Source organism: Paraburkholderia sediminicola (assembly GCF_046026895.1).
GTDB lineage: Bacteria > Pseudomonadota > Gammaproteobacteria > Burkholderiales > Burkholderiaceae > Paraburkholderia > Paraburkholderia sediminicola_C.
On sequence record NZ_JAQQEU010000001.1, the window covers coordinates 57,672 to 288,357 of the forward strand.

Consider the following 230,686-nt stretch of genomic DNA (forward strand, 5'->3'; position numbering starts at 1 on the left):
CGTGCGGCGGCTGCGTCGGCTCATGTAACGCCGGGTGGAATCCCTGCTTGCGTCATGTTGCGCGAGGGCAGTGCGCCGGTGTGTTGCGCGACGCATCATTCGCGGTGAGTGGCGTGGCGCCAGGGCCAAAAAACGAACGCGCCGGTGACTACGAGCGCCCCGGTCTGAACGTAGTACTACTCAAAGACCACTCCGCTTGACGCGACCCCAATCCCAACCGCGCAAACGATTGCGCGAGCGCATCGCTCCATGAAAATAAGCACTCCAAGGCACCTTACCGTACCGCGTCGAGCAGCAGAACCTTGAATAATCCAGCGGCGCCAGTCGTCGACCTAACCGCTCGCCACGACTTCGGCATTCCTCATACCGAGCCGTCGCCCCGCAGTCCCCTCTTCCCGCGCCCAAGAGAAAAGGCACGCAAGCCTCACAGCTCACGTGCCTTTTTAACCTGCTAACCGAAGCCAGCGAATCCGCCGACCTCGACCGCGCGGATTTACATCTTCACCACGTCGAGCAGCGTCTTCTTGCCCGACTTGTAGTTGTACAGCGAGATCACGCCGTGTTGAAGGTCGCCCTTCGAGTCGAACGTGGTTTCACCGATCACACCCTTGTAGTCGGTGCTCGGCATCGCTGCCAGGATCTTGGCCGGATCGGTCGAGTTCGCGCGCTTCATTGCGTCGACGATGATGTACACAGCGTCATACGTGAACGGAGCGTAGATCTGGATGGGCTGACCGAAACGCTTCTGATATTTGGCGAGGAACGCTGCGCCGCCCGACATCTTTTCGAGCGCCATACCGGCTTCCGAGCAAACGATGTTGTCGGTTGCGTCACCAGCCAGATCCGACAGCTTGTCGGTACAGACGCCGTCACCCGCCAGCACCTTCGCGCGCAGGCCGAGCTGCTTGGCTTGCTTCGCGAACGGGCCGCCGGTGGCATCCATGCCGCCGTACATGATCGCATCCGGGTTTTCGCCCTTGATCTTCGTCAGAATCGCGCGGAAATCGACGGCCTTGTCGTTCGTCGCGTCATGCGACATCACGTTCAGGCCCAGTGATTTGGCGGTCTTTTCGAATTCGTTCGCGAGACCCTGGCCATAAGCGGTCGAATCGTCGACGATCGCGACGCTCTTCACTTTCATGCCCTTCGCTGCGTAGTTGGCCAGTGCCGGACCTTGCTGCGCGTCGGTCGCAACGACGCGGTACGTCGTCTTGAAGCCTTGTTGCGTGTAGGCCGGGTTCGTTGCCGACGGCGAAATCTGCACGATGCCTGCATCGCTATAGATCTTCGACGCCGGAATCGACGTGCCCGAGTTCAAGTGACCGACGACTGCGACGACCTTGTCGTCGACCAGTTTCTGGGCGACTTGAGTTGCCGTGCGCGGGTCGGCCGCATCGTCTTGCGGATCGAGTTGCAGCGTGATTTTCTGGCCAGCGATCGTCAGGCCCTTGGCGTTGATTTCTTCAACTGCCAGGCGCGCGCCGTTTTCGTTGTCTTTACCCAGGTGAGCGATCCCGCCGGTCAACGGCGCGACGTGACCGATCTTGACGACCGTGTCGGCCGCAGCCGATGTTGCCAACGTTGCGAACAGCATCACCGCAGCGCTGATCGGCAACAGCTTTTGAATCTTGATGTTCATGTAAGTCTCCAGTTTCGATCCCAAAAACAACGTAATCGCCCTGTGCCCCCGCTTCCCCAAACACGTGTCGCTCAGTCCCGTGGACGATCACGCCGGTTGCATCGTTCATGCACTTGGCGAGCACGTTTGCCGGACTGTTTGTGACAGGCGGCAAACCGTACTTGCGCGCAAGTGTAGGCGATCAAATTAATTTGTGGGACTTTTTTGAGTAAGTGGGATGAACACCAATAGCGTTTATCCCACCGGGCCTGGTCCGGACTGGATTGACTGGCTGGAAAGCGCCGACCCGTGCGGGTTTCCGCTAGGTGAGGTTTTATTCTAAAGCGTGCGGTTGGGCACTTTTCGCGGGCAAAACCATTAGTGCTTCGAACCGCCTTTGTACTGAATAGCGGGCGCGTCGCATGGGCTGGGAGACGCGCCCGTCGTGATGCCGATTCAGCGTTCGAGCGCGGCGATCCGTGCGGCCGCGGCACGCCATTCCTGCTCGATTTGCGCGACCAGTTCGGCCGCGCCGAGATCTTCGCGACGTGCCCGGCCCAGGGGTGCACCCTGGCCCGCCCACAAAGAAAGATAATCGCCGTTCTGCGAGCGGCTCGCGCTTTGACGCAGTTCCTGTGTCAAAGCATTTTGCACGGGATACGGCGCGATCTTGTCCATCGTTTCGCTCAAGCGCCGCATCAACGGATTGCGGATGCCGCGCGCGTGACGGCCGGTGATTGCGCACGTGACCGAAGTCGACGTGTCGGACATGGCGCGCACGCGGGTTTTCCATGCCTGCGGTACAGCGCTTTCGCGACACGTGAGAAACGCGGTGCCCATCACCGCGGCTTGCGCGCCGAGCGCGAGTGCGGCCACGACGCCGCGACCGTCCATGATGCCGCCGGCGGCCAGCACCGGCAGCCCGGTTTCGTCGACCAGCTGCGGCACGAGCGCCATCGTGCCGATCAGCGCCTCCTCGAATGCACCGATGAAAGTGCCGCGATGCGCGCCCGCCTCCGCGCCTTGTGCGGCGATCGCATCGGCGCCGGCGTCGCGCCAGGTGACGCCTTCGGCAACGTGCGTCGCGGTGCCTATTACATATAGGCCGTTCGCATGCAGCCGGGCGACATCGTCGGCCGGAAGCAGTCCGAACGTGAAGCTCGCGACCGGCACGCGCAATTCGATCAGTGTCTCGAGTTGCGCGCGGAAATCCGGCGCATAACGTGCGAGCGGCTGTCCCGGCGGCAAACCGAGGCCGGCTCGCAGCGGATCGATCGCTTCGAGCGCGCGGCGCACGGTGGCATCGTCCGGCGCGGCCGGTTCGAGTACGAAGAGATTCACGCCGAATGGACGATCGGTCAGCGCGCGAATCGCCGCGACTTCACTGGCGATCTTTTCCGGCGGCAGCGCCGCGCCCGCCAAAAAACCCAACCCGCCCGCATTCGATACCGCCGCCGCCATCTCGGGCGTGGTCGCGCCGGCCATCGGCGCCTGCACGACGGGGACGCGCATTTCAAAGCGCTGCGCGAACGGCGTCACAAAACTGCCTTCAGTCATGATCGTTTCCTTTTCCAGCGATACGCTCGCACACAAGCAAGCCGACACGGCCGACTGTACCGGCGCGAGCCGCAGCGGAAAAATGAATTATCGAGAATGTTTCAATCGCCTTACGAGAATAGCGGCGCGCGACACGGCCCGCGAAGCCGCGCCTGGCCTCACTGCACGCCGTTTCTTTTGATGGCAAACTATCCGCCCGCTTCGGGCACTTTTGGCCTCTGGCATTTCGTTAAGACCGAGCTCGCGCGGCATCGCGCGGATCAATGGAGAACAACATGAGCACGACTTCCCGATGGATCGACATCCCCGTCGGCAACGACAGTTTCGGCGGCTACCTGGCGCTGCCCAAAGGCGGCAAGGGTCCGGCCGTCATCATCATTCAGGAAATCTTCGGTGTGAACGGGCATATCCGCTCGGTCGCGGATCAGTACGCGCAAGACGGTTATGTCGCGCTCGCGCCGGACGTGTTCTGGCGCGTGCAGCCGCGCGTCGAATTGACGTATGACGGCGCGGATCGCAACAAGGGCATCGAGCTGATGCAAAAGACCAACGTCGATCAGGCCGTGTCCGACATCGGCGCAGCCGCGGCGGCGTTGCGCGCGATGCCGGAAGTCACCGGCAAGGTTGCGGCGATCGGCTACTGCTTCGGCGGTCGGCTCGCGTATCTGGCCGCGGCGCAAGGCTCGGTCGACGGCGCGGTCGCTTACTACGGCGGCGGCATCCAGAACCAGCTCGACCAGGCCTCGAAGGTCAAGGTGCCGATGCAGTTCCACTACGGCGAACTCGATGCGCACATTCCGCTGTCGGACGTCGGCCAGGTTCAGGAGCGCTTCGCGGGCCGCGGCGACGTCGAATTCCACATTTATCCGAACGCCGATCATGGCTTCAACTGCTCGGAGCGCGCGTCGTATAACCAGCGTGCCTCCGCGCTCGCGCATGGCCGCACACTGACCTTCCTTGGCGAGCGCCTGTAACTCGACGCTGCGGTGCGATTCAGCAATCTGCTTTAGTAACCGGCTTCAATGGCCCGCGTTCTGAATTCACGCATTTATATGGGCGTTTTTGAATCCGCGTGAGTCACGCTTGCGTGCACTCGGTTACTCTCTCAAAAGACGGCGTGTCGCTGACACGCCGTCTTTTTCCATGCGTGACGATCGACCCGGCGACGGGAAGCCCAGTAAAGCGGGTTCATTGCATGCATACGCCAGCGGCAGAAACACATTAGATAGTGAGGACCCATCCTTCGTGCAATCAGACTATCTCGCCCATGACGCCATCGGCCTCGCCGAACTGGTGCGCACCGGCCAGGCCAGCGCGCGCGAATTGCTCGACATCGCGATCTCGCGCACCGAGGCTGTCAATCCCGCGATCAATGCAATTGTGCTGAAGGACTACGACGCGGCGCGTCAGCGCGCGTCGCGCGACGACGCGAACCGGACAAAGAATGGCGCGAACGGAGCGGAAAGCGCGAGCACACAAACTGCACTGGCGGGCGTGCCTTATCTGATCAAGGACCTCGGCGCGCCGGTCGCCGGACTGCGCATGGCGATGGGCAGCCGCCACTACCGCCACTTCATTCCCGAGGAGGATGCGCCGGTAGTCACACTCGCGAAGGCCGCCGGCCTCAACATCTTCGCCAAGACGAGCACCTCCGAACTCGGCCAGATGCCTTATACGGAGCCCGAACTATTCGGCGCGTGCCGCAATCCGTGGAATCTCGACCATACACCCGGCGGCTCGAGCGGCGGCGCGGCAGCGGCCGTCGCGGCCGGCATCGTACCGCTCGCACACGCGTCGGACGGCGGCGGCTCGATCCGCATTCCGGCTTCGTGCTGCGGACTGTTCGGCCTCAAACCGTCGCGCGGACGCGTACCGCGTGCGTCGCCCGCCAGCGCCGGCGAGCTCGGTATCGATCACGCGGTCTCGCGTAGCGTGCGCGACAGCGCGTTGCTGCTCGATCTGCTCGGCGGCAATGCCGAGCGACCGCTCGGCGCGCCGGGTACTTTTCTGGCCGCGAGCCGCGAGCCGTGCAAGCCGCTGAACATCGCCTACGTGACCGAAGGAATGCTGGCGCCGACGCTGTCGCCCGACTCTCGCGCCGCGCTCGACGACGCCGCGCAACTCGCCATTTCGCTCGGCCATAACATCGAGCCGGTGTCGCTAGGCATCGATTTCGCGGCGGTCCGCCATGCGTTTCTCACGCTGTGGTCGGTGACCGCCGAGGACCTGGTGCTGAACGCCGAACGCATCACCGGCCACAAACCGCTGCGCGCCGAATTCGAAATTTCGACGTGGGCGATGGCGCATGTCGGCCGCAAGTTAGGCGAACGCGGCCTGCCTGCCGCGCTCGAAGAACAGCGCCGCATCACCGAACGGCTCACCGATCTGCTGCAGCGTTACGACGCGATCCTGTGCGCGACGCTTGCCGCGCCGCCGATCAAGATCGGCGAGATGCAGCCCACCTCGGCGGAGCGCATGCAAATGCGCGCGGTCACCGCCATGCCGCTCGAATCGCTGATGAAGAAGCTGCTGACCGAAGCATCGAACAAGGCGTTTGCCTGGGCGGGATGCACGGAGTTGTTCAACCTGAGTGGCCAGCCGGCGATGTCAGTGCCGCTTTACTGGAATGCGCGCGGGCTGCCGGTCGGCGTGCAATTCGCCGCGCGTGCCGGCGGCGAGGCGACGCTGTTGCGGCTGGCGGCGCAACTCGAAGCGGCGCGGCCATGGTTCGACAAGCGGCCACCGTTGATGAAGGCGCGCAGTTAGCAGAAGCAGCGCCGTCTACGCTCGTCACGCGGTAAGTCGCGAAAGAGCGGCGCGCACGGCGTGTGCATGCCGCTCGAGCAAGGTCGCTTCAGACGCCGTTGCGCATGAGGCAACGTGAGAGAAGGCAGCGCGCCGACCAGCCTGCTTGATCGCCTCAACGCATGCGCATAAAAAGCGCAGGCTGTTTCCGACACAGTAAAAAGGCGCCTGCCGCGTGCAACGGAAGACGCCTCGACAATCTGCCTTCGATGAAGCGCCGCGATCATTCGGCGCATCGCGCGCGACGTTTGTCGTGCGCCGCGCTTCAGCGCATTCAGCTCTTCTTGTTATATGCGCTGCACCAACCCTTGCTCGAGACCTGCTTGCCCGCGAACATCGGGCAGCCCGCATAGGCATCGGTGGGCTTGCCCTGGTAGAAGCTGCAATTGCCGCAATCCTGACCCGCGGCATATTTGGCGAACTTCGCTTTGTCGACTTTGCTCGCGTCTTCCTTATAGCCGAGCGCTTGCGCGGTCGGATCGGATTCGGTGACTTTAGGTGCATCGGCGAAAGCCTGGCGCGACAGCGCGAACGTGGACGCCACACCGATACTGGTGATCAAAAACGTACGACGGGAAGATTTCATGGGGACTCACTCCGTTTATATGAACGACTCGCCGTTCTGACGACAGCGGTCCCCAAGCATAGCAATGAAGCCGTCGCGCGTGACGGCCCAAATGATAGAGATAACCGAATTGGTAAAACCCGCGCTGGACGGCGTTAAGCGCGCCCGCTCAATTCGCACACACGCTGCGCGATCGCCAGCGCCGCCGTCAAACCCGGCGACTCGATGCCGAACAGATTGACGAGCCCGCGCACGCCGTGCGCAGCTGGCCCTTGAATCACGAAGTCGGCGGCGGGTTCGCCCGGGCCCGAAAGCTTTGGACGGATGCCCGCATACGCGGGCTGCAAGGCGTCGTCGGGCAGCGCGGGCCAATACGCGCGAATCGCCGCATAAAACGATTCCGCGCGACGCGGATCGACATCGTAATTGATCGTGTCGACCCATTCGACATCCGGACCGAAGCGCGCCTGACCGCCGAGATCGATGGTCAGATGCACGCCGAGCCCGGCCTCGTTCGGCATCGGATAAATCAGGCGGCTGAATGGCGCGCGCCCCGAGATGCTGAAGTAGTTGCCGCGCGCCAGATAGAGCGGCGGCACGTGACGCGCATCGAGTCCGCGAATCTTGCGGGCCAGCGCGTTCGCCTGCAGCCCCGCGCTGTTGATCACGCACGCGGCGCTGATCGTGGTCGGCGCATCGCCGCCCACCGTGATGACGAAGCGTCCATTGCTCGCTTCGATGGCCTTTACCGGCGCATGAAACGCGCACACCGCGCCGTCGCGTTCGGCGTCGCCCTGAAGCGATAGCATCAACTGATGGCTATCGACGATACCCGTCTGCGGCGAGAACACCGCCTCGACACATTCGAGCGCCGGTTCGAGCGCTTGCGCCTGGTCGCCGCTGATACGCATCAGGTCGAGCACACCGTTGTCGCGCCCCTTGGCCATGATGCTTTCGAGCTGAGGAATCTGGTGACGCGAAGTCGCGACCAGCAACTTGCCACAGCGCGAATGCGGGACGTTGTGCTCCGCGCAATAGTCGTACAGCATCTCGCGGCCGCGCACGCAGAGCGAGGCTTTCAACGAACCGCGCGGATAGTAGATGCCCGCGTGGATCACTTCGCTGTTGCGCGAGCTGGTGCCCACGCCGATCGCTTCGGCGGCTTCCAGCACGATCACCTCGCGCCCGCGCGCCGCCAGCGCGCGCGCCACCGCGAGGCCAATCACGCCGGCGCCGATCACTACACATTCGATTTGGTCCATGTCCCTTGACGCGGCCGACATCGCCGCGCGCTGCCTCGTTCACCGATAGAGAGAAAGACAGGATGCGACTCTCGTGTGCCGCACACCGCTCGTTGTGGAACGCACCTGCCTTATCGCAACCGCCACGCAAAATTGTACGATGCCGCACAGATAGAAATGCCCGCACGTCGGAACGACTGCGGGCATTCGGTCTTGAGCGCGGCTCAACCGTAGCGGCCGGACTGATCAGTGTACGCCGTCGAAGATCGGAGCGCTTGCTTCTTCGCACGCGCGATGGACTCGATGGACTGAGCGACCGGTTCGGCTCAATTGAACATCCGGCGGGCGCTGCAGCTTAGTGCTGCGTGCTCTTTGCGCGGTGATGCACGGGCTCGACCAAGTCGGTCCTCACTTGCGTGCGCGATACCGAATAACTGCCGACCGCTGGCATCTCAAAAATAGCAATAATTGCTGCGACATTCACCGCGAATCCAGAACGGATCATCTCGTTTTTGAAGGAAAAAAGCCGCCAGAAGGCGGCTTTCATGCAAAAAATGGGCAAAAACACTCAAAAACCGATCGGTTTTCGCCGATTTCCATGGTCCAGACGAATATCGCCCGCTTCAATCCGATCCCGCCCATCGATCCGCGCCGCGCCGAAGCCGTTCAGAATCGCGCGGCGCATCTCACGCGGCGAAGCCAGCTTCAGCGCGTCGAGCGCGGCATCGCCGAGCACCTCGGGAAAACGCAGGCCCCAGTTGTGCGCAGAGCGGATCTCGTCATAGATCGCTTGCGCGATGCGCCGCGTGCCGTCGCGATCCGGCGGCGGAATTTCGTACACATTCATCCGGTTCAGGATCGGCTCCGGAATCGAGCGCTCGTCATTCGCGGTGGCGATCCAGATCACGTTCCCCGCGTTGATCGGAATCTCGGCGAATTCGTCGATGAAACTCTGCGCGGTGTCGTGTTCGAGCAGCGCATACAGCGCACCGAGCGGATCGTATTGGGAATCGCCGGTGGCCTTGTCGATTTCGTCGACGGCGATCACGGGGTTCGCATAGCTGCCGTTCACGAGCGTATCGAACACCTTGCCCGGCTTCGCGTTTTTCCATTGCGACGACGCGCCCGACAGAATCCATCCCGCCGTCAGCGAACTCATCGCCACGTATTGGTAAGCGGTGCCGAGCAGGCGCGCCAACTGTTTCGCGAAATGCGTCTTGCCGATCCCGGGATCGCCGAGCAGCAGGATCGGCATCAGTTCGAGCCGGTCTTCGGTCTCCAGACACAATGCGACCTGCTTGCGAATGTCGTCGAGCGGTACTGAAAAATTGGGGAGCGCGTGGATGAGATCGTCGATCGACGGCATCCGGTTCGGCTTCACACAAAAGCGCAGATTGCCCGTCTTCAGCATCTTTTCGTACGTTGCGCGCAGCGCCTCGTTCGCGCCTTCGCCGAGGTCGTTCAGCGCGGTTTCGACCTGATCGAGGTCGTACACCCGGCTGAAAGACGCCACGGCGATTTCCTGTTTGACCATTGCTGTTGTCATCGCTCACCCCGTCTTGGCTGGCCTTGCAGCGGCGCGCATGGTGGGCGCCGTTTCAAGTCCAGTGTAACCACGACATATTCCCGTGCAAGCCAGCAGTCGTGCGGCTCTGCTGCTAACAATGGTTGTTTTCGACACTTGTCGTCCCTATCTGCAATGCATTGTTGCTGAACGCGGCCCTGATCGAAGTGTCAGAAAAGCGTGGCGGCCATCGGGGGTAAGATGGCTCTCTGACCATTCGGGCCGAGTAGAGCCGGAGATCCTTCTATGTGGAAAACCAGTATCGTCGCCATGCTGCTTGGCACTTCGTTGCTTGCAAACGCACAACAACGACCGGCGCAGCAGGTCGTGCAATGGCAGTTACAGGTGGTGCGCGACGGACAACAGATCGATTCGTTCGACGGCACCACCACGGTCGGCCAGGCGCGCACGGATACGCATCACAAGACGGTGCAGCATAACGTCGGCTGTAAAGACCAGCCGGCCGGCAGCCTCGATCTGTCGCGCACGCTGACGGTCTCGCCGCTGCGGGCCGATGCTAACGGGATCACGCTGTCGATCGACACGCAGGAGACGCTCGAGGACGACGCCGCGCGGCAAACCGACATCGGCTGCAAGCTGCCGCCGCAGCCGCGCCGGGTGAGCGCGAGCCATCCGGGTCTGATGGTTGCGCCGGGCCAATGGGCGAGCTGGACGATCGTCGAGAAGGATCCAAACCTGGTCTACCGCGTGCGTGCGAGTCTCGCGGACGGCGGCAGGAATGCAAATTGACCATTGGTGAGAGCGACACGCGAACGGATAGCCGATCAACGCGCACAACCAAAGCCTTCAAACAGAACACGTGGATAACGCGGCATGCGAAACCCAGAAGAATTGATCCGCGAGAACCTCGCGCCGAACGATTTCGTCGCGGTGAGCTGGAACCTTCACAAAGGCCGCACACCGCTCGGCTTTCAGGCCTGGCAGGCCATGCAGCGCTGGGTCCAGTCGACTCACGCGGACGCCTATTTCCTGCAGGAAGCGATGGCGCGGCGCATGCCGTCGCCGATGCTGGCTAGCAGTTTCGGCGCGCCGATCGACGATCCGCTGAGCGATGTCTGGCACTGCCAGGCCACTGAAATCGCCCGTGCGCTCGAACTCGAAGTGGCGCTCGGCCCGAACGTGTTCAAGCCGTCGTGGCGGCACGGCAATGCGATCTTGTCGCCGCATCCGCTCGATCTCGGCGGACGCTGGGACATCTCCGCGCATCGCTTCGAAAAGCGTGGCTTGCTGGTGGCGAGGGCGACCTTCGGCGGTCATTCGGTCACGCTGTTGTGCGCGCACCTTGCGCTCACGCGGCCGGCGCGCTTGCGGCAGATGAACTGGATCGCGCACTGGATCGAGAAAGAAGCGCCCGATGGTCCGCTGGTGCTGGCCGGTGACTTCAACGACTGGCGCAATGACTCGGTGCCGCTGTTTCGCGAGCATGGTCTGCACGAGGTGGCGACGCTACTCGGCGAGTCGGGCCGCACTTTCCCCGCGTTCTCGCCGGCGCTTGCGCTCGACAAGATGTTCGTGCGCGGCATGCGGCCCATCGAATGGATTCAGCCGACCCAGGAAACCGCGTGGCTGTCGGATCATTTGCCGTATATGGCGCGCTTGCGGGTGGAGTGAGTGGGTGGCGGGTGCGGATTGGAAGGGGCGGCGTGGCCGCCCTTTTGTTTTGCCGGGCGCTGACGCTTGCATGCTTGCGCTCTTGCACACATCGACGCGTCACCGCCTCAGCACGGATCGCGTGCGGCAATCAGCCGCGCTGCGGCATCCACGTCAAGGTCGCGGCGATCTCCTCGCCGGGCGCCAACACGCAACCGCCCACCTGCTCACGCATGCCGACCGCGTTGAAGCAGTCCGTGGTGTTCGTCACCGGCTCCACGCATAGCTGCGCATCGTTGGCCGGAGCGAACACCACCAGGTGATCGAACGGAGCGTCGGCGGTCATCGTCAAGCGGCGCTTTTCGTCGGGCCACGCAATGGTCACCTCGCGCGTCCAGTTGGCGAAGTTGTTGTCGAGATCGAACGCATCGGGTGACATGCCTTCACGCAATGCGTCGACTGCGGGATGCGGGCCGAGATGCGTCGGCAGCACGTCGGCGTCGGCATGCCACATCGCTTGCACGTCGGCGTACACGCGGGTTTGCGCGGTCCGCGGATAGTACGGGTGATGCCCCATGCCGAACGGCATCGGCCGCCCGGCCCGATTTTGCGCGGACAGCGTGATGCGCAGCGCGCCGCCGCGCAGCTCGATCCGCTGTTGTGCCCGGTAGCGAAACGGCCAGTCGCCTGGCACTCGCGGATCGCGCTCATGTTCGAAGTGCAAGTCCACCGCACTTTCGCTACGCGCTCCGACCTGCCAGGGATGCCGCCACGCATTGCCATGCAGCGCGTGCGCGAAGCGCGAGTCGTTGCCGGCGAGATCGACAGTGCCCCCGCCGAATTCGAAACGCGCGTCGCGAATGCGGTTGCAGTAGGGAAACAGCGGGAAGCTCGCCATCCGCAGCGGATCGCGCTGCTCGAACGCCGCGTGGGCAGCCGGCCGCAGCCAATGCAGCGGACCGTCGGGCGTGATCTCGTAGAAGGCCGCGAGCGCGCCGCCTACCCCGGGGGCGATCACCGCGCGCAGCGCGCCCGCCGTCAGCGTGACGAGCGTGGCTGCGATGGCGGGATCATCGAGCCATGCGAGTTCGGTGGCGGGCGGTCGGACCGGATTCAAGGAAAGGTCGCGCATGGTCAGAAAGGGCAAGGCCTTGGGCGGATGGCGGCATGAACGCGCATCGGTGTCTGGTGTGTCGACCGGAGTGGGTGCTTCAGCGCGTCGATCCGGAGTTGGCGCTTTAGCGGCTACTCCGGTCCCATGCTTCCGCCCTTACTCCGGTCCCATAAAAGTCAATTTCCGTACCGCGCGCAGCGCGCGGCCGGCGGAGCGTCAAAGTCCGCGCGACCGAGAATCGCACGACAAAGCCAATCGGTCAATATTATTAGTAATAAATCTGCGGTAAAGGACCGCTCGGCAAGCGGACTGCCCACTCCCCAATGACGGGTTTGCGTGCGTTGCCGGGCGCATATTATTAGTGGTACCGTCAACACCAACACGCCCCGGACATGCCTCCGCTTTTGCGCCGCCGCAGTGCGGCCCGCCCAATGAAAAAATCGACTCAACGCCGTCCGACCATGACCGACATCGCCAAGCTCACCGGCGTGTCGCAATCGACTGTTTCGCTGGTGCTGAACAACGCGACCGGCGCGAAGTTCTCCGAGACCACCCGCAGCAAGGTGCTGAAGGCCGCACACGATCTCGGCTACCGGCTGTCGCTGCGCGAGCCGGTTGCCGCTTCGACCGACGAACGCAATCTGATCGTCTACCTGGCCGACGAAATCTCCACCAGCCCGCACCCGGTCGTCAACATCGACGGCGCGCGCGACGCGTCCTATGCAAGCGGCAAGATGCTGGCGGTGTATTCGACGCACGGCAACGCCAATATCGAAAAACAGGTGCTGGACACGATCCTCGCGAATCCGCATGTGTTCGGCGTGATTTACGCGACCGTCTACACGCGCAAGGTGACGCTGCCGGCGGCGCTCTCGCAGGTGCCGGCCGTGCTGCTGAACTGCTACACGGGCGAAAGCGGGTTTTCGTCGGTGGTGCCGGCGGAAGTCGCCGGCGGTCATCTCGCCACCGACCACCTGCTGCAAGCCGGGCATCGGCGGATCGGCTATATCAACGGCGAGCCGTGGCAGGACGCGTCGAAAGACCGCCTGAAGGGCTACCGCACCGCGCTCGCCACCGCCGACCTGCCCTACGCGCCGGAACTGGTGCGCGACGGCGACTGGAGTTCGGGCCTCGGCTTCGAACTGACGCTCTCGCTGATGCGCGAAGCCAATCCGCCGACCGCGATTTTCTGCGCCAACGACCTCACCGCGATCGGCGCGATCGAAGCGTTGAAGCAGCTAGGCCTGCGCGTGCCGGAGGACGTGTCGGTGCTCGGCTACGACGACCAGGAAATCGCCCGCCACACGCATCCGCCGCTCTCCACGGTGGTGTTGCCGAACTACGAGTTGGGACGCTGGGCCGTCGAAACGCTTCTGCAGGAAGAGCACAACCGCGCCGCCGGCGCCCCGGTGCGGCACAGGATGGTCAAGCTCGATGGACCGCTCGTCGAACGCGCGTCGGTCAGGGTAATTACCGAGGCAAAAGCGCCAATAATTAATATTATTAGTGATTGACCGATAATAATTCCTGGTGGAATAATCGGCACGTCTGGTCGGGGGGACGCACAGCGCCGCCGGCCGGCACCAGCCACTCAAAAAGCAAATACAACCCTAGCTCACCAGGCACTGGAGGAAGACATGGCGTCGCTCAACACGCAGTCGCGCAAGCATGCGCGCAAGCAGCAGATTCGTCCGCTGGCAGGTTCGCTGCTGGCTCTGGCAATCGGTTTCGGCGTCACCACCGCGCACGCCGACGACGCGTTGCCGAAGTTGGCCACCAAGACCCCGTTGAAGGTCGGCTTCGCGCAGACCGAAAGCAATAACCCGTGGCGTCTGGCGGAAACCAAGAGCTTCAAGGACATCGCGGCCAAATGCGGCTGGCAGATCGTGATGACCGACGCCAACGGCTCCAACTCCAAGCAGGTCTCCGACATCCAAAGCATGATCGCGCAGCACGTCGATCTGCTGGTGTTCCCGCCGCGCGAAGAGAAGCCGCTTGCGCCGATCGTGTTGCAGGCCAAAAAGGCCGGCATTCCGGTGATCCTGGTCGACCGCGATGTCGATCAATCGGTAGCCAAGGCGGGCCGCGACTACATCACGTTCATCGGCTCGGACTTCATCGACCAGGGCCACCGCGCCGCCGACTGGCTCGTGAAGGCGACCAACGGCAAGGCGAAAATCATCGAACTCGAAGGCACGACCGGCGCGTCGGCCGCGAACGATCGCAAGAAGGGCTTCGACGAAATCGTCGCGAAGAATCCGGGCATGACGATCATCGCGTCGCAAAGCGGCGACTTCGCGCGCGACAAGGGCCGTCAGGTGATGGAAACGCTGTTGCAGGCGCATCCGGACGTCACCGCGGTCTACGCGCACAACGACGAAATGGCGCTTGGCGCGATCGCCGCGATCAAGGCCGCCGGCAAGCAGCCCGGCAAGGACATCCAGATCGTCACGATCGACGGCACCAAGGGCGGCATGGATGCGATCGCCGCCGGCGAACTCGGCGCGAGCGTGCAGTCGAGCCCGTTCTTCGGCCCGCTCGCCTGCGATGTCGCGCAGCGTTACGCGAAGGGCGAGAAGATCCCGACGTGGGTCAAGGTGTCCGACCGGTTTTACGACAAGGGCAATGTGCAGCAGAGCATGCAGTACGGCTATTGATCGCGAAGCAATAGACAGACAAGCGCCCCCAAGGGGACTTGTTTCACTGCGTTGCAGCAGGAAGTCACCCGCCTTTTAAAAGCGTCTCCTCGGCGGGCGGGTGACGGGAAGGGTTCGAAGCGACGCGCCCGTGATGACATGGACCGTCGCTTCGCTTTTATGCGGCGTAACATGGCTCGACCGCGAAGCTTCGAACACGCCCCTGCATCCAGCCCGGACACGCACGGCGACTCATCCGCGCGAGCCTGTGCAGCACCCGCATCAGGAGGACTCCCCGTGACGGAATCCGGCAAAGAGACGCCACACTCCCCCCTCGCCCGTTCGCCGCTGCTCGAGATGCAGGACATCGGCATCAGCTTCGGCGGCGTGCCCGCCCTGCGCGGCGCCAATCTGAGCGTCGCCGCCGGCGAAGTGCACGCGCTGATCGGCCAGAACGGCGCCGGCAAATCGACCCTGATCAAGATCCTGACCGGCGCGTATCGGCGCGGCTCGGGCAGCGTGCGCTTCGAAGGCCAGGAAGTCGATTTCCGCACGCCGAAGCAGGCCCGCGAAGCCGGCATCAGCACGATCTATCAGGAGATCAACCTCGTGCCGTTCCGCTCGGTGGCGGAAAACATTTTTCTCGGCCGCGAGCCGCGCCGCTTCGGCCTGATCGATTGGCGCGCGGTGCAGCAGCGCGCTAGCGCGCTGCTCGAATCGTTCGGCTTGCAGATCGATGTGAAGAAACCGGTCGGCCGCTATTCGACCGCGATCCAGCAGATGGTGGCGCTCGCGCGCGCGGTGTCGTCGGACGCGAAGATGGTGATCATGGACGAGTCCACGTCATCGCTCGACGAACGCGAAGTGGAGCTGCTCTTCACCGTGGTGCGCAAGCTGCGCGACGACGGCCGCGCGGTGATCTTCGTGTCGCACCGGCTCGACGAGCTTTACGCGCTGTGCGACCGCGTCACCGTGATGCGCGACGGCCAGACCGTCGCCCAAAGCACGATGGCGGAAATGGACAAGCTGCAACTCGTCACGACGATGCTGGGCCGCACGCTGGCCGCCGTCGTGCAGGAAGACACCGCTTCGCGCGAAGCGAACCTCGCGCGCCGCGGCAAGCAGGCGATTGCGGCCACGCACTTGAGCGCGCATCCGAAGGTGAGCAACGTGTCGCTCGAAGTGCATGCTGGCGAAGCCGTGGGTCTCGCGGGCCTGCTCGGCTCCGGGCGCACGGAGACCATGCGGCTGATGTTCGGCGCCGATCCGCTGGAGCAAGGTTCGCTGTCGATCGGCGGCGCAGCCGTCACATTGAAGTCGCCGCAGGACGCGATCGCGTGCGGCCTCGCGTATCTCACTGAGGATCGCAAGGGTGAAGGCATCGTGCCCGAGCTGTCCGTGCGCGACAACCTCACGCTGGTCTGCCTGCGCACGCTGGCGAAGAACGGCGTGGTCGACGTGAAGAAGCAGCAGGCGATCGTCGAGCGCTTCATCGCGTCGCTCGGCATCAAGCTGCGCTCGGCCGATCAGCCGATCCGCGAACTGTCCGGCGGCAATCAGCAGAAGGTGCTGCTGGCGCGCTGGCTGGCCGCCGAGCCGTCGATGCTGCTGCTCGACGAACCGACGCGCGGCATCGACGTGGGCGCCAAAGCCGAGGTCGCGAAGATCGTGCGCGAGTTGCGCGACGCGGGACTGGCGGTGCTGCTGTCCGCGTCCGAACTCGAAGAGCTGACCGCTGTGGCCGACCGCGCGGTCGTGATCCGCGACGGCCGCACGGTCGCCGAACTGAACGGCTCCGCGATGAGCGAGACCGCGATCATGGATGCCATCGCCTACGGCAGCGAAGGCCGTTCGCAACTGGCCGAGGCCGCGCAAACGGCTAACGCCGCCCATATCGAAGACGCGTTGGAGGGCGACCGTCATGGCGCTTAAGCTGCACACCGAGTCGTTGCGCACCGAACCGGCGCGGCATGCCGACGCCGCCGCGTCCATGAGCGCCGCGCCACGCGCGCAATCCGCGAGCACCGCGCGCAAATGGAGGCACCTCGCGATGCAGCGCGAAATCATCGTGCTGCTCGCGATGGTGCTGTTCAATCTGATCTTCACGCCGCACTTCTGGTCGCTGCAAACCTTCAACGTGAACATGACCCAGGTGGTGACGATCGTGATCGTCGGCATCGGCATGACGCTGGTGGTGGCGACGGGCGGCATCGACCTGTCGGTGGGCGCGTCGATGGCGATCTCCGGCGCGCTCGCGCCCATGCTGTTCCTCAACATAGCGGGGCCTGGCGGCATTGCGCTCGCGTTCGTGCTGCCGGTGCTGGCCGCCGCCGCGTGCGGCGTGTTCAACGGCTTGCTGGTGACGAGGCTATCCGTGCAGCCGATCGTCGCGACGCTGGTGCTCTTCATCGCCGGACGCGGCATCGCGCAAGTCGTCACCGACGGCAGCCTGCAAGCGTTCAACACGCCCGCCTTCCAGTGGATCGCGCTTGGCAAGATCGCGGGCGTGCCCTTCCAGGTGCTGTTGATGCTGGCGCTGGTCGGCGTGTTCGTGTGGGTGGTGCGCAAGACGCTGTTCGGCCAGTATCTGCTGATCACCGGTGGCAACGAAAAGGCCGCGTATCTGTGCGGCGTGCCGACCGCCACCGTGAAGCTGATCGCCTACACGCTGTGCGCGGCGCTCGCCGGGCTCGCCGGGCTGATCTCGATCTCGGTGAATTCGTCGTCGGATGCGAACGTGGTGGGGCTCGGCGTCGAGCTCGATGCGATCGCGGCGGTCGCCGTCGGCGGCACTGCGCTGACGGGCGGCAAGGCGTACATCGGCGGCACGCTGGTCGGCGCGCTGATCATCCAGTTGCTGCGCTATACGCTGCTCGCGCACGGCATTCCCGACGCGGCGGCGCTGGTGGTGAAGGCCGGCATCATCGTCGCGGCCGTTTATGTGCAGCGGCGCTCGCGCTAACGCCTAACGCAGCTCACGCACCCTCCCGGACTCGATGCAATGAAAAAGAACCTTCCTATCCTGCTCGCGCTGGCGGCCCTCGTCGTCTTCGGCCTCGTGCGCTACGAGCATTTCGGCTCGGCGTACAACATCACGTCGTTCTGGCGCTACAACTCGATGTTCACGCTGATCTCGATCGGCATGGCCTTCGTGATCATCACCGGCGGCATCGACCTGTCGGTCGGCACGGTCGCCGCGCTGGCGAGCGTGGTCGCCGCGCTGACCAGCGTGTATGGCGGCTGGGTCGCCGTGCTGGCCGGCTGCGCGGCCGGGCTCGCGGTCGGCGTGCTGAACGGCCTGATCATCACGCGGCTGAAAATCCTGCCCTTCATCGTGACGCTCGCGACGAGCCTCGGCGCGCACGGCGTGGCGCTGCTGCTCGGCAAGAACGATGCGGTGTCGATCGCGGCCGAGTCGAACTTCGGCAACTTCGGACAGGGCGACCTGTTCGGGCTGCCGATTCCGGGCCTCGTCGCGCTGGTCGCCGCGCTGGCCGGCTGGCTCGCGCTGCGCAGCTCGCGTTTCGGGCGGCATGCGCTGGCGATCGGCGGCAGCGAGGAAGCCGCGCGGCTGATGGGGCTGAACGTCGACCGCACGCTGGTGACGGCTTATGCGGTGAGCGGGCTGCTGGCCGGCATGGCGGGCGTGATCCTCGCCGCGCAGTTCGGCGCGGGGCAGCCAAACGAAGGGGTCGGCTGGGAGCTGTTCGCGATTTCGGCGGTCGTGCTCGGCGGCACGCTGCTGACCGGTGGCGAGGGCTCGGTGGCGATGACGATTGCCGGCGTGCTGCTGCTGGGCCTGGTGTTCAACCTGCTGAACTTCGAAAACGGGCTCGGTTTCATCAGCTTGTCGGCTTACTGGCAGTCGGTGGTTCGCGGCGTGTTCCTGTTGCTGGTGATCGTGTTGCAGGCGCGAGTGCTGAAGCAACGCGGGAAAAAGCGGGTGAGGGCGCCGGCGTAATCGGCTCGTGTGAGTGGGCGGACCTGGCGGCGCACGCTTCGCGGCGGTTCGGGCGGTCGCGGGTTCATGCTCGCACTTTTCGGCGTCATCAAAGCACCATAGGCTCGGTGCCTTATCGGGTTTCGGGTCTGCGCCGATCGTGTCGACCTGTGATCGAACCTGTGTACCAAAAACAATCCATCAGACGACGCGGACTCGAAGTGCGCGACATCCGCTTCACGCAAGCGCTTTTTGCCGGATTTCACGCCCGCCGCACCGCGTTTGCCAGTTTTATCAGCAGGGTCAATGCTGCAGTGCACGCCGGCTTTCGGTATCATCCCGAAAATGTTGCCCACGCGGCGCGCCTATCCGGCGCATGCCGGACAGCCGATGGCAACCGCCCTGCGCGGCTTTCGCCCATCGCCGTACCCCTTGCTGAAGCGCGGCGGCATCCACGCCAAACGTAGTTCGCGACGCCCGTTGTATCGGCAGCCGGCGCCCACGCTTGCGAGGTCCGGCAACCCGCTTCACCGCGCTCAACCGCCGCGCCGCCGCCCTCAGGCAGCGGGCGCGGTAAAATAGCGGATTGCGCGTGACTCTCGATCAGGGCTAGCGCAGCATCGCCCTTGCCGTGCCGGCCGGCTAAAACGACTGGCCGCCTTTGTTTTCGCACTATCCAAGAAGCCATGAGCAACCTGAATTCACAAACCGTCCTGAGCGTCCATCACTGGACCGATACGCTTTTCAGCTTCACCTGCACGCGCGATCCGTCGTTCCGTTTTGAAAACGGCCAGTTCACGATGGTGGGCCTCGAAGTCGACGGCAAGCCGCTGATCCGCGCCTACAGCCTCGCTAGTGCGAACTACGAAGAACATCTCGAATTCCTCAGCATCAAGGTGCAGGACGGCCCGCTTACGTCGCGTTTGCAGCATCTGAAGGTCGGCGACGAAGTCCTGATCGGCAAGAAGCCGGTCGGCACGCTGATGGCCGACAACCTGCTGCCGGGCAAGACGCTGTGGCTGCTGTCCACCGGCACGGGTCTCGCGCCGTTCATGTCGATCATCAAGGACCCGGACATTTACGACCGCTACGAGCGCGTCGTGCTCACGCACACCTGTCGTTTCGTCGACGAACTGGCGTACAAGGAATACATCACCGACCACCTGCCGGCGCACGAGCACCTGGGCGAACTGGTGCAGGAAAAGCTGCTGTACTACCCCACGGTCACGCGCGAAGCGTTCCAGAACCGCGGCCGCATCACCGAGCTGATCGAAACTGAAAAGCTGTTCGCCGACCTCGGCGTGCCGGGCTTCTCGCTCGAAGACGACCGCGTGATGCTGTGCGGCAGCCCGCACATGCTGCGCGACACGCGCAAGCTGCTGGACGACCTGGGCTTCCAGGAAGGCAGCAACAATGCGCCGGGTCACTACGTGGTCGAAAAGGCGTTCGTCGGCTAAGCCACGTATCGTTTTCGCGGCGCGCGCCGCCGATCCAGCAAAAAGGAGCCTTCGAGCTCCTTTTTTGTTGCGGGTTACAATTGGCACCCTCGTGACGGAAATCCCATGTCGGGAAACTTCCTACAAAAGCGTGGCTTGCAAACATCAACCATTGCATGAAAAGTGCGCGCTAAGCCTTGGTGCCACTGCATTCTTTCTTTTTTTGAGATATCATCGCGCCGCACGATCAGACGAATTGCCATGCCTTTACCGGTCCCGCCTGATTGTTACTTAATGTAACTTTCGTTACTTCGCATCATCGCGTTTTGCCGTTTGCGCGCTGCGTGACGGCCACACCTGGGAGGCTAGAGACTCGCATGCGTTCTTTCGTCTTCGCGCCGCCGATGCGCACCCGCTTCGCGGTCCACATGGCTTCCTGAGAGGGAAACTCATGGATACGCCGACTGCCGTCCAGTTCAACGCCCCCTTTGCTTCGTCCGTGGTTCGTGACGGGTTCGACGCGCCGTCAGCGTCGACGGAACACGAGCTGGCACGGCTGCGCGCACGCGTGCGCGAGTTGTCGGCCGAACTCGTGCAGGCGCAGGAGGCCGCCTGCCGTCACGTGGCGCGCGAACTGCACGACGGCGTGGGCGCCGAGCTGACCGCAACGCGCTTCGCGCTGGCCGGCGTCGAAACCTGGCTGCCCGCCGACGCGCCGCCGCAATGTGCCGCCGCGCTCACGGTCGCGAACCGCTCGCTCGACGCCGTGTATGCGGCAAGCCGTCAGGCCATCGCGGAACTGCACGCGCCATCGCTCGAAGCGGGTCTCGCTGGCGCGCTGGCGCACTGGACCGGCGACTTCGCCATGCGCACGCAGTTGCGCACGAACTTCGTCTGCGCCGCCGACGTGCGCGTGACGCGCCTGCCTGCCGACGCCGCGCTGGCCGTATTCCGGGTCGCGCAGGAAGCGCTGAACAATATCGCCAGGCACGCTCACGCCGAATCGGCCGACGTGCGGATCGAGACCAGCCGGCGTCATCTCACGCTGCTCGTCAGCGACGACGGCATTGGGCTCGCCCGCAACGCCCGCCACCCTCGCCACGGCCATTTCGGGCTGAGCGGCATGCAGGCGCGCTGCGCCGCCTTCCACGGCACGCTGCGCATCAGCGCCCGGCGTGCCGGCGCGCAGGGTGGCGCGAGCGCCAATGCGGCACGCGGAACGCTGCTGCAGGCGCGCTTCGCCTGGGACGCGCTGCTCGCGCACGCGCCTCGCGCCGAGCGGCGCGCACTGCAATCGTGAGCGCGCCGTCATGAGCCTGCGCATCCTGATCGCCGACGATCACGCCGTGGTTCGCCAAGGCGTGCGGCAATTGCTGCTCGACCGTGGCGTGGCGCGCGAAGTCCAAGAGGCGCAAAGCGGCGCGGAAGCCCTCGACGCCGTCGGCCAGCACGACTACGACGTGGTGCTGCTCGATATCTCGCTGCCCGACATGAACGGCGTCGAAGTGCTCAAGCGCCTGAAGCGCAAGGCGCCGCGCGTGGCCGTGCTGATGTTCTCGATGTACCGCGAGGACCAGTACGCGGTGCGCGCGCTGAAGGCCGGGGCATCCGGCTACCTGTCGAAAACGGTCGACGCCGCGCAGATGATCGGTGCGATCCAGCAGGTCGCGGCGGGCCGCAAATACGTGAGCCCGGCGATGGCCGAGGCGCTGGCCGACTACGTGTCCTTCGACGGCGAGCAGTTGCCGCACGAAAAGCTCTCCGATCGCGAATATCAAACGCTGTGCATGCTCGCGTCGGGCAAGCGGCTGACGGATATCGCGGCGGCGCTGTCGTTGTCGGTCAAGACGGTCAGCGTGTACCGCACGCGGCTGCTCGAGAAAATGAAGCTGCGCAATAACGCCGAGCTGACGTTCTATGTGATGAGCAACCGGCTCGTCGATCTGAACCCGGCGATGGCGGGCTGACGGCGCTTCGCCGTCGCCTTCGACTTCGCCGCCACGCCATGTCTGGCTGAATCGCTCGCCGTTAGCCCCCGCCCGGCCAGCCCGCAAGAGAGCGAATCCCTCCCCTTTATTCCCGCGTTCGAGCGAAAGCATTGCCGTGGCGCTGCTTCCCACGCAGGAACACCACGCGCGAAGCCCTTCCAGCCGGGAGTTTCCGCCCGCCCCCCAAGCCGTGCGCAGGTCATCCCAAAACTAGGCGGCAGCGTGCATCCGCTAAAATTACGGGTTTCCCCGACATTCGGCGCGCAACACGCGTGCACCACTGGAGACCCACGCCAATGTCCCTGTTTCGCAAAAAGAGCGTCGAGCACATGATCGCGGCAAGCGCTCAGAACGCCGGCCTGAAAAAGGCGCTCGGCGCGCTCGATCTGACATTCCTCGGTGTCGGCGCCATCATCGGCACCGGCATTTTCGTGCTGACCGGCACGGGCGCCGTGCAGGCCGGTCCGGCGCTGATGATCTCGTTCCTGATCGCGGCGCTCGCGTGCGGCTTCGCCGCGCTCGCCTACGCCGAGTTCGCGTCGACGATCCCAGTCGCGGGTTCGATCTACACCTATTCGTATGCGACGCTCGGCGAACTGGCCGCGTGGATCATCGGCTGGGACCTGATGCTCGAATACGGGCTGGCCACATCGGCGGTGTCGGTCGGCTGGTCGGGCTATCTGCAATCGTTGCTGTCAGGCTTCGGCGTGTCCTTGCCGGTCGCACTGACGGCGGCGCCGGGCGCGTTGCCCGGCCACGAGACACTCTTCAACCTGCCCGCATTCCTCGTGATGATGGCGATCACCGCGCTGTTGTCGGTCGGCGTGCGCGAATCCGCCCGGATCAACAACATCATGGTGGCGATCAAGGTGACCGTGGTGCTGCTGGTGATCGCCGTAGGCGTCTTCCACGTCACGCCGGCCAACTGGCATCCGTTCATGCCGAACGGCTGGAACGGCGTGTTCGGCGCGGCGGCGGTCATGTTCTTCGCGTTCATCGGCTTCGATTCGGTGTCGTCCGCTGCGGAAGAGGTGAAGGATCCGAAGCGCGATCTGCCGATCGGCATCATCGCGTCGCTCGGCGTGTGCGCGGTGCTGTACGTGGCGGTGGCCGCGGTGGTCACGGGCATCGTGCCGTCGGCGAAGTTCGCTAATATCTCGCACCCGGTTTCGTATGCATTGCAGGAGGCGGGGCAGACGTGGGTCGCGGGCTTCATCGATCTCGGCGCCGTGCTCGGCATGCTGACCGTGATTCTGGTGATGGCCTATGGTCAGACGCGCGTGATCTTCGCGATGTCGCGCGACGGCCTGTTGCCGGCGCGGCTGTCGCGCTTGCATCCCCGGTTTGCGACGCCGTTCTTCACGACGTGGCTGGTGGGGATTTTCTTCGGCTTGATCGGCGCGCTGGTGCCGTTGAATGTGTTGGCCGAGCTGATCAATATCGGCACGCTGGCCGCGTTCTCGATGGTGTCGATCGCCGTGCTCGTTTTGCGCAAGACGCATCCTGATTTGCCGCGCGCGTTCCGCTGCCCTGGCGTGCCGGTGGTGCCGATTCTCGCGGTGGCGTCGTGCCTGTTCCTGATGCTCAATCTTCAGGGCGTGACGTGGGCCGCATTCATCATCTGGCTGCTGATCGGGATGGTCATCTATTTCGGCTATTCGCGGCGTCATTCGAAGTTGGCGAAGTAAGTCTTTTCTTCCGGTCTGCGCGCGGTTGTTTGCCGGAAGCCGAACTGTCCAAACGGCGCGCGATCAACAACGCAGTCATTCCGTCGGCGCCTCGCGCGTCGACGCGACCACTCATCGAATCGCCAGGCCGTTTTTGCTAGCACCTTTTGCTGGTGATTCGTTGCGCTAGCCAATATCGCCCATAACCTCCGCCGTTTCCGCCGTCTCACGCGGCGCGAAAGCAGGTGTTCGCGCGCGCCAGGACGGCGAGCACACTTCCCCTCATAGCGCGCCCGCGCGATTTGTGCTTTACTTTTCGGCAGACTCATAAGAACCGCAGCACCCGTATCGGACCCCACGAGCAGGCAGCTGAAGGCAAGAAAAAACAAAGGGTCCGGTCTCATCCATCAGCAATTAACTTGCATGGGACCGGAGCAAATGCAGAAGCATGAGACCGGAGGAGGCGCTAAAGCGCCAACTCCGGATCCACACGCCAAAGCACTTACTCCGGTCGACATAGGAGACACTTCATGGCGATCAGCATCAGTCTGACGGTGAACGGCGCACCCATCAGCGCCTCAGTCGACCCCGGCACCCTACTTGTCCAGTTCCTGCGCGATCAACTCCGCCTCACCGGCACGCACATCGGATGCGATACCGCGCAGTGCGGCGCATGCACCGTTCACCTGAACGGCCGCGCGATCAAGTCGTGCAACATCCTCGCGGTGCAAGCCGATGGCACGAACGTCACCACGATCGAAGGGCTCGCGCAAAACGGTGCGCTGCACCCGATGCAAGCCGCGTTCAAACATTGCCACGGACTGCAGTGCGGCTTCTGTACGCCCGGCATGGTGATGAGCGCGATTTCGCTCGTACAGCGTCAGCCCGAGCTCACCGAAGACGACGTGCGCGCCCAGTTCGACGGCAATCTGTGCCGCTGCACGGGCTATCACAACATCGTCAAGGCAGTGCTCGAAGGCGCCGCAGGCATGAAGACATCCGGTACGGCCACCGCCAATGCCAGTGCCAGTGCCAATGCCAACACAGCGGCCACTGCGCCGGCCACCGCCTGAGGAGCCGACGATGAACGCACCCGACACCCGCCTCATCGGCGCTTCCGTCGAACGCAAGGAAGACTACCGGTTCCTGACCGGCAACGGCCAGTACACCGACGACATCCTCCTGCCCCAGCAAACCTACGCGGTGTTCCTGCGCTCGCCGCACGCGCACGCGAAGATCAACAGCGTCGACACCACAGCGGCGAAACAGTCGGCAGGCGTGGTCGCGATCTTCACCGGCGCGGACATGGCCGCGGACAACGTCGGCAGCGTGCCGTGCGGCTGGCTGATCCACAGCACCGACGGCAAGCCGATGAACGAGCCGCCGCATCCGGTCATTGCGCATACCAAAGTACGTCACGTGGGCGATCAGGTCGCGCTCGTGATCGCCGATTCGATCAAGGCCGCGAAAGACGCAGCCGAATTGATCGAGGTCGACTACGACGTGCTGCCTGCCGTGGTCGACACCGCGCATGCGGCCGACCCGGGCCAGCCCGCCGTTCACGACGAAGCGCCGAACAACGTCTGCTACAACTGGGGCCACGGCGACAAAGCCGCGACCGACGCCGCGTTCGCCAAGGCCGCGCACGTCACCACGATCGACATCGTCAACAACCGGCTGATCCCGAACGCGATCGAACCGCGCGCGGTCAACGCGAGCTACTCGGTGCAGGACGACAGCTACACGCTCTACGTCGCGAATCAGAATCCGCACGTGGAGCGCCTGCTGATGGCCGCGTTCGTGCTGTCGCTGCCGGAATCGAAGCTGCGCGTGATCGCGCCGGACGTGGGCGGCGGCTTCGGCTCGAAGATCTTCCTGTACCCCGAAGACGTCGCGCTCACGTGGGCCTCGAAGAAGATCCGCCGTCCAGTCAAATGGACTGCCGAGCGCTCGGAATCGTTCGTCTCCGATGCGCACGGCCGCGATCACGTGACGAAGGCCGAACTCGCGATGGACCCGGACGGCAAGTTTCTCGCCATGCGCGTCCACACGACCGCGAACATGGGCGCCTATCTGTCGACCTTCGCGTCATGCGTGCCGACCATCCTGTACGCGACGCTGCTCGCCGGGCAGTACGCGACGCCCGCGATCTATGCGGAAGTGAAAGCGGTCTTCACCAACACCGTTCCCGTGGATGCCTATCGCGGCGCGGGCCGCCCCGAAGCGACCTACGTGGTGGAGCGTCTGGTCGAAACCGCGGCGCGCGAGATGAACCTCGATCCCGCGGAAATCCGCCGCCGCAATTTCATCCGCCAGTTCCCGTACGCGACGCCAGTCGGGCTCACCTACGACATTGGCGACTACGAAACGATCCTCGCGCGCTCGCTCGAACTTGCGGACGTCAAAGGCTTCGCCGCGCGTCGGCAGGAATCCGAAAAGAACGGCAAGCGGCGCGGCCTGGGCTACTCGTGCTACATCGAAGCATGCGGCCTCGCGCCGTCGAACATCGCGGGGGCGCTGGGCGCACGCGCCGGTCTCTTCGAAGTCGGTCAGGTCCGCGTGCATCCGACCGGTTCGGTCACGGTGTTCACCGGCTCGCACAGTCATGGCCAGGGGCACGAGACCACCTTCGCGCAAGTGGTCGCCGACCGGCTCGGCATTGCGCTGGAGAGCGTCGAGATCGTGCACGGCGACACGGGCCGCATCGCGTTCGGCATGGGTACCTACGGCTCGCGCTCGATCGCGGTCGGCGGCACGGCGATCATGAAGGCACTCGACAAGATCGAAGCCAAAGCGAAGAAAATCGCCGCCCATCTGCTCGAAGCCGCGGCCGAGGACATCGAGTTCAAGGACGGCGTGTTCCGCGTCGCGGGCACCGACCGCACCAAGGCCTTCGCCGAAATTTCGCTCGCCGCGTACGTGCCGCACAACTATCCGCTCGACGTGCTCGAACCGGGCCTCGAAGAAAGCGCGTTCTACGATCCGACCAACTTCACCTATCCGTCCGGCGCGTATATCTGCGAGGTCGAAGTCGACCCCGAGACGGGCGTATGCCGGATCCAGCAGTTCACCGCGGTCGACGATTTCGGCAACGTGATCAATCCGATGATCGTCGAAGGCCAGGTGCATGGCGGGCTCGCTCAGGGGATCGGTCAGGCGATGCTGGAGCGCTGCGTGTACGACAACGACAGCGGCCAGCTGCTGTCCGGCTCGTACATGGACTACGCGATGCCACATGCGTCCGATCTGCCGAACTTCACCGTCGAAACCGCGAAGGGCACGCCGTGCACGCACAATCCGCTCGGCGTGAAAGGCTGCGGCGAGGCGGGCGCGATCGGCTCGCCGCCGGCGGTGATCAACGCGATCATCGACGCGCTCGCGCCGCTCGGCGTGACCGATCTGCAAATGCCGGCGACGCCGCATCGCGTGTGGTCCGCGATTCACGCGGCCACGCAACCCCACTGAGATCCTGAGCGGAGCATTCGACATGTATTCATTCGAGTATCAACGCGCGACGGATCCGCAAGCGGCCGCCGCCATCGTCACCGCCGACAGCGACGCGAAGTTTCTCGCCGGCGGCCAAAGCCTGCTGCCCACCATGCGGCTGCGGCTCGCGCAGCCGTCGCAACTGGTCGACGTGACGCGGATTGCGGCGCTCAAGTCGATCAGCGTCGACGCAAACACGGTGACGATCGGCGCGGCGGTCTGTCATGCCGACGTCGCGGATCACGCGGAGCTGCGGCGCGTGTCACCTGCGCTTGCGGATCTTGCCGCGCATATCGGCGATCGCCAGGTGCGTGCGCTCGGCACGATCGGCGGCTCGCTCGCCAACAACGATCCGGCGGCCTGCTACCCGGCGGCGGCGCTGGGGTTGGACGCGACCATTGTCACCGACCGGCGGCGCATCACGGCGAGCGACTTCTTCGTCGGCATGTACGAGACCGCGATGGCGCCCGACGAACTGATCGTCGCCGTCGAGTTTCCGGTGCCGGAACGCGCGGCGTATGAGAAATTCCGCAATCCCGCATCGCACTTCGCGCTGGTCGGCGTGTTCGTCGCGAAGTTCGCGAGCGGCGTGCGTGTCGCGGTGACGGGCGCGGCGAGTTCGGTATTTCGTGTGCCGGAACTGGAAAGCGCGCTGTCGGCGGATTTCACGCCGGACGCCGCACGCGCGGTCAGCGTGCCGTCCGCCGATCTGAACACCGACATGCACGCGAGCGCCGAGTACCGCGCGCATCTGATTCCGGTGTTGGCCGCTCGCGCAGTAACCAAGGCGAACGCTTAGCGATCCTTGCTATTGGCGGCTGACGTGGCGTGTTTCTCAGGCACGTCAGCCCCGTTCGCTATGACACGTGAACACGCAAACATGCGAAGCAACGCGCGTGGGCCCGCTTCGCGCTTCACGGGCGTCACCTTTCACCGGCCCAACACGCACGCGCAGATTCAGGACCACCATGCAGCCAGCTTCAATCGACGACACCCTCGCGCAACTCGCGGCCCAGCGCTATTTCGCCAGCCGCGAACTGGCGACTGCGCTGTATCTCGCGTTGCGCATGGAGCGGCCATTGTTCGTGGAAGGCGAGCCGGGCGTCGGCAAGACCGAGCTCGCCAAGGCCGCGGCCGGCATGCTCGGCACGACGATGTTGCGGCTGCAGTGCTATGAGGGGCTCGACACGGCCAGCGCGCTCTACGAGTGGGACTACCCGCGGCAAATCATGGCGCTGCGTCTGGCCGAAGCCGCCGGCGAGCGGCCTGACAACGACACCTTGTATCGCGGCGAATTCTTGTTGAAGCGGCCGCTGCTGCAAGCGCTGATGCCGGATGAAAACCACCCCGGCGCGCGGCGCGTGCTGCTGATCGACGAGATCGACCGCGCCGACGAGCCGTTCGAAGCGTTCCTGCTGGAACTGCTTTCGGACTTCCAGGTATCGATTCCCGAGTACGGCACGGTGCGCGCGGCGCAGCCGCCGCTCGTCGTGATGACGTCGAACCGCACCCGCGAAGTGCATGATGCGCTGAAACGCCGCTGCCTGTATCAATGGATCGGCTATCCGGAGCGCGATCGCGAACTGGAAATCGTCGCCGCGCGGGCGCCGCAGACATCGGCCGAGTTGCAGCGGCGCGCGGTCCATTTCGTGCATCGGCTGCGCGGCATGGATCTGTTCAAGGCGCCGGGCATCGCCGAAACGATCGACTGGTGCCGCGCGCTCGAAGCGCTGTCGGTGACGGAACTCGATCCGCAATCGGTGCAGAACACGCTGGGCGTGCTGCTCAAGTATCAGGACGATCTGGCGCGCGTGGATGCCGCGCAGATCGCGCAGTGTCTCGCGACACCGGGATAGTGAGCATGACGAACCGAATCGACGCAACCAATAGCGATGCCGCCGACTCAGACCCGCAAGCGGATCTGAGAGGCGCGCGAACTTCGAGCACAACCTCGGCCCTACCCGCCGCGCCGCTCGACGACACTCCCACGCTCGCCCGCAACGTCGTCCATTTCGTGCGCGTGCTGCGCGGCGCGGGCTTGCCGATGTCGCCCGCCCAAGCCGTCGACGCACTCGCCGGCTTGCACTGGATCGACCTCGACCGTCGCGACGACGTGCGCGCCGCCCTCGCCGCGCTGCTGGTGTCCGCGCCCGACGAACGCGACCTGTTCAACTCCGCGTTTGATCTTTTCTGGCGCGACCCCGACTGGGAAGGCAAGCTGCGCGCGCTGCTGCTGCCGAAAGTCCGCGACGGACTGCCGCCGCCCAAGCGCAACAATCGTCTCGCCGATGCGCTCGCGGTGCGCGTGCCGCCCTCGCCGCATCGCAACGCGCCGCAGGCGACCGAACAGCACGAGTTGCACGCGCACGTCACGTTCAGTGCCGAAGAGCGGCTGCGTCATCGCGATTTCGACACGCTTTCCGCCGATGAATGGCGCACCCTGCGTCATCTGATCCGTGGCCAACGGCTGCCGCTTGCGACCGAGCGGACGCGCCGTCTGAAAGCCGCGTCGCACGGCACGCTTGCGGACTTGCGCGCGAGCGCGCGGCACGCGGTGCGTGCAGGCGGCGACTGGACGGTCTGGAAATATCGCGCGGCGGTCGAGCGCAAGCCGCCTCTCGTCTTGCTGCTCGACATTTCCGGGTCGATGAGCAGCTACTCGCGCGCGGTGCTGTATTTCTGTCACGCGCTTCTGCAGTCGCGCGAACGCCTGCAGGTGTTCCTGTTCGGCACGCGCCTCACCAACGCGACACGCGCGCTGCGCGAGCGCGACCCCGACGTGGCGATCGCAACGCTTGCCGATCTGGTGGTCGACTGGTCGGGCGGCACGCGCATCGGCGCGGCGCTCGCCGAATTCAACCGCCGCTGGGCACGGCGCGTGCTGACCGGCAGGGCCACGGTGCTGCTCGTCACCGATGGACTCGATCATGAAGCCATCGACCTGCTCGACACCGAGATGGCGCGCCTGCGCCGCTTCGCGCACCGCATCGTATGGCTCAATCCGCTGCTGCGTTTCAGCGGCTTTTCTCCGAAGGCGCGCGGCGTGCAGGCGATCCTGCCGTATGTCGACGCGCATCGTCCGGTTCATAATCTAGACAGCCTGGCTGCGTTCGGCCGCGACCTCGCGCAACTCACGCGCGCGCCTCGTCCGACGTTCGCGGCCACGACGACAGCAGGAGCAACCTCATGGAACTGACCGAAACCCACTCGCTGCCGATCTCGCAGCAGCGCACCTGGGAAGCGCTGAACGATACGGAGATCCTGCGCGCCTGCATCCCCGGTTGCGAAAGCATCGACCCGGACGGTGAGAACGCGTATCTGGTGGCGCTGAGCGCCGCGGTCGGTCCGGTGAAGGCGCGCTTCAAGGGGCGCATGCAGCTGACCGACATCGACGCGCCGAACGCATACAATATCGTGTTCGAAGGCCAGGGCGGCGCAGCGGGTTTCGCAAAGGGCAATGCGCGCGTCATGCTCGAAGCCGACGGCGACACCGCGACGAAGCTCACGTACACGGCGAGCGCGCAGGTCGGCGGCAAGCTCGCGCAGATCGGCTCGCGGCTCGTCGATGGCGCGGCGCGTAAAATCGCTGGCGAGTTCTTCAAGCGCTTCGGTGCTCAGGTCGCCGGACAGGGTGAGACTGAAACCGCGCAGGCCGGCGATGACACTGCACCCGCCCAACCCGCGCAGCCCGATGCGGAATCGAGTGACGCCACCAGCGCCGAGTCCGGCGCCGATGCAACGAAGAGGAAAAGATCATGGACAGCGTGGATCTCGAAGTCCTGAAGTCCAGCGCACGCTGGTTGAACGACGGACATCGCGCGCTACTGGTGACGGTGGTCAAGACATGGGGCTCGTCGCCCCGTCCCGAAGGCGCGATGCTCGCGGTCCGCGACGACGGACTCGTCGTCGGCTCGGTCTCGGGCGGCTGTATCGAAGACGATCTGATCGACCGCGTGCGGCAGAGGGGCATCGAGCAGACCCATCCGGAAGCGGTCAAGTACGGGATCACGGCGGAAGAGGCGCACCGCTTCGGGCTGCCTTGCGGCGGCACGATCCAGCTGGTGCTCGAACCATTGACGAGGCAAAGCGGTATCGCCGAACTGTGCAACGCGGTGGGGAGCGGCCGCCTCGTGGCGCGCGAAGTCGACATGACCACGGGCGCGGTGCAACTCGGCGATGCGCACGCAACCGACGGCGTGCATTTCGACGGCGCGCGCCTGTTGACAATCCACGGCCCGCGTTACCGGATGCTGGTGATCGGCGCGGGGCAGTTGTCGCGGTATCTGTGCAACATCGCGGTGGGGCTCGACTATCAGGTGACCGTGTGCGATCCGCGCGAGGAGTACACCGAGGAGTGGAACATCCCGGGCACGAAGATCGTGCGGACCATGCCAGACGATACCGTCATCGACATGAAGCTCGACGAGCGGTGCGCGGTGATCGCGCTCACGCATGACCCGAAGCTCGACGATCTCGCGCTGATGGAAGCACTGAAAACACCGGCGTTTTATGTCGGCGCATTGGGTTCGAGAAGGAATAACCAGGCGCGGCGCGAGCGGCTGAAGGAGTTCGACCTGAACGAGAGCGAACTGGCGCGCCTGCATGGGCCGGTCGGGATTTATATCGGTAGCCGGACGCCGCCCGAGATTGCCGTCTCCATTCTTGCCGAAGTGACGGCGGCCAAAAACGGCGTGTCACTGCCTACGCTGCTGCAGGTCGAAGGCGCGAAGGCGGCACGGGAGATCGCCGCTTCAGGCGGGACGGCTTGTAGCGTGTGATGGAAGGTTTGCGAGTGCGGCGCGAGCCGATGCCGCGCGGCGCAAACCCGCCGCTCACATCAATCCGCAGACCACAGCCGCAATCACCGATCCGCCGATCAGCACGACGCCAACCACGGGGCGCTTATTCAGCTCGGTCCACAGCAGCACACCGGTCAGCGAAAGCAGAATGAGGCTGCCCGCGATCGTGTCGATCAACAGCACCCAGCCGACGCTCAAGCCCACGCCTTTGTGCAGATTGTTCATCGTCGCGAGAAACGAGTTCTGCGTGCGTTTCACCGATACAAACCCGTTGCCGACCCAGTACTCCGCCTGCACGCTTTGCGACGGCCCAACGATGCCGACCTGCCACAGTTCCGGCAGCATCGTGCTGCGATCGCCCCACGCCACCGGGTGCGCCGGCTCGCGCTTCGTCCGTCCCGGCTTGCCGTCGATGTTCAGTTCGCTCTTGAGCCACTTCGCCATTTCCATGGGCGAATGCAGCGGTTTTTGCGGCACGGGGATCTGCATCTCCTCGACCTGCGGCTCGCCGGTGGGCACTTTCAGCGGGCCGCCCCGATGGTTCAGCAGAAACCCCGTCACACCGAACATCAAGCCCAGCACCGCGCCCCACAAGCCGACCCAGCCATGCACCTTGCGCAACCACTTGATGAACGTCGCGCGCCGCGAACGCTGGCGCCGCACCGCTCGCTCGGCGTCGTCCATCAGATGATGGTTGGGTTCCGGCGCGTGAACGGTGTAGGGCGTGCCGCGCTCGGCGGCAGGTTTCATTTCGATCGATTCAGGCGCGTTCACATCGGGCTCCAGGCGCGGCGACTCAAGCCTTTGCCGGCGCATGGCGCCAACGCGCGCTCACCCAGCAGCGGTCAAGAAGTGTTGAAAAGGAAAGGCGGACGACCCGGCTTGCGGTCCGGGCCGTCCGGTTGAGAGGCTGGCTGGCAGTCACAGAGGAGGAGAAACGTGACAAATGGCTGGCGATACCTTTCAATTGATAACGACTATCATTACACATCTAGGCTTTTTGCTCAATCTCAACGTCTGGCAGCCGCTTGACATGCATGCGGCGCAAACCGACTCTAGCCGCAGATCCCGCCAACGTTATCGTTCGGATACCTGCCTGCTATGCGACTCTCCTCGGTGGTTTGTCTTGCCCCGTTCGGCTGGCTTGCCGGCATCCTCGTCGCCAGCGCGGATGGGGCGCCCAAGCTGGACGATCCGTACACCAACGAGGGCGAAACGCAGACCTTTACCGTCAACGCCGACGGCTCCTACGCCAAGCTCGATTCAATGACGCTGCGCGTGAACAACGAAGCCGGTGTCGCGCGCGTCGCACAGCAATACGTCTGGTTCAACCGCAACATGGCGGACGTGCGAATTCTCGAGGCCTACACGACCACGGCCGATGGCGTGCGTCACGACGTGCAGCCCGAGCAGATTCGCGACGTGCAGGAAGCCCGCTCGTTCGACGCGCCGATGTTCCAGGACATCCAGGAAAAAGTGATCGTGTTCCCTGCCGTGGAGCCGGGCGCGCGCGTGCATCTCACCTATCGCAAGACGCAGAAGCAGCCGATCGTGCCCGGGCAGTTCAGCGACTTCACGCCGCCCGATCTCGCGCCGACCCGCAATTTCCGGCTGATCTACGATCTGCCCGCCGACAAACCGCTGTACGCCGACGCCCGTGGTTTCACCGCCCAGCAACCGGTGACGCGCGACGGCCGCACGCGCTACGAATATCGCTATGACAAGGTGCATTTCAGCCGGCTGGAGCAGGGTTCGATCGCCTACGTGTCATATGGCGACCGGTTGATGGTATCGACCTTTCCCGACTACGCCGCCTTCGCCGCGACCTACCGCGAATCATCAGTGGAACCCGGCAAACACGACGCCGCCATTGCGCGGCTCGCGCAGCAGCTAACCGCGCACGACCACGCGCCGCGCGACAAGGCCAAGACGCTGTATGACTGGATGCGCCGCAATGTCCGCTACGTGGCGATCAACGTCGGACGCGGCGCCGTGGTGCCGCACGGCGCTGGCGCGGTCCTCGCGAACCGCTACGGCGACTGCAAGGACCACGTCGCGCTATACCGCGCGCTGCTCGACGCGGTCGGCGTGCGCAACGAGCCGGCGCTGATCAGCAGCGGCACGATCTACACGCTGCCGAGCGTACCAGGCTATGGCGTGATCAATCACGTGATCACGTGGCTGCCCGATCTGCAGCAATACGCGGATTCGACCGCATCGAATGTGGAATTCGGTTTTCTGCCGTCGTCGGATATGGACCGGCCGACCGTGCTGATCGGCCAGGGCGTGCTCGCCCGTACGCCCGCCACTGCGCTGATGACGCGCAGCACCGATCTGTCGATCAAGGTCGAGCCGGATGGCTCGGCGAGTTTCACCTATCACATGGAAGACGTGGGCCCGTTCGCCGAGCAGGCGCGCGCGCGTTTGCGCACGCAAACACCCGCGCAGCGCGAGGAGTCGATCGAGGCCGAGTTGCGCAGCGCCAATCTGCGCGGCACCGCCACGCTCAGCACCAGCGATCTCACCGTGGCCGACGGCCCGCTCACGCTCACGATGAGCGGCACGCTGGAAAGTCTGGTGGTGCCGGGCGCGGCGGCGTCGATTCCGGTCTTGACGAGCCTCGCCGGCGGCGTCGAGGCGGACACTCGCTACTGGCTCGGCGAACGGCAGCGCTCGCAGCCGTTCATCTGTCACAACCTGACGATGCATGAACACGCGCGCATCGAGTTACCGGAGAATTTTCGCGTGCTCGACATGCCGGAAGCGAAGCGAACCCAGGACCGCTTCGTCGATTTCCAGTCGCAATACGCGTTCGATCCACTCACCAACGTAATCACGATGACGCGCGACGGCACCACTCATTTCGATAGCGAAGTCTGCACGCCCGACGACTTCACACGGATGCGTCCCGCGATCGAAGCGATTGGGCGCGACGTGCGCGCCGAGGTGATCGTGAAGTCGACGCTGGTGGAATCGTCGAGTGTGGCGTCGCAGGCGCCATGAGGCGCATGGCTGCGACGTGCAGCAGCAACGCCTCGCTCATACCGGCCAGAGCGGCCCTTCCTGCATCGCGCCGATCTGCTCGCGCATTTCGAGGATACGCTCTTCCCAGTAGCGCTGCGTGTTGAACCACGGAAACGCCGCCGGAAACGCCGGGTCGTCCCAGCGACGCGCGAGCCACGCCTGGTAGTGGATCAGCCGCAACGTGCGCAACGCTTCGACCAGATACAGTTCGCGCGGCTCGAACTCGCAGAAGTCCTCGTAACCGGCCAGCAGATCCGCCAGCGCACGCGACGCCTCGACGCGCTCGCCCGGCAGCAGCAGCCACAAATCCTGCACCGCCGGACCCATGCGGCTGTCGTCGAAGTCGACGAAATGCGGTCCCGCGTCGGTCCACAACACGTTGCTCGGATGACAGTCGCCGTGCATGCGCAGCATGCGGATCTCGCCGGCGCGCTCGAACGCGCGCTCGACGCCCTCAAGCGCGAGATTCACCACGGTTTCCCACGCGGCGCGCACGTCCTCGGGGATGAAACGTTGCGCGAGCAGAAAGTCGCGCGGCTCGTAGCCGAAGGTATGAATGTCGAGGGTGGGACGTTCGCTGTAGTCGAGCGTCTGCCCGACCGCGTGGATGCGGCCGATAAAACGCCCCAGCCATTCGAGCGTGTCACGCCTGTCCAGGTCCGGCGCGCGGCCGCCCCGGCGCTCGAAGATCGAGAAGCGGAAACCGTCGAACGTGTGCAGCGTGCGGCCTTCCAACGCGCGCGCCGGCACCGCCGGAATTTCGCGCGCGGCGAGATCGGCGACGAAGGCATGCTCTTCGAGAATGGCCGCATCGCTCCAGCGCTCGGGACGATAGAACTTCGCGACCACCGGCGGCCCGTCTTCGACGCCCACCTGGTACACGCGGTTTTCGTAGCTGTTGAGCGGCAGCATGCGGCCATCGGTGCGCACGCCGACCGTGCTGAGCACGCTGTCGAGCGCATCGAGCACGATTTCCGGCTGGAGCCGGGCGAAGGGCACGGCGCTGCGCGCCGTGTGCTGTGAGTCGGGATTGTCGTCGTTCATGCCCGCATTGTGCGCCGGGCCGCCGTCAAAGACGAGGGCGACGGTTCAGAATGCGTGATTACAACTTGCTCACACCTCGAAATCAAACTGCTTTCAATGTATCTGCGCGCTCGACGGACGCACCTGCTCGCCCGTATCGATCAGGTCTTCGAGGAAGAAGGGCTCAGTATTCAGGTGCGGCGAAACGCCGGGTTCGCCGGCATACCACGCCACCATGGCCATGTCGCCAAGAATGCGCATGACAATTCCGCGCGCGCCTTGCGGCACGGCGATATGCACCGACCGGACAATGGAACCGATTTGCATGATATTTCCCCGTTTCTCCCGTAGCCGGCTTTATGATTTCATGCCGGTCAAGGTGATGATAAAAGCGCCGCTTCGCCGCTAACGTTGCGTACGCACCCAATCTGCCGCGCGTGATACGCGTGAGAGGTTCGAGTCATTGTTCCCGTTTTACGGGGCTTTGAAAAGCGCGAATAAAAGGCTGTTCAACCGTCGTTTCGCCCTATTCCATTTACGCTGCGCGCGACCGATGATCTGGGGCGTAAAACGTCGTAACGAGACCATCATAAACCCTGCTGGGGTGGGATATCAAAAACGTGCACCGTCAGGCCGATTCGCCTAATCCGCGCGCCGTGCCCGCATGCCGTCGCGGCACGCGCCATGCTCCTCGCAGCCGCGGCAATCTGTGCGCGAGCGGCACCGGCGTCCGTGATTCAGGGCGGGCGCACTAGCCATGTGGATCGTTCGTCTCGCGCTGCGGCGCCCGTATACGTTCGTCGTGCTGGCCCTGCTTTTGCTGATCGTCGGGCCGCTGACCATTCTGCGCACGCCGACCGACATCTTCCCGAATATCGACATCCCGGTTCTCTCGGTGATCTGGTCATATAACGGCCTGCCCGCCGACGAGATGGAAAAGCGCATCGTGCTCAACTACGAGCGCGGGCTGTCGGTAGCGGTCAACGATATCGAGCACACGGAATCGACTTCGTTAAACGGCATCGCGGTGATCAAGATTTTTTTTCAACCCCACGCGAATATCGACGAAGCGCTCGCCGAAGTCACCGCGCTGTCGCAGGCGCAATTGCGCTCGCTGCCGCCCGGCATCACGCCTCCGTTCATTCTGCGCTACAACGCGTCGACAGTGCCGATCCTGCGGCTCGCGCTGTCGTCGGCGTCGCTGACCGAGCAGGAGCTGTACGACTTCGGCAATAACTTCCTGAAGACGCAACTCGCCACCGTGCCCGGCGCTTCCGCGCCCTTGCCCTACGGCGGCAAGCAACGGCAGATCATGGTCGATATCGATGCGCGCAAACTGCAGGAGCGCAATCTCTCACCGCTCGACGTGGTCAACGCGGTCAGCGCGCAAAATCTGATCCTGCCTTCGGGCACCGCGAAAATCGGCTCGACCGAATACTCAGTGGAAATGAACGGCAGCCCGGATTCGCTGGCCGGCCTGAACAACATCCCGATCCGCTCGACGGCCAACGGCACGGTTTATATCCGCGATGTCGCGCACGTGCGCGACGGCTTCCAGCCGCAGACCAACGTCGTGCGCGTGAACGGCCAGCGCGCGTCGCTCCTGACCATCAACAAAAGCGGCAACACGTCCACGCTCGATATCGTCGACCGCATCAAGAAGATGATGCCGACGCTGCGCAATCTCGTGCCCGCATCGCTGAATATCGACCCCGTCGCCGATCAGTCGCTGTTCGTGCGGGCGTCCGTGCAGGGCGTGCTGCGCGAAGCGTTGATCGCCGCGTGCCTGACGGGTCTGATGATTCTGCTGTTCCTCGGCAACTGGCGCGCGACGCTGATCATCGCCGTGTCGATTCCGCTGTCGATGATCACGTCGATCATCGCGCTGTCGTTGCTTGGCGAAACCATCAACATCATGACGCTTGGCGGGCTCGCGCTCGCGGTCGGGATTCTGGTCGACGATGCGACGGTGGCGATCGAAAACATCAGCCATCAGCTGGAACAGGGCAAGACGCTCGAACAGGCGATTCTCGACGGCGCGCACCAGATCGCGATTCCGACGCTGGTATCGACCCTGTCGATCTGCATCGTGTTCGTGCCGATGTTTCTGCTGACGGGCGTCGCGCACTATCTGTTCATCCCGCTCGCCGAGGCCGTGGTGTTCGCGATGCTGGCTTCGTATTTCTTCTCGCGCACGCTCGTGCCGACGCTCGCGAAATACCTGCTGCGCTATCACCACAAACCAGCGGACCTGCATCACGCGCCGGCGCAAACGCGCAATCCGTTCATGCGCGTGCACTACGCTTTCGAGCGCGGTTTTGAGCGCGTGCGCGAACGCTATCGCGGGTTTCTCGAAGCGCGCGTCGCGCGGCCGGGCCTGTTCGTGACACTGTTTCTCCTCTGTTGTGGCGCGTCGATGCTGCTGATGCCGTTTCTCGGACGCGACTTTTTCCCGGCCGTCGACGCAGGCACGATCGCGCTGCATCTGCGCGCCAAAACCGGTATGCGGGTCGAGGAAACCGCGGTGGTGACCGACCGCGTCGATACGCGGATTCGTCAATTGATCCCGCCGGACGAGCTGCATTCGATCATCGACAACATCGGCTTGCCGGTCTCGGGCATCAACCTCTCGTACAGCAACACCGGCACGATCGGCACCTCGGATGCCGACGTGCTGATCACGCTCAACCCCGATCATCACCCGAGCGCCGATTACGTGCGCACGCTGAGGCGCACGCTCACCGACGAATTCCCCGGGGTGCAGTTCGCATTCCTGCCCGCCGATATCGTCAGCCAGACACTCAACTTCGGCATGCCCTCGCCGATCGACATTCAGATCGTCGGACGCGAGGTGGCCGGCAATCGCGTGTTCGCCGCGCAGCTGCTGAACCGTCTGCGCACGGTGCCGGGTCTCGCGGACGTGCGTATCCAGCAGCCCGCCGACCTGCCGCGCATCTTCATCGACGTGGACCGCACACGCGCCCAGCAAGCCGGATTCTCGCAACGCGACATCGCGAGCAATCTGCTGATCACGCTGTCCGGCAGCCAGCAAACCACGCCGACGTTCTGGCTCAATCCGCACAACGGCGTCAGCTACAACGTGATCACCGAAGCGCCGCAATACACGATCGATTCGCTGCAATCGCTCGCGAACATTCCGTTGAACGCAAACGGCCGCAGCAATATTCTCGGCTCGCTCGCGACGATGAAGCGTGAAGCCGGCAATGCGGTACTCACGCACTACAACGCGCAGACCACCCTCGACATCTTCGGCACCGCCGACGGCCGCGACCTCGGCGGCGTCTCCGACGACATCCGCAAGATCGTCGACAACGCCCGCGCCGATCTGCCCAAAACCTCGACCATCGAAATCCGCGGCCAGGTGCAGACCATGAACGATTCGTTCGCGGGCCTGTTCGCCGGTCTCGTATTCGCGGTGCTGCTGGTGTATCTGCTGATCGTGGTGAACTTCCAGTCGTGGCTCGATCCGTTCATCATCATCACCGCGCTGCCGGGCGCGCTCGCGGGCATCGTGTGGATGCTGTTCCTCACACGCACCACGCTGTCGATTCCCGCGCTGACGGGCGCGATCATGTGCATCGGCATTGCGACCGCCAACTCGATTCTCGTCATCAGCTTCGCACGCGAACGCCTGCTCGAACATGGCGACGCGACGCGCGCGGCGGTCGAAGCGGGCTTTACGCGTTTTCGCCCGGTGCTGATGACAGCGCTCGCGATGGTGATCGGCATGGTGCCGATGGCGATCGGGCTCGGCGAAGGCGGCGAGCAGAACGCGCCGCTCGGGCGCGCGGTGATCGGCGGCCTGGCGGTCGGCACGGTGGCGACGCTGATCTTCGTGCCGGTGGTGTTCTCGATGATCTACCGGCGGCTCGCGGCGCGGCGCCAGCGGGCGGCCGAACATGTGGTGAACAAGCCATGACGCGGCGTGCGGCGCGTATGGCGTGCAACACAAGAGGCAGCATCGACTGCCCACGCAAACTCACAGGGGAAGTTTGATGGAAGCACAACGTCCAGACGGTTCCGGCAGCGCGCGCGATCCCGCGAAGGCGAGGCGCGCGCACTGGGTCATCGTCGTGGCGGCGGTGGTGGTCATCGCGCTCGCGGTCCAGGGCATCTGGTCGCGTCACACCGCGCACGCGGCGCTCGAACGCGATGCCGAGCATACGAGCCAGATGAGCGTCGAAGTCGTGCAGCCGCAGAAGTCGTCGGCCGGACTCGATCTCGTGCTGCCCGGCAACGTGCAGGCCTTTCTCGACACGCCGATCTACGCGCGCACCAACGGCTATCTGAAGAAGTGGTACGCCGACATCGGCGCGCGCGTGAAAAGCGGTCAGTTGCTCGCGGAAATCGACACGCCGGAAGTGGACGATCAACTGCGCGCCGCCCGCGCCGATCTGGCTAATGCCAACGCGAACTATGCGCTCGCGAAAAGCACCGCCGATCGCTGGACTGAAATGCTGAAGAGCAAGTCAGTGTCGAAGCAGGAGACCGACGAGAAGGTCGGCGACATGCTCGCCAAGAAGGCCACGCTCGATGCGGCGCGCTTTAACGTCGCGCGTCTGGAGAAAACGCAGTCGTTCCAGAAGGTCTACGCGCCGTTCGACGGCACGGTGACCGCGCGCAACGTGGACGTCGGCGCGCTGATCGATGCGGGCAGCGCGGGCGGCCCGGCGAAGGAGCTGTTTCATGTCGCGCAGGCGGATCGGCTGCGCGTGTATGTGAACGTGCCGCAAGCCTACGCGCAGCAGGTGCGCGCGCGGCAGACGGCGTTTCTCACGCTGACCGAGACGCCGTCGCGGCATTATCCTGGCACGGTGGCGCGCACCGCGGGCGCCGTCGATCAGCAACAACGGACCATGCTGGTCGAAGTCGATGTCGACAACCGCAATGGGGAATTGCTGCCCGGCGCGTATGCGCAGGTGCATTTCGCGTTGGGCGCGGGCGCGGCGCCGTTCACGCTGCCGGGTAACGCGTTGCTGTTCCGGCCGGATGGCGTGAAGGTCGCGACTGTCGATGCGCAACGTAAAGTGAAGCTGCTGCCCGTGTCGCTCGGCACGGACTTCGGCACGCGCGTCGCGATTGCGTCCGGCTTGCGCGGCGACGAGCAGGTGATCCTGAATCCGCAGGACTCGATCGTCGATGGCGCGCCGGTGCGGATCGTGCCGCGTAAAGCGGAAGGAGCGCCAGGGGCTTCCGGTGCGGCAGCCGGCGCTTCGGGTTCGGCGGCTGGTGCTACGGGTGCGGCGGCGAAGGGCGAAGAGGCAACGGGTACCTCCAGCGCGGCGGCAAGCGAGGGGAAAACCGCGAACGCTTCGACTTCGGAATCGGAACCGCCGATCATTCGTGCCAGCGCGCTGCCATCGGCGAGGGCTTCGTCATGAACGCGCGAGCCTCGCGCCGCAATGTCACGCCGCGACCGGCCGCCGCGAAGATTCGTCTCGTGGCGCGCGGGCTCATGCGTGGCTCCGTGCGCACCGGCATGCGCGCGTCGGCATTCGCGCTGACCGTCGCCCTCGCCGCTTGCACTGTCGGCCCCGACTATGTGAAGCCGCCCACGCCCACCGCGGCGACGTACAAGGAACTCGAAGGCACCGGCTGGAAGCCCGCGCAACCCGCCGACACGCTTACGCGCGGCGCGTGGTGGAGCATCTACTCAGACCCCTCGCTCGACGCGCTCGAACAGCAGGTCGCGAACGCAAACCAGAACGTGCAAGCCGCCGAAGCGCGCTTTCGCGCCGCCCGCGCGACGGTCGCGCAATACCGGTCGAGCTTCTTCCCGCTGGTCACCGCGAACGCCGCGTATTCGCGCGCGCGGACCTCGGAGAACGTGCTGCACAAATCGACCGCCGGCCTCACGCTAAACGACTACCTCGTGCAAGCCGACGCCTCGTGGGAACCAGACCTGTGGGGCCGCGTGTCGCGCAGCGTCGAGGGCGCGAAGGCCGAAGCGCAGGCCAGCGCCGCCGACGCGCAAGCCGTGCTCCTGTCGATGCAAGCCGAACTCGCGACGGACTACTTCGAGCTGCGCGGACTCGATCAGGAGCGTCAGCTTCTCGAGGACACGATCAAGGCCTACCGCGAAGCGCTGGATCTGACGCAGCATCGCTACGCCGGCGGCATCGCCACCGACGCCGATGTCGCGCAGGCGCAGACGCAGCTGAAGACCACCCAGGCGCAAGCGCTCGACCTCGGCGTGCAGCGTGCGCAACTCGAACACGCGATCGCGATTCTGATCGGTCAGGCGCCGTCCATATTCTCGCTGCCGGTTGCGCCGCTCGCGGCCGTGCCCGTGGTTGCGGAAGCGGGCGTGCCGTCGGCGTTGCTCGAACGACGGCCCGACATCGCGTCCGCGGAGCGGCAGGTCGCCGGGATGAACGCGCAGATCGGCGTGGCAACGGCGGCGTTTTTCCCGAACCTGATTCTGTCGGTGACGGGCGGGCTCGAAGCGACCAACTACAGTCAGTGGCTGCTCGCGCCGAGCCGGCTGTGGTCGCTCGGGCCGACGCTCGCGGGCACACTGCTCGATTTCGGCGGACGCGCAGCCGTTAAAGAACAGGCTCGCGCGCAATACGACGAAAGCGTCGCGCAATACCGGCAGACGGTGCTGAGCGCGTTCGGTCAGGTCGAGGACAATCTCGCCGCGCTGCGCGTGCTCGAACAGGAAGCCGCCGCGCAGGACGACGCGGTGGCCGCCGCGCAGCGCGCGCTGGCGGTCGTATCGGACCGCTACAAAAACGGCGCGATCACTTATCTCGACGTGGTCGTCGCGCAAACGACTTCGCTGACCAACGAGCGCAACGCAGTCTCCATCGCGCGCCGCCGGATGGCCGCGAGCGTTGCGCTCGTCAAAGCGCTGGGCGGCGGCTGGAATGCGTCCGACCTGCCGAGCGACGAACAGATCGTGCATCCGTCCGCGCCGGCCAGCGATGCGGCGGCACATGGGTAGTTGCCCATTTCAACTATTGGTTTCGGCCGTCGGTTCACTGCGAGAAGAGAAAAACGAGCGGGCGGCGCTGCACGGCTTGCCGGCCCGCTCGTTTATTTCAGCGTATCCTTAACTCCTTTGTGAATTTCGCGTTTCCCAAGGAGATTTTTCTCGTGACCCCGCCGCCGGAATCCCACCGGACTGCTACCTCGGCTGCTCCTTCTTCGCCTGCTGCTCCCCGCACTGCCACCGTGTCCGACGTTCCGTACCTCGAACGGGGCACGCGCGCGTACTGGCGCGCCAGCATCGCGCTGCTGTTTGCCGGCTACGCGACCTTCTCGCTGCTGTATTGCGTGCAGCCATTGCTGCCATCGTTTTCCGCGGCGTTCGGCGTGACGCCGGCTCAAAGCAGTTTGTCGCTCTCGCTCACCACCGCCGCGCTCGCACTCGCCGTGTTCGTCGCCGGCTTCGTCTCCGAAGGCTGGAGCCGTCACAAACTGATGACGTTGTCGCTCACGGTGTCGGCCCTGCTGACCATCGGGGTGTCGATCGCACCGCATTGGCATCAGTTGCTCGTGCTACGCACGCTCGAAGGGCTCGCGCTCGGCGGGGTGCCCGCCGTTGCGATGGCCTATCTCGCCGAGGAAGTGCATCCGGATGGGCTCGGTCTCGCGATGGGTCTTTACGTCGGGGGCACCGCAATCGGGGGGATGGCGGGGCGCGTGATTACCGGCGTCGTCGCGGATCTGTTTTCGTGGCGCGTGGCGATCGGCACGATCGGCGTGCTGGGTCTGCTGTCGATGCTCGCGTTTCGCGCGCTGCTGCCGCCCTCGCGTCACTTCGTGCCGCGTCGCGGGCTGGGCTTCGCGCATCATCGCGCCGCGCTGCTCAGGCAATTCACGCGGCCGGGACTGCCGTGGCTGTTCCTGCTCGGCTTCGTGCTGATGGGCAGCTTCGTCACGCTGTACAACTACATCGGCTATCGGCTGCTCGCGCCGCCTTACCAACTGAATCAGACGGAGATCGGCGCGATCTTCGTCGTATATCTGACCGGCGTGGCCGCGTCGCCGTGGTCGGGCCGCATGGCCGACACGTTCGGCCGTGCTCGCGTGTTGACCGGCAGTCTGCTGTTGATGGTGCTTGGTCTCGCACTCACGATGCTGCATCCGCTAGCGATGATCGCAACCGGCATCGCGTGCGTGACGTTCGGTTTTTTTGCCGGGCATTCGGTGGCGAGCGGCTGGGTCGGACGCCTCGCCAAGGACGCAAAGGGCCAGGCCGCCGCGCTGTATCTGCTCGCGTACTACATCGGTTCGAGCGTGATCGGTTCATACGGCGGCCATGTCTGGGCCGGTCACGGATGGAATGGCGTCGCAGGGCTCGTGGGCGCGCTGCTCATTATCGGACTGGTTGCGGCGAGGCGTTTGCGCGGACGCGAACAAGCCCACGCGTAGCCTGCGCGCTCGGCAAGCCGTGACCCAGTGCGCATGGAAAATCGCCAAAGAGTAAGGCCGGCGTAAGCAAACACTTCACTTTTTTCGATCTGTTTGCTGCGCTGCGCCAATCACGACGGCCCTTGCCGCACTGGGTTCAGCGGCTTGCGAAAAGTCGCCGCCACGCCGCGAAGGGCTGTTATTTCGATCCCGCTGTCTCCTATACTCAAATCGAGCGCGAACGGAACCAGGCTCCCCATACCGAGCCGGCCCCGCGCGGGTAATACATAAGGAGACGAATATGACGACCTACTTCACGCTCGGCGATTTCATTCTGGTCATCCCGATGGCTCTGGCCGGTGCCCTGTTTGTCGGCGCGCTTCCGTGCAAGACGGAACTACGGCACAACGCGCTGCGCGTGCTAGGCGCGCTGCTCGGCGTGGTGGTCGCGGTCGTGCTGGTCGAAGGTCTGCCCGCGCTGGTGTAGCGAAAGAAAAAGCCGCCTCCTGGGCGGCTTTTTCGCTTCCTGCGTTTTTTATTTCCACGCGGTTATTTCCACGCGGTGTGGGTCACACGGATCAGATCGCCTGATCCGTCGATGGCTTTTCCCACAGGTTGATTCCGCCTTCGGTGGCGTAGCGATCGATCTCCGCGAGTTCCTCTTTCGAGAACGCGAGGTTCTTTAACGCGCCGACGTTCTCACGCACCTGCTCCGCACGGCTCGCACCGATCAGCACCGACGTCACGCGCGGATCGCGCAATGCCCACGCGAGCGCCATTTGCGCAAGACTCTGTCCGCGACGCTGCGCGATGTCGTTGAGCTTGCGCACGTGCTCGATGTTTTGCGCGCTCAAATGCTCCTGCTTCAACGATCCGCCGCCCGGCTTGTTGACCCGCGCGTCGGCCGGCACGCCGTTCAGGTACTTGCCGGTCAGCAGCCCCTGAGCGAGCGGCGTGAATGCGATTGCGCCCGCGCCGACCTTCTCCAGCGTATCCAGCAGTTCGTGTTCGATCCAGCGGTTGAGCATGTTGTACGCGGGCTGGTGGATCAACAGCGGCACCTTGTACTCGGCGAGCAGCTTCGTCATTTCGAGCGTCTTGGCGGCCGAGTATGACGAAATGCCGATATACAACGCCTTGCCTTGCTGCACGGCGCTCGCCAATGCGCCGGCGGTTTCTTCGAGCGGCGTGTCGGCATCGAAGCGATGCGAATAGAAGATGTCGACGTAGTCGAGGCCCATGCGCTGCAGGCTCTGATCGAGACTGGCGAGCACGTACTTGCGCGAGCCGCCGCCCTGGCCGTAGGGGCCCGGCCACATGTCCCAACCGGCCTTCGACGAAATGAGCAGTTCGTCGCGATACGGTTTGAAATCGTCCTTGAACAGGCGGCCGAAATTCGTCTCCGCGCTGCCGTACGGCGGGCCATAGTTGTTCGCGAGATCGAAGTGCGTGATGCCGAGGTCGAACGCCGTGCGCAGGATGTCGCGCTGGGTGGAGATCGGCGTGGCGTCGCCGAAGTTGTGCCACAAGCCGAGCGACAGCGCCGGCAGTTTGAGACCCGACTTGCCGCAGACGCGGTACTGCATGTCCGAATAGCGTTCTGAAGCTGCTTCGTAAGCCATTGCTAATGTCCTTGTTGGTGAAGTCGCCCGGCCGATGCGGGCGTGAGACGATCACACGTTGCGGGAGGCATGCCGCTTTAGAGGTTTGTGTCGAAGTGCGGCCAGACCACTATGTTAGCCAATCGACGCGATGCGTGCAGACGCCCAGTATGCGGGATGGACGACTGGTTGCGCCTCCCCTACACTTTGGCCGGTCAAAGCAGATGGGAGGACTACATGACGAAGGCGATTTCAATCGCGCTGATTGTCGGCGGTATCGTGTTGCTGTATTTCGGCGGACAGGCGTTCAACTCGGTTAGCAGCGATGTCGCTCGCGTGTTCACCGGTTCGCCGAGCAACAAGGCGATCATGCTGATCGTGGCAGGCGTAGTGGCGACGCTCGCCGGATTGACGGGCGTGGCGATGTCCGGCCGCAAGCGGTGATTGTTCGCGGGATCGTGAACTTGTGTGGCGCTGGTCTTGCCTCGCGGTTCTGCGCGGGGCTTTATGCCCCATGGCATGAACGTGAATCAGCGCCACCGCAGATAAAAATCTAAAAGGCCACCTCAGGCTTCGCGGCCGACCGCGTACCCGGCAACGGCACATTGCTCGCGCCGTGATAGGTGTAAACCAGAGAAAACTTCACCTGATCGCTGAGATTCTTGCCGGCCGAATGCAGCGTATTGCAGTGGAAGAACACCACGTCCCCGGTGTTCAATTCGGGCGACACCGCGCTGCGAATCCACATCTGGTTTTCTTCCAGATCGGAGCGGAAAAACTTGGCCTGGTCGAAACGCTCGGAGGTGAACGCGGCGCTGTGCGACTTCGGCACGAACCATAGCGCGCCGTTATCGACCGTTTCCGGGCCGAGCGCGAGCCACACCGACATCAGGTCGTCACGCTCGAACGACCAGTAGCGCACGTCGCGATGCCAGCCGGTCAAGCTGCCATACGCGGGATGCTTGGTCATCATGCAGTTGTGATGCGCGCGCGACAGGCGCGGTTCTTCGCCGAAGTACAACTCCATCCAGCCGCGAATTTCCGGCGCGGTGGCCCACTGCGCGAACGCCGGATGACGCCCATATGCATCCAGTAACCGCCGCACAGTATGTCCGCCCGGCGAGGTTCTCGACGACGGCGCTCCGGGGTATTGCAGATCCGCTTCGAACTCGATCGGCGCGGCCGCTTCCTGCAACTGCTGCTGCGCGATCTGCTTCAGTTCCGCGCAACGCTCGGGCGACACCAACCCCGGCACCACGACAAAGCCCTGCTCCTGCAACGTGTGAATCTGTTCTTTCTTCGAATGGAGTGACATGGTGATCCGTGGCTGTCGACTAGCTGATGCTCGATTGTAAAGCGGGCGCGATCGGGTTGCGCTGATTCCGCCGCTCCGACGCCGCGGCCTTACGCACGACTTTCACGCGCGATGCGCCACCGCGACGCACTTCGAATGTGCAAGGACGCACGATCATCGATCGCAAAGGGCTGGGCCGAAGTTGCTCCCGACGCGGCTCGAGTCGGTAAAAACCCGTATTCGCAGGGTAAAAACCGACTTTCTGATGTCATCAACCAGGTGTAGCCTGTTGGCATGTTGATCGCCGCCTCCGTATTTTCTTGTCGCGCACAGGCCGCTATGGCCCATCCCGCCGACCACCGCGCTTTTTCCTGTCGAATTCCAGGCTTTCGCGTCGTCCATTGCGACATCGTCATTGGCACACTTGGTGCTGCTATTGGCGCACCTTCCGTCCCGCGACACGTTGCCTATCTGTGAAGCCATGCACACTCTTCTGAATACCCCTCTCACCCGCGCCGCGCTGAAAGCGGCGCGTCCCGCCCGCCGCCACATCGTCCGTGCGCTGCGTCATCACGCAACCCGCACGCGCGCGCTGGGCGAACAATGGCGCGATGCCAAAGCGGTCGACGGCATTCGGACCTGGTTCCAGACGTTCTTCTCCGCCATGCGTCTGCAAGGCGCCTCGCGCCGCCTTTCGCTGCGCACGCTGTTGCGCAAGCCGACCCCGCTGCGGCTGACCGTCGCAAAACGCGTAGCGGTCGTCGCGCCGCAGAATCCGAGCCGCCGCCCGCGTCGCACGTCGACGAGCAGCAGCAGCGGCTGGTTTGCGTTTCCGTTTGCCAGCCGTTGAGGCGTTAAGGCGATTGTTCAACACGTTGTCGCGCTAACACTGCGGATAAGCGCCGCATTTTCAGGCAGCTCCGTATCGCGATTTTGATCGCGGCCGCGTGCCGCGTATTTGCTGCGCGTCAAAGCGGCAAACGCATGGCAAATAAAAACCCCGCCGGCTCACGCCGGCGGGGTTTTTTTACTGAAGAGAAAGCGGCTCGCGTTAATCCGCCAGCGCGGCAACCGGCTCCGTGCCCGCGGCCTCGGCGAGAGCGAGTGCCTTGTCGATGGCTTCCCACGTGAATTCCGGCTCTTCGCGGCCGAAGTGACCATAAGCCGCGCTCTTCTCGTAGACCGGGCGCAGCAGATCGAGCATCTGGATGATGCCCTTCGGACGCAGGTCGAAATGCTCCTGCACCAGACGCGTGATCGTCGCATCCGACACGCGGCCCGTACCGAACGTGTTGACCATCACCGAGGTCGGCTGAGCAACGCCGATTGCGTACGACACCTGAATCAGGCAACGCGACGCGAGACCAGCGGCCACGATATTCTTCGCGACATAACGGCCGGCGTAAGCCGCCGAACGGTCGACCTTCGACGGGTCCTTGCCCGAGAATGCGCCGCCGCCGTGCGGCGCCGCGCCGCCGTACGTGTCGACGATGATCTTGCGGCCGGTCAAACCGCAATCGCCTTGCGGACCGCCAATCACGAAGCGGCCAGTCGGGTTCACGAGGAACTTGATGTCACCCTTGATGAGCTCGGCCGGCAGCGTCGGCTTGATGACTTCCTCGATCACGGCTTCGCGCAGCGTCTCCAGATCGATGTCCGGCGAATGCTGCGTGGACAGCACCACGGTGTCGATCGAATACGGCTTGCCGTCGACGTAACGCACGGTGACCTGCGACTTCGCATCCGGACGCAGCCACGGCAGACGGCCGTCGCGGCGCAGGTTCGCCTGACGCTCCACCAGACGGTGCGACAGGTGGATCGGCAGCGGCATCAGTTCCGGCGTTTCTTCACATGCGTAACCGAACATCAGGCCCTGGTCGCCGGCGCCTTGATCGAGGTTGTTGTCGTGCGCGCGGTCCACGCCCTGCGCGATGTCCGGCGATTGCTTGTCGTACGCGACGAGCACCGCGCAGCCGCGGTAGTCGATGCCGTAGTCGGTGTTGTCGTAGCCGATTCGCTTGATGGTGTTGCGCGCGACCTGGATGTAGTCGACGTTGGCGGTGGTGGTGATTTCACCGGCCAGCACGACCAGACCCGTGTTGCAGAGCGTTTCGGCCGCGACCCGCGAGTATTTGTCCTGCGCCAGGATTGCGTCGAGAATGGCGTCCGAAATCTGGTCCGCGACTTTGTCGGGATGGCCTTCGGAGACGGATTCGGAAGTGAAGAGATAGTCGTTTGCCACGTTGCAGACTCCTGTTTGGTGGTTACGGTTGAGTTTCACGTAGCCAGCTTCGGGGAGCCTTGAAGCGGCGACGCTTTAGCGGATTACCTTACCGGTGGGCGCTGATTGCATGGATCGCACCCGCTGGCTTCGCCCCGCAAGTTGTCTATTAACTCGGCGAAGCCCTTATTATAGCGACTTCCTTCGTTTGTCACAGAGTGTCCACGAGTGCGGTGTTACGTCAATTTTTCCGCTTTCCTGAAATCCGTCACGCGCCACGCCCCGTTTCCGGAGGCGGCGTGCTGAGCCGCTATGGCGCGCAGCTCGCGATCGGGCTGCTGAAACTTCTTGCGTTGTTGCCCTACGGTTTCGTCGCCCGTCTCGGCGACGGGCTCGGCTGGCTGCTCTATCAGATTCCCAGCCGGCGCAAGCGCATCGTCCACACCAACCTGAAGCTGTGCTTCCCCGAGTGGAGCGACGAGCGCCGCGAGGACGTCGCGCAAAAGCACTTCCGTCACGCGATCCGCAGCTACCTCGAACGCAGCGTGCAGTGGTTTGGCTCGGCGAAGAAGCTCGAAAAGCTGATCCAGCTCGACAGCGCGATCGATCTGACGGACCCGGATCTGCCGCCCACGCTGTTTCTCGGCTTTCACTTGGTCGGCATCGAGGCCGGTTCGATCTTCCTGAACTATTCGCTCAAGCGTCAATGCGGATCACTGTACCAGCCGATGTCGAACCCCGAACTGGAAGAAGTCGCCAAAGCGGCGCGCGCGCGTTTCGGCGCGGACATGGCAAGCCGCGCCGATAGCGCGCGCATCGTGTTGCGCTGGCTGCGCGAACGCAAGCCGGTGATGCTCGGCGCGGACATGGATTACGGCGCGCGCAACTCCACCTTCGTGCCGTTCTTCGGCGTGCCGACCTGTACCCTGACCGCGGTGGGACGTCTCGCGAAGGTCGGACGCGCGCAGGTCGTGCCGTTCATCGGCGAAGTGCTGCCGAACTACAAGGGTTATCGCCTCAGGGTGTTCAAGCCGTGGGACAACTACCCCACCGGCGACGACGACGCCGACGCGCGCCGCATGAATGCGTTTCTCGAAGAGCAGATTCCGCGGATCCCCGAGCAGTACTACTGGGTGCACAAGCGCTTCAAAACCCGGCCGCCGGGTGAACCGAGCGTGTACTGAGCCGCGCCGCCAGCGCAGTCAGAGCAGTCAGCGACAGAAGCGCCCCGGCGCGGAAATAGCATGACGTTCGGCTTACCCGCGGGCGCGTCACTTACAATAGCGTGATGAAACTGAAATTCACCAAAATGCACGGCGCGGGCAACGACTTCGTCGTGCTCGACGGCTACACCCAACCGGTCAACCTGACGCCGGCTCAAGTGCGCGCGCTCGCGGACCGGCATTTCGGCGTCGGCGCCGATCAATTGCTGCTGGTCGAAAAACCCGCCGTGGAAGGCGTCGATTTCCGCTATCGCATCTTCAACTGCGACGGCGGAGAGGTCGAGCATTGCGGCAATGGCGCGCGCTGCTTCGTCAAGTTCGTGCGCGACAGCGGCCTGACTGATCGGCGCAGCATACGCGTGCAAGTGCAGAAAGGCATCATCACGCTGACGATGCAGGACAACGGCGAAGTGGTGGTCGACATGGGCGCGCCGGTGTTCGACCCGGAACGCGTGCCGTTCGCCACCAAGGGCATCGAAGGCCGCCGGGAAGGCGCGGACACGCTCTGGCCGCTCGACGTGAACGGTACGACGCGCTGGATTTCGGTGGTGTCGATGGGCAATCCGCACGCGGTGCAGGTGGTCGACGATGTCGAGGCCTTCCCGGTGCTGACCGAAGGTCCCGTGATCGAGCGCCATGCGCGGTTCCCGCAGCGGGTGAACGCGGGCTTCATGCAGATCGTCGGCCGCAGCGAGATCAAGCTGCGCGTCTTCGAGCGCGGCGCGGGCGAAACGCTGGCGTGCGGCACGGGCGCCTGCGCGGCGGTCGCGGCCGGCATCCGGCGTGGGCTGCTGGACGCGCCGGTGCTGGTGCATACGCACGGCGGCAAGCTGACCATTTCGTGGGACAACACGCGTGAAGGCGAGCCGCTGCTGATGGCCGGTCCCGCTTCGACCGTATTCGAAGGCGAGATCGAACTGGCCGACGCGTTGCCCGCTTGAACTGATTGACCGATGCGCCGCCCCTAGGGCGTCGTCCTGTAGTCCTTTAGCCGAAACCATGAACGATCGCGAAGTCGCCGAATACCTGCTCGCCAACCCCGAATTCTTCGCCGAACACGCGGAGATGCTCGCGACCATCCGGCTCGCGAATCCGCACGGCAAAGCCGCGGTGTCGCTGCAGGAGCGGCAGATGGAAATGCTGCGCGACAAGAACAAGCATCTCGAACGACGCCTCGCCGAGCTGCTGCGCTACGGTCACGAGAACGACAGCATCGCGTCGAAATTCAACCGCTGGACCATCCGCGTGATGGCCGAGCGCGATCCGTACGGGCTGCCGCGCACGATCGCCCACGGTTTGCGCGACATCTTCGACGTGCCGCAAGCCGCGCTGCGCGTGTGGGATGTGGCTGAGCCGTACGCCCAGGCCGACTTCGCGCGCCATGTCGGCGAGGAAGTGCGCATTTTCGCCAGCAGCCTCACCACGCCGTACTGCGGCGCGAATACGGGCTTCGAAGCGGCGCAGTGGCTAGTGCCGGCGCTCAGCGCCGGGGCCGACGACAACGCAGCCGGCAACGCGACATCCGAGTCGACGCACGTCACCGAATCGATCGCCCTGCTCGCGCTGCGCGACCCCGAAGGCAACGAGGAAGCGCCCACCTTCGGCCTGCTGGTGATGGGCTCGGCCGACGCGCGCCGTTTCCACGACGGCATGGCCACCGACTTCCTGACGCAGATCGGCGCGCTGGCAAGCGCCGCGCTGAGCCGTCTGCTGCCGCGCTGAGCGCGCGCTCACCGACGCTCGCCCGCGCCAGCCGCTCCGAAGCCCATCGTGACCGCCGCCGACCCGATCGCCGCCTACCTGTCTAATCTCGAACATGAGCGGCGGCTGTCGGCGCATACGTTGCGCGGCTACACCCACGAACTCGAGGAACTCAGGCTGCTGGCCAAAGGCCGGCCGCTGGAAAGCCTGACCGCCGTCGACATTCGCGGCGCCGTCTCGCGCGCGCATTCGGGTGGGCTGACGGCTCGCTCGATCAGCCACCGGTTGTCGGCGTGGCGCGCGTTTTACCGCTGGCTCGCCGGGCGCGTCGAACTGCCGGCTAATCCGGTCGCCACCGTGCGTGCGCCGAAGCAGGCGAGGACGCTGCCCAAAGCCCTCTCCGTCGACGACGCCGCGCGCCTGATGGAAAGCCCGGCCGCCGCATCGCCCGAAGGTTTGCGCGATCACGCGATGCTCGAACTGTTTTACTCGTCCGGGCTGCGTCTCGCGGAACTGGTCGGCCTCGACGTCCGTTTCGCCGACAGCGACGGTTACCGGTCCGCCGGCTGGCTCAAGCGGGAATCCGCCGAGGTCGAAGTGCTCGGCAAGGGCAAGCGGCGCCGTGTGGTGCCGGTCGGCAGCAAGGCGGTCGACGCACTGAACGCGTGGCTCGCGGTGCGTTGGCAGATGGTGAAGCACGACCCGCATCCGCTGTTTCTGTCGGCGCGCGGCAATCGGCTCTCGCCCAATGTCGTGCGTGAGCGTGTGAAGCGCGCGGCGCTGGTCGCCGGCATTCCCGCCAACGTGCATCCGCACGTGCTGCGGCACTCGTTCGCCACGCACGTGCTGCAGTCGAGCGGCGATCTGCGCGCCGTGCAGGAGTTGCTAGGGCACGCCAGCATCACCGCCACGCAGGTCTATACCGCGCTCGATTTCCAGCATCTCGCCCGCGTCTACGACGAGGCGCATCCACGCGCCAAAAAACGCGACTGACGCCGCTTCGTGCGGCTCCCGGCCCCGCTCCGTGCGCTTGTTGCCGCGCGGCCCAATGCTCTGCAGACACCCTGATGAATACCGTTACGCTCAAACCGTCGAAAGAAAAATCGCTGCTGCGCCGCCACCCGTGGGTCTATGCCAACGCGATCGACCGCGTCGATGGCAATCCCGCGCCCGGCGCGACCGTGCTGGTGCGCGCGCACGACGGCCGCTTTCTCGCGCGCGCCGCCTACAGCCCGCATTCGCAGATTCGCGCGCGCGTGTGGAGCTTCGACGAAGCCGAGCCGATCGACCACGCGTTCTTCAAGCGCCGCGTGCAGCGCGCGCTCCTCCATCGTCAAACGATGGTGCGCGACACCGGCGCGGTACGACTCATTTTTGGCGAAGCGGACGGCCTGCCCGGCCTGATCGTCGATCATTACGTCGCCGACGACGCAGGCCAGCGCAGTCAGATCGTCTGCCAGTTCATGGCGGCGGGCGTCGAGGCGTGGAAGGAAGCGATCGTCGCGGCGCTGGTCGGCGCGACCGGCTGCCCGAATGTCTACGAGCGCTCGGACGTGTCGATTCGCCAGAAGGAAGGGCTGGAGCAGATCACCGGCGTGCTGGCGGGCGAACCGCCGTCCGAAGCCCTGATCGCGAGCGAAAACGGCGTGCGTTATCACGTCGACGTGCGCAACGGCCACAAGACCGGCTTTTACGTCGACCAGCGCGACAACCGCCTGCTGGTGCAGCAGCTCGCGCAGGATCGCGACGTGCTGAACTGTTTTTGCTACACCGGCGGCTTCTCGCTGGCGGCGTTGAAGGGCGGAGCCAAACGCGTGGTCTCGATCGATTCATCGGGCGAAGCGCTGGCGCTCGCCCAACAGAACGTGACGGCCAACGGCTTCGACGCCGCGCGCGCCACCTGGCTCGACGCCGACGCGTTCAAGACGCTGCGCCGCCTTTACGACGAGGGCGAGCGCTTCGACCTGATCGTGCTCGATCCGCCGAAATTCGCGCCGTCGCGCGAGCACGTGGACCGCGCGTCGCGCGCTTACAAGGACATCAACCTGACCGGCCTGAAGCTGTTGCGCCCCGGCGGTTTGCTGTTCACCTACTCGTGCTCGGGCGCGATCGACTCCGAGCTGTTCCAGAAGATCGTGTCCAGCGCGGCCGCAGACGCGCGCGTCGACGCGCGCATTCTCAAGCGCCTCGGCGCGGGCGTGGATCATCCGTTGCTCACGGCGTTTCCTGAAGGCGAATACCTGAAGGGCCTGCTGTTGCAAATCGCCTGATTGCCCATAGTTTCCGGGTTATTTCGCGCCAGGGCGGCGCTCGCGGCAGCGGCTCGAACCCCGCCCGTCAGCGCGGGCTTGACAGATATGTTTCAATAACCGGCTAGACGGGCTGCGCGCCATCCGGCTGCCGCGTCCGGCCTATTCTTCTTCCGATCACGCATCGTTTCACGACCTACAGGCGACCAACATGATTCCAGTCACCATCCTGACCGGCTTTCTCGGCAGCGGCAAAACTACCCTGCTCAAGCGCATCCTGAACGAAAAACACGGCATGAAGATTGCCGTCATCGAAAACGAGTTCGGCGAAGAGAACATCGACAACGAGATCCTCGTGCAGGACACGAGCGAGCAGATCATCCAGATGAGCAACGGCTGCATCTGCTGCACGATTCGCGGCGACCTGTCGCGCGTGCTGGGCGATCTGGCCGCGAAGAAGCAGGCGGGCGAAGTGGACTTCGACCGCGTCGTGATCGAAACCACCGGTCTGGCGAATCCGGGCCCGGTCGCGCAGACGTTCTTCATGGACGACCAGATCGCCGGCGAATTCCTGCTCGACGCGATCATCACGCTGGTCGACGCGAAGCACGCGAACCATCAACTGGACGAGCACGAAGTGGTGCAGCGCCAGGTCGGTTTCGCCGACCGCCTGTTCATCACCAAGGCCGATCTGGTCGACGAGAACCACGTGGCCGATCTGCGTCACCGTCTGCTGCACATGAACCCGAAGGCGGCGATCAAGGTCGTCAATTTCGGCGAGGCGGACATCAAGGAAATCTTCGACCTGCGCGGCTTCAATCTGAATTCGAAACTGGAAATCGACCCGGACTTCCTCGTCGAAGATGAACACGCGCATAGCCACGCGCACGCGCATGACGAGCACGGCCACACCCACGCCGACCACGATCACGAAAACTGCGATCACGACCACGGCCAGTGTGACCACGAAGGCCACGACCACGCGCATCATCACCACGCGCATCACGACGACAAGATCAAGTCGTTCGTGTACCGCAACGATCGTCCGTTCGATCCGAACAAGCTGGAAGATTTCCTCGGCGGCATTCTGCAGATCTACGGCGAACGCCTGCTGCGCTACAAGGGTGTGCTGTACATGAAGGGTGTCGATCGCAAGGTCGTGTTCCAGGGCGTGCATCAGATGATGGGCAGCGATCTGGCCGCGAAGTGGCAACCGGTCGAGAAGAAGACCAACAAGATGGTGTTCATCGGCATCGAACTGCCGCAGGACCTGATCACCGACGGTCTCGACGCCTGCCTCGCCTGAGCGTTCTTCCAGTTGGCGGCGCATGGGGCGCGCGGTGTCCGGCGCACTGAACGAGGTGCGCATCGCGCCCTGCCGCTCCGGGCATGCACCTCGCACGCATGCTCGCACCCTTAATCATCTGCTGAATACACGCGAGCCGCCTGAAGGGCGGCCGAAAAGTCGCGCACGTGAAAAGCACGTGAAAACCCTGCTGTATTAAAGCGCGCACGACCATCGCTTTTTGATCGGGCGCGCGTTATATTTTCGGGATATCGATGCGCTGTAAGGAGATTTTCGCTAGTTGCGGTGCAAGATTGTGATTCAGTTACAATACGTGCCCACTGGAGAATGACAACGAATTGCCCGGTCAGCGCGTATCCGCGCCGGGCCAGACGCGGCGCCGGAAAATCTTGTCCGGGAAACACGCCGACAATGCCGGCTGCGGCAGCCTGAGAAAGCCAGCTGCCGGCGAGCAATGCCTCAGGAGCATTTGAGAATCGGTTTCCAGAGGAGTTCGGCCCCGCATTGGCGTTGCGACGCCCGGCGTGTGGGCGCCAGGCGCTTCGGCGTCACGACAGTCCACCGTCCGTGCCCGCCTTGGCGCTTTGCGTCTTCGAGGCGCCTTTGCGGGCAATACGAAAGTGCGGGCACTATGTAAGAGTTTTGCCTCACATTGAAGAAGTAAGCCAGATGACGACGAAACGACTCTTGACCGAAGCCGAAATCCTGAAGATGAGCGACAAGGATTACATGAATGAGGATCAGCTCGCCTTCTTCAAGAACAAGCTCGAACAGCTGCAGGCGGACATTCTCCGCAATGCCGGCCAGACGACTGAGAACCTGCGCGAAACCGTAATCGTGCCGGACCCGGCCGACCGTGCAACGATCGAGGAAGAGCATGCGCTCGAACTGCGCACGCGCGACCGCGAGCGCAAGCTGCTGAAGAAGGTGCAGCAATCGATCGCGCGAATCGATTCCGGCGACTACGGCTGGTGCGAGGAAACCGGTGAACCGATCGGCATTCCGCGTCTGCTCGCGCGACCCACGGCAACCCTGTCGCTCGAAGCCCAGGAACGCCGCGAACTGCGCCAGAAGCTGTTCGGCGACTGAACGCTTGCGGCGCGGCTCCGGGTCCGCGCCCTGATACGCTGCTTCGTCGAGAGGCGCACGGTGAACCGTGCGCCTTTTTTCTTTTGTGCGGCGCTGTTCGCGCGAAGTGGCGACGACGAGCGCACGCGGCCGCTGCGCGGCGTTGTCGAAACCTGGTTCAGTGCCAATCGTCGTGGGTTTCCGCACGCGCGTACGTCTGGCGCCTCCCCACTTTGCGCGGTCCGCCACATCATTCCCGCCGCAGTACCAATCCCGTGTTTTTGTCTTATGCCTTTTGGCAGCTCTTGATATGACCGCGCACGCCCTAAAATAAATCGGACATGCGCTGCACGAGCGCGCGCCGGCTCTCCTGAACCCGAGCGTCGCGCGCCGTCCGTTTTCAGGATTTATCCGGTAGCGCGCCGCGCTGCCGCGCCCTACCCGTTTTGCAAAGAGGAACGCATATGGAGCAATTTCACGGCACGACGATCGTCTCCGTGCGCCGCGGCGACAAGGTCGCGCTCGGCGGCGACGGCCAGGTGACCCTGGGCAACATCGTCATGAAAGGCGGTGCGAAGAAAGTCCGGCGCATCTACAACGGCAAAGTGCTGGTCGGCTTCGCCGGCGGCACGGCCGACGCCTTCTCGCTGCTCGACCGCTTCGAAGCGAAGCTGGAAAAACACCAGGGCAATCTCACGCGCGCCGCCGTCGAACTCGCGAAAGACTGGCGCACCGACCGCATGCTGCGTCGTCTGGAAGCCATGCTGATCGCCGCGGACGCGACCACCACCCTCGTCATCACCGGCAACGGCGACGTCCTCGACCCCGAAGGCGGCATCTGTGCGATCGGTTCGGGCGGCGCCTATGCGCAAGCGGCCGCCAAGGCGCTCGCCGACAACACCGAGCTGTCGCCCCGGGAAATCGTGGAGAAGTCACTGGAGATTGCCGGCGACATGTGCATCTACACGAACCACAACCGCGTTATCGAGACGATCGAGTAAGGACCCACGATGAGCACAATGACCCCCGCCGAGATCGTCTCCGAACTCGACAAACACATCATCGGCCAAGGCCGCGCGAAAAAAGCCGTGGCCGTGGCGCTGCGCAATCGCTGGCGCCGTCAACAGGTCGACGAACCGCTGCGCCAGGAAATCACGCCGAAGAACATTCTGATGATCGGACCGACCGGCGTCGGCAAGACCGAAATCGCGCGCCGTCTGGCGAAGCTCGCCGACGCGCCGTTCATCAAGATCGAAGCCACCAAATTCACTGAAGTCGGCTACGTGGGCCGCGACGTCGACAGCATCGTGCGCGACCTGATGGAAACCTCGGTCAAGCAGACCCGCGAAACGGAAATGCGCAAAGTGCGGACCAAGGCCTGCGATCAGGCCGAGGACCGCATCCTCGACATCCTGCTGCCAGGCGCGCGCCCGATCGGTTTCGGCGCGAGTTCGAACGCCGTCGACACCGCCGACGAAGGCAGCAGCACGCGCCAGACGTTCCGCAAGCGTCTGCGCGAAGGTCTGCTCGACGACAAGGAAATCGAGCTGGACGTCGAACAGCCGCAAGTGGGTATGGACATCATGGGGCCGCCGGGCATGGAAGACATGACCGAACAGATCCGTTCGATGTTCGCGAACATCGGCGGCGGCAAGAAAACGCGCCGCAAGATGAAGGTGAAGGAAGCGCTGAAGGTGCTCACCGACGAAGAAGCCGGCAAGATGCTCAACGACGAAGAGGTGAAAGCCAAGGCGGTGCAGAACGTCGAGCAGAACGGCATCGTGTTCCTCGACGAGATCGACAAGATCGCGTCGCGCAGTGAAACCGGCGGCGGCGAGGTGTCCCGTCAAGGTGTGCAGCGCGATCTGCTGCCGCTCGTCGAAGGCACCACGATCAACACCAAGTACGGCATGGTGAAGACCGATCACATTCTGTTCATCGCGAGCGGCGCGTTCCATCTGGCCAAGCCGAGCGATCTGATCCCCGAACTGCAGGGCCGCTTTCCGATTCGCGTCGAACTCGACTCGCTGTCGGTGAACGACTTCGAATCGATTCTCGTGTCCACCGATGCGAGCCTCGTCAAGCAATACCAGGCACTGCTCGCCACCGAAGACGTGCATCTCGAGTTCGCCGACGACGGGATTCGCCGCCTTGCCGAGATCGCCTATTCGGTGAACGAGAAGACCGAGAACATCGGCGCACGGCGTCTGTACACCGTGATTGAAAAGCTGCTCGAGGAAGTGTCGTTCTCGGCCGGCAATCACTCGGGCAGAGCGGTGCAGATCGATGCGGCATATGTCGATCGCGCGCTGAACGAAGTGGCCGACGACGAGGATCTGTCGCGCTACGTGCTGTGATGTTCGTGCTGTTGTCGCGTCAGACTATTTGCATTGCCTGACGCAGGTCAAACATGACGCGTAAAAAACGGGCTGCCTTTGACGAGGTAGCCCGTTGTCGTTTTTTCACCGCTTGCGCATAGGCGCACTTACTGTTTGACCGGCCGCTTCGCCAGCTTGCGCTGCAATGTTCGACGATGCATATTCAACGCGCGCGCGGTGGCCGAAATATTCCCGCCGTGTTCCGCGAGCACACGCTGAATGTGCTCCCACTCCAGGCGCGCGACCGACAACGGCGTGGGATGCTCGATCGCCTCTTCCGCTTGCAGCGCGCTCGCTTCGCTTTGCAGCGCCGACAAAATCGTTTCGACGTTGGCGGGCTTCGCGAGGTAGTTGTCCGCGCCGTCTTTCACCGCTTGCACAGCGGTGGCAATGCTCGCATAGCCGGTCAGCACCAGCATCCGCGCATCGGGTTGTAAATCGCGCAGTGGCGCGACGAGCGTGAGGCCGGAGTCGTGGCCCAGATGCAGATCCACCGTGATCTCACTGAACTTCTGCTGGTTCGCGAGCCTGATCGCTTCGTCGGCATTGTGCGCTTCGCTCACCGTGTAGCCGCGCCGGGTCAGACCGCGAGCGAGGATGCCGGAGAACACCTCGTCGTCGTCGATCACCAGAAAATTCTTTTCGCTCATGCCTGTTTCTCCGTGTTGGTTGGCGCGGCGCCCTGCAGGGCCGCGCCGGATAATTTGCGCCCGGCGAATGGCAGTCTCAGCACCGCACGCGTGCCGCGCGGCGCGATCGCGCTGACATCGGTCAACTCGACCGAACCCTTCAGACGCGCCGCCGCCGAAAAGGCCAGATAGAGACCCACGCCATGTCCGCCCTGCGTGCTGTCCACCGGCATCGCACCGAGCAAGCCGCGTAACGCAGCCGGAATGCCCGGCCCCGCATCGCAGACTTCAAACATGATGTGGTCGCCGCGCGGCGCGAGCGAGCACGACAGCGTCACGTGATCGCGGCTCGCGCGCGCGGCGTTGTCGAGCAGAATCGTGAGAATCTGGCTCACGGCCACCGTATCGTCAAGACTGACTTCCGGGGGCGGCACGCCGATACGCTCGAACTTCACATGCGGATGACGCAAGCGCCACTGCTCGGCAAACGACTCGAGCCATTCGCCGACCGGCTGCCGATTGGTCGTCGTCGACGCGCGGCTGCGCAAGCGCGCGAGCGCCGATGTGCACAACGTCATCTGTTGTTCGAGCAATTCGAGATCGGCGCTGTAAGGCGCGAGCCCTTTGTCGCTGCGTGCCGCGTCCCGTAGTTCCTCGGACAACATCGCGATTGTAGACAGAGGCGTGCCGATTTCGTGTGCCACGGTGGCGGCCTGGACACCGAGCGCGACCGCGCGTTCGTCGTGAAGCAAGCGCTGCTGCGCTTCTCCGAGCGCTGCGTCACGTAGCCGCAGCGCCCGAGACATACGCGCGACGAACCATGCGATCAGCCCGACGCTCACCATGAAGTTCACCCACATGCCGGCACGATAGTAGTCGAAGAGATTCGCGGGATTGTCGAGATTCAGCGGCACGGAATCGAAACTGAGCACCGCATAGCAGGCCACGGCGAATGCCGCGAGCCAGGCCATCAGGTGCCATGGCAACACCGCGGCGGCGATTGCCAATGATGGCAGGTAGAGCGAAACGAAGGGATTGGTGGTGCCGCCGGAGAGAAACAGCAAGGCGGACAGCGCGCCGAGATCAACCCAGATCTGGCCGAACAATTCCATATTGGATTCGGGCCGCTGCTGCGACACGCGCCACCACGTGAGGGCGTTGAAGATCACTTCGAGAGCGATCACGAGCAGCATTGCGGGCAACGGCAGATGCACGCCGATGAAGATCTGCACGATTGCGATCGTCAGGAGCTGGCCGATGATGGCGAGGCTGCGCAGCCAGAACAAATGGCCCAGATTGACCCGGCCGGTATTGGTTATACGATGCATCACACTAGTTCACCTTTCGGACGGTTCCGATTCACGTCACCGCGCTGCTGCCATAACATGGTGCATTTCCAACAACGTCGCACGGGCGGGCTTTTCACTCTCGGCCCTTTCGCCGCGCCGCCCATGCTGCCCACTCCCAATCGCGAAGCCAACGCCTCATCAGCTTTCCTGAATTATTTGCGCGAAGCCGCTGAAGCCCGCGACAACGGCATGCCAGAAACCGGCGCTGAATGGCTTGCCGCTGCGACGCAACAGCATCCATTCGACGACGCTTCGCTCCAGTCCCTCATCACTGCGTTGCTCGAACGGCACCGTCATGACGATGCTATCGAACTCGCCGTCATTATTGCGCAACTCGATCCGAATCGCGCTCTGTCGCACTTTCGTGTCGGCTATACGCTGCAAATGGCCGATCGGCATCGCGAAGCCATCGCCCATTATCGCCGCGCGCTCGCCATTGAACCGGCGCTGCCGCTGTTGCGCAACAATCTCGCCGTTGCGCTGATGCTCACCGGCGGGGACGTCAGCGAGCGGCTTGCGCTTCTGCAAAGCGCAACGCGCGACGATCCCGACAATGGGGAGGGCTGGACCAATCTCTCCAATGTGTACCGCATGAGTCTGGATCTGCCGAACGCGCTCGAGGCGGGCGCACGCGCCGTGCAGGTCGCGCCGCTCAGTCCGCTGGCGCATAACAACTATGCGCTGGCGCTACGCGAAGCGCAACGCTGGACGGAAGCGGCGCAAGCCGCAACAACGGCCTGCACGCTGGCTCCGCACGACGCCGCCATGCACTCCAACCTCGCGATGCTGCAACTCATGCGCGGCGATTACGCGGGCGGCTGGTTATCGCACGAAGCGCGCTGGGACGGCTCGGTGGAACTCGGCGGCAATCGCCCGCAGATGCCCGCGCCGACTTGGCGGGGCGAACCGCTCGCCGGCAAGACGCTACTCGTGTGGGGCGAGCAAGGCATGGGCGACGTGCTGCAGTTCTGCCGCTATATTCCGATGCTGGCCGAGCGTGTTCATCGCGAAGGCGGCCGTCTGCACTGGAATTCGTTCCCGCACATGGGTGCGCTGCTCGCACGCAGCCTCGGCTCCCACGTGGACCAGTACTCGGCGGGCGGCGGCGTCGAATCGATGCCGCCGTTCGACTACGAGATCCCGCTGCTCAGCCTGCCTCTAATCTTCAACACCCGCGTGGAGACGATCCCGGCCTCGACGCCGTATCTGCTCGCGGATACGGCAGCGCGCGAGTCGTGGCGCAAGCGGCTAGCTGGAGAATCGCGACTCAAAGTCGGGCTGACATGGACCGGCAGCCTCGGCCATCAGCGCAATCCGTTCCGGCGCGTCGGTTGGGAACGCTATGCCGAGCATTTCGGCGGCATGCAGGACGTGGCGTTCTATTCGCTGCAACCGGGCGCGACCGCCGACGTTGCCGCCGCGCGCGCGGCCGGTCTGCCGTTGACCGACTACACCGCCGAATTGGCGAGCTTTGACCATACTGCCGCGTTTGTCAGCGAACTCGATCTGGTCATCACGGTGTGCACGTCAGCGGCGCATTTGAGCGGCGCGCTCGGCCAGCGCACCTGGGTGCTGCTCGACGTCAATCCGCACTGGGTCTGGCTGCTCGAGCGCAACGACAGCCCGTGGTATCCGAGCGTGACGCTCTACCGGCAGCCCAGGTTCGGCGAATGGCAGCCGGCGCTGCAAGCCATGGCCCATGACCTGCGCATGCTGGCGGCCCAGCCTCGCGCTGCTTATCTGAACGGCACGTAGACATTGCGGCGCCGCTACGTGCGCGCGACATGCCAAAGCCCGCGCGCGTCAGGACAAATCAGCGCCTTGCCCCGCCTGAGCCGCTCGGGCGATCTCCGCGGCCAGACATTCCGGGCACAGACAGCGGCTGCGCGGATCGAGCCTGTCCGCCGGCAATGGCGGCATCTCGCGGCACCAGCACTCGGACGGCTGCGCCTGCATGGCACAGTCGAACGCGTTACCGCAGCGCGGGCAGTGCGCGCTGCTTTTGGAACGGGAAGCGGACGGTTTCATCACGGGCCGGGGTATCCGGAGGCATCGGTCAGGAAATGATGCCACGTCTGGCAAGCCCGCGTGAGTCGTCCATTCGGCTAATTCATAAGCGTCACGCAAGCACGTTAAGCTTGATCGCCGATCGAGGGCCGCGTGCCGCCATTGCGCAGCGCGCAACGCCCATGCCGCCCAGCGCCCGCGCCATTATCGAAAACCCTGTTGCAGCGCGCCAGTCCTGTACAATTCGCCCTGTTTTAACTGTTCCGTGCCTGAGCCTGCCGCCATGTCCGAGCTTCCCGACCTTTCGCAGATCGCGCCCACCCTGAAGGCTGAAATCCTGGCCGAGGCGCTGCCCTACATTCGCCAGTATCACGGTAAGACCGTGGTCATCAAATACGGCGGCAACGCCATGACCGAGGAGCGGCTGAAGCAAGGCTTCGCACGCGACGTGATCCTGCTGAAACTGGTCGGCATCAATCCGGTCATCGTGCACGGCGGCGGTCCGCAAATCGACCAGGCGCTCAAGAAGATCGGCAAACAAGGCACGTTCATTCAGGGCATGCGCGTCACCGACGAAGAGACGATGGAAGTCGTCGAATGGGTGCTCGGCGGCGAAGTGCAGCAGGACATCGTCACGCTCATCAATCACTTCGGCGGCCACGCGGTCGGCCTGACCGGCAAGGACGGCGGCCTGATCCACGCGCGCAAGATGCTGATGCCGGACCGTGACAATCCGGGCCAGTACGTCGACATCGGCCAGGTGGGCGAAGTCGAGGCGATCAACCCCGCCGTCGTGAAAGCGCTGCAGGACGACGCGTTCATTCCGGTCATCTCGCCGATCGGTTTCGGCGAAGACGGCCTGTCGTACAACATCAACGCGGACCTGGTGGCGGGCAAGCTGGCAGTCGTACTGAACGCCGAAAAGCTCGTGATGATGACCAACATCCCGGGCGTGATGGACAAGGAAGGCAATCTGCTGACCGACCTGTCAGCGCGCGAAATCGACGGTCTGTTCGCCGACGGCACGATCTCCGGCGGCATGCTGCCGAAAATCTCGTCGGCGCTGGACGCGGCCAAGAGCGGCGTGCGCTCGGTGCACATCATCGACGGCCGTATCGAACACTCGGTGCTGCTGGAAATTCTCACCGAACAGCCGTTCGGCACGATGATCCGTTCGCATTGATTCCTGCCTCAAACCCGGCACACGCCGCGCGTCGCACCGGCGCGCGGCGTGTGTCGTGCGGCATGCCTGCCGGGCCATGCAGCGGGTACGGCACCGATGCCATACGCTGCACAGGAGGCACCGGCGGCCCACACGCTCCACACGCCAACCTCCCCGCCCGCAGCGGCTCGCCACGCGCCGCCTCTGTGCGTCAGCCAGCGCTCCCCTCTTCCTCCGCCCGCGCCGTGAACCGTCCGCGTTCGCGGCGCGCAGCGACTGTCCGCGCCTGACCGGCGTCCTCCATCATGCGCACCCTCACCTCCCGACGCCGTCGTCCGCATATCGCGGGTGGCAAGCCGGTCTGGCTGTTCGATCTCGACAACACGCTGCATCACGCCTCACACGCAATCTTCCCGGCAATCAACCAGGGGATGACGCAGTACATCATCGACGCGCTGCAAGTGGACATCGACCAAGCCAACCGGCTGCGCACCGGCTACACGCAGCGCTACGGCGCGGCATTGCTCGGCCTGACGCGCCACCACCCGCTCGACGGGAACGACTTCCTGAAGGTCGTGCACACATTCCCCGATCTCGGCTCGATGATCCGTCACGAGCGCGGCATCGCGCGGATCGTCGCGGCGCTGCCGGGCCGCAAGATCGTGCTGACCAACGCCCCTGAAGCGTACGCGCGCGCGGTGCTCGCCGAACTGCGCATCGAGCGTCTGTTCGAGCAGGTAATCGCGATCGAGCACATGCGCGATCGCCGGCGCTGGCGCGCCAAGCCCGACCACGCGATGTTGCGCAAGGCCATGCGCGACGCGCACGTGTCGCTCGAAGACGTGATCCTGGTCGAAGACACGCGCTCGCACCTGAAGAACTACCGGCGCCTCGGCATCCGCACGGTGTGGATCACCGGACATCTGCCGCGCAAGCCGCACGCGGACGGCGTGCCGACGCGTCTGCCGGGCACCGGCCGGCCGCACTATGTCGACCGGAGCATTCGTTCGTTAAAATCGCTACGACTGGGCAGCCGCTCGGTTCGATGGAAGGGACAGCAGCCGGGACGACAGCCATGCAGCCGATCGACAAGCCTGACGAAGCCTTAGCCGAACACGAAACCGCTGCGCCGGCCGCGCAACGCGCGCAGCGCCTGAAACCGGGCGAACGCCGTGTGCATATCCTGCAGACGCTCGCCGCGATGCTGGAAGCGCCGAAAAGCGAAAAAATCACCACGGCGGCGCTCGCCGCCCGGCTCGGCGTATCGGAAGCCGCGCTGTACCGCCACTTCGCCAGCAAGGCGCAAATGTTCGAAGGGCTGATCGAGTTCATCGAGCAGACGCTGTTCGGCCTCATCAACCAGATCGCCGACCGGGAAAGCAACGGCGTGCTGCAAGCGCGCGCCATCGCATTGATGTTGCTCAACTTCCCCGCAAAGAATCCCGGCATGACGCGCGTGCTGACGTGCGAGGCCCTGGTCGGCGAACATGAACGGCTGACCGAGCGCGTCAATCAGATGCTGGAGCGCATCGAGGCGTCGCTGAAGCAGTGTTTGCGGCTGGCGCAGATGGAAGCGAATGCCGCTGACGGCGAAGGCGCACAATCCGCCGCACACGCCGCCGTACCGCTGCCCGCAGGCTACGATCCCGCGATCCGCGCGAGCCTGCTGTTGAGCTACATCATCGGCCGCTGGCATCGTTACGTGCGCAGCGGTTTCGCGCGTCCGCCCGCCGACCACGCCGACGCGCAACTGCTGCTGATTCTTCAGTAGTGCGCGCGGCACGCGGCGTGTCGCGGGTGCGCCAGCGACGCTGCCGCGCGGGATTTTCCGCTATACTTTGCGCCTGACTGCGGCGCCCGGACACATCAGGCGCCGCGCTCCGAATCTCTTGCAACACCTATCACGCGCCGATTTGCTGACTCGATTGCGGGCGCGCGAGCCGCTGGGAGACCCCCGCGGTTCACTATAAATGCGGCTAAAGAGGTCGTCAGCCGCGCACACAGTCTTTCCTCCGTGCTTTGCCGACGCCGTCTAGCCGCCCTGTTTTTGTTAAATGGCGGAATGAATGGAATCGATCGGTATCGTCGCTCCCAAGAAAATGCATTTCACCGAGCCGCTGCAATTGCAGAACGGCAGCTCGCTCGCCGGTTACGACCTGATGGTCGAGACCTACGGCACGCTCAATGCCGCGCGCAGCAATGCGGTGCTGGTGTGTCATGCGCTCAACGCGTCGCATCATGTCGCGGGCGTATACGCCGACAATCCGAAGGATGTCGGCTGGTGGGACAACATGGTCGGCCCGGGCAAACCGCTCGACACCGACAGGTTCTTCGTGATCGGCGTGAACAATCTGGGCTCGTGCTTCGGCTCGACCGGGCCGATGAGTATCGACCCGGCCACCGGCGTCCCGTATGGCGCGACGTTTCCCGTCGTGACCGTGGAAGACTGGGTCAACGCCCAGGCGCGCGTCGCCGATCAATTCGGCATCACGCGTTTCGCCGCGGTAATGGGCGGCAGCCTCGGCGGCATGCAGGCACTCGCGTGGAGCATGATGTATCCGGAGCGTGTCGCGCACTGCATCGTGGTCGCGTCCACGCCGAAGCTGTCCGCGCAGAATATCGCGTTCAACGAGGTCGCGCGCTCGGCGATCCTCTCGGACCCCGACTTCCACGGCGGCAACTACTACGCGCACGGCGTGAAACCGAAGCGCGGCCTGCGTGTCGCGCGGATGATCGGCCACATCACGTACCTGTCGGACGACGACATGGCCGAGAAATTCGGCCGCTCGCTGCGCCGCGCGGAAGGCGCGCTGGACGCGTACAACTTCAACTTCGACGTCGAGTTCGAAGTGGAGTCGTACCTGCGCTACCAGGGCGACAAGTTCGCCGACTACTTCGACGCGAACACCTACCTGCTGATCACCCGCGCGCTCGATTACTTCGACCCGGCTAAAGCCTTCGACGGCGATCTCACGGCAGCGGTCGCGCACACCACGGCCAAGTATCTGATCGCGAGCTTCACGACCGACTGGCGTTTCGCGCCGGCCCGCTCGCGTGAACTGGTGAAGGCACTGCTCGACCACAAGCGCACCGTCACCTATGCGGAGATCGACGCGCCGCACGGCCACGACGCCTTCCTGCTCGACGACGCGCGCTATCACAACGTGCTGCGCGCCTACTACGAACGTATTGCGAACGAGGTGAACGCATGAACCAGCGAGCACTCGATTACCTGGCGTTGCGCCCGGACTTCCGCGCGATCGCCCGCTGGGTCGAACCGCGCGCCACCGTGCTGGATCTGGGCTGCGGCGACGGCTCGCTGCTGTCGCTGTTGACCGAAGAACTCGACGTGCAGGGCTACGGCATCGAGATCAACGACGCCGGCGTGCTGGCGTCGACGCAAAACGGCGTCAACGTGATCCAGCAGAATCTGGAAGACGGGCTGCGCCTGTTCGAAGACGGCAGCTTCGATTTCGCGATTCTGTCGCAGACGCTGCAAACCATTCATCAGACCGCCGCGATCCTGCGCGAGACGGTGCGTGTGGGCAAGGAATGCATCGTGTCGTTTCCGAATTTCGGCTACTGGGCGCACCGGTTGTCAGTGCTGCAGGGTCGCATGCCGGTGTCGAAGTCGCTGCCCTATCAATGGCACAACACGCCGAACGTGCGGGTGCTGACGATCAAGGACTTCGAAGCGCTCGCGCCGGAAGTCGGCATCGAAATTCTCGACCGCGTCGTGCTGCACGACGGACAGGTGGTGCGCTGGGGCGTGAACTGGCGTGGTAGTCTTGCGGTCTATCGCGTCAAGAAAAGCTAACGCAAGCTATCCACATGTCGAACCCGCCGCACGAGGCGCCTGCACTTACCGCTCACGAAGAACATCCCGGCTGGCGCGCGTTCCTGAATACGCGCATGCTGATCTGCGTCTTTCTCGGCTTTACGTCGGGGTTGCCGCTGTTCACGCTCGTCTATCTGGTGCAGGCGTGGCTACGCTCCGAAGGCGTCAACCTGAAGGAAATCGGCCTCTTTGCGCTGATCCAGTTCCCGTATACCTGGAAATTCATCTGGGCGCCGCTGATGGACCGCTATGTGCCGCGCTTTCCGGGCTGGCGGCCGGGCCGACGGCGCGGCTGGATGCTGGTCACGCAGATTCTGGTGGGCGGCGCGATCGCGGCGTTGGGCTTCGTGTCGCCGCGCGATTCGATCTGGACCGTCGCGGCATTGACGGCGCTGGTCGCGTTTTTCGGCGCGAGCCAGGACATCGTGATCGACGCATACCGGCGCGAACTGTTGAGCGATACGCAGCAGGGTCTCGGCAACGCGGTGCATGTGAATGCCTACAAGATCGCGGCGCTGGTGCCCGGCTCGCTTGCGTTGATTCTGTCCGACCATTTGCCGTGGGCCACTGTCTTTATCGTCACGGCTGCGTTCATGCTGCCGGGCATGGCGATGACGCTGGTGGTCAGCGAGCCTAAAGTGCACGGCACGCCGCCGAAGAACCTGCGCGAAGCGATCGTGCAGCCGTTCAAGGAATTCATTCAGCGCGACGGCTGGCGCGGCGCGCTGTTCGTGCTCGGCTTCATCTTTCTGTACAAGCTTGGCGACACGATGGCGACCACGCTGTCCACCTCGTTCTTTCTCGACATCGGTTTTTCGCGCACGCAGATCGGCGTGATCGCGAAGACCACCGCATTCGGCGCGAGTCTCGCGGGCGGTATTGTCGGCGGAATCTGGCTGATGAAGATCGGCATCGGCAGGGGCCTGTGGATCTTCGGCATCCTGCAGATGGTGTCGACGCTCGGCTTCGCGTGGCTCGCGCATCTCGGCCCGACATCGCCCGGTCTCACAGCGATTTACGACATCGCCGTCTGGCTGAGCGAGGGCACGACCAGGCTGCTGGCGCTGGTAGGTATCGACTGGGCCGTCGAGCTCGAGCCGCGCTCGGTCGCGCTGGCGCTCGTCTACGGCTTCGAAACCTTCGCCACCGGGCTGACGATGGCCGCGTTCACCGCGTACATCGCGAGCACCACCGACCCGCGCTACACGGCCACCCAGTTCGCGCTGTTCACGAGCCTCGCTTCGGTGCCGCGCACGCTGGCATCGGCGGCGAGCGGCTACGTGGTCGCGCAGATCGGCTGGTTCGATTACTTCATCGTGTGTACCGCGCTTGCGTTGCCCGGCATGCTGCTTCTGTTGCGTATCGCGCCGTGGAGAGAGCGGTCGTGAACGCGCGACTCTCGACTCGCGCGCTGCGCCTGTGCATGAAGCGCGCGCCATCGTTCGGGTTCAACGCGAGACGCGCGGCGCTGGGTGCGGTATGTGCGCTCGGCTGTGCGGGCAGCCTCGCGTGGGTCATGCCTTCGAGCGCATACGCGGCCACATCGGCGGCCACATCGGCGGCCACGTCGGCGGCCACATCGGCAGCCAGTGCGGCGGCGCCCGCGACCGCCACTGGCACGCCGCCGACCGCGAAGTCCGCTGCGGCCGCAGCAAACGCCGACAGCGCGACGGCGGCGACGCCCAACAGCGCCCCTAACGCGACGAACCCGACCAGTTCGCCGAATGCCGGCAGCGCGCCGGCTGCCGCGCCGCCCTCTGCGACACCGCAAGCCCCGCCGCCCGTCACCGCGAAGACACCGGCCGCGACGTCGGCGCCCCCTGCGTCCCCGCCGCCTTACACGCCAAACACTTCAAACACGCAGTTGCGTTACGGCGACTACCTGGTATTCCGCAACCTGATCCCATCGCCGGTGCTCGAGGCGCAAGCCGCTGAAGAGTTCAACCAGATTGCCTATGGCGCTGAACACGCGAAGCGCCTGTACGCCGACACCGACGCGCACGTCACGCGCGTGCGGTCCATCGTCGACCGGATGATTCCGTACTCGTTGAAATGGAACGAGCGGGCCAAGGGCTGGAAGTGGGATGTAGCAGTGGTGCGCTCGACCGATATCCGCATGTACTGCCTGCCTGGCGGCAAGATCGTCGTCTACGGCGGACTGCTCGACCGCCCGCGTCTGAACGACAACGAACTCGGCATGTTGATCGGCCACGAGATCGCGCATGCGCTGCGCGAGCATGCGCGCGAGCGGCTTGGCCAACTCCAGGCCAGCCAGCTCGATTCGTCCGGCACGATCCCGCAGCTGTTCGGGCTGGCCGATCTCGGCGCGGCGCCGCTCGGCATCGGCTCGCGCCTGCTGGAAATGAAGTACGAGAGCACCGACGAAACCGAGGCCGACGTGATCGGCAGTGACATCGCGTCACGCGCGGGCTTCGATCCGCGCGCGGCGGTCACGCTGTGGGACAAGCTCGCGCAAGCGACGCGCGGCGATCGCGAGCGCGGCTTCATCTACGTGCACCCGTACACGCCGGCGCGTCGGCAGGACATCATCAAGCGTCTGCCGGACATGCTGCCGCTCTATGCGAAGGCGATCGGCAAGACCGTGGATGAGTTGCCGGATTACGCGGGCATCGGACGCCCGCGCCGTAAAACGGCCGCCGACTGAAGTCGAGCGGAGCGGGCCGGGACGTGCTTACTTCTTGACCTTGTGATCGTAGTCGACCGTCAGCGGCGCATGGTCGCTGAACTTGATATCGCGGAACACGTCGGTGCGCTTCGCCTTGCTCGCGATGCCCGGCGTCGCGATCTGATAGTCGATGCGCCACCCGACGTTCTTCGCGTAAGCCTGGCCGCGATTGCTCCACCACGTGTACTGCTCCGGCCGCTGGTCGAGCGTGCGGAACACGTCGACGTAGCCCACCTCATCGAACAGTCTGGTCAGCCACGCGCGCTCTTCCGGCAGGCAGCCCGAGTTCTTCTGGTTGCTTTTCCAGTTCTTGATGTCGATTTCCTTGTGGACGATGTTCACATCGCCGCACACGATCACTTCGCGCTCCCGGGCCAGTTCGGCCAGATGCGGCATGAACTCGTCCATGAAACGGAACTTGGCCTGCTGGCGTTCGTCTCCACTCGAACCCGACGGCACGTATACCGAAACCACCGACAGCTTGCCGAAACGCAGCTCGACATAGCGCCCTTCCGGGTCGAACTCCTCGCTGCCGAAGCCGATCACCACTTCGTCCGGTTCGTGACGCGTGTATACGCCCGCGCCGCTATAACCCTTCTTCACCGCGTGCTGGAAATAACCGGTGAAATCGTGCGGCGCCATGAATTCCGGCGTCATGTCGTCCTGCGAGCATTTGATTTCCTGCACGCACAGCACGTCGGCATTCTGTTCGCCGAACCATTCGAAAAAACCTTTCTTCGCCGCCGAGCGGATGCCGTTCAGGTTGGCGGTAATCACACGCAACATGTCGTTCCTTTTATGTTCAATTCGTTTCTGGCCGCTAACGGGCAAGGTCACTCGACCCTGATGCCCTTCAGCGATTCCTTGGGAGGCGGATATTCGAGCTTCAGTTCCTGCAGCACACGCAGCAACAACTCGGCGACCATCACGTTGCGATGCGTCTTCGAGTCGGCCGGAATCACGTACCACGGCGCGTAATCGGTCGACGTCATCGCGAGCGCGTCGCGATAGGCCGACTGATAAGCGTCCCATTGCTTGCGCGCTTCGAGATCGGATACGTCGAATTTCCAGTGCTTGCTCGGGTCGTCGATACGCGCTTGCAGACGCACCCGCTGCTCGTCTTTCGAAATATGCAGCATGCACTTGACGATGGTCGTGCCGCTATACGCGAGCATCTCTTCGAACTGGCGAATGTGGCAGCAGCGCTGCTCGAAGGCTTGCGCATCCAGTTCGCCGCGCACGGTGGGCACCAGCAGATCTTCGTAGTGGCTGCGGTTGAAGATCGTCAGCTCGCCGGCGGCGGGCGCCTGCGAATGGACGCGCCACAGAAAATCGTGCGCGAGTTCGACCGGCGTCGGCGCCTTGAATGGCACGATGCGCAAACCGAGCGGATCGACGTCGTGAAACACCGCGCGAATCGTGCCGTCCTTGCCGCTCGTGTCCATGCCTTGCAGCACCAGCAACACGCGACGCTTCTGCTGCGCGTGCAGGCACTCCTGCTGCATTTCGAGCTGCGCGCCGATCTCCGCGAGCCGATCGCGGTCCGTGTCTTTCGAGCCGGTTGAAAACGGCTTCGCGCCCGGGTCGAAATCGTTGAGAGAAAACTTGGTTTTTTTCTTGCCGTTGTCGAAATACGGCACGCGGAAATCGTCGAGTTCGGGTTGCTTCGCCATCCACACACTCCGTGATCTGCGTTCGGGGGTCGCAAAAGCGGGCCCGCAAAATGAAACGGGCCGCTGCCCCACTTTCGTTTCCGGCAACAGCCCGTGATGGCCCGCGCGTGAACGCCCGGGCCGTATGTCTTCAACTCAGGACAGCTTCTTCTTCAGCAGTTCGTTCACCTGCGCGGGATTGGCCTTGCCCTTGGTCGCCTTCATCGCCTGACCGATCAGCGCGTTGAACGCCTTTTCCTTGCCGGCGCGGAATTCCTCGACCGACTTCTGGTTCGCGGCTAGCACTTCGTCGATGATCGCTTCCAGCGCGCCGGTATCCGAAATCTGCTTGAGCCCCTTCGCTTCGATGATGCGATCGGCGGCGGCTTCGTCGGTGGCCTTCTCTTCCCAGATCGCGAGGAAGATTTCCTTCGCGATCTTGTTCGAGATGGTGCCGTCGGCAATGCGTTGCAACAGCAGCGCGAGTTGCGCGGACGACACCGGCGACGCGTCGATCTCCAGCCCTTCGCGATTCAGTTGCGACGACACTTCGCCCATCAGCCAGTTCGCCGCGACCTTCGCGTTGGCCGGGCCGATCTTGCCGACCACCGCTTCGTAGTACGCGGCCATGGCCTTGCTCGCGGTCAGCACGTTGGCGTCGTACGGCGTGAGGCCGTATTGCGACACGAAGCGCTGCTGGATCGCCACCGGCAGCTCCGGCATCTCGCCCTTCACGCGCTCGATCCACGCCGCGTCGATCACGAGTGGCATCAGATCGGGGTCGGGGAAATAGCGATAGTCGTGCGCGTCTTCCTTGCTGCGCATGGAACGCGTTTCACGCTTGTCCGGGTCGTACAGACGCGTTTCCTGCACCACCGTGCCGCCGTCTTCGATCAATTCGATCTGGCGGCGCACTTCGTACTGGATCGCTTCTTCGAGGAAGCGGAACGAGTTCAGGTTCTTGATCTCCGCACGCGTGCCGAATTCCGCCTGACCGACCGGTCGCACCGATACGTTCGCGTCGCAACGGAACGAGCCTTCCTGCATGTTGCCGTCGCAGATGCCGAGCCACGTGACGAGCGTGTGCAGTGTCTTCGCGTAAGCCACCGCTTCCACCGCGCTGCGCATTTCCGGCTCGGTGACGATTTCGAGCAGCGGCGTGCCGGCGCGATTCAGGTCGATGCCGGTCATGCCCGCAAAGTCTTCGTGCAGCGACTTGCCCGCGTCTTCCTCGAGGTGAGCGCGCGTGAGGTTGACGACCTTCTCGTACGCTGGCTTGCCCGCCTTCTCATTGGCCGGCACCTGAATCGTCACCTGGCCGCCCTGCACGACGGGAATTTCGTACTGGCTGATCTGATAGCCCTTCGGCAGATCGGGGTAGAAATAATTCTTGCGCGCGAAGATGCTGCGCGGCGCCACCGTCGCGCCGATCGCGAGGCCGAACTGGATTGCGCGCTCGACCGCGCCGCGGTTCAACACCGGCAAGGTGCCCGGCAGCGCCAGATCGACGGGGCAGGCCTGCGTGTTCGGCGCGGCGCCGAACTGCGTGGCCGCGCCCGAAAAAATCTTCGATTGAGTCGACAGTTGCGCGTGGGTCTCCAGACCGATCACGACTTCCCATTGTTTGGCCATGGTGCTCACACTCCTGCCGGTGCTTTGCGGTGCCAGTCGGTCGCGCGCTGGAACGCGTCGGCCACTTGCAGCATCCGGGCTTCATTGAAATAGTTGCCGATGATCTGCAGACCCACCGGACGCTGCGCATTCGCGCCCGCGCCGAAGCCGCACGGCACGCTCATGCCCGGCAAACCGGCGAGGCTCACCGACAACGTGTAGATGTCGGCCAGATACATCTGCACCGGATCGTCGCCCTTCGCGCCGAGATCCCACGCCACCGACGGCGCGACCGGTCCCATGATGACGTCGCAGTGATTGAACGCTTCCTGGAAGTCCTGCGCGATGATGCGGCGAATCTTTTGCGCTTGCAGGTAGTACGCGTCGTAGTAGCCGTGCGACAGCACATAGGCGCCGACCATGATGCGGCGCTTCACTTCCGGGCCGAAGCCTTCGGCGCGCGACTTCTTGTACATCTCGAGCAGATCGCGGTATTCGGCAGCGCGATGGCCGAAGCGCACGCCGTCGAAACGCGACAGGTTCGACGACGCCTCGGCGGGCGCGATCACGTAGTACACCGGGATCGAAAGTTCGGTTTTCGGCAGCGAGACATCGACGAGCGTGGCGCCGAGCGCTTCGTACTGCTTGAGCGCCGCGTCGATCGACGCGCGCACGTCGTCGGCCAGACCCGCGCCGAAGTACTCCTTCGGCAGGCCGATGCGCAAGCCGGCGAGCGGCTTGTCCGCGCCGTCTTCCTTCCACGGCTTGCCGAGGTAGCGCGTGTAGTCTTCGTCGTCGCGCTCGAGGCTGGTCGAATCGCGCTCGTCGAAGCCGGCCATCGCGTTGAGCAGCGTCGCGCAGTCGGCGGCGCTCTTCGCCATCGGGCCGCCCTGATCCAGCGACGACGCGAACGCGATCATCCCGTAACGCGACACGCGGCCATAGGTCGGCTTGATGCCGGTGATGCCGGAGAACGACGCCGGCTGACGGATCGAGCCGCCGGTGTCCGTGCCGGTGGCAGCGGGCGCGAGACGCGCGGCCACGGCCGCCGCCGAACCGCCCGACGAACCGCCCGGCACCGACTGGCGGTCCCACGGATTTTGCACGGGGCCGAAGTACGAATTCTCGTTGGACGAGCCCATCGCGAACTCGTCCATATTGGTCTTGCCCACGCATACCATGCCGGCGCTCTGCAAACGCGCGACCACGGTGGCGTCGAACGGGCTTTCGTAGTTCGCCAGCATCTTCGAGCCGGCGGTGGAGCGCCAGCCCTTGGTGACGAATACGTCCTTGTGGGCGATCGGCAGGCCGGCCAGCGGGCCGGCGTGGCCGGTGTGGAGCAGCGCGTCGGCGGCTTTCGCCTGCGCGAGCGTGAGCTCGTGGTCGACCTGGATGAACGCGTTCAGGCCATTGGCCGCGTCGATCCGCTTGAGGTACAGCTGCGCCAGTTCGACTGCGGAGCATTCCTTGGCCGACAGTGCGGCGCGCAGTTCGGTCAGACTTTTTTCATGCATTGCGTTTTATCCTGGAAAGCGCGGCAGCGCAGTCACGCTGCCGTGGAGGCGTTCGGCTGTCCGCCGGCGAACCTGGCCGCGAAAGCCGGCTCTGGCGGACACGCGCGCCCGTTGCGCGGAGCGCCCTGCCGCGCGGGCTCGCGCGCCGCGCCGGGGTTGCCGCGCGGGTCTTACTCGATCACCTTCGGCACGAGATACAGGCCGTCTTGCACGGCCGGCGCCGGGCGTTGGAAAGCTTCGCGTTCGACGGTCTCGGTTACCGCGTCGTTACGCAGACGCAGCGCGACGTCTTCGATCTGCTCGATCGGATGGGCAAGCGGGGCGATGCCGGTGGTATCGACCGCCTGCATTTGCTCGACGAGCCCGAAAAAATCATTGAGCTGGGCACGCGTGTGCTCAGCGTCGGCGTCGGCCAGTTCGAGCCGCGCGAGATGCGCGATGCGCTTAACATCGGTCAGGGTCAGAGCCATGCAGTCACCGGAAAATGTGGTGGACCGCCGCAACACGAAAAAAACGACGCTGCGACAGCAAGTTACGACGCAATAGGACAAGTTCGAAAAAGGGGGCGGCGATGGCAAAAAGTGCCATCCGTTTCCTTCAAAACATCCAAAATTATAAGGTATGATTACGCGTTCGACCCAAACCCGGACCGACTTACCAAGGCCTTTCCGAACAATTGCCAAAGATCGTTCGGATTTTCCGCCTTGGCTTTGCAACGGCCTCCGGTAGACTCCCTCGCAGCTTCAAGTTCCTGTGGCGCAACTCCCGCCCGGTTGAAGCTGTTATTTTTCCGCTGCCGCCCTACGCATACGTTGCGAGGCCCGGCCCCAAGCGAGACAGGATTTTGAATGTTCGGTTTTTTGCGCAGCTACTTCTCCAACGATCTGGCGATTGACCTTGGCACCGCCAACACGCTCATCTACATGCGTGGCAAGGGAATCGTTCTGGACGAACCGTCGGTGGTTTCGATCCGCCAGGAAGGCGGTCCCAACGGCAAGAAAACCATTCAGGCAGTCGGTAAGGAAGCCAAGCAGATGCTCGGCAAAGTGCCGGGCAACATCGAGGCGATCCGCCCGATGAAGGACGGCGTGATCGCCGACTTCACCGTCACCGAACAGATGATCAAGCAGTTCATCAAGACGGCGCACGAGTCGCGCATGTTCTCGCCGTCGCCGCGCATCATCATCTGCGTGCCGTGCGGTTCGACCCAGGTCGAGCGCCGCGCAATCAAGGAAGCCGCGCACGGCGCGGGCGCCTCGCAGGTGTATCTGATCGAAGAACCGATGGCCGCCGCGATCGGCGCCGGCCTGCCGGTGTCGGAAGCGACCGGCTCGATGGTCGTCGACATCGGCGGCGGCACGACCGAAGTCGGCGTGATCTCGCTCGGCGGCATCGTGTACAAGGGCTCGGTGCGCGTGGGCGGCGACAAGTTCGACGAGGCGATCGTCAACTACATCCGCCGCAACTACGGCATGCTGATCGGCGAGCAAACCGCCGAAGCCATCAAGAAGGAAATCGGCTCCGCGTTCCCCGGCTCCGAAGTCAAGGAAATGGAAGTGAAGGGCCGCAATCTGTCGGAAGGCATTCCGCGCAGCTTCACCATCTCCAGCAACGAAATTCTCGAAGCCCTCACCGATCCGCTGAACCAGATCGTGTCGTCGGTGAAGATCGCGCTGGAACAAACGCCGCCGGAACTGGGCGCGGACATCGCCGAGCGCGGCATGATGCTCACGGGCGGTGGCGCACTGCTGCGCGATCTGGACCGTCTGCTCGCCGAAGAAACCGGCCTGCCGGTGCTCGTCGCCGAAGACCCGCTGACTTGCGTCGTGCGCGGCTCGGGCATGGCGCTCGAACGCATGGACAAGCTGGGCAGCATCTTCTCGTACGAGTAAGCGAGCCTCTCTCCATGTCAGTAGCGCGGATCTGGCACACGGCCCCTTGCGGGCCGGTTTGCCGTTGGCTGGACCGACCAGCCTCCGCGCGCTGAACGCGCGTCCCGCGCGCGCCGCCGTCTCATTCAACTGCTCACGCCCCCGGCGCCGACCATGGAATACAGTCCGCCGCCCCTGTTCAAACAAGGCCCATCCGCGCTCGCACGGCTGGTGGTTTTCGTCGTGCTGGCGATTGCCTTGCTGATCTCCGATGCACGCTTCCAGACGCTCGAAATCGTTCGCGGCGTACTCGGCGCGGGTCTTTATCCGTTGCAACGCGCGGCCCTCGTACCGCGTGACATCTTCATGGGCGCCGCCGATCTGGCCGTGACCAGCGCGACACTGCGTAGCGAAAACGACAAGCTGCGCACCAAAGATTTGCAGCTCTCGCAACAGGCCAACACGGCTTCCGAGCTCTCCGCCGAAAATGCCCATTTGCGCGCGCTGCTGCAACTGTCGCAGCGCTCCACCACGGAATCGCTGCCCGCCGAAATCCAGTACGACACGCGCGATCCGTTCACGCAGAAGGTGGTCATCGGGCGCGGTGCGCAGCAGGGGATCCACGACGGCTCGCCGGTCGTCAACGAAGCCGGCGTGATTGGCCAGGTGACGCGCGTGTTCCCGCTGCAGGCCGAAGTCACGCTGCTGACCGACAAGGATCAGGCAGTGCCGGTGCAGATCGTGCGCACCGGCTTGCGCAGCGTGATTTACGGCACGCCGAAGGGCGACACGCTCGATCTACGCTTCGTGCCGATCAGCGCCGACGTGCAAACCGGCGACGAACTCGTCACCAGCGGACTCGACGGCGTATATCCGCCGGGGCTGCCCGTCGCCAAGGTCGTGCGGGTCGACAAGCAGGCCGACACGGCGTTCGCGCGCGTGGTCTGCCTGCCGGTCGCGCCGGTGCGCGGCGCGCGTCAGTTGCTGGTGCTGCACTACGTGAACAACGTGCCGCCGCGTCCGGCCGAAGAACCCGACGCCGCCACGGCCGCGAAGGAAGCGAAGAAGAAGGGTGGCAAGCAGGCCGACGGCAAAGCCCCGGCGGATAAATCCACAGCGAAGCCCGACGGCAAAGCCCCAGCGGATAAATCCACAGCGAAGCCCGACGAAAAAGCGGCCGCCGAAAAACCCGCCGCCGCCAAGAACGCCGAAAAAGCCCCCGCCAAACCGGCCGCCGCAGAGAAGAAGCCCGCAGAGAAGAAGCCCGCCGACAAGAGGCCGGCCGCCGAGAAAAGCGCGAAGCCGCAAGCCGCGTCGGGGGTCCAGCCATGAACCGCCCGCAATACATTCTGCAGCCGGTCAATCCGTACTTCATTTCGTTCAGCCTCGCCGCGGCGTTCCTGCTGAACCTGATGCCGTGGGGGCGTCTCATCGGCGTGCCGGACTTCGTCGCGCTCGTCCTGCTGTTCTGGAACGTGCATCAGCCTCGCAAAGTCGGCATGGGTATCGCGTTTTTCCTCGGCTTGCTGATGGACGTGCACAACGCCAGCCTGCTCGGCGAACACGCACTGGCGTACACGCTGTTGTCGTATGGCGCGATCACGATCCACCGCCGCGTGCTGTGGATGTCGCTCGGCGTGCAGACTTTCGCGGTGATGCCGCTGCTGGTCGCCGCGCAACTGGTGCCGTTCGTGATCCGTCTGCTGACGGGCGCGGCGTTTCCGGGCTGGGGTTACCTGATCGACGGTTTCGTCGAAGCCGCGCTGTGGCCGATCGCCAGCGTGCTGTTGTTGATGCCGCAACGCCGCCCGGCCGACCCGGACGATACGCGGCCCATTTGATCCCGCATCGGGCTCGCCGGCCGTTCCGTTCTGCTGGAACGTATCCGCCCGGCCCGCCCGACGCGTGGCGCTGTTTTCATGCCTCCCGGTTCCGGCCGGATTGGGCGCACACTCTTTATGGCCGTCATCCGGCCTTTTGCAGAATCGCATGACCGAATTCAAGGACACTCAGCAACAGCTCTCGAAATTCCGCCTGCGCGTCGCGGCGGCGGGCCTGTTCGTGTTCGTCTGCTTCGGGCTGATCGGCTTCCGTTTCCTGTTCCTGCAGGTCTGGCACTACAGCAAGTACTCGCTGCAGGCCGATGAAAACCGTATCTCCGTCGCGCCGATCGTGCCGAACCGCGGCATCATCACCGACCGCAACGGCGTGGTGCTGGCGAAGAACTACTCGGCCTACACGCTCGAAATCACGCCGTCGAAGCTGAACGACTCGCTCGAAAACGTGATCGACAATCTGGCCACGGTCGTGTCGGTCGACGCGCGCGACCGCCGCCGCTTCAAGAAGCTGCAGGAAGACTCGAAGAACTTCGAAAGTCTGCCAATCCGCACCCGCCTGACCGACGACGAAGTCGCGCGCTTTACCGCGCAGCGCTTCCGCTTCCCCGGCGTCGAAGTGCGCGCGCGGCTGTTCCGCCAGTACCCGCTCGGCCCGACTGCGGCGCACGTGATCGGCTACATCGGCCGGATTTCGCAGCGCGACCAGGAACGCATCGACGACGCCAGCGACCAGAACGACAGCGATCCGGACCACTACGATCCGCGTTTGGACGCGAACAACTACAAGGGTACCGACTACATCGGCAAGATCGGCGTCGAGCAGAGCTACGAAACCGAGCTGCACGGCCAGACCGGTTTCGAGGAAGTGGAAGTGACGGCCGGCGGCCGGCCGGTGCGCACGCTGTCGCGCACCCAGGCGACGCCCGGCAACAACCTCGTGCTGTCGCTCGATATCGGTCTGCAGCAAGTCGCCGAACAGGCGTTCGCCGGACGCCGCGGCGCGCTGGTCGCGATCGAGCCCTCGACCGGCGATGTGCTCGCGTTCGTGTCGGCGCCGAGCTTCGATCCGAATTCCTTCGTCGACGGCATCGATCAGCAGACCTGGGACGAACTGAACAACTCGCCGGACCATCCGCTCCTGAACCGGCCACTGCACGGCACTTATCCGCCGGGCTCGACCTACAAGCCGTTCATGGCGCTCGCCGCGCTGACGCTGCATAAGCGCACGCCGGGATGGGGCTTCCAGGATCCGGGCTCGTACACGTTCGGCGGCCACACGTTCCGCAACGACGTGCGCTCGGGCCAGGGCTGGGTCGATATGAACCGCGCGATCGTGGTGTCGAACGACACGTATTTCTACATGCTCGCGCACGATCTCGGCGTCAACAACATCGCCAACTTCATGAAGCCGTGGGGCTTCGGCCAGATCACCGGGATCGACATCTCGGGCGAGGCGCGCGGCATCCTGCCGTCGACGGAATGGAAGCGCAAGGCGTATCGCAAGCCCGAGCAGCAACGCTGGTATGAAGGCGAGACGATCAGCCTCGGCATCGGCCAGGGCTACAACTCGTTCACCATTCTCCAGCTGGCTCACGCCACCGCCACGCTTGCGAACAACGGCGTCGTGATGAAGCCGCACCTCGTGCGCGACATCGAAAACCCGATCAACAAGGAAACGCGCGCAGTCGTGCGCGATCCGAGCGACAAGATCGCGGTGAAGCAGTCGGACATCGACATCATCAAGCGCGCGATGGAAGGCGTCGTCACCAACGGTACGGCGTCCAAACTGTTCATCGGCGCGCAGTACCAGGCGGCCGGCAAGACCGGCACGGCGCAGGTCTACTCGCTGCAGGGCGCGAACTACAAGGGTCACGCGGTCGCCGAGCATCTGCGCGACCACGCACTCTTCATCGCGTTCGCGCCCGCCGAGCAGCCGAAGATCGCACTCGCGCTGATCGTCGAAAACGGCGGCTGGGGCGCGGAGTCGGCGGGTCCGATCGCGCGCCAGGTGCTGGACTACTACCTCGTCGGCAAGAACAAGCCGGGCGCCCAGGCGGCCGCCGTCGCGGCGGCGGCATCGGCGACGCAGGACGCATCCGCGCCGCAAGTCGGCGACGCGCCGCCGCCGCAGCCGGAAGGGGCGGAGCCGGTCAAGATCGCGGCGGGCTTCACGGCCTTGCCGATGCCTGGCGCGGCTTCGGCGGCGGCGGCGGCGGCGGCAGCGGCTTCGGCGGCAGCGGCAGCTTCGGGTGCCTCGGCTGGGAATGCCGCATCCGCGCCTGCGGCGGCTTCGGCCACGGTGGCCGCTGGCGAGTCGGCCGCGCTGCCCGCTTCCGCGTCCGCCACCGCAAAGAAACCCGCGCCGCGTAAATCCGGCGCGCCGCATCAACCCCGTCCGGCCAGCGAATCGGCGCCGAGCGCCGCAGCCCCGTCACGGGACGATGCCATTCAGGCCAAGTCGCCACGCCAGCCGGTCACCGGCGGCATCGACGAGTAAGGAGAAAGGCATGCAATTCGACAAGCGCGCCTGGCTCGACCGCATCAAGCAGATGTTCGCGGGCTTCGACCGTCCGCTCGCACTGATCGTGTTTCTGCTGCTGTGCGTCGGCATCGTCACGCTGTACAGCGCGAGCCTGGACGTCCCCGGCCGCGTGGAAGACCAGTTGCGCAACATCCTGCTGACGTTCGTGCTGATGTGGGCGCTCGCCAATGTGCCGCCCACCACGCTGATGCGCTTCGCGGTCCCGCTCTATACGTTCGGAATCGCGCTACTGGTCGCGGTCGCGATGTTCGGCCTCACGAAAAAGGGCGCCAAGCGCTGGATCAACGTCGGCGTGGTGGTCCAGCCGTCGGAGATTCTGAAGATCGCCACACCGCTGATGCTCGCCTGGTACTACCAGCGCCGCGAAGGCGTGATGCGCTGGTACGACTATCTGGTCGGTCTGTTGATCCTCGCGGTGCCGGTTGGTCTGATCGCCAAGCAGCCCGACCTGGGGACGGCCGTGCTGGTGTTCGCGGCCGGCCTCTTCGTGATCTACTTCGCGGGTCTGAGTTTCAAGCTGATCGTGCCGGTGCTGATTGCGGGCGTGATCGCGGTCGGGTCGATCGCGGCGTTCCAGGACAAGATCTGTCAGCCCGAGGTGCAATGGCCGCTGATGCACGACTATCAGAAGCACCGCATCTGTACGCTGCTCGATCCGACCTCCGATCCGCTCGGCAAGGGCTTCCACACCATTCAGGCGGTGATTGCGATCGGCTCGGGCGGCCCACTCGGCAAGGGCTGGCTGAAGGGCACGCAGGCGCATCTGGAGTTCATCCCCGAGAAGCACACCGACTTCATCTTCGCGGTGTTCGCCGAGGAGTTCGGGCTCGCCGGCGGGGTCGTGCTGCTCACGCTCTACATGCTGTTGATCGCGCGGGGACTGTACATCGCGGCCAACGGCGCGACGCTGTTCGGGCGCCTGCTGGCCGGATCGCTGACGATGGCGTTCTTCACCTACGCGTTCGTCAATATCGGCATGGTGAGCGGGATCTTGCCGGTGGTGGGCGTGCCGTTGCCGTTCATGAGTTACGGCGGCACTGCGCTCACCACGCTGGGGGTCGCGATCGGACTCATCATGAGTGTCGCGCGGCAGAAGCGACTGATGCAGAGTTAGCGCGGCAGCGGCTGTCGATGATCGCAGCCGGCTGGCCCAGGCCTGAACGAAGAGTCGAAATGCATAAGGGGTGCACCGTCAGGAGCGCCCCTTTTTCGTTTACTGCGGTTTCACTTCCTTCTGATCCCGCAACTGCGCGCTGAGCTCCTGATACTTCAGCCGCGCCGCCGGATCGCCCTGCGCCGCCGCGGCCGCATAGTAGGCGCGCGCCACGTTCAGATTCTGGTCCACGCCGTCGCCGCCGCGCTCGTAGAAAGAGCCGGTCACGTATTGCGCGGTCATGTCGCCGCCCTGCGCCGCCTTCTTGTACCAGACGAAAGCCTGCTGGTTGTCGCGCTCCGTGCCGCGCCCATCGAGGAACTGATTGGCGAGCGCCAGCTCCGCCTGCACATGGCCTTGTTGCGCGGCCTTCAGGAACCAGCGGTGCGCCTCGACCGGGTCGCGCCCGACGAACTCGCCATCGTCGTACATCTTGCCGTACACGTATTGCGCATGCGACATGTTGGCATCGGCGGCCTTGCGCAGCCATTTCTTGCCTTCGTCGACATTGACCGGGGTGCCCTCGCCGTTGAGCAGCATCATCGCGTAGTTGAACTCGGCGAGCCGGCTGCCGCGCTCGGCGGCCTTGCGGAATTCGGCAAGCGCCGCGCCGAGGTTGCCGGCGTTGTAGTCGGCCACCGCGGTTTGGGTCTCCGGATCGTTCGACTTCGCCGGCCGGTCCTGCGCATAGGCCGCCAGATTCACCGCGCCGCTCGACAGCAACACTGCCGTGAGCGCCGCGCGCGCGACGACACCTTGCACCTTCCCCTTCATGACCTGACCTCCTGCAACGCCTGGCGAGTCGCGCGCAACATCCATATGACGTCGGCGGCCAGCGCGATGAATCGAAAACCGGCATCGCGATGCTGCTTAGCACTCGCGACATCCATGGCGAAAATGCCGGCCGCGATCCCTGCCTTGTCGGCTGCGCTGACGATGCGCGCCATCGCCGCCTGCACGTCGGCATGCTTCGAATCGCCGAGATGACCGAGGCTCGCGGCCAGATCGGCCGGTCCGACAAACACGCAATCGACCCCCGGCGTCGCCGCGATCTGCTCGACCTCCCGCAAGCCGCGGGCCGACTCGATCTGCACGATGGTCGCGATCTGCGCGTTGGCCGTCTGCACGTAATCGCGCCGCATGCCGTAGCCCGACGCGCGCACCACGCCGGCGACGCCGCGCTGGCCGTCGAGCGCTTCAGCGGTCGGATATTGCGTGAGACGCACGGCGTGGGCGGCGTCGGCGGCGGATTCAATGTTCGGGAACATCAGCGTGCGCGCGCCGGCGTCGAGAACGCGCTTGACGAGCCACGCCTCGCTGGCGGGCACGCGCACCACTGGCTCGCTCGGCAGATGCGCGGCGGCGATCGCGCGCAATTGCGACGCGACGTCGCCACTATCGTTCGGCGCGTGCTCCATGTCGATCAGCAGCCAGTCGAAACCGGCGTGGGCTAGCGCTTCCGCTGCGGCATCGCTGCCGAGCGACAGCCACAGTCCGAACAGCGGATCGGTTTCGCTCAGACGTTGCTTGAGAGGATTGGTGAAGGTGCTCATCGCCGCGCTCCGTGAGGGCGACGGGGCACATCGCCGGCTGACGCGCGAGAAAGCGGACTGCCCTCGTGGACCAGGCAGGGAATCAGGTGAAGGTCGACGCGCAGGCCGTGTCGGCCCGAGTGCCTGCTGCGACGCAATGCGATGACCGGCATGTCTCGCTCCATATGGTTATCGGAGCGATCATACCGTGGACAATAACGCGAGGGTTGGGCCGTCCGCCGGGGGGATTACCTGCGGCGCATGCAGCCGGCGTTTAGTCGCGGACCACGTCGGCCCAGCAGTTCGGCGTCTCGTAGAGACGCACTTTGTGCAGGCGCAGATTCACGCCGTAGTGCGCATCGTACACACCCGCGAGGATATCGAACGCGACAGCGGCAAGATTTTCGACAGTCGGGATGCGGTCGAGCACGACCGTCTTGTGACCCGCGATGCTTTCCAGAAAGCCGCGCACTTGCGTGTCGCCTTCGTAGACTAGGAACGCGTGATCCCACTTGTCGACCAGATGCTCGACCGCGAGCGACTTCACGTCGGCGAAGTCCATCACCATGCCGCGATCGGGCGCACCTTCGGTGTCGACCAGATCGCCTTGCAGCGTGATTTCGAGCACATAGCGATGGCCGTGCAGATTACGGCACTGGCTGCGGTGATCGGGAATGCGGTGGCCCGCGTCGAATTCGAGTTTTCGTGTAATCGTTAGCACGGCAAATCAGGGAATGTTCAGATACTTGTGGGTCTGCATCGACAGGCGCCATTGCGGATGGCGTTTGCACCAGTCGATCGCGAGCTTGGTGTTGATGTCGCGCGCCGGGCCGTCCATCGGCTGGACGAGGAAATACTCGAAGTCGAGCTTCGCATACTCGGACAAGCGCTGGTTGTCCTGCGGAATCACGACCTTCAGTTCGTTGCCTTTGGTGACGACGAGCGGCGCGTCGGCCTTCGGGCTCACGCAGATCCAGTCGATCGTGTCGAGCACCGGCAGCGAGCCGTTGGTTTCGATCGCGATCTCGAAGGCCGCGGCATGCAGCGCATCGACCAGTGGCTGATCGATCTGCAACATCGGCTCACCACCCGTGCAGACCACGAAGCGCTCGCCCTCGCCTTGCGGCCACAGCGACGCAATCATTGCCACGAGATCTTCAGCGGTGCGGTACTTGCCGCCGTTCTCGCCATCGGTGCCGACGAAGTCGGTATCGCAGAAACGGCACACCGCGTCGGCGCGATCTTCTTCGCGGCCCGACCACAGATTGCAGCCGGCGAAGCGGCAGAACACGGCCGGACGCCCGGCATTCGCGCCCTCGCCTTGCAACGTGTAGAAGATTTCCTTGACCGCGTAAGTCATGCTGCTTTCTGCCTCGTGTTCCTGAATGTTCCTGAAGATGATCGCCCGATGTGCGCAGGCGCCATGGCGCCCGCGGTCAAACCGGCTCGGTGACTTTCTCGCCGGCCAGATAGGCTTCGTAGCCGCGCTTGCGCAAGCGGCAGGCCGGGCATTCGCCACAGCCGAAGCCCCATGCATGCAGTTCCGCACGTTCGCCGACGTAGCAGGTATGGGTCTCGACGCGCACCAGTTCGACCAGTTCGTCGCCGCCCAACTCGTGCGCGAGACGCCACGTATCGGCCTTGTCGAGCCACATCAGCGGCGTTTCGAGCAGCAGGCGCGTGTCCATGCCGAGATTCAGCGTGACCTGCAACGCCTTCATCGTGTCGTCGCGACAATCGGGGTAGCCCGAAAAATCCGTCTCGCACATTCCGCCGACCAGCACCTGCAAACCACGCCGATAGGCGATCGCCGCCGCGATGGTCATGAACATCAGATTGCGCCCCGGCACGAACGTGTTCGGCAAACCGTTGGCCGTGGCTTCGATCTCGATCTCGCGCGTCATCGCGGTATCGCTGATCGCGCCGAGCACCGACAGGTCGATCATGTGATCGTCACCGAGGCGGCTCGCCCACGCCGGAATCGCGCGCGTGATGGCCTGGCGAAACCCTTCGCGGCATTCGAGTTCGACGCGGTGCCGCTGACCGTAATCGAAGCCGAGCGTTTCGACCGTGTCATAACGATCGAGCGCCCAGGCAAGGCACGTGGCGGAATCCTGGCCGCCGGAAAACAGCACGAGAGCGCTACGCTTGGCGTCTTTGCGGATCACCGTGAAACTCCGTGAATGATGAGTGCCGCGTCGCGCTGCGCGAGGTGCGCCATGCAAGCAACGCGGCGCGACGCGTGCCGGCGGTCTGCCGGCCCAAAGCAGTATAGGCCGCGCCTTGCGCATGCAGAGTCGCTGGGCGCTTATACCGCTAATCGTCGGGCGAGGGGTTCGGTGCGGGCGGCGGCCTTTGCCGCGCGGCACCCTGGCGCGAATCAGGTGACATGCTCAGCGGACACCGTTCGCGCAAGTCCTTGAACTGACGCGATTTTATCACGCGATGCCGAACGGCGCCGAACCCGCCCCGCCATCGGCCTGCGCGTTCGCTGAAGCAACGAATGCCCGTCTGTTCCCGCGAGAAAAGCAAAAGCCCCAGGAATCTTGCGATTTCCTGGGGCTGAATCCTGGTGGCCTGGGACGGAATCGAACCATTGACACGCGGATATTCAATCGCAGCATCCGCCCAACCGGTATCCGCCGTGACACGCAACGTCACGCAAAATCAAGCACTTGACCGCAGTCATGCGCATTCGCACGCGCGCCCGCGAACTGGCGCCTGCCCGAGATCTGCCATGCGCGTGGCGGATTCTAGCCCGAACACCGGAGCGCGACAACCCCACAACGCACCGTTACAGTCGACCGGAATCAAGGGCCAACCGGAGCAGGTCATCGACCATTGCTGAAAAGTTGACGCATCCTATGACCATGCCGTTGCTCCGATTTTGAGCGTGGTGAGCCTCTTTCAAACACGGACATCGAGCCCTTTTTAAGGCCGACGTACGTCTTCCGTCGAGATCGGCGGGATCGGCGGGATCGGCGGGATCGCAGATTCAGCGAAATTTCATCGCTGGAAACCGTGGGACATTACGGAAGTATTTGGTGTGGGCGGTTTGTGAATAAGTCCGGGGCGTCGTCGCATCACGAAAAAGTTATCCCACGCTGGTCGGCCTTGGGGCGCGTGGCTAACTCATCGAGAAGCAATCATTTCACCGTGTCGGCCGGGTAGTCCTCCGGCAATTCCACTGCCACCTGCGATCAAAGCCATTGCCAAGAGAGGGGAGCGTGGTTCGCTGGCCGCGCTCCCTCGATGGGCATTCACGCCACATGACGCGACACGTTCCACTTGCCTTTCGCCGTCCCGCAACAACTCGAAGGCAAAATTTTCGCGGGCCACGTCTGCAGCGGCGTGGACATTGTTCAGCCACGGCGGCAACTCTATTCAAGGCACGACGCTTTTTCCCAGATGAAAGCCGGCATAAAGTGTCGGACTTCAATCTCGCATCAATGCCATCATGCAAATCGATATTCCTACAACTCCAGCGGCGTTCGAGGGAAGTTCAACGTCGGTGCGCCAATGGCTTTCCGTCATTGCTGTAGCTGTGAGCGCGTTCGCGTTCGTGACGGCCGAGTTTTTGCCTGTCGGATTGCTGCCGCAAATCGCACACGACCTTGGCGTGTCGACCGGCGTAGCAGGTCTTATGGTCACCACGCCCGGCGTCATGGCTGCAATCTTCGCACCGACGCTCATCGTCAGCGCTGGGCGGACGGACCGCCGGTATGTTTTCCTGCTGCTCACCGCCGTGCTTCTAGTTGCGAACGTCGTGTGTGCAGTCGCAGCGAGTCTTCCTGTCATGCTCGTCGGACGGGCCTTGCTCGGCGCGGCGTTGGGTGGTTTCTGGACTCTGGCGACCGCTGCCGCTCCGCGACTTGTGCAAGCAAAGGATGCGGCGAAGGCAACTGCCACGATTCTGACCGGCGTGACCTGTGCAACTGTTATCGGTGTGCCGCTCGGAACGTTCATTGCGTCGTTTGCATCGTGGCGACTGTCGTTCGCTGCCACTGCGGGCCTGGTGTCGCTCGCGTTACTGGCGCAAGCGTTCCTCGTGCCTTCGTTGCCGTCGGCATCGGCATTGCGCATCACCGATTTCAAGGCGCTGCTTCGCCGGCCTCACACGAGGTTGAGCATGGTAATGGTCGCGCTCGTCTTTGGAGCGCATTTCTCGACCTATACATACATCGCTCCGCTGCTTGAGCACGACTTCTCCTTGAGTGTCATCACGCTGTTGCTGTTCGCATTTGGCCTCATCGGCTTCTTCTCTAATGCACTGATGTCGATGGCGGTCTCGGCCCATCTCAAGAAGTCTGTCGCTGCCATGATATTGCTGCTGCTGGGCGCGCTGTCTTCAATGCTGTTGCTTGAACATTCGACCATCGGCGAGACTGCGGGGATGCTGCTCTGGGGAATCGCGTTCGGCGCGCTCCCGCTTTGCTTTAGCGTGTGGATTCAGCGCAGCACGACAGACTTGCCCGAAGCGGGTTCGGCGATGTTCGTCAGCATTATTCAAGTGGCGATTGCCGTGGGTTCGGCGGTGGGGGGCACCATCGTCGACCGCGCCGGAGTCCACGCTGACTTCACGCTGGGGCTCGGTCTCGCTTTGCTCGGCTTGGTGACACTGCAACGGCTCGCCGCATTGGAACGACCGGCCAAAGCGTCTTCTTTTAATCCGACTTGCGACGCGTCACCTGATTGACGGAACTCGCCTGTGGACCAATATCGCCATGTTCGCGAGGCGCACGAAGACAGGCCTCGCGTCGATTCAAGACGCACCCTTGTACGTCGCATCGAAGCCCGCAAGGTCGCCCCAGTTCGGCGAAGACAGCAACTCAGGATGGTCCTGCTGAACCTTCAGTGCGACACTACGAAAGGCTTGCGCACATGCCGAGGTGCCGCTTGGCGGCGAGACGGAAGGCGGTACAGGCGAGTTGCTCGGTAGGGGGAGATTCAGCTTCGGTGCAGAGCCCGGCCTTTTCACATCGGAAAGCGCGGAGCTGAGCCGCGAAAGTTGTGTGCGTGCGCTGACCGGAGCCGAGTAGGTGCCCCCGGCATTGAATTTATCCGCTAGCAGCTGAAGTATCGACGTATGGTCCAGGTCACCGGAGAAGACACCGCCCGGAACGACATAGGGCGAGACCAGGAATGCGGGTACCCGTAGCCCGGTAGTTTGAAACTGATAACCGGCGACGTCGGTCGGAATATCGAGCGGGCTTACATGGTCGAAGAACCCCCCGTGCTCGTCATACGTGACAATCATCAGAGTCTCATCCCACCTGTCCGACGCAGAAATCGTTTGATAAATATCGGCAAGGAACGCTTGACCCGATGCAACGCCAGTAGGCGGATGGTCGTCGTTCGGCGCCCGGTGCGGCCCATCCGTGTATTCCGGCTCGATGAAAATGACTCGAGGCAAGTTGCTACTGTTCATCCAGTCCGCCTTGAAGCGCGAATACCGCCTGAACCTCCCTCCGCTCCCGTCTAGCGGCAACGCCAGAGAAGTCACTATCTCAGGCAACCACTTGGGCATCAAGCTGAAGAACGGGAAGAATCCTCCCGACTGGTAGACACACCAACTTGCGCGGTGCGCGGTCAACCAGTCGTACGCCAGCGACTGCTCGGGAAGAAAACCAGAGACATTGTCGCTAATCGTACTCTCCCCTGACATTGCCATTAAGCGATTCGCCTGAGTCCCGGTCGGAAGCGGTGCAAACCAGCTGTCGCAAACGGTGAAGTTTTTTGCGAAAAAATCATAAACGGGCAGCGCATCGGCCTTGTAGTAGCCCATCACCATCGACAGGTCGGCGGGCGGAGGGTTGCGTGTCGCGTAGCTCGCGACGAATCCTCCCAGTTCTGGGCAGCCGCCATTCGCGCATGGCGTGTTTATTTGTATCGAAATCGGCGTGCGGTCATGCGGAGGGTCGGGGATTGTTTGGGTCGTCGGCGAAAGCGCATGCAGGGCATACGTTTTGCCGCCGTAGAGGTTCGTGAAATTCTGTTGCCAGGTGGGGTCGGCGGAGAGTCCGTTGACATCCTTCCCGTCGAGGCTCAGGTAGCCAAGAACGTGGTCGAAAGACCTGTTTTCCATCATGACTATGATGATGGTGTTGATGTTGTCAACTGACATGCTGCCTCCGATATGACGGCATCAGCGCGACGCGGTCGCCTACCAATGTGCGAGCCCGAAGAAAACCGGGGAGCATGGCACATCGTGTCTTCTGAGACCAACCTGTTTGATACCCCCTGCCTTACCGCGCTAGCCTGTACCGGATGGCTCGACCGTTCGCTGCAAAGGTCTCGCACTTCCGCCGAGGCTCGATATCAAAAGCTTGCTTCCGGCTAGACGTTAAGGCTAGTTCACGTTACATCGCTATTCAACTCCAGTTGCGTGGCAGCGTTGGCAGGGAATTGTCGGCGATACTTGGTCGATGGTTGCAGCGCGACGTCTCCACTTTTTCCCATTGGGCGGCGCAAGCCCGGACGCTGCCGAGAGCATTCTTCAATGGTTCCTCGGCGCGCCAGCGCTCTTCTTGCGGCGTCTGAAAAGTGCACCGAAGCCAACCGCGACAAGCAATGCCGTCAACAGGCCGGCGCTCATGCCAGTCGTGCTGCGTGCGTCACGCGGACTAGAAGCAGCAGAAGCAGCAGCCGGCGAAGAGGCTTGCATCGCGACCGGCTGCGGAAGTGCTACGCCGGCGGCACTGCCTTGGCGAACGAGAGAGGCTTCCGACGTGGGGGAAGCCTGAGATGCGACTGAGGGAATTGTATCCGGGGCGGGGCCGACGGGGGCCATAGCGGTAGCTGAGGCCACAACCGTAGCTGCTTGCGCGCGAGAAGTGGTTTCGACAGACTTGGCCATCGACTTCCACTGAGCGAAGACGATATCGACGCAGTGAACGTCTATGCAGGCGTTGCGCGATCGTCTCCACTGCGCAAGTTGTTCGGGCAAGAGCTTCCCGCTGCTAAGCAAGGCCTGCTGCTGCTCGTAGATATCGCCGTACTCATTGTTCAGGATGGCGTGGTCGCATATGACGCGCTCGGCCGGTTGCCGCGTGGTCGCACATTGAATATCGCTCGCCCATGCTCCGGCGGAAGCAAAAGCTGTCATTGACAGCAGTAATGCAAAATGATGTCTCGGACGCACCGAGCCTCCTTGAAGGTGATTGCCGTGATGAGATTACGGCCATTTGCGAGCGAACTCGAAATTTGCGCCAGACGTGCTCAAGGAGCACCGTCCAACTCGCCAGCATGACGCGTGCCGGTTCAATCGCGAGAAATAGGCGCACGGCTTCGCGCCTTCGCATCGTTCCAAGCGACTGAACCTCGTTGGGCAAAACGCTGCATCCGTTCGGCCCGTCGGTCTTGCTCGCGATCGCGTTGACTCCGTTGCCCATTTTCGGACCAAAGTTAGCGGTCAAACTCTTTCGTTTGTTCGGCCTCTTCGAACATCTTGCCGAATCCCGTCGGCACGAGAATAAGAGACCGGTCCGTCGGGTCATTGTTTTCGACCAACGCAAACGCTTCGGAAATGATGGTTTGCACGTCCTGCCGCAACATTGTCACGTCAAAAGGCAGATACGCCGCGAAGGGGTCCCAGTCGAAGCAGCCGACAACCGCAGAATTCCACGCGTCGTGCGGCAACGTCGCCACGAACTGAACCATCCCTTCAAGAGCGGTAATCGAATTCACCAGCAAACCGAACGGCAGTCGCCCGAGCTTGTCACAGCGAACGGTCAGCGCGCGTTTGGCAGCTGCGGCGTTATATCCACAGCACTCGATCGCATCTGCTGCAGGCGCTATCCGGCGAGCCTCGAAAGCGTCCCTGAATCCCGCAATGCGCATCTCGGTCGCATATTCATTCACTACCCCTCCCAGCAAAACCAGTTCATCCGGAGAGTGGCCACGTGCCAGCAGTTTCTCGATCAGCACCTCGGTAATCGCGGCAGCGCCTTTCCGATTGTCCGTCACAACCGACGGCGCACCATCGCCCGGCAGGTCAAGATTGATGGAAGGCACGCCTGCCGCCGAACAGAGCTCGTTCAGGGGCGTTGGATTACGCACACCGGCGATGAACAGCAACTCAACCCGCTGCGACAGAAGTGTTTCAGTGACACTCACTTCGACTGCAGGGTCGCGCTGCGTACCCACGACTATCGGGCACAGCCCACGGCTACGAGCCTGGTCTTCGAACGTTTGAGCAAGTCCCGCAAAAAACCGGTTCCGGTAGTGCGGAAGAACCATCCCCGCCAGACCTGAGCGCGACAGCCGGAGCCCTCGAGCTTTCATGTTGACGTTGTACCCAAGCGCGCGGGCGCACTCGAGGATCCGGTTCGCAGTGTCCTCCTTGATTCGGTAACGGGCCCACGTGCCGTTTAGCACCATGCTCACCGTAGACGTCGAAGAACCTGTCGCCTTGGCGATGTCATAAATCGTGGACTTGCGTCCGGGGTTGCTGCTTGCCATCAACGTAACTCCGAGGGCATTTCCGCCGTTCATGTTTTGTGAAGGTAACCGCTTGGCAATAGGTGCCGGCAGTAGGGGTTTTTCCCGGTCGACCGATTTGCTAAATAGATTCAGCATACACCCACCCAAGCTGCTAAATGGATTCAGCAAACTTTAGCATGGTCGATAAGCCGGGCTTTCCCACACTTTATTTCGGGCGTCTGCCTAAATAGCCAGGCGTCCAACGGAGGAGACATGTTCAAGAACATCGTCCGCACTTTGGGCGCAGGCGCAGTCGCGCTCGTTTTGACGACGGGTTTCGCATCGGCCTCGCCGGACAAGCCTGTAATCGGTGTGGTTGTGAAGATTGGCGGCATTCCCTGGTTCAACGCGATGGAAGCGGGAATCAAGAAGCGAGCTGACCAGCTCGGTGTCAAAGCATTCATGGTCGGGCCGACGAGCGCCGACCCCGCGCTTCAAGTCAGAGCGATCGAGGACCTGATTGCACAGCATGTCGACGTCATCGGCGTCGTGCCGAACGATGCGCAGGTATTGGAACCCGTTCTTCAGCGCGCCCGGGCGGCTGGGATCAAAGTCATCACGCACGAGTCCCCGAAGCAACAGAACGCGGATTGGGACTTTGAACTGGCCTCGGTCAAGGGCTTCGGCGAAGCTTACGGCAAACGCCTCGGCGAGGCGCTGGGCGGAAAAGGCGAATATGCGGTCTTCGTCGGGTCGCTGACGGTGCCGCTCCATAACGCCTGGGCGGATGCGGCAATCGCCTATATCAAAGCCAACTATCCCGGGATGACCCTCGTCGGGGACCGCTACGGCGTCGCCGAAGACGTTGACGCGTCGCGCAAAACCGCGCTTGACCTGATGCGCGCCCATCCGAACTTGAGAGGCATCCTTGCGTTCGGCAGCCAGGGCCCGATTGGGGCGGCTCGCGCGGTCGCAGAGCAGCAGGCAAAAGGAAAAGTCCAGGTTCTCGGGCCGTTCTCGCCTGGACAGGGCCGAAAGCTCGTTCACGACGGCGTGCTGAATGGCGGATACATGTGGAATCCTGAAGTAGCCGGCGAAGTGTTCGTGACGCTGGGCACGATGCTCGCAAAGGGTCAGCCGATCAAGGACGGGACGAATATCCCGGGACTGGGTGTTGTTCACCCCGACGGTCACAACCTGATTGTCGACCAGCTGGTGGACCTTAACGCCAAGACCGTTGACGACCTCGCAAAGATGGGCCTCTGACCGCCATCCTTTTGCCGAACGGGTGAGCGCAGCCAGAGGGCTGCTCACCCGGAAATTGACGGTACGACACATCTGGTCGCAAGCCGGTCACGTGCAAGTACCATCGGAGCGTTTCCATGAGTCAACCTGCTTCCACCAACGCCCTTCGTTCTCAGCGAGGTGACGTGAACCCGGATTCGGTCGCGCTCGGCTCCGACCGCACGCCACTACTCAAGCTCGAGAACATCTCCAAGATCTTCGGCGGCGTCAAGGCGCTGCGGGCCGTGAAGTTCGACATCATGCCCGGTGAAGTTCTTTGCCTTGCCGGCGAGAACGGCTGCGGCAAGAGCACCATCATCAAGATTATCAGTGGGGTCTATCAACCGGAACCCGGCGCCGTGATGCTCATGGACGGTGAGTCGATCGAAGGCCTCGACCCGGCCAGAGCCCGGGACCTCGGCATCCAGGTCATCTGGCAAGACCTCGCTCTTTTCCCCGAAATGACCGTCGCGGAAAACATCGCCTTCGAACAGAACCTGGGGTCACGTCCGCGCGTTGTCAGCTACGGAAAGATGAAGGAGGCGGCAAGCCGAATTCTCGAGCGGCTCGGCGTCTCCATTGACCTGAACCGATCTGTTCGCTCGCTATCGATCGCCCAGCGCCAGGTCGTGGCAATCGCGCGAGCGCTTGTGCGCGACGCACGCCTCGTTTTCATGGACGAGCCAACTGCCTCTCTCAGCCATGCTGAGACCGAAGCTTTGTTAAAAATTGTGCGGCGGCTTTCTGCGGATGGTATTGCCGTGGTGTTCGTCAGCCACCGGCTCGCTGAAGTGCTGGACGTCTGCACCCGGGTGACCGTTTTCCGCGATGGACAGTACGTCGGCACCTTTCCCACCGAAGGGATGACGCAGACCCGCCTCACGGAATTGATGACGGGCCGCACTTTCGACTACGAAGTACGCACGACAGATCTGACGAACGCGCCGGTCGTGCTGGAAGTACAGGGGTTGTCACGGGCCCGCCAATACCACGACGTGTCGTTCAAAGTGCGACGAGGCGAGATTCTCGGCGTCACGGGACGTCTTGGCGCAGGAAGAACGGAACTCGCATTGTCGCTTTTCGGCATGACGCGCCCAGGTGCGGGTTCCATCCGGCTCGACGGAAAAGAGATTTCGCTGCGCGCAAATCGTGATGCTATCCGCGCAGGTATAGCCTACGTGTCCGAAGACCGCCTCCAACTCGGACTGGTACAGCCGCAATCAATCGGAGACAACACGGTTGCGGCGGTGTTGGACAACCTTTTGGATGGCACTCATCTCATCGCTTCTAAAAAGCGAAACGCGCTGATTCAAGACTGGATTCAGCAACTGGCCGTGAAGATCGGCAAGCCGGACGATGCGGTCTCGACACTGTCAGGCGGCAACCAGCAGCGTATCGTGCTCGCCAAGTGGCTGGCGACAAACCCGAAGCTCCTGATCCTGGATTCGCCCACCGTAGGCGTCGACGTCGGCGCCCGGGCTGGCATCTTCGCCATCATTCACAAACTCGCTGCTGAGGGTATGGCCATCTTGCTGATATCGGACGAGATTCCGGAGGTCTACTTCAACTCCGACCGAATTCTGCATATGCGTGACGGCCGAATCATTGCAGAGTACCTGCCGGGAACGACAACGATGGAACAAATCGAGCGAGACGTCCATGCCTGATCTTCGTAAACTCGGAATCGGTTCGATCGAGGCCCTGCTGATTCTCGTCATCGCTGTCATGGTGATTGGCCTCAGCCTTTCGACCTCGACATTCCTCACTCTTCCAAACCTGTTCGACCTGCTTAACCAGAGCTCCGTCAACATCATCTTCGCAGTCGGGCTGCTGGTCGTCTTGATTGCTGGCGGCATTGATATCTCTTTTGCCGTCGGCGCATCGGTGGTCCAGTACCTCACCGCGTTGACGGTGATGCGGCTCGGCGGCGGCAACTGGGCCCTCGGCTTCCTTGTGTCTGCCTGCTTCGGGTTCCTGCTTGGCTCCATCAACGCCACGATTATCTACAAATTCCGCATCGTCTCGATTGTGGTGACGATTGCCACGTTCAATGTGTTCTTCGGTGGCTTGATGTTTTTCACGGGTGGGGTGTCCATCTACGACCTGCCGGATTGGTGGACCAATAGAGTCTCTATCATCAATTTCAGCACCGCGAGTGGTAATGCAAATCTCGCACTGCCTGTGGCCGTGATGATCGTCATGGTCCTCGCAACATGGTTTCTGCTGCGGCGCACGACAACCGGCCGACAGCTCTACGCAATGGGCGACAACCCCGAGGCAGCGCGACGCGTGGGGGTCAACATAGGTGCGATGCATTACATCGCCTTTGGATGGCTCGGCATGATGGCCGGGATTGCCGGACTCATGCAAGCCCACTACATGCAGGAAGTCGTTCCGAACGCATTTTACGGCCGCGAACTGGATGTGCTTGCTGCCGTGGTGCTCGGTGGTGCTAGGTTAGGCGGTGGGCGCGGCACGATCCTCGGCGCCATCCTCGGCATCCTCCTGACCGCTATCACCGCCAACGGCCTGAACTTGCTCGGCATCTCGCCGTATGCGTTCAAGATGATTATCGGCGCCATCATCCTCATCGCCATTACCTTGTCGAGCGGCGGCTTCGCGAAGCTCGTCGGAACCCGATTCACATCACAAAGCGTAAAGGCCTCGTCATGAAACTGTCCTCATCTCAACGCGCGCCGCTCGTACAGGCAGACGTCGCCGGGTTGCTTGGATTTCTCATTCTGGTCATCGCAGTCCTGAGCTTCGCATCTGACCGCTTTTTCTCGGCGAGCACATTCGTGTCGGTAGCGTTCCAGTTGCCGGAACTCGGGTTCTTTACGCTGGCCATGCTGATGCCTTTGATTTCCGGCGGCTTCAATCTCTCGGTGACTTTCACGGCGAACATTTCGGGGTTGGCGATGGCGTGGGTGCTTCATACGTACGGCGGATCGGATGCCGGCGCCATCGCCATCATCCTCGGCATTGCTGCTGCATTGGCTACCGGCGCCGCCGCCGGTTGGGTGATGGGTGCCGTCATTGCCCGCACTGGAGCAAGCCCGATCCTCGTGTCCTTGTCGATGATGATCTTCTTGCGCGGCCTGGGAGAGTTCCTCACACGCGGAGGCGACATCTCTGGCTTTCCACCGTTCGTGCGCGAAATGGGAAACGGCGTATTTCTCGGCGTACCCATTCCCCTCCTGATTTTTCTCGGCTGCGCATTGGTTTGGCACGTTGTCATGACACGGTCGCGGCTGGGCTTCGCCACTCGGATGATTGGCTCGAATCTGGAAGCAACGCGGTACTCCGGCATTGCGACCACGCGCGCCGTCACGCGAATCTACATGCTGTCGGGGCTGATGTGCGGCGTCGCCGGTGTGGTGATGGCGGCCCAGTTCAACTCCGTTCGCGTGGGCCACGGGGAAGCATTTCTGCTCATCTCCGTGCTTGCGTGTTTCCTTGGTCGCGTCGACCCATTCGGCGGCTTTGGCCGCGTGGTGCCGGTCGTAATCGCACTGGTGATTTTGCAGGTTATTGCTTCTGGCCTCAATTTGCTTGGCGCCAATCAACACCTGGCTACCGCGTTATGGGGTGTCTTCCTGCTCGCTGTGATGCTCTTCCGTTGGGCATGGGCGAACGGCTTGTCGAAAACTTTGGTCCGCAGGCGCGTGACCGCATCTGAAGGAGTTACACAATGAATAAGCTTGGCGTACACGCACTGGTATGGGCGGGAGACCTGACTCCGGAATCGACTCGCAAGGTCTTGAGCCAGACCAAGGCTGCCGGGTTCGACCTCGCTGAACTGTCCTTGCATGGCCCAAAAGTCATGGACCTGGCGCTCACACGGGATCTGTTGCAGGAGCACGAACTGGACATCGGTTGCTCACGCGGTCTCACGTTCGATGCGGACGTATCCAGCGAAGACGCTGCGACGGTCGCACGCGGGGTTGCGCTGCTGGAGGAAGGCATTACCATCACGGCGGAACTGGGCGGAAACTACTTCGGCGGAATTCTTTACGGCGCGATGGCCAAATACAACGCGCCCGTCACCCGGCAAGGGCGCCGTAACGCAATTGATTCGCTTAAGCGCATTGCGGATTTTGCGCTGAAGAAGAACGTGACGCTCGGGCTTGAGGTGGTAAACCGTTACGAGAGCAATTTGCTGAATACCGCATCGCAGGCGCTTGCGATGATTGACGAAGTCGACGCGCCCAATGTTGTCGTTCACCTCGATACGTATCACATGAACATTGAGGAGTCCGATTTCATGCAACCGGTCCTGCAGTGCGGAAAACGCCTTGGATACGTTCATATTGGGGAAAGCAATCGCGGGTATCTCGGCTCGGGAACCATCGACTTCTCGCAGTTTTTTCATGCACTCGCCATGATTGACTATAAGGGAGTCGTGACATTCGAGAGCTTCTCGTCGACGGTAGTCAACGAGCAGTTGTCCAACGCGTTGGCCATCTGGCGCAATCTGTGGGACGACGGCATGGATCTGGCGAAGCATGCGCGGGAGTTCATCGCGGGAGGCATCAACGCCGCCGCGAAAGCAAAATCTCACCATTAAAGCCCCCATTGAGGTAAGTGACGCGGTAGCACAAGCGTCGGGGAATCTCAACGCGAGCGGCTCATCAAGCGGGCTTCGGCGAGAACAGGAAGCGCCCTCGCTGAGCGTTGCCTTTTTTGGAAGACCTTGAATATGTCGATGATCGAAGACTGCTATCTAGGTCGCCTACGTCGCTTAACTGCGGACGGACGGCGCCGTATCCTCGGCCTCGTTGGTGCACCGGGCGCAGGGAAATCGACATTGGCGCAAGCAATTCTGGATGCCTTTCCCGGACAGGCCGTAGTGGTGCCGATGGACGGGTTTCATCTTGCCAATGCAGAACTCGCGCGTCTGGGTAGCGCATCCCGCAAAGGTGCGGAAGATACCTTTGACAGCGCGGGCTACGTTGCACTTCTGAGGCGCCTGCGTGAGCAGCGTCACGACGAAACAATCTACGCTCCCACCTTTCGCCGGGAAATCGAGGAGCCCATTGCCGGCGCAATTTCTGTGACGCCGGATCTGCCGCTCGTCATCACTGAAGGGAATTACCTTCTTCTTGAGCACGGCCATTGGAAAGCTGCACGACCGTTACTCGACGAAGTCTGGTATGTGAACGTCGACCCGAAGCTGCGGCGCCAGCGCCTTGTCAACCGGCATATGAGTTTCGGCCGTGACGGGGCTGCGGCAGAACAGTGGGTTCGACAAACCGATGAAGTGAACGCGACTTTGGTTGATTCAACAAGAGAGCGTGCCGATGTTCAATTCCAGTGGTCATCGTGAGACACACTGACGGTTTCTGGGTCGCCCATGAGGCAACGCACCATGCGTTGTTCTTATCGGATAGCCACGAATATTGCGGTTGGGAGTGGTGAGACTGCACGATGGAATCGATCGAACGCTGGACGCTGAAATGGGCCCACGGCGAGGCAGAGGTTCAGGCACTCGGTGGAATGCTTGCGCCGGTCCGATTCGACCTTGGAGGCAGAGGTTCTGTCTCTCCGATGCAGGTTGCTCCGTGGGCGGATGACGCACGCTGGCCAGGGCTCATGCGGGCGCTGCGCGGCGAATGGCCTTGCCTTCCGTTCGGAATGGTCGATGCGCCTGCGGGGCTGCCGGCCGACTTTCAGATTCGTGACGCCGAGGATCGGTGGGTCCATGGGTATGGCGCGAATCACATGTGGCAACTGATGGAGCAAAGCGATCGCATACTCACGCTGCAAATCGCCTACCCCTCCGACAGTGAGATCGAGAGGCTCGAACGCACGATTGAAGTCGAGCCTGACGCGCCTGCGCTGATCGTCTCACTTACCGTCCATCCCCGTCGTGACGCGATTTTACCGTTCGCCCTTCATCCGACTTTTGCTGTTCCGTTGGAAGGCGTTGACATCCTCGCCTGCGCGTATCAGGCCATCTATAGCTACCCCGTTCCACAAGAGCCCGGTGTCTCGCGAATTCTCCCGAACCGCACCATCTCGACCCTGAAGGAAATTCCGACGACGCAAGGGCTGATAGACGTAACCAGCTTGCCCTTGTCCGAAGTAACCGAAGAGTTGCTGCAATTCTCAGGATGTAAGCCGCCGTTTGTGCTGCGGTACCCGAAGCAGCGCGCCGAGGTATCTCTTGACTGGGACGCAGAAGACCTTCCGGATGCGTTGCTCTGGATTAGCAACGGTGGGCGTACGCACGAGCCGTGGTCAGGACGACACTTCGCCATCGGAGTAGAGCCCGCCAATAGCTTTTTTGATTTGGGGCGGGTGGCGGTTCCGCCTGCCGATCATCCGCTTGCTGGCCGCTGCGGACTGGTTTTCAAAGCAGGGGTATCACGGACCATTTCGTACCGTCTGTCGGCACAGGCGCTATGAACTGCGGCTGCTCGCCAGCGTTCCCATTTTCGGTTCGAAAGTAAGTCTCGCCTCCAACACGGCAAGGTCACCCGATGAGTCGGCGATACGCGCTGAGGTGCCTCACGAGCCCCTGCTTGTCGCCGAGAATCTCGCTGAGGCGGGCAACGTTGAAGTGAGCGTCGGCATGGGTCGGGTCGAGCCCGATGCATCGCTCGTAAGCTTCCACTGCCGCGCCGTAGCGTTTCAGTTCTTCGAGGACGACAGCTCGGTTGAAGTGCAGCAGCGCATCGTCGGGAAAGTGCTGCAGTGCTCCGTCAAAGACCGACAGAGCCTCCTCGCAGCGTGTTTCGGACTCGCATAGCAATACGCCCAGGTTGGTATAAGCGTGGTAATGCGGCATTGGCGCCAGCTCCAGCACTTTGCGGTAAGCCTGCTCCGCGCCGACTACGTCGGTACCCGTGAGTTGCTCTGCGAGGGCAAACCATTCCTCAGCCTGTTGTTCTCGACCAAGCCGATTTCGCGGTGCGGAGTCGAGAAACGCAACATCGCCCTGAATCGGGGCGACCTCGAAGTCGAGCAGATGCTGGCCCGATGCCGCGTCCCATTGTGCCTGTCCTGACCTGACCGCTATGGTGTCGCCGACAGCCGTAATGCGGATGCCTGACAGAGGCAGCTCATCCGGGAGTTCCGCTTTCAGCTTGGCGAGTGCGCGAAGAATCTTCCGTGATGCGACTTTGGCCGATTGCAATTGAAATGCCGTGCGCAAGACCACCACGTCCTGGAACGAGAATCGGAGTTCGTTGCGCCGGCCGCGGACAGGGTTGACGAAACCGGCTTCTATCAGACCAGACAGCACGCTCCGAGAAACGCCCAGCAGCGACTGTAGGCTGCGCAGCGAATAGTCGTGTGAGTGATTACGTCTGTTCACTTGCGAACTCGAACCTTTGCCGGCGGGACTTCTTTTACTTCGGCCTTGAGTGCGGCTCGCTTGGCGGGCCGCCGGGGCTTGGTCGCAAGCACCTCTACATCAACGGGCGCGGCGGCTTTTTTGGTCGCAGGTGTCTTCGCCGGTGCGGCTCTTTTAGCCTTGTTGGCACTGAGGCTTGCGCGAAGCGCTTCCATCAGGTCGATTACCTGACCGCCCGATTCTTCGGCTGACGCCGCCGGAGACACAATCTGTTTGCCAGCAATCTTCCGGTCGATGGCTTCCAGAATCCGCTTCTTTTCTTCGTCTTCGTACGCGGCCGGGTCATAGGCATCTTCCGACACCTGGTCGATGATTTGCAGCGCGAGCTTTAGTTCCGAGTCACTCACAGTCACCTGTTCGATGTTCAAATCGCTCAGCGCGCGCACTTCGTCGGCAAACAGCAGTTGCTGGAAAACCATCCCCTCTTCCGCCGGCCGTATCTGAACAATTCGAGTCTTTCCCTTGTATGACCATTTTGCCAGCGCGCAGCGTTCGCTTTCTCGCATGGCCCGCTGCAGCAAGCTATAGGGTTTGCCACCGCGCTTGTCCGGAGCGATGAAATATGCCTTGTCGTAGTAAAGCGGGTCGACCGACTTTTCCGGGACGAAAGAGACGATCTCTACAACGTGGCTTGCCCCCTCCTCTAGCGCCTTTAGTTCGTCGGGAGCGAAGACGACGAACTGTCCCTTTTCGAATTCGTAACCCTTCTTCATGTCTGCGCGAGCGACGACTTCCCCGGTGGCTTCGGATATGTACTGCTGCTTGACCCGACCGCCTTCCGGCGTCAACAGGTTGAAGCCAACGCCGGCAGCGTTGTCCGTCGCCGAATACAGTTTGACCGGTATGGAGACAAGACCGAACGAAAGCGTCAGGGATGCGATGGAACGCGCTGTCATGGGATTCTCCTGATACCGGCCGACGACGGTCTCGCCGATGCCTGCTGCCTACATGCTACTCGATCAAGGGGAGCTGGGCTGCACCTGCGATGGCAGAGCATGTCATGTGCCTATTGTCGGCCATGGCCGTGCGTCCCGCCAACTTCGCCGACTGCGAATGGTCGGCTTTAGCGGCGAACACGAGCCGCAGTGTTTGTGCTTCCCCAACATGTAGTCACGGCTTCACCCTCTCGCGCCGTGCATCAACAGCGCAGACGCTTACCCTGCAAGGCAGCCCTGAACCGGTACCTCCGTCGGCATGCTTGTTGCATTTGAAAGCTGTGCGAACAAGGAGGGGTCTGACATGTGCGTCTTTCTGGGTGAGGTGCGTTATAAACGACCGCGCCGTACTTTAATCATCGCCGGGGCTGCTGTCTGTCTCGCTGCGGTCTGTGGGATGGGTATCGCGGCATTTATCGGCGTATTGCCCGAGTCAGAACACATAGCCGTCGCGGTGACTGCAACTCCCCTCCTGGATATCCAGATTGACCGCGCTGTTCATTAGACTGGGCACGGGCGCGGGCAGATAGCGATGGGTCACATAGCCGCCTCGCCCGCTATCATCATGCACACCGGCTTCGCCCGTCCGGGACCAGCCAACGCACTCCTTGCTGCACGAGACGGTGACGGACGCATGCGCAGACGGCCAGGCCATCTTCGGACACGCGTGTTTTCACAGGGTTAGTCTATGAAAAGATTCGTTATGCCCCGGCGGTCAAGGTCTTGCCGACCCACTTGCAGCGAGTAGGTCACCTCCGGTTGTGATGCGTCCGTACTCTGGCTGCTCGAGGCGATTCGCAAGTCAGCCCGTGTCGCCCCCCGCTACGGGCAATACGGTGCCGGTGATATAACCCGCCTCGTCCGACGCCAGGAACAGAATGGGTGCGGCCTGCTCGTCGATGCTGCCGTAGCGTTTGAAGAAGGTCGATTCAGTGACCTGCTTCACCGCCTCGCCCATCCAGACTTTTTCCTGCTCGCTGTCCCCGGCGGTATTGCGCGGCACACGTCGCGGCGGCGCATCGGTCCCACCCGGCGCTGTGGCAACCACGCGGATGTTGTGCTCTGCGTACTCCATCGCCAGCGACTGCGTCATCGCGTTGACACCGCCCTTGGCCGCCGAATACGGTACGCGGCGGATACCGCGTGTGGCATTCGAGGAGACGTTCACGATGGTCCCGCCCCCGCGCTTGAGCAGGTGCGGCAAGACCGCATGGCAGGCGTACAGTGTCGGCATGAGTGAACGACGGATTTCCGCATCGATCTGTGCAGGCTCGAACTCGGCGAAGGGACGCATGCGAATCGCGCCACCCACGCCATTGACCAGAATGTCGACGCCGCCAAAGGTGCGTGCGGCAAAGGCCATCGCCGACGCGGCGCCTTCGTAAGTCTCAAGGTCAGCGACAAAGCCTGCGGTGTCCGCGCCGTCCGCTTCAGCGGCAACTTCACAAACGAAGTCGGCGCGATCGACAAACAGTACCTTGCCGCCTTCGGCGGCTGCGCGAAGCGCTACCGCGCGACCGATACCCTGTGCGGCGCCGGTGACCACCATGACCTTGCCAGCAAATCGTTGCGTGCTCATGCGGTCCTCGGTGCTGCGTTAGGAGTGAACTTCTCATAGTGGAAGCTGTTGGGCTTCACGCCGTTGTCGTCGAAATGCTTACGCACTGCATCGACCATGGGCGGTGGTCCGCACAGGTACACGTCCACGTCACCATCATTGACGGCCTCCGCCGGCATGTGCTGCGTTACCCAGCCCTTGCGCGGATGGGTCGACTCCGCGTCAGCCACGACGGTGCTGTAGGTGAAGTTCGGCAACTTCGCCACGTAGGCGTCGATTGCATCGACCTGCACGAGGTCGAGGTCTCGCGTTACACCGTAGATCAGATGAACTTTTTGCTGCGAACTCGCACGAGCCAGCACTTCGAGCATCGACAGGAACGGCGCCAGGCCTGTGCCGCCAGCGAGAAACAGCAGCGGCCGCTCCACAGCGCGCAGATAGAAGCTGCCGAGCGGCCCGGTCAGTTCCACCTTGTTGCCGGCCTGCGCGGATTCGAGCCACGTGCTCATCACGCCACCGGGAATCTTTTTAATCAGAAAACTGATTTTCGATTCGCCCGGTGCCGATGAAAAGGAATACGAACGGTGCTGCCCGATGCCGGGAACGTCAATGTTGACGTACTGGCCCGGCAGGAACACCGGCGCGGTCGCATCCACATCCAGTTCGAGCAGAATGGCCGCATCGTTGTGCGCTTCTACCTTCGATACTGTTGCAGCGAACCTGCTTTGCTCGGTCTTGCATGCAGTGGAAGATGCCGGCACCGCGATGACACAATCGCTTTCCGGGACCATCTGGCAGGTCAGGACGAGGCCACTTTCCTTCTCATCCTCGGTCAGCGCATCTTCGATGTAATCGTCGCCAAGGTCGTAGCTTCCGCTCTCGGCCCGGCATTTGCAGGTGCCACACACGCCGTCGGAGCAATCCATCGGCAGGTTGATCCTGGCGCGAAAGGCTGCATCAAGCACCTTCTCGCCGGCCTTGCATGTCACGAAGCGGGTCACGCCGTCTTCGAAATTCAGTGCAACGTTGTAGCTGGACATCTTGCCTCCTGTACCTCTAATTTTCACCGCTGCGTGCTATCAAACGTGATAGACGTCGAGCACCTGGCGGATGTAATCGTCCTTCAGCACAATTCGCTTGTAGGAAATCAACAGTTCATCGTTGACCTTTCGCAGCGTCACGAACATCGTGCCAAAAAACTGATCTGTGGCCTTGTAGCGGTGGCTGAGCGTGTTGAAGTTGTAGCGCACGTCCACTTCGTTGTCGCGCTCGGCCAGCACCTCCACATTGGTCACGTTGTGACTGCTACGGGGTTCAGGCATCGAAGCACCGCTGCGTTCGGTCTTGATGCGGAACACACGGTCTTCCAGGCCACCGCGGTCCGGGTAGTACATCAGCGAAATCTGGCTTTCATGGTCGTCGGTGAGCTGGTCGTCGTCATCCCATGCTGGCATCCAGTAGGTGACGTCCTCGGCATAGCACGCGAGCCATTCGTCCCACTGCCGGTCATCGAGCAGGCGCGCTTCGCGGTACAGCGCGGCACAGATTTTCTGGTAGTCGAAGCTCATGCCAGCGTCTCCCCTTGTTCCTTTTTGAGTGCGTCACGCATGACATCCACCCAGTATTCGTGCTGACACACGAAGAGACCTTCGTCTTCGCTACGCTCACCTGAGATGCGCGGTTTCAGCCCCATATTTTTTGCATTCGCGTCGGCTCCCTCGACCCACAGCGGCGCGCCACGCGAAAGGTCGTTCCACAGCGCGGTGGTGCCGGCATAGCCGGTCTGGCAAGCGCGGAACTCTTCAAGGTCATCTGCCGTGCCCATTCCCGAGACGTTGAAGAAGTCCTCGTACTGGCGGATGCGGGTAGCGCGGTCGGTCGCGCTTTCGCCCTTGGGGGCAAAGCAGAAAATGCTGACTTCAGTCTTGTCTACGCTAATGGGACGTACGACGCGAATCTGGGTACTGAACTGATCCATCAGGAACACGTTCGGATACAGGCACAGGTTTCTTGTCTGGTTGACGATAAAGTCTGCCTGGACTTCGCCCACACGTGCCTTGATTTCGTCGCGGTATTGATAGACCGGACGCACCTCCGGATTCATCGTCCTGGTCCACAACAGGATGTGGCCGTGGTCGAATCCGTACACGCCGGCCACGGACTTGCTCCAGCTGTTTGCGTCCACCGCCTTGGTGCCATCGACCTTGCGACGGTCCATCGTCGCAGCATAGTTCCAGTGCACGGTGCTGACGTGATAGCCGTCGCAACCGTTCTCCATCTGCATCTTCCAGTTGCCGTCGTAGATATACGAAGAGTTGCCCCGCAGCACCTCCAACCCGTTTGCAGCCTGGTCGACAATCTGGTCGATGATGACCTTCGTCTCGCCGAGGTAGTCTTCCAACGGCATCACGTCTGCGTTGAGACTGCCAAAGAGGAAGCCGCGGTAGCTCTGGAAGCGAGCGACTTTCTTCAGGTCGTGCGAGCCGTTGGTATTGAATTGCACCGGGTATTCGGTGGTCTTCACGTCCTTCACTTTCAGCAGCTTGCCGGTGTTGGCGAAGCTCCAGCCGTGGAAAGGACAGGTGAAGGTGCCTTTGTTGCCGTGCTTTTTCCGGCACAGCATCGCGCCCTTGTGCGCGCAGGCGTTAATGACCGCGTGGAGTTCGCCGTTCTTGTCGCGAGTGATAACCACGGGCTGACGGCCAATCCAGGTGGTGTAGTAGTCGTTGTTGTCGGGAATCTGGCTTTCATGCGCGAGATAGACCCAGTTGCTCTCGAAGATGTGTTTCATCTCGAGTTCAAACAAATCGGCGTTGGTGAAAATGTCGCGGCGGCAACGGAATACACCGTTTTCCTTGTCGTCCTGAACGGCGGTGTGCAGCAGTTCATCCAGCTGCGTGGCGTTGTCGAGAATGGCAGACATGAGTGCTCTCCTACGCGTGCTCCAGGCTATGGAGCATGCGCATCGGGTGTCGAAAGATTCTTGCGGAGAATTGAGCGGCAGCAGCGGTACGAGGAAGCAGCCGCGTTCGGCGGTTACGCCGTGGCAGACGCACGCAGGCGATTGACGACCTGGTTATCCTTGCCCTGAACCATCGGAGTCAACTCGATGTTGAATTCGATTTCCTTGTACGTATCGGCCTTCATGCCCAGCGCAGTGCCGCCGGTCTTTTCGACCACGTGGGGAATCAGGTCTTCACGCGTGGCATACGCGAAGTCGTCCCAAATCAGCGGGTCGCCCTCGATATTGATTTGAGTCGTCAGCTTGCGGTACTTGTCGGTGGTGACGAAGAAATGCACGTGCGCCGGACGATTGCCATGTCGCGCGAGCACGTTCAACAGTTGTTGGGTCGCGCCATGGGGCGGGCAACCATAGCCGACCGGCATGAGCGTACGGAATTCGTACTTGCCGTCGCCGTCAGTGCTCACAGCACCACGCAGGTTGAACTCGCTCTGCGCCTTGGTCGGGTCGAAGTGCGAATAGAAGCCCTTTGAGTTGGCGTGCCAGCACTCGACCACTGCATTGGCGACAGGCTTGCCGTCCGGACCGGTCACCGTGCCGCGGATGACCAGCGGGCCTGCATCTTCGTCCGGATTGACGTCGATCTTCGATACGCCATCGCGCACCGGCGCACCGGCAACATACAGCGGACCTTCGATCGTACGCGGCGTGCCGCCGGCGATTTCTGCCGCCTTGTCCTCGGCGTCCATGCGGATATCGAGGTATTTTTCCAGACCGAGACCAGCAGCAAGCAGTGCAGCTTCGCCATCCTGGCCAAGCTTGTTGAAGTAGTGGACGCCAGCCCAGATTTCGTCGGGCGTCATGTCGAGGTCGTCGATGGCCTTGAACAGGTCGCCTAGCAGACGGCCGACAATCTGCTTGGCGCGAGCATTGCCATCCTGGCTCCCAAGGTTCGCGGCAGCCTTCAACAGGTCTTGTACTTCCTTCGTTTCAAACACTTTGACGCTCATGTCTGCTCCTGAATCTCTCTATTTTCTGTGGGGTTAACCCTCGATTCGGCACCGACTCATCTATCTGCAGAAGGTATAATCGATTGCTGAAACAGAGTGTGAATGCAGGATAATGGACATCAGAAAGGGCCGTCCAACACTGTTTTAGTATCGGTCTATATCCAGGAGGTATTGATATGGAACTGCGGCATCTACGTTATTTCGTCGCGGTAGCCGAAGAACGCAATTTCACGCGCGCCGCCCGCCGGCTGAACATTGCCCAACCGCCTCTGAGCCGCCAGATACAGCAACTCGAAGAGAATCTGGGCGTGCAGCTACTGGAGCGCAACTCGCGTCCGCTGAAGCTGACGGAGACAGGGAAGTTCTTTTATTCTCATGCCGCGCAACTGCTGTCCCAGACCGCAGACCTCGAATCAATGACAAGACGCGTAGGGAACATCGAGCGCAGTCTCTCAATCGGGTTCGTGGGTTCGACGTTGTACGGGATGCTGCCGAAAATCATCCGGCGTTTTCGCGACGAGAACACCACAGTCGAGCTCAGTCTCCACGAAATGTCGACGATGGACCAGATCCGTGCGCTGAAAGACGGCCATATCGATGTTGGGTTCGGCCGCATTCGGCACGAGGACGCAAACATCCGTCGGGTGATTCTTCGCGAGGAGAAGATGATCGTTGCGTTTCCGGAGGGTCATCCGCTTTCAGTTGCCAAACCTGTCGTCGCTCTCCGCGACCTCGTCAACGAAACGCTGATTATCTTTCCGAAGGCGCCCCGGCCCAGCTATGCGGACCAGGTGCTGTCGGCATTTGACGACCGTGGTCTCAAACCTCGCAAGATATATGAAGTACGGGAATTGCAGATTGCGCTTGGCCTCGTCGCAGCGGGGGAAGGTATCGCCGTCGTTCCGAGCAGCGTGTACGGCCTGAAGCGGGACGACGTGAGCTACAAGGAACTGGACGACCCGACTTTGGTATCCCCGATCATCATGAGCATGCGTGCGCTCGATGAGTCGCGGGACATTCGGGAAATGCTCGAACTCGTCTATCGGCTCTACGAAGAAGAGAAAATACCCTATACGCCGCGAACAGAGCGGGCGCGCTAATGGCTTCTATACCGCGGCGGTATGGGGCTAGACGTTAATGGTGTTGGACAGGCGATTAATGGGCGCGCAATACTGCGTCAACCCATCCACTCCGCCACTCCAGGTATGAACGCCCAAATCACCTCCGTCGAAGCAATTCTGGTTGACCTCCCGACCATTCGCGCGCATCAGCTAGCCATGGCGACGATGCAGCAACAAACCCTGGTCATCGTTCGTCTGCGCTCGAGCGACGGCATCGAGGGTATTGGCGAAGCCACCACGATCGGCGGCCTGTCGTATGGTGACGAGAGTCCCGAAGGCATCAAGCTGACCATCGACACCTACCTTGCACCTGCACTTGTTGGGCAGGACGCAACCAACGTCAATGGCGCAATGCTCAAGCTGAACAAGGTTGCGCGAGGAAACCGGTTTGCAAAATGTGCAATCGAGACGGCGTTGCTGGACGCTCAAGGAAAACGCCTGGGTGTCCCGGTCTCAACGCTTCTTGGCGGCGCAGTTCGCAAGACACTCCCCGTCCTCTGGACGCTCGCGAGCGGTGATACACAGCGAGACATCGAGGAAGCGGAAATGCTTCTCGCCGAGCGTCGCCACAACACTTTCAAATTGAAGATTGGCCGGCGTAGCGTTCGTGACGACGTAGCGCACGTCTCCAAGATCAAGTCCGCGCTGGGCGACCGCGCCAAAGTTACCGTCGACGTGAATCAGGCGTGGAATGAGGTTGAAGCAACCCTCGGAATCCACGCGCTCGAAGCGGCGGGCATCGACCTCATCGAGCAACCCACACCGCGTGAGCAGCGCGGAGCACTTGCCAGACTTTCCGCACGCTTCATCGTGCCCATCATGGCTGACGAAGCAGTAACCGGACCGGAGGAGGCGCTTGAACTCGTACGTGACGCATGCGCGGACGTGTTCGCGTTAAAGATTGCGAAGTCGGGTGGCATTTACGGGATGATGCGCGCGGCTGCTATTGCGGATGCGGCCGGCGTATCGCTGTACGGCGGCACGATGCTGGAGGGCAGCATTGGGTCGATTGCGTCGGCGCATGGATTCAGCGCTCTTCCACAACTTGCGTGGGGTACCGAGTTGTTCGGACCGCTTTTGTTGAAGGACGACATCGTTACCGCGAGGCCGCAGTATCGCGACTTCGACCTTCATCTGCCAGAAGGGCCGGGCCTGGGTCTGCATATCGACGAGGACAAACTGGCCTTTTACCGTCGCGACAAAAAATAACTGAGCGCGCAGTCAGTCCAGCACCCAATATATCTGGACACGCCAATAGTGTGCTGGTGGACCTGAGAGACCCCCACTTTTTATAAATGAGAGACCCATGCTCTATCTCGTAAGAATGGATGTACACCTGCCACACGATATGCCGGTGGCTCAGGCTGACGAAATCAAGGCACGCGAGAAGTCCTATTCGCAGGAGCTTCAACGTCAGGGCAAATGGCAGCAACTGCATCGCGTGGTCGGTGAATATGCGAACTACAGCATCTTCGACGTCGAGTCTAACGACGAACTGCACACCATTCTTTCTGGCCTGCCATTGTTTCCGTATATGACGATGCAGGTGACTGCGCTCGCACGTCACCCATCTTCCATCCGCTAAATCCCTTCGGTGCCTGAATCGCGACAGCCGGCCTGACAGCAGGACACGGCGCGAGCGGATGCGCAACGCTCACCCCGTGCGATGCTCGCCATCACGGCCTCCCGCAGGACGTGAACCGGGCAGGCTGGCGCGCCGGCATGCGGCCGCACAATCGGGTGGAAATGGCAAAGTGGGACATGGCAACTCCTTGGACGCGGAGTTGCGTGTAGCGACCGGACCGGGCCGGCGGAGACGCCCTGAAATTTTTGTGAGCGCACCGCGGCCGCTGCCGGTGTATGCGATCACGCGCACTGGCCCTGCCAGAAGACTGCCAGACAGACGCAAAAAAGGCCTCACGCGGAGGCCTTTTCTGTTACTGCCACTGCGCTACCGGACTGATAACACAGCGATTTTGTTCTGGTGGCCTGGGACGGAATCGAACCATCGACACGCGGATTTTCAATCCGCTGCTCTACCAACTGAGCTACCGGGCCAACGAAGAACGAAATCATATCAAAGGGTCAGCAGCTGGGCAAGCCCCTTCGCGAAAAAAGTTATCGAGGCAGGATTGGCGCATGGAACGTGGCGTGCAGAGCCCGCGCTGACACCCGCGCTATCGCGCTCACTCCCCTTTGTTCTTACCCAGATCGACACCGAGCTGCTTGAGCTTGCGATACAAATGCGTGCGCTCCAAGCCGGTCTTCTCCGCAACGCGCGTCATGCTGCCGTTCTCGCGCGCGAGGTGATATTCGAAGTACGCGCGCTCGAACGCGTCGCGCGCATCACGCAGCGGAATGTCGAACGAGATCGACGCCGTTTGCGCAGCCAGCGCGCCGCTGCCCATGCCATCGGTCGACAGCATCGGCAAGGCGGCAGCCGAGGCCACCGTCGATGCGCTGACCGGCAACGCCGGCTTGGCCGCCGCACCGCTGGGCACACCCGCCGAGTTGCCGCGCGCCAGACCCTGCTCGACGGCCTTCAGCAGCTTCTGCAACGCAATCGGCTTCTCGAGGAAATTGAGCGCACCGATCTTGGTGGCTTCAACCGCCGTGTCGATGGTCGCGTGGCCGGACATCATGATCACCGGCATCGTCAGTTGCCCTTGCGCAGCCCATTCCTTGAGCAACGTCACGCCGTCGGTGTCGGGCATCCAGATGTCGAGCAGCACGAGGTCCGGCGCCTGACGCAACCGGAACTCGCGCGCTTCCTGCGCATTTTCAGCGGCCTCCACGACGTGCCCCTCGTCGCTCAGGATCTCCGAGAGCAATTCCCGGATGCCCATTTCATCATCTACCACCAGGATGGTTGCCATTTACGCTGCCCTTGTCTGCACTGTTGCTCTTGTCTTTCCTTGCGACGCACTGCCGCCGTGCGCCGGTCGCGGCCCTGCACCGGGTGCCGCGGCATCGTCCGCCAGTTGAAGGAAGAGGATCGAAATCTGCGCGCCCTCGATCACGTCGCCCGCTTTCATGCGATTGCGGATGTCGATGCGCGCGCCATGTTCGTCGACGATCTTCTTGACCATCGCAAGACCCAAGCCCGTACCTTTGGCCTTGGTCGTTACATAAGGTTCGAATGCGCGTGTGAGGATACGCGCGGGGAACCCCGGTCCGTTATCCGACACTGTCAGACGCACCGCGACGTGTACTTTGCCTTCCGCGTCGGGGTCTCCGTATTCTACTGTCCTCGTCTCGAGCAACACACGCGGATGCTCGAGCTCGGCTACCGCATCCTGCGCGTTCTGCAGCAGGTTGTGAATCACCTGACGCAATTGGGTCGCGTCGCCGCGAATCGCCGGCAACGCGGCAAGCTCCACCTGGATCGCGCCTTTACCTTCTTCGATGCCGTACAGCGTGAGCACTTCGCTGACGAGATCGTTCAGCTGCAGATGCGCGAGCACGGCCGGCGGGGTGCGCGCGTAGTCGCGGAAATTGTCGACCATCTGCTTCATCGCGGCGACCTGGTTCACGATCGTGGTCGCGCCGCGCTTCAAGACGTCGGCATCGGATGGCGCAAGCTTGTCGGCGAGCTTCATCTGCAGACGCTCGGCGGAGAGCTGGATCGGCGTGAGCGGGTTCTTGATCTCGTGCGCGAGACGCCGCGCGACTTCGCCCCAGGCAATCGAACGCTGCGCGGAGATCACGTCGGAGATATCGTCGAACACGACGACGTAGCCGGAGGTCTGCATGTCTTCCGCGTCGCGGTCCGCCGCCGACACGAGCCGCGCGCCGCGCACGAGCAACGTGAGCGGTTCGGTTTCGCCCGGCACCTGAATCGAGAACTGCTGCTGCCAGTGGCCGCGATCGTCGTGACCGTCGCCGCTCGCCGCCTCGCGATCGGCAAACGCCTTGCGCACCATGCCGCCGAACTCGCTCAGCGCGCCGATCTGATCGAGCGACGAACCCAGCACGGTCTGGAACGGCTGACGGAAAATCCGCTCGGCACCGCGGTTCGCCGTGGTCAGCCTGAACTGCCGATCGAACACGAACACACCGGCGGTCAGATTCGCGAGGATGCTTTCCAGATACGCCTTCGAATGTTCGAGCGCAATGCGGTTGTTCTCGACCGCCGCGCGCGCTTCGGACAGCTGGCGCGTCATCGCATTGAACGACTGCGTGAGAAAGCCCAGTTCGTCGCGCGATTTGATTTCGCGCTTCGGCGTGTAGTCGCCTTCGGTGATTTCCTTGGTGCCTTGCGCGAGCAGGAACAACGGCCGCGCCAGCTGATTGCCGAGCGCGAGCGCCAGCATCATTGCGATGAAGGTGGCGAGGAACAGCGCGAGCGTCAGCGTGCCGATGTACATTTTGCGCAAACCGGTACGCCCGAGCGCCTTCTCCTGATACTCGCGATAAGCGCGCTGCACCGCGTCCGCATTGCGCGCGAGCGAGGGCGACACCGGCTGCGTGAGTTGCAGGAAGCGTTCGGTGGGCTGCAGCAGCGCAGCATTCGAATCCGGAATGCGCTGCACGACCCGCAGGCGCAGCACGCCCTTGCCGCCGTGCGCGTGCGGATCGCCGTCCACCTCGCCTTCGATCGCCGCATAGCCGCGGCCCCGCGCCTGATCGATCATCAACGGCGTGGGCAAGTCGTTCGGCAAGAGCGTCGCGTAGTTGCTCGACGCCTGCGCGACCACGTGCATTTCGGGTGTCGCGCCCGACATGCTGCGCGTGGGCTCGACGATAAGCGCGTCCTGCACGCCGAACTGATCGCGCAGACGCAATAGCGTGAGCGTGGTGCCGGCGGCGTCCGCGCTGGCGAGCTGCTCGGACATCAGGCGACCCTTGGTCTGCAGATCGGATAGCGACGCGTCGAGCATGCCGCGCCCGAGATTCAGGCCGGACGTGAGCGCGGTTTCGACATTCACGTCGAACCACGATTCGATACTGCGCGACACGAACTGATACGAGACCACGTAAATGATCCCGCCCGGCACCACGCCGACCAGCGCCATGAAGAACGCGAGTTTCGCCAGCAGCCGCGTGCCGAACTTACCCTTGCGCAGCCGCGCGATGATGATGATGACGAGCGTCGCCACCACCAGCAGGAAGATCATCGCGACCGCGACATTGGACGCGTACAGCCACTGGTAGTAGCGGTCGAAGAATTCGGTATTCGCGCTGGCGGCGGCCAGCAGCACGAGCAGCAACACGGCCGTGACCGCGACCGTCGACACCAGCACGCGCACGACGATGCTGCTGACACTGGTGGTAGAGCGCACTTTATTTAGCACGTTCGGTGGCCGTGAAGGTAAAGCGCTTCCATTCGGAGGCGAGGTTCCAGTCGCGGTTGTTCACCGCGTCGATCTGGAACGGCTTGGGCATCAGCGCAATGTCGAGCTGCATGCGCACCGACGCGTTGTAGGTCTCACCGACCCGCACCTGGTTGCGGTCGATCACATGCCATGAAGTGACGTGCTTGACCACCGCGAGCGCATCTTTGAGAGTAGTGAAACCAAGCTGCAAACCGCCTGACGACACGCTCGACACGCGGTATTCACGCGTGAGCGGCTGGAACGACAGGCGGATGCTCTGCGAGACGCTCACCGGCTGCTCGTCGAACCAGTACCAGCGCGGCCGGCTCAACTCGAAGTCGGTCGTGAAATAAAGCGGAATGCCTTTGTTGACCGCATCTTCGAGGTTGCTGTTGAGTTCGAAATCGAACCGCGCGTCGAGACTCCAGCCGCTATTGTCGGCTTGCAACGACGCCCGCTGCACCGCGATCGAGTCAGCGTGCGCCGCGCCCGGCGCCGCCAGCCATACGGCCAGCGCAATCCAGAACACGGCAGCGAGCCGAAGCGGGAAAAAGCGTTTGATGGTCACCGTTTCTGAAAGCGCGCGTAGAAAAATCCGTCGTGGTCTGAGTTCGCACCGGCGCTGTCTTCAGCGGGTTGTCCGGCATGGGAACCGGCCGATGTATCGGCGGGCGCGCGAGCGACCGAAGGTAAAAGTTGCCCCGGCGCGTCCAATCGTACCGCATCCTGATACTTGTTTCCAAACCACTGCGCCTGCAACTCGCCCTCTTCGGGAAAGATCGAACACGTAACGTAAAGCAATTCGCCGCCTGGTTTCAGGAGCGGCCAGAGCGCGTCGAGGATGCGGCGTTGCTCGGCGACCAGCGCCGGAATGTCCGACGCGCGGCGCAGCCAGCGAATGTCGGGATGACGGCGCACGATGCCCGACGCCGAACACGGCACGTCGGCGAGGATGCGGTCGAACGGCTGGTCGATGTCGTCGTGCCATTTCGCCGGCGCGCCCGCGTCGCCGATCCGCACTTCCGCTGCAAGGTGTAGCCGCTGCAAGTTTTCACCGATGCGCCGCGCGCGCGACGCATCGCTTTCGAGCGCGACGAGCTGCAGATTGGCGAGTTCGAGCAGGTGCCCGGTCTTGCCGCCAGGTGCTGCGCAGGCGTCGAGCACGCGCATGCCGTCACGCACGCCGAGCAGTTGCGCGGCGAGTTGCGCGCCGGCGTCCTGCACCGAGACCACGCCGTCGTTGAAGCCGGGAATGCGGTCCACCGGCATCGGCGTGTCGAGCCTGACCGCGTAGTCGCCTGCTTGGCGCGCCGCAATGTGATGGTTCTGCAGCACTTGCAGGTAGGCGTCGACGGTCGAGCGGCGGGCGTTCACGCGCAACGTGAGCGGACCTTGCGTGTTGCCGGACGCGAGCACCGCTTGCCATGCGTCGGGCCATGCGCGTTTCACCGCGTCGATCCACCATGCCGGATAGTTCCAGCGCGCGACTTCGTCGGCTTGCGCGGCGTTCAGCAGCGTCTCGCGCTCGCGCAGGAAACTGCGCAGCACCGCGTTGACGAGTCCCTTGGCGAACGCGAATTCGCGACGCGCGCCGATAGCGCTCACCGCCTGATCGACCACCGTGAACGGCGCGTAGGCGGCATTCGCTTCGTCGTCGACCAATAGCGCGAGCGAGCAGGCGAGCACATGACCGACGTGCGGCGGCGGCGCTTTCTTTACCAGCTTCGAGATCAGCCATTCGGCGACGGCCAGACGCCGCATCGTGCGATACGCGATGTCTTGCACAGCGCCGCGCGCGGCGGCGGCGCTGCCTTCAGGCGCGGACACGAACACCGATTGCAGCGCGGCCGGCAAAGCCGCGCCGAGGCGCACGGCGCCGACGGCCTGCGCTGCGCAGTCGAGCGCAAAACCCAGCGATTCGGGCGCGAGATGCAGCGTCGACAAACGAGATTCGCGCGGACGCGCCGATGGGGAAGCAGAACGCGAAGAAGGCTTTGAAGTCATGAAAGAGGCAAAGGCAGGCCGCACGGTGCGCGCGACACAATCAGCGCACATTGTAGCGTGGCGCCGGGTGGCCGCCGCCGTGGGTGGAGGCGGCCGGCGGGGGACGGCGCTGGGCGGGCGAATCGGCGGCGGGCACAACGCGGCCAGGACCGGCAGCCGCGGATTGCTGGTGGCACAGGTCTGCGGCGTCGCTTGGTACGAAGCCGCGCAAGACTCGTGGTCACCAGTCGAAGCGTTTTCTCGAAGCCAGTTGTCTTCGACAACGCCCGCACACACTCCCGGCGCCGGAAACAAAGAAGGCGGGCCCGCAGACCCGCCTTGATCGCTCCACGCACACCGGCGCGGGCTTATTCGAAGCGCCCTGTGCGCGCCATCTCCATCAAGCGCGCGATACGTTCTTCAGTAGCCGGGTGGGTCGAGAACAGATTCGCGATGCCGCCGCCCGACAGCGGATTCATGATCATCATCTGCGCGGTAGCCGGATGCTGCTCGGCCACAGGAAAAGGAATCCCGCTCGCGTACCGATGGATCTTGTCGAGCGCCGAGGCCAGCGCTTGCGGATCGCCGGAAATCTGCGCGCCGCCACGGTCGGCTTCGAATTCACGAGCACGCGAAATCGCCATCTGGATCAGCGCACCGGCGATTGGCGCCAGCAACGCCACGGCGATGCTGGCGATCGGGTTCGACGGACGCCCGTTTTCGTCGCGGCCGCCGAAGAACATCGCGAAATTCGCCAAGGCGGAAATGGCGCCGGCCATCGTGGCCGAAACGGTTGAGATCAGAATATCGCGGTGCTTCACGTGCGCCAGCTCGTGCGCCATCACCCCGCGCATTTCACGCTCGGACAGCACCCGCAGAATACCGGTTGTGGCAGCGATCGCCGCATGCTCCGGATTGCGCCCGGTGGCGAACGCATTCGGCGCGTCTTCGTTGATCAGGTAGACGCGCGGCATGGGCAGATTCGCACGAGTGGCGAGCTCACGCACCATGCGGTAGAACTGCGGCGCGCTGTTTTCGTCGACTTCCTGCGCGTTGTACATGCGCAGCACCATCTTGTCCGAAAACCAGTACGAGAAGAAATTCATCCCAAGGGCGATCACGAGCGCGACCATCATGCCTCGCGACCCTCCAATCATCCCGCCGATCACAACGAAAAGGGCCGTGATCGCGGCCATCAACATCGCGGTTTTGACCCAATTGAACATGTCTGCAACTCCTTGCCCTAAGCGCGGGCTCCCTATCTGCGCCGCGCGATCGCGGCGCTCGATTGTAAGCGAAATGTTAGATATGGGCAGGTGAGGATAATTCAATCATCTTGATGCAGTGGCGAGCTTGATGCCCAAGCCCACGAACGCGCTGCCGACGCCACGGTCCAGCCACTTCTTCACCGAAGGCTTGCCGGAAAAGCGCTGCGTCACACTGCCCGCGATCCATGCGACAAAGCTGTTCCAGAGCATGCTCATGGCCACGAACACCGCGCCGAGCGTGAGGAAGGCGAGCGCTTTCTGATCGCTGCCGGTCGTCACGAATTGCGGGAAGAACGAGACGAAGAACAGCACGACCTTGGGGTTCAGCACATTGGTCCAAAACCCTTGCAGGAACAGCTGCTTCAGCGACTTGGGCGCGCCAGCTGCACGCGATTCGCCCGCCGCCCCAGCGGCTGCGGGTTTGGCGAAAATAAGGCGCGTGCCCAGATAGATCAGATAAATGGCGCCGGCGAATTTGATGACGGTAAACGCCGTGGCCGACGCCGCGAGCAACGCGGTCAACCCGAACGCGCACGCAAGCGAATGCACACAGCATCCCGCCGAGATGCCGAGTGCCGACATCAACCCCGCGCCCCGGCCCTGAGCGACGCTGCGCCCGACGATATAAGCCGTATCCGGACCGGGCGTCACGTTCAGAAGAAAGACCGCGACAACAAAAAACTCGAAATGGGTGATGCCAAACATTGAGAACCCCGGAAACTGTGCAGTTGCATAGACGATTCTAACGCGCGGCGGACTCGCAGCGGAGCTGCTCGAACATCGGCCGAACGGCGGATGTTCGAGACGTTCGCAGACTGTCACTTTGTTTCGGGAAGTTGGAAACGCTGGCCCGCGGCGAGGGGTGACCCGGCGAGGAATTCACGCACAGGCAGGCGCTTGCCGCCGGGTTTCTGCAGTTGCGTGAGACGCAGCGCAGCTTCGCCACAGGCAACGACCACGCCCTCGGGAGAGACTTCGGTGATCGTGCCGGGCGCGCTGCTGCCGGCTTGGGCATCGGCGGTGACCGCAGCCCAGATTTTGATCGAACTGCCGTCTTCGAGCGTGCCAACACCGCCGGGAAACGGGTCGAACGCGCGCACCTGGCGCGCGAGCACCCCAGCCGGGCGGCGCCAGTCGAGCGCGGCTTCCTGCTTGCCGATCTTTTCCGCGTAGGTCACACCGTCCGCCGGTTGCGGGGTGGAGGCCAGCTTGCCGTTGCGCTCCAGTTCGATCAGCGCTTCGACGATCAGCTTCGCGCCGTCCTGTGCGAGACGGTCGTGCAACGTGGCGGTGGTGTCGGCGGCGGCAATGCGCGTGCGCGCCTCGGCGATCATCGCGCCGGTATCGAGGCCGGCGTCCATCTGCATCAGCGTGATGCCGGTTTCCGCGTCACCCGCTTCGATCGCACGATGGATCGGCGCCGCGCCGCGCCAGCGCGGCAGCAACGACGCGTGAATGTTGATGCAGCCAAACGGCGCGATATCGAGCACTTCCTGCGGCAGGATCAGCCCGTAGGCCGCGACTACCATCACGTCGTGCGGCGTGGCGCGCAGTTGATCGATCGCGGCGGCGGCTTCCGCCGAATATTTGCCCGCGCGGCGCAGTGAAGGCGGCTGCGCGACCGTCAGCCCATGTTCCTGCGCATAGCGCTTGACCGGGCTCGCCTGCAGTCTCATGCCGCGTCCGGCAGGCCGGTCCGGCTGAGTCAGCACGAGCGGCACCGCAAAACCGGCACGGTGAATCGCGGCCAGCGCGGCCGCGGCAAACTCCGGCGTACCGGCAAAAATGACGCGCAACGAATGACTCATGAACGGGGGCGGTAGACGAGGTGGACGCGCGTTACATCGCGTGGGCGAGCTTCTTCATCTTGCTCTTGATGCGCGTCTGCTTCAGCGACGACAGGTATTCGACGAACACGCGGCCCATCAGGTGATCCATCTCGTGCTGGATGCACACGGCGAGGAGGCCCTCGCAATCCATCTCGAAGGTTTCGCCCTTGCCGTTCTGCGCGCGCACGCGCACTTTCTCGGCACGCTCCACGTTGTCGTAGATGCCCGGCACGGAGAGGCAGCCCTCTTCCGACAGCTTCCTCTCATCGCTCGACCAGACGATTTCGGGATTGATGAAGGTCAGCAACTGGTCGTGCGTGTCCGACACGTCAATCACGATCACGCGTTCATGCACGTCCACCTGGGTGGCAGCGAGGCCCACGCCGGGCGCCGCATACATGGTCTCGGCCATGTCCGCGACAAGACGGCGGATGCGGTCGTTGACCGTTTCGACCGGCTTCGCAATCTTGTGCAAGCGCTTGTCCGGGTAGTTGAGGATGTTCAGTAAAGCCATGATTTTGAGTGTGATTTGAGGCGCCGCTGACCGTTGGAGGATTCGCGTTGGCCTTTCGGCCAGGTTGTGAGCCCGTCGCATTGCGCAGAGGATAGATGGTGTCGAACCGGTTTGATTCAACGCGCTCCGTGCGCCAAACGACGAGCCCGCGCGGGTGGGCGCGGCGCTGCAGTTATTTCGGATGATGAAAATTTTAGCATGGTGCCCGCCTGCCCGCTGGCCCTGAGGAGGAGCGACTCGCAATGCACACCTTGCCCGCAACCAATATCGAACTCGCCGCCTGGCTGCGGCTGTCGCTCGCGCCGGGGCTGAAGCCCGCGGCGCTGCGGCTGATGCTGAGCGCTTTGGGACTCCCGGAAGCGATTTTCAGCCAGTCGCCGGAAGCGCTCGCCGAAATCGCCGGCGAAGCCGCGGCGCGCGCCGCGCTGGCACCCACGGGTCCCGAATTCGACAGCCAGCTCGACGCCGTGACTGCGTGGCGCGAGCTGCCCGGCAATCAGGTCGTGACGCTCGATGACCCCGCGTACCCGCCCGCGCTGCTGACCATGCCTGACCCGCCGCCGCTGCTATATATAAAGGGCCGGCTCGATCTTTTGCATACGAGAGCGGTCGCCTTGGTGGGCAGTCGCAGCGCGACGCCGCAAGGCATCGAGGACGCGGAACGCTTCGCGCGCGAGCTGTCGGCGGCGGGGGTCACGATCGTGTCCGGGCTGGCGCTTGGCATCGACGGCGCGGCGCATCGCGGCGGTCTGGAAGGTATCGGCGGAACGGTCGCCGTGATCGGCACGGGCGCGGACCTCGTGTACCCGGCTGCGCATCATGCTCTGGCGCGGCAGATCGCGGTGCAGGGCGCCATTGTCTCCGAATGGCCGCTCGGCACGCCCGCGCGCGCCGCCAATTTTCCGCAACGCAATCGATTGATCGCTGGACTGGTCAGTGGCGTGGTGATCGTCGAAGCCGCGATGCGTTCGGGCTCGTTGATCACCGCGCGGCTCGCCAATGAAATGGGTCGCGATATTTTCGCGTTGCCCGGCTCGATTCACGCGCCGCTGTCGCGCGGGTGTCATCGGATCATCAAGCAGGGGGCGAAGCTGGTGGAGACGCCGGATGAGGTGCTGGAGGAACTGCGCTTTGCCAGGCCCCCGGCGGTCCGTGCTGCGTCGGCGGCGAAGCAAACCGTTCCGTGGGACGGCCTGGATACGCGGCATGCGCGGTCGGCCGAAACTTCGCCAATGGCTCGGCCGAACGTGGCAACTGCCCACTCGTCGGAAACGGTTGCAACGGACTCGGGCACAACGGGTACACGCTCAGCGGCCGCGGCTGACTCTGCTTCGGTGCAAATGGCAGCCGGGACTCGACCGGAATCGCCAGCGGTTGCAGCCACGCAAGCAACGGCAGCAGCCACAACGGCTTTCGCAGAAGCAGAGGCGCCGCCGCCCGCGCCGCCCGCCATCCCAGTCAATTCCGAAGCACAGCGACTCCTCGCGGCGCTCGGCCACTCGCCCACCACGCTTGAAATTCTCGCCACCCGCACCGAGATGGAGGATGCGGCCCTGCAAACCACATTGCTGCAACTGGAACTTGCCGGCCAGATAAGCGTGCTGCCCGGCGGCCGCTTCATGCGGGCCACCCAGAGCCGACCCCGCCTTGATCAGGGTTGACCACCCGACGGGATCGGCCATGCTACATTCGCGCCCAAGCACCTGACAAAATACGCAAGGAACTCGCCACATGCCCGCGCTGAATCTCGACACCGACCAAGACCGGATCGCCGAGCGCGTCAACGAACCCGAAACGCTGTTCGTTGCCTGCCTGTGCGCGGAGTGGTGCGGGACCTGTCGTGAATATCGCGAAGCCTTCGACAAACTGGCCGACCGGCATCCGGAAATCTGTTTCGCGTGGATCGATATCGAAACCCATGCGGACCGCTTCGAGGATCTGGATGTCGAGAATTTCCCGACCATACTGATCGAAGACTCGGTAACCACACGCTTTTTTGGCACCGTTTTGCCACAGGCGTCGATTGTGGAGCGGATGTTATCGGACCTCACGGCCGTGCCTGGCATCACCGGTGCGCCCAAGCTGCGGCCCGCGCTGACGGTCGTCTGAACGCGATCCGATCGGCGCGCGAGCCTCGCGATAACCGCGTGGCGGGAGCGATGTACAGCATAGTCGCCGCAACTTGCCCGATGGCCGAGCGCGCACTTATGATGGCGCGCTTTTTATGGCACTTGACACGCCGCCTTCGCGCCGTGTGCTATAAAGCGGTCGTCAATGGGTCGCAAAGGTCACAAACGAGGGTCGCGCGCTAATTTGGCGCACTCAAGGCCATCAACCCGGATTTACCAACCTCACATCGAGTCATGTCCAAAGCACTGATCATCGCCGAAAAGCCTTCCGTCGCGAACGACATCGCGCGCGCTTTGGGCGGCTTTACCAAGCATGATGAATACTACGAAAGCGACGACTACGTCCTTTCCTCGGCAGTCGGTCACCTGCTGGAAATCGCCGCGCCCGAAGACTACGAAGTCAAACGCGGCAAGTGGAGTTTCGCCAACCTGCCAGTCATTCCGCCGCATTTCGATCTGAATCCGATCGCCAAGAGCGAGTCGCGCCTGAAGGTGTTGACCAAGCTGCTCAAGCGTAAAGACATCGACCGCCTGATCAACGCATGCGACGCGGGGCGCGAGGGCGAGCTGATTTTCCGTCTGATCGCGCAGCACGCCAAAGCCAAACAGCCGGTGCAGCGTCTGTGGCTGCAGTCCATGACGGCGGGCGCGATCCGCGATGGCTTCGCCCGTCTGCGCAGCGACGAAGAAATGCAGCCGCTCGCCGATGCGGCGCGCTGCCGTTCGGAAGCGGACTGGCTGGTCGGCATCAACGGCACGCGGGCGATGACCGCGTTCAACAGCAAGGGCGGCGGCTTCTTCCTGACGACCGTCGGCCGGGTACAGACGCCGACGCTGTCGATCGTCGTCGAGCGCGAAGAGAAGATTCGCCGCTTCGTGCCGCGCGACTACTGGGAAGTCAAAGCGGAATTCGTCTGCGCGGGCGGTTTTTACGAGGGACGCTGGTTCGACCCGAAGTTCAAGCGCGACGAGTTCGATCCGGAAAGGCGCGATTCGCGTCTGTGGGCGCTGCCCGCGGCCGAGACGATCGTCGCCGCCTGCCGCGGCCAGATCGGCACGGTGAGCGAAGAGTCGAAGCCGTCCACGCAGCTGTCGCCGGCACTGTTCGACCTGACCAGCTTGCAGCGCGAGGCCAACGGCCGCTTCGGCTTCTCGGCGAAGAATACTTTAGGCCTCGCCCAGGCGCTGTATGAAAAGCACAAGGTGCTGACCTATCCCCGGACCGACGCTCGCGCGCTGCCGGAAGACTATATGGATACGGTGAAGCAGACGCTCGGCATGCTCAAGGAGAGCAACAACTATCTGCCGTTTGCCAAGCAGGTGCTCGACAAGGGTTGGGTCAAGCCGAACAAGCGCATCTTCGACAACTCGAAGATCAGCGACCACTTCGCAATCATCCCGACGCTGCAGGCGCCGAAGAATCTGTCCGAGCCGGAACAGAAGCTCTACGACCTCGTCGTGAAGCGTTTCCTGTCGGTGTTCTTCCCGGCCGCCGAATACCGCGTGACGACACGGATCACCGAAGTGGTCGGCCATCACTTCAAGACCGAAGGCAAGGTGCTGGTCGAGCCGGGCTGGCTGCAGGTCTACGGTCGCGAAATCAGCGGCGAAGACGCGAACCTCGTGCCGGTGCAGAAGGACGAAAAGGTCAAGACCGACAAGATCGCCGCCCAGCAACTGGTGACCAAGCCGCCCGCACGCTACAACGAAGCGACCTTGCTGTCAGCGATGGAAGGCGCAGGCAAGCTCGTTGAAGACGACGAGTTGCGCGAAGCGATGGCGGCTAAGGGTCTCGGTACGCCAGCCACGCGTGCCGCCATCATCGAAGGTCTGCTCGGGGAAAAGTATCTGATCCGCGAAGGCCGCGATCTGATTCCGACCGCCAAGGCTTTCCAGTTGATGACGCTGTTGCGCGGCCTCGGCGTGAAGGAGCTGACCGCGCCGGAATTGACCGGCGAGTGGGAATACAAGCTTTCGCAAATGGAACGCGGCAACCTGCCGCGCGACGCGTTCATGCAGGAAATCGCCCGCATGACGCAAACCATCGTCAAGCGCGCGAAGGAATACGATTCCGACACGATCCCGGGCGATTACGCGACGTTGCAGACGCCATGCCCGAATTGCGGCGGTCAGGTGAAGGAAAACTACCGGCGTTTCGCATGCTCGAAATGCGAGTTCTCCATTTCAAAGATTCCGGGTGGACGCCAGTTCGAAATTCCGGAAGTCGAGGAACTGCTGCAGAACAAGACGATCGGACCGCTGTCGGGTTTCCGCAGCAAGATGGGCCGGCCGTTCTCGGCAATCCTGAAGCTTTCGCTCGATGACGAGATCAAGAACTACAAGCTCGAGTTCGACTTTGGCCAGGATGCGGGCGGTGAAGACGGCGAACCGCCTGACTTCTCCGATCAGCAACCGGTGGGCGCGTGTCCGAAGTGCAAGGGCCGCGTGTTCGAACACGGCATGAGCTACGTCTGCGAGAACTCGGTCGCCAATCCGAAGACCTGCGACTTCCGTTCCGGCAAGGTGATCCTGCAGCAGGAGATTGCTCGCGAGCAGATGGCCAAGCTGCTCGAAGAAGGCCGCACGGACCTGCTGACGAATTTCAAGTCGTCGCGCACGGGCCGTAACTTCAAGGCTTTCCTCGTCAAGCAGAACGACGGCAAAATCGGCTTTGAATTCGAGAAGAAGGAGCCGTCCGCCAAGACTGCCGCAAAGACCGCGGCGGCCAAGTCGGCTGCGCAGGCCGCAGCAGAGCCGGAAGATGGAGAAACGACGGTGGCGGTGAAGACCGCCCCGGCAGCCAGGAAGACGGCAGCGAAGAAGGCGCCGGCTACCAAGGCCGCGGCAGCCAAGAAGGCCCCCGCGAAGAAAGCGGTGGCGCGCAAAACCGGCTCGTAATTCGAGGGGTCGGGCTGCCAGGCGATTCGATTCGGGCCCGCTTCGTCGGCACTTGCCGAGAAAAAAAGGCGCAATCACGTGAAGTGATTGCGCCTTTTTCATATCGGTCGGGGACGCCTGCGATGGCGTTGCCGCCCCACTCAACCCAGTATTTACAGCGGCGACAAAGCCGTCGGCCGGGCACGGTTCGTCGTCTTTGCCAGAGTCTTCGGCACCGGCGACAACTCGCTATCCAGCAGCCGCGACAGCGGCTCGGCGCCGTCGAACGCTTCCGGCGGCATGACGGCGCCGGCGGAATCGAACGCCGCCGACGTAGCGGGCCGTTCGAGACCGTCCTTGATCCACTGCTCGCCAAGCAGGCTATTCGGCGTCTGGCTGAAATGCTCGACCAGATGATCGATGAACGTGCGCACCTTCGCCGGCAAGTGACGGCGGCTCGGATACGCAATGTTGATCTCGACCTGCGGCAAGCGGTAATCGCCGAGCAGGCGCACGAGCCTGCCGCGCGTCATGTCGCGGCCGATCAGGTAACTCGGCAGAATCGCGATGCCCATGCCGAGCAACGCGAATTGCCGCAGCATTTCCGTGTTGTTCGCGACGATCACGTTCGACGGACGCACCCGCACTTCGCCTTCGGGGCCCGTGAACACACGCTCGTCACCCCAGTACTCGGACGGCAGGCTCAGGCACGGATGCTCCAGCAGGTCTTCGGGATGCACCGGCGTACCGTGCTTCTCCAGATAAGCCGGCGTCGCGCACACGGTCATGCAGCCGGTAGTCAGACGCCGTGTGACGATGCTCGCGCTGCGCATTTGCCGCGCGATCACGACGCCCACGTCGAAACCTTCTTCGACCAGATCGACCTGACGGTCCACCAGCGTGACATCGGGGATCACTTTCGGATAGCGCTCCGCATACGTTTGAAGCACGGGGGCAAGGTTATGCAAACCGAACACGACGGGCGCGACGATTCGCAACGTGCCGACGGGTTCGTGATTACGCGCGACCACCATCTGTTCGACGTCTTCCAGTTCGTCGAGGATCTGGCGCGCGCGTTCGAGATAGACCTGGCCGGATTCGGTCAGGGACAAGCTGCGGGTTGTGCGATTGAGCAGCCGGGTACCAAGACGGCCTTCGAGATCGGCAACGTGACGGGTAGCGACCGCATTGGAAATATCCATCGCGCTCGCAGCGCGGGCAAAACTGCCGAGATCCGCCACTTTGACGAAAACTCGCATCGACTGCAAATGATCCATAGGACAACTCCTGCCGTGTTACTGCTTCCTGACAATTAGTGAAAACCAGTGAAGCGAACTTGGAATTCTCCTACGACTCGCGAAATCGTGCAGAAGTTGCCCGCAAAACTCGAAATATTGCCAAATTTCGTGGGACTCCCTCGCCCAATGCGGGGCGGGATCGCTGATTGTTCCGAAATTGGAAACAATCTGCTGCGATGCACCTTGCGGTGTGTTTTTTGTTCGAACAGACGTAAAGGTCACTCGGGCATTGCGAAATGCGCAAAAATCGCGGAATGGGGACACGTCACAAAAAAGCCGCTCGAAGGCGGCTTTCTCTGGAAAGTGAATGCTCACATGCTACGCGGCGAGCTTTCCTTCCAGCATGCGTTTGGCCTGCGTCAAAGCCGGCGGGAGGCCTTGTTGCAGTGTGTCAAATAGCTCGGCGTGAAGGGCGAGTTCATCGCGCCAAGCCGCGTCGTCGACAGAGATCACCTGCTGGAACTGATCGCGGCTGAAATCCAGGCCGCTCCAGTCGATGTCCTCGTAGTGCGGCGACACGCCGAACGCGTGTTCCTCGCCTTGCGCCTTGCCCTCGATCCGGCCGACCATCCAGCTCAACACGCGCATGTTCTCGCCGAAGCCCGGCCAGACGAACTTGCCGTCCGCACCCTTACGGAACCAGTTGACACAGAAGATTTTCGGCAGCTTCGCGTTCAGCTTTTGCAGACGCTCGCCGGTCTTCAGCCAGTGGCCGAAGTAGTCGCTCATGTTGTAGCCGCAGAACGGCAACATCGCGAACGGATCGCGGCGCACCACGCCCTGCTGGCCTGCCGCGGCGGCGGTCGTCTCGGAGCCCATGGTCGCCGCCATGTAGACGCCCTCGACCCAGTTGCGCGCTTCCGTGACGAGCGGCACGGTGGTGGAACGGCGGCCGCCGAAGATGAACGCGTCGATCGCCACGCCCGCCGGATTTTCCCAGTCGGCATCGATCGACGGACATTGCGAGGCCGGTGCCGTGAAACGCGCGTTCGGGTGCGCAGCCTTGCGGCCGCTCTCCTTCGCGGAGGCCGGTGTCCAGTCCCTGCCCTGCCAGTCGATCAGGTGCCCGGGCGGTTCGTCCGTCATGCCTTCCCACCAGACGTCGCCGTCGTCCGTCAGCGCGACGTTCGTGAAAATCACGTTTTCCTTCAGCGTCGCCATGGCGTTGAAGTTGGTTTTCTCGCTCGTGCCCGGCGCGACGCCGAAATAACCGGCTTCAGGGTTGATCGCGTACAGGCGACCATCCTGGCCCGGTTTGATCCATGCAATATCGTCGCCGATAGTGGAGATTTTCCAGCCGCTCAGGCCTCCCGGCGGAATCAGCATCGCGAAATTGGTCTTGCCGCACGCCGACGGGAAGGCAGCCGCGACGTGATGCTTACGCCCTTGCGGCGACGTCACGCCGAGAATCAGCATATGTTCGGCGAGCCAGCCCTCGGCGCGGCCCATGGTCGACGCGATACGCAACGCGAAGCACTTCTTGCCGAGCAGCGCATTGCCGCCGTAGCCCGAACCGTAGCTCCAGATTTCGCGCGTCTCGGGAAAATGGACGATGTATTTGGTTTTGTTGCACGGCCAAGGCACGTCCTGCTCGCCTGCAGCGAGCGGCGCGCCCACCGAATGGACGCACGGCACGAACTCGCCCTCCTCGCCCAGCACGTCGTACACTTTGCGGCCCATGCGCGTCATGATCCGCATATTGGTCGCCACGTACGGGCTGTCGCTCAGTTCGACGCCGATATGCGCGATCGGCGAGCCGAGCGGGCCCATCGAAAACGGCACGACATACATCGTGCGGCCGCGCATCGCGCCGTCGAACAGACCGTCGAGCGTGGAGCGCATTTCAGCCGGGGCAATCCAATTGTTGGTAGGGCCGGCGTCTTCCGCGCGCTGCGAGCAGATGAAGGTGCGGTCCTCGACGCGCGCCACATCGGACGGATCGGACCATGCGAGGTAAGAATTGGGGCGTTTCGCCGGATTGAGTTTCTTCAGGGTGCCCGCTTCGACCATCTGCGCGCAAAGGCGGTCGTATTCCTCTTGCGAGCCGTCGCACCAGACGACCTTCTCAGGCTTGGTCATCGCGGCGACCCGGCGAACCCAGTCGATCAGTTTCCGGTGCTTGACCCACGCGGGCGGCTCAAGAGTGGCCCGACCTTCGAAAGAGGGATGATTCATCGACTTGTCTCCGTTTGAAAGCAATGGAAAAACGGCACAAGCCCGGCGACGCTGCATGCGAGAGGCGTTCAATTCATCGCGCCGAGGTTCCGATTACCTCGTCGCGCAATTGCGCCAGGTCGACCAGGGCCATCCAGCTTGCCGGGCGGAGGCGCCCTGCTGACGGGGCTTCTGCAACCGTCTGTAAAGCGGCTTGCCTCAACACGCAACAAACTGTTAAAAACGATGTCAATTTGCCACTACGTGGCGCTGCCGTACTTCGCGACAGTTTCTACGGTAAGGCATCCAACCAGACCGGCGTGTGACCTAAGTCACATGATGGGACAGTCAGCATAACACTCCGTTGCGCACCGCTATGGTGCGTCGCAAGACACATACCATGAAGATTGCCATTCTCGACGATTACCAGGACGCCGTTCGTAAGCTCGACTGCTTTCAATTGCTGGCCGACCACGAAGTCAAAGTTTTCAACAACACGGTCCGCGGTCTGGGCCAACTGGCAAGCCGTCTTTCCGAAGTCGATGCGCTCGTCCTGATTCGCGAACGTACCCGTATCAACTCGCAACTGCTCGACAAATTGCCGCATTTGCGCATGATCAGCCAAACCGGCAAGGTGTCGAGCCACATCGACCTGGCTGCTTGTACCGAGCGCGGAATCGCCGTGCTGGAAGGCAGTGGCTCGCCGTTCGCGCCCGCCGAGTTGACGTGGGCTCTCATCATGGCGGCCCAGCGCCGCATTCCGCAATACGTAGCTAACCTTAAGCAAGGCGCTTGGCAGCAGTCCGGGCTGAAGACTTCGGCGCTGCCGCCGAATTTCGGCTTGGGCCAGGTGTTGCGCGGTCAGACGCTGGGAATTTGGGGCTACGGCAAGATCGGACGCCTGGTTGCCGGGTACGGCAGGGCGTTCGGCATGAACGTGCTGGTCTGGGGCCGCGAACATTCGCGCGAAGCCGCTCGCGCTGACGGCTACGGCGTGGCCGAGAGCCGCGAAGCGCTGTTCGAACAGAGTGACGTGTTGTCGCTGCACCTGCGCCTGCATGACGACACGCGTGGCATCGTCAAGCAGGAAGACCTGATGCGCATGAAACCGACCGCGTTGCTCGTCAATACGAGCCGGGCCGAACTGCTCGACGATAACGCGCTCGTGAACGCGCTGTCGCACAACCGTCCGGGGATGGTGGCGATCGACGTCTACGAAAGCGAGCCGATCCTGCAGGGCTATAGCCTGCTGCGGATGGAAAACGTGATCTGCACGCCGCACATCGGCTATGTGGAGCGCGAGAGCTACGAGCAGTATTTCACCGCGGCGTTCAAGAACATTCTGGCGTTCGACGCCGGCGACACGGCCAGCGTGGCAAATCCGGAAGCGTTGCAGGGTGGGCGCCGGCGGTAACTTTGGGTGATGGCTTGCTGAGCGCGATTGAATTGCGCAAGCCATCCGATGCGCCGGCTTCCATGCTGTATCTGGTTGCCGCCCGAGGTGCACTTGCTCTGGCGCACGGCTCGCACGCCGCGCATGGTTGCCGGAAAGCCTCGTTGCGACTCACTTCAGCGCGCTTCGTGCGCGCCAGCTTCCAGCAAATCGGGTATGCGCGCGAGGAAGGTCTCGCCATCGGCGCGGCCGAGGTTATACGCATGCACCATCTGCGAAGGACTGGTGTAATCCCAGCTCGAAATCGGTACCTTGCGCGACGGTTGCACGTAGAGCCGTTGCTGCACGCCGTGCGGCACGACGAACATCTGTGGCCGCGGGTAGAGGCGCGTGACCATCACCAGCACGTTGCCGGGCGCGTCGGAATCGAGCGCACCGACCGGCACGTTGTCGACCATGCCGCCGTCCAGCACCGGCCGGCCGTTGCGCCGCAGGACCGGCGTAAATGGCGGCGTACTCGACGATTGCAGGATCAGATCGGCGAGATCCTCGACGCTCGCGCAATCTTGCGCGCGCACGAATTCCGGATGGAAGCCGAGCGTCTGCCCGAGCGTCGGATGCAGCGTCTTGCGCACGTATTTTTCGATGTTGTACGCGATCAGGCCCGCCGCAACCGCGCTACGCGCGCCTAGCCAGCGCGGCAGATGCGACACGCCGATGCGGATCTCGGGCGCGTCGGCGAGCGTCGAAAACTTCTCGCCATAGATGTCGAGCAGCGCCTGCCGATAGATCCGGTAATGCGGGAACACCGACTCGCCGCGCAGCAGGTTGCCCCAGTAGGCATTGCGGGTGTTGTGACGCAGCGCGTCCTGGTAATAGCGCATCACCCAGTCGGAATCGCGCGTGTAGAGCATGCACGCGGTCGCGGCGCCGGCCGAAATGCCGGTGATCACGCGAGGACGGATATGCAGTTCCGGCTGCACCACGTCCCAGAAACCCGCCTGCCACCAGCAGCGATTGCCGCCGCCGGCGAATACGACCTGATCGAACATCTTGGGTACTTCCTCCGAGGCCGCTGCCGCCCGCTTCAGTCGAGCAGCGCGTACGTAGTGGTGGCGTGGACGGCCATGTTGGCGGTTTCGTCGAACAATTCGACTTCGCCGAACACCAGATTGCGGCCCATGCGCAGCACGCGCGCGGTGATCAGAACGTCGCCCTTGCGCACCGCGCGCATGAAGTTGATGTTCAGCGACACCGTGCTCATCGGCTTGAAGCCGCCGAGCGCGGCCGAAATGGCGACGATCATCGCCGTGTCGGCGGCCGCCATGAACACCTGGCCGCAGATCACGCCGCCCGAGTGGCGCAGGCCGCCGGAAAACGGTAGGCGCAGCGTCGCGCTTTCTTCGTCAACCTTGACCGGTGTCAGCGTGAGAGCCCGGACCCATGGCGCCAGAATGCGGTCGAGTAGCTCGATAATCTCATTGTCATCCATGGCAGTTCCCGGTCGAAAGCTGCGCGACGCTTCGCGCGTCGAGGTGTCCGCGACATGATACCGGCTCGGTGCGCGCCGCGGCTTTTCGGGGTCGCGCGTCTGTGGAGGGATGGCTCGAGGCCGTCCGATCAAATATTTTTAAGAAATCTGCTAAGGGGGCTTGGCAAGCTCGAGAAGTTACTGCATAATTTCGCTTCTGTTGGGGGCGTTAGCTCAGTTGGTAGAGCAGCGGACTCTTAATCCGTAGGTCGAGTGTTCGAGTCACTCACGCCCCACCACCGAATTCAGCTGTAGAAAATCAAGCACTTGCGAGCGATCGCGGTGCTTTTTTTTCGTCTCCAGCTAGCGCGTGGCGGCGTCAAAAATTGGCCTTTGCCGGAATTCGAGAATCCAGACCAAGCATTTCATCAATGTCTCTGGAACTGGAACATGGCACATATCAGTCAACGCGGCGTCTACTGGCGCGCCGCAATCCGCCGGCGAGGCTATAAGCCCGTCTACCGTACATTCGACACCAAGCAGCAGGCCCAGCAGTGGGCTTGCCGGGTCGAAGGCGACATGGACTCTGGCCTGTACTTCGATCGGTCAGAATCTGAGCGCACCACCTTGCGCGAAGCGCTAGAGCTGTACCGGCGCGACATCGTTCCCGAAAAACGTCATCCATATCAGGAGAATCGACGCATTCAGCGGTGGATCGACAACGACCTTTCCTATCGACCGCTGGCGAGCCTACGTGGGGCCGACTTTGCAAAGTATGGCGACGGGCGCCGCTCTTCTGGCAGAGCAGAAAACACCATCCGCCTCGAACTTCAGATCGTTAGCCATCTTTTCGAGATTGCGCGCAAGGAATGGGGCATGGAGGGTTTGATGAATCCGTCAAAGAACATCCGAAAGCCATCCGGTAGCCAAGCGCGAGATCGGCTTCTCCGCCCCGGCGACTTCGAAACACTGCACGATCTTCTGTCGGCCAGTGCGAATCCTTGGGCCGCGCCCGCATTCGAGCGGGCGATTGAGACGAGCCTGCGTCAAAGCGCGCTGTTCAGCGTGCGATGGGAGTGGCTTGATCTAGACAGCCGCATCCTCAAATTTCCGCCAAAGGCACGAGGCGCCGGCAACAAGGGCGTACCTGCTGTGCTCCCAGTTTCCAGCCGCACGATCAACATATTCCGCCATCTCGCCGCGATCGCCGAAGGGCCCGACGTCAGAATCGCAAGTTCGCGACGTGGTCCTGGAAATGTAGCGCCTGAGAACCCCCGGGGACGCGTGTTCGGCACGAGTACGAATGCGGTGATTCGCGTTTGGAAAAGGGCGATCCAAATTGCCAGCGCCAAGGACTCCGAGTTTAAGACTCTACGCTGGCATGACCTCTGGCACGAGGCCACCTCGCGGCTCCTCGAGAAAGGCTTGCATTCAGTCGCATCCATAACGGGACACCGCATGCAGCGAAGCCGTCCGGGGAATTACTCATGAAGCCATTCGGAGGAGACACAATGCCCGACATCGGATTAATGAAACGAGAAAGTCGCGTTTTCGAAGTACCCGCTGCGTTTGCAAAGCGGGCGACAATCGCGAGTATGGAAGCCTACGACTCGCTTTGCGCCGAGGCTGAAAAGGACTACGAAGGATTTTGGGCTCGCCTGGCCCGGAGCAAACTTTTGTGGTCTAAGTCATTTTGCGAGGTTCTTGACGGCAGCAATGCTCCTTTCTATCGATGGTTCGGTGACGGTCGTCTGAACGCGTCATACAACTGTCTTGACCGCAATATGCAAAACGGGGACGGCGACAAGTCGGCTATCCTTTTCGAGGCAGATGACGGGACACTAACCAGCGTCACATACCGGGAGTTGCATGCCAGGGTCTGCCGATTCGCGAACGCGCTCAAGAAGCTTGGAGTTGCCAAAGGAGACCGTGTCGTCATCTATCTGCCGATGTCGATTGACTCCGCTCGTGCCGGGTTCGTGCACGCTTCCCCTGCCGGGTATCGTGGCGGCGGTTGTCGATGAAACTGGGCAAGTGTTGCCCAACGGCAGCGGCGGTATTCTCGCAATAAAGCGCCCATCGGTTCGGCGACAACTTGCCGAAGACACGCTCGGGGAAGATTATGCGGCGACTATTGCGTTCCCTCGCTAAAGGCGAACAGGTCACGCAGGATGTCTCGACCCTCGAAAATCCACCAGTCCTCGACCAACTGGGCGAGGCGTTCTAGCGCCATCCTGGGAAGGAGATTGCTGTCCGCCCCACGAAGCTGTTCCACAATCTTCTCACCAGGCCAATGACCTCCGCCTCTTCGTGACGAGCGGAATGGTCGAACGATCGCCGCCCGCTTGCCGGGAAGAATCCGGGGTTATCGCTACTTGTCCAGCGGTTTCATGCGCCGATAATTGTCAATTTCGACCATCCCCTGGATCGAAATGCGCGACCGAATCGACGATGAGATCACCTTTCGCAAGCTGGAAGTCCTGCTCGCATTCATGGAGACCGGAAACCTGTCGAAGGCGGCCGAGGCGCTGAACGTGAGCACGGTCAGCGTGCATCGAGCGCTGCACTCGCTCGAACAGGGCGTGCGATGTGCGCTGTTCCGGCATGAAGGCCGCAACCTCAAGTCGACGGAAGCTGCGCAAATGCTCGCCGATGTGGCACAAGAGGTGCTCACTCTGATGTCCGCCGGCATTCACGCGACCCGTGAGGCGGCGGGGTATTCGTCGGACCGGCTGAAGATCGGCTCGCTGTACTCGCTGACCATCAGGACCGTGCCTGACATCGTCGTCGACATCAAGGTGCGGCGGCCGACGCTCCAAGTCGAACTCGTGCTCGGTTCGAATGCCGAACTGCTCGACAAGCTGAAACAGGGCACCGTCGATGCGGCCCTGATGGCCTTGCCGGACGGCGAGCCCGAAGTCGAATCCATCCCGCTTTTCGAAGACGACATCTTTTTCGCGGCGCCTGCCGGTTCACCCTACGCGAACCAGGAGGCGGTCGATTTGCGGGACTGCCGCGACGAGACCTTCGTCTCCCTCGGCGAGGGGTTCGTGACATATCGAGGCTTTATGGAGGCGTTTCGCGTCGCGGACTTCACGCCGAATGTGACCATGAAAGTCGGCGATATTTTTTCGCTGATCAACCTTGTGAGCGGCGGGGTCGGGTGTACGCTATTACCAGGCCGCGTGCGTGGCGTGTTCGGCGACAAGGTGCAATTCATTCCTCTCAAGCCGCAATACCTGATGCGCCAGTCAATCGGTGTCAGCTTTCTGCACGCACGCGAGCGCGACCCGAACCTGTTGGCGCTGATGGCCGTCTGCCGTCTTTGCACGAGAAGGGCTGGCTGAGGTTTCAGCCCTCACTCGCGCACCCGTTCCCGCTCGATCAGCACGCCGAGGTCCGGCAGCGTCGTCTGGCTGCAACTCACCGCGATCCCCTCTGTGAGAATCGCGCTGCTCAACCGGGTCAGCACGTTGGCCGGCGGCATCTCGACGGCGAGGCGTGCGCCTCGTTCCCACGCAAGCCTCACGGTGTCACGCCAGCGCACCTGCCGCGCCATGTTGCCTGCAAGATCAGCCGCGATGCGCGGGCCGTCAAAAAGCGGGCGTGCAATGTTGCTGCTCAGATACACGATACGAGGCGCTCGCACGGTGATCTTGCCAAAGGCATCGGCGAGCGCCGCCGCGGGTGCGTCGAGCAGAGCACAATGCGACGGAACCGCCACGTCGAGACGCTCGCAGCGTTGCGTCCCGTGTTCGATCGCAAGCGTCGTAAGGCGGTGCATGGCAGCATCGCTTCCTGCAACGACCATCTGTGTTTCTGCGTTAATGTTCGCAAGGAACACGGGCGTAGCCTCGTTGTTCACTTGCGCGATCAGTCGTTCGAGCGCCCGCTGCGTCATGCCGATGATCGCAGTCATGCCGTAGCCGCTCGGGTAGGCGCGTTCCATCAACTGGCCGCGCAGCTCGACGAGCTTCACGGCGTCGGCGAATTGAAGCGCGCCCGCGATCACGGCGGCCGGATAGGCGCCAATCGAAAGCCCCGCCACCATGTCGGGTTCGTAGCCGCGGGCGCTCATCACGCGCGCCTGAGCGACGCCCGCGATCAAGACGCAAAGTTGCACCGCGACGGTGGAGCGGAGCGAATCGGTATCGTCGAGCGATGTGACGTCGTAGCCCAACGTGTCGCTGGCTTCTTGCAGTGTTCGAGCGACTTCGGCGTGAGACGGGAGCGCATGCAACATGCCCGGGCGCTGCGAGCCCTGACCGGGGAAGGTGAACAGTACGCTCATGATGCGTCGCCAACCCAGGGATCCGATACGAGCAGGGGTCCACGCCCCGTCTTCAGCAGAACGCGATCCCCGTTGCCGGCCCACTCCGCGAGCGCGAACCCGCCGTGGCCTGTGTCGACCTGCATGTCGATGCGTGCGGGCGACGCTTGCAGCAAGGCGAGAAGCGAGCGGGCTTCGTCGCGCGGCAGCGGCTTCGATGCGCGCAGCAGCAGATCGAGGTCGCTGTCCTGCCGCAGCGTGCTCACGCCGCTCGCAAGCGCAAAGCCGACGCTGCCGGTGATGCCCCACGTCAACCGAAGCCGGTCGAGTTCTGGCGCGATGCGACTCAGTGCGCGCACGCAGGGCAGGGTCGCGAGTGCGGCCTTCGTCCGCCAGGTGCGGCCTTCAGCGAGCGCTTCGGGCGTGACGCTGAGACGGATGCGCTCGCGCGCCACGTGAGCGGCGAACCGCTCACTGCGTGCACGACCGCGAAGCCCGACCGGCACCACGTCCCGCTCGCTGACCGCTTCGCGCCGCACGACCACCGGCGCGCGCGAAAGCCACTCGCGCGAAGCCCATCCAGGTACTTCCGATGTCGAACGAAGGTCCTCCCGCTCACTGATCCACAGGAGGTCGTGCGGGCGAAGCGGTTCGTGAGCGGCAGACAAGAGGATTCTCCCAGGCGCATCAAGCGCCCATCAAAGCCTTAGTCGCAAAGAACAACAGCGAAGGTCCGAGCAGGCAGCCCACGCCCGTATGGAACGTCGCGATCAGCGCCCCGTAAGGCACGAGCCGACGATCGGTCGCGGCGAGCCCCGCGCTCACACCGCTCACCGTGCCCGCCAGGCCGCCGAAGATCATCGCGGAGCGCGGCGTCTTCAGTCCCATGAAACCGGCCGCGAGCGGCGTGCCGATCATCACGATGATCGCCTTGATGAGGCCCGTCGCGATGCTGAGCGCGATCACATCCGAGCTCGCGCCGATCGCCGCGCCCGTCACCGGTCCCACGATATACGTGACCGCGCCCGCGCCAATGGTCGTCATGCTGACCGCATCGGTGTAGCCGAACGCATGCGCGATGCTCGCGCCGACGATGAAAGGCAACACGGTCCCGAGCAGCAGCGACACCACGCCAATGAGCCCCGCCTTGCGCGCCTCGGTGGCCTGCACCTCGAACGCCGTCGCGACGATCGCGAAGTCGCGCAGCATCGCGCCGCCCATCAGACCGATGCCGGTAAACAGCGGCAGGTCGGCCATACCCTTTTGTCCGCCGGTGAATGCGCCGCCGACATAAGCGAGCGCGAGGCCGATCACGATCGCGATTGCCGAGCCATGCACGCGCCCGAAGGTCAGCTTGCGCGAAAGCAGCGACGACACCCACATGATGAGGCCCACCAGCGCGAACGCAGTGACGAGGCCGTTCTGAATCAGATTTTTATCGAGAATTTGCAACATGACGGACTCCTGCTTCAGATTTCTTCAAGATGCGGAGCGTTCACGAACGATGTGCTGTCGCGACCGGTGCGGGAAAGAACGGCGATGCAGCATGCGCAGACGGCCGCAGCCCCCAATGCCGAAAGCAGTGCGACGGGGCCGCCTTTGAGCGCGGCCACGACGTTCTGGTTAGCCGCCATCGCGACGACGACGGGGATGTACATCGCGCCCCAGAACCCGACGCCAAATTCGGTTTCCTTCGGCAGCAGTCGCTTCTTTTGCAGATAGAGCTTCAGGAAAATCAGCAGCAGCATCGCGATGCCGACGCCGCCGACGTTCGTCTTCACGCCGATCGCGACGCCGAGCAGGTCGCCGAGAAAGAGTCCCGCGAGATGGCAGAACGCGAGAAGTGCGGTTCCATAGATGATCATTTCATGTCTCCTGTCATACCTTTATTGGCTTCTGACGAGCCGGTGCGAGAAGTGAAGCTCTACCGCCATTGCTCCCGCAGCTTGCGGCGAACCGTCGCGGAGGCCGCGCGGTGCTCGCTGCCGAGCCGACTTTCCAGACCGCGCGACGGGTCGTTGCGGATGTCGTCGAAAGCGACCTGCAGCGCCTTCTCGACGGTGGTCTGATCGGCGTTGGTCGGCGCATCGGCGTTGGTTACGCTCAGGAGTTTCCAGAGCAGCCCGAGCGATGCGTAGTTGTCGATGTCGTAGGCCATCGGCGGGACGCGCGCCGTGAACGCTTCGAGATCGGCGACCGAGCGGAGCGTGACCCGCGCCGCCGATTCCTTGCCCATCGCGTGGACCATGACCTTCGGATCGGCGAGTGCGATGAGGCGGTTGGCCTGATAGCCGTGCGCGAGAAGCGCACCCGACATCGCGCGCCCGACGATCAGCCCGATCACCGGATGGCCCGCGAGACGCGCGCTGGCGTAGGCATCGGCGGCGGCGGCGAGCGCCTGGTGGATGCCGTACGCTTCCTCGCGCCGGCCATACGCCTGGCTCGCCACGTCGATCACCGCGACGATCGCGCGATTCTCTTCACGCTTGCTATCCGCATCGACGACCTCACGCACCGCGCGCGCCACTTCCCATCCTTCGACGAGACCGACCTCGCCGCCGCGTGCCCGCGGGAACGGATTGTCCGGATCGGGCACCACGGCGATGAAGCGCGCGGGATGGTCGCCCAACCGCGCATCGACGACCCGCACCGAAGGCGGATACCCGGCCTGCAACGGCGCGCTGTAAGTGAGCGCGTCGAGCCAGACTGCGCCGCGCTTCGAAAGCTCTTGTGTGCTCATAACTGAAACCCCTTGCCGTAGATGGCGGCCGCCTGTTCGGGCGTGGCCTGCACACCCGGATCGACCTCGGAAAGCCGCGTCAGAAAGCCCGCGACGCGCTCGCTGCGGCACGCCTCGGGCCGCCCCGCGCGAAAGCGTTCGATGACGGCCGCGCGGATCGCGTCGGCGTCGTCGGCGACGTAGTCGTCGACGAGTCCCGTGCGATGCCGCTGCTCGCAGCCGGTGAAGCTCCAGATCATCGGACGGTCGCGCGAATCGAATTCGGCGATGCCCGCTTCCTGTTCGATGACGGCCGGACCGTTGAGGCCCAGGCGCGCTTCGCGGGTGCCGATCAGATAGCTGCACAGTCCCGCCGCGATCGACATGCCCCCATAGCAGCCGATCGGCCCGGCCGTGATGCCGATCACCGGCTGGTAGCGCCGCAAGTCGACGATGCCTGCATGAATTTCCGCGATCGCCGCGAGCCCGAGATTGGCTTCCTGCAAGCGCACGCCGCCCGTTTCGAAGAGGATGACGGCGCGCGTCGGGATGCCTTTGCGGTTGTCCTCGGCGGCGAGTTCGAGGCTGCCCGCGATCTTCGCCGCCGACACCTCGCCCATGCTGCCGCCCTGGAATCCGCCATCGATGCCAAGCACGACGGCTGGCTGCCCGTCGATGGTTCCCTTCGCGACCACCATGCCGTCGTCGGCCTGCGTCACGATGCCTTGGCGCATGAGCCACGGCGATGTGATGCGCTGGAACGGATCGATCAGTTCGCTGAAGGTGCTTTCATCGAGCAGCTTCTTCGCGCGGCTGCGCGCATCGAGCTCGATGAAGCTCTGGCGTTCGAGCATTTGCTGTGTATCCGTGATCATCACGCTCCTCCGGTTGATTTCAGTTGTTCGAAGACCTGCCCGATGCGCATCTGCACGACGCCCGGCGTCGCGCCCGAATCGTTGATTTCGAGCTTCGCGGCGGGGAGCGACCCGTCGCCGAAGATGCGTTCGAGCACGGCCTGCCAGAGGCGGCCCTTGCCGTCGACGGAAGTCGTGACGCTCACGACGGTGCGGTGCGCCGCGTTCGCTTCGAGCAGCACTTCGAGGTCTCCCGAGGCGACGACGCCCGCGAGCGCGCGGCCTTGTACGGGTTGCCCCGCCGGGAATTCAAGGACAATGGTTTCCATGTGCGCTCCTATGCGTTCGACGTGTGAGCAGCTTCGCGTTCAAGCCGGTCGAGAAAGAGTGCGGCGGCGAGCAGGTCGGCGGCTCCCCCGGGCGATACGTGCAGCTCGACGAGACGGCGGTCGAGCGCCTTCAGTTCGCGGCGCCCCGCGAGCGCCGCGGCGCCGCCTTGCTCCAGAACGCGCCGCGCGCCGTCCTGCATCTCGGCGAGCGCGTCGGGTCCGCCGCGCGCGAGCACGCAGGTGTCGTCGAGGCTCGTCGTCACGGCGAGCAGCGCGTTCAGGCGCGCGGCCGTTTCGCTGTCGCCGCGAATGCGCGAACGCTTGAGTTCCGGCAGCGCGACGTCCACGACGTGCGGAAAGCCGGCCTGCGCCTGTCCGCGCGCGCCGCCGACGTTGTAGTCGAGGCACGCCTGCTCGCCCTTGTTGCCGGTCAGCGCGGGCGCGTGACAATCCTGCACGCGCGCAATCGATCCGGCGCGTGCGGCGACTGCCTCCGGCGCGAGGTCCGCCAGTTCACGCGCTGCGCCGGTCACGAGCAGCCCGAGCGCCCAGATCGCGCCGCGATGCGTGTTCACGCCGCCGGTCACATCGAGCATCCGCGCTTCGCCGTCGCGCCCGATTGCGCCGATGCGTTCACGCAGCGCGAGAAGCGGTTGCGTTTCGATGCCCGCGCGCGCCAGTTCGACAAAGGTCGGCTGCAGCGCGAGCGCCGAGACGCACATCAGTTTCCAGTCGAGATCGTGATGCGCGCCGCGGCCGCGCATGTCGACGAGGCCGGGCTTCGGCGCGAGCGTGACTTCGTCGATCAGCGCTTCCACCACATGCGTGCCGAAGCGGTCGGCCAGATCCGGCGCGTGGCGCAGCGGCCGCGCCGCGTTCATAGCGAGGTTCTCGCGCATTACCAGCTCCGAAAGCGTGCGGGCGGCTGGTACAGCCCGTCCGACCAGTCGACGATATCCGCCATGCTCTTCGCGGCGAGCAGCGACCGGCTCGCTTCGCTGCGGTGGATGCCGAGGTCCTCGGGCAGCGCGACGAAGCCATCGCGGCGCAGCGCCCCGAGCTTGCCTGCGTCGCTCTTGAGACCGATCGGCGTGACGCCCGAGACGGCCGCGATCATCTCCTTGCGATGTTCGAGCGAGCGCGCCTTGTAGAGATACGCGATGCCTTGCTCGGTCAGCACGTGCGTGACGTCGTCGCCGTAGATCATCACGGGCGCGAGCGGCATGCCGGATTCGCGGCCGACCTCGACGGCATCGATCGATTCGACGATGGTCGGCTGGCCGCCCGCCTGGAACGTCTCGACCATCTGCACGACGAGCTTGCGGCCGCGCTCCAGCGGGCTGTCAGTCTGCAGCAGATCGAGCCACGCGGGCGTCGCGTGGCGCCGGCCGTGCGGATCGTGGCCCATGTTGGGCGCGCCGCCGAAGCCGGTGAGCCGCCCGTGCGTCACCGTCGACGAGTTGCCTTCTCCATCCATCTGCAGCGTGGAGCCGATGAACATGTCCACCGCGTATTGCCCCGCAAGCTGGCACATCGTGCGATTGGAGCGCATCGAGCCGTCGCGGCCGGTGAAGAAGATGTCGGGCCGCTGCGCGACGTAGGCTTCCATGCCGAGTTCGCCGCCGAAGCAGTGCACGCTGTCGACCCAGCCGGTTTCGATCGCGGGGATCAGCGTCGGATGCGGGTTGAGCGTCCAGTGGCGGCAGATCTTGCCCTTGAGACCGAGCTTCTCGCCGTAGGTCGGCAGGATCAGTTCGATCGCGGCCGTGTTGAAGCCGATGCCATGATTGAGCGACTGCACCTTATGCTTCTCGTAGATACCGCGAATCGCCATCATCGCCATCAGCACCTGGATCGGCGTGATGAGGCGCGGATCGCGCGTGAAGAGCGGCTCGATGAAGAACGGCTTGTCGGCCTGCACCACGAAATCGATCCACGAGCCGGGGATATCGACGCGCGGCAGGTCCTTCGGATCGCCGACGATCTCGTTGACCTGTGCGATCACGATGCCGTCGCGAAACGCGGCGGCTTCGACGAGCGAGGGCGTGTCTTCGGTGCTTGGGCCCGTGTAGAGATTGCCTTCGCGGTCCGCCTTATAGCCGGCGCACAGCACGACGTTCGGCGTGAGGTCCACGTAGAGCCGCGCATAGAGTTCGATGTAGGTATGGATCGCGCCGATTTCGAGGATGCCGTCCTGCAGGAACTGCGAGATGCGCAGGCTCTGCGCGCCGGCATACGCGAAGTCGAGCTTTCTGGCGATGCCGCGCTCGAAGAGATCGAGATGCTCGGCGCGGCTCACGCTCGGAATGATGAGATGCAGGTCGTGGACGACTTCCGGATCGACCTTCGCGAGGGAACGGGACAGGAAATCCGCCTGTTTCTGGTTGTTGCCCTCGACGACCACGCGGTCGCCCGGGGCGACGAGCGCCTGCAGGACATCGACGATGCGCTCGGTGGGTAGCACCATGCCATCCGCGATCGATGCAACCCGCGCGAGGCGGCGATGTTTTTCCGCCCGACGCGTGGCCCAGCGGGATTGGGTCTGACTTTGACTGGACATGTGGACTCTCGCTCAGGACATGAGGCAAGTCTAGGGAGCGAGGTGCACCGGTTCAATGACGCTTGGGACGCGTCTGTTATCCCAAGGGTAATGATCAATCGACGTGAACGCTGAAACCGTGACAGGATTGGGCAGCGGGCTTAACCGCATCGCCCAGGGGTTTTCCCGGTTTCGCTGACGGATGTGCTCGACCGCGCGATGGACATCGGCTGGTTGATGGGCGAGGAATTGCAAAGCAGGCCCGAGTTCCTGAACCTCGGCGAGGGCTGCCACCCGTCATTGCCCTTCGTCCGCAGACTCGTCGGCAAAGTCTGCAGACTCATAGGCTCAAGGCAGCGGGCGACGCTCGGCCTTCCCTTCGAATCGCACTGCAACGTGAGAACAGTCCCTGCTGCTCAAACCCTTTGCAGACTGAACTCCGTGAGTGCATCCGCCAGAATGTTCACGGCCTGCTCCGTAACAGCGTTGTAAAGCGACGCCCGCAGACCGCCAATTGAACGGTGCCCTTCCAGTCCGACCATGCCCCGCTCACGCGCCGCCACGACAAACTCATCATCGAGCCGCGCATCGCCGAATGTAAAAGCCACGTTCATCTGCGAGCGCCAGCGACGGTCCGCGTGAATGATCACGCCCCCCTCCAATGCATCCAGCGTGTCGTACAGTCGCCGCGCCTTTCTTTCATTGATGCTTTGCATCGCGTGCAGGCCACCGACATCGAAGCGCAGCCAGCGCGTAATCAACGTCAACACATAGATCGCGAACACGGGCGGCGTGTTGTAGTTGGAACCATGCGATACGTGGGTGCGAAAATCGAGGATCGCCGGCAAACCGTCGGGAATCCGTTCAAGCAGCGAACGCTTGATTACCGCCACCGTCACCCCGGCCGGACCGAGATTCTTCTGCGCATGCGCATAGATCATCGAATAGGCGTCTGGCCGAATGGGCTTCGACAGAAAATCGGACGACATGTCCGCAATCAGCGGCACCGGGGTAGCCTCTTCGCAATCCGGAAATTGCAACCCTTCCACGGTCTCGTTCGACACATAGTGCAAATAGGCAGCGGACCCGGAAATGTCCAGTTCATTGAGAGCGGGCAATTGGCGATAGCCAGTTGCGTGGCCATCCCACGCAACTTTCCTCTTGGTCACCTTGGCCGCCTCCGATGTCGCCCGGCCGCTCCAGTAGCCCGACGTCACATATTCGGGCGGGGCGAATCCTTCCCCGGCGAAGTTCATCGGTATCATCGCGAACTGCAGACTACTGCCTCCCTGCTGGAAGGTAATGGCGTAGTCGTCGGAAATGCCAAGCAGAGCACGCAAGTTCAATTCGGCTTCGTCCAGTATCGAGCGGAACCAGTCTGAACGATGGCTCATGCCGAGTATGGAGATGCCGGTTTCCGGCAAAGCGTCGATCGCGACGCGCGTCTGCTCCAACACTGTTTCGGGGAGCGCTCCGGGACCACCGGAGAAATTCAGTGCATTGGACTTCACTATGCCTCCAAGGCCAGCCGTTGGATTAATCATGCGTTCGCAGCCGCGCGGCGCAGCATGTCATGGAAGGCGTCAGCGACCCGCCGAATTTGGGGAACTTTGTAGGGAAAAACGTTGGGGTCGTCCATGTCGTGCACGACCATGCCCGTCGCGATCTCGAATATGAGCAGTCGGCCATCGCTCGTTTCGGCGCAATCGAATCCCACGTAATCGAGACCGGTCAATGCGGCGACGTTGTGAAGCGCCTCGCGGTGACGCACTGCAAATTCGGCGTCGAAGCTCGCCATCAGGCGCGCTTCCTCCTCTCTCCGAGCGGGATGGGCCACCATTTCCGCATAAGGGTAGTGAACCATCCAATCTTTCGAGATGCCCATATGGCACACGAACGGCTTTCCCTCGATCATCACGATGCGGTATTTGCGAAACAGGCCGTCGGCGCTGCTGTAGTCGATGAAGGGCGCCACGTAGTATTCCGTCGCCACCGACTCAGCGAGGTAAAGGGCGAGCTCCTGTTTATCAGACACTTTTGCCAGCCCTTGTCCGGCGTGCGACCCTATCGGCCGGATGATGAACGGATAGTTTCTGTCCAGCACATCGGATAAATCGAACGCACCCGAAGCCGCTTCGTCGACCTCCTCGCGGGACAGCCGCACCGTATGCGCCATACAGATACCGGGGGCAGCGCCCAGCAGCGCATAGGCGGCGTCGCGCATTGTCTTCGTAACGTGTTCGGCCCGGTTTAGCACGCGGCAGGCTGTCCCACTGGTCAGTGAGGTAATTTGGGCAAGAACCCCAGCGGTTTCATCCGACGCACATGCCGCCACGAAAATAACGTCGTGCTCGGGCAACTGTGCGTCCTCTAGCGGCCGCGCATCGGCATACAGGACTTCTATCTGCAGGTCGGCGTTTTCGAGCAGGCATTCAAAAGGCGTGTTCGCCATCAGATCGCCCGGGGCCTTGAGTACCAGTACCTTCACGGGAGACTGGCTCGTCTGCGCACTCTTTAACCGATAACGCCTGGTCATTTGAAACGCTTGCTCCTGGACCGCGAGCGCGGCCGCCCTCTGGTATTTCATCTGCAGCACCAGCGACAAGTCGAGCAGAGCGTAGGGATCGTCATGCTGCTTCACGCGCTCGAGCAGCAGTTCGCCCAGCTGCGTCAGATCGTTCCCAGCGGTCGCTTCACGCAAAAGCGTAGCCAGTCCCAGTGGCTGATGCATCGATGGATGGCCGGCATCACTCGTTAGTTGAGTTCGAACAGTATTCATGAATGGCGCGTTTCAGTGGAGTGAAGCCCCCGGGCGCGAAAGAATGCGCTTGCCGGGTTAGTTTTAGTGAAGTCCATCCAGGTCAGTCACGGTAACCGTGAGCCGGGACGCGGGCACCCGCCGGCCTTTCGCCGACGTAACCGACCTCTTCGTCGAACCATCCTTGTGGCATCGGCTCGCCCGTCGTTGCTTCACGCTGCACAGGAGTTGCAGCCGCGCTCAACTTGTTGACTACGAGGGACAACCTGGCCGAGCTGCCGCGTCGATTTGCAACTGACATGTATCTTTCCCTTCGATAAATGCAGCAGGCTTTCTGTAATGCGCAACGTTCCTGGCAAGCTGCATTGACCCTATGGCATAACCAATGATACGAGCCTGAAGCTGAGCCAAAACGAGGGAACAGAGGGGCGATTGGTCCTCTATTCAGAGGTCTCCGAGGTGACGACTGGTCGGGGGAGCTGTTTTCCATCCCCGGGCTTCAACATCGTTCGGGACCTGGTGTATGAATCGCACGGGGTCTGAGTACTGCTCGGGCAATCTTGAGCAGGCTCGTGGATCTTCGGCTTTCGGGGGCTTTCCGAGCGGTCGAAACCGTTGTGAAGGGAGAGTGCGCGTCAGATGTTTGCAAAACGCAAAGGTCGGTTGCCCGGGCTGAGTCGACGTTCAACACGTCCGCTCAGGAGCTCGAATGATGACAGAAACTGGGCCGAACACGGTCGGATGCCGAATGAACAATACGATTACCATCCGCCCCTTGCCGCCCCAGCCTGTGTGGAAATGCGCTCACCGTCCAACGTTGGAGAATGCCGGAGATGCTCTGAATGCTGATTGATCAAACTCCGCGCAACGACAATTCGACATGCTTCAAACGTCTCACCATACGGTCGACGAACTGAAGCGTCACATGAGCCAGCGCGCGTTGATTCGGCGCAATGACGCCGACGGTGAGCGCGTTGGCCTTCACATCGTCAAGCGGTCGCCATACCACTTCGCCTCGCGCCAGTTCGTCGAGAAACGCCAGTTTGGAAAAAAACGAAATGCCCCGCCCCGATGCGATCAGGCGCTTGAGAAGTGTCGTGGAGTTGCACGTCACACTGGGCTTCAACGATTCCCAATACTCGTGGAAATCATTTTCGACAATACCTTGAATCGGCGAGCGCCCTTCGAGTCTGAGAAACGCGTGGTTGCGGCATTCTTCGAAGCTGATCCGCTCCTTCTTCGCCAACGGGTGCGACGAAGCCATCACGACCCCGGGCGGCAAGGACACTTCCGTCACGACGTCAAGGCCGGCCGGCAGCTTGGTAATGTACGAAATGCCGAGATCATACTCACCGCTCACCAGCCGCGCCGGTACGTCGTGAGGGGGCACGGCGGCAATCGAATACGTCACTGCCGGGTACGAATCGGAAAACTCCTCCACCGTGGCGGGCAGAAAGTCGACGAAGAGCGAGTCCATCGCCGCCACTGACACGTGCCCCTTGCGCTCCCCCTTCAATGCATCGAGTTCACTGCGCATCACATGAAAGTCGTTCAGTGTCGAACGGATATGCTGCAGCACACGCTCACCCGCCGCGTTCAGGCGGATCCCATTCGGCAGCCGGTCGAACAGTTCCGCGCCCATCTCCGCTTCGAGCTTGAGAATCTGGCGGTTGACCGCACTCGAAGCGACATACAGATTCTGAGCGGCCTTCCGGATCGATCCGCAACGCGCCACTTCAACAAAATACTTCAGGACATTCGAATGCATCGTGTTGCCTCAATTCGCTGCGCGCGCCGGCCATCCGGCGACCACGGGATGGTCGCACGGTACCTTGCCGACATCGCACGCACCACCAGGTGAACCCAGCGCACTGACCGGAACATCGAAGAACTCCTGGTTCACGCAGGTGAATCGAACCTCTGCCTGCGGCACCTCGTCTTCATGGAAAATCGCTTCCGTCGGGCACACCGACACGCACACCCCGCAACTGATGCATTCATCGGGATGAATGTACAGGGTGCGCTCGCCTTCGTAGATACAGTCGACGGGACAGCATTGCACGCAGGCGCCGTCCTTGACGTCGATACAGGGCGACGTGATGACGTAAGCCATTAGCGTCCGCTCCAACGAGGTTTGCGCTTCTCCTGGAAAGCGCGCACGCCTTCATGCGCATCTTCGGATTGCAACGCCGACACCAGCGCAGGCAGCCGCAAGGCCTGAGCCTCCGCCGCTGAAAGCGTCGACGTCCTCCGCACCACCTGCTTGATGGCCTGGAGTGACAGCGGAGCACACGCGAGCAGCGCTTCGACCCAACGCTCGACGGCCGCGTCGAGTTCCACGCGCGGCACGACTTCATTGACCAGCCCCATGTCGAGCGCTTCGCGCGCCGCCACGCGGCGTCCTGTCAACAGCATCGCCATCGCCTGCCGGTAAGGGATCTGGCGTTGCAGGAGCGTCATGCCCCCATCGAGAGGCATGCGCCCCACAAGCGCTTCGGGCAAGCCAAAACTGGCCTCTTCGCAAGCGACCACGAGATCGCACCCGAGCACCATTTCGAACCCGCCGCCGAGCGCATAGCCATTCACACGGGCAATCACGGGCACGTTCAGCGTTTCGCGCAGCGCGATGCCGCCAAATCCGCCCGGGCGGGGTGCGGCCCAGTATTCGAGCCCGCTCATCGAGGGGTTCTTGAGATCGGCCCCCACACAGAACGCACGCTCACCTTCGCCAGTCAGCACGACGACGCGAATGTCCCGGTTGCGTTCCAGTTCGCTCCAGACGCGCTGAAGTTCGCTCTCGGTCTCGATATCTACGGCATTGAGCGCTTCCGGGCGAGCCAGCGTCACCGTAGCCACATGCTGGTCGATCGCCAGTCGTACGCTCATACGACCTCCGGCGCGATCGTCCCGCGCAACTGGTTGAGAATCTCCTCGGTGTGCTGTCCGAGCCTCGGGGGAGCACGGCGCAGTCCAACAGGCGCCCGCGACAGTTCGATGGGACTGCCGATGAAGCGCACGGGCTGCCCTTCGCCGTCTCCCTCGATGATCAGACGGTTGTGCAGTGTCTGCGGGTCGACAAGGGCTTCGCGCAGGTCGCGCACCGGGGCGCAAAGGAGGTCCTGCTCTTCCAGCCGCTCAAGCCAGAAGTCTCGGGTGTTGGTTGCGAAGCGCTCGCGGAAGATCGTTTGCAACTCGTCCTTGTGGCGGAACTGCTCGTTGAGATTGCAAAAACGCGGATCAGCGGACAGGTCGCCGATTTGCAACGCCGCACAGATATCGCGAAGCGGGTTCGGCTTGAATGCCCCGACGAGGACAAGGGCACCGTCCTGGGTATCGAATACACCCGAGAGCGGCATCGCCGCCCAATTCACTTCGGAGTCGGCCATCATGATCATCGCCGCTTCCTGCATCTGCATCGCGAGCATCGAGTTGTACAGCGATACGTTGACCTTCTGCCCTTCCCCCGTCCGCTCGCGATGCAGCAATGCAAGGAGGATGCCCTGCACCAGGTGCATGCCCGCGGAATAGTCAGCCAACGCGGTCGGGTACACCGAGACCGGCAGCGACTCATCCGCCCGGCGCGCCATCACACCGCTCATCGCCTGCGCGAGCACATCTTGACCACCCTTGTGCGCGTACGGTCCCGTTTCGCCGAACCCCGTCCCCACTGCAAAAATGATCCGCGGGTTCAGGCTCCGGCATGCCTCATAACCGATGCCCATCCGATCCATCACACCTGCGCGAAAGTTGCTGACGACAACGTCGGCATCGGCGATCAGCTTCTTCAGTGCGGCCATCTGTTCGGCATTGCGCAAATCGAGTTCGAGGCTGCGCTTGTTGCGGTTGAGACTGCAGAAGATCGGGTTGTCGGCGCCGGCCACGGGCTCGAATGTCGAGCGGCTCAAATCGCCCCCTCCGATGCGCTCGACCTTGATGACGTCCGCACCGTAATCGGCCAGCATCTGCGTGCAGACGGGCCCCATCATGACCTGCGTCAAGTCGATGATGCGAACGCCTTGAAGCGGCAAATCCTGCGTGAATGCGTTGTAACCGTTATTCATGCTGCAGCCCTCGCATCGACGTGAATGGCAAGCGGCGGAACGTCGGCATTGCGGCCAGTCTGGTCGCCGGGGTCTGCACCCTGGGTGCGCAATGTCTTTTGCAGGGCGCGCACGTCGACATTGCGGACCGACACGTTCGCGTTGAGCGCAAGCGCTGCGGCAACGCCAGCGGCCTCACCCATCGCCATGCAGGGGGGAATTTCGCGCGACATTTTTTGCGCCTGCGAGGTCGCCGAATAGTGGCGGCCCGCGACGAGCAGATTGTCGATCTGCTTCGGCAGCAACACGCGGTACGGCATGTAATAGTCGCGTCCGCGAGCGATGCTGTCTTCGAAGCGCGTGCGCTGCGCGAGATCATCCTTGCTCATGACATACTCGCCTTCGAGGAGACGAGTCTGACGCACGCCGGTTTGCGGAGCGACATCGATCACATAGCAGTTCTTGAAGCCCGGCAGCTTTTCCCGCACGAAGTCGACCACGGCATGGATGTGTTTGCGGCCCTGCACCTCTGCGCGCGTCAGATCCTCCGGGTTGAGACCATCGAGACCCGCCATATGCGGGCAGTTGCACCATACGACGCCCGGCAATGGCGTCTTGAGCCACCAGTAGCCCCACGAGCCGCCGAGGATGCGCTTGATCTGGCGGTCGAGCAGCGCGAACGTCTCCGGCTCTTCGGCCTCGAAGCGCTCGGCCTCGTCCGTGTCGACTCCGCCGAGACGAAATACGGTTGTCGTGATGTAGGTGCCGCCAACATGCGGAACACCCGCCGAGGCGGCAACATCCAGGTCGCCCGTCGCGTCAATCACGACGTCGGCAAGAATCGCTTCCCGTCCGCTCTTTGTATCGCAGAGCACGCCCTTCACCTGACCGTCCTCGACGAGGGTTCGCGAAAACCACGAGTGCAGCCGAAGCTTGATACCAAGCTCTTCCACCATTTCCAGCGCCACGCGCTTCATCGCGTCCGGATCGAACGCCGCCGCGAAGCACACGGGATGCGGCGTCTTCTGGCTGTGAAAATCAAAGGTGCCCCAACGTCCCCACTGGCGATAGGCCGCGGGATCTTCGCCCCATTCGTGCGAACGCGGAAACATCGCAAGCTTGCGCGCCGCCATACGTTCGATGAACGACATGCAGGTGCCGCGCACGGAGATTTCATTCAGGTGGTTGTCCCACATGTCATCGAGGACGAGCACCATGCCGCCCGATGCGAGCCCGCCAAGATGGTTGTAACGCTCGAGAAGAATCACTTCCGCGCCGTTTCGCGCCGCGCCGATCGCGGCCGACAGGCCTGCGGGCCCTCCTCCGACTACCACGACGTTAGCCTTCGCGACCACGCGCACATCGCGCGCGGGTTCCTGAATCCATTCGCTGATCATGTTCATTTCGTCTCCTTTCAGAATTGGCTATGTCGCTCTGGCTCAATGCGCGCTTTCGGGTTGCCATTTGACGAGGCAACGCTCGGCCATTGCGATGACCAGGAAAAACGCACCCGACAAGATGGCGCTCATGATGATGGCCGTGTACAGCAGCGCGGAATCGAAGTTATAGGTGGCCTGAATGATCATCGCGCCTATACCTTGCGTCGCTCCGATCCATTCGCCCACTACGGCACCGATCACCGACATCGACGCAGCGATGCGCAGCGCGGAGAAGAGATACGGCAGCGACGAGAAGACCCGGAGCTTGAAGAAGATCTCGCGCTTGCTTGCAGAGAGAATCTGCATCAACTCCATTGCCTGAGGATTGACCGCATTGAGTCCGCGAACCATGTTCACCAAGGTCGGGAAGAAGCAGACGATCGCAGCGATGGTGATCTTCGGTTCGAGCCCGTTGCCCATGATCAGCACGAGAATCGGTGCCTTGGCGACGACAGGAATCGAATTGATCATCACAGCAACCGGATAGAAGATGTCCTGCAGCGTCTTGTTGTGTACAAAGACGGTTGCCAGCAGGATCGCTGCGAGATTCCCTAGAAGAAAGCCCAGCGATGCCTCGATTGCGGTCGGCAGCAAATTCTGTATCAGCACGTCGCTCTTGTTGACGAACGTCTCCAGCACGAGCATTGGCGTTGGTGCAATAAACGGCTTGACGTGAAAGCCTGCAACCACCGCCCACCAGGTGAAGATAAGGCCCGCGACACCAAGCGCCGGCAACATACGCGCGCGCCACAGTTGCCGACGTCGGCGTGCGGCCCAAGCCTGCGCTTCGTCGTCGGCAGTCGGGGATGACATATTCAGGTGGATCTCAGACGTCGCCATCAGCAGGTCTCCAATACACGTCGTAGATAGGCGGCGAGTTCGACGAATTCGCGGGTCTCGCGGATATCGAGCGTGCGGTCTTCAGGCAGATTGACGGGTACGATTTCCTTCACCCGGCCGGGGTTGGCAGCCAGCATCAGTACACGTTGGCCGAGGAATGCCGCTTCGTAGATGCTGTGCGTGACGAACAGCGTCGTGAGTCCCATCTCTTTCCACACGCGGCGCAGTTCCTCGTTGAGGCGATCGCGCGTAATTTCGTCGAGTGCGCCGAACGGCTCATCCATTAACAGCACTTTCGGGTCGCTTACCAGAGCACGGGCGATGGCCACGCGCTGGCGCATGCCGCCCGACATCTCATGCGGGTACGCATCCTCACGCCCCTTGAGTCCGACGAGTTCCAGCAGTTCACGCGGCGTGGCGCGACCAGCCCGATTCTTCCCGCCCGCCACTTCCAGCGGCAACTGCACGTTCTGCAGAGCCGTTCTCCACGGCAGGAGTGCCGCGTCCTGAAACACGAAGCCGATATCGCGCCGCGCACGTGCGGCCTTGGGCGCGCAGCCGAGGACATTGATCTCACCGCGGCTCGGCTTGACCAGATCGGCAACGACACGCAGGAAAGTCGACTTCCCGCAGCCGGAAGGGCCCAGAAGCGTGAGGAATTCACCTGCCGCAACATCCAGGCTCAAACCTTCGATCGCGGTGACGCTACGGCGGTCGGTGAAAAAGCGCACATTGATATTGCGGCAGCTAATTGACGAGGCGCCGGCCTGCAGAACATCTACGGGCGAGTTTTCCCGCTCCGCGCGCGGCGGATTAAACGTGGCAGCATGCATGGGTTACACCAATAGTCTTGAGGAACGGGTAGTGTTGAGCACGTCCATCGTCATGACGTCCTCCACCTTGGGTTGATGCGCCCTGAACTGGCCGAGCTGCCCGTAGGTCGAGATCTGTTCTTCCCAGACCGCCGGATCCATCGCGCCCCAGCCATGGGTCTGCGTCGTCGCGTTGAAGGCATAGCTCATCAGCGAATCGATCGCGACACGCTCATCCGCATGATTCAGATTCGGGTATTCCTTGATGAGCAGGTCGACGGCCTGATCGCGATGGGTATTGGCGTAGATCCAGCCACGCGCCGTTGCACGCAGGAAGCGGTTGACCGTGTCCGGATGCTCCTTCAGCGCCGCCATCGTTGTGTAATACGGCAACGCATAGAGGCGTACGCCGGTGTCCCACAACCGCAGATCAACGCGATCCGCGCCGAGCGGCTTGAGTGCCGTGGTGTTGGTTTGCCAGCCGGTTACGGCATCCACCTGCCCGCTCAGAAGCGGCATCATGTCCGCGCCGATCGGCACGATCTCGACCTGACTTTCAGGAATTTTGCTCTTGGCCAGCAGCGCCTTGAGCAATACCATTCCCGTCGCCTGGATGCCGACGCGCTTGCCAATCATGTCGTGCGGCGTGCGAATCGGTTTTTTCTTCAGTGAAAAGAATGTGTACGGGTGCTGCTGCAGCCCGGCGGCGATGCATTTGATCGGCAGCCCCTCCGAGACAGCCAGCATGATCGATGGGCTCGATGAGATCTCACCCGCCTCGAAGCGCCCCGAGGCGACGATTGCGACGCCATCGATATTCGGACCACCGGGCTGGATGTGAAAATCGATTCCTTCCTGTTCGTAAAAGCCCAGTCGCTTCGCGACGATCTCACCGACCTGATTGCCGCCCGGAATCCACCCCAGCTGCATATTGACAGTGGCTTTTTCGCCTGCTGATGCGCGCACCGAAAGCAGTGCACCTGTTGCCGCCATGCCGCCCATTGCGAGCGTCATCCGCAGCACACGCCTGCGGCCTGCATTCTCGATTACTGACATCTTTCACTCCTCCGATGGTCCGTCATGCATTCAGGGGAACCGGTCTGTTGCTTTCCGAGGTGCTGCCGGCTAAGTGCATTCTCAGTAGCCGAAAGTGTCCCCGCAAGCATCAATTTTGAAGACGAGTGATGCCGAAATCAGCTCACCCCCTGCCTCGCACCATCGCGGTGCGTCACGCAGGGCTGCGCACATGACGCGCGCATTGCTCGATGACCCGATCTGAAAATTAGCTCACTCCTAATCAAATTCGGTGCTAGCCGACGCGATTTTTGTTCCGCAAGAATCGGTCGCTAGTGAGGCAGCCACCTGACGGTCTCGCTCTCACCATCGAGTGTCAGATTCACCGCGCCGGCATGTTCAAGTCCGGCTAGACAGCTTCAGAAATTCGTTTTCCTAATTAATCGAGCCGAACTCTAAAACAATCAGGCCTGCACTCAAGGAAATCATGATTCGACGCGCTATCGTAATTACGGCAACCGCTTTCGCTTGTCAGACCGCCTTCGCCCAAAGCAGCGTAACGCTCTACGGTTTGATCTCAAGCGGAATCGTGTATGCGAACAATCAGAAGGGAGCCGACAAGCAAGGGCATTCGACCTGGCAGTTCGCGAGCGGGCCGATGCAGACGCCGCGCTGGGGTATGAGAGGGGTCGAAGACCTTGGCGGCGGAGTCAAGACGATCTTCACGCTGGAAGGCGGCTATAGCGTCGCCAATGGCGCCCTGTCGCAAGGCGGGCGGCTGTTTGGCCGACAAGCTTTCGTCGGCCTGTCATCGAACAGTCTGGGCACGGTCACGCTCGGCCGCCAGTACGACGAGGCCGTCACGTTATGCATTTTTTCGTCTGCCTGCCAGTTTGCGGCATATGGCGCGCATATCGGCGACAGCGACAACGTCTTCGATACTTTCCGCATTAACAATGCAGTGCAGTACAAAAGCATCAATTACGGCGGATTGCAGTTCGAAGGACTCTATGGCTTTTCGAACAAGGCCGGAGCGTTCTCAGACAACACCGCCATCAGCGCAGCCGCTCAATATCACCGGGGACCGCTCTCGCTGGGAGCCGCCTACCTTCAGGTCAAAATGCCCAATGATCCGGCCAATCCCAACGGCGCGGTGGTCGGCGACTACGGCTTCACCTCACCCTTCATTACTAATCCCGCGACGAATGCGGGCGTGAGCAAGCAGAGAATGTTCGGCACGGGGGGCGCCTACGCATTTGGAAATGCAAGCCTGTCCATGCTCTATACGAATGCGCGCTTCGAATATCTCGACGAATCCAGACTGACGCTGCAGAACTTTGAAGTCTCGTTGACCGACTACGTGCTTCCGGACCTGATGCTCGGCGCCGCATACATCTTTACCACGGGGCAATACCATCCCCAGGACGCCAGTCCGAAATGGCATCAGGTCAACACCGGCGCAGTTTATTTCCTGAGCAAACGGACGGATGTATTTCTGGTCGGCATTTACCAGAAAGCCGCAGGTGATGCGCAATTCGCCCAGATCTACACGCTTTCGCCGTCGACGACCAAAACACAAGTCTCGGCTGTCATTGGTCTGCGCCATCGCTGGTAAACGAACTGCACGCGAATCCGTCGAGGAAAGCGCCTGTGGCCCGCAGGCGCGCGACAGTTCGAATCGCTCACGCCTCCCCAAAAATTCAAAGCAAAAAGCCCCCAAAGCAATTTCCTTCGATACGACCAGCGTTCGTCGGCGACCGGATTGCACGCGTGTACGTCGTCGGGGTTCATCATCACGACCGCGCCCGCGCCGATCCATTCACGCGCGTGGCGATTCAGGTACACGCTGCGTCCACCGGTCACAGCGCCGATCGAAAACGTTTCGTGCGAATGTTTTTGGCGTAACAGACTTCGCGGCCGTCGTCGATGGAACGCGCTTCGATGAACGGCAACGCATCGCTGCGCCAGAACTTCGGCGCCGAAGCATCCTTCGCGTCATGAATTGCCGCTGCCGCTATTCCGTTCATCCGCGCCCCCTCCGATGCTCACATGGACTTCGCCAGAACGAAGCCTATGTATGCCAGCCGCCAAACGCACGGTCAACAAGCAGAGTCGCGGCGCACCCACCCGCGTCGCGCGATACGTTACTTAGCGCTCACGTCGATATTGCCGAGATATTTCGCGGCCAACGTCTTGACCGTCCCGTCGGCCTGCACCTTCGCGATTGCCGCATTCAACTGGTCGCGCAGCGCCGTGTCGCCCTTGCGAATCCCATATGCGATGCCATTGCCGAGAATCTTGTCGTCACGCACCGGCTGGCCGACGAACGCGTAGTCCTTGCCGTTAGGCTTCGACAGAAAACCCGTTTGCCCTGCCGGCGCCAGCACGAGCGTCGCGTCGAGACGGCCTGCCATCATATCCGTGTACACCTGGTTCTGATCCTGGTACGGCACGACGGTTATACCCGCCGGTTCCCAATGCGTTTTCGCGAAGGTCTCCTGAATCGACGCCTGCAATACACCGACCCGCTTGCCCTTCAACGACTCGGGCGTCGGCAGCAGACCGCTGTCGCGCCGGGCGATCAACTGCGTCGGCACGCGATACACGACCGTGGTGAAATCAATCGCCTGACGGCGTTGTTCGGTCGCGTTCATCGCCGAGTTGATCGCGTCGAACTTGCGGCCCTGCAAGGCGGGAATCAGTCCGTCGAACGAGGTCTCGACCCATTTGCAGGTCATATGCGCGGCGGAGCAAACGGCATTGCCTACGTCGATATCGAGCCCTTGCAGTTCGCCATTCGGGCCCTTCGATTCGAACGGCGGATACTGTGCTTCGACTCCGAAGCGCAGCGTCGAGGTGTCGGCGGCGTTCGCGGCAGACAGCGCCGCCAGCGACGCGAATGCGCAGGCGAGCGCCAACAGAGGCTTGAGCAACTTCATATCAGATCCCTTTTCCCTTCGATTTCATTGAAACGCCCGCGCTGCAATACACTGATGCGCAATCTCGCGACGATCATACTGCGTTCAAAAATTGCGGTCCCGCTGGACCACCGTTCGCGCGCGCGATCAGATCTCGCACAAGCGCCGCGCGCCTTCGATCAACGTGGCGTCGTCCTTCGAGAAACTCAGTCGGATCAAGCCGGAATCCGTGCCGTCGGTATAAAACGCCGACAACGGAATCGTCGCGACGCGCGCATCGCGGATCAGGCGCAGCACGAAATCGCTGTCGCTTTCGTCGGAGAAGCCGCGAAAGCGCGCAAGCATGAAGAAGCTGCCTTCGCTCGGCAACAGTTCGAAGCGCGACTCGCGCAATGCGTGCGCGAGCAGATCGCGCTTCTTCTGATAGAACGCGGACAGGCCGAGATAGCTGTCGCGATTGGCGAGCGCATCGACGAACGCGTACTGCATCGGCGTATCGGCGGAAAACACCATGAACTGATGCACCTTGCGGATCTCGTCCATCAGCGCGACGGGTGCGAGGCAATAGCCGACGCGCCAGCCGGTCACGTGATAAGACTTGCCGAACGACGACACGATCACGCTGCGCTCCGCGAGTTCGGCGTGGCACGCCATGCTCTGATGCTTCGCGCCGTCGAACACGACGTGTTCATAGACCTCGTCGGCGAGAATCACGATGTCGGTGTTGCGCGTGAGGGCCTTGAGCCGCGCGATGTCGGCTTCGCCGAACACGGTCGCGGTCGGATTGTGCGGCGTGTTGATGATGATCATCCGGGTCTTCGGCGTGATCGCCGCGGCGACCTCGTCCCAGTCCACACGGAAATCGCTCAACGACAGTTTGATCGCCACCGGCGTCGCGCCTTGCAGCCGGACGATCGGACCATAGCTGTCGAACGAAGGCTCGAAGTAGATCACTTCGTCGCCGGAATGCACGAGCGCGCTGATGGTCGAGTACAGCCCTTCGCTCGCGCTCGCGATCACGGTGACTTCGCTGACCGGGTCGTAGCGTACGCCGTACAGCGTTTCGACCTTGTGCGCGAGCGCTTCGCGCAACGCGGCGATGCCGGCCATCGGGGCGTACTGGTTGTGGCCCGCGCGCATCGCCTGAGCGACGCCTTCGATCAGTTTCGCGTCCGGCGAGAAATTCGGCGCGCCTTGCGACAGGTTCAGCGCATCGTGCTGGGCGGCCAGTTGGCCGATCACGGTAAAAATCGTCGTGCCCACGTCAGGCAGTTTCGAGCGGGCTTGCATGGCGCTCTGCATAAGGCTATCTCCCTTTCTCCATCCGGCTGCGGATTCGCGGACGGCCGACAGCGCGGCGATCCTTCCATTGCGCTGATTAGGCATCAGCCAAAGAACCGTCACAATCGAAACTTTGTCATGCGCGGCATGCGTTTACGTCATGACACGCGCGAAAGCGCGCCGCCTCGGACGAGGCCGGCCAGATCAAGGCTTACGGGGAAGAAACAGGGGGGTGCGAAGAACGGGGAAAACCGCGGTGGTATGACGTAATGTGATGCGTACGTGGACGGCTGCCCGCGCAGCCGTCCATGCCTGTCAGGCGTCGTCCATCATGCGGACCTTGACCTTCTTGCCCTTCACCTTGCCGGCGCTGAGCTTGCGCACCGCGTCGCGCGCGACGCTGCGCTCCACCGCCACATAAGTCGACATTTCGGTCACGTTGATCTTGCCGATCTGCGTGCCGGCGAAACCCGCTTCGCCGGTCAGCGCGCCGAGCACGTCGCCGGGACGGATCTTTTCCTTGCGGCCACCGAGAATCTGGAGCGTTTCCATCGGCGGCAGCAGCGGCTCGTTGCTCGCCGCCGTGAGTTCGGAGAGCTTGTGCCATTCGACGTCACGCTTTTGCGCCTGTTCGAGACTGCCGACGCGGCCCATCTCGTTCATGCTCGCGAGACTCAGCGCCCAGCCTTCCTGATCGGCTCGGCCCGTGCGGCCGATGCGGTGCACGTGCACTTCCGGGTCGGGCGTCACGTCGACGTTGATCACCGCCTCCAGTTGCGCGATGTCGAGACCGCGCGCGGCGACGTCGGTCGCTACCAGCACCGAGCAACTGCGGTTCGCGAACTGGATCAGCACCTGATCGCGCTCACGCTGATCGAGTTCGCCATGCAACGCGAGCGCATGAAAACCTTGCGCGCGCAGCACGTCGAGCAGATCGCGACACTGCTGCTTGGTATTGCAGAACGCGAGCGTGCTCACCGGACGGTAGTGGTTCAGCAGCAGACCAACGGCGTGCAGCCGCTCGTCCTCGGTCACTTCATAGAAACGCTGGCGAATCTTGGTGTTGGCGTGCCGCTCGGCAAGCTTCACTTCCTTCGGATTGCGCAGGAACTGCTGACTCAGCTTGACGATGCCCTCGGGGTACGTCGCCGAGAACAGCAGCGTTTGCCGCTCTTTGGGGCATTGCTTCACGACTGTCGCAATGTCGTCGAAGAAACCCATGTCGAGCATGCGGTCGGCTTCGTCGAGCACCAGCGTGTTGAGCGACTGCAGCGGCAGGCTGCCGCGTTCGAGGTGATCCATGATGCGGCCCGGCGTGCCGACCACGATGTGCGCGCCGTGTTCGAGGCTCGCCGTTTGCGGACGCATCGGGGTGCCGCCGCACAGCGTCAGCACCTTGATGTTTTCTTCCGCGCGCGCGAGACGGCGGATTTCCTGCGTGACCTGATCGGCGAGTTCGCGCGTTGGGCACAGCACCATCGACTGCACGGCGAAGTTGCGCCCGTCGAGGCGCGCCAACAGCGCCAGCGCGAATGCAGCGGTCTTGCCGCTGCCGGTCTTCGCCTGGGCGATCAGATCGTGGCCGGCCAGCGCGATCGGCAGGCTTGCGGCCTGAATCGGCGTCATCTCGACGTAGCCGAGCTGCGTCAGGTTCGCGAGGGTCGCGGGCGGCAGCGCCAGCTCGCTAAACGGCGCGCCGGCGGGGGTGGGACTGTTCATGGGGTGAGGGCTCGCTATGGGCTGAAGACGGAGGATCAATCGGCCACGGGGCCGAGGTCGGGACGGCCTTCGAGCTGCTCGTACAGCACCGAACCATCCTCCCCTTCGAAGCGTTCGAGGTAATTGCGCGTGGCACACAGCGGGCAACGGAACAGCAGCCCCTGCCCTTCGTTCTTGATGACGACGTCCGACTCTTCCCACTGCGCTTCGCAGGTCTTGTTTCTACAGGTAAACACGTTGATTCTCCAACTGGATTCGATAATTGATTGGCGGGCCGCACGAAGGCCCGGCCATGTAGGACTGCCGCCGCCGCGTTACCGGATGGGCGCGGCCTGGGCGCTTCAGCCCAGATGCGTATGGCGCGCACGCGGTGCGCTCACGTCCATTTCGGTTAGACCGTGCACGATTCCGCAGTCTTCGACGGCCTGTTCGCCGGGGCATTGCTCGCGCAGCGTGGTCAGTTGCACTTTCAGCTGCTTCAGCTCTTCGATGCGGGTGTCGACGTGCGCGATGTGCTCGTCGATCAGCGCATCGATGCCGCCACAGCCGTCCGCCGGCACGTCCGTCAGACGCAGCAAGGCACGGATTTCGTCGTGGGTCATGTCGAGCGCGCGGCAATTGCGGATGAAGCGCAACCGTTCAACGTGCGTCGCCGAGTAACTGCGGTAATTGGCCTCAGTGCGCTCCGCTTCGGGCAAGAGCGCTTCTTTCTCGTAGAACCGGATGGTTTCGGTCGTGAAATGGGCGATTTTCGCCAATTCGCCGATCTTCATGCGCCCTCCGGATAGCGGCCTTGACCCCGGGCCTTGACCCCGGGCCTTGACCCCGGGCCTTGACCTTGTAGTGGCTTCAAGGTGTTTACTAGACCACAAATCGACCCAGGAAGCCACCATGCGTGATGCCAGCCAACTCGAAGCCGACCGCCGTGAACAGGGGGATGCCTGTGCGCACGGGGATCAAGGACATGGACATGCACTCGGGCACGAGTGCGGCCATCGGCACGACACGGCAGGTCAGCGCGACCACGCGCACGCCCACACCGATTGCTGCGCAAGCACGGCCGCCGTGCCGCTGCCGTTCCCGATGCCGCGATCAGAAGCCGTCGGCACGGGCACACGCACCGCGATCCGCATCATGCAAATGGATTGCCCGACCGAAGAAGCGCTGATCCGCAAGAAACTCGACCGCATGCCGGAGGTGCTCAGCATCGATTTCAACCTGATGCAGCGCGTGCTGACCGTCGTGCACGCGCCGCATGCGCTCGACTCGATCCTCGCCGCGCTCCATTCACTCGACTTCACGCCTGAACTCGCAAACCCCGCCGCGCATGCAGCGCCCGCGGGAATCCGTCACGTGCCGCCCAAGCCGTGGTGGCCGCTCGCACTCGCCGGCGTCGCCGCGGCGGGTTCAGAAGCCGCCGGCTGGCTTGGCGCGCCGGTCTGGCTGGCTGCGGGTCTGGCGATCCTCGCGATCGTCTCTTGCGGCCTCTCCACGTATCGGAAGGGCTGGCTCGCGGTCCGCCACGGCAACCTGAATATCAACGCGCTGATGAGCATTGCCGTGAGCGGTGCGCTGATCCTGCGCCAGTGGCCCGAAGCCGCGATGGTAATGGTGCTTTTCACGCTCGCCGAATTGATCGAAGCGAAGTCGCTCGACCGTGCCCGCCATGCGATCCAGGGTCTGCTGCAGCTCACGCCGGAACAGGCGAGCGTGCTGCAGCCCGACGGCGGCTGGCGTCTCACCGGCCTCGACGCGATCCCGCCCGGCGCGCTGGTCCGCGTGAAGCCGGGCGAGCGGATCGCGCTCGACGGCGAGATCGTCGCCGGCAGTTCGAGCGTGAATCAGGCGCCGATCACCGGCGAAAGCCTGCCGGTCGACAAGACCATCGGCGACGCGGTGTTCGCCGGCACGATCAATCACGCAGGCTCGTTCGACTACCGCGTCACCGCCGCGGCCGCCAACACGACGCTCGCGCGGATCATCCACGCCGTCGAAGAAGCGCAGGGGAGCAAGGCCCCGACGCAACGTTTCGTCGACCGCTTCGCACGGGTCTATACGCCGCTGGTGTTCGCTATCGCGCTTGCCGTCGCGGTCGTGCCGCCGCTGCTGTCCGGAGCAGCGTGGCACGAATGGGTCTACAAGGCGCTCGTGATGCTGGTGATCGCGTGTCCCTGCGCGCTCGTGATCTCGACGCCGGTGACGATCGTCAGCGCACTCGCGGCCGCCGCGCGCAAAGGCATTCTGATCAAAGGAGGCGCCTACCTCGAAGAGGGTCGCAAGCTGAGCCGGCTCGCGCTCGACAAGACCGGCACGATCACGCACGGCAAACCCGTGCAGACCGGGTTCGAGATGCTCGCCTGCGCTGACGCCGCGGTCGGTGTCAACGCCGAACGGTGCCGCACGCTGGCGGCAAGTCTCGCGGGGCGCTCCGACCATCCGGTGTCGATGGCGATTGCGGCAGCAGCGAAAAGCGATAGCCTGGCAAACGTCGCAGTCGATTCCTTCGAGGCGCTCGCGGGCCGCGGCGTGCGCGGCGTGATCGACGGCTCGCCGTATTGGCTCGGCAATCATCGGCTGATCGAAGAGCTTGGCCGGTGTTCGGCGACGCTCGAAGCACGGCTCGACATGCTCGAGCGCGAAGGCAAAACCGTCGTGATGCTGGTGGACGCCGAGCGCGTGCTGGCGCTCTTCGCCGTCGCCGATACGGTGAAGGACACGAGCCGCGCCGCCGTCGCCGAACTGCGGCGCCTGGGCGTCGCCATCGCGATGCTCAGCGGCGACAACCGGCACACCGCGTCGGCGATTGCGCGGCAGGTCGGGATCGACGAAGCGCTCGGCGATCAGTTGCCGCAAGACAAGCTGGACGCGGTCGCGCGCTGGTCTGCGCAAGGCGCGACGGTCGGCATGGTCGGCGACGGCATCAACGATGCGCCCGCGCTGGCGCGTGCCGACATCGGCTTCGCGATGGGCGCGATGGGCGCCGACACCGCGATCGAAACCGCCGATGTCGCGCTGATGGACGACGACCTGCGCAAGATCCCGCTGTTCATCCGCTTGTCGAAGGCGACGCACGCGGTGCTGGTGCAGAACATCTCGTTGGCGCTCGGCATCAAAAGCGTGTTTCTCGCGCTGACCTTGATGGGCACCGGCACGATGTGGATGGCGGTATTCGCCGATGTCGGCGCAAGTTTGCTGGTGGTGGGCAACGGGTTGCGTCTGCTGCGCAAGTGAGGACGCGCTGCGCGCGTGCCGCTAGTGCGCAAACGCGCCCTCGTCCACGCACCGACGTTCACCCATTGCCGCCTTTAATGTCTCCGAAGGCCGCACGCCGAACAGCTTCCGGTAATCGGTCGCGAACTGGCTCAGATGCCAGAAGCCCCAAGCCGCCGCGACATCCTGCACTGAACGCGCGTCGCGCGACGCATTCGAAAGATCCCGCCGTGCGCCGTTCAGGCGGATCGCGCGCAGATACGTGGCGGGCGCCATGCCGAGCACGTCCTGAAAGCAGTATTGCAGCGTGCGCCGGCTCACATGAACACGCTCGCACAACTCCGGCACGTTCACGGCGCGCTCGCGATGGGCCAGCACATACTCGCGCGCTTCCGACACGATCGACTGACGGCGCGGGCGCGTCGGCATCGCAACCGGTTCCGAAGCCGGCAACGCGCCGACGTCGAACAACAACGCCAGCACCGACGCCTGCAAACTGTTGCGCGCGACCGAAGACAGCGGCGCGCCGCTCGCCGCGCCGTCGTCAAGCAGGCGGCGCAGCGACGTGCACAAGCGCTCCTTGCCCGCCATCCCAATCGGCACGACTTGAGTGCTCGGCACATGATCGGCGAGGCCGATGCGCTCCACTTGCGCCGCGTACCGGCGCAGCACGTCGCCTTTCACCACCACGCCGAAAATCTCGTAGCCCGCCGAGGTCAGCAGTTCGAATTCGACGCCGCCCGGACGAAACGCGAGCGCATCGGCCGCGATCACCTGCGCGTCGATGCGGCCTGAACCGGCTGGGCAAGCCGGAATGCCGAACCAGTAGGCGTCCTCCTGCACCTCGCAGGTTTGCCGCAACGTGTGGCTGGTCGTTTCGACGAACACCTGCATGTGATCGACGCACAGCTCCGTCAGTCCGCCGGTAAAACAGCCGGCGGTCAACTGGTCGTAGGTCTGGCGCCAGCCATAGAGATTGCGCGCCTGCTCGTCGGCGTCGCGAGCAATGCGGGTTTGCACGCAGAAGCTCGGCTGCGGCGTGAGCGTCGAACTGGTCAGGCTGTCGCCTTGGGTATCAATCGTCATCGTCATACCGGATCTGTGCAAACGGATATCGAGGCGCAAAAGAAGGCAAGTCCCATGCCGAACGCTCTCGCCGTCTTTCTCACCAAATCGCAGCGGCAGTCTGCGTGCCGGCTGTTCAATTCATGAGCAGCGCCGCACACACTGCTCAGAAACGCGACGCCGCATTGTCGCGCTTTGAACAGCGTTTCGCGTGATGCCGCGCGCTGGTGCTTGACAGGTATGCCCAGATCACCAGCGCAGTGCATTGGCACACTTCTGGCTCCATGCTGTCACGGTCGAGCGAAATATCTCGCCGGATATAGCCCATTCAAACATGTGAGGAGCACACAGATGAATCACGCGGAGATGCAGTTCCTGACCACCGAATTCCCGTACAAAAAGCAGTATGCGAATTTTATCGGCGGGGAATGGGTAAAGCCTGTAGGTGGGGAGTACTTCGACAACATATCGCCGATCACCGGCGAGCCCTTCACATCGATCCCGCGTTCGCGCGAGGCCGATATCGAACTTGCGCTCGACGCCGCGCACCGTGCGAAAACGGCATGGGGCAAAACCTCGACCGCCGATCGCGCGAACATCCTGAACCGCATTGCCGACCGGATGGAAGCGAACCTGCAACGCCTCGCGGTGGCCGAGACGATCGACAACGGCAAGCCGCTGCGCGAAACCATGGCCGCCGACATTCCTCTCGCGATCGACCACTTCCGCTATTTCGCCGGCGCCGTGCGCGCGCAGGAAGGTTCGATCTCGGAGATCGACGACGACACCGTCGCTTATCACTTTCATGAACCACTCGGTGTGGTCGGGCAGATCATCCCGTGGAATTTCCCGATTCTGATGGCGGTATGGAAACTCGCGCCCGCGCTCGCCGCCGGCAATTGCGTGGTGCTGAAGCCCGCCGAGCAAACGCCCGCTTCGATCCTCGTGCTGCTCGAACTGATTCACGACCTGCTGCCGCAGGGCGTCATCAACGTGGTCAACGGCTTCGGCCTGGAAGCCGGCAAGCCGCTCGCGTCGAACAAGCGCATCGCGAAGATCGCGTTTACCGGCGAGACCACGACCGGCCGTCTGATCATGCAGTACGCGAGCCAGAACATCATTCCGGTGACGCTCGAACTCGGCGGCAAGAGCCCGAACATCTTCTTTGCCGACGTGATGAACGCGGACGACAGCTACTTCGACAAGGCGCTGGAAGGCTTCACAATGTTCGCGCTGAATCAGGGCGAAGTGTGCACGTGTCCGTCGCGCGTGCTGGTCGACGAGAAGATCTACGACCGTTTCATGGAGCGTGCGTTGAAGCGCGTCGCCGCGATTGCGCAAGGGCATCCGCTGGACAGCAAGACGATGATCGGTGCGCAAGCCTCGCGGGAGCAGCTGGAAAAGATTCTCTCGTATGTCGATCTCGGCAAACAGGAGGGCGCCGAATGTCTGATCGGCGGAGAACGCAACCAGCTCGACGGTGAACTGAGCAAGGGCTATTACGTGAAGCCGACCGTGTTCCGTGGCCACAACAAGATGCGGATCTTCCAGGAAGAAATCTTCGGGCCGGTGGTTTCGGTCACGACGTTCAAGACCGAAGAAGAAGCGCTCGAGATCGCCAACGATACGCTCTACGGTCTGGGCGCCGGCGTATGGACTCGCGACGGCACGCGCGCGTACCGTTTCGGCCGGCAAATCCAGGCGGGACGCGTGTGGACCAATTGCTATCACGCGTATCCGGCGCATGCGGCATTTGGCGGCTACAAGCAATCGGGCATCGGCCGCGAGAATCACAAGATGATGCTCGACCACTATCAGCAGACCAAGAACCTGCTCGTCAGCTATAGCGAGAAGCCGCTCGGATTCTTCTAAGCTTCCCGCTGGCGCTAACAATCCTGTTCGAGCGGGCCGCGTTGCGCGGCTCGCTCTTTTTCAGCGAGGGCATGTGATGGCCGATGAAAAAGAAGTTGCCCGTGTCGTGGCGACGCCTGCCGCGATCGCGTTGATCGACACGTTGCGCACCCAGCATGGGGAGGTGCTGTTCCATCAATCCGGCGGATGCTGCGACGGCAGCGCACCGATGATGTTTCCCCGCAGCGAGTTCATGGTCGGCTCGTCCGATGTGAAACTCGGGACGATCGCCGGCGTGCCGTTCTACATGAGCGAATCGCAATTCGAATACTGGCAGCACACGCAATTGATCATCGACGTCGTGCCGGGAAACGGCGGCATGTTTTCTTTGGAACGCCCGAGCGGCATGCGGTTTTTAACGCGCTCCCGGCTCTTCGAAGATGACGAGAATGCGTGGCTGGAGACCCATCCGGTGGAACGGGTCGATGCTTGATTGGACTGTTTACGCCGCGCCTGGATTCTTTGACTCGTCGGTCGCCACGGGCGTGGCTGGCACACCTGCCAGCAGCGCATCGCTCTCGTCTTTCAGGCCGACGCCGGTCAGCCCAAGGCGCCGCGCCTGCGTCAGCAGGTAATGCAACTTGTGCGCGGCCAGCGGATAGTCGAGTCCTTCGGGACGCACATTCGAAATGCAGTTGCGTTGCGCGTCGCTACAGCCCACTTTTGGCGAGTACGTCAGATAGATGCCAAGACTATCGGGCGAACTCAAGCCTGGCCGTTCGCCGATCAGCATCACCACGATCTTCGCATCGAGCAGCTCACCGATCTCGTCGCCGAGTGCGACGCGCGCCTGACGCGCGACCACCACGGGGCCGATTTTCCAATCCGCGAGTTTCGGGCAAACGGCTTGCAGCAACGGGATTGCTTGCTTCGATGCGGCGAACGCCGACAGACCGTCGCCGATCACGAACACCACGTCATTTGGCTGCGCCGATCGCTGCATGAGTGTCGCGCGACTCGCTTCCGACAGACGCCGCCCGAGATCGGGACGCCGCAAGTAATGCTCGCGATCAGGCGCGGCGCTATGCACGTCCAGTGATTCGAAGCCTTGCGCGTGCAACTGCTCGTGCAACACATCGGCATCGAGCGGATGGTGCACGGCGTCGCGCGCCTGCGCATGCGACAGGTTGAACGCGAGCAATGGCGCGGTCGGCAAGCTGCTGCCCGCGCGGCCCAATGCGATGCGCGCGTTGGTGAACTGGCGCAGCGCATTCCACGGATTCTTTTCGAGGAAGTCGCTCATACGATGCCCATCCAGTCGCGTGCGCCTTCCAGCAGCGGTTGCTGTGCCGACGCGCTTAGCAATGCGCCGCGTGAGTCGGTGATCTGCATCGACTCCAGCCACTCTTCGAACTCGGGGGCGCGACGCAAGCCGAGCACGTCGCGCACATACAGCGCGTCGTGGAACGACGTGCTCTGATAGTTGAGCATCACGTCGTCCGCGCCCGGAATGCCCATGATGAAATTGATGCCCGCTACACCGAGCAGCGTCAGCAGGTTGTCCATGTCGTCCTGATCGGCTTCGGCGTGGTTCGTATAGCAGATGTCGCAACCCATCGGCACGCCGAGCAGCTTGCCGCAGAAGTGGTCTTCGAGACCGGCGCGGGTGATCTGCTTGCCGTCGTACAGATACTCCGGACCGATGAAACCCACCACCGTATTCACCAGAAACGGATTGAACTTGCGCGCCACCGCGTAGGCGCGAACTTCGCAAGTTTGTTGATCGATGCCGAAATGCGCGTCGGCCGACAGCGCGCTGCCCTGGCCGGTTTCGAAGTACATCAGATTGCTGCCGACCGTGCCGCGCTTCAGCGACAGTCCCGCTTCATACGCTTCCTGCAGCAGCGCGAGCGAAATGCCGAAGCCCGCGTTAGCTTTTTGCGTGCCCGCGATCGACTGGAACACCAAGTCGACCGGCGCGCCTTTTTCGATGGCGGCGATCGTGTTGGTGACGTGCGTCAGCACGCACGATTGCGTCGGCACCTGATAGCGCTGGCGGAACTCGTCGGTCATCAGCAACAGCTTCGTGATCGCGGCGAGATTGTCGCTCGCCGGATTGATGCCGATCATCGCGTCGCCGCAACCGTACATCAGGCCGTCGAGCATCGATGCGGCGATGCCTTTGACGTCGTCGGTCGGATGATTCGGCTGCAGACGCACCGACATGTGGCCCGGTAAACCGACCGTATTGCGAAAGCGCGTGACCACCGGACGTTTACGCGCCGCTGCGATCAGATCCTGATTGCGCATCAGCTTCGACACCGCCGCGACCATCTCCGGCGTGAGGCCGGCGCCGATGCGCGTGAGCGCGTCGGCATCGGTCGTGCTGCTCAGCAGCCAGTTGCGGAAATCGCCGACCGTCAGATGGGCGATCTCGGCGAACGCCTGCGGCGAGTGATCGTCGATCACGAGGCGCGTAACCTCGTCGCTTTCATAGGGAACCAACGCTTCGTTGAGGAAAGCGCGCAACGGCACCTGCGCGAGCGCCATTTTCGCAGCGACGCGCTCCTCTTCGCTCGCTGCCGCGACGCCTGCGAGCTGGTCGCCGGATCGTAGCGGACTGGCTTTCGCCAGCAGCGTTTTCAGATCCTCGAAGCGATACGTGCGGCTGCCAATCGACTCGGTATAGCTCATGTTTACGACTCCATCGCCGCCGCACGCGCAGCGGCCCGATCCGTCATTCTTCGAGCAGAACGTCCGCTGGCGCCGTGTCGCGTTGATGGCGCGTCAACAGGAAGTAGACGTAGCCCAGCACGAGAAAGATTGCGAACACGACCGCCACCAGAAAGTTGAAGTAGACCATCGTTGCCAGACAGATCAGCGCGGCTATCAACGCGAACGCCGGGAACAATGGAAAGAGCGGCGCGCGGAACGGGCGTTCCATGTTCGGCGCCGTGCGGCGCAGCTTGAACAGCGACAACATGCTGATGATATACATCACGATAGCGCCAAACACGGACATCGTCACGATGTTTGCCGTCAGCGTCTGTCCGCCGAACTGGATCAGCTCGTCGCTGTAGATCGCCGCGATGCCGACCACGCCGCCCGCAAGAATCGCGCGATGCGGCGTCTTGAAGCGCGGATGCACTTTCGAGAGCCACTCCGGCAGATAGCCCGCGCGAGCCAGCGCGAAGATCTGCCGCGAGTAGCCGAGGATGATGCCGTGAAACGACGCGACGAGTCCGAACAGCCCGAGCCACACCAGCATATGCATCCAGCCGCTGTGTTCGCCGACGATGAACTTCATCGCTTGCGGCAGCGGGTCGTTGATGTTCGCGAGCCTGGTCCAGTCGCCCGCCGCGCCGGCGAACACCATCACGCCGATCGCGAGCACGACCAGCGTCAGAATCCCGGTGATGTAGGCGATCGGAATCGAACGTTTGGGGTTGCGCGCTTCTTCGGCGGCCATCGCGACGCCTTCGATCGCGAGGAAAAACCAGATCGCGAACGGAATCGCCGCGAACATGCCGTGGAACGAACCCATGCTGAAGGTATTCGCGCCGGCCCAGCCGCCCGCCGTGAAGTTCGACCAGCGGAAGCCCGGCGACACGACGCCCATGAAGACGAGCAGTTCGAAGATGGCAAGCAGCGTCACGCACAACTCGAAGGCCGCGGCGATCTGCACGCCGACGATGTTCAACGCCATGAACACCAGATACGCGCACATTGCCGCGTGCTTCGGCTCGAGGCCTGGGAACTGCACGTGCAGATAGGCGCCGATTGCGAGCGCGATGGCCGGTGGTGCAAACACGAATTCGACCAGCGTCGCCGCGCCGGCCAGATAACCGCCGGTCGGGCCGAACGCCTGGCGCGCGTAGGCGAATGGGCCGCCTGCGTGCGGGATCGACGTGGTGAGTTCGGTAAAACTGAAGATGAACGTCGTATACATCGCGGCAATGAAAATCGCCGTGATGACGAAGCCGAGCGTGCCGGCGCTCGCCCAGCCGTAGCTCCAGCCGAAATATTCGCCGGAGATGACGAGGCCGACTGCGATGCCCCATAGCTGCCATGTGCCGAGCGTCTGCTTCAGCTCGTGGTGCATGACCTTGCCGATGGGCTGATTCCTGGACTCTGATTTCATCGGACGCTCCTGATGTTGACCGTTTGCTGCGTGGGACGACAGGCTTCAGCCGATGGTAGTGAGCCATTAATCAAGGTGTTATCGAAATTCGGCAATTCTCCGGATGTGTAGCGGGATCAGCGGATGCTTAAATGTGTTGACGCGCTGTCCACGAAGTTCGCAGGATTTGGTAAACGGCGACGTGGTACTTTTGTTTTTGTCCGTATCCCATTCGCACCGCTTTCCTTCCACTCAGTCATGAACGATTCAGGCAATCGGGCTCGATATGAAACGCGGCTCGCACGCGTGCTCGATCATATCTACGATCACCTCGACGAACCGCTCGATATCGAACGGCAGGCGGATATCGCGTGTTTGTCGCCGTATCACTGGCATCGGATTTATCAAGCGATATACGGCGAGACGGTCGCGACGACGGTGCGCCGTTTGCGCTAGCATCGCGCGGCCGCTTATCTCGCGAACAGTTCTATGCCGATGCGGACATCGCCGAGCGTTCGGAGTATAAGCAGTTTGCAGTCTTTTTCGCGGACGTTTCGTGCGACTTTTGGCATGCCGCCCGCGCGGTACCGGAAGCAAGGCACTCATAGCCGGTTTCGTCCGGCGCTCTCAGGAGACGATCAAATGACGATGCGTGAGGTCGTGATTCGGAACGTGGAGCCGATGGAGATTCTGTCGGTGGATCACGTGGGCCCGTATATGCAGATCGGCAAGGCGTTCGATGCGCTGTTCGGCTGGTTGTCGAAACATAATCTGCTGGCGGCGCAGATGCGGATGATCGCGGTTTACTTCGACGATCCTGGGGTTGTGGAAGAGAACGCGCTGCGCTCGAAAGCGGGCGTGTTGTTGCCGCATCCGATACAGGCTTCGGTGACGGTGAGCGCGCCGGTCTCTGCGACGCATGTGAAAGGCGGTGAGTACGCGGTGTTGCGGCACAAGGGACCGTATAGCGATATGCGTGCGGCTTATGAGTGGCTGTATGGGACGTGGCTTGTGCAGTCGGGTCGTGAGGCGGCGGATGCGCCGGTGTTCGAGGAGTATCTGAATAGCCCGAAGGACACTGCGCCTGCCGAGTTGCTTACCGAGATCTGTTTACCGTTGGTTTGAATGACCTAGCGGTTTGAGTGTGGGGTTCTGCACGTATACACGGCGCGCTTTATGGGTCGCTCTCTGGTTTTTATGGTCTTTGTATATGTATACGTAGTAATAGTTAACAAGCATCGCTCCTGACTGTGGATAACTTGGAAGTTCGTTTACGGATCAAGGGACTGCGGAATCGATAACCCGTGGGACCGCAGGCGGACAGACGAGCGGAGCCTGGGAAAACTTTTTTGCCGCGGAGATGGTCGGCGGTTTTATCAACGTTTCGTGCACAAGGTGCCAGGGGGTCTTTACACGAGTTATCCAGAGGGGGGTGTGGATAAGTTTGGGGGTGTGGCGGATCGTGCGGGCGATCAGTGCCTTGGCGAAGTCCGTACGGGCAACTTTCGACTGGAAATCAGCCATGAACCAGTTTGCTATCCTGTTTGGCGAGCGGTTCACGCTCGTCTGCGGCTAGAAATTTTTAAACTGCCTCGCACACAAAATTGGGGACAGGTTCCACGCCAGATACGACTCTGCAGGGCGTGGGCGGCATCGGGTGAGATTTTGGGAGGCATCGCGGGAGATTCACTTCCTCACGGCCGCACCTGCCTCACCACCCTGAGTTTTCTTCACGAAGTTCTCCCATCACCATCCTCCATCAATGTGAACAAGAGCGTCAGCGCCCAGGACTGCCACCGAGGTATCGCTTTTTCGCATAGCAATGCGCTGAACTACCGCGCGTCGCAGTTATGGGTTGCGCTTCGAGGTAGGCTTTTCCCTTCTCAGTATGGGTTGCCAGCACCCAACGAGGCGGGCTGCGCCCTGCCCACTCCACGACGAAGTAACCCGCGATAAAGAGCGCTGGTGCCACTTCGGTCGAGTAGGTCTGAGCTACGCTACTAAGGAGTACGATGCCGAAGTAGAGCAATCCGAGGACGGCCGCGCCGGTTCCACCAAGAAAGACAATTACCCCAAGGAGACACTTCCGGACGTTCTTGCTGTATCTCCGAAAAGACCGTTGACTCCGGATAACAAAGAGCGGTGCCCTGCCCCCACCCGTCAATTCGACGGGGTCGACTGGTTCTGTTCGCGGACCTTAATCGAAGTCCGCAATTTCGCTGGTACTTTTGCGGCCGCCGGGGGATGGCGACCGCACCACGCTGCAGTTTTAATAGTTTCGCTTAAGCCTTGCTCCATCTGCCTTAAGCGAAACCTTGTTCCCGTTTAAGTGAAACTTTCCGCGGGTCGGTAAGTGAAACTATTAGAAGCGGCTACACACACCCGCTTCAACCGCCAACTCACTCCACCGTCACCGCCAAATTCCGCGTATTTGCCAGAGTCAGATTGGGGACATCAACTGCCATCGCCACTTGGAGTTTTTTGGGCGCGAGAAGCAAATTAAAGCGACACTGCCCGCGACAGCATCGCCCAGCTCACGCATAGCGGCTTCGTTGGTCGCCAGAGCATCGCAAGTCGACGGGTTTGAGCTTATCGGCGAAAACCACTGAGCAGTCAAGGCCGCGGAGTCGGGCCGAAATGTCACCTAGTTATTGTCGCTGAAACTGAAAAAAAGCCACCCCAAAGAGGTGGCCGTCCTTCCTGCGACGTTAGTTAGGTGCAGTCGATGTGCGCTATCGGAGCGCATCCATCAATAAATGTCTCAGTGGATGCTTCCCAAAATCTCAGGTTATGGTTCCCGCTACAAACCAACTCAAACATCAATATTCCCCGCCCGCAACGCATTCGACTCGATGAAAGCCCGACGCGGCTCAACATCATCGCCCATCAGCGTAGTAAAAATACCGTCGGCCGCAATAGCATCCTCAATCTGCACACGGAGCAAACGCCGCACAGCCGGATCCATCGTCGTTTCCCAAAGCTGCTCAGGGTTCATCTCGCCGAGACCCTTATAGCGCTGCTTGGAGACATTGCGTTCAGCATCAGCCAGGAGCCACTTCATCGCACTCTTGAAGTCGCTGACAGCCATACTCCGCTCCCCACGCTTGATCACAGCCCCAGTACCAATCAATCCCTTGAACGTATTCGCGGTATTGACCAGCTGCTGATAATCCGCGGTCAACTGAAACTCTTCATCGAGCACAGAGACCTTCTGATTACCATGATGCGTGCGCGCGACGCGCAGCGAGCGCAGCTCACGCACCGGGTCATACATAGTAGTGACCGTCACTTCAGGCTTCAGCGCATCATCGCGCAGCTTCGCCTCGAGCGCTTTGGCCGACGTCTCAGCCGCCGTTTCACTAGAGAGGTCGATAGCAACCCCATCCATCACAGCCTCAAGCGCCCCGGCGTCATACAACCGGCTCAGACGATTGACTACAGCTTGCGCAAGCAAATAAGCGCGAGCCAGTTCGCCCAGCGCATCGCCGGTAATCGGCGTTGCATTCTCGGCTGGCAATAGCTCCGACCCTTGCAGCGCGAGCTTCAGAATATGAGCATTGACCTCGGACTCGTCCTTCAGATACCGCTCGTCTTTGCCGGCCTTGATCTTGTACAGCGGCGGTTGCGCGATATAGATATAACCGCGCTCGATCATCTCCGGCATCTGCCGATAGAAGAACGTCAACAACAGCGTCCGAATGTGCGCGCCGTCAACGTCAGCATCGGTCATGATGATGATCCGGTGATAACGCAGCTTATCGAGGTTGTAGTCTTCCTTGCCGATCCCGCATCCGAGCGCGGTAATCAGCGTCACAATCTGTTCCGAAGAAAGCAGCTTGTCGTAGCGCGCTTTCTCGACGTTGAGCACCTTGCCGCGCAGCGGCAAGATCGCCTGGAACTTCCGGTCACGCCCCTGCTTCGCCGAGCCGCCTGCCGAGTCGCCCTCGACGATGTAAATCTCGGACTTCGCCGGATCCTTCTCCTGGCAGTCCGCGAGCTTCCCAGGCAAACCAACGCCGTCGAGCACGCCCTTGCGGCGCGTCATCTCGCGCGCCTTGCGAGCCGCATCACGCGCGCGCGCCGCATCGACGATCTTGCCGCAAATGATCTTCGCGTCGTTCGGCGTTTCCAGCAGGAATTCCTCGAGCGCCTTCGCGACCACGTCTTCCACCGGCGCGCGGACTTCCGACGACACGAGCTTGTCCTTGGTCTGCGCGCTGAACTTCGGCTCCGGCACCTTCACCGACAGCACGCACGACAGCCCCTCGCGCATGTCGTCGCCGGAGGTCTCGACCTTCGCTTTCTTCGCGACTTCGTGATCGGCAATGTACTTGTTCAACACGCGCGTCATCGCCGCGCGCAAGCCGGTCAGGTGCGTGCCGCCGTCGCGCTGCGGAATGTTGTTCGTGAAGCACAGCACATTTTCGTTGTAGCTGTCGTTCCACTGCATCGCCACTTCCACGCCCACGCCGTCTTTCTCGCCGCTCACGTGGAAAATGGTGGGGTGCAGCACGCTTTTGGTCTTGTTGATGTACTCGACAAAACCCTTCACGCCGCCGACGAATGCGAAATCCTCTTCCTTGCCCGAGCGCTGATCGCTCAGGCGAATCCGCACGCCGTTATTCAGGAACGACAGTTCGCGAATCCGCTTGGCCAGAATGTCGTAGTGATATTCGACGTTGCCGAAGATCGTCTCGTCAGCCATGAAGTGCACTTCGGTGCCGCGGTTCTCGGTTTCGCCGACCACGGGCATCGGCGACACTGCCACACCGCCGACCTCTTCAATCACGCGGTTCTGCGGCACGCCACGGTGGAATTCCATGAAGTGCTTCTTACCGTCGCGGCGCACCGTGAGGCGCAGCCACGCCGACAACGCATTCACACACGAAACGCCCACGCCGTGCAGACCGCCGGACACCTTGTAGCTGTTCTGGTCGAACTTGCCGCCGGCGTGCAGCTCGGTCATGACGATTTCAGCGGCGCTGCGCTTCGGATCGTGCTTGTCGTCCATCTTCAGCCCGGTCGGCACGCCGCGGCCGTTGTCGGTGATGGAAATGGAGTTGTCCGCGTGAATGATCACCTGGATGTCGTTGCAGTGCCCGGCCAGTGCCTCGTCGATCGAGTTGTCGAGCACTTCGAACACGAGGTGGTGCAAACCGGTGCCATCCGATGTATCCCCGATGTACATCCCCGGCCGCTTGCGCACAGCCTCCAGACCTTCGAGGATCTGAATGGATGAGGCGCCGTAGCTGTTGTCGGGTTGCGTATTGTTCGTTTCAGTCATGGATTTTTTCCGGTTCTGCGTTACTGCAAGGTTGCTGCTCGGGACTTTTCAAAACGCCATAAAAACGCCAAAGGGGCGCTGCGCCCCTTGGTGTGTTATTGGTCTTGGACGCGTTAGATGCGCATCGGCATCACCACGTATTTGAATTCGTCGTTCTCGGGAATCGTGATCAACGCGCTGGAGCCGGCGTCGCCCAGGCTCACTTGCAACATGTCGACCTTCAGGTTCGCGAGCACGTCGAGCAGATACGTGACGTTGAATCCGATGTCGACGCTGTCGCCGTCGTATGCGATTTCCAGCTCTTCCTGCGCCTCTTCCTGATCGGCGTTGGTGGACATGATCTTCAACTGGCCCGGCTCGATGATGCAGCGCACGCCCTTGAATTTGTCCGACGTCAAGATCGCCGCGCGTTGCAGCGAACGCTGCAGCTCTTCGCGGCCAATCAGGAACTGATTCTTGTGCGACTTCGGAATTACGCGCTGGAAGTCGGGGAATTTGCCTTCCACCAGCTTCGACACCAGTTCGACCTGGCCGAACGTGAACTTCACCTGCGTTTGCGCGATGTCGATCTTCAGCGTGTCGTCGATGTCTTCCAGCAGGCGCTGCAATTCCAGGATCGTCTTGCGCGGAATGATCACTTCCTGACGCGCAAACGAGCCCTCAATCTTCATCGATGAAAACGCCAGGCGGTGGCCGTCGGTGGCGACTGCCATCAGCTGGTCGCCGTCCACCACCAGCAGCATGCCGTTCAGGTAGTAGCGGATGTCCTGTTGGGCCATCGAAAAATGGACCATGCCGAGCAACTGGCGGAACGTCTTCTGCGGAACCACCAGGCTCGCGCCGTAGTCTTTAGCTTGCGCGACCGTCGGGAATTCGTCGGCGGCGAGCGTTTGCAGAGCAAAGCGGCTCTTGCCGGATTGCACGGTCAAACGCTTGTCGTTCAGCGTGAGCGTGACCTGGCCCTCGGGCATCGCGCGCAGAATGTCGAGGAGCTTGCGTGCCGCCACCGTAGTCGCCACCGAATCGCCGCCCACGCCGAAATCGGCACGCGTGGTGATCTGCAACTCGAGGTCGGTCGACAGGAACGACACGTCCGGGCCGTTCTTGGTAATCAGCAAATTGGCGAGGATCGGCAACGTATGGCGGCGTTCGACGATGCCGCTCACAGTTTGCAGCGGCCTGAGGAGGTTATCGCGTTCGGTCTTGACCAGTTGCATAGAGTTCCTTCGTTGATATAACGGCCTGCACGCCTTGCCAGGCAAGCATTCCAGCGCGCAGCCGTGGCTCCCCGCCGGCGCCACGCAGCGCCCGTCACGGCGTAAAATCCGCCCGCGGCCGCCGGGCGGTTAAACCTGTATTGTGCCTGAAAACGGAACCGCCTCACTAAAATGGGGGCGAGTTTGAAAATAAACAGGTCGATTTTTCCGTCCGGGCCGCTCAGCCCTTCAGCGTCTGCTCCAGCACGTGCAATTCGTGGTTCAGTTGCGCGTCCTTGCTGCGCTCGTCGGCAATTTTGCGCACTGCATGCAGCACGGTGGTGTGGTCGCGCCCGCCAAACAGCTCGCCGATTTCCGGCAGGCTCTTCTGCGTCAGCTCCTTCGCCAGATACATCGCGATCTGCCGCGGCCGCGCAATGTTCGCCGGACGCTTCTTCGAATACATGTCGGCGACCTTGATGCTGTAGAAATCTGCCACGGTCTTCTGGATGTTTTCCACCGAAATCTGCCGGTTCTGCACCGTCAGCAGGTCTTTCAGCGCTTCTTTGGTCAGCTCGATCGTGATTTCGCGGCCGTGGAACTTCGAATACGCGAGGATCTTGCGCAGCGCGCCTTCCAGCTCGCGCACGTTCGAGCGCAGATGCTTGGCGACGAAGAACGCGACGTCCTCGTTCAGGCTGACGAATTCCGATTGCGCCTTGCGCATCAGAATCGCGACGCGCATTTCCAGCTCGGGCGGCTCGATCGCGACGGTCAGGCCGGAGTCGAAGCGCGAGATCAGGCGGTCGTCGATACCCGAGATTTCCTTCGGATATGTATCGCTGGTGATGATCACCTGCGCCTTGTTCGCGACCAGCGCCTCAAACGCGTAGAAGAACTCCTCCTGCGTGCGCGACTTGCCGGAAAAGAACTGAATATCGTCGATCAGCAGCAGGTCGAGCGAGTGGTAGTAGCGCTTGAAGTCGTCGAATGCCTTGCGCTGGTAGGCCTTCACCACGTCGGACACATACTGTTCCGCGTGAATGTAGCGAATCCGCGCGCCGGCCTTGTCCATCAGAAGCTGGTTGCCGATCGCGTGGATCAGGTGGGTCTTGCCCAGACCCACGCCGCCATACAGGAACAGCGGGTTGTACGAGATGCCCGGATTGTCCGCGACCTGAATCGCCGCGGCGCGCGCCAGCTGGTTGGCCTTACCGGTCACGAAGTTGTCGAAGGTCAGCACGGGGTTCAGCTTCGAACGCTCGTACATCGAGTCATTTTCGCCGCTGCTGTTCGAGCCCGCGCTCTGGCCCGGACGCCAGGTGCGGCGTGCGGCCGCGGCTTCGTTCGCGTCGAGGCTCGGCAGATCGAGGTCGGCGGCATCTTCGGCCGCCGCGCGGGCGTGCGCGTTTTGCGCGGCCATCGCCTGGTTGGCGCGCGCCATCTGCGCCGCTTGCACGGCGCCCACGGCCGCGTCCACCGCGGCGCCGCCGCCGGGATTGCCGCCCATTGGCGCCGCCGAAGCGGGACGCGCAGGCGCCGGCGACGCCGCCACCGGGGCGCGCATGCCTGCCTTCGGGTCCAGTACGAATTGCACGTCGACCGGCGCGTGCCAGAAATCGCGGGCCATATCCGCGATGCGGCCGGAGAACTGGCTCTTGACCCAGTCGAGCTTGAAGCGGTTCGGCGCAGCGATGCTAAGTGTGTTCGCAGCGGCGTCGAAGGCGACCGGGGCCAACGGTTTGATCCACGTCACGTACTGCTGGGGCGTGAGCTCACGCTCCAGCAATGCGGAACAGTGTTGCCAGAAATCGTTCATCGAGTTGCTGTCGTTATGGTGTGCACGGCGGTCGCCGCTGCCCCTGTCGCGCGCACGCAACAAGGCCCTGAGCAGCCAGGCGTAAGGGCTCCAGGCGCTTGTGCCACAAGGGGTTTGCGGGGCAAGCGAGCCGGAGCGGCGTGCAGCATTTTTGGGAAGTATGGCGAGATTCTAACGCCAAAACGGACCGGCAAGGGAGTTATCCACAGGGACCGATCATCCGGCGAACAAAGCCCGGCTTGCGGCAGAACCAGGCTAAACTATTGACGGCCAACGGAAAAGCGGTTTAAATAGCGGGTTCCGCGAAAACCAATTCAGTAAACCTCCGGCCATTGCGCTTTCAGCGATGATCGCGCGGTTTTTTTTCGATCAAGTGAGAGCAACATGAAACGTACTTACCAACCGTCCGTCACCCGTCGCAAGCGCACCCACGGCTTTCGCGTTCGCATGAAGACCGCAGGTGGCCGCAAGGTCATCAACGCACGCCGCGCGAAGGGCCGCAAGCGCCTCGCCATTTAAGGCGAGCGGATTGCGCGCTGTGACCGAAGCCCGCGGCGAAGCGGGAGCGGCAGGGGCGCAGCAACAGGGCTCGGTTCCGTTGCGAGCGCAAGCCGCCTTCCCCAAAGCCGCAAGGCTGCTGAAAACGGATGAATTTTCATCCGTTTTTCGTTTGCGCCCGTGGCGCCGTACCCCGCACTTCGTGGTGTACGGCCGGCCCACCGGCAACGAAGCTCGCTTGGGCCTCGTCATCGGCAAGAAGTATGCGCCGCGCGCGGCCACGCGTAATCTGGTGCGTCGGATCGCGCGTGAAGCTTTCCGGCTGCGTCGCGCGGAATTTGGCGGTTGGGATGTGCTGCTGCGTTTGCACACGCGCTTCGACAAGAAGGCTTTGCCGAGCGCTTCGTCACCGCCGTTGAAGGCGTTGTGCCGCAGCGAAATAGAGGCGCTGCTCGACAAGGCAGCGCGCGAAATTGTCCGTCGCGAGGCGCCGCCCGCGGAAGCGCCCAAGACGGAATGACGCTCAAGTGACCGCCCGTATTGGAGTTTTGGCAGTTCAGGCAGCTTTGGCAGCCGGGCTGCGCGGGCGTCACCCGGTACTCCACGTTGCGCGGCGCCGTCCGGCCGCCTCTGCCATGCAAACGGTACTCATCGCTTTATTGCGTTTTTACAAGCTTGCCGTGAGCCCAATGCTCGGCAACCGGTGCCGCTTTTACCCTTCCTGCTCTGATTACGCGCGCGAAGCAATCCAGTATCATGGCGCCGCGCGCGGGACTTATCTCGCCGCCAGGCGTATTTGCCGCTGTCACCCGTTTTCCGCGGGCGGCATCGACCTCGTCCCGCCTCCCACTTCTGAAAAGCGCTGACGCGCCGTTCCATCGACACTGAGACAACGCATGGATATCAAACGCACCGTCCTATGGGTCATCTTTTTCATGTCAGCTGTCATGCTGTTCGACAACTGGCAACGCGACCACGGACGCCCGTCGATGTTCTTCCCGAGCGCGACACCGACCAAGACCGTCGGTAGCGCCGCACCGGGAACCACGACGCCGGGAACCCAGCCGGCCGATCTGCCGGCCACCCACGCAGCTGCGCCCGGCAACGCGCCGGGCGCAGCGCAATCGCAGCTCGTGAAGTTCTCCACCGACGTCTACACCGGTGAGATCGATACGCGCGGCGGCACATTGTCGCGGCTGTCGCTCGTCAAGCAGGGCGACGGCAAGACGCCTGATCTGGTGATCACGCTGTTCGACCGCACGGACAATCACACGTATCTGGCCCGCACGGGTCTGCTCGGCGGCGATTTCCCGAACCACAACGACGTCTTCACGCTGATGCCGAACCAGCAGACCGAACTGAAGGGCGACGAGAAATCGTTCAGCCTGAGCTTCGAGTCGCCGGAAAAGGGTGGCGTAAAGGTCATCAAGACCTACACGTTCACGCGCGGCAGCTATGTGATCGGCGTCGACACGAAGATCCAGAACGTCGGCACGACGCCGGTGACGCCGTCGGTCTACATGGAACTGGTGCGTGACGACCAGCCGGTGGAAACGCCGCGCTTCTCGCACACGTTCATCGGACCGGCTGTCTACACCGACCAGCACCACTTCCAGAAAATGACGTTCGGCGACATCGACAAGAACAAGCAGGATTACGCGAGTTCGGCCGACAACGGCTGGATCGCGATGGTCCAGCATTACTTCGCGTCGGCGTGGATTCCGCAACAGGGTGCGAAGCGCGACATCTACGTCGAGAAGATCGATCCGTCGCTCTACCGCGTGGGCGTCAAGCAGCCGCTGCCGACCATTGCGCCGGGCCAGACGGTCAGCGTCTCCGCGCGCCTGTTCGCCGGTCCGGAAGAAGAGCGCATGCTCGAAGGCATCGCGCCGGGTCTGGAACTGGTGAAGGACTACGGCTGGGTCACGATCATCGCGAAGCCGCTGTTCTGGCTGCTCGAAAAGATCCATAGCTATGTCGGCAACTGGGGCTGGTCGATCGTGCTGCTCACGGTGCTGATCAAGGCCGTGTTCTTCCCGCTGTCGGCCGCGAGTTACAAGTCGATGGCGCGCATGAAGGCGATCACGCCGCGCATGCAGGCGCTGCGCGAGCGCTTCAAGGGCGATCCGCAAAAGATGAACGCGGCGCTGATGGAGCTGTACAAGACCGAGAAGGTCAATCCGTTCGGTGGCTGTCTGCCGGTCGTGATCCAGATCCCGGTGTTCATCTCGTTGTACTGGGTGTTGCTGTCGTCGGTGGAAATGCGCGGCGCGCCTTGGATTCTGTGGATTCACGATCTGTCGCAGCAGGACCCGTTCTTCATCCTGCCGGTGCTGATGGCCGTCTCGATGTTCCTGCAGACCAAGCTGAACCCGACGCCGCCGGACCCGGTTCAAGCGAAGATGATGATGTTCATGCCGATCGCGTTCTCGGTCATGTTCTTCTTCTTCCCGGCCGGTCTGGTGCTGTACTACGTCGTGAACAACGTGCTGTCCATTGCGCAGCAGTACTACATCACGCGCATGATGGGCAAGACGAAGGTGAAGCCGGCCTGAGTCTTGTACGAGGCGGCGGGCGGCAAAGCCCGCCTCCGTGGGACGCAAGCCGACGCTGGCTGACAGCGCAGCGATAAAAAAGCCGTGCGGTGCGAACCGGACGGCTTTTTCTATGGGCGCTCGAATCAGGGCTGCCGCTTCAATTACTCGTCAGTGTCCTCGCCGTAAAAACGCTCGATCATCTCCTCGACGAGGTTGCGGTCCTTTGGCATGAGCGACGCAATCTTGGAAGCGAGTTCAATCGTCTCCGGTGTGGGCGGATATTTCTCGCCGCGCGCCAGCGGTCTGCTGCTCGAACCCGGCGGCGGTCCGTAGTGAAGCCAATGCTCCTTGACGTTCAACCATTCAGCTAACGTGCGCAGCTTGTCCGGCTTCGGGATCGTCGTGCCGGTGAGCCACTTGTGCGCGGTTTGGGGCGTAACGGGACGCTCGCCGTGATAGCGCAGATTGAATTGCTCGGCGAGTTTGGTCCCGCCGCGAATCTTGAGCGGCTCCAGCAGATCCTTCAACCGTTTGGCGAAGGCGGCTTTTTCTTTGTCGGTTGGCATGGGCCAGATTGTGCAATTCAGCGTCCAACCAGTTGACAACCCGACAGGCTTAGTCTTAGCGTATTTGAGATAGTTTTAGCTTGCGCGGCACGTCGGGCAAAGCGTTTTCGCGAATTTTATTTTTTCCATTTTTTCATTGTCGGGCCGGCTTCTTCGCACTCTGGTCGTCTTATCTCGTCCTATTTATTCTGAGATATTGCAGTAACAATCCTAGCTTATTTGAGATAAATCCGATTTGCCCGCCAAAGCGGCGATAAACCTGAGCTCATGTGCTCCGTACCGGTTGCGGCAGGCACCCGCGTTACAATGCCTCGCGCCGCATCGACCGGTTGTCCCGCCCCTCTCTCCGCTTTTTGCCACATTCCCATGCTGACCACCGACTCCGATCCCATCGTCGCCATTGCTACCGCGCCCGGCCGGGGAGGCATCGGTGTCGTGCGGATTTCGTTCGGGCGCGCGGGCGAGGCGGCGGCCCAGCCGCTCATGCGGACGCTCACCGGCCAGACCCTCGCGCCGCGCCACGCCAGCTATGTCCCGTTCCTCGACGGCAACGGCGCTGCACTCGACCGCGGTATCGCGCTGTACTTTCCGGCACCGCACTCGTACACGGGCGAACACATTCTCGAACTGCAAGGCCACGGCGGACCGGTCGTGCTGCAACTCGTGCTGCAGCGCTGCATCGACGCCGGCCATGCGTTCGGTCTGCGGCTGGCCGAGCCGGGCGAGTTCACGCGCCGCGCCTTCCTGAACGACAAGCTGGATCTGGCGCAAGCCGAAGCCGTCGCCGATCTGATCGAGGCCAGTACCGAAGCGGCCGCGCGCTCGGCGGGCCGCTCGCTCGACGGCGCGTTCTCGCGCGACATCCATGCGCTGGTCGAAGAGGTGATCACGCTGCGGATGCTGGTCGAGGCGACGCTCGACTTCCCGGAGGAAGAGATCGACTTCCTCGAAGCCGCCGACGCGCGTGGCAAACTCGCGCGCATCCGTGAGCGTCTGGCACACGTGTTGAGCGAAGCGCGCCAAGGCGCATTGTTGCGCGAAGGTTTGTCGGTGGTGCTGGCGGGGCAGCCGAACGTCGGCAAGTCGTCGCTGCTGAATGCTTTGGCCGGCGCGGAGCTGGCCATCGTCACGCCGATCGCGGGCACCACGCGCGACAAAGTCGCGCAGACCATCCAGATCGAAGGCATTCCGCTGCATGTGATCGACACTGCCGGCCTGCGCGATACCGAGGACGAGGTGGAAAAGATCGGTATTGAGCGCACCTGGAGCGAGATCGAGCGCGCGGACGTGGTGTTGCATCTGCTCGATGCCCGCACCGGCATGACCATCGAGGACGAGACGATCGCCGGGCGCTTTCCTGGCGGCGTGCCAGTGGTACGCGTGCTGAACAAAACGGACCTGACAGGCCTCGCCCCCGCGACGCAAGCGCTCGATGCGGACCTCGATCTCAGCGAGGTGCGGTTGTCGGCGAAACAGGGCGACGGGGTGGCGCTGCTGCGCGACGAGTTGCTGCGGATCGCCGGCTGGCAGGCGGGCGCCGAAAGCGTCTACCTCGCGCGCGAACGGCATCTGATTGCGTTGCGCGCCGCCGAGGAGCATCTGGCAACGGCCGCGGCACACGCGGATCAGAACTCGCAGGCACTCGATCTGTTCGCCGAGGAACTGCGGCTCGCGCAGGATCAATTGAACTCGATCACTGGCCAATTCGGTTCGGATGATCTGCTCGGGGTGATTTTTAGCAGATTCTGTATCGGCAAGTAGAGGCGAATACTGGATCGGGCGAGAATGATTGCCAGATAAGGCTTACATCGAGTCTCACCGCTACCGTTGCCGCGCTGCTCTGCGACCACTGTGCACACAAAAAGCCGCAAATCTTTGGTACACAGCACGCGCGAGGTTTAAAATCGCCGCTGTCCGCGCACCACCGATCCGAGCATGCCGCGCTTAGCCGTCCCCCTCACCGAATCCCAAATCCGCGCGCTCGAGCCGCGCACGACCCGCTATTGCGTCGCCGACGGCAACGGGCTCGTGATCGAAGTCATGACGACCGGCACGAAGGTCTGGCGGTTCCGCTATACGCTGAACGGCAAACGCCAGCCGCTCGCCACCATCGGCGACTACCGGATGATCTCGCTGCGCGTCGCGCGGGCCAAGGCGCAAAAGTATGCGGAGATGGTCGCGCAGGGCATCTCGCCGGTCGCCACCGCGCGGCGCGATCGCGGCGCCGAAAGCAAAGCGGACGTTCTGCGCGAAGCGGCCGAGCTCTATCTCGCCACGGCCATGGCCGGCAAGTCGGATGAATATCGCCGCACGACCCGCCGCGCGCTCGACAAGGACGTGTTGCCCGCGATCGGCGGCAAACCGATCAACGCCGTGACCTCCGACGACATCGTCGCGATCTGCGAGCGGATCAAAAGCCGTGGGTCCCCGAAAATGGCGCTGCACACGCGCAACGCGGTCAGGCGGCTTTATGTGTATCTGATCGCCCGGCAACTCGCCAACAGCAATCCCGCCGAGGTCGTGCCGGCGCGCTCCATCGCCACCGTCGACAGTCGCAACCGCGTGCTCTCTGGCAACGAGATCGGCACCATGCTGCACGCGATCGACGTGTCGAGCATTCGCCGGCCGCTGAAGCTGGCGCTGCATCTGCTGGTGCTGACGATGGTGCGCAAGTCGGACCTGGTCGAGTCGGCGTGGGCGGAATTCGATCTGGACCAGGCAGTCTGGACGATTCCCGCCGCGCGTCTGAAAGCCGATCAGGACCGCGTTGTTTATCTTTCGCATCAGGCGGTCTCGATGCTGCGCGAGATTCACCGCGCGAAGACGAGTTGGAAGTTCGTATTTCCAAGCGTGAGGGGCGACGACCGGCCCATTGCGAAAAGCACGCTGAACCAGGCGGTCAAGGCACTCGGGCTCGAGGTCGAGCATTTCGTGCTGCATGACTTCCGGCGCACGGCACGGACCCATTTGCGCGAGGTCGCGCAGCGAGATGTTGCACTCGACAGTGCATCGGCGCTCGCGGCGCAAAGCCCCCGCGAGGAAGATGACGTGGCGCAGCAGCGTCGAGCCGTTCAGGCTTGGGCGGACTTTGTCGACAGGCAGGTTGAAGCCGGACGGCAAGCAGTGATCAGTTCGGCCTGACGGACATCGGCGGGGTTTTGGCCGGCCGCGCCGACTGCCCGCAGCGCCCGGAATTGTTGGTACACAATCCATCCTTGACCAGCCCCAAACGGCTGCGCAGAAAAGAGAAGCGCATTCCACATCAGGTTTTAAGTGGCAAGGTTTTGCGCCCTATATGCTATCTTGCGCACACCTCATTTCCGTCCATCTTTCCCCGATTCCATCGCCTAAACTGAAGCATCGATGCATGCCGATACGGAGGGTCCGATGTCTGAATCGTTGATCGCTTATTTGATGGGGCCTGCCGTGATGCTGGTAGTCGGCCTGGCCATCTGGGCGGCGTCCCATTATCACCATGAGACGAAGCCGCCGAAGTTCGAGCGCTGGCTCGATACGCACTACGCGGAGTGGCTTCATCACAAACACTGAACGGTGCATCAAATGACAAGGCCGTCGCATTGAGCGACGGCCTTTTTTATCGCGGCGAGTGTCGAGAGCGCACACTTTGGGCGATCACCACCCCGGTTGCGGCTGAGGCTGCCCGTACCCATACTGCCCGGGCGGCGGCGCCCCGCACGCGACATACGCACGCTGGTACTGGTCGTAGCAGTATCCCGGCGGCGGTCCCGCATAAGCCGGTGCGGGCTGATACGCTGGTTGCGCATACATAGGCTGTTGATAAGCCACCACCGGCGCCGGATTCAATGCGGACGTCACCACCGCGCCCAACACGGCGCCGCCGATCAACGCACCCACCACGTCGCCGCCATGATCGTGTGCGGACGCTTGCCCGGCCACGCACAGACTTCCCGCCATCACCAACGCCACTGCGATCTTTTTCATGTTTATCTCCCGCCGTTCAGGCATGGAAGCGATTGTGAAGGGCATGGGCCGAAATAGATGCTGCAAGTGGTAACGGAACATTACGGTACAACCGCGCGTGGCGCGACCGCGCCGGAGAGCGCAGTCCGCGGCCCCCTCTGCGGGCTCAAACAATCTCCCGATCAATGTAGACTTCGCCGCATTACCCGCCGGATAAATCTGGCGACTCGCAAAGCTTTCCTATCCTTCGATCCGGGCGGACCGGGCCAAGCGGGATGGGAAGAATCAGGTGGCGGTGAGCGAGTGAGTGGTTTGAGCGGCGGTTGAGGTTGCGCCGCTGCTTGATAAAAACGCGCCCGGCAACGATGCCGGGCGCGTTTTTTATTGGCCGCGCGGCGGGCGTTTCGGGCTGTCCACGCCGCGCGCGCGCTCGCCTTCAGGCGGCCTTGGCGCGTGCATAACGCGCAGCCGGCAGCTTGTGCGACAGATTCGGCTGCAGATGCTGGCGAGCGCTGTTCAGCCGCTCCCAGTCGGCCGCATCCGGCAACGACGGAATCGTCACCAGTTCGCCCTCGTCGAAACCGGCGAGCGCCGCATCCACCATGTCTTCGGCGGTCATCACGATCTGCGCGGGCAGATGCTCGACCGCCAGTCCAGCGCGATCCCAGAATGCCGTGCTGGTGGCGCCGGGCAGCACGGCCTGCAAGCGTACGCCCTTGCCGCCCACTTCGTGATGCAGCGACTGCGTCAAGTTCAGCACATACGCCTTGGTGCCGCTGTACGTGCCGTTCAGGAGTTCGGGCGACAGCGCCACGACCGACGAAATATTGATCACGGCGCCCTGCTCCCGTTCGACAAAGCCCGGCACGGCCGCCGCCGTCAGGCGAGTGAGCGCGGTCACGTTCAGGTCGATCATCTTCTCCAACTCGTCGACGTCCGAATCGATCAGCGAGGCCGTTGCGCCGACACCCGCGTTGTTGACCAGCATCGTGATCGCGCGATCCGCGCGCAGCCGCTCTTCGATGCGGCGCACGTCGCCCTTGACGGTCAGATCGACAACGACGGACTCGACATGGCGCCCGGTTTCCCGCGTCAGCCGCTCGGCCAGCCCTTTGAGCCGCTGCGCGTCGCGCGCGACCAGAATCAGGTCGTAGCCGCGCCGCGCGAGGCGGTCCGCATACACCGCGCCGATACCCGACGACGCGCCCGTCACCAATGCCGTCCCTTTGCTTGCTTGCGTTGCCATTTGAAGCTCTCCTTGCGGGTTCGGCGCGTCGCGCCAGTGCCCTGTCCGATGAATGGGAAAACTGTGAGCCACCCGCTGCCGCCTCTTTTCCATCCGGCTTCGCGGTGTTGACGAGGCAAGTCTAGGCGTGTAGTCTTTTGTCTCAAATGTCGTATTTACCTCGTTTTAGGACATCGCGATGAGGCACGTCGGTGTGGTGGTTTTTCCCGGCTTCCAGATCCTCGATATGGTCGCGGTCTCCGTCTTCGAATTGGCGAATCTGGAGGCCCGTCAGCCCGAGTACGAGGTCGAGGTCATCTCGGAGCATGGCGGGATGGTGCGCAGTTCGTCCGGAGTCGAGATCGCCACGCGGCCGTTCGGCGATCCGGCGTACGACACCGTGATCGTCACGGGCGCGATGCAGGTCGTGCCTTCATCGCCGGGCCTGCTGGCGTTTCTGAACGATGCGCTCACCGCCTCGCGCCGCACCGCGAGCATCTGTACCGGCGCCTTCGTGCTGGCCGAGGCCGGGATTCTCAACGGCCGTCACGCGACCACCCATTGGGCGCATGCGCGTGACTTGCAACAGCGTGTCCCTGGCGCGCGGATCGACGACGACCGTATCTTCATCGTCGACGGCTCGGTCTGGACCTCGGCCGGCATGACCGCGTGCATCGACCTGTGTCTTGCGCTCGTCGAGAGCGACCTCGGCGTGGACGTTTCGCGGGCGATCGCAAAGAAGCTCGTGGTGTATCACCGGCGCGCGGGCGGGCAGTCCCAGTTTTCGGCGATGTTGGACCTCGAACCGAAGTCCGACCGCATCCAGAACGCGCTGTCGTACGCGAAAAGCCATCTGCGCGAGCCGTTGACGGTCGACCAACTGGCCGACGTCGCGCACCTGAGTCCGCGCCAGTTCAGCCGCGCGTTTCGCGACGAGACCCGTCAATCGCCGGCCAAGGCGATCGAGTCGTTGCGCGTCGAAGCCGCTCGTTCCATGCTGGAAGCGGGCCGCCATTCGATGGAAGCGGTCGCGGCCGAGACCGGCTTCATCGACACCGAGCGGATGCGGCGCGCTTTTCTGCGTGCGTACGGTCAGCCGCCGCAAACAATCAAGCGCGCGGCACGTGCGCTGTAACAGATGTCGTGGACAATACCGGCGACGCCGCTCCATCCAACATGAACCCTGCAACCAGCAAAGGAAACGCGATGACCTACGACGCCAACAATCCCTTCGCACGAATTCTGCGCGGCGAATTGCCCTGCATCAAAGTGGCGGAAAACGATGCGGCGCTGGCCTTCATGGACCTCATGCCTCAAGCCGACGGTCATCTGCTGGTCGTGCCGAAAGAAGCGGTGGCCGAGATATTCGACTTGTCGGAAGCGTCGCTGGTGGCGAGCATACGCATGACCCAGAAGCTCGCAATTGCGGTGCGCGCCGCGTTGCGGCCCGATGGCGTTTTCATCGGACAATTCAACGGCGCTGCGGCCGGACAGACCGTGCCGCACGTCCATTTTCACTTGATCCCGCGCTGGCAAGGCCAGGCGCTGAAGATGCATGCCCGCGAGGTCGCCGACTCGGACACGCTCGAAGCGGTGGCCAAGCGCATTCGCGCGCATTGGCGCGCCGACTGACGATGAGCGCCGAGCATGGTCACACGCCGTAACATGTGTAAAGCGCTTTGAAACCAGCCGCGTTTGCGGCGCGGCTAGACTGGGAATGCCTTGTCGCCTTCAAGGCATTGAGTGTGGATCTCTTTTTAGCCTGCCGTTCCGGCAGGCTTTTTTCTTGGCGATTCGCGCGGGAGCCGCCCACGAATATTCGGTAGCGGACCCCGGGCGCTTCAAAGACGCTGCCGCGCGCGGCGTAGCGGATGCCGCCAGTCGATACGCCGATGTCTCGCAGGCGCAGGGCGCAAGTCGTGCAGATGGCGGTGTTCCTGCCACAATTCGTCAGAAAAAAGAAACGCGACGATGAGCAGCGGAATGACGAGAAAAGCGCCCAATATCAAGTGCTCGATCACAGTGGCCTCCGATCGCAGGAGCATGATTTCATTGTAGAGCACCGCACGTGCCCGTTCAGCGTTGCGGCATTTTTAAAAACACTCGCACCGCGCGACACCCTGCCCTCGCCGCTTTTCACTCTACTTGCGTTTCGCACGCGGTTTGCAAGGACGCTCCCGAACTGCGACAGTTGCAAGAACTCCACTCACCTCGCCCTGACTAACTTACGGGAACGAAACGCGTCTGCGCGCTGCCGCAAACCCGCGCGCCTTCACACTACCGGCTTTCGAAGGGATTCCAATGACGACCGAACGCAGCAGCGAACTCACGTTGCGCCCCGCTTGAGCGCTCCGATCTGCGCTTCGTCCACGAAGTGAACAACAACGCGAAGATCATGCGCTACTGGTTCGAAGAGCCGTACGAAACCTTCTCCGAACTGACTCAACTGTACGATCAGCACGTACACGATCTGCGCGAACGGCGCTTCGTCGCGATCGACAATACCGGGCAAACCGTCGGCGTCGTCGAACTGATCGAGTTGGACTACATCCACCGGCGCGGCGAATTTCAGATCATCATCGCGCCCGAAGCACAGGGGCGCGGCTATGCCACCATCGCGACATGGCTCGCGATCGACTACGCGTTTTCGGTTCTCAACCTGCGCAAGATTTATCTGATCGTCGACACAGCGAATACCGCAGCCATCCACATCTACGAGAAATGCGGCTTCAGGCATGAAGCCGAACTGATCGAGGAATTCTTCGGCAACGGCCTGTATCACAACGCGTTGCGCATGTGCCTGTTCCAGTCCGGAGTTTTTCAGGTCAAGGAGGCGGCCCGATTGAGCCAGTGATGCCGTTCTACTGCGCCCGCACGGGACGCGCTGCTGGACTGCTCCGCTCACCTGGCACCATTTAAGTCCTGCATCTACCCCGATACTTCGCATTTCTGATCAACCAGATCGAATGACTTTGTGTGCGTTGCACAAAGTATCGATTTGGCTTGTATTAATTCGCTTAATTGAAGCTGCGCGTTTACGCGAGTATGTGCGGCAAAGCTTTGCTGGTCAAAGCACTGCACGTCACCCCTCTTTTATCTATTCGCTTCAATGTCGCCCTTTTAGGATGCTGCTGAAGGTTTCAGCACCTGCGACCGACGGTGCGACAATTCGCCGCTGTTGCGACTGCACACAAGTTGTGCTTGTCGTTCTCTCGCGTTCTCCTAAACTGAAAATTGCGGATTCAACGTTAAAGTTAAATACATAGCTAACCTGAATATCCGTCCCGCGCACTGGAGGTCAATATGAAAATACGTTTCGCCCTTTTTTTCGCCACTGCGAGTTTGGCTGCCGCGAGTGTTCAGGCGCAAGACGCAGTGATCAAGCCGCAGCAAACCATTCAATTCAAGGCCAACGCGTATGGCTGTCTGTCGAAAGACAAACTCGATGCCGCCGACCAGCATGCGCAAGCCGGTGAACAGCAAAAAATGCAGGAATTCTTCTCAGGATATCAATGCGTTTCGACACCGCCGAACTCGAATTTCCGGGTCGTCCGCGTGGTCGGCCACGATGTCGAATTCGTGAATTCCGGCAATAGCGATACGCAAGGCCTCTGGGCGAACGACCGGTTTATCAAGCAATAAGCTGAACGCCGGCCTTTCGGCAAGCGCTGGAAAGCGATTTCGTACCTATAAATCCTCTGGCGATTAAAAGCCGGCGGTGCTGAACTTGTGATTTAAATAAAACGGCTGGGCATTCAATGCCCGGCCGTTTTATTTTGCCTGCACGCTTGCGCCGTTCAGGAGGGAGCCCCCAAAAAAAGCCGATGCGGATTATCAATCCGCATCGGCAGTATGCCTTCTCGCAAAGCGCAGGAACAACCAGAAGAGACAACCCGGTAGGAATCAGCACCCCTACGATCACGTGTCTTTCAATGCGAATCGCGCGGCACCGGCGCGCCGCTCGATCCGACCAGAAAGTCGAGATCCGCACCCTGATCCGCTTGCAGCACGTGCTCGACGTAAAGCCTGTAATAGCCGCGCTCTGGCAACTCGGGCGCCTGCCATGCGGCGCGCCGGCGTGCGAGTTCGTCGTCGCTCACGTCCAGATGCAGGCGGCGTGCCGCAACGTCCAGTTCGATCATGTCGCCGGTCTGCACGAACGCGAGCGGACCGCCCGCCGCCGCTTCGGGCGACACATGCAGCACCACCGCGCCGTAGGCCGTGCCGCTCATGCGGCCGTCGGAAATCCGCACCATGTCCGTAATACCCTTTTGCAGCACCTTTTTCGGCAGCGGCATGTTGCCGACTTCCGCAAAGCCCGGATACCCCTTCGGCCCCGCGCCCTTGAGCACCATCACGCAGTGCTCGTCGATGTCGAGCGACTCGTCGTCGATCCTCGCGTGCAATTCTTCGATATTCTCGAACACCACCGCCCGACCGCGATGCCTGAGCAGCGCAGCGGTAGCCGCGGACGGCTTGATCACCGCGCCGTTCGGCGCAAGGTTGCCCTTGAGCACCGCGATGCCCGCCTCCGGCTTGAACGGCTCGGCGAACGTCGTGATCACCTTCTCGTCGTGATTCGGCGCGTTGCGCACGTTCTCCCAGATCGTCTTGCCGTTTACAGTCAGCGCATCGCGATGCAGCAGCCCCTGTTCGCCGAGCTGCTTCAACACCGCCGGCACACCGCCCGCGTAGTAAAAGTCTTCCATCAGGTATTCACCGGACGGTTGCAGATTCACGAGACACGGCACCTTCGACCCAAGCTCCCAGTCCTCCAGCGACAACGGCACGCCGATGCGTTTGGCCAGCGCGATCAGATGCACGACCGCATTGGTCGAGCCGCCGATTGCAGCATTCGTGCGGATCGCGTTTTCAAACGCTCGCGGCGTGAGGATCCTGTCCATCGTCAGGTCCTCACGGACCATTTCGACGATGCGCCGGCCCGCGAGATGCGCGAGCACCTGGCGACGCGCATCGACGGCGGGAATCGCCGCGTTGTGCGGCAAGCCCATGCCGAGCGATTCGACCATCGACGCCATCGTCGACGCGGTGCCCATCGTCATGCAGTGGCCGCGCGAGCGGTTCATGCACGACTCGGCTTCGGTGAATTCCTCTTGCGTCATCGAACCGGCGCGCACTTCCTCCGACATCTGCCACACACCCGTTCCCGAACCGATCTGCTTGCCACGAAAGCGCCCGTTGAGCATCGGTCCGCCCGACACCGCCAGCGACGGCAGATTGCACGAAGCTGCGCCCATCAGCAGCGCGGGCGTGGTCTTGTCGCAGCCGACCAGCAGGATCACACCGTCCATCGGATTGCCGCGAATCGACTCTTCGACGTCCATTGACGCGAGGTTGCGAAACAGCATCGCGGTAGGCCGCAAGTTGGTTTCGCCAAGCGACATCACCGGAAACTCGAGCGGCAAGCCGCCCGCTTCGTGCACGCCTTTCTTCACGTACTCCGCCAGCTCGCGGAAATGCGCGTTGCACGGCGTCAGTTCGGACCACGTATTGCAGATGCCGATCACCGGGCGTCCGTCGAATTCATCGTGAGGGATGCCCTGGTTTTTCATCCACGACCGATGGATGAAGCCGTCACGGTCCTTCAGGCCGAACCACGCCTGACTGCGCAGCGGCTTTTTGCTCTGCTTCGAATCGGCCATGACATCTCCCTGTGGACACACCCTTGAAGCCGGACTCGCGTCAGCGCACGCGCTTGCTGCGGCGGAACTGGTCGAACAGCACCGCCAGCAGCAGAATGCCGCCGCGAATCAGGTACTGGTAGAACGTCGGCACGTTAAGCAGGCTCATCGCGTCCTGCACCGAGCCCATGATGAGCACGCCGACCAGCACACCCGAAATCGTCGCGACACCGCCCGTCAGCGAAACGCCGCCGAGCACACACGCCGAAATCACGCCGAGTTCGAGCCCCACCGAGGTTTTCGGGTCGCCGAGACTCATGCGCGAGGCCAGCATCACGCCCGCGAAGCCGGTCACGAGTCCTTGCAACACGAACACTGTGATCTTGATCCGCGTGACAGGCAAGCCCGCCAGCAACGCCGCCTCGCCGTTGCCGCCGACGGCCAGCACGTTCTTGCCGAACACGGTTTTCTTCAGCAGGAAGCCGAACAGCACGAAGCCGACGATGTTGCTCCAGATGGGAAACGAAATGCCGAGGAAGGAGCCACCGCCGAGGTCGAAGAAGCGCTCTTCGGAGATCATCACGGCGTCGCCGTTCGACGTGATGTACGCGAGGCCGCGCACGACTTCCATCATCGCGAGCGTGACGATCAGCGAGTTGATCTTGTAGCGCGCGACCAGCACACCGTTCACGAGTCCGACCGCGCCACCCGCGAGCACGCCGGCCGCGACGCCGAACAGCACACTATGCGTCGCGGTGATCAAGGTCGACGCGACCACGCCGGCGAACGCGACGATCGACGCCACCGACAGATCCACTTCACCGAGCGCGAGAACGAACATCATGGTCACGGAGATCGAGCCGATCAGCGTGACGGAAAGCAGCAAGCCCTGGATATTGCGCGAGCTGAGAAAGTCCGGCACGGTGAACGACAGGACCGCGAACAGGATGACGAACACCATCACGATGCCGGACTTGTTGATCAAATCCCAGCTGCGCGCGGCGCGCGCGCTCAGGCCCGCTGAGGCGACGGTTGGGGTCGTGGAGTCGGTTGAAGGTGTGTTCATGATGTGTGTTTCCGTTTCAATGGCGCGATTCAGTCGCGTGCCTTCGTTGGCGTGCTGGGGTCGAGTCGGGTGAGCGGGGCGGCGTCAGCGGGGCAGCGCGAGCTTGATCAACGCATCCGGGGTGGCCTGCGCCTTCGACAGATCGCCGAGGATGCGGCCTTCCTTCATCACGATCACGCGATCCGTGACACCGATCACCTCGGCCAGATCGCTCGATACGACGATGACCGTGCGGCCCGCATCAGCGAGTCCGTACAGCAGCCCGTAAATCTCGCTGCGCGCGCCGACGTCGATGCCGCGCGTGGGCTCGTCCATCAGGAACACGTCGATGTCTTCCGCGAGCCAGCGCGACAGGATCACCTTTTGCTGATTGCCGCCGGACAAGGTGCCGATCGACGTGTCGCCGTTGCGCGTCTTGATCGCGAGCTTGCCGATGAATTCCCTCGCGGTCTGCGCTTCCTTGCGGCCGTTGAGCACGTGGAAGCGGCTGAAATGACCGCGGCAACTGATGTTGAGGTTGTCCGATACCGAGGCGATCGACACGATGCCTTCCTGCTTGCGATCCTCCGGACACAGCGCGACACCTGCGCGCACGGCATCGCGCGGCGTGGCGAAGCGCACCCGCTTGCCTTTGAGCGTGATCTCGCCGGCGGCCGGTTTGACCGCGCCGTAGATCAGCTTCATCAACTCGGATCGGCCCGCGCCGACCAGCCCGAAGAAGCCGACGATTTCACCCTTGCGCGCCGCGAACGAAGCCGGTTCGCGCAGGCCGGGTCCCATCAGACCTTTGACATCGAGCTGCACGTCGCCGAGTTCGCGCGAGCGGTAGCCGTACACGTCCGCGATCGAGCGGCCCACCATGCAGCTGATCAGCCGGTCGCGATCGAGTCCGTCGCCCGCTTCGAAGGTGTCGATGCGGCGGCCGTCGCGAAACACCGTGACGCGATCGCATAGTTCGTACACTTCGTCCATCCGGTGCGTGACGTAGATGATCGCGCGGCCTTCGGCCTTCAACGCGCGGATGATCCGGAACAGTTGCGTGGTCTCGCGCGACGACAGCGAACTGGTGGGTTCGTCGAAGGCGATCACACGCGCGTCGCGCATCAGCGCCTTGCCGATCTCGATCATCTGCCGCTGGCCGATCGACAGATTCTTCACCTGTTGCGACGGATCGATCTTCTCGCCGAGCCGTTCCAGCTCACGCACCGCACGCGCGACCAGCGCCTTTTCGTCCAGTACACCGAAACGATTGGGCAGCGCACCGAGCATCAGGTTTTCCGCAACGGTCAGTTCGGGCACCAGATGCAGTTCCTGATAGATGATCGCAACGCCCGCCGCAATGGCCGCCTTGGTCGTGCTGAACTGCTGCACGACGCCATCGAGCCACAGGGTGCCCGCCGCCGGCTGATTCACGCCGGACAGCACCTTCAGCAGCGTCGATTTGCCGGCGCCGTTTTCGCCCATCAGGCCATGCACTTCGCCGCGCCGCACTTCGAGCGACACCTGGTCGAGCGCAAGCACGCCGGGAAAGCGCACGGTGATGCCGTCGAGTTGCAGATACGATGCGGCGCCGGATACGGGCGAAGGCGAGGGCGCTTGCGCAGGCAGCGCCGTTGCGCCGCGGTGGGACTCGGTGGGTAAGGACGTCATCGAAAAAACCTCGAACGGGTGGACAACTGTGCTCACGACAGCGCGGGCCGGTCTCACATAGCGCGAGGCGGTCCGCCAGAACCTGCGGACTCGAATCCGACTTAAATGCCGAGTTCTTTACGCACGTCCTGCCAGTTGCCGCGCACCATCAGCTTGCCTGTGGTCTGCGTATCGGCGGGCGGCTCTTTGCCGTCCTTGATCCACTCGATGAGGTTCTCCGTGCTCTGCTTGCCGTGGTTGGTCGAGCTCACGGCAATCGTGCCGAAGAAGCCTGTCGGTTCCTTCTTCTGGAATTCGGCGAAGGCTTCGCCCGCACCGTTGATGCCGACACCGATCACGTCCGCCGCGGGAATATGCAGCTGCTCGGTTGCGCGCACGCCGCCCAGCACGCTTTCCTCGTTGAGCGCGAAAATTACCCACTTCTTTATGTTCGGATGCTGCGCGAGCACCGGCGATGAGGCGTTGAAACCGCCTTCGTCATCCGTCGTCTTTTGCGGGGCGTCGAAGATGTTTTCTTTCTTGAAGCCGCCGGCCAGCAGCGATTGCGTCGCGCCGTCGGTGCGAAGTTTCGCGGTCGGCAATTCGTAGTTCGTGATGCGCAGCGCGCCGACTTCTTCAGGCTTCCAGCCGCGCCGCTTCATTTCGTCGGTGAGCGCCTGACCGACCTGGTTGCCGATCTTGAATGCGGACATGCCCAGGTGCGGCACATTCGGCAGCGGCTTGCCGGTCGAGTCGACCAGTTGATCGTCGACGGTGACGAACTTCATGTTGTAGCGCTTCGCGCGCGCCTGAATCGCCGGTCCAAGGCGCACGTCGGGCGCGCAGATCACGAAGCCTTTCGCGCCTTGAGCGCCGAGGTTGTCGATTGCGGCCAGCACTTTTTCGCCGTCCGGCGTGCCGATTTTGACGACCGAAAAGCCATCCTTCTGACCGAGCGCGGTCGCGGCTTTCTGTTCGTTGATGAACCACGCCTGTTCCGGCATCTTCACGAGAAAGCCGACTTTGAGCTGCTGATCCGCGTGCGCGGAAAGTTGCACGGCGAACGGCGCGGCGAGGGCGGCGGCGGCCATCGCGGTGAGGGTCAAACGGCGAAGCTTGCTGGTCATGCCTGTCTCCTGAGGTTGAAAAGCTGCATTGATGTCGTTGGTTTGCAGCAGGGCTATGCGCGGCGGCGTCAACCGGGGCGCGAATGAGGCATGGGATGCGACGCGCATCGAACTGCTGCTGCGCGATCAGCGCCACGAGGTGCGGTGCAATGCGTGACGGTCATCGCGATCAGCCCGCCACGTAGGCCGTTTTGACGGCCGTCCAGAAGGCCGCGTCGGCCGCGCCGTAGGCAGACGCCTTGCGGCCGCCGCCGGGCGCGTGGTGCTCGACGGCGGTGGTGGGCAAATTGATCGTGACGAGCCCGCTTTGAACGTGGCGGCGGAAATGCCGCGCGCGCTCGAGCGAGCGGGTGCAGATGCCGGCGCACAGGCCGTAGGCCGTGTCGTTCGCGAGATGCAGCGCGTGGTCGTAGTCGTCGGCGCGCAGCACGACCGCGAGCGGGCCGAAAATTTCTTCGCGCGCAATGCGGTGCTCGGGTTCGCCGATGAACAGCGCCGGTTCGAAAAAGTAGCCCCGCGTTGCCCGCTCCAGCGGCTTTCCGCCGCGCAACAGTTGCGCGCCTTCCTGTTGTCCGATGCGCACGTAGTCGAGGTTGCGCTCCAGTTGCGCGGCGTTCGCCACCGGTCCGATATCCGTGCCGCGCTTTAACGCGTGATCGACCGAGAGCCTGGCGAGCCTCGCGCGCAGCGCGTCCACGAACGGCTCGAACACCGCGCGCTCGACGATCAGACGGGCCGCCGCCGTACAGCGCTGCCCGGCCGAGCCATAGGCGCCGCTCAACGCCGCCTCGACCGCGGTGTCGAGATCGGCGTCGGCCAGCACCACGAACGGATTCTTGCCGCCCATCTGCAATTGCACGCGCGCCTGGCGGGAGGCTGCGGCCTGCAACACGCGCTTGCCGGTTTCCGACGCGCCGGTGAAGCCGATCGCCGCCACCAGCGGATGCGCGACGATCCGCGCGCCGACCTGCCGGCCGCTGCCCATGAGGAGGTTGAACACGCCCGCGGGCAGGCCGGCGCGGCTGATGATCGAAGCCAGCGCCGCCGCGCAGGCCGGCGTCGATTCGGCCGGCTTGAAGACGACGCAATTGCCGTGGGCGAGCGCGGCGCCGAGCTTCGCGGCGGCGATCGCCAGCGGCGCGCTCCACGGCGCGATGATGCCGATCACGCCCAGCGGCTCGCGCGTCACGTCGATTTCGACGCCGGCGCGCGCCGACGCCAGCGGCTCGACCAACGCGCGCAGCGCTTCGGCGGCGCACAGCTTGAAAAGCTGGCCGGCGCGCATCGTTTCGGCAAGCGCTTCGGGCAGGGTCTTGCCGACTTCGCGCGCGAGCAGCCGGCCGAGTTCGTCGCGGCGCGCAAGCATCTCGGTGCCGATCGCATCGAGTGCATCCGCGCGGCGCTGCGCCGACGCTAGCGACCAGTCGCGAAACGCCGCGTGCGCCGCTTCAATTGCCGCATCGGTCTGCCGAACGTCCGCACGCACGTATTCGCCGACCGGTTCGTCCAGGTCCGATGGGTTGAACGACACTCCCGCGGTCGCGCGCGTCTCCCATCCGCCATTGATGTAATGGCGAAACGGGCTGGTAACGAGCGGAACGAGCGGATCGCGGTTCATCGACGGAAGGGCGTCACGTGGGAGTCCTGGAAAGTCCACGAATGGTATGAGCGCCCCCAATAACTTTCCAATCCCTTTTTAAGCCATCCCGATATCAGTTTCGGTATGGCATCATGGAGACCCTGAGCGGGCCAAACCGCCGGGCAAAGGCGGCCGGAGGCCGTTCAACAAAAACAATGCTGGGAGACAATCGATGACGCGTAGCTACTCGAACTGGTTCGTCCGTGCGCGACTCAAGACGCGCCAGTTGCTACTGCTGGCGGCGATGGAGGAGGAGGGCAACGTGCGCCGGGCCGCCGACGTGCTCGGCATGACCCAGCCCGCCGCCTCGCGTCTGCTCAAGGAGCTGGAGGACATGCTGGAAGTCAGCCTGTTTGACCGCACGCCGCATGGCATGCACGCGACGCTGTACGGGGAGGTGATGATCCGGCACGCGCGCATGGTGTTGTCGAATTTGAGCCACGCGCACGACGAAATCTCCGCGTTGCGCTCCGGCCTCGCGGGTCAGGTGCGCATCGGCGTGATTGCGGCGGCCGCCGCGACGATGGTGCCGCGCGCGATCGCCAGCGTGAAGGAACGGTATCCGCAGCTGCAGATCTGGGCGGAGGTGGAAACCTCGGACGTGATGCTGCCGCGGCTAGCCGAAGGCGAGCTCGACATCATGGTCGGGCGGGTGCTGGAGCGGCAGAACCAGTTCAAGGCCGAAATCCGCTACGAACCGCTCGCGGACGAACCGCTTTGCGTGGTGGCTCGCCCCGGTCATCCTCTCGAAAATGAGACAGGTTTGACACTGCGCGGAATCGTCAACGCTAGCTGGGTTTTGCATCCGCCAGGCAGCGTGCTGCGCCATCGGTTCGACCTGATGTTTTCGCAAATCGGGCTGAATCCGCCGCAAAACGTGGTCAATACGAACAATTTTCTGGCGATTTCGAGCCTTCTGCTTCAAAGCGACATGTTGGCCGTTTTGCCCGACGAAGTGGCGCGTCAGTACCAACAGTACGGTGTCCTGAAGCGCGTGCCGATAGATTTGCCGTGCAGGATGGACACATTCGGTATCATCACGCGCCAGTCGCATCTTCTTTCGCCGGGGGCCGTGGTCGTGCTGCAAGCCTTGCGGGAAGCCGCCGCCGAGGTATACGGCACGGCCTTCGAAGCGGCCGTGGCGCGATAAGTGCTTCTCCCGTGGGCATGGCCGGCGGCCGACGGCGCGGGAGAATTGCGATGTACAACAAACACGGAAGACGGCAACGCGCCGTCGACGATTCTTTTTCTGTTCGCTCCGGTGGAGCGAGCGCCTGGTTTAGCGACGGCATGGCTCTCAAATCGACGATTTACAAGGCGGAATTGCAGATCGCCAACATGGACCGGCACTATTACGCCGATCATTCACTGACGATCGCTCGCCATCCCTCGGAAACCGACGAACGGATGATGGTCCGCGTCGCCGCCTTCGCGCTGTTCGCGCAGGAACGCCTCGAGTTCTGCAAAGGTTTGTCGGACGTGGATGAACCGGATTTGTGGCGGAAAGATCTCACCGGCGCGATCGAAACCTGGATCGAAGTCGGCCAGCCGGACGAACGGCGCATCGCCAAGGCGAGCGGCCGCTCCAACGAGGTGATCGTGATCGCGTACGGCGGCCGCGCGTCGGACATCTGGTGGCAGGGCGTGCGCAACAAGGTGGAACGCATGCGCAACGTGACGGTGTGGACGCTGGGTGAAGACATCGCGGCGGCGCTCGGCTCGCTTGCCGAACGCACGATGCGTCTCCAATGCACGGTGCAGGAGGGGGAAGCCTGGCTCGGCAGCGCCGAGGCCGATGCGGTGAAGATCGAATGGACGGTGCTGAAAGCGCCTGCCAACGCCTGACGGCTCTCTCGTCTACAGCGACGTGACCCGCGCCGCTTCCGGCGGCCCCTTGAGTTCGACCATATTCCCTTCCGGGTCGAACAGATACAGCGACGGCCCGAAGCCGTCCGCACCGTAGCGCAATGCCTGCTCGCCCAGCCGCGCGCCGTGCCCGGCAAGATGCTCCTTGAACGCTTCGGCGTCGAATGGTTCGACGCGCAAACATAGGTGATCCATATTCCGGCCCGCGCCCGGCGTGCCGTTTTCGGCGTGGTCGAGCTTCGCGCCGACCTGCAACAGGTCGATCAACGAGCGCCCCGCGCGCAATTGCGTTAGGCCCAGATCGCGCTGCTCCTTTTCGAGGCTGCATCCAAGCACGTCGCAATAAAAACGCGCCATGGCCTCGATGTTCATCGCCCGGATGACGACGTGGTCGATTTCGCGGATGTGAATTTTCATGTCGAAGGCCCCTGGCCGGTTCGCAGCATTCATGATTAGCCAGTGTAGGAGAAAGGGCGGCGCCGCGAGCGCGGCGGTGACACTAGCCTGGAGGGCCGGATCACGCGGAGACCCAAAGCGGAGAATTCGGAACGTACAGGCGAAAAAAAGCCCGCTCTATGTGGAGCGGGCTGAATCCATATCAGGAGGAGACATGGAGGAGACAGGTACTAATATACACACCGGGTTGATGCGACGCAATAACTTTTTAAGGGAAAACCCGATATCGAGCCAAAATGTCGCACTTTGGGGCAAAACGACCGTTTGGCTGCCGTTTTCACCCTATGAATAAGCGCGATGACAGAGCAAGAACCGGGGCGTAGGGTGTCGACATACGGCCTACATTGGTGAGCATCGACACTGCCTGCCTATCCGGGACCATCATGAAACCCACTACCGGTAACACCGCCATCGGCACCCTCCCAGACACCGCCAGCTGGACTTCCGACGACGAACGCTGGGTCGCCGTCACACGCCGCGAACCGCGCGCCGACGGCGCATTCTTCTACGCGGTCAAGACGACCGGCGTGTTCTGCCGCCCGTCGTGCGCGTCGCGGCAGCCACGTCGTGAGAACGTCGCGTTCTTCGCCGACGCCGCCGCCGCGCGCGCCGCGGGCTTTCGCGATTGCAAGCGATGCCAGCCGGGCGGCCTGCCGCGCGAGCTGGAAATCGTCAGGCGCGCGTGCGCCGCGCTGGACGCCGATCCGCAGCAGCGTCTCACGCTCGCGCAATTGAGCGACGCCGTGCACGTGAGCCCGTTTCACCTTCAGCGGCTGTTCAAGCGCGTGGTGGGCGTCTCGCCGCGTCAGTACCAGGCCGCGCAGCGAGGCGCCGCATTGCGCGACGCGCTGCAGAGCGGCGCGGACGTCACGCGCGCCACGCTCGACGCGGGCTTCGGCTCGCCGTCGCGCATGTACGACAGCGCGCCGGCTGAGCTTGGCATGGCGCCGTCCGCGTATCGCCGCAAAGGCGCCGGGCTGACCGTGCGCTATGCGAGTGCGCCGACTTCGCTGGGCTTCGTGCTGATCGCGGCCACGGACAAAGGCATCTGCAAGATCGGTTTCGGCGACGACGACGCCTTGCTAATCGACGAACTGCGCGGCGAGTTTGCCAATGCGGAGCTGTTGGAAGATTCCCAACAGCTCGCTCCGTTCATCGCGCAGATCGACGGCTATTTGCGCGGCACCCGTCAGGACTTCGATCTGCCTCTGGACATCGCCGCGAGCGCGTTCCGGCAGCGCGTGTGGGACGCGCTGCGGCGTATTCCCTACGGCGAAACGCGCAGTTATTCGCAGATCGCCGAAGCGGTCGGCTCGCCCCGCGCGGTGCGCGCGGTCGCGACCGCGTGCGCGACGAATCCGGTGGCGCTGGCGATTCCTTGTCATCGCGTGGTGCAAAAGGGCGGGGCGCTGGCGGGGTATCGCTGGGGTCTGCCGCGCAAGGCCGCGCTGCTCGATAACGAAACGCAGCATGCCGGCCGCAAGCTCGACCAACCGCGCCGCAAAACCCCGGTCTTCGCCGACAATAACCCAGCCGAAACGGTCACCACCAAACTGGATCACGCCGCGTGAGCACGCTTGAAGACGATGTCGCAACCCTCGAACTGCCGTTCAAGCCACCCTTCGACTGGCCGCGCCTGCTGCGCTTTTTCAGCGGACGCGCGACCCCCGGCGTCGAAGCGGTGGAAGACGGCGCCTATCGTCGCGCGATTGACTGGGCCGGCGACAGCGGCACGCTGAACGTGCGGCTGCATCCGCGCAAACGCTGCATCGTCGCGAGCATCGAGGGGCCGGTGAGCCGTCACGCGGACGCGCTCGCCGCGCCGATCGCGAAAATGTTCGACCTGCATGCCGACCCGAAAAAGATCGGCGCGGAACTCGCCGTGGATCCGTGGCTCGCGCCGCTCGTCGAGGCCGTCCCCGGTCTGCGTGTGCCGGGCGCGTGGTCGGGCTTCGAGCTGGTGGTGCGCGCGATCGTCGGCCAGCAGGTCAGCGTGAAGGCCGCGACCACCATCATCGGACGGTTGGTGCAGCGCGCCGGCGAGCGCATCGACGGGCATCCGCACGAGAACACCGCCTGGCGTTTTCCGACCCCCGCCGCGTTGGCCGCGGTCGATCTCGCGCAGATCGGCATGCCGGGCAAACGCGTAGCGGCGCTGCAAGGCTTCGCGCATGCGGTGGCCAGCGACGAGGTGCCGCTCGACAGCAATGTCGTCGATGCGAGCAACCTGCGCGCCGCGTTGCTCGCGCTGCCCGGCATCGGCCCGTGGACCGTCGAGTATGTCGCGATGCGCGCGTGGCGTGACGCCGACGCGTGGCCCGCCTGGGACCTCGTGCTGATGCAATCGATCTGCGCGCGCGACCCATCGCTCACGCGGGCCACGCAGCAACGCGCGCGCACCGACACATGGCGGCCGTGGCGCGCGTATGCGGCCATGCATCTGTGGAACGAGGTGGCGGACCGCGCGGGCACCGCGCGCGGCGGCTGAAGTCGAGCATAGGGCGGCAACCGCCATCGCAAAGTGCGCGCACCGCGTACCGGATGAGCGACGATGATCCGCGCCGCGCGCGGATTTATCTGCAAAAACACGCGGGATGGGCGGCTGGGATAGCCCGCCGAAGCGGCCTCAAGCAGCCGTGGTGGCGAAATGTTAAAGTGCCCGCTACTGAAAATTCCGCCGAACGTCGTCCACCGCGCAGTGCTGCCACGAGCAGTGAAGCGGCACGTGGCGGCCGACAACGCCCGACTCGCATCAATGCCAAACACGACACCCCTGCGCACGACCGACGCGTTTCTGCACCGCCTGTCCGTGCTGACCTCAGGCCCGCAGCGCGACGCGCTGACGCGCGGTCTGCGCGGCATCGAAAGGGAAAGCCTGCGCGTCACGCACGACGGCATGCTCGCCTTGACGCCGCATCCGCGCGCGCTCGGTTCGGCACTCACGCATCCGTCGCTCACCACCGACTATTCCGAAGCGCTGCTCGAACTCATCACGCCGCCCGAGCATGATGCCGCGGATACGCTCGAGAAACTCGACACGCTGCATCGCTTTGTCTACGCGCAACTCGGCGACGAGATCCTGTGGAGCAACTCCATGCCGGGCCTGCTGCCCGACACCGACGACGGCATTCCGATCGCGCACTACGGCAGCTCGAACATCGGCAAGCTGAAGTACGTGTACCGCATCGGCCTCGCGCTGCGTTACGGCCGCACGATGCAGTGCATCGCGGGCATCCACTACAACTATTCGCTGAACGAAGAAGTGTGGCGGCTCCTGCATGTCGATCAGCAGTCCACCGCGAACGCCGTCGATTTCCAGTCCGAGCGCTACCTGGCGCTGATCCGCAATTTCCGCCGCACCAACTGGCTGCTGATGTATTTATTCGGCGCGTCGCCGGCGCTGGATCGGCGTTTTCTCCGCGATCGCAAACACACGCTGGAAACATTCGACGCCGACACGCTGTACCGTCCCTATGCGACCAGCCTGCGCATGAGCGACCTCGGCTATTCGAACACCACCGCGCAAGCCGCGCTGCATGCCGACTACGACACGCTGCCCGGCTATCTCGACGCACTCGCAAAAGCCGTGAGCCAGCCGTACCCAGCCTATGAGCAGATCGGCACGCAACGCGACGGCGAGTGGGTGCAGATCAACACCAACGTGCTGCAAATCGAAAACGAGTTTTACTCGACGATTCGTCCGAAGCGCGTCACGCATCCGGGCGAGCGTCCGCTGCATGCGCTCGCCGCGCGCGGCGTGCAATACGTCGAAGTGCGCTGCATGGATATCGATCCGTTCGAGCCGAGTGGCATTTCGCTGGAAACGTCGCGTTTTCTCGATGCATACCTGCTGGTCTGCGCACTCGACGACAGCGCGCCGTTGCCGCCTGAGGCGTACGCCGAGGCCAATCGGAACTTCGGTCGCGTCACGATGGAAGGCCGCAAGCCCGGCCTCGAACTGACGCGCGACGGCAGCCCGGTTGCGATGATGGATTGGGCCGGCGAGCTGATGGGCAAGATCGACGCGGCGGCTGCCGCGCTCGACGCGCTGCGGGGCGGCGATGAGCATGCGCGCGCCGTGGCCGTTCAACGCGCGAAGCTCGCGGACGTGTCACTGACGCCGTCGGCGCGCGTGCTGCGGACCATGCGCGAGAAGCAGCAGAGCTTCCTCGCGTTTGGTCTCGAGCAGAGCGAAGCGCACGCCGCGTATTTCCGTTCGCGTCCGCTCGACGCCGCGCAGGCTCAGGCGTTTGCCGAACTCGCCACGCAGTCGCTGGCCGAGCAGGCCAAACTCGAGCGCGAGGAAGTCGGTTCATTCGACGCGTTTGTCGCGGCTTATCGCGCGTATACGTTGAATCGCTTCAGCGTCTGAGCGGCGAGCGCGCCGATGTAACGAAAGAGCGGCCTGCCTGGCCGCTTTTTTCTTGTTCACAGGTAACGTCTTCGTCGCGCGCTGTTTAACTGCGAACAGGATCGGCAAATTCTCCGCCCGTTCCGACGATTCTTTGATGCAGATGAAACACCACATCAGCGCAGCGGTCCAAACTGACATGACACGCTCCAGGTAAAGGAGGTATCAACGTGATAAGCAAAGGTCTGTTGGCCGCGCTGTGTTTGGGTTTCGTGGCGGCGGGGTGTTCGACGCAGGGGCAAGTCGATCCGGACGTCATGCAGATCGCGACAAAGCCGTTGACGTGTTCGAGCAAAGCGGAATGCGATGTCTGGTGGCAACGTGCGCAGACGTGGGTGGCAAGCCACTCCACCTACAAGATCGAATCCGCGACCGACTCGCTGATTCAGACTGCGGGCCCGGATGGCGGCAAGCGCGCGCTGGCGTATCAGATCACGCGCACCATGAACCCGGACGGCACGGCGACCATCGGCTTTGCCGCGCATTGCGACGGTTCGCTGGGCTGCAAACCGAATCCTTGGGAAGCGGGCGCCGACTTCAAGCAATACGTGCGCGGCAATGTGGCGAGGGCGCCGCAAAGTGGTGTGAATCCCTCGCAGCCCGCGCCCACGGCAATGCATCCCGATGCTACGCAGGGGCAATCCAATCCGGCCACAAATGGCGAAGCAATGACGCAGTAGTAGTACAAAGCTCGGACGCGTGGGCGATGCAAATGCATTAGGCCCGCGCGTCTCTTCTCGAAGCATCGAGATACAACCTCAATGCCCTAACGAAGGCCCCGCGCCCTTGCGCGGCTTGGTGATCCAGACCAGGACGGCAAGCACGAGAAACGCCGCGCAGGAAATGCGGAAGAAGTCGTTGGTGGGCATCATATAAGCCTGCGCGGTCACCACCTGGTTCAACTGCGCGGTAACGCCGTCGCCGGAAAGCCCGATGCCCGCCAGCGCATGGGTATAGGCATTCGTATTCGCCGAATAGACATTCACCGAATCGGCCAGCATCGCGTGATGGTAGATCGTGTCGTTCTCCCAGAACGTCGTGCTGATCGCCGTGCCGATCGCCCCCGACAAGGTGCGGAAGAAGTTGGACACCCGAGACCATGTTCTGACCGCTTGCCCGCACGCCACGACCGCGCCGTGCAACCAAGGATTCTCCGATGCTGTACCTCAAAAACACGCTTGGCGGCTTGGGCCGCTCCTTGACCGATTCCGCGTTGAATAGCTTTCAGGGCCGGCATCGCTGGTGGAAACTGGCTTTGTTCGCGGGGCTGTTCGTGCTGCCTGGCGGATCGGTAGGCGTCGCGATTCTGGCGTGGGTTGAGCATCGGCGGGACAAGGGCGGCAAGACGGCGGGTGTACAACGGCCTGCCGCGCCCGTCCTGATGGACAGCGTCACGGCCGCAGCCACCAGTGCTGCGACTCCCGCAAACCCGTGCCAGGCGCGCGGCGACGCGGCGTGCCGGGCGGCGGCCGGAAAGCTCGCCCGCAAAACCAAGTCGTCGGAATCACGGGCTTAACGGTTTCCCGCTCCGGCGCACCGGCCCGTAACAGCGCGTAACCATCGCGACACCCTCAGTAACACACCTGCGCGCATCCTCGCTTTACCCTTTCAGTTTCCCGCGCTCAAGCGGGCTCATACGCTAACATTCCGGCAGACCAAGATCTCGACCGGCCGACGCCGACGCCGACGCCATCAGCCGCGACGCGGCGCCCAGAAGGAAGTCATTGCATGCAGTCTGATCGAATCTCGCGCGCGCGGCCGCTTGCGCCGCGCGCCCTGACCATCGCGGTAACGGCGGCCTTCGCCGCGCTACTGGCCGGGTGCGCCGTCGGCCCTGACTACAAGCGGCCCGCCACCGAGATCCCCGCGTCATTCAAGGAAGCCGCCCCCGGCTGGAAAGTCGCCGAACCGGCCGATCAGCACGATCGCGGCGACTGGTGGACCATTTACGAAGACCCGCAACTCAACGCGCTCGAAGACCAGCTGAACGCCGCGAATCAGACCATCGCCCAGTTCGCCGCCACTTACCGGCAGGCGCGCGCGCTGGTCGGCGAGGCGCGTGCGGCGTATTTCCCGACTATCGGCGCATCGGCGGGCGCGACGCGCTCCGGCAACGGCTCGTCCTCGGGCGGCAACTCGACTACCGCCACCAGCCGCTCCGGCGTCGGCAACAGCTTTAACGTCCAGCTCGACGCAAGCTGGGAACCCGATCTGTGGGGTTCGGTGACCCGCACGGTCAACGCGCAAAAAGCCGGCCAGCAGGGCGCGGCCGCCGATCTCGCGAACGCGCGGCTGTCCGCCCAGGCCACGCTGGCGCAAACCTACTTCGCGTTGCGCGCGCTCGACTCCACCCAGAAGCTGCTCGACGAAACCGTCGAGGCTTATCAGCGCTCGCTGCAACTCACGCAAAACCAGTACGCGGCGGGTGTTGCCGCGCGCTCGGACGTGATTCAGGCGCAAACGCAGTTGCAATCGGCGCAGGCGGCCGCGATCGATAACGGCGTTCAGCGCGCCCTGGACGAGCACGCAATCGCGGTGCTGGTCGGCGTGCCGGCCTCGGTCTTCTCGCTCCCGCCGATGCCGCTCACCGCCACGCCGCCTGCCGTGCCCGCGCAGATGCCGTCCGCGCTGCTCGAACGGCGTCCGGATATCGCGTCGGCGGAACGCAGGGCTGCGGCGGCGAACGAGCAGATCGGCGTGGCGATCGCCGCGTTCTTCCCGTCGCTCACGCTCTCGGCCACCGGCGGCTTCGAAAATTCGGTGTTCTCGCAACTGCTGACCGCGCCGTCGCGTTTCTGGACGGTCGGCCCGCAACTCGCGGCCACGCTGTTCGACGCCGGTCTGCGCAAGGCACAGACCGACGCCGCCCGCGCCACCTACGACACGGATGTCGCTACCTATCGCCAGACGGTGCTGGCCGCGTTCCAGGATGTCGAAGACAACCTCGCGTCACTGCGCATTCTCGAACAGGAAATCGTCGTCCAGCGGCAAGCGGTCGATTCGGCCCGTCAGGCGGTCGCCATCGTCACGAACGAGTACAAGGCGGGGACGGTCGGCTTCGTCAACGTGCTGACCGCGCAGACCACGGCGTTCATCGCCGAGCAGAAGCTCGAGAGCATCGCGGGACAGCGGATGGTGTCGTCGGTGGGTCTCGTGAAGGCGCTGGGCGGCGGCTGGGACGCGTCGCAGATGAATCGCGAAACAGGCGATGTCGCCGCGCCCGCGCCATTGCCGGCCGCGTCGGCCGCGTCGCCGGTCGCGCAAAGCGGGGCCGCGCCGCAACAGCAGGTTCAGAGCAAGTAAGCGGCACGCCACGGCTCGTTGGCATGAAGCAAAAGAGGCATGGCCGCGCAATGCGGCCATGCCTCTTTTTGTCAACGTCTCCCGAAGCGCGTCTTCAATGCGCGAAGCTCAGCGTCACCGTGCCCGGCCCGCTCGGCCGGCCCAACAGATTCAGCAGTCCCGCGAGGTTGTCACGCGCCTCGGGCGTCGCACTCGCGGTGCCATGGAACGACGTCGATGCGCCCGACAATGTGCCGCTGCCGTTCAACATCAGCGGACCCTTGAGCGTCGTCAGATCGAGCGTGGACGACGCGCCCTGCGCCTGGAACGTCACCCGATACGAGCCGAGCGGCTTGACCAGCGAGACCCGCGAACTGACGTCATTCAGCGTCACGGTCAGTTGCCCGAACGCCTCCCGGTTGAAGCTGCGCCAGTCCGACCAGGACAGTTGCACATTGCCCTGCAGATCGAGCGTATTGAACGGTGCGCCCAGCCCGCTCAGCAGTGAAGCCGGCACTGCGAGCGTACCCGGCGTGACGGTCGCGCTGCGCGGGGTGGCGTCGACCGTGATCGGATCGGGCATCGCCTCGCTGTGCCGCATGATCATGCGCACGCGGCCGGTGAAGAGCGGCCAGAACCCCGTGTGCCATTCGATCCGCCCAGGCAGCAGCGTCGCCGCGCTCATGTCGGAGCCGGCCGCCAGCATCAGCGTGGCCGAGCCATGCCAGAGCGAGCCGGCCGGATCGACGAGATTGACGTGGCCGCCCGTTTGGCGCGCAAACTGCGGCGTGATCCACGCGGCCGGCGCCATTGCCACCATCACCACTGCGGAGGACAACGCCCCGACCACCAGCCAGGGCAGCGCGGCGCGCACGCGCCGCATCCAGTAACTCATGCGAAACCCCGTGACGACGCGCTCATTTCGCGGTCGACGGCTGCAACGACGCCGTCAGATCCACCTGACCGTCGTCCTTGAGCGCGGTGACATGCGCCTCGGCGATCTGCACCTTGAACTGCTTGCGCGTATCGTCGACCCAGGCCGTCCATGTCGGGAACGACACGTTTTTCATCTGGATCTGCACCGCATTGCCGATCACTTGCACCTGCGTCGCGCTGAGGCCATGCTCGTTGAGCGACGCGGTGAGGGCGTCTTTCAGCGCGCCGCCGGTCGGCGCGACGCCTTGCGCGGCCGCCGACAGCGCGCCCGCCTCGTTCGCCTGAGCGGTCATCTGCGCAAGCTGCCGTTGCAGGCTGGGCAGCGATTCACGCAGATGCGAGCGGCCCTCCTGCGCCGGCGCCCACAGCACCGACCACGCGACCACCACGGCGAGCACGCCGCCGCCCCACGTCAGCAGGTTTTTTTCGCGCTCGGTGCGCTGATCCCAGAAGCCGGCCCATGTTTGAGCGAGTTCAGCTTTCATTGTCCGTTCCTGATGGTCCACTTGCCGGTATTGCTGTCGATCGCGCCGTTCAGCCCGTTGCGCGCGAGGCGCTTCGCGAAGTCGGGGTCGATCTTGATCTCGGGTTTGAAGGTCACCTCGAGGCGCCGGTCGTGATAGTCGAGCCCGGCGATGCCGTTGACCGGCACCGGTGCGAGCGAACGCGCGAGGCCGTCGGCAAGCGACAGGAAATCATCCGGCGACAGCTCGCCCGCCGCCACCCGCAACTGCTGCAACTGGCGCGACATCTGGTCGGGCGCGTCGAGCACGACCGTCGTTTTGGGGAAGGTGTCGAGCAGCAGGCGGGTCATGGCCGTGTTGATCGTATCGCGTTGGCGCGCGAGCATCAGCCACTGCACGTTCGCGCCGACAATCGCGATCACCAGCGCGCCGACCGCCAACAGCACCGGCAGACGCAGACGGCGCATCGTCGCGCGGTCGAGCCGCCAGGGCTGCGACGCGAACTCGAACTGGCACAGGTCGAAGCGGCATTCCAGCGCGCGCCGCGCGAGCTGCTCGAACGGCAGCGGACTCGCGCCGTGGACATGCGCCGCCAGCCGCGCCGGACTCGTCACGGCGAGGCTCGGCTCGTTGCCCGGCACTTCGGTCAGCATGTAGAGCGACACAGGCGCAGCGCCGGCGAGCGCGCCGAGCGTGCCGTTCACCGCATTGGCCGGCACCGCCAGCCCTTCGCCTTGCAGGCCGCGCGCAATCGCCAGTTCGACGCGCGGCACGCCGCTTTCGACCGCGCCTTCCAGCAGCATCGCAGGCGCGGTCTGCACCACCACGCCGAGCACGGCTGCCACCATGGGCACCACGGCTGCTATGTCCGGCGCCACCACGGGCGCTACACCCGGCAGCGAAGTCGCGACGCTGGCCAAGCCCGCCGTGACCGGCTCGCCCGCGTTGACCAGTTCCCCGACTTCGGCGGGCGTCTCGCGCGCGGCGGCGGCCTGCGGCAGGCAGCGCGTGACCGGCACCGCGCGCAGGCTGCGGTGGCCCGCCGTCGTGAACGCTTCGCAGACGAAGCGGAACCAGCCGCGGTCGATGATCGCCAGCAACTGCCGACCGCCCCCGAGCGGTTGCGGATCGACCGCGATGTGGCAGGTTTGCGGGTCCTGGATCAGCTGATCCTCGACGATATTGGGCAGCGCCTGGCGCAGCTTCGGACCGCGCAGCGGCGGCAGCGTGGTCGGCATCATCAGCAGGTCGCGCGCGGCGACCATCAGCACCGTCGACGACGCGCGCGGCAGCAGCGCGAGCGCCGAGCGGCCGGCGCGCTGGGTGCGGCCCGACTTGTCGAGCAGGACGAATGGCAGCTCCGGTAGTTGCCATTCCTGCGATGGCACCGCCGGATCACGCGGCGGCAGTAGGACGATCAGCGTGCTCAAAGGCCACTCTCTCTGGGAATTGCGTTGTTCATAGTTGGTCTTGCACCCGCACGATACGCGTAGTGTGAGTCATCGCGTCGCGATAGACGAGAGTCGTGCGGTCCACTTCGGCGCGTTCATGCTGCACGCGGCCGTGGATCAAAAAGTAGCTCGAGTTGACGTCCAACTGGCTCGGATCGATCGAGACCTGTTGCACGCCGGCGCCGCGCAACGCAAGCTGCACGTCGCCGACATTGTGGAAAAACACCGTCTTCCGGCTCGCGACGAAACCCTGCGCGGCCGACTGGCTCATGCCCGGCACGACCGCCGCGATCACTTCGGCCGACGCCGTGTTCATGTTGAGCGCCGTGGCGGTCGGCAGCACGGTGACGAAGGGGCGCAAGCGCGCGACCATCTCCGGCGTGTAGCCCGGAATGTCGAGCAGCGAGTCGACGCTGGTCATTTGCAGCGGTGCGCCCGCTGCGTTGTCATCGTCGTCGAGGCCGGGCTTGTCCGTGAAGTTGCCGCCGGTGGCGCCGCCCTCGACGGTCGACGTGGTCGTGGTGCCGCTGGTGGATATGACGGTCTGGAAGCGGGTTGCCGATTGCGAGAGGCTGTTGCGCACCTGCACGGCAGTGGCTTTCGCGAGTTGGCTGTTCACGCCGAGCGACACGAGCAGACGCTGATACGCGCCGATCTGTTCGAGGTTCAATTGCAGCACGCCGGGCGTGGGGCTCGACACCAGATTGCGCAGATTGAATTTCGCCTGCGCGTCTTCGATCGAACCGGACAGGTAGGTTGCCGCGCCCTGTTCGGCTCTGACCTCGCCGATCTGGCCGAGGAAATCGGACAGCCGAGTCTTCGCGATCGGCACACCCCACAGTCCGCCCAGGTACGTGATGCCGGCCGACGTATCGCCTTCCGAGCGCAAGATGAGACGCGTCCAGTCCAGCGCGCCGCGCGCGACCCATTGCGCCTGCGAAAGCAGCCGCTGGTTTTCGATCCGGCGAATCTGGACCTGCTGGCGCCACAGCATGCCCGACACCAGGATCGCCGAGAGCGCGACGACGAGCAGCGCGCTGATGATGGCCGCACCTTCCTGTTGCGCGTGAGACGCCCGGCGTGGTGCCGGTTTGCCGCGCGGGCGGAAGCCAGCTGCGCACGCGGCAGGCGTGTTCGCATGCCCGCGGGTGCGCGCCTCGCCGGCCAGCGAAGAAGATGAAGCCCGTCGCACAGACAACCAGGAGAATCTCATTTCATTCTCCGATCAGAAAAACGCGCGTGACGGGCCGCGCCAGCGAGTGCGCTCCGACGCTCACCTCCAGCCCCGTCACCGAGCGCGGCAGCGGCGCATTGCCGAGCTGCGGCACCTTCAGGTTATTGTCGGCTTCGGTAATCGCGCTCTGCACGTCCTTCATCTGCGTGGTCCAGCCGACTCTCGGCACGTAAAGCCGCGCGGAGATTGCACCGACGCCGCCCATCAACGGCACCGCGCTCCATCCTTCGCCTTCGCTGCCGCGCAGCGCGCGCTGGAGATCGCCGGCAGTGCCCAGCGGCGGCGACGCGTAACGGATCACGCGCCCATCGGACACCTGATAACGCACCACCTGCAGACGCGGCGCCGTGTCCGGCAAGGTCATCTGACGCACGATCTGCAACGTGCTGCCCGACACCGAAATCGCCGCCTGCCCCGATTCGTCGTCAGACGCGGCCTGGCGCGCGTCGATCCGCATCTGGTCGAACAACTGCGCAAAGACGCGTTCTTCTTCCATCGCGTTCGTGATGGTCGTGCGGCCGCGAATGATCTGGTCGAGCCCGCGCCACGACAGCACGGCGATCACCGCCATGATCGCGATTGCGACCAGCAGTTCGATCAGCGTGAAGCCGCGCGCGCCCGATCGGCGGCGGCGCTCAGAGCGAGCGGTTGTTTTCATTCGCGACCACCGTGACCATCTGGGCGAGATTGCCGGAACGCCCTGGCATCGTCACCATTACTTCCACGCGACGAAACACCGGATTCGGCGTCCCCGTCACATGCTCGGTGCAGATCAACTGCAAATTGCCCTGCGAGCAATCGAAGCTCGTGTCGCCGACGTTCGGCCACGCATGCGTCAGACGCAATTGCGCAAGCGCGTTGTCGGCGCTCCAGCCCGCCAGCAAACGCCGGTGCAAATCGGCTTCGCCGCTCGCGAGGCTGCCCACCGCGCGCAACGACGCCGCCAGCGCCACCGCGATGATCGCCAGCGCTACCAGCACTTCGATCATCGTGAAGCCGCGCTGCGCCCGCCCGATGCTGCCGCGCGCCGTCCTGCTCACGTTACTGGTACTGCAACGACGCATCTCAGTGCACCTCGTAGCGGCCATTGCCGGTGCCGACGATCGTCGCGCGTCCGGCCGCCGAAAACAGCGTGACCTGCACCGGCACGTCGATCGCTTCGGTGCCGAACACCACGCGGCTGGGTTGCGAATCCGAACCCGGGTAGCTGATCGTCACGCCGGTCACGCCGCCTTCCCACTGACGCGGCCCGAGCAGGTCGTCGCGCAGTGGACGCCAGCCGTCTTCGGTGCGCTGGTCGAAACGAAATCCGCCTTCGAGCGGTTGCCATGCGATGGGCCGCGCGCGCACCTGCGCTTCGTCGCCGGCCGATTCGAACAGCAGCGCGAGACGCTGCGCTTCCTCGTTCAGATCGGTGCGGGGATTGCGCGTCATCGTCAGCGCGGTCAGCGACACCAGCAGGCCCGCAATGACGAGCACCACCATCATTTCGAGCAGCGTGAAACCGGCTGCGCGGCGCGGGCCACGCGGCTCGTGCGAGCGACGCGCGACGGCCCACCCCGCGCGCGACGGCGAGGCCGTACACGGGGTGTCCACATGGGACTTGCAAGCGGACATACGCATAGTGCCGGCCACCAACGATCAACTAAAAATCAAACGACGATGCATCGAGAAACATGCGGGCTTCATCATTCACGATTCAACAGACAGCAGGGCGAACAGCGCGGCGCTCACGCGCATGACGACGAGGTTGCTGAAGTTGCCCAAGTGACGCCCAATGGCGTCTATTGCCACGAGCCGACATCGGAATCATTACCTTCGCCGCCCGCCTTGCCGTCCGCGCCGTAGCTGAACACGTCGATCTCGCCATGCACGCCCGGATTGAGATACTGGTAGGCATTGCCCCAGGGGTCGTTCGGCAGACGCTCGAGGTAGCCACCGTCCTTCCAGTTGCTCGGCACCGGATCGGTCCCCGGCTTTTCGATCAGCGCGCGCAGGCCTTGCTCCTGAGTCGGATAGCGGCCGTTGTCGAGACGGTAGAGCTTGAGCGCCTGCATCACCGTGCCGATGTCCTGCTTGGCGGCGACACGGCGCGCTTCGTCCGGACGGCTCATGATTTTCGGCACGATCAACGCGGCCAGAATGCCCAGAATCGCGATCACGACCATGATTTCGATCAGCGTGAAACCGCGCTGACGACGGCTTCGCGAACCCGCGATGTCAGTACGGCGAGTGGTCGACAGTTGCATAAGTTGCTACCTCTTTTCAGATGAATTTCGACTGGGCGGGGGTTCGCTGGTCAGCTATCAGGCCGCCATTGAACACGCCCGGCCGGTCATTTTAATGTCATGGTGTTGAAGGGTTTCAACACAACGCAATCTTCACAATAGTCCGTACAATGATGCGCATGAACGCCATCCAAATCCGCCTTCTGTCGCTCGCCCTGTTCGCCGTGTTCTGCGCGACGCTGACCTATTGGGTCATTACGCTCACCGCCATGTCCGGTGCACCGTCGCCCGCCGCCGCCGCGCACGCGCAGGTCTCGACCGACCAGGCCGCGACGCTGTTCGGCGGCCAGCTCACGCGCAATGTCAACCAGGACGTGCATCTGTTCGGCATCCTCGCGCTGCGTGAAGGCGCCGCGGCGATCGTCAGCGTGGGCGGCGAACCGCCGCATGCGGTGTCGCTCGGCAGCACGCTGATGCAAGGCACCAAACTCTCCGAAGTCCGCGCCCGCTCGATCATCATCGATCGCAACGGCACGCACTCCGAAGTCTTCTTGCCCGCCAACGCGGGCGGTCCCACGATCTACGTGCGCTAAGTTCGACGCGCGCAGCGCGCGCGTTGCTGCTTTAACCGCTGCGAACGCCTTAACCGTCTTTACCGCGCCTTAACCGATTGCGCGGCCGTCACGCCCACACCGCGCAATCCGCCCGCTCCCCCTACTGCACGAGGTTGTTCAACTCGATGATCGGCAGCATCACCGCCAGCACGATCACCAGCACCACGCCCCCCATCGCGAGAATCAGCAGCGGCTCCAGCAGGCTCGTCAGGAACATCGTGCGGCGCTCCAGCTCGCGCGCTTCGCCGTCGGCCGCGCGATCGAGCATGGTCGTCACGTCGCCGGTTGCTTCGCCCGAACGGATCAGGTGCACCAACACCGGCGGAAACGTCTTCGTATTGCCGAGCGCGCGCGACAGCGACGTGCCTTCACGCACCCGCACGATCGCGTCGTCGATGTTCTCGCGCATCGCATTGTTGCTGAGCGTTTCGGCGGCGGCTTGCAGCGCGCGCAGAATCGGCACGCCCGCCGCCGTCAGAATGCCGAGCGTGCTGGCAAAGCGCACGGTGTTGTAGCCGCGCACGAGTTTGCCGAGCAGCGGCGCGGTCAGCAGCCAGCGGTCGAACGCGAGGCGCGGACCCGCTTGCTTCAGCACCGAGCGCACCAGATACACCAGCACGAACACGCCGATCAGCATCGCCCACCACCAGTTCCGCACGAAGCCGGACAGCGCCATCATCATCACGGTGAGGATGGGCAGTTGCTGCTTGGTGCTGGCGAACACATTCACCACTTGCGGGACCACATAGCTCAACAGAAACGTGACAATGCCGAACGCGATGAGCGTCACGATGGCCGGGTACGTGAACGCGAGCACGATCTTCTGCTTCAGTGCGTTGCGTTGCTCGATGTAGTCGGCGAGCCGCGACAGCACCAGACCGAGCTTGCCGGTGTGTTCGCCGGCGGCGACCAGCGCGCGGTAGATTTCAGGGAAGTCTTTCGGATGCTGCGTCAGCGCATTGGCAAGCGAGTGCCCACCGAGCACTTCCGCCCGAATCGACGCCATCAGCTCGCGGATGTAGTCGCGCTCCGACTGTTCGGTGAGCACCGCGAGCGCTTCGTCGAGCGGCAAGCCGGCAATCAGCAGACTGGCGAGTTGCCGCGTCAGGATCGCCTGTTCGCGCTGCGACAATCGCCGCCCCAACGACAAGCGCTGATTGCGTTCGCCGCGCGTGCGCGACGCGGCCGGTTCGACGACGAGCGGCGTGAGGCCCTGCGAGCGCAGGCTGGTGCGCGCGCCGCGCGCGCTGTCCGCGTCGAGCACACCCTTTTGGGCCTTGCCCGCCGCGTCGATCGCTTCGAAACGAAATGCCGGCATGCGCTTATGCTCCGCCCGTCACGCGAATCACCTCTTCAAGCGACGTCAGCCCGGACGCAAGCCAGCGGTCCGCATCCTCGCGCAACGTACGCATGCCTTGCTGGCGGCCGGCCGCGAGAATTTCCGCGTCGGCCGCATTGCGGTGGACCAGCGCGCGGATCGTATCGTCGATCAGCAGCAGTTCGTACACGCCGCGCCGTCCCGCATAACCGGACTGGCCGCAGCGCTCGCAGCCGACCGGATGCCAGCGCACGCTGCCGTCTGCTTCGGTGCGCTCTTCGCGGCACACCGGGCACAGCCGCCGGACGAGCCGCTGCGCCAGCACGCCGAGCAACGACGACGCCAGCAGATACGGCTCGACGCCCATGTCGGTCAAACGCGTGACCGCCGAAGCCGCGTCGTTCGTGTGCAGCGTGGCCAGCACGAGGTGGCCGGTCAGCGACGCCTGCACCGCGATCTGCGCGGTTTCGAGGTCGCGGATTTCACCAATCATGATGATGTCCGGGTCCTGCCGCAGAATCGAGCGCAACGCGCGTGCGAAGGTCATGCCGATCCGCTCGTTGACCTGTGTCTGGCCGATGCCCGAGAGGTCGTATTCGATCGGGTCTTCGACCGTCATGATGTTGGTGGTCGCCGTTTCGAGCCGCGACATCGCCGCATACAGCGTGGTCGTCTTACCCGAGCCGGTCGGACCGGTCACCAGCACGATGCCGTGCGGCTTGCCGATCAGCGTATCGAATTTGCCGAGTGTGTCCGGCCCCATGCCGAGCGCTTCGAGGTTCAGGCGCGACGCGTCTTTTTCCAGCAGACGCAGCACCGCGCGTTCGCCGTGGCCGGTCGGCAGCGTCGACACGCGCACGTCGACCGGACGGCCGCCGACGCGCAACGTGATGCGACCGTCCTGCGGCAAGCGCTTTTCGGCGATGTCGAGCTGCGCCATGATCTTGATCCGCGAGATCAGTGCGCCGTGCAGCGCCTTTTTCGGCCGCACCACGTCGCGCAGCGTGCCGTCGACGCGGAAGCGCACCACCGACGCATTCTCGAACGGTTCGATGTGAATATCCGATGCCTGTTCGCGGGCCGCTTGCGTGAGCAGTGCGTTGATCATGCGGATGATCGGCGCGTCGTCTTCGGATTCGAGCAGATCCTCGACCTCGGGGATGTCCTGCATCAGACGCGACAGGTCGACTTCGCCTTCCACTTCGCCGACCACCTGCGCGGCGCTGCCGTCGTGGCGCGCATACGCCTGGTTGATCGCCTGCGCGAGCTCGTCGGCGGGAAGACGCACGACCGACACCGCGCCGAAGTTGCGCGCGACTTCGGCGAGCGCGGCTTCGCTGGTGCGCTCGCTGATCCACACTTCGAGGCTGTCGGGGTGCTGATGCGCGACCAGAATCTGGCCGCTGCGGGCAAAGCCGTAGGGCACGAGCCGCGCGGCGAGCGGCGAGGGCGCGGCGCGCTCATCGCCGGCGGCGTCGCCGCCCTGAGCGCGATGCGCTGTTTGCGCGGGCGCCTGCGTCACGGACGCGCTCCGGGTGACATCGTGGTCGGCTCCGCGCCGCTCGCCGGATAGGGAGCGACGGTGGCCGGCTGCGGCGCCATCTGCGGCACGGGCTGCTGGGCCGGTTGCGGCACCGGTTGCGGCAGGGCCTGCGGCACCTGTTGCGGCGCCATCTGCTGACGGCGCATCTGGTTCAGGTCGAACAGGTTCATGGCGGGTGATCCACCCTGGTTCGGGCCGAGCGGCATCGGCGGTACCACCGGATCGTCCTTGTCCCTCATCACGTTGTTGTCCGAGCGATACGCGCCCTGCACGCCCTGGATGTAGTCGTAGCGGTTCGACGTGACAGCCTGCGCGGTATCGCGGTCGCTGATGATCACCGGACGCAGGAACACCATCAGGTTGGTCTTGTCGCGCGTCTTCTGTTCGGAGCGAAACAACTGGCCGAGCCACGGGATGTCGCCCAGCAACGGCACCTTGCTGTTGCTGACCTGATAGTTGTCCTGCATCAGGCCGCCCAGCACGATGATCTCGCCGTTATCGGCGAGCACCGTCGACTGGATCGAGCGCTTGGTGAACTCCGGGCCCGCCGGGTTGGTCGCCGCGTTGGTCGTGCCGTTCACGATCGCCGAGTCTTCCGTGTAGAGCTGCAGCTTGAGAATCCCGCCGTCGGTGATCTGCGGCTTGACGTGCAGCGTCAGACCCACGTCGACGCGGTCGAACGTGTTGAACGCCGCGCTCGCGGTGCCGCTCGTCAGGTTCGAATACGAGCCCGTCTGGATCGGCACGTTCGTACCGACGACGATCTTCGCTTCCTCGTTGTCGAGCGTAATCAGGTTAGGCGTGGACAGCACGTTCGCGTCGGCGGTCTGCGACAGCGCCTGCAGCAGCGCACCGAGTCCCTGGACGCCGAAAATGTTGTGAATCCAGCCGACGTTCAGGCCTTGCTGGAGATTCGAAGCGCCGAGCGCCGTGGCGAGGCCACCCGTGGTGCCCGCAGCGGCAGCCGCTGCGGTCAGATTGACAATGCTGTTGCCCGAACCGGTCGACAGGTTGGTGCCGGCAAACAGCGAATTGTTCGCGACTTGCCACTGAATGCCGAGATTGCCGCTCGTGTTCGAGTTCAACTCGACGATCAGCGCCTCGATATACACCTGCGGGCGCCGCGCGTCGAGCTGGTCGATCACCGCGCGCAGATTGCGGTACACCGGCTCGGCCGCCGTGATGATCAACGAGTTGGTGGCGGCGTCCGCCTGGATCATGCCGCCGGGCTGGTTGTCGTCACTCTTTCCCTTGTCGCCGCCGAGCAGGTCGCTGGAACCGGCGGCGCCGCTATTCGAGCCATAACCGCCGCCGCCACCCATCGGCGACGACATCGAGCTGCTGTTCAGTCCACCCGAGGGCAGCGGCGGCGTACCGGACGTGCCCGTCGAGCTGCCACCCGACAGACTGCCGCCGCTCTGGTTGAACGCATTCGCCTCGCTCGCGCCCGTCGAGCCGGTTTCGCCGCCTTTGCCCATCATTCCGCGCAAGGTCTTCGCAAGCTTCGTCGCGTCCGCGTTGCGCAGCGGGACGACGTGCATGTTGCCGGGCATCGTGGTCGGCATGTCGAGCTGCTTCGCGAGTTCCTTCGCCGCCGCCAGACGGGCGACGTTGGACGCGCGGATCATCAGCGAGTTGGTGCGCGGGTCGGCGGTGATGGACACCTTCAGCGTCGCGTCGGTGCTGCCGATCGCGCCGGGGTCGAGCATCTTGGTCAGCTGCGTGGCGATGTCGATCGCGTTCGCGTTCTTCAGCGGCACGACGGAGACCGACTGGCCGGCCGCCGTATCCACGCCCGCGATGATCTGCGCGATGCGCCGCACGTTGTCGGCGTAGTCGGTGACGACGATCGTATTGTTGGCCGGGTAGGCCGCCACCGTATTGTTCGGCGAGATCAGCGGACGCAGCACCGGCAACAGGTTATTCGCCGATTCGTTCTTCAGCACGAATACTTGCGTCACCACCTGGTCGCCGCGCGCGACCGGCGCGTTGCCGACGTAGGTCGGCACGCCTTGCAGCTTGGCGTCGGCTTCCGGCACGACCTTCAACACTCCGTGGTCCTGCACCAGCGCGAAACCCTGCATGCGCAAAGCCGATTGCAAGGTCTTCAGCGCCTGGTCCTCAGGCACCGCATTTTCCGACACGAGGTTCAACTGTCCCTTCACACGCGGGTCGACGATGATCGTTTTACCGGTTGCCGCGCCGATCGCCTTGGCGACCTGGTCGATATCGGCGTTGACGAAGTTGAGTGTCACCTGTGCCTGTGCTGTCTGCGCGGTGATCAACCCAGCCACCAGCAGCGCCGTTGCAACGCGACGCAAAGCCATACAATTTCTTCTCATGGAATGTGATATCGATTCCGGCAGCAATTGCTGCCGACGGTCATGCAGTGCGGACACAGGGGCAAGTCGCCGCCCTGTCGGTCTGCGGGCTAGTCTCGCGGGCGCATGCGGCCCCGAATACCAGCGGTCCGCTGTCCGAAAAAAATGAACAGTAACAGTTTTTCATGTCGGATTTGTCACAAAACAGACGGGCGTATGCGATTTCCTCTAAAGGCCGCGCAATTGTTATTCAACTGAAAGCTCAGGCGGTGTCCGGAGCCCACCGAACGGGCGCTTCGTTTTCTGCCGGCTTATGTCGGTTAGACAACTTGACGCAGGTCGGACTGCCGGTATGATACGAGCCGTTCGAGCCACCGTTTAGGGTTTGCTGAGGCGGGTTTTCCCCGATGTCAGATAAACGCCCGTCCAGCATTGCCCTAGCGGCTGTCAGCGGCTGAAATCTGGCCGAATGATTGCCTTACCAACCCTTACCCTTGCGTTTTACTTAGTCGTCTTGACCGATGAATCGAGCCTTCGTTACCGTCGCCGCGGCACTTGCTCTGCTGGTAGCAGCAGGGTCTGCACGCGCCGACTGCTTCGACGAGGCGGCCAAGTATCAGAAGGTCAACCCATTGATTCTGCGCGCCATTGCATGGCAGGAATCGCATAACAGGCCGGACGCCACGCACAAGAACGCCAACGGTTCGACCGACTACGGCGTGATGCAGATCAACTCGATCCATCTGCCTACGCTCGCTCAGTATGGGATCTCGCAAGGCACGCTGATGGAGCCGTGCAAAAACGTCTATATCGCGGCATGGCATCTTCGCCGCCAGATGAACAAGTACGGCAACACATGGCAGGCGGTGGGAGCTTACCACTCCGAAACGCCGGCCTTGCGCGATAAATATGCGCAGCAGATTGTAGCAATATTGCGCAAGTGGAACCTGATGCCGGCTGCGCGCTGAGCGGGGAGCGTTATTTAGTGGGCTTGAGTTGTGCTGATTGGCCAGCTGCTTCCAGCTGGTCTATTGCTCCGTTTGGGGTTCACTCTTTGGCCGAATTTCCGGCCGATTTCCAGGCGCGTTTCAAGATCCGCGGTAGGCACTCATGGTGCGTTTAGCGCGCGCGTTTGCGTTGCATTTCGGCTTCGAGACGCGCTACGCATATACCTTCCGATCCGGCCTCGCACGTGAGCGCCGCCCGTTTTGATGCACAATGCGGCTTCATGCTGCCGCCGAGGCTCGAACTTCACAAGGTCGCGCCGTCATGCGACCCAAGCCCGGCACGCCTTCCAAACTCTTGCTTTTCCGTACCGCGATGAACCAGCCGCTATTGCCCGTCACCGTGCTCTCCGGTTTTCTGGGCGCCGGCAAGACCACGCTCCTGAACCACATCCTCGCGAATCGCGCCGGTTTGCGCGTGGCCGTGATCGTCAACGACCTGGCCGCCCTCGACATCGATGCGTCTCTCGTGCGCGATGCCGTCGAGCCGCCGCCTGTCGAAGAGCAGGTCGTCGAACTGTCGAACGGCTGCATCTGCTGCACGCTGCGTGACGACCTGCTGAGCGAGATCCAACGTCTTGCCGGCGAAAGGCGTTTCGATGCGATTGTCATCGAATCGAGCGGCGTCGCCGAGCCGCTGGCAATCGCCGAGACCTTCACCTTCGGCGACGATGAAGACGCCTCGCTGTCCGGCGTCGCGCGGCTCGATACGATGGTGACTGTGATCGATGCGAGCAACTTCCTGCGCGACTACGGTTCGGCCGACGCGCTTAAAGAACGCGGCATCGCCGTGAACGACGAAGACGACCGCACCATCGTCGAACTGCTGATCGAGCAGGTCGAGTTCTGCGACGTGCTGGTGGTGAACAAGGCCGACCTCGTCAGCGATGACGAACTCAGGCGCCTGCAACGCATCCTCGCGCAACTCAATCCGCGCGCGGTGCAAGTGGTCAGCCGGTTCGGCGACGTACCGCTCGCGCAAGTGCTGAACACCGGGCGCTTCGATTTCGACGAGGCGTCGAGCGCGCCGGGCTGGCTCGCGGCGCTCAATCATGAGCACGAACACGGCCATGCGCATCACGGCAAAGCGGACGAATTCGGCATCGGCAATTTCATTTACCGGGCGCGCCGGCCGTTTCATCCGGAACGGCTGTGGGCGCTGTTGCACCAGGAGTGGAAGGGCGTGCTGCGCAGCAAGGGCTTCTTCTGGCTCGCCACGCGCAACGATATCGCCGGTTCGCTGTCGCAAGCGGGCGGCGCTTGCCGGCATGGTCCGGCGGGCATGTGGTGGGCTGCCCAGGATCGCAGCGAATGGCCGGATGCCGGCGACGAGTTGGCCGCCGAAATCGCAGCCGACTGGTACGGCGATCCCAATGATCTGAGCATCGGCGACCGTCGCCAGGAGTTGGTGCTGATCGGCGTCGGTATCGACCCGGCGATTTGGCAAGCGAAGTTCGACGCGTGTCTATTGAGCGACGACGAATACGCGCAAGGGCCGCAGGCGTGGCAGCAGTTCGCCGATCCGTTCCCCGCCTGGGACTTCGACGACGATGAACACGACCATCACGGCCATGATCATCACCACCATGATCACGATCACGACGGTCATGGCCACGGCGGCCACCGTCACGACTAACAACGGCAGCGCAAGGTCAACGCCTTGACTCAACCGCGACACCCGTCGCGGCTCTTCCCCACGCAAAACCCGCGGACGAAAAAAAACCCGCCGTTGGCGGGTGTCAACTGCCTGGCAGTAGTCTGCTTAGCGCTTGTTGACTGCGTCCTTGAACGCCTTGCCTGCCGTGAACTTGACGGTCTTGGCGGCCGGGATCTTGATGGTCTCGCCGGTCTTCGGGTTGCGACCCGTGCGCGCCGCGCGCTTGCCCGAACCAAAACTACCGAAGCCGATCAACTGGACCGCATCGCCCTTCGACACAGACTTCTTGATCACTTCAAGCAACGTGTCCAGCGTTTCACCGGTTTGAGCCTTGCTGGCGCCCGTCTGTCCTGCGACGGCGTCGATCAGTTCCTGTTTGTTCATTAAGGTTCCTTTCTGAGTTTAGGTTGATACGAACAGCGCGAACGCGCCGATTATACGTGCGCGGGCCGCGCGGTCGAGTAGCGGCGGCGCCGGACCCCCTCCGGATCTGTGGCACCGGACAGGCGCCTGTCCATCGGCCGTGCCGCCGCTCGGTTCGCGGCGCTTGCTATGATAGCGCAGCGCAAACCCAATCAGGACAAGGGTTTCGAAGAATTAGACGGTTCCGGGCCGATATCGCGAAGAAATCGCAATTTTGCTGTCCGGCGACCCTCAACCGAGGGCTGAAACCCAGTAGGGACGGGGCTTGGCGTTGGTTTTTGCCAACGTTTGGCGCGTCTTTTTCGCCGTCCGGCGAGCTGCGCGCGCTGGCGGTAACGTTCGACCCGCTCTTTCGAGCGTCCATTTCCGACGCGCATGACCGATCCGCTGATCCCCGCCGTGCTCGCCTTTCGCGACAACGGCACGCCGTTTTCACCGCTCTACGACGACATCTATCACAGTGCCGTCGGCGGTCTCAACCAGGCTCGCTACGTATTTCTGCGCGGCAATGGGCTGCCCGAACGATGGCGGGACCGCCGCACTTTCACCGTGCTCGAAACCGGCTTCGGCATGGGTATCAACTTTCTGGTGACGTGGGCCGAGTGGCGCGCCGATCCGTCGCGCTGCGAGCGGCTGCATTTCGTTTCGACCGAGAAGCATCCGTTTACCGTCGCCGATTTACGCAGCGTCTATGCGGCCACGCTGTCCGATCCGACGATTGCGGCGCTGGGCGAAACGCTCGCGAGCGCGTGGCCGATGCTCGTGCCCGGCACGCATCGTCTCGAATTCGAAGATGGGCGTGTCGTTCTCACGCTGGTGCTGGCCGATGCGGCCCACAGCTTGCCGGCCTTGAGACTGCGCGCCGACGCGTTCTATCTCGACGGCTTCGCGCCAGCGAGGAACCCCGAACTGTGGACCCCGGCGATTTTCAAGGCGCTCGCGCGGCTAGCGGGCGAAGGCGCCACGTTCGCCACCTATAGCAGCGCGGGCGACATCAAGCGCGCGTTGACTCAATGCGGTTTCGAATACCGCAAGGTCGAGGGCTTCGGCTGGAAACGGGCGATGCTGGTCGGCGACTTCGCGCCGCGCTGGCGCGTGCGCCGCTATGAACCGCCCGCGCCGCTCGCGCTCGAAGAACGGCATGCGGTGGTGATCGGCGCCGGGCTCGCCGGCTGCGCGGCGATCGAACGGCTCACCGCGCGCGGTTGGCGCGTAACGTCGCTGGAACGGCATGGGTCGGTCGCGCAGGACGCCTCAGGCAATCCGGCGGGCGTATTCCATCCGATGATCTCGCGCGACGACAGTGTGGCCTCGCGCGTCACGCGCGCGGGTTTTCTGTATGCGCTCAGGCGCTGGGCGGCACTCGAACGGCTCGGCCATCGGCCATCGCGCGGCGGGCAGGGCTTGCTGCAAATCGCGGCCGATGATGACGAAGCCCGTGCGATCAGCGACGCGATCGCAGCGTTCCGCTATCCGTCTGACTACGTGACACCCGTCTCGGCGGCCGATGCGCAAACGCTCGCTGGCACGCCGCTCGCGCGCGGCGGCTGGTTCTTTCCCCAAGGCGGCTGGATCGATCCGGCTTCGCTGTGCGCCGCCCAGTTCGCCGCGGCGGGCGGCCTCCTCGAACGCCGCTTCGGCGTCGAAGTCGGGCGGCTCGCACGATCCGGCGATCAGTGGACCGTATTCGACACATCAGGCCAGGTCGTTGTGCGCGCCCCGGTGGTAATCGTCGCGAGTGCTCACGACGCCGCACGCATCGCGGGCTTGCGGCATGCGCCGACTCGCAGCATCCGTGGCCAGTTGACGTTGCTGCCAGCGGGCAGGGCGGCGACGCTTGCGGTGCCGGTGATCGGCGACGGGTATGCGGTGCCGCTTGCAAACGGCGTCACGCTAGCTGGCGCCACCTATGAACTCGACAACCCCGACACGTCGCTCCGCGCGGAGGGTCATCTGGAAAACATCCAGCGCGTCGCGCAGATGCTGCCCGCGTTTTCAAGCGTAGCTGATACGGCGGACTCCACGGGACTCGCTGGACGCGTCGCGTTCCGCTGTGTGACGAGCGACCGCATGCCGATGATCGGCCAACTCGCCGACGAAGCCCAGGCAGCACGCGACGCGCAGCGTCTGCGTGGCGCCTGGCCGCTCGACCTCCCGCGCACCGAGGGCTTGTACGGCGCGTTCGCGTATGGGTCGCGCGGACTGGTGTGGGCCACGCTCGGCGCCGAGTTGATTGCGTCGCAAATAGAAGGCGAGCCGTGGCCGCTCGAACGCGATCTCGCGGAAGACATCGATCCTGCACGTTTCCTGCTGCGTGCATTACGCCAGGGAACTGTAAGCTAACTGGGGCGTTAACCGGTATACGGGGCGACGGAGTTATCCACCGAAACTTGTGGATAACCGCGCGGTTAACCGGCGCAAGTCGTGTGGAACCGTTGTGGACGTAAACGGGGTAACTTTGCCGTCGCCGAAAATCGCCAAAAGTTGCCCTCGTATACGCGCCGCTCCCGCACATGCTGTGCATCCGGTTATGCCGTCGGCAAGGCGATGATTCGTTTCGGTAAACCACGGTTATCCACAGAAACCGAGGCACCTTGTTAACTGTTACTACGTATACATACAGTAAACCTGTAAACACAAGGCCGAGGCTGACGCCGTGCTCCCCGGCTGGCTTGAACCTCTTTAAAACCGGCGCCAATCTTCTGCGGCAATGTCCGAAAAGCACACACGGAGCGGTCAATCGGCTCGTTCGCCGCGAGCAGATCCCGGGTTTAAAAGGTCGCTTTTTCCTCAGGTGCGCAAGATAACGTACGTTTTTACCGTTTTGCCTGCATGATGGTGTCTTTTCGGTCAAGGCTGAAAAAGCTGTGGCACAATCGCCGTTCTTTTCCGCGTCGTGCGCCGCCATCGGCAGCGCGCGTAGCAATGGAACGGCGCCGGTCAATCAGAATCTGATTCAGAGTCGACGGCGTTCTTTCACCGTCCCAGTTGCTACAGCCGCATCCTCGAATGTGCCGGGTTCCATGCGGCTGCGGTGCATTCCGATCATCCGATCAAAAAAATCTCGCAACGCGGACCACGCGAAGCGATTGCGACAGTGAGCGTCCAACGCGCCCAATTGCTCGCCGGCGTTTACGCCGGTTCGTATCGTCTGCCGTTGCTGCAAAAAGGAGAATCCATCACGATGAATTCGGCGTTTTCATTTTTTCCAGCCTGGCCGCTCTCACCCGACGCCATCTTTTGGGCTGGTCTCGCGTTGCTCGCCGCTGGTCTATGCGGCGAACTGTGCTATCGCGCCTGGCGTTTGCCACGCATTTCCGGGTATGCGGTCATTGGTCTGATTGCCGGCGCGGCCGGCTTCGGCGTGATCGATGCGGATTCCGCGAACGCCGCGCGGCCGTTGCTCGATGTCGCGCTCGGTTTACTGTTGTTCGAACTCGGCAGCCGCCTCGATTTGCGCTGGATTCGCCGCAATCCGTGGCTGATCCTGTCGAGCGTGGCCGAAGCCACGCTAACTTTCGCGTTCGTACTGCCTGTGTTGCTGTTCCTGAAGGTGCCGCTGATGGTGGCGACGGTGCTCGCCGCGATTGCGATGGCGACCTCGCCCGCTATGGTGATCCAGCTCAAAACAGAATTGCGCGCGGAAGGCCAGGTGACCCAGCGTCTCTTGACCTTGACGGCGCTGAACAGCATGTATGCGGTGGTGATTGAAAAGCTGGTGTCGAGCTGGTTGCATCAAGAGGTCTACGGCAACGTCTTCGCGACCATTCTGCAACCGCTTTATCTGCTGATCGGCTCGCTCGTGCTCGCGTATCTGCTCGCGCGCACCTGCACGTTCTTCTATCGCCGTCTGAACATGCAGGACGAGCATTCGTTTGTCGCGTTGTTCGGCCTCGTGCTGCTGGCGATCGCGGTCGCGCATCTGTTCAAACTGTCGACCATTCTCGCGTTGCTGGCCGCGGGCATCATCGTGAAGAATCATGAGGCGCGGCCGCAACTGTGGCCGCAGCATTTCGGCACGGCGGGCTGGTTGCTGACTGTGATTCTGTTCGTGCTGACGCTGACTTCGTTCGAGTGGAAACACATAGCCCTCGGCGGCGTCGCGGCGCTGGGTCTGATTGTTGCGCGTCTGGTGGCGAAACTGGTCGGCGTGATGGCGTTTGCCAAGCCGAGCGGCCTGAACTGGAAACAGGGGATGGCGCTCGGTTTGTCGTTATCGCCGATGTCGGCGCTCGCTTATCTGCTGGTCGACGACACCTACAATCTCTATCCGAATTTCGACCCGCAATTGCGCGCCATCGTGATGTGTTCGATTTTCGTGCTGCAGATTCTCGGGCCGTGGCTCGTCTATCGCAGCCTCGCGCTGGTGGCCGAGCGGCGCGAAGAGTAGGCGGTCAGCGCACGCCGCTCGCTCCAGGTGCGCCGCGCTTCATTCAGTTCATCCGACTCAAAAAAACGGCCGGGCATGTGACAACCGCCCGGCCGACCTGACTCAGGGGACGTTATGTCACTCGAACCCTTCATTGATTCGAAACCGTTCACGTTCGGCGTCGAACTCGAAATGCAGATCGTCAATACGCACGATTATGATCTGACCAAAGCCGGTACGGACCTGCTGCGTCTCATCAAGGACGAAAAGATTCCAGGCAACATCACGCCGGAAATCACCGAAAGCATGATCGAGTTGTCGACCGACATTTGCACGACACACGAGCAGGCCGTCACCGACTTGCGCAAGATTCGCGACACGCTGGTGTCGGCGGCCGATCATCTGAACGTCGGCTTGTGCGGCGGCGGCACGCACGCATTCCAGCAATGGAGCGAGCGGCAGATCGTCGATACGCCGCGCTTTCAGTATATTTCCGAGTTGTACGGCTATCTTGCGAAGCAGTTCACGGTGTTCGGGCAGCACGTACACATCGGTTGCCCGAATCCCGACAGCGCGCTCTATCTGCTGCATTCGATGTCGCGCTTCATTCCGCACTTCATCGCGTTGTCCGCGTCGTCGCCGTTCGTGCAGGGCGTCGACACCGGTTTTCATTCGGCACGACTGAATTCCGTGTTCGCGTTTCCGTTGTCGGGCCGCGCGCCGTTCGTGCTGACGTGGGACAGCTTCGAGGAATACTTCTCGAAGATGGTGCACACCGGCGTGGTCAACAGCATGAAGGACTTTTACTGGGACATCCGCCCGAAGCCGGGTTTCGGCACGATCGAAGTTCGGGTGATGGACACGCCGTTTTCGGTGGACCGCGCCGCGGCGATTGCCTGCTACATCCAAACGCTGGCCCGGCACCTGTTGCTGGACAAGCCGATCACGCCCAAGGAAGACGACTATCTCGTCTACACGTTCAATCGCTTCGAAGCATGCCGATTCGGTCTGGCCGGCACCTGCATCAATCCGCAAACGGGCGAACGCAAGACGATTTCAGAGGATATCCTCGAAACGCTCCAACTGATCGCACCGCATGCCGAGGCGCTGGGTTCTGGCAACGCGCTCGCCGAAATCGGGGCGATTGCTCGCGGGCAGATGAACGATGCGACATGGCTGCGCAGTGTCTTCGCGCAGGAAAAGTCCTTGCACGAAGCGGTACGGCAGCAGTGTCTGCAATGGCGAGCCTAGCCGTCGGGGCATTGTCCAGGTTAATAAACCTTAAGGAAACCCGCTTCGAGCGGGTTTTTTTTCGTAATGAAAATTTCCAGGTCGCAGGCCTTCAGGTTTTTCCAAAGTTTACGTGTACAAACGTAGTCGTTAACAAGCATTGCATCAGCCTGTGGACAACTGAATAATTCCCTGCAAAGTCAACACGCTGCGTAAACTACAATCAGACCCGCTCGCGGTACGCCGGAACCGGTAAACGAGAATAGGTTCTGGCGCGCCCAGCACGGCCTGAGTACTTATCAAGCGTCGCTGCACACGCTGTCCACTTGTTTTCCCGTGGTTATCCACAGACCGCGTTGGATAAGTTAGCTGTACGATTTGCCGCTCTCGCATAGAATGTCGTTTTCACCGACTTGGGCTTGCAGGGCGGTAGATTTTTGAGATAGTAGAAACGGTTTCGTCCGCGGTTTGGCGAAGCGACCCCACACAGGCTACGGGCGAGGTCGGCAAGCAGTTCACCGGCATCGCGCGAACGCTGTCAATAAACGAATCGAAGATTATGAGCGAAGGCGTATACGGAGAACAGGCGACGGGGCGAGTGACCCACAGCCTATTGCGATTGAGCACGGCGATGCGGAGCCAGGCTTGGGAATGGGCCGAAGGCGCAGGCCTCACGCCGACTCAGGGCGAAATCCTGGTCTTGTTGATGCAGCGTAAGGGCCCCATGCGCCTTGGCGAAATCGCCCGTGAGACGGCCTTGACCGCCGCGACCACCAGCGATGCGGTCAGCACGCTCGAAAGCAAAGGCCTGGTCGAAAAGCGCCGTGCGTTGGACGACGGCCGCGCCCTCGCGGTCCGCCTGACCGCGCGTGGCCGCACGGCTGCGAAGCGCGCGGCGCAATGGCCGGACTTCCTGGCCAAGGCAGTCGGCACGTTGCGCGACGACGAGCAGGCCGTCTTCTATCGCACGTTGCTCAAGACCGTGCATCAGCTCGAAGCGCAAGGCAACATTCCGCCGCACCGCATGTGCCTGAGCTGCGCGCACTTCGAGCCGAGCAAGAATCCGAAGAAGACGCCGCATCACTGCGCGTTGCTCGACATGAACATGTCGGACACGGATCTGCGTCTCGACTGCTCGGTGCACGAAACCGCCGACGTCGCCACCCAGAAGAAGACCTGGAAGATCTTCGCCCAGTAAGGCGGCTTCTTTCGGGACAATCCGCTACACTGCCCGGACCGGCTTCGGCGGGCGGCATAGGGCGTCGCCGGCGAACTGGCCGGCGCCGCCTGGCGGCAAGTCTTTAGTCAACCTGAAGGTGGGACAGGGCGATGAATCGCGAAGTACTGGCCGTTCGTCATGTGCACTTCGAGGATCTGGGCAGTCTTGAGATGGTGCTCGGCGAGCGCGGGTGCCCGGTTCGTTATCTCGATGTGGGCTTCGCCCGTGTCAACGCGCCGAACCCGCTCGCCGCATCGCTGATGGTGGTGCTCGGCGGCCCGATCAGCGCAACCGACGATGCGCTTTATCCAACCCTCGTGCCGCTGCTGTCGCTGATCGAGAAACGCATCGTAGCTGGTTTGCCGACCCTCGGCATCTGCCTCGGCGCGCAATTGATCGCGCGTGCACTCGGCGCGCGGGTCTATCCTTCAGGTCATACCGAGATCGGTTGGACGCCGCTTGCCTTGACCGATGCCGGACGCGCTTCGCCGGTGCGTCATCTGGACGGCGCGCATACGTCGATGATGCATTGGCACGGCGACACCTTCGATCTGCCCGACAACGCGACGCGCCTTGCTTCGACGCCAGCCTGCGAGAACCAGGCGTTCGCCTGGGGCAATCATGTGCTGGGTTTGCAATGTCACCCGGAGATCCGCGCCGACCGGTTCGAGCCTTGGCTGATCGGCAATGCGGGCGAGCTTGCCATGCGGGGTATCGACGCGCGCCGGTTGCGCGCCGAGACCGCGCAATTCGCTCCCGCACTCGAAGTCGCCGCACGCCGGATGTTTGGCGAATGGCTCGATCAGGTCGAGGCGCGCTGCTGACCCCGGGTTTCATGCAGTAAACCGCCCACGGTGCTATGCTCGATCGCTCTCGGGCTTCTACTGGGCGTAATCCATGAGCGCGCTTTTTTCTCCGCTCACGCTGCGTAGCGTGACGCTTCCCAATCGTATCG

General features: G+C 63.0%; 203 protein-coding genes, 2 tRNA genes and 3 pseudogenes (1 of these 208 running past the window's edge). 104 read left to right on the top strand and 104 right to left on the bottom strand.

All coding sequences use genetic code 11. The features are described 5' to 3' along the window. Positions 1 to 493: 493 nt before the first annotated feature. Both PQR02_RS00275 and PQR02_RS00280 read right to left on the bottom strand, forming a co-directional pair. On the bottom strand, positions 494 to 1,639 hold the full coding sequence (locus tag PQR02_RS00275; protein ID WP_408223736.1) for a branched-chain amino acid ABC transporter substrate-binding protein: 1,146 nt from the start codon (positions 1,637 to 1,639) through the stop codon (positions 494 to 496). Positions 1,640 to 2,074: 435 nt separating this feature from the next. Next, the gene (locus PQR02_RS00280) at positions 2,075 to 3,175 is read right to left on the bottom strand and encodes an NAD(P)H-dependent flavin oxidoreductase (protein WP_408223740.1); all 1,101 of its coding nucleotides are present in this window, start codon (positions 3,173 to 3,175) and stop codon (positions 2,075 to 2,077) included. Positions 3,176 to 3,450: 275 nt separating this feature from the next. Here PQR02_RS00280 and PQR02_RS00285 point away from each other — a divergent pair, with 275 nt between their 5' ends. Together PQR02_RS00285 and PQR02_RS00290 are read left to right on the top strand one after the other, a co-directional pair. Continuing rightward, complete coding sequence (locus PQR02_RS00285; RefSeq protein WP_408223743.1) at positions 3,451 to 4,149, top strand: dienelactone hydrolase family protein; 699 nt, start codon at positions 3,451 to 3,453, stop codon at positions 4,147 to 4,149. A 271-nt stretch (positions 4,150 to 4,420) separates the two neighbouring features. Further along, complete coding sequence (locus PQR02_RS00290; protein WP_408223746.1) at positions 4,421 to 5,941, top strand: amidase; 1,521 nt, start codon at positions 4,421 to 4,423, stop codon at positions 5,939 to 5,941. Between the two features lie 313 nt (positions 5,942 to 6,254). On the opposite strand, the gene PQR02_RS00295 is transcribed toward PQR02_RS00290, so the two are convergent. The 4 genes from PQR02_RS00295 to PQR02_RS00310 form a co-directional block, all read right to left on the bottom strand. Beyond that, positions 6,255 to 6,566, bottom strand: coding sequence for a high-potential iron-sulfur protein (locus PQR02_RS00295; RefSeq protein ID WP_408223749.1), 312 nt, complete (start codon positions 6,564 to 6,566; stop codon positions 6,255 to 6,257). Positions 6,567 to 6,700: 134 nt separating this feature from the next. After that, on the bottom strand, positions 6,701 to 7,807 hold the full coding sequence (locus PQR02_RS00300) for an NAD(P)/FAD-dependent oxidoreductase (RefSeq protein WP_408223752.1): 1,107 nt from the start codon (positions 7,805 to 7,807) through the stop codon (positions 6,701 to 6,703). Between the two features lie 334 nt (positions 7,808 to 8,141). Further along, the gene (locus tag PQR02_RS00305) at positions 8,142 to 8,333 is read right to left on the bottom strand and encodes a hypothetical protein (RefSeq protein WP_408223755.1); all 192 of its coding nucleotides are present in this window, start codon (positions 8,331 to 8,333) and stop codon (positions 8,142 to 8,144) included. A gap of 21 nt (positions 8,334 to 8,354) precedes the next feature. Next, positions 8,355 to 9,332, bottom strand: coding sequence for an AAA family ATPase (locus PQR02_RS00310; protein ID WP_408223758.1), 978 nt, complete (start codon positions 9,330 to 9,332; stop codon positions 8,355 to 8,357). 264 nt (positions 9,333 to 9,596) lie between these two features. Between PQR02_RS00310 and PQR02_RS00315 the strand changes: the two genes are divergently transcribed. Both PQR02_RS00315 and PQR02_RS00320 read left to right on the top strand, forming a co-directional pair. Then, positions 9,597 to 10,100 (top strand): hypothetical protein, encoded by a 504-nt coding sequence (locus tag PQR02_RS00315; protein WP_408223761.1) that lies wholly within the window; start codon positions 9,597 to 9,599, stop codon positions 10,098 to 10,100. An 84-nt stretch (positions 10,101 to 10,184) separates the two neighbouring features. After that, a complete protein-coding gene (locus PQR02_RS00320) occupies positions 10,185 to 10,982 on the top strand; it encodes an endonuclease/exonuclease/phosphatase family protein (protein WP_408223764.1) in 798 nt (265 codons plus the stop codon). Positions 10,983 to 11,112: 130 nt separating this feature from the next. Here PQR02_RS00320 and PQR02_RS00325 read toward each other — a convergent pair whose 3' ends face one another. Then, positions 11,113 to 12,093 carry an aldose 1-epimerase gene (locus tag PQR02_RS00325; RefSeq protein WP_408223767.1) on the bottom strand — a complete coding sequence of 327 codons (981 nt, stop codon included), beginning with the start codon at positions 12,091 to 12,093 and terminating at the stop codon, positions 11,113 to 11,115. A gap of 443 nt (positions 12,094 to 12,536) precedes the next feature. Between PQR02_RS00325 and PQR02_RS00330 the strand changes: the two genes are divergently transcribed. The 17 genes from PQR02_RS00330 (at position 12,537) to PQR02_RS00410 (ending at position 32,006) form a co-directional block, all read left to right on the top strand. Next, positions 12,537 to 13,589 (top strand): LacI family DNA-binding transcriptional regulator, encoded by a 1,053-nt coding sequence (locus PQR02_RS00330; RefSeq protein WP_408224616.1) that lies wholly within the window; start codon positions 12,537 to 12,539, stop codon positions 13,587 to 13,589. Positions 13,590 to 13,712: 123 nt separating this feature from the next. Next, a complete protein-coding gene (locus PQR02_RS00335; RefSeq protein WP_408223770.1) occupies positions 13,713 to 14,732 on the top strand; it encodes an ABC transporter substrate-binding protein in 1,020 nt (339 codons plus the stop codon). 336 nt (positions 14,733 to 15,068) lie between these two features. Further along, positions 15,069 to 16,643, top strand: a complete 1,575-nt coding sequence (locus tag PQR02_RS00340) for a sugar ABC transporter ATP-binding protein (protein WP_408224619.1) — start codon at positions 15,069 to 15,071, stop codon at positions 16,641 to 16,643. Continuing rightward, positions 16,633 to 17,673, top strand: a complete 1,041-nt coding sequence (locus PQR02_RS00345; RefSeq protein ID WP_408223773.1) for an ABC transporter permease — start codon at positions 16,633 to 16,635, stop codon at positions 17,671 to 17,673. Before PQR02_RS00340 ends, PQR02_RS00345 begins: the two co-directional genes overlap by 11 nt. 39 nt (positions 17,674 to 17,712) lie before the next feature. Then, positions 17,713 to 18,672, top strand: coding sequence for an ABC transporter permease (locus PQR02_RS00350; protein ID WP_408223776.1), 960 nt, complete (start codon positions 17,713 to 17,715; stop codon positions 18,670 to 18,672). Positions 18,673 to 18,821: 149 nt separating this feature from the next. Continuing rightward, positions 18,822 to 19,118, top strand: a complete 297-nt coding sequence (locus PQR02_RS00355; RefSeq protein ID WP_408223779.1) for a hypothetical protein — start codon at positions 18,822 to 18,824, stop codon at positions 19,116 to 19,118. A gap of 219 nt (positions 19,119 to 19,337) precedes the next feature. Then, positions 19,338 to 20,108, top strand: a complete 771-nt coding sequence (locus PQR02_RS00360) for a ferredoxin--NADP reductase (RefSeq protein ID WP_074285705.1) — start codon at positions 19,338 to 19,340, stop codon at positions 20,106 to 20,108. A 430-nt stretch (positions 20,109 to 20,538) separates the two neighbouring features. Then, positions 20,539 to 21,387, top strand: coding sequence for a sensor histidine kinase (locus PQR02_RS00365; RefSeq protein WP_408223783.1), 849 nt, complete (start codon positions 20,539 to 20,541; stop codon positions 21,385 to 21,387). A gap of 10 nt (positions 21,388 to 21,397) precedes the next feature. Then, complete coding sequence (rqpR, locus tag PQR02_RS00370) at positions 21,398 to 22,054, top strand: response regulator transcription factor RqpR (RefSeq protein ID WP_408223786.1); 657 nt, start codon at positions 21,398 to 21,400, stop codon at positions 22,052 to 22,054. A gap of 317 nt (positions 22,055 to 22,371) precedes the next feature. Then, positions 22,372 to 23,763: a branched-chain amino acid transporter BcaP gene (bcaP, locus tag PQR02_RS00375; RefSeq protein WP_408223789.1), complete on the top strand. Its 1,392-nt coding sequence runs from the start codon at positions 22,372 to 22,374 to the stop codon at positions 23,761 to 23,763. A 509-nt stretch (positions 23,764 to 24,272) separates the two neighbouring features. Next, entirely contained in the window at positions 24,273 to 24,815 is a 543-nt protein-coding gene (locus tag PQR02_RS00380; RefSeq protein ID WP_408223792.1) for a (2Fe-2S)-binding protein, read from the top strand. Positions 24,816 to 24,825: 10 nt separating this feature from the next. Further along, positions 24,826 to 27,207: a xanthine dehydrogenase family protein molybdopterin-binding subunit gene (locus PQR02_RS00385; protein WP_408223795.1), complete on the top strand. Its 2,382-nt coding sequence runs from the start codon at positions 24,826 to 24,828 to the stop codon at positions 27,205 to 27,207. Positions 27,208 to 27,229: 22 nt separating this feature from the next. Next, positions 27,230 to 28,027: an FAD binding domain-containing protein gene (locus PQR02_RS00390; RefSeq protein ID WP_408223798.1), complete on the top strand. Its 798-nt coding sequence runs from the start codon at positions 27,230 to 27,232 to the stop codon at positions 28,025 to 28,027. A 169-nt stretch (positions 28,028 to 28,196) separates the two neighbouring features. Further along, a complete protein-coding gene (locus tag PQR02_RS00395) occupies positions 28,197 to 29,084 on the top strand; it encodes an AAA family ATPase (RefSeq protein ID WP_408223801.1) in 888 nt (295 codons plus the stop codon). 5 nt (positions 29,085 to 29,089) lie between these two features. Then, positions 29,090 to 30,424: a vWA domain-containing protein gene (locus tag PQR02_RS00400; RefSeq protein ID WP_408223804.1), complete on the top strand. Its 1,335-nt coding sequence runs from the start codon at positions 29,090 to 29,092 to the stop codon at positions 30,422 to 30,424. After that, positions 30,415 to 31,011, top strand: a complete 597-nt coding sequence (locus PQR02_RS00405) for an SRPBCC family protein (RefSeq protein WP_408223807.1) — start codon at positions 30,415 to 30,417, stop codon at positions 31,009 to 31,011. The genes PQR02_RS00400 and PQR02_RS00405 overlap by 10 nt, the downstream gene beginning before the upstream one ends. After that, positions 30,984 to 32,006, top strand: a complete 1,023-nt coding sequence (locus PQR02_RS00410) for an XdhC family protein (protein ID WP_408223810.1) — start codon at positions 30,984 to 30,986, stop codon at positions 32,004 to 32,006. Before PQR02_RS00405 ends, PQR02_RS00410 begins: the two co-directional genes overlap by 28 nt. A gap of 54 nt (positions 32,007 to 32,060) precedes the next feature. Here PQR02_RS00410 and PQR02_RS00415 read toward each other — a convergent pair whose 3' ends face one another. Beyond that, positions 32,061 to 32,801, bottom strand: coding sequence for a PepSY-associated TM helix domain-containing protein (locus PQR02_RS00415; RefSeq protein ID WP_408223813.1), 741 nt, complete (start codon positions 32,799 to 32,801; stop codon positions 32,061 to 32,063). Positions 32,802 to 33,128: 327 nt separating this feature from the next. Between PQR02_RS00415 and PQR02_RS00420 the strand changes: the two genes are divergently transcribed. Continuing rightward, positions 33,129 to 35,030 (top strand): DUF3857 domain-containing transglutaminase family protein, encoded by a 1,902-nt coding sequence (locus tag PQR02_RS00420; RefSeq protein WP_408223816.1) that lies wholly within the window; start codon positions 33,129 to 33,131, stop codon positions 35,028 to 35,030. 36 nt (positions 35,031 to 35,066) lie between these two features. Here the strand turns inward: PQR02_RS00420 and PQR02_RS00425 are convergent, their stop codons facing one another. Then, the gene (locus tag PQR02_RS00425; RefSeq protein WP_408223819.1) at positions 35,067 to 36,095 is read right to left on the bottom strand and encodes a serine/threonine protein kinase; all 1,029 of its coding nucleotides are present in this window, start codon (positions 36,093 to 36,095) and stop codon (positions 35,067 to 35,069) included. Between the two features lie 93 nt (positions 36,096 to 36,188). Further along, entirely contained in the window at positions 36,189 to 36,401 is a 213-nt protein-coding gene (locus PQR02_RS00430; protein WP_149668694.1) for a hypothetical protein, read from the bottom strand. A gap of 430 nt (positions 36,402 to 36,831) precedes the next feature. Here PQR02_RS00430 and PQR02_RS00435 point away from each other — a divergent pair, with 430 nt between their 5' ends. From PQR02_RS00435 to PQR02_RS00455, 5 genes are all read left to right on the top strand, one after another. Further along, positions 36,832 to 40,014, top strand: a complete 3,183-nt coding sequence (locus PQR02_RS00435) for an efflux RND transporter permease subunit (RefSeq protein ID WP_408223823.1) — start codon at positions 36,832 to 36,834, stop codon at positions 40,012 to 40,014. 76 nt (positions 40,015 to 40,090) lie between these two features. Next, entirely contained in the window at positions 40,091 to 41,476 is a 1,386-nt protein-coding gene (locus PQR02_RS00440) for an efflux RND transporter periplasmic adaptor subunit (RefSeq protein ID WP_408223826.1), read from the top strand. A 74-nt stretch (positions 41,477 to 41,550) separates the two neighbouring features. Further along, a complete protein-coding gene (locus tag PQR02_RS00445) occupies positions 41,551 to 43,041 on the top strand; it encodes an efflux transporter outer membrane subunit (RefSeq protein ID WP_408224622.1) in 1,491 nt (496 codons plus the stop codon). A gap of 230 nt (positions 43,042 to 43,271) precedes the next feature. After that, positions 43,272 to 44,474, top strand: a complete 1,203-nt coding sequence (locus tag PQR02_RS00450; protein WP_459252051.1) for an MFS transporter — start codon at positions 43,272 to 43,274, stop codon at positions 44,472 to 44,474. Between the two features lie 280 nt (positions 44,475 to 44,754). After that, the gene (locus PQR02_RS00455) at positions 44,755 to 44,940 is read left to right on the top strand and encodes a hypothetical protein (RefSeq protein ID WP_408223832.1); all 186 of its coding nucleotides are present in this window, start codon (positions 44,755 to 44,757) and stop codon (positions 44,938 to 44,940) included. 91 nt (positions 44,941 to 45,031) lie between these two features. Here the strand turns inward: PQR02_RS00455 and mgrA are convergent, their stop codons facing one another. After that, the gene (gene mgrA, locus PQR02_RS00460; protein ID WP_408223835.1) at positions 45,032 to 46,075 is read right to left on the bottom strand and encodes an L-glyceraldehyde 3-phosphate reductase; all 1,044 of its coding nucleotides are present in this window, start codon (positions 46,073 to 46,075) and stop codon (positions 45,032 to 45,034) included. A 216-nt stretch (positions 46,076 to 46,291) separates the two neighbouring features. On the opposite strand from mgrA, the gene PQR02_RS00465 reads away from it, so the two are divergent. After that, the gene (locus PQR02_RS00465) at positions 46,292 to 46,498 is read left to right on the top strand and encodes a DUF3185 family protein (protein WP_408223838.1); all 207 of its coding nucleotides are present in this window, start codon (positions 46,292 to 46,294) and stop codon (positions 46,496 to 46,498) included. 109 nt (positions 46,499 to 46,607) lie between these two features. Here the strand turns inward: PQR02_RS00465 and PQR02_RS00470 are convergent, their stop codons facing one another. Together PQR02_RS00470 and PQR02_RS00475 are read right to left on the bottom strand one after the other, a co-directional pair. Beyond that, the gene (locus PQR02_RS00470) at positions 46,608 to 47,369 is read right to left on the bottom strand and encodes a phytanoyl-CoA dioxygenase family protein (RefSeq protein ID WP_408223841.1); all 762 of its coding nucleotides are present in this window, start codon (positions 47,367 to 47,369) and stop codon (positions 46,608 to 46,610) included. Positions 47,370 to 47,522: 153 nt separating this feature from the next. After that, entirely contained in the window at positions 47,523 to 47,750 is a 228-nt protein-coding gene (locus PQR02_RS00475; RefSeq protein ID WP_408223844.1) for a hypothetical protein, read from the bottom strand. A 79-nt stretch (positions 47,751 to 47,829) separates the two neighbouring features. Here PQR02_RS00475 and PQR02_RS00480 point away from each other — a divergent pair, with 79 nt between their 5' ends. Then, positions 47,830 to 48,198 (top strand): hypothetical protein, encoded by a 369-nt coding sequence (locus PQR02_RS00480; RefSeq protein ID WP_408223847.1) that lies wholly within the window; start codon positions 47,830 to 47,832, stop codon positions 48,196 to 48,198. Positions 48,199 to 48,399: 201 nt separating this feature from the next. On the opposite strand, the gene metK is transcribed toward PQR02_RS00480, so the two are convergent. Then, positions 48,400 to 49,590, bottom strand: coding sequence for a methionine adenosyltransferase (gene metK / locus PQR02_RS00485; protein WP_408223850.1), 1,191 nt, complete (start codon positions 49,588 to 49,590; stop codon positions 48,400 to 48,402). Between the two features lie 278 nt (positions 49,591 to 49,868). On the opposite strand from metK, the gene PQR02_RS00490 reads away from it, so the two are divergent. The 9 genes from PQR02_RS00490 to hslU all read left to right on the top strand — a co-directional run bounded on the left by PQR02_RS00490 (position 49,869) and on the right by hslU (position 59,473). After that, complete coding sequence (locus tag PQR02_RS00490; protein ID WP_408223853.1) at positions 49,869 to 50,753, top strand: lipid A biosynthesis lauroyl acyltransferase; 885 nt, start codon at positions 49,869 to 49,871, stop codon at positions 50,751 to 50,753. 104 nt (positions 50,754 to 50,857) lie between these two features. Then, a complete protein-coding gene (gene dapF, locus PQR02_RS00495) occupies positions 50,858 to 51,733 on the top strand; it encodes a diaminopimelate epimerase (protein WP_408223856.1) in 876 nt (291 codons plus the stop codon). Between the two features lie 58 nt (positions 51,734 to 51,791). Beyond that, a complete protein-coding gene (locus PQR02_RS00500; RefSeq protein ID WP_408223859.1) occupies positions 51,792 to 52,514 on the top strand; it encodes a DUF484 family protein in 723 nt (240 codons plus the stop codon). 48 nt (positions 52,515 to 52,562) lie between these two features. Beyond that, positions 52,563 to 53,486 (top strand): tyrosine recombinase XerC, encoded by a 924-nt coding sequence (gene xerC, locus PQR02_RS00505; protein WP_408223861.1) that lies wholly within the window; start codon positions 52,563 to 52,565, stop codon positions 53,484 to 53,486. A gap of 74 nt (positions 53,487 to 53,560) precedes the next feature. Next, on the top strand, positions 53,561 to 54,763 hold the full coding sequence (locus PQR02_RS00510) for a class I SAM-dependent rRNA methyltransferase (protein ID WP_408223864.1): 1,203 nt from the start codon (positions 53,561 to 53,563) through the stop codon (positions 54,761 to 54,763). A gap of 190 nt (positions 54,764 to 54,953) precedes the next feature. Then, complete coding sequence (locus PQR02_RS00515) at positions 54,954 to 56,048, top strand: CobW family GTP-binding protein (protein WP_408223867.1); 1,095 nt, start codon at positions 54,954 to 54,956, stop codon at positions 56,046 to 56,048. A 669-nt stretch (positions 56,049 to 56,717) separates the two neighbouring features. Beyond that, a complete protein-coding gene (dksA, locus tag PQR02_RS00520) occupies positions 56,718 to 57,137 on the top strand; it encodes an RNA polymerase-binding protein DksA (RefSeq protein WP_012431412.1) in 420 nt (139 codons plus the stop codon). Positions 57,138 to 57,580: 443 nt separating this feature from the next. Beyond that, positions 57,581 to 58,117: an ATP-dependent protease subunit HslV gene (gene hslV, locus PQR02_RS00525; RefSeq protein WP_006050517.1), complete on the top strand. Its 537-nt coding sequence runs from the start codon at positions 57,581 to 57,583 to the stop codon at positions 58,115 to 58,117. Between the two features lie 9 nt (positions 58,118 to 58,126). Then, complete coding sequence (gene hslU / locus PQR02_RS00530; RefSeq protein ID WP_408223871.1) at positions 58,127 to 59,473, top strand: ATP-dependent protease ATPase subunit HslU; 1,347 nt, start codon at positions 58,127 to 58,129, stop codon at positions 59,471 to 59,473. A 128-nt stretch (positions 59,474 to 59,601) separates the two neighbouring features. Here hslU and PQR02_RS00535 read toward each other — a convergent pair whose 3' ends face one another. Together PQR02_RS00535 and PQR02_RS00540 are read right to left on the bottom strand one after the other, a co-directional pair. After that, on the bottom strand, positions 59,602 to 60,144 hold the full coding sequence (locus PQR02_RS00535; protein WP_408223874.1) for a response regulator transcription factor: 543 nt from the start codon (positions 60,142 to 60,144) through the stop codon (positions 59,602 to 59,604). Further along, a complete protein-coding gene (locus PQR02_RS00540; protein WP_408223877.1) occupies positions 60,141 to 61,451 on the bottom strand; it encodes an ATP-binding protein in 1,311 nt (436 codons plus the stop codon). The genes PQR02_RS00535 and PQR02_RS00540 overlap by 4 nt, the downstream gene beginning before the upstream one ends. A gap of 123 nt (positions 61,452 to 61,574) precedes the next feature. Between PQR02_RS00540 and PQR02_RS00545 the strand changes: the two genes are divergently transcribed. Continuing rightward, positions 61,575 to 63,227: a tetratricopeptide repeat protein gene (locus tag PQR02_RS00545; RefSeq protein WP_408223880.1), complete on the top strand. Its 1,653-nt coding sequence runs from the start codon at positions 61,575 to 61,577 to the stop codon at positions 63,225 to 63,227. 48 nt (positions 63,228 to 63,275) lie between these two features. Here the strand turns inward: PQR02_RS00545 and PQR02_RS00550 are convergent, their stop codons facing one another. Beyond that, the gene (locus PQR02_RS00550) at positions 63,276 to 63,500 is read right to left on the bottom strand and encodes a cysteine-rich CWC family protein (protein WP_408223883.1); all 225 of its coding nucleotides are present in this window, start codon (positions 63,498 to 63,500) and stop codon (positions 63,276 to 63,278) included. A 262-nt stretch (positions 63,501 to 63,762) separates the two neighbouring features. Between PQR02_RS00550 and argB the strand changes: the two genes are divergently transcribed. The 7 genes from argB (at position 63,763) to PQR02_RS00585 (ending at position 71,144) form a co-directional block, all read left to right on the top strand. Continuing rightward, positions 63,763 to 64,662, top strand: a complete 900-nt coding sequence (gene argB, locus PQR02_RS00555; protein ID WP_007179687.1) for an acetylglutamate kinase — start codon at positions 63,763 to 63,765, stop codon at positions 64,660 to 64,662. Positions 64,663 to 64,946: 284 nt separating this feature from the next. Then, positions 64,947 to 65,750 (top strand): HAD-IA family hydrolase, encoded by an 804-nt coding sequence (locus tag PQR02_RS00560; RefSeq protein WP_408223886.1) that lies wholly within the window; start codon positions 64,947 to 64,949, stop codon positions 65,748 to 65,750. Further along, positions 65,717 to 66,412 (top strand): nucleoid occlusion factor SlmA, encoded by a 696-nt coding sequence (slmA, locus tag PQR02_RS00565; protein WP_408223889.1) that lies wholly within the window; start codon positions 65,717 to 65,719, stop codon positions 66,410 to 66,412. The genes PQR02_RS00560 and slmA overlap by 34 nt, the downstream gene beginning before the upstream one ends. A gap of 295 nt (positions 66,413 to 66,707) precedes the next feature. Next, positions 66,708 to 67,853, top strand: coding sequence for a homoserine O-succinyltransferase MetX (gene metX, locus PQR02_RS00570; RefSeq protein WP_408223892.1), 1,146 nt, complete (start codon positions 66,708 to 66,710; stop codon positions 67,851 to 67,853). Next, positions 67,850 to 68,458 carry a methionine biosynthesis protein MetW gene (gene metW, locus PQR02_RS00575; protein WP_149668718.1) on the top strand — a complete coding sequence of 203 codons (609 nt, stop codon included), beginning with the start codon at positions 67,850 to 67,852 and terminating at the stop codon, positions 68,456 to 68,458. Before metX ends, metW begins: the two co-directional genes overlap by 4 nt. Positions 68,459 to 68,472: 14 nt before the next feature. Next, the gene (locus PQR02_RS00580; RefSeq protein ID WP_408223896.1) at positions 68,473 to 69,867 is read left to right on the top strand and encodes an AmpG family muropeptide MFS transporter; all 1,395 of its coding nucleotides are present in this window, start codon (positions 68,473 to 68,475) and stop codon (positions 69,865 to 69,867) included. A gap of 35 nt (positions 69,868 to 69,902) precedes the next feature. Then, complete coding sequence (locus PQR02_RS00585; RefSeq protein WP_408224625.1) at positions 69,903 to 71,144, top strand: M48 family metallopeptidase; 1,242 nt, start codon at positions 69,903 to 69,905, stop codon at positions 71,142 to 71,144. A 27-nt stretch (positions 71,145 to 71,171) separates the two neighbouring features. Here PQR02_RS00585 and PQR02_RS00590 read toward each other — a convergent pair whose 3' ends face one another. From PQR02_RS00590 to gatC, 5 genes are all read right to left on the bottom strand, one after another. Then, positions 71,172 to 71,951 carry an exodeoxyribonuclease III gene (locus tag PQR02_RS00590; RefSeq protein ID WP_408223899.1) on the bottom strand — a complete coding sequence of 260 codons (780 nt, stop codon included), beginning with the start codon at positions 71,949 to 71,951 and terminating at the stop codon, positions 71,172 to 71,174. A gap of 47 nt (positions 71,952 to 71,998) precedes the next feature. After that, positions 71,999 to 72,838, bottom strand: coding sequence for a PPK2 family polyphosphate kinase (locus PQR02_RS00595; RefSeq protein WP_408223902.1), 840 nt, complete (start codon positions 72,836 to 72,838; stop codon positions 71,999 to 72,001). A gap of 135 nt (positions 72,839 to 72,973) precedes the next feature. Continuing rightward, positions 72,974 to 74,449 carry an Asp-tRNA(Asn)/Glu-tRNA(Gln) amidotransferase subunit GatB gene (gatB, locus tag PQR02_RS00600; RefSeq protein ID WP_408223905.1) on the bottom strand — a complete coding sequence of 492 codons (1,476 nt, stop codon included), beginning with the start codon at positions 74,447 to 74,449 and terminating at the stop codon, positions 72,974 to 72,976. A gap of 5 nt (positions 74,450 to 74,454) precedes the next feature. Continuing rightward, a complete protein-coding gene (gatA, locus tag PQR02_RS00605; RefSeq protein ID WP_408223908.1) occupies positions 74,455 to 75,942 on the bottom strand; it encodes an Asp-tRNA(Asn)/Glu-tRNA(Gln) amidotransferase subunit GatA in 1,488 nt (495 codons plus the stop codon). A gap of 170 nt (positions 75,943 to 76,112) precedes the next feature. Beyond that, on the bottom strand, positions 76,113 to 76,412 hold the full coding sequence (gatC, locus tag PQR02_RS00610; RefSeq protein WP_074762686.1) for an Asp-tRNA(Asn)/Glu-tRNA(Gln) amidotransferase subunit GatC: 300 nt from the start codon (positions 76,410 to 76,412) through the stop codon (positions 76,113 to 76,115). Between the two features lie 378 nt (positions 76,413 to 76,790). Here gatC and PQR02_RS00615 point away from each other — a divergent pair, with 378 nt between their 5' ends. The 5 genes from PQR02_RS00615 to rodA all read left to right on the top strand — a co-directional run bounded on the left by PQR02_RS00615 (position 76,791) and on the right by rodA (position 83,307). After that, positions 76,791 to 77,834 (top strand): rod shape-determining protein, encoded by a 1,044-nt coding sequence (locus PQR02_RS00615; RefSeq protein ID WP_004189550.1) that lies wholly within the window; start codon positions 76,791 to 76,793, stop codon positions 77,832 to 77,834. Between the two features lie 153 nt (positions 77,835 to 77,987). Further along, positions 77,988 to 79,145: a rod shape-determining protein MreC gene (mreC, locus tag PQR02_RS00620; protein ID WP_408223912.1), complete on the top strand. Its 1,158-nt coding sequence runs from the start codon at positions 77,988 to 77,990 to the stop codon at positions 79,143 to 79,145. Further along, positions 79,142 to 79,654 (top strand): rod shape-determining protein MreD, encoded by a 513-nt coding sequence (gene mreD / locus PQR02_RS00625; RefSeq protein WP_149668727.1) that lies wholly within the window; start codon positions 79,142 to 79,144, stop codon positions 79,652 to 79,654. The genes mreC and mreD overlap by 4 nt, the downstream gene beginning before the upstream one ends. Positions 79,655 to 79,802: 148 nt before the next feature. Then, a complete protein-coding gene (mrdA, locus tag PQR02_RS00630) occupies positions 79,803 to 82,148 on the top strand; it encodes a penicillin-binding protein 2 (RefSeq protein WP_408223917.1) in 2,346 nt (781 codons plus the stop codon). Positions 82,149 to 82,158: 10 nt separating this feature from the next. Then, complete coding sequence (rodA, locus tag PQR02_RS00635) at positions 82,159 to 83,307, top strand: rod shape-determining protein RodA (RefSeq protein WP_408223920.1); 1,149 nt, start codon at positions 82,159 to 82,161, stop codon at positions 83,305 to 83,307. Between the two features lie 99 nt (positions 83,308 to 83,406). On the opposite strand, the gene PQR02_RS00640 is transcribed toward rodA, so the two are convergent. From PQR02_RS00640 to queC, 5 genes are all read right to left on the bottom strand, one after another. Then, positions 83,407 to 84,120: a tetratricopeptide repeat protein gene (locus PQR02_RS00640; RefSeq protein ID WP_408223923.1), complete on the bottom strand. Its 714-nt coding sequence runs from the start codon at positions 84,118 to 84,120 to the stop codon at positions 83,407 to 83,409. Continuing rightward, positions 84,117 to 84,899 (bottom strand): HpcH/HpaI aldolase family protein, encoded by a 783-nt coding sequence (locus PQR02_RS00645; RefSeq protein ID WP_408223926.1) that lies wholly within the window; start codon positions 84,897 to 84,899, stop codon positions 84,117 to 84,119. Before PQR02_RS00645 ends, PQR02_RS00640 begins: the two co-directional genes overlap by 4 nt. A gap of 253 nt (positions 84,900 to 85,152) precedes the next feature. Then, positions 85,153 to 85,599, bottom strand: coding sequence for a 6-carboxytetrahydropterin synthase QueD (queD, locus tag PQR02_RS00650; protein ID WP_408223929.1), 447 nt, complete (start codon positions 85,597 to 85,599; stop codon positions 85,153 to 85,155). Between the two features lie 6 nt (positions 85,600 to 85,605). Beyond that, entirely contained in the window at positions 85,606 to 86,238 is a 633-nt protein-coding gene (gene queE, locus PQR02_RS00655) for a 7-carboxy-7-deazaguanine synthase (protein WP_408223932.1), read from the bottom strand. A 76-nt stretch (positions 86,239 to 86,314) separates the two neighbouring features. Beyond that, positions 86,315 to 87,046 carry a 7-cyano-7-deazaguanine synthase QueC gene (gene queC / locus PQR02_RS00660; protein WP_408223935.1) on the bottom strand — a complete coding sequence of 244 codons (732 nt, stop codon included), beginning with the start codon at positions 87,044 to 87,046 and terminating at the stop codon, positions 86,315 to 86,317. 1,289 nt (positions 87,047 to 88,335) lie between these two features. Between queC and PQR02_RS00665 the strand changes: the two genes are divergently transcribed. After that, positions 88,336 to 89,574, top strand: a complete 1,239-nt coding sequence (locus PQR02_RS00665; protein WP_408223938.1) for an MFS transporter — start codon at positions 88,336 to 88,338, stop codon at positions 89,572 to 89,574. A gap of 66 nt (positions 89,575 to 89,640) precedes the next feature. On the opposite strand, the gene PQR02_RS00670 is transcribed toward PQR02_RS00665, so the two are convergent. After that, positions 89,641 to 91,002, bottom strand: coding sequence for an alkaline phosphatase family protein (locus PQR02_RS00670; protein WP_408223941.1), 1,362 nt, complete (start codon positions 91,000 to 91,002; stop codon positions 89,641 to 89,643). Positions 91,003 to 92,282: 1,280 nt separating this feature from the next. Then, positions 92,283 to 93,455 (bottom strand): LacI family DNA-binding transcriptional regulator, encoded by a 1,173-nt coding sequence (locus tag PQR02_RS00675; protein ID WP_408223944.1) that lies wholly within the window; start codon positions 93,453 to 93,455, stop codon positions 92,283 to 92,285. A 117-nt stretch (positions 93,456 to 93,572) separates the two neighbouring features. Between PQR02_RS00675 and PQR02_RS00680 the strand changes: the two genes are divergently transcribed. From PQR02_RS00680 to PQR02_RS00710, 7 genes are all read left to right on the top strand, one after another. Next, positions 93,573 to 94,565, top strand: coding sequence for a substrate-binding domain-containing protein (locus PQR02_RS00680; protein WP_408223947.1), 993 nt, complete (start codon positions 93,573 to 93,575; stop codon positions 94,563 to 94,565). Between the two features lie 116 nt (positions 94,566 to 94,681). After that, positions 94,682 to 96,250, top strand: a complete 1,569-nt coding sequence (locus PQR02_RS00685; protein WP_408223950.1) for a sugar ABC transporter ATP-binding protein — start codon at positions 94,682 to 94,684, stop codon at positions 96,248 to 96,250. Further along, positions 96,243 to 97,256 (top strand): ABC transporter permease, encoded by a 1,014-nt coding sequence (locus PQR02_RS00690; protein WP_408223953.1) that lies wholly within the window; start codon positions 96,243 to 96,245, stop codon positions 97,254 to 97,256. The genes PQR02_RS00685 and PQR02_RS00690 overlap by 8 nt, the downstream gene beginning before the upstream one ends. After that, positions 97,253 to 98,278, top strand: a complete 1,026-nt coding sequence (locus PQR02_RS00695) for an ABC transporter permease (protein WP_408223956.1) — start codon at positions 97,253 to 97,255, stop codon at positions 98,276 to 98,278. The genes PQR02_RS00690 and PQR02_RS00695 overlap by 4 nt, the downstream gene beginning before the upstream one ends. After that, positions 98,275 to 99,150: a sugar phosphate isomerase/epimerase family protein gene (locus PQR02_RS00700; RefSeq protein WP_408223959.1), complete on the top strand. Its 876-nt coding sequence runs from the start codon at positions 98,275 to 98,277 to the stop codon at positions 99,148 to 99,150. The genes PQR02_RS00695 and PQR02_RS00700 overlap by 4 nt, the downstream gene beginning before the upstream one ends. Positions 99,151 to 99,288: 138 nt before the next feature. Then, positions 99,289 to 99,909 carry a nucleoside/nucleotide kinase family protein gene (locus tag PQR02_RS00705; RefSeq protein WP_408224628.1) on the top strand — a complete coding sequence of 207 codons (621 nt, stop codon included), beginning with the start codon at positions 99,289 to 99,291 and terminating at the stop codon, positions 99,907 to 99,909. 101 nt (positions 99,910 to 100,010) lie between these two features. Beyond that, a complete protein-coding gene (locus tag PQR02_RS00710) occupies positions 100,011 to 100,991 on the top strand; it encodes a hypothetical protein (protein WP_408223962.1) in 981 nt (326 codons plus the stop codon). A gap of 67 nt (positions 100,992 to 101,058) precedes the next feature. On the opposite strand, the gene PQR02_RS00715 is transcribed toward PQR02_RS00710, so the two are convergent. The 7 genes from PQR02_RS00715 to catA form a co-directional block, all read right to left on the bottom strand. Continuing rightward, positions 101,059 to 101,901 carry a tetratricopeptide repeat protein gene (locus PQR02_RS00715; RefSeq protein WP_408223965.1) on the bottom strand — a complete coding sequence of 281 codons (843 nt, stop codon included), beginning with the start codon at positions 101,899 to 101,901 and terminating at the stop codon, positions 101,059 to 101,061. Then, positions 101,898 to 102,836, bottom strand: a complete 939-nt coding sequence (ku, locus tag PQR02_RS00720; RefSeq protein WP_408223968.1) for a non-homologous end joining protein Ku — start codon at positions 102,834 to 102,836, stop codon at positions 101,898 to 101,900. Before ku ends, PQR02_RS00715 begins: the two co-directional genes overlap by 4 nt. A gap of 841 nt (positions 102,837 to 103,677) precedes the next feature. Then, complete coding sequence (benD, locus tag PQR02_RS00725) at positions 103,678 to 104,454, bottom strand: benzoate diol dehydrogenase BenD (RefSeq protein WP_408223971.1); 777 nt, start codon at positions 104,452 to 104,454, stop codon at positions 103,678 to 103,680. Then, the gene (gene benC, locus PQR02_RS00730; protein ID WP_408223974.1) at positions 104,451 to 105,473 is read right to left on the bottom strand and encodes a benzoate 1,2-dioxygenase electron transfer component BenC; all 1,023 of its coding nucleotides are present in this window, start codon (positions 105,471 to 105,473) and stop codon (positions 104,451 to 104,453) included. Before benC ends, benD begins: the two co-directional genes overlap by 4 nt. A gap of 39 nt (positions 105,474 to 105,512) precedes the next feature. Beyond that, positions 105,513 to 106,001 carry a benzoate 1,2-dioxygenase small subunit gene (benB, locus tag PQR02_RS00735; protein ID WP_408223977.1) on the bottom strand — a complete coding sequence of 163 codons (489 nt, stop codon included), beginning with the start codon at positions 105,999 to 106,001 and terminating at the stop codon, positions 105,513 to 105,515. Continuing rightward, on the bottom strand, positions 105,998 to 107,356 hold the full coding sequence (locus PQR02_RS00740; RefSeq protein WP_408223980.1) for a Rieske 2Fe-2S domain-containing protein: 1,359 nt from the start codon (positions 107,354 to 107,356) through the stop codon (positions 105,998 to 106,000). The genes benB and PQR02_RS00740 overlap by 4 nt, the downstream gene beginning before the upstream one ends. 113 nt (positions 107,357 to 107,469) lie before the next feature. After that, entirely contained in the window at positions 107,470 to 108,405 is a 936-nt protein-coding gene (gene catA / locus PQR02_RS00745) for a catechol 1,2-dioxygenase (protein WP_408223983.1), read from the bottom strand. Positions 108,406 to 108,581: 176 nt separating this feature from the next. On the opposite strand from catA, the gene PQR02_RS00750 reads away from it, so the two are divergent. The 3 genes from PQR02_RS00750 (at position 108,582) to catC (ending at position 111,111) form a co-directional block, all read left to right on the top strand. Next, entirely contained in the window at positions 108,582 to 109,505 is a 924-nt protein-coding gene (locus PQR02_RS00750) for a LysR family transcriptional regulator (protein ID WP_408223986.1), read from the top strand. 105 nt (positions 109,506 to 109,610) lie between these two features. Next, positions 109,611 to 110,735, top strand: a complete 1,125-nt coding sequence (locus tag PQR02_RS00755) for a muconate/chloromuconate family cycloisomerase (RefSeq protein ID WP_408223989.1) — start codon at positions 109,611 to 109,613, stop codon at positions 110,733 to 110,735. Between the two features lie 97 nt (positions 110,736 to 110,832). Continuing rightward, positions 110,833 to 111,111 carry a muconolactone Delta-isomerase gene (catC, locus tag PQR02_RS00760; RefSeq protein WP_408223992.1) on the top strand — a complete coding sequence of 93 codons (279 nt, stop codon included), beginning with the start codon at positions 110,833 to 110,835 and terminating at the stop codon, positions 111,109 to 111,111. A gap of 397 nt (positions 111,112 to 111,508) precedes the next feature. Here catC and PQR02_RS00765 read toward each other — a convergent pair. The 9 genes from PQR02_RS00765 to def all read right to left on the bottom strand — a co-directional run bounded on the left by PQR02_RS00765 (position 111,509) and on the right by def (position 120,435). Then, positions 111,509 to 111,584: transfer RNA gene (locus PQR02_RS00765), tRNA-Phe, on the bottom strand. 128 nt (positions 111,585 to 111,712) lie between these two features. Continuing rightward, positions 111,713 to 112,402: a response regulator transcription factor EsaR gene (esaR, locus tag PQR02_RS00770; protein WP_408223995.1), complete on the bottom strand. Its 690-nt coding sequence runs from the start codon at positions 112,400 to 112,402 to the stop codon at positions 111,713 to 111,715. After that, entirely contained in the window at positions 112,403 to 114,820 is a 2,418-nt protein-coding gene (locus PQR02_RS00775) for a sensor histidine kinase (RefSeq protein WP_408223998.1), read from the bottom strand. Then, complete coding sequence (locus PQR02_RS00780) at positions 114,810 to 115,409, bottom strand: DUF4390 domain-containing protein (protein WP_408224001.1); 600 nt, start codon at positions 115,407 to 115,409, stop codon at positions 114,810 to 114,812. Before PQR02_RS00780 ends, PQR02_RS00775 begins: the two co-directional genes overlap by 11 nt. Continuing rightward, positions 115,406 to 116,845, bottom strand: coding sequence for a 16S rRNA (cytosine(967)-C(5))-methyltransferase RsmB (rsmB, locus tag PQR02_RS00785; RefSeq protein ID WP_408224004.1), 1,440 nt, complete (start codon positions 116,843 to 116,845; stop codon positions 115,406 to 115,408). Before rsmB ends, PQR02_RS00780 begins: the two co-directional genes overlap by 4 nt. A gap of 347 nt (positions 116,846 to 117,192) precedes the next feature. Continuing rightward, the gene (gene htpX / locus PQR02_RS00790; RefSeq protein WP_408224007.1) at positions 117,193 to 118,050 is read right to left on the bottom strand and encodes a zinc metalloprotease HtpX; all 858 of its coding nucleotides are present in this window, start codon (positions 118,048 to 118,050) and stop codon (positions 117,193 to 117,195) included. 105 nt (positions 118,051 to 118,155) lie between these two features. Next, the gene (locus tag PQR02_RS00795; protein ID WP_408224010.1) at positions 118,156 to 118,797 is read right to left on the bottom strand and encodes a LysE family translocator; all 642 of its coding nucleotides are present in this window, start codon (positions 118,795 to 118,797) and stop codon (positions 118,156 to 118,158) included. Between the two features lie 113 nt (positions 118,798 to 118,910). Then, on the bottom strand, positions 118,911 to 119,900 hold the full coding sequence (fmt, locus tag PQR02_RS00800; RefSeq protein WP_408224013.1) for a methionyl-tRNA formyltransferase: 990 nt from the start codon (positions 119,898 to 119,900) through the stop codon (positions 118,911 to 118,913). Between the two features lie 31 nt (positions 119,901 to 119,931). Beyond that, positions 119,932 to 120,435 (bottom strand): peptide deformylase, encoded by a 504-nt coding sequence (gene def, locus PQR02_RS00805; RefSeq protein ID WP_408224016.1) that lies wholly within the window; start codon positions 120,433 to 120,435, stop codon positions 119,932 to 119,934. A gap of 242 nt (positions 120,436 to 120,677) precedes the next feature. On the opposite strand from def, the gene dprA reads away from it, so the two are divergent. From dprA to PQR02_RS00820, 3 genes are all read left to right on the top strand, one after another. After that, the gene (gene dprA, locus PQR02_RS00810) at positions 120,678 to 122,096 is read left to right on the top strand and encodes a DNA-processing protein DprA (RefSeq protein ID WP_408224019.1); all 1,419 of its coding nucleotides are present in this window, start codon (positions 120,678 to 120,680) and stop codon (positions 122,094 to 122,096) included. Between the two features lie 70 nt (positions 122,097 to 122,166). Then, positions 122,167 to 122,544, top strand: a complete 378-nt coding sequence (locus tag PQR02_RS00815; RefSeq protein ID WP_408224022.1) for a thioredoxin family protein — start codon at positions 122,167 to 122,169, stop codon at positions 122,542 to 122,544. A 254-nt stretch (positions 122,545 to 122,798) separates the two neighbouring features. Continuing rightward, the gene (locus PQR02_RS00820) at positions 122,799 to 125,462 is read left to right on the top strand and encodes a DNA topoisomerase III (protein WP_408224025.1); all 2,664 of its coding nucleotides are present in this window, start codon (positions 122,799 to 122,801) and stop codon (positions 125,460 to 125,462) included. 152 nt (positions 125,463 to 125,614) lie between these two features. Here the strand turns inward: PQR02_RS00820 and PQR02_RS00825 are convergent, their stop codons facing one another. Together PQR02_RS00825 and PQR02_RS00830 are read right to left on the bottom strand one after the other, a co-directional pair. After that, positions 125,615 to 126,718, bottom strand: a complete 1,104-nt coding sequence (locus PQR02_RS00825) for a LysR family transcriptional regulator (RefSeq protein WP_408224028.1) — start codon at positions 126,716 to 126,718, stop codon at positions 125,615 to 125,617. Between the two features lie 339 nt (positions 126,719 to 127,057). Further along, positions 127,058 to 128,914, bottom strand: a complete 1,857-nt coding sequence (locus PQR02_RS00830) for a phosphoenolpyruvate carboxykinase (GTP) (RefSeq protein ID WP_408224031.1) — start codon at positions 128,912 to 128,914, stop codon at positions 127,058 to 127,060. A 379-nt stretch (positions 128,915 to 129,293) separates the two neighbouring features. Here PQR02_RS00830 and PQR02_RS00835 point away from each other — a divergent pair, with 379 nt between their 5' ends. Next, entirely contained in the window at positions 129,294 to 130,307 is a 1,014-nt protein-coding gene (locus PQR02_RS00835; RefSeq protein ID WP_408224034.1) for a D-2-hydroxyacid dehydrogenase family protein, read from the top strand. A 155-nt stretch (positions 130,308 to 130,462) separates the two neighbouring features. Here PQR02_RS00835 and PQR02_RS00840 read toward each other — a convergent pair whose 3' ends face one another. Continuing rightward, entirely contained in the window at positions 130,463 to 131,338 is an 876-nt protein-coding gene (locus tag PQR02_RS00840; RefSeq protein WP_408224037.1) for a patatin-like phospholipase family protein, read from the bottom strand. Positions 131,339 to 131,373: 35 nt separating this feature from the next. Next, positions 131,374 to 131,778, bottom strand: coding sequence for a PaaI family thioesterase (locus PQR02_RS00845; protein ID WP_408224040.1), 405 nt, complete (start codon positions 131,776 to 131,778; stop codon positions 131,374 to 131,376). Between the two features lie 202 nt (positions 131,779 to 131,980). Here PQR02_RS00845 and PQR02_RS00850 point away from each other — a divergent pair. The 4 genes and pseudogenes from PQR02_RS00850 to PQR02_RS00865 all read left to right on the top strand — a co-directional run bounded on the left by PQR02_RS00850 (position 131,981) and on the right by PQR02_RS00865 (position 135,104). After that, positions 131,981 to 132,056 (top strand) — tRNA-Lys (locus tag PQR02_RS00850). Positions 132,057 to 132,207: 151 nt separating this feature from the next. Continuing rightward, positions 132,208 to 133,248 carry a tyrosine-type recombinase/integrase gene (locus tag PQR02_RS00855; protein WP_408224043.1) on the top strand — a complete coding sequence of 347 codons (1,041 nt, stop codon included), beginning with the start codon at positions 132,208 to 132,210 and terminating at the stop codon, positions 133,246 to 133,248. Positions 133,249 to 133,268: 20 nt separating this feature from the next. Next, a pseudogene (locus PQR02_RS00860) lies at positions 133,269 to 133,745 on the top strand (acetyl-coenzyme A synthetase N-terminal domain-containing protein); the annotation flags it as partial. Positions 133,746 to 134,189: 444 nt separating this feature from the next. Then, complete coding sequence (locus PQR02_RS00865; protein WP_408224045.1) at positions 134,190 to 135,104, top strand: LysR family transcriptional regulator; 915 nt, start codon at positions 134,190 to 134,192, stop codon at positions 135,102 to 135,104. 11 nt (positions 135,105 to 135,115) lie between these two features. Here PQR02_RS00865 and mdcH read toward each other — a convergent pair whose 3' ends face one another. The 19 genes from mdcH to PQR02_RS00960 all read right to left on the bottom strand — a co-directional run bounded on the left by mdcH (position 135,116) and on the right by PQR02_RS00960 (position 153,413). Then, complete coding sequence (gene mdcH / locus PQR02_RS00870; protein WP_408224048.1) at positions 135,116 to 136,048, bottom strand: malonate decarboxylase subunit epsilon; 933 nt, start codon at positions 136,046 to 136,048, stop codon at positions 135,116 to 135,118. Then, positions 136,045 to 136,695, bottom strand: a complete 651-nt coding sequence (locus tag PQR02_RS00875; RefSeq protein WP_408224051.1) for a malonate decarboxylase holo-ACP synthase — start codon at positions 136,693 to 136,695, stop codon at positions 136,045 to 136,047. Before PQR02_RS00875 ends, mdcH begins: the two co-directional genes overlap by 4 nt. A gap of 19 nt (positions 136,696 to 136,714) precedes the next feature. Beyond that, on the bottom strand, positions 136,715 to 137,482 hold the full coding sequence (gene madM / locus PQR02_RS00880) for a malonate transporter subunit MadM (protein ID WP_408224054.1): 768 nt from the start codon (positions 137,480 to 137,482) through the stop codon (positions 136,715 to 136,717). A 14-nt stretch (positions 137,483 to 137,496) separates the two neighbouring features. Beyond that, positions 137,497 to 137,892, bottom strand: a complete 396-nt coding sequence (gene madL / locus PQR02_RS00885; protein WP_408224057.1) for a malonate transporter subunit MadL — start codon at positions 137,890 to 137,892, stop codon at positions 137,497 to 137,499. 59 nt (positions 137,893 to 137,951) lie between these two features. Next, complete coding sequence (mdcE, locus tag PQR02_RS00890) at positions 137,952 to 138,767, bottom strand: biotin-independent malonate decarboxylase subunit gamma (protein ID WP_408224060.1); 816 nt, start codon at positions 138,765 to 138,767, stop codon at positions 137,952 to 137,954. After that, the gene (locus PQR02_RS00895) at positions 138,764 to 139,621 is read right to left on the bottom strand and encodes a biotin-independent malonate decarboxylase subunit beta (protein WP_408224063.1); all 858 of its coding nucleotides are present in this window, start codon (positions 139,619 to 139,621) and stop codon (positions 138,764 to 138,766) included. Before PQR02_RS00895 ends, mdcE begins: the two co-directional genes overlap by 4 nt. Continuing rightward, a complete protein-coding gene (locus tag PQR02_RS00900; protein WP_408224066.1) occupies positions 139,621 to 139,929 on the bottom strand; it encodes a malonate decarboxylase subunit delta in 309 nt (102 codons plus the stop codon). The genes PQR02_RS00895 and PQR02_RS00900 overlap by 1 nt, the downstream gene beginning before the upstream one ends. A gap of 8 nt (positions 139,930 to 139,937) precedes the next feature. Continuing rightward, positions 139,938 to 140,828 (bottom strand): triphosphoribosyl-dephospho-CoA synthase, encoded by an 891-nt coding sequence (locus tag PQR02_RS00905; protein ID WP_408224069.1) that lies wholly within the window; start codon positions 140,826 to 140,828, stop codon positions 139,938 to 139,940. After that, positions 140,828 to 142,489 carry a malonate decarboxylase subunit alpha gene (mdcA, locus tag PQR02_RS00910; RefSeq protein WP_408224072.1) on the bottom strand — a complete coding sequence of 554 codons (1,662 nt, stop codon included), beginning with the start codon at positions 142,487 to 142,489 and terminating at the stop codon, positions 140,828 to 140,830. The genes PQR02_RS00905 and mdcA overlap by 1 nt, the downstream gene beginning before the upstream one ends. A 395-nt stretch (positions 142,490 to 142,884) precedes the next feature. Further along, on the bottom strand, positions 142,885 to 143,979 hold the full coding sequence (locus tag PQR02_RS00915; RefSeq protein ID WP_408224631.1) for a phosphoserine transaminase: 1,095 nt from the start codon (positions 143,977 to 143,979) through the stop codon (positions 142,885 to 142,887). Positions 143,980 to 144,008: 29 nt separating this feature from the next. After that, complete coding sequence (locus PQR02_RS00920) at positions 144,009 to 145,247, bottom strand: ATP-grasp domain-containing protein (RefSeq protein WP_408224075.1); 1,239 nt, start codon at positions 145,245 to 145,247, stop codon at positions 144,009 to 144,011. An 832-nt stretch (positions 145,248 to 146,079) separates the two neighbouring features. Continuing rightward, a complete protein-coding gene (locus tag PQR02_RS00925) occupies positions 146,080 to 146,994 on the bottom strand; it encodes a LysR family transcriptional regulator (RefSeq protein WP_408224078.1) in 915 nt (304 codons plus the stop codon). Positions 146,995 to 147,003: 9 nt separating this feature from the next. Next, positions 147,004 to 147,339 carry a ferredoxin gene (fdxA, locus tag PQR02_RS00930; RefSeq protein ID WP_408224081.1) on the bottom strand — a complete coding sequence of 112 codons (336 nt, stop codon included), beginning with the start codon at positions 147,337 to 147,339 and terminating at the stop codon, positions 147,004 to 147,006. Next, positions 147,339 to 148,112: an enoyl-CoA hydratase-related protein gene (locus PQR02_RS00935; protein ID WP_408224084.1), complete on the bottom strand. Its 774-nt coding sequence runs from the start codon at positions 148,110 to 148,112 to the stop codon at positions 147,339 to 147,341. The genes fdxA and PQR02_RS00935 overlap by 1 nt, the downstream gene beginning before the upstream one ends. After that, positions 148,109 to 149,287: a CaiB/BaiF CoA transferase family protein gene (locus PQR02_RS00940; protein ID WP_408224087.1), complete on the bottom strand. Its 1,179-nt coding sequence runs from the start codon at positions 149,285 to 149,287 to the stop codon at positions 148,109 to 148,111. Before PQR02_RS00940 ends, PQR02_RS00935 begins: the two co-directional genes overlap by 4 nt. Continuing rightward, on the bottom strand, positions 149,284 to 150,669 hold the full coding sequence (locus tag PQR02_RS00945) for an FAD-dependent oxidoreductase (protein WP_408224090.1): 1,386 nt from the start codon (positions 150,667 to 150,669) through the stop codon (positions 149,284 to 149,286). The genes PQR02_RS00940 and PQR02_RS00945 overlap by 4 nt, the downstream gene beginning before the upstream one ends. Positions 150,670 to 150,705: 36 nt before the next feature. Continuing rightward, a complete protein-coding gene (locus tag PQR02_RS00950) occupies positions 150,706 to 151,545 on the bottom strand; it encodes an ABC transporter permease (protein ID WP_408224093.1) in 840 nt (279 codons plus the stop codon). Beyond that, entirely contained in the window at positions 151,545 to 152,378 is an 834-nt protein-coding gene (locus PQR02_RS00955) for an ABC transporter ATP-binding protein (protein WP_408224096.1), read from the bottom strand. The genes PQR02_RS00950 and PQR02_RS00955 overlap by 1 nt, the downstream gene beginning before the upstream one ends. A 3-nt stretch (positions 152,379 to 152,381) precedes the next feature. Then, positions 152,382 to 153,413 carry an ABC transporter substrate-binding protein gene (locus PQR02_RS00960; RefSeq protein ID WP_408224099.1) on the bottom strand — a complete coding sequence of 344 codons (1,032 nt, stop codon included), beginning with the start codon at positions 153,411 to 153,413 and terminating at the stop codon, positions 152,382 to 152,384. 445 nt (positions 153,414 to 153,858) lie between these two features. On the opposite strand from PQR02_RS00960, the gene PQR02_RS00965 reads away from it, so the two are divergent. After that, the gene (locus PQR02_RS00965) at positions 153,859 to 154,986 is read left to right on the top strand and encodes a porin (protein WP_408224102.1); all 1,128 of its coding nucleotides are present in this window, start codon (positions 153,859 to 153,861) and stop codon (positions 154,984 to 154,986) included. Between the two features lie 116 nt (positions 154,987 to 155,102). On the opposite strand, the pseudogene PQR02_RS00970 reads toward PQR02_RS00965, so the two are convergent. The 6 genes and pseudogenes from PQR02_RS00970 to cadR form a co-directional block, all read right to left on the bottom strand. Further along, positions 155,103 to 155,398: pseudogene (locus tag PQR02_RS00970) on the bottom strand (AraC family ligand binding domain-containing protein); the annotation flags it as partial. A gap of 117 nt (positions 155,399 to 155,515) precedes the next feature. Next, a complete protein-coding gene (locus tag PQR02_RS00975) occupies positions 155,516 to 156,310 on the bottom strand; it encodes an ABC transporter substrate-binding protein (protein ID WP_408224105.1) in 795 nt (264 codons plus the stop codon). Between the two features lie 126 nt (positions 156,311 to 156,436). Beyond that, complete coding sequence (locus PQR02_RS00980; protein WP_408224108.1) at positions 156,437 to 157,591, bottom strand: pyridoxal phosphate-dependent aminotransferase; 1,155 nt, start codon at positions 157,589 to 157,591, stop codon at positions 156,437 to 156,439. 294 nt (positions 157,592 to 157,885) lie between these two features. Beyond that, complete coding sequence (dbpA, locus tag PQR02_RS00985) at positions 157,886 to 159,289, bottom strand: ATP-dependent RNA helicase DbpA (protein ID WP_408224111.1); 1,404 nt, start codon at positions 159,287 to 159,289, stop codon at positions 157,886 to 157,888. Between the two features lie 35 nt (positions 159,290 to 159,324). Further along, positions 159,325 to 159,525 carry a hypothetical protein gene (locus PQR02_RS00990; RefSeq protein ID WP_149670100.1) on the bottom strand — a complete coding sequence of 67 codons (201 nt, stop codon included), beginning with the start codon at positions 159,523 to 159,525 and terminating at the stop codon, positions 159,325 to 159,327. Positions 159,526 to 159,630: 105 nt separating this feature from the next. Continuing rightward, a complete protein-coding gene (gene cadR / locus PQR02_RS00995; RefSeq protein ID WP_408224115.1) occupies positions 159,631 to 160,062 on the bottom strand; it encodes a Cd(II)/Pb(II)-responsive transcriptional regulator in 432 nt (143 codons plus the stop codon). A 118-nt stretch (positions 160,063 to 160,180) separates the two neighbouring features. Between cadR and PQR02_RS01000 the strand changes: the two genes are divergently transcribed. Next, positions 160,181 to 162,520, top strand: coding sequence for a heavy metal translocating P-type ATPase (locus PQR02_RS01000; RefSeq protein ID WP_408224118.1), 2,340 nt, complete (start codon positions 160,181 to 160,183; stop codon positions 162,518 to 162,520). 21 nt (positions 162,521 to 162,541) lie between these two features. Here PQR02_RS01000 and PQR02_RS01005 read toward each other — a convergent pair whose 3' ends face one another. Continuing rightward, positions 162,542 to 163,585 carry a helix-turn-helix domain-containing protein gene (locus tag PQR02_RS01005; RefSeq protein ID WP_408224634.1) on the bottom strand — a complete coding sequence of 348 codons (1,044 nt, stop codon included), beginning with the start codon at positions 163,583 to 163,585 and terminating at the stop codon, positions 162,542 to 162,544. A gap of 330 nt (positions 163,586 to 163,915) precedes the next feature. Between PQR02_RS01005 and adh the strand changes: the two genes are divergently transcribed. Beyond that, positions 163,916 to 165,436 carry an aldehyde dehydrogenase gene (gene adh / locus PQR02_RS01010; RefSeq protein WP_408224121.1) on the top strand — a complete coding sequence of 507 codons (1,521 nt, stop codon included), beginning with the start codon at positions 163,916 to 163,918 and terminating at the stop codon, positions 165,434 to 165,436. 76 nt (positions 165,437 to 165,512) lie between these two features. Next, on the top strand, positions 165,513 to 165,908 hold the full coding sequence (locus PQR02_RS01015; RefSeq protein WP_408224124.1) for a DUF779 domain-containing protein: 396 nt from the start codon (positions 165,513 to 165,515) through the stop codon (positions 165,906 to 165,908). Between the two features lie 9 nt (positions 165,909 to 165,917). Here the strand turns inward: PQR02_RS01015 and eutC are convergent, their stop codons facing one another. The 3 genes from eutC to eat are packed head-to-tail and all read right to left on the bottom strand — an operon-like array spanning position 165,918 to position 169,556. Continuing rightward, a complete protein-coding gene (eutC, locus tag PQR02_RS01020; protein ID WP_408224127.1) occupies positions 165,918 to 166,718 on the bottom strand; it encodes an ethanolamine ammonia-lyase subunit EutC in 801 nt (266 codons plus the stop codon). Then, on the bottom strand, positions 166,715 to 168,109 hold the full coding sequence (locus tag PQR02_RS01025) for an ethanolamine ammonia-lyase subunit EutB (protein WP_408224130.1): 1,395 nt from the start codon (positions 168,107 to 168,109) through the stop codon (positions 166,715 to 166,717). The genes eutC and PQR02_RS01025 overlap by 4 nt, the downstream gene beginning before the upstream one ends. A 43-nt stretch (positions 168,110 to 168,152) precedes the next feature. Continuing rightward, positions 168,153 to 169,556 carry an ethanolamine permease gene (eat, locus tag PQR02_RS01030; protein ID WP_408224133.1) on the bottom strand — a complete coding sequence of 468 codons (1,404 nt, stop codon included), beginning with the start codon at positions 169,554 to 169,556 and terminating at the stop codon, positions 168,153 to 168,155. 237 nt (positions 169,557 to 169,793) lie between these two features. On the opposite strand from eat, the gene PQR02_RS01035 reads away from it, so the two are divergent. Together PQR02_RS01035 and PQR02_RS01040 are read left to right on the top strand one after the other, a co-directional pair. After that, complete coding sequence (locus tag PQR02_RS01035) at positions 169,794 to 169,991, top strand: hypothetical protein (protein WP_408224136.1); 198 nt, start codon at positions 169,794 to 169,796, stop codon at positions 169,989 to 169,991. A gap of 186 nt (positions 169,992 to 170,177) precedes the next feature. Next, entirely contained in the window at positions 170,178 to 170,660 is a 483-nt protein-coding gene (locus tag PQR02_RS01040; RefSeq protein ID WP_408224139.1) for an AraC family transcriptional regulator, read from the top strand. A 1,687-nt stretch (positions 170,661 to 172,347) separates the two neighbouring features. Here PQR02_RS01040 and gyrB read toward each other — a convergent pair. The 3 genes from gyrB to dnaA all read right to left on the bottom strand — a co-directional run bounded on the left by gyrB (position 172,348) and on the right by dnaA (position 177,834). After that, entirely contained in the window at positions 172,348 to 174,819 is a 2,472-nt protein-coding gene (gyrB, locus tag PQR02_RS01045) for a DNA topoisomerase (ATP-hydrolyzing) subunit B (protein WP_408224142.1), read from the bottom strand. Positions 174,820 to 174,932: 113 nt separating this feature from the next. Beyond that, the gene (dnaN, locus tag PQR02_RS01050) at positions 174,933 to 176,036 is read right to left on the bottom strand and encodes a DNA polymerase III subunit beta (protein ID WP_408224145.1); all 1,104 of its coding nucleotides are present in this window, start codon (positions 176,034 to 176,036) and stop codon (positions 174,933 to 174,935) included. 220 nt (positions 176,037 to 176,256) lie between these two features. After that, on the bottom strand, positions 176,257 to 177,834 hold the full coding sequence (gene dnaA / locus PQR02_RS01055; RefSeq protein ID WP_408224148.1) for a chromosomal replication initiator protein DnaA: 1,578 nt from the start codon (positions 177,832 to 177,834) through the stop codon (positions 176,257 to 176,259). Positions 177,835 to 178,218: 384 nt separating this feature from the next. Here dnaA and rpmH point away from each other — a divergent pair, with 384 nt between their 5' ends. The 4 genes from rpmH (at position 178,219) to yidC (ending at position 180,887) form a co-directional block, all read left to right on the top strand. Further along, positions 178,219 to 178,353 carry a 50S ribosomal protein L34 gene (gene rpmH, locus PQR02_RS01060; RefSeq protein WP_004198824.1) on the top strand — a complete coding sequence of 45 codons (135 nt, stop codon included), beginning with the start codon at positions 178,219 to 178,221 and terminating at the stop codon, positions 178,351 to 178,353. A 19-nt stretch (positions 178,354 to 178,372) separates the two neighbouring features. Further along, positions 178,373 to 178,852: a ribonuclease P protein component gene (gene rnpA, locus PQR02_RS01065; protein ID WP_408224151.1), complete on the top strand. Its 480-nt coding sequence runs from the start codon at positions 178,373 to 178,375 to the stop codon at positions 178,850 to 178,852. Positions 178,853 to 178,967: 115 nt separating this feature from the next. After that, positions 178,968 to 179,198 (top strand): membrane protein insertion efficiency factor YidD, encoded by a 231-nt coding sequence (yidD, locus tag PQR02_RS01070; RefSeq protein WP_006050604.1) that lies wholly within the window; start codon positions 178,968 to 178,970, stop codon positions 179,196 to 179,198. Between the two features lie 30 nt (positions 179,199 to 179,228). Beyond that, complete coding sequence (yidC, locus tag PQR02_RS01075) at positions 179,229 to 180,887, top strand: membrane protein insertase YidC (protein WP_408224154.1); 1,659 nt, start codon at positions 179,229 to 179,231, stop codon at positions 180,885 to 180,887. Between the two features lie 143 nt (positions 180,888 to 181,030). Here yidC and PQR02_RS01080 read toward each other — a convergent pair whose 3' ends face one another. Then, positions 181,031 to 181,435 (bottom strand): XRE family transcriptional regulator, encoded by a 405-nt coding sequence (locus tag PQR02_RS01080; RefSeq protein ID WP_408224157.1) that lies wholly within the window; start codon positions 181,433 to 181,435, stop codon positions 181,031 to 181,033. A 366-nt stretch (positions 181,436 to 181,801) separates the two neighbouring features. Between PQR02_RS01080 and mnmE the strand changes: the two genes are divergently transcribed. The 3 genes from mnmE to PQR02_RS01095 all read left to right on the top strand — a co-directional run bounded on the left by mnmE (position 181,802) and on the right by PQR02_RS01095 (position 184,984). Then, positions 181,802 to 183,196 (top strand): tRNA uridine-5-carboxymethylaminomethyl(34) synthesis GTPase MnmE, encoded by a 1,395-nt coding sequence (gene mnmE / locus PQR02_RS01085; RefSeq protein ID WP_408224160.1) that lies wholly within the window; start codon positions 181,802 to 181,804, stop codon positions 183,194 to 183,196. A gap of 174 nt (positions 183,197 to 183,370) precedes the next feature. Beyond that, on the top strand, positions 183,371 to 184,576 hold the full coding sequence (locus tag PQR02_RS01090; protein WP_408224163.1) for a tyrosine-type recombinase/integrase: 1,206 nt from the start codon (positions 183,371 to 183,373) through the stop codon (positions 184,574 to 184,576). A 246-nt stretch (positions 184,577 to 184,822) separates the two neighbouring features. Then, positions 184,823 to 184,984 (top strand): hypothetical protein, encoded by a 162-nt coding sequence (locus PQR02_RS01095; RefSeq protein WP_408224166.1) that lies wholly within the window; start codon positions 184,823 to 184,825, stop codon positions 184,982 to 184,984. An 84-nt stretch (positions 184,985 to 185,068) separates the two neighbouring features. Here PQR02_RS01095 and PQR02_RS01100 read toward each other — a convergent pair whose 3' ends face one another. Then, complete coding sequence (locus tag PQR02_RS01100) at positions 185,069 to 185,398, bottom strand: ecotin precursor (RefSeq protein WP_408224169.1); 330 nt, start codon at positions 185,396 to 185,398, stop codon at positions 185,069 to 185,071. A gap of 415 nt (positions 185,399 to 185,813) precedes the next feature. Continuing rightward, positions 185,814 to 186,623, bottom strand: a complete 810-nt coding sequence (locus PQR02_RS01105) for an SDR family NAD(P)-dependent oxidoreductase (protein WP_408224172.1) — start codon at positions 186,621 to 186,623, stop codon at positions 185,814 to 185,816. Between the two features lie 178 nt (positions 186,624 to 186,801). On the opposite strand from PQR02_RS01105, the gene PQR02_RS01110 reads away from it, so the two are divergent. After that, complete coding sequence (locus PQR02_RS01110) at positions 186,802 to 187,737, top strand: GlxA family transcriptional regulator (protein WP_408224175.1); 936 nt, start codon at positions 186,802 to 186,804, stop codon at positions 187,735 to 187,737. 71 nt (positions 187,738 to 187,808) lie between these two features. After that, on the top strand, positions 187,809 to 188,234 hold the full coding sequence (locus PQR02_RS01115) for an HIT family protein (protein ID WP_408224178.1): 426 nt from the start codon (positions 187,809 to 187,811) through the stop codon (positions 188,232 to 188,234). 209 nt (positions 188,235 to 188,443) lie between these two features. Here the strand turns inward: PQR02_RS01115 and PQR02_RS01120 are convergent, their stop codons facing one another. Then, positions 188,444 to 188,623, bottom strand: coding sequence for a hypothetical protein (locus tag PQR02_RS01120; RefSeq protein ID WP_408224637.1), 180 nt, complete (start codon positions 188,621 to 188,623; stop codon positions 188,444 to 188,446). A 335-nt stretch (positions 188,624 to 188,958) separates the two neighbouring features. Between PQR02_RS01120 and speG the strand changes: the two genes are divergently transcribed. Both speG and sap1 read left to right on the top strand, forming a co-directional pair. Further along, positions 188,959 to 189,456: a spermidine N1-acetyltransferase gene (speG, locus tag PQR02_RS01125; RefSeq protein ID WP_408224640.1), complete on the top strand. Its 498-nt coding sequence runs from the start codon at positions 188,959 to 188,961 to the stop codon at positions 189,454 to 189,456. A 449-nt stretch (positions 189,457 to 189,905) separates the two neighbouring features. After that, positions 189,906 to 190,244: a surface attachment protein Sap1 gene (gene sap1, locus PQR02_RS01130; protein ID WP_408224181.1), complete on the top strand. Its 339-nt coding sequence runs from the start codon at positions 189,906 to 189,908 to the stop codon at positions 190,242 to 190,244. A gap of 287 nt (positions 190,245 to 190,531) precedes the next feature. Here the strand turns inward: sap1 and PQR02_RS01135 are convergent, their stop codons facing one another. The 5 genes from PQR02_RS01135 to PQR02_RS01155 all read right to left on the bottom strand — a co-directional run bounded on the left by PQR02_RS01135 (position 190,532) and on the right by PQR02_RS01155 (position 197,684). Then, entirely contained in the window at positions 190,532 to 192,265 is a 1,734-nt protein-coding gene (locus tag PQR02_RS01135; protein WP_408224184.1) for an IlvD/Edd family dehydratase, read from the bottom strand. A gap of 40 nt (positions 192,266 to 192,305) precedes the next feature. Continuing rightward, entirely contained in the window at positions 192,306 to 193,310 is a 1,005-nt protein-coding gene (gene araH / locus PQR02_RS01140) for an L-arabinose ABC transporter permease AraH (RefSeq protein ID WP_408224187.1), read from the bottom strand. 84 nt (positions 193,311 to 193,394) lie between these two features. Further along, positions 193,395 to 194,960 carry an L-arabinose ABC transporter ATP-binding protein AraG gene (gene araG, locus PQR02_RS01145; protein WP_408224190.1) on the bottom strand — a complete coding sequence of 522 codons (1,566 nt, stop codon included), beginning with the start codon at positions 194,958 to 194,960 and terminating at the stop codon, positions 193,395 to 193,397. A gap of 101 nt (positions 194,961 to 195,061) precedes the next feature. Continuing rightward, positions 195,062 to 196,066: an arabinose ABC transporter substrate-binding protein gene (locus tag PQR02_RS01150; protein WP_408224193.1), complete on the bottom strand. Its 1,005-nt coding sequence runs from the start codon at positions 196,064 to 196,066 to the stop codon at positions 195,062 to 195,064. A gap of 169 nt (positions 196,067 to 196,235) precedes the next feature. Continuing rightward, on the bottom strand, positions 196,236 to 197,684 hold the full coding sequence (locus tag PQR02_RS01155; protein ID WP_408224196.1) for an aldehyde dehydrogenase family protein: 1,449 nt from the start codon (positions 197,682 to 197,684) through the stop codon (positions 196,236 to 196,238). Between the two features lie 193 nt (positions 197,685 to 197,877). On the opposite strand from PQR02_RS01155, the gene PQR02_RS01160 reads away from it, so the two are divergent. Beyond that, on the top strand, positions 197,878 to 198,855 hold the full coding sequence (locus PQR02_RS01160; protein WP_408224199.1) for a LysR family transcriptional regulator: 978 nt from the start codon (positions 197,878 to 197,880) through the stop codon (positions 198,853 to 198,855). 140 nt (positions 198,856 to 198,995) lie between these two features. Beyond that, positions 198,996 to 199,550, top strand: coding sequence for a YaeQ family protein (locus tag PQR02_RS01165; RefSeq protein ID WP_408224202.1), 555 nt, complete (start codon positions 198,996 to 198,998; stop codon positions 199,548 to 199,550). Between the two features lie 12 nt (positions 199,551 to 199,562). On the opposite strand, the gene PQR02_RS01170 is transcribed toward PQR02_RS01165, so the two are convergent. Further along, on the bottom strand, positions 199,563 to 199,988 hold the full coding sequence (locus PQR02_RS01170) for a VOC family protein (RefSeq protein WP_408224205.1): 426 nt from the start codon (positions 199,986 to 199,988) through the stop codon (positions 199,563 to 199,565). A 422-nt stretch (positions 199,989 to 200,410) separates the two neighbouring features. Between PQR02_RS01170 and ada the strand changes: the two genes are divergently transcribed. From ada to PQR02_RS01190, 4 genes are all read left to right on the top strand, one after another. Beyond that, a complete protein-coding gene (gene ada, locus PQR02_RS01175; protein WP_408224208.1) occupies positions 200,411 to 201,598 on the top strand; it encodes a bifunctional DNA-binding transcriptional regulator/O6-methylguanine-DNA methyltransferase Ada in 1,188 nt (395 codons plus the stop codon). Next, positions 201,595 to 202,515, top strand: a complete 921-nt coding sequence (locus tag PQR02_RS01180; RefSeq protein WP_408224211.1) for a DNA-3-methyladenine glycosylase family protein — start codon at positions 201,595 to 201,597, stop codon at positions 202,513 to 202,515. Before ada ends, PQR02_RS01180 begins: the two co-directional genes overlap by 4 nt. Before the next feature lie 267 nt (positions 202,516 to 202,782). Next, positions 202,783 to 204,399, top strand: a complete 1,617-nt coding sequence (gene gshA / locus PQR02_RS01185) for a glutamate--cysteine ligase (protein ID WP_408224214.1) — start codon at positions 202,783 to 202,785, stop codon at positions 204,397 to 204,399. A gap of 209 nt (positions 204,400 to 204,608) precedes the next feature. Continuing rightward, the gene (locus tag PQR02_RS01190) at positions 204,609 to 205,118 is read left to right on the top strand and encodes a hypothetical protein (protein WP_408224217.1); all 510 of its coding nucleotides are present in this window, start codon (positions 204,609 to 204,611) and stop codon (positions 205,116 to 205,118) included. Between the two features lie 78 nt (positions 205,119 to 205,196). On the opposite strand, the pseudogene PQR02_RS01195 reads toward PQR02_RS01190, so the two are convergent. Beyond that, positions 205,197 to 205,535, bottom strand: a pseudogene (locus PQR02_RS01195) (MFS transporter); the annotation flags it as partial. Between the two features lie 59 nt (positions 205,536 to 205,594). On the opposite strand from PQR02_RS01195, the gene PQR02_RS01200 reads away from it, so the two are divergent. Both PQR02_RS01200 and PQR02_RS01205 read left to right on the top strand, forming a co-directional pair. Beyond that, entirely contained in the window at positions 205,595 to 205,954 is a 360-nt protein-coding gene (locus PQR02_RS01200) for a hypothetical protein (protein WP_408224220.1), read from the top strand. A 212-nt stretch (positions 205,955 to 206,166) separates the two neighbouring features. Beyond that, positions 206,167 to 207,741 carry an efflux transporter outer membrane subunit gene (locus tag PQR02_RS01205; protein WP_408224223.1) on the top strand — a complete coding sequence of 525 codons (1,575 nt, stop codon included), beginning with the start codon at positions 206,167 to 206,169 and terminating at the stop codon, positions 207,739 to 207,741. A 94-nt stretch (positions 207,742 to 207,835) separates the two neighbouring features. On the opposite strand, the gene PQR02_RS01210 is transcribed toward PQR02_RS01205, so the two are convergent. The 8 genes from PQR02_RS01210 to gspG form a co-directional block, all read right to left on the bottom strand. After that, positions 207,836 to 208,615: a type II secretion system protein N gene (locus PQR02_RS01210; RefSeq protein WP_408224226.1), complete on the bottom strand. Its 780-nt coding sequence runs from the start codon at positions 208,613 to 208,615 to the stop codon at positions 207,836 to 207,838. Positions 208,616 to 208,637: 22 nt separating this feature from the next. Continuing rightward, entirely contained in the window at positions 208,638 to 209,141 is a 504-nt protein-coding gene (locus PQR02_RS01215; protein ID WP_408224229.1) for a type II secretion system protein M, read from the bottom strand. Next, entirely contained in the window at positions 209,138 to 210,550 is a 1,413-nt protein-coding gene (gspL, locus tag PQR02_RS01220; protein ID WP_408224232.1) for a type II secretion system protein GspL, read from the bottom strand. The genes PQR02_RS01215 and gspL overlap by 4 nt, the downstream gene beginning before the upstream one ends. Before the next feature lie 28 nt (positions 210,551 to 210,578). Beyond that, positions 210,579 to 211,784, bottom strand: a complete 1,206-nt coding sequence (gspK, locus tag PQR02_RS01225) for a type II secretion system minor pseudopilin GspK (protein WP_408224235.1) — start codon at positions 211,782 to 211,784, stop codon at positions 210,579 to 210,581. A gap of 1 nt (position 211,785) precedes the next feature. Next, complete coding sequence (locus PQR02_RS01230) at positions 211,786 to 212,463, bottom strand: PulJ/GspJ family protein (protein WP_408224238.1); 678 nt, start codon at positions 212,461 to 212,463, stop codon at positions 211,786 to 211,788. Beyond that, positions 212,441 to 212,869, bottom strand: a complete 429-nt coding sequence (gspI, locus tag PQR02_RS01235) for a type II secretion system minor pseudopilin GspI (protein WP_408224241.1) — start codon at positions 212,867 to 212,869, stop codon at positions 212,441 to 212,443. The genes PQR02_RS01230 and gspI overlap by 23 nt, the downstream gene beginning before the upstream one ends. A gap of 1 nt (position 212,870) precedes the next feature. Beyond that, positions 212,871 to 213,428, bottom strand: a complete 558-nt coding sequence (locus PQR02_RS01240; protein ID WP_408224244.1) for a GspH/FimT family pseudopilin — start codon at positions 213,426 to 213,428, stop codon at positions 212,871 to 212,873. A gap of 161 nt (positions 213,429 to 213,589) precedes the next feature. Beyond that, positions 213,590 to 214,054, bottom strand: coding sequence for a type II secretion system major pseudopilin GspG (gene gspG / locus PQR02_RS01245; protein ID WP_408224247.1), 465 nt, complete (start codon positions 214,052 to 214,054; stop codon positions 213,590 to 213,592). Positions 214,055 to 214,212: 158 nt separating this feature from the next. Between gspG and PQR02_RS01250 the strand changes: the two genes are divergently transcribed. After that, a complete protein-coding gene (locus PQR02_RS01250; RefSeq protein WP_408224250.1) occupies positions 214,213 to 214,626 on the top strand; it encodes a type II secretion system protein N in 414 nt (137 codons plus the stop codon). Between the two features lie 121 nt (positions 214,627 to 214,747). Here PQR02_RS01250 and gspF read toward each other — a convergent pair whose 3' ends face one another. The 3 genes from gspF to gspD are packed head-to-tail and all read right to left on the bottom strand — an operon-like array spanning position 214,748 to position 219,835. Further along, complete coding sequence (gene gspF, locus PQR02_RS01255) at positions 214,748 to 215,965, bottom strand: type II secretion system inner membrane protein GspF (RefSeq protein ID WP_408224253.1); 1,218 nt, start codon at positions 215,963 to 215,965, stop codon at positions 214,748 to 214,750. 4 nt (positions 215,966 to 215,969) lie between these two features. Beyond that, positions 215,970 to 217,487 (bottom strand): type II secretion system ATPase GspE, encoded by a 1,518-nt coding sequence (gene gspE, locus PQR02_RS01260; protein WP_408224256.1) that lies wholly within the window; start codon positions 217,485 to 217,487, stop codon positions 215,970 to 215,972. Further along, complete coding sequence (gene gspD, locus PQR02_RS01265) at positions 217,484 to 219,835, bottom strand: type II secretion system secretin GspD (RefSeq protein ID WP_408224259.1); 2,352 nt, start codon at positions 219,833 to 219,835, stop codon at positions 217,484 to 217,486. The genes gspE and gspD overlap by 4 nt, the downstream gene beginning before the upstream one ends. A gap of 515 nt (positions 219,836 to 220,350) precedes the next feature. Here gspD and PQR02_RS01270 point away from each other — a divergent pair. Next, on the top strand, positions 220,351 to 220,797 hold the full coding sequence (locus tag PQR02_RS01270; protein ID WP_408224262.1) for a lytic transglycosylase domain-containing protein: 447 nt from the start codon (positions 220,351 to 220,353) through the stop codon (positions 220,795 to 220,797). Between the two features lie 352 nt (positions 220,798 to 221,149). After that, the gene (locus tag PQR02_RS01275; protein ID WP_408224643.1) at positions 221,150 to 222,469 is read left to right on the top strand and encodes a GTP-binding protein; all 1,320 of its coding nucleotides are present in this window, start codon (positions 221,150 to 221,152) and stop codon (positions 222,467 to 222,469) included. Positions 222,470 to 222,595: 126 nt separating this feature from the next. On the opposite strand, the gene PQR02_RS01280 is transcribed toward PQR02_RS01275, so the two are convergent. Then, complete coding sequence (locus PQR02_RS01280) at positions 222,596 to 222,874, bottom strand: HU family DNA-binding protein (RefSeq protein WP_006050811.1); 279 nt, start codon at positions 222,872 to 222,874, stop codon at positions 222,596 to 222,598. A gap of 414 nt (positions 222,875 to 223,288) precedes the next feature. On the opposite strand from PQR02_RS01280, the gene mnmC reads away from it, so the two are divergent. The 6 genes from mnmC to PQR02_RS01310 all read left to right on the top strand — a co-directional run. Beyond that, on the top strand, positions 223,289 to 225,256 hold the full coding sequence (gene mnmC, locus PQR02_RS01285; protein ID WP_408224265.1) for a bifunctional tRNA (5-methylaminomethyl-2-thiouridine)(34)-methyltransferase MnmC2/FAD-dependent 5-carboxymethylaminomethyl-2-thiouridine(34) oxidoreductase MnmC1: 1,968 nt from the start codon (positions 223,289 to 223,291) through the stop codon (positions 225,254 to 225,256). Positions 225,257 to 226,097: 841 nt separating this feature from the next. Further along, the gene (locus PQR02_RS01290; protein WP_408224646.1) at positions 226,098 to 227,303 is read left to right on the top strand and encodes a cation:proton antiporter; all 1,206 of its coding nucleotides are present in this window, start codon (positions 226,098 to 226,100) and stop codon (positions 227,301 to 227,303) included. 114 nt (positions 227,304 to 227,417) lie between these two features. Beyond that, positions 227,418 to 228,533 carry a YbdK family carboxylate-amine ligase gene (locus PQR02_RS01295; RefSeq protein WP_408224268.1) on the top strand — a complete coding sequence of 372 codons (1,116 nt, stop codon included), beginning with the start codon at positions 227,418 to 227,420 and terminating at the stop codon, positions 228,531 to 228,533. Positions 228,534 to 229,071: 538 nt separating this feature from the next. Next, the gene (locus tag PQR02_RS01300) at positions 229,072 to 229,710 is read left to right on the top strand and encodes a MarR family winged helix-turn-helix transcriptional regulator (RefSeq protein ID WP_408224271.1); all 639 of its coding nucleotides are present in this window, start codon (positions 229,072 to 229,074) and stop codon (positions 229,708 to 229,710) included. A gap of 131 nt (positions 229,711 to 229,841) precedes the next feature. After that, positions 229,842 to 230,555 carry a glutamine amidotransferase gene (locus PQR02_RS01305; RefSeq protein WP_408224274.1) on the top strand — a complete coding sequence of 238 codons (714 nt, stop codon included), beginning with the start codon at positions 229,842 to 229,844 and terminating at the stop codon, positions 230,553 to 230,555. Positions 230,556 to 230,628: 73 nt separating this feature from the next. Continuing rightward, positions 230,629 to 230,686, top strand: partial view of an NADH:flavin oxidoreductase/NADH oxidase gene (locus PQR02_RS01310; protein WP_408224277.1) — the start only. 1,055 nt of this gene lie beyond the right edge of the window; 58 of the gene's 1,113 nt are visible here — the first part of the coding sequence; its start codon is at positions 230,629 to 230,631; its stop codon lies beyond the right edge, outside the window.

Bases quoted from the DNA above. Each gene is read 5' to 3' on its own strand.
- PQR02_RS00365 (WP_408223783.1), top strand. From the start codon at position 20,539: ATGGATACGCCGACTGCCGTCCAGTTCAACGCCCCCTTTGCTTCGTCC.
- esaR (WP_408223995.1), bottom strand. From the start codon at position 112,402: ATGGCAACCATCCTGGTGGTAGATGATGAAATGGGCATCCGGGAATTG.
- PQR02_RS00515 (WP_408223867.1), top strand. From the start codon at position 54,954: ATGATTCCAGTCACCATCCTGACCGGCTTTCTCGGCAGCGGCAAAACT.
- PQR02_RS00295 (WP_408223749.1), bottom strand. From the start codon at position 6,566: ATGAAATCTTCCCGTCGTACGTTTTTGATCACCAGTATCGGTGTGGCG.
- PQR02_RS00680 (WP_408223947.1), top strand. From the start codon at position 93,573: ATGTTCAAGAACATCGTCCGCACTTTGGGCGCAGGCGCAGTCGCGCTC.
- PQR02_RS00305 (WP_408223755.1), bottom strand. From the start codon at position 8,333: ATGAAAGCCGCCTTCTGGCGGCTTTTTTCCTTCAAAAACGAGATGATC.
- PQR02_RS00900 (WP_408224066.1), bottom strand. From the start codon at position 139,929: ATGGAAACCATTGTCCTTGAATTCCCGGCGGGGCAACCCGTACAAGGC.
- hslU (WP_408223871.1), top strand. From the start codon at position 58,127: ATGAGCACAATGACCCCCGCCGAGATCGTCTCCGAACTCGACAAACAC.
- PQR02_RS00380 (WP_408223792.1), top strand. From the start codon at position 24,273: ATGGCGATCAGCATCAGTCTGACGGTGAACGGCGCACCCATCAGCGCC.
- PQR02_RS00595 (WP_408223902.1), bottom strand. From the start codon at position 72,838: ATGGCGAAGCAACCCGAACTCGACGATTTCCGCGTGCCGTATTTCGAC.
- htpX (WP_408224007.1), bottom strand. From the start codon at position 118,050: ATGTTCAATTGGGTCAAAACCGCGATGTTGATGGCCGCGATCACGGCC.
- rodA (WP_408223920.1), top strand. From the start codon at position 82,159: ATGCAATTCGACAAGCGCGCCTGGCTCGACCGCATCAAGCAGATGTTC.
- PQR02_RS01275 (WP_408224643.1), top strand. From the start codon at position 221,150: ATGAACCAGCCGCTATTGCCCGTCACCGTGCTCTCCGGTTTTCTGGGC.
- PQR02_RS00855 (WP_408224043.1), top strand. From the start codon at position 132,208: ATGGCACATATCAGTCAACGCGGCGTCTACTGGCGCGCCGCAATCCGC.
- PQR02_RS00710 (WP_408223962.1), top strand. From the start codon at position 100,011: ATGGAATCGATCGAACGCTGGACGCTGAAATGGGCCCACGGCGAGGCA.
- PQR02_RS01135 (WP_408224184.1), bottom strand. From the start codon at position 192,265: ATGGCCGATTCGAAGCAGAGCAAAAAGCCGCTGCGCAGTCAGGCGTGG.
- PQR02_RS00670 (WP_408223941.1), bottom strand. From the start codon at position 91,002: ATGTCAGTTGACAACATCAACACCATCATCATAGTCATGATGGAAAAC.
- mdcE (WP_408224060.1), bottom strand. From the start codon at position 138,767: ATGAGCACACAAGAGCTTTCGAAGCGCGGCGCAGTCTGGCTCGACGCG.
- rsmB (WP_408224004.1), bottom strand. From the start codon at position 116,845: ATGACTTCAAAGCCTTCTTCGCGTTCTGCTTCCCCATCGGCGCGTCCG.
- PQR02_RS00975 (WP_408224105.1), bottom strand. From the start codon at position 156,310: ATGAAGTTGCTCAAGCCTCTGTTGGCGCTCGCCTGCGCATTCGCGTCG.
- mreD (WP_149668727.1), top strand. From the start codon at position 79,142: ATGAACCGCCCGCAATACATTCTGCAGCCGGTCAATCCGTACTTCATT.
- PQR02_RS00390 (WP_408223798.1), top strand. From the start codon at position 27,230: ATGTATTCATTCGAGTATCAACGCGCGACGGATCCGCAAGCGGCCGCC.
- benD (WP_408223971.1), bottom strand. From the start codon at position 104,454: ATGAGCACGCAACGATTTGCTGGCAAGGTCATGGTGGTCACCGGCGCC.
- PQR02_RS00940 (WP_408224087.1), bottom strand. From the start codon at position 149,287: ATGAATAACGGTTACAACGCATTCACGCAGGATTTGCCGCTTCAAGGC.
- ada (WP_408224208.1), top strand. From the start codon at position 200,411: ATGAAACCCACTACCGGTAACACCGCCATCGGCACCCTCCCAGACACC.
- hslV (WP_006050517.1), top strand. From the start codon at position 57,581: ATGGAGCAATTTCACGGCACGACGATCGTCTCCGTGCGCCGCGGCGAC.
- PQR02_RS00690 (WP_408223953.1), top strand. From the start codon at position 96,243: ATGCCTGATCTTCGTAAACTCGGAATCGGTTCGATCGAGGCCCTGCTG.
- yidC (WP_408224154.1), top strand. From the start codon at position 179,229: ATGGATATCAAACGCACCGTCCTATGGGTCATCTTTTTCATGTCAGCT.
- eat (WP_408224133.1), bottom strand. From the start codon at position 169,556: ATGAAATCAGAGTCCAGGAATCAGCCCATCGGCAAGGTCATGCACCAC.
- dnaN (WP_408224145.1), bottom strand. From the start codon at position 176,036: ATGCAACTGGTCAAGACCGAACGCGATAACCTCCTCAGGCCGCTGCAA.
- fmt (WP_408224013.1), bottom strand. From the start codon at position 119,900: ATGAGTCATTCGTTGCGCGTCATTTTTGCCGGTACGCCGGAGTTTGCC.
- benC (WP_408223974.1), bottom strand. From the start codon at position 105,473: ATGTCCAGCTACAACGTTGCACTGAATTTCGAAGACGGCGTGACCCGC.
- PQR02_RS01025 (WP_408224130.1), bottom strand. From the start codon at position 168,109: ATGAGCTATACCGAGTCGATTGGCAGCCGCACGTATCGCTTCGAGGAT.
- PQR02_RS00750 (WP_408223986.1), top strand. From the start codon at position 108,582: ATGGAACTGCGGCATCTACGTTATTTCGTCGCGGTAGCCGAAGAACGC.
- queE (WP_408223932.1), bottom strand. From the start codon at position 86,238: ATGACTTACGCGGTCAAGGAAATCTTCTACACGTTGCAAGGCGAGGGC.
- PQR02_RS01000 (WP_408224118.1), top strand. From the start codon at position 160,181: ATGCGTGATGCCAGCCAACTCGAAGCCGACCGCCGTGAACAGGGGGAT.
- PQR02_RS00345 (WP_408223773.1), top strand. From the start codon at position 16,633: ATGGCGCTTAAGCTGCACACCGAGTCGTTGCGCACCGAACCGGCGCGG.
- dapF (WP_408223856.1), top strand. From the start codon at position 50,858: ATGAAACTGAAATTCACCAAAATGCACGGCGCGGGCAACGACTTCGTC.
- madL (WP_408224057.1), bottom strand. From the start codon at position 137,892: ATGATCATCTATGGAACCGCACTTCTCGCGTTCTGCCATCTCGCGGGA.
- PQR02_RS00350 (WP_408223776.1), top strand. From the start codon at position 17,713: ATGAAAAAGAACCTTCCTATCCTGCTCGCGCTGGCGGCCCTCGTCGTC.
- def (WP_408224016.1), bottom strand. From the start codon at position 120,435: ATGGCTTTACTGAACATCCTCAACTACCCGGACAAGCGCTTGCACAAG.
- PQR02_RS00560 (WP_408223886.1), top strand. From the start codon at position 64,947: ATGCGCACCCTCACCTCCCGACGCCGTCGTCCGCATATCGCGGGTGGC.
- PQR02_RS00830 (WP_408224031.1), bottom strand. From the start codon at position 128,914: ATGAATCATCCCTCTTTCGAAGGTCGGGCCACTCTTGAGCCGCCCGCG.
- adh (WP_408224121.1), top strand. From the start codon at position 163,916: ATGAATCACGCGGAGATGCAGTTCCTGACCACCGAATTCCCGTACAAA.
- PQR02_RS00580 (WP_408223896.1), top strand. From the start codon at position 68,473: ATGTCGAACCCGCCGCACGAGGCGCCTGCACTTACCGCTCACGAAGAA.
- benB (WP_408223977.1), bottom strand. From the start codon at position 106,001: ATGAGCTTCGACTACCAGAAAATCTGTGCCGCGCTGTACCGCGAAGCG.
- PQR02_RS00300 (WP_408223752.1), bottom strand. From the start codon at position 7,807: ATGGACCAAATCGAATGTGTAGTGATCGGCGCCGGCGTGATTGGCCTC.
- PQR02_RS01090 (WP_408224163.1), top strand. From the start codon at position 183,371: ATGCCGCGCTTAGCCGTCCCCCTCACCGAATCCCAAATCCGCGCGCTC.
- PQR02_RS01290 (WP_408224646.1), top strand. From the start codon at position 226,098: ATGAATTCGGCGTTTTCATTTTTTCCAGCCTGGCCGCTCTCACCCGAC.
- PQR02_RS01295 (WP_408224268.1), top strand. From the start codon at position 227,418: ATGTCACTCGAACCCTTCATTGATTCGAAACCGTTCACGTTCGGCGTC.
- PQR02_RS01080 (WP_408224157.1), bottom strand. From the start codon at position 181,435: ATGCCAACCGACAAAGAAAAAGCCGCCTTCGCCAAACGGTTGAAGGAT.
- PQR02_RS00640 (WP_408223923.1), bottom strand. From the start codon at position 84,120: ATGAAGGGGAAGGTGCAAGGTGTCGTCGCGCGCGCGGCGCTCACGGCA.
- PQR02_RS00480 (WP_408223847.1), top strand. From the start codon at position 47,830: ATGCACACTCTTCTGAATACCCCTCTCACCCGCGCCGCGCTGAAAGCG.
- PQR02_RS00845 (WP_408224040.1), bottom strand. From the start codon at position 131,778: ATGGATGACAATGAGATTATCGAGCTACTCGACCGCATTCTGGCGCCA.
- PQR02_RS00360 (WP_074285705.1), top strand. From the start codon at position 19,338: ATGAGCAACCTGAATTCACAAACCGTCCTGAGCGTCCATCACTGGACC.
- PQR02_RS00615 (WP_004189550.1), top strand. From the start codon at position 76,791: ATGTTCGGTTTTTTGCGCAGCTACTTCTCCAACGATCTGGCGATTGAC.
- PQR02_RS01005 (WP_408224634.1), bottom strand. From the start codon at position 163,585: ATGACGATTGATACCCAAGGCGACAGCCTGACCAGTTCGACGCTCACG.
- gspK (WP_408224235.1), bottom strand. From the start codon at position 211,784: ATGAGATTCTCCTGGTTGTCTGTGCGACGGGCTTCATCTTCTTCGCTG.
- PQR02_RS00405 (WP_408223807.1), top strand. From the start codon at position 30,415: ATGGAACTGACCGAAACCCACTCGCTGCCGATCTCGCAGCAGCGCACC.
- PQR02_RS00705 (WP_408224628.1), top strand. From the start codon at position 99,289: ATGATCGAAGACTGCTATCTAGGTCGCCTACGTCGCTTAACTGCGGAC.
- rqpR (WP_408223786.1), top strand. From the start codon at position 21,398: ATGAGCCTGCGCATCCTGATCGCCGACGATCACGCCGTGGTTCGCCAA.
- PQR02_RS01155 (WP_408224196.1), bottom strand. From the start codon at position 197,684: ATGAACCGCGATCCGCTCGTTCCGCTCGTTACCAGCCCGTTTCGCCAT.
- mdcA (WP_408224072.1), bottom strand. From the start codon at position 142,489: ATGTCCAGTCAAAGTCAGACCCAATCCCGCTGGGCCACGCGTCGGGCG.
- PQR02_RS00395 (WP_408223801.1), top strand. From the start codon at position 28,197: ATGCAGCCAGCTTCAATCGACGACACCCTCGCGCAACTCGCGGCCCAG.
- PQR02_RS01015 (WP_408224124.1), top strand. From the start codon at position 165,513: ATGGCCGATGAAAAAGAAGTTGCCCGTGTCGTGGCGACGCCTGCCGCG.
- araH (WP_408224187.1), bottom strand. From the start codon at position 193,310: ATGAACACACCTTCAACCGACTCCACGACCCCAACCGTCGCCTCAGCG.
- PQR02_RS00330 (WP_408224616.1), top strand. From the start codon at position 12,537: ATGACCGACATCGCCAAGCTCACCGGCGTGTCGCAATCGACTGTTTCG.
- gshA (WP_408224214.1), top strand. From the start codon at position 202,783: ATGCCAAACACGACACCCCTGCGCACGACCGACGCGTTTCTGCACCGC.
- ku (WP_408223968.1), bottom strand. From the start codon at position 102,836: ATGACAGCGCGTTCCATCGCATCCCTGACGCTTTCGTTCGGTCTTGTC.
- PQR02_RS01035 (WP_408224136.1), top strand. From the start codon at position 169,794: ATGAACGATTCAGGCAATCGGGCTCGATATGAAACGCGGCTCGCACGC.
- PQR02_RS00965 (WP_408224102.1), top strand. From the start codon at position 153,859: ATGATTCGACGCGCTATCGTAATTACGGCAACCGCTTTCGCTTGTCAG.
- mreC (WP_408223912.1), top strand. From the start codon at position 77,988: ATGGAATACAGTCCGCCGCCCCTGTTCAAACAAGGCCCATCCGCGCTC.
- PQR02_RS00510 (WP_408223864.1), top strand. From the start codon at position 53,561: ATGAATACCGTTACGCTCAAACCGTCGAAAGAAAAATCGCTGCTGCGC.
- PQR02_RS01165 (WP_408224202.1), top strand. From the start codon at position 198,996: ATGGCTCTCAAATCGACGATTTACAAGGCGGAATTGCAGATCGCCAAC.
- PQR02_RS00920 (WP_408224075.1), bottom strand. From the start codon at position 145,247: ATGAATACTGTTCGAACTCAACTAACGAGTGATGCCGGCCATCCATCG.
- rpmH (WP_004198824.1), top strand. From the start codon at position 178,219: ATGAAACGTACTTACCAACCGTCCGTCACCCGTCGCAAGCGCACCCAC.
- PQR02_RS00675 (WP_408223944.1), bottom strand. From the start codon at position 93,455: ATGCTGAATCTATTTAGCAAATCGGTCGACCGGGAAAAACCCCTACTG.
- PQR02_RS00665 (WP_408223938.1), top strand. From the start codon at position 88,336: ATGCAAATCGATATTCCTACAACTCCAGCGGCGTTCGAGGGAAGTTCA.
- PQR02_RS00420 (WP_408223816.1), top strand. From the start codon at position 33,129: ATGCGACTCTCCTCGGTGGTTTGTCTTGCCCCGTTCGGCTGGCTTGCC.
- mdcH (WP_408224048.1), bottom strand. From the start codon at position 136,048: ATGAGCGTACTGTTCACCTTCCCCGGTCAGGGCTCGCAGCGCCCGGGC.
- PQR02_RS00550 (WP_408223883.1), bottom strand. From the start codon at position 63,500: ATGAAACCGTCCGCTTCCCGTTCCAAAAGCAGCGCGCACTGCCCGCGC.
- gyrB (WP_408224142.1), bottom strand. From the start codon at position 174,819: ATGACTGAAACGAACAATACGCAACCCGACAACAGCTACGGCGCCTCA.
- gspD (WP_408224259.1), bottom strand. From the start codon at position 219,835: ATGGCTTTGCGTCGCGTTGCAACGGCGCTGCTGGTGGCTGGGTTGATC.
- PQR02_RS00430 (WP_149668694.1), bottom strand. From the start codon at position 36,401: ATGCAAATCGGTTCCATTGTCCGGTCGGTGCATATCGCCGTGCCGCAA.
- PQR02_RS00960 (WP_408224099.1), bottom strand. From the start codon at position 153,413: ATGTCAGTAATCGAGAATGCAGGCCGCAGGCGTGTGCTGCGGATGACG.
- PQR02_RS00945 (WP_408224090.1), bottom strand. From the start codon at position 150,669: ATGAACATGATCAGCGAATGGATTCAGGAACCCGCGCGCGATGTGCGC.
- PQR02_RS00685 (WP_408223950.1), top strand. From the start codon at position 94,682: ATGAGTCAACCTGCTTCCACCAACGCCCTTCGTTCTCAGCGAGGTGAC.
- PQR02_RS00795 (WP_408224010.1), bottom strand. From the start codon at position 118,797: ATGTTTGGCATCACCCATTTCGAGTTTTTTGTTGTCGCGGTCTTTCTT.
- PQR02_RS00535 (WP_408223874.1), bottom strand. From the start codon at position 60,144: ATGAGCGAAAAGAATTTTCTGGTGATCGACGACGACGAGGTGTTCTCC.
- bcaP (WP_408223789.1), top strand. From the start codon at position 22,372: ATGTCCCTGTTTCGCAAAAAGAGCGTCGAGCACATGATCGCGGCAAGC.
- araG (WP_408224190.1), bottom strand. From the start codon at position 194,960: ATGACGTCCTTACCCACCGAGTCCCACCGCGGCGCAACGGCGCTGCCT.
- PQR02_RS01215 (WP_408224229.1), bottom strand. From the start codon at position 209,141: ATGAAAGCTGAACTCGCTCAAACATGGGCCGGCTTCTGGGATCAGCGC.
- PQR02_RS00435 (WP_408223823.1), top strand. From the start codon at position 36,832: ATGTGGATCGTTCGTCTCGCGCTGCGGCGCCCGTATACGTTCGTCGTG.
- sap1 (WP_408224181.1), top strand. From the start codon at position 189,906: ATGAAAATACGTTTCGCCCTTTTTTTCGCCACTGCGAGTTTGGCTGCC.
- PQR02_RS00755 (WP_408223989.1), top strand. From the start codon at position 109,611: ATGAACGCCCAAATCACCTCCGTCGAAGCAATTCTGGTTGACCTCCCG.
- gatA (WP_408223908.1), bottom strand. From the start codon at position 75,942: ATGCATGAAAAAAGTCTGACCGAACTGCGCGCCGCACTGTCGGCCAAG.
- gspG (WP_408224247.1), bottom strand. From the start codon at position 214,054: ATGCAACTGTCGACCACTCGCCGTACTGACATCGCGGGTTCGCGAAGC.
- PQR02_RS00950 (WP_408224093.1), bottom strand. From the start codon at position 151,545: ATGGCGACGTCTGAGATCCACCTGAATATGTCATCCCCGACTGCCGAC.
- PQR02_RS00740 (WP_408223980.1), bottom strand. From the start codon at position 107,356: ATGTCTGCCATTCTCGACAACGCCACGCAGCTGGATGAACTGCTGCAC.
- PQR02_RS00500 (WP_408223859.1), top strand. From the start codon at position 51,792: ATGAACGATCGCGAAGTCGCCGAATACCTGCTCGCCAACCCCGAATTC.
- metX (WP_408223892.1), top strand. From the start codon at position 66,708: ATGGAATCGATCGGTATCGTCGCTCCCAAGAAAATGCATTTCACCGAG.
- PQR02_RS01210 (WP_408224226.1), bottom strand. From the start codon at position 208,615: ATGAGTTACTGGATGCGGCGCGTGCGCGCCGCGCTGCCCTGGCTGGTG.
- PQR02_RS01270 (WP_408224262.1), top strand. From the start codon at position 220,351: ATGAATCGAGCCTTCGTTACCGTCGCCGCGGCACTTGCTCTGCTGGTA.
- cadR (WP_408224115.1), bottom strand. From the start codon at position 160,062: ATGAAGATCGGCGAATTGGCGAAAATCGCCCATTTCACGACCGAAACC.
- PQR02_RS01040 (WP_408224139.1), top strand. From the start codon at position 170,178: ATGACGATGCGTGAGGTCGTGATTCGGAACGTGGAGCCGATGGAGATT.
- PQR02_RS00935 (WP_408224084.1), bottom strand. From the start codon at position 148,112: ATGAGCGTACGACTGGCGATCGACCAGCATGTGGCTACGGTGACGCTG.
- yidD (WP_006050604.1), top strand. From the start codon at position 178,968: ATGCAAACGGTACTCATCGCTTTATTGCGTTTTTACAAGCTTGCCGTG.
- PQR02_RS00465 (WP_408223838.1), top strand. From the start codon at position 46,292: ATGACGAAGGCGATTTCAATCGCGCTGATTGTCGGCGGTATCGTGTTG.
- PQR02_RS00325 (WP_408223767.1), bottom strand. From the start codon at position 12,093: ATGCGCGACCTTTCCTTGAATCCGGTCCGACCGCCCGCCACCGAACTC.
- PQR02_RS00425 (WP_408223819.1), bottom strand. From the start codon at position 36,095: ATGAACGACGACAATCCCGACTCACAGCACACGGCGCGCAGCGCCGTG.
- catA (WP_408223983.1), bottom strand. From the start codon at position 108,405: ATGAGCGTCAAAGTGTTTGAAACGAAGGAAGTACAAGACCTGTTGAAG.
- gspF (WP_408224253.1), bottom strand. From the start codon at position 215,965: ATGCCGGCATTTCGTTTCGAAGCGATCGACGCGGCGGGCAAGGCCCAA.
- PQR02_RS00700 (WP_408223959.1), top strand. From the start codon at position 98,275: ATGAATAAGCTTGGCGTACACGCACTGGTATGGGCGGGAGACCTGACT.
- PQR02_RS00825 (WP_408224028.1), bottom strand. From the start codon at position 126,718: ATGGATCATTTGCAGTCGATGCGAGTTTTCGTCAAAGTGGCGGATCTC.
- PQR02_RS00470 (WP_408223841.1), bottom strand. From the start codon at position 47,369: ATGTCACTCCATTCGAAGAAAGAACAGATTCACACGTTGCAGGAGCAG.
- mgrA (WP_408223835.1), bottom strand. From the start codon at position 46,075: ATGGCTTACGAAGCAGCTTCAGAACGCTATTCGGACATGCAGTACCGC.
- PQR02_RS01300 (WP_408224271.1), top strand. From the start codon at position 229,072: ATGAGCGAAGGCGTATACGGAGAACAGGCGACGGGGCGAGTGACCCAC.
- PQR02_RS00545 (WP_408223880.1), top strand. From the start codon at position 61,575: ATGCTGCCCACTCCCAATCGCGAAGCCAACGCCTCATCAGCTTTCCTG.
- eutC (WP_408224127.1), bottom strand. From the start codon at position 166,718: ATGAGCGACTTCCTCGAAAAGAATCCGTGGAATGCGCTGCGCCAGTTC.
- metW (WP_149668718.1), top strand. From the start codon at position 67,850: ATGAACCAGCGAGCACTCGATTACCTGGCGTTGCGCCCGGACTTCCGC.
- fdxA (WP_408224081.1), bottom strand. From the start codon at position 147,339: ATGGCTTACGTCATCACGTCGCCCTGTATCGACGTCAAGGACGGCGCC.
- PQR02_RS01100 (WP_408224169.1), bottom strand. From the start codon at position 185,398: ATGAAAAAGATCGCAGTGGCGTTGGTGATGGCGGGAAGTCTGTGCGTG.
- PQR02_RS00310 (WP_408223758.1), bottom strand. From the start codon at position 9,332: ATGACAACAGCAATGGTCAAACAGGAAATCGCCGTGGCGTCTTTCAGC.
- PQR02_RS00955 (WP_408224096.1), bottom strand. From the start codon at position 152,378: ATGCATGCTGCCACGTTTAATCCGCCGCGCGCGGAGCGGGAAAACTCG.
- PQR02_RS00820 (WP_408224025.1), top strand. From the start codon at position 122,799: ATGTCCAAAGCACTGATCATCGCCGAAAAGCCTTCCGTCGCGAACGAC.
- PQR02_RS00440 (WP_408223826.1), top strand. From the start codon at position 40,091: ATGGAAGCACAACGTCCAGACGGTTCCGGCAGCGCGCGCGATCCCGCG.
- PQR02_RS01280 (WP_006050811.1), bottom strand. From the start codon at position 222,874: ATGAACAAACAGGAACTGATCGACGCCGTCGCAGGACAGACGGGCGCC.
- mnmC (WP_408224265.1), top strand. From the start codon at position 223,289: ATGACCGATCCGCTGATCCCCGCCGTGCTCGCCTTTCGCGACAACGGC.
- PQR02_RS01150 (WP_408224193.1), bottom strand. From the start codon at position 196,066: ATGACCAGCAAGCTTCGCCGTTTGACCCTCACCGCGATGGCCGCCGCC.
- PQR02_RS01250 (WP_408224250.1), top strand. From the start codon at position 214,213: ATGAACGCCATCCAAATCCGCCTTCTGTCGCTCGCCCTGTTCGCCGTG.
- PQR02_RS01115 (WP_408224178.1), top strand. From the start codon at position 187,809: ATGACCTACGACGCCAACAATCCCTTCGCACGAATTCTGCGCGGCGAA.
- PQR02_RS00320 (WP_408223764.1), top strand. From the start codon at position 10,185: ATGCGAAACCCAGAAGAATTGATCCGCGAGAACCTCGCGCCGAACGAT.
- PQR02_RS00840 (WP_408224037.1), bottom strand. From the start codon at position 131,338: ATGTTCGATCAGGTCGTATTCGCCGGCGGCGGCAATCGCTGCTGGTGG.
- dbpA (WP_408224111.1), bottom strand. From the start codon at position 159,289: ATGAACAGTCCCACCCCCGCCGGCGCGCCGTTTAGCGAGCTGGCGCTG.
- PQR02_RS00815 (WP_408224022.1), top strand. From the start codon at position 122,167: ATGCCCGCGCTGAATCTCGACACCGACCAAGACCGGATCGCCGAGCGC.
- PQR02_RS01230 (WP_408224238.1), bottom strand. From the start codon at position 212,463: ATGAAAACAACCGCTCGCTCTGAGCGCCGCCGCCGATCGGGCGCGCGC.
- PQR02_RS01305 (WP_408224274.1), top strand. From the start codon at position 229,842: ATGAATCGCGAAGTACTGGCCGTTCGTCATGTGCACTTCGAGGATCTG.
- PQR02_RS00400 (WP_408223804.1), top strand. From the start codon at position 29,090: ATGACGAACCGAATCGACGCAACCAATAGCGATGCCGCCGACTCAGAC.
- gatC (WP_074762686.1), bottom strand. From the start codon at position 76,412: ATGGCTCTGACCCTGACCGATGTTAAGCGCATCGCGCATCTCGCGCGG.
- dnaA (WP_408224148.1), bottom strand. From the start codon at position 177,834: ATGAACGATTTCTGGCAACACTGTTCCGCATTGCTGGAGCGTGAGCTC.
- mrdA (WP_408223917.1), top strand. From the start codon at position 79,803: ATGACCGAATTCAAGGACACTCAGCAACAGCTCTCGAAATTCCGCCTG.
- PQR02_RS00925 (WP_408224078.1), bottom strand. From the start codon at position 146,994: ATGCATTCGAATGTCCTGAAGTATTTTGTTGAAGTGGCGCGTTGCGGA.
- catC (WP_408223992.1), top strand. From the start codon at position 110,833: ATGCTCTATCTCGTAAGAATGGATGTACACCTGCCACACGATATGCCG.
- argB (WP_007179687.1), top strand. From the start codon at position 63,763: ATGTCCGAGCTTCCCGACCTTTCGCAGATCGCGCCCACCCTGAAGGCT.
- PQR02_RS00445 (WP_408224622.1), top strand. From the start codon at position 41,551: ATGCGTGGCTCCGTGCGCACCGGCATGCGCGCGTCGGCATTCGCGCTG.
- madM (WP_408224054.1), bottom strand. From the start codon at position 137,482: ATGTTGCAAATTCTCGATAAAAATCTGATTCAGAACGGCCTCGTCACT.
- gspI (WP_408224241.1), bottom strand. From the start codon at position 212,869: ATGCGTCGTTGCAGTACCAGTAACGTGAGCAGGACGGCGCGCGGCAGC.
- PQR02_RS01200 (WP_408224220.1), top strand. From the start codon at position 205,595: ATGCTGTACCTCAAAAACACGCTTGGCGGCTTGGGCCGCTCCTTGACC.
- PQR02_RS00455 (WP_408223832.1), top strand. From the start codon at position 44,755: ATGACGACCTACTTCACGCTCGGCGATTTCATTCTGGTCATCCCGATG.
- dprA (WP_408224019.1), top strand. From the start codon at position 120,678: ATGCACACCTTGCCCGCAACCAATATCGAACTCGCCGCCTGGCTGCGG.
- PQR02_RS00315 (WP_408223761.1), top strand. From the start codon at position 9,597: ATGTGGAAAACCAGTATCGTCGCCATGCTGCTTGGCACTTCGTTGCTT.
- PQR02_RS00590 (WP_408223899.1), bottom strand. From the start codon at position 71,951: ATGTTGCGTGTGATTACCGCCAACCTGAACGGCATCCGCTCGGCGGCG.
- PQR02_RS01205 (WP_408224223.1), top strand. From the start codon at position 206,167: ATGCAGTCTGATCGAATCTCGCGCGCGCGGCCGCTTGCGCCGCGCGCC.
- PQR02_RS00275 (WP_408223736.1), bottom strand. From the start codon at position 1,639: ATGAACATCAAGATTCAAAAGCTGTTGCCGATCAGCGCTGCGGTGATG.
- PQR02_RS01095 (WP_408224166.1), top strand. From the start codon at position 184,823: ATGTCTGAATCGTTGATCGCTTATTTGATGGGGCCTGCCGTGATGCTG.
- PQR02_RS00645 (WP_408223926.1), bottom strand. From the start codon at position 84,899: ATGAGCACCTTCACCAATCCTCTCAAGCAACGTCTGAGCGAAACCGAT.
- PQR02_RS00585 (WP_408224625.1), top strand. From the start codon at position 69,903: ATGAAGCGCGCGCCATCGTTCGGGTTCAACGCGAGACGCGCGGCGCTG.
- PQR02_RS00695 (WP_408223956.1), top strand. From the start codon at position 97,253: ATGAAACTGTCCTCATCTCAACGCGCGCCGCTCGTACAGGCAGACGTC.
- PQR02_RS01240 (WP_408224244.1), bottom strand. From the start codon at position 213,428: ATGCGTATGTCCGCTTGCAAGTCCCATGTGGACACCCCGTGTACGGCC.
- PQR02_RS00410 (WP_408223810.1), top strand. From the start codon at position 30,984: ATGGACAGCGTGGATCTCGAAGTCCTGAAGTCCAGCGCACGCTGGTTG.
- PQR02_RS00905 (WP_408224069.1), bottom strand. From the start codon at position 140,828: ATGCGCGAGAACCTCGCTATGAACGCGGCGCGGCCGCTGCGCCACGCG.
- PQR02_RS00540 (WP_408223877.1), bottom strand. From the start codon at position 61,451: ATGCATCGTATAACCAATACCGGCCGGGTCAATCTGGGCCATTTGTTC.
- PQR02_RS00835 (WP_408224034.1), top strand. From the start codon at position 129,294: ATGAAGATTGCCATTCTCGACGATTACCAGGACGCCGTTCGTAAGCTC.
- dksA (WP_012431412.1), top strand. From the start codon at position 56,718: ATGACGACGAAACGACTCTTGACCGAAGCCGAAATCCTGAAGATGAGC.
- PQR02_RS00980 (WP_408224108.1), bottom strand. From the start codon at position 157,591: ATGCAGAGCGCCATGCAAGCCCGCTCGAAACTGCCTGACGTGGGCACG.
- PQR02_RS01110 (WP_408224175.1), top strand. From the start codon at position 186,802: ATGAGGCACGTCGGTGTGGTGGTTTTTCCCGGCTTCCAGATCCTCGAT.
- PQR02_RS00865 (WP_408224045.1), top strand. From the start codon at position 134,190: ATGCGCGACCGAATCGACGATGAGATCACCTTTCGCAAGCTGGAAGTC.
- slmA (WP_408223889.1), top strand. From the start codon at position 65,717: ATGCAGCCGATCGACAAGCCTGACGAAGCCTTAGCCGAACACGAAACC.
- PQR02_RS00475 (WP_408223844.1), bottom strand. From the start codon at position 47,750: ATGGACGACGCGAAAGCCTGGAATTCGACAGGAAAAAGCGCGGTGGTC.
- PQR02_RS00895 (WP_408224063.1), bottom strand. From the start codon at position 139,621: ATGATCACGGATACACAGCAAATGCTCGAACGCCAGAGCTTCATCGAG.
- PQR02_RS00335 (WP_408223770.1), top strand. From the start codon at position 13,713: ATGGCGTCGCTCAACACGCAGTCGCGCAAGCATGCGCGCAAGCAGCAG.
- PQR02_RS01105 (WP_408224172.1), bottom strand. From the start codon at position 186,623: ATGGCAACGCAAGCAAGCAAAGGGACGGCATTGGTGACGGGCGCGTCG.
- PQR02_RS00280 (WP_408223740.1), bottom strand. From the start codon at position 3,175: ATGACTGAAGGCAGTTTTGTGACGCCGTTCGCGCAGCGCTTTGAAATG.
- gatB (WP_408223905.1), bottom strand. From the start codon at position 74,449: ATGGCCAAACAATGGGAAGTCGTGATCGGTCTGGAGACCCACGCGCAA.
- PQR02_RS00385 (WP_408223795.1), top strand. From the start codon at position 24,826: ATGAACGCACCCGACACCCGCCTCATCGGCGCTTCCGTCGAACGCAAG.
- PQR02_RS00285 (WP_408223743.1), top strand. From the start codon at position 3,451: ATGAGCACGACTTCCCGATGGATCGACATCCCCGTCGGCAACGACAGT.
- PQR02_RS01160 (WP_408224199.1), top strand. From the start codon at position 197,878: ATGACGCGTAGCTACTCGAACTGGTTCGTCCGTGCGCGACTCAAGACG.
- mnmE (WP_408224160.1), top strand. From the start codon at position 181,802: ATGCTGACCACCGACTCCGATCCCATCGTCGCCATTGCTACCGCGCCC.
- PQR02_RS00340 (WP_408224619.1), top strand. From the start codon at position 15,069: ATGCAGGACATCGGCATCAGCTTCGGCGGCGTGCCCGCCCTGCGCGGC.
- PQR02_RS01170 (WP_408224205.1), bottom strand. From the start codon at position 199,988: ATGAAAATTCACATCCGCGAAATCGACCACGTCGTCATCCGGGCGATG.